The following is a 230,686-nucleotide window of genomic DNA, read 5'->3' on the forward strand; positions in this document are numbered from 1 at the left end:
TACCGCTCGGCGAAAAAAGTCAATCATAAAAAGAGTTATGTTCTTGAAGATTTGGGGATTCAGCCCCGTCATGAGCTGAAAGAGGATGTGAAGGCACTGGCTCAACATTTGGAAAGCTCGTTTGTGGAAAGCTATGTGGAGCGGGTCAAAGAGCGGGTGATTCGCGAACACAAAATCGGCCTCACCGAATGGGAAAATCGCTTTTTCGAGTGGAAGCGCTATTTAGTCATGACTGCCATCTTGAAAAAAGTGCCCATGTACAGTGATGAGGTGGATGAAATTTGGCATGAAATGCTGATGTTCACCAGAGAATATGAAGAGTTTTCCAATCGGTATCTGGGAACGGTTTTGCATCATGAACCCAATTTGTCGGGGCAATCATTGAATACAGAAGAAAGAAGCTTTTTTGATTTGATTTACCTGCTTTTATTTCGTCCCACCAAATACAGTCACCATACGTGGGGTGCTTTTTTTCAGCATCCGCTTTCCAAATCACTTCTGAATGATTTTAAGCATTGCTCTGATCTGGAGTTAAAGGATAAATATTTTAATCCTCATGCCGGCAAAAAATTGGATCAAGCCGCTTGTATCATCGAAAATCTGATCCGGATTATTAAACGAAAACTGGAACAGGCTGAAAAACATGTGGTGAACCATGGAACTTCTGTCAAAGAATACCGGCGGCAGTTCAAAAAATACGGCTCTGCCAAAGATGATCCGGTTCTTGGAGCGATTTTTCTATCTTTGTATCATTCGGATACGTTTTATGGGAAATACCATGAGCTCTATAAAAGGTTCAAAGAAGACGACAGCAGTTTTATCATTTACTCTGCTTACACACCTGCCCATCACCATCATTCAGGAAATGAATCGCCCGGAGGAAACGGCGGGGAAAGCGGTTCTTCGGGAGACGGCAGTTCGTGTGGCAGCAGCATTTAACGGAAGAAAAAACACCGGTTTTCCTTTGAAAGGAGCCGGTGTTTTGTTTGATTAAATATTTATATAACATATAACAATCTGTTTTCAATATATAAATTCTATATTAAGTTGACAGATTTAGAAAAGTTGTTATGATAGATTTTAGTGAAAACGATTATCAATTGCATTTGACACGATTTTGAAAAACCTTGAGGGAATGTCGATGAAAAAAAGATATTTAATTTTGATTCTGCTGATTTTATCCGTCATTTCACTGTTTATTGGTGTGAAAGAGATTACGTTGCAAGGTTTGTTCAAGCTGGATCAGGAGGAGACAGAGATTCTTTTGATCAGCCGCATTCCAAGATTGATCAGCATCCTGATTTCCGGTGTCAGTATCAGTATATGCGGGCTGATTATGCAACAGATCAGCCAAAATAAATTTGTATCTCCCACAACGGCAGGGACCATGGATTCAGCCCGCTTGGGCATTTTGATCTCCATGCTTTGGTTCGGTTCGGCAAGTTTATTGGTCAAAATCAGCATCGCATTTCTCTTTGCGCTGGCTGGAACGCTGTTGTTTATGAAAATCCTTGACAAGATCAAACTGAAAGATGTGATTTTTGTTCCCTTGGTCGGTTTGATGTTTGGGAATATTATCAGTTCGGCTTCCACTTTTTTTGCTTATAAACATGATCTCATTCAAAATATGTCAAGCTGGCTGCAAGGGGACTTTTCCATGATGATGCAAGGACGGTATGAAATTTTGTATATCAGCATTCCGTTGATGTTGATTGCATATTTTTATGCCGATCGTTTTACCATTGCAGGCATGGGAGAAGAATTTGCAAGGAATTTGGGGTTGAATTACAAACAAGTCATTCATGTCGGTTTAATCATTGTGGCAATGATCACATCTTCTGTTGTTCTTACGGTTGGAATGATTCCTTTTCTGGGATTGATTGTTCCCAACATCGTCTCCATTTACTATGGCGACCATGTGAGGAAAAACCTCCCGTACACGGCTCTTTTTGGTGCCATATTTGTTCTGGCTTGCGACATCCTGGGCCGGATTGTCATTTATCCGTTTGAAGTCTCGATCAGTCTTACCATTGGTGTAATCGGCAGCGCCATTTTCCTGTACTTGTTAATGAGGAGCAGATCGTATGAGTCATAGAGTCAAACTAACATCTTTAGGCATTTTCTCCGCTTTGCTGATCGTTATCTATCTGTTTATTGATCTGGGAAGCAATTGGGATTATGTCCTGCCGCGCCGTGGCATGAAGATCCTTGCCATCCTGCTTACAGGCAGTGCGATTGCCTTGTCTACGGTCATTTTTCAAACCATTACCCATAACCGGATTTTAACCCCGAGCATCATGGGATTGGATTCCCTGTACGTGTTTATTCAAACGGTCGTTATTTTCTTTTTGGGCTCCTCGACGCTCACCATGATGAGTAACCATTTCAATTTTTTGGTGACCGTAGCCGGAATGATATTGTTTGCCGTTTTGTTGTACCGTGTTTTTTTTCGCAAGGAAAAATACAATATTTATTTTTTGCTGTTGGTCGGCTTGATTTTCGGGATTTTGTTTGACAGTCTGTCGTCATTTATGCAGGTGTTGATTGATCCCAATGAGTTTTTGATTGTGCAGGACAAGATGTTTGCCAGTTTTAATAACATCAACACAGATCTTGTCTGGGCTTCCTGTATCTTGATTTTGGCAGTATTCCTGTATTTTATGCGGTTTTTCAAGTATTTGGATGTCATCTCTTTGGGAAAGGATCAGGCAGTCAATCTGGGAGTTGATTACAACCGGATCGTCAGACAACTTTTGATCATCGTATCTGTCCTGATCTCGATATCGACGGCTCTTGTCGGACCCATCATGTTTTTGGGCTTGTTGGTTGCCAACCTTTCCTATGAAATGTTTCGCACTTATAAGCACAGTTATCTGATCTTGGGAGCGGTTTTGATCAGTTTTGTTGCGCTTGTCGGCGGGCAAATGGCGGTGGAACGGATTTTCACTTTTGAAACGACGCTCAGTGTCATCATTAATTTTATCGGAGGTATTTATTTCATTTATCTGTTGTTAAAGGAGAATCGACTATGATTGAAGTGAAAAATATCTCAAAAAAATACGGGAAGAAAACGGTGTTGGAGGATATTTCCATCGCAATTCCCAAAGGAAAAATCACTTCATTTATCGGGCCCAACGGTGCAGGGAAAAGTACTTTGCTTTCGGTGATTTGCCGCTTGATCTTAAAAGACAACGGAGAAGTTTTTATCGACGGTCAGGAAATAAGCCAATACAAAAGTGAGGAACTTGCCAAAAAAATATCGATTCTCAAGCAGGAAAACCATTTGAATTTGCGTCTGACCATTCGGGAGCTGGTCTCTTTCGGCCGCTTTCCTTACTCTCAGGGCAGGCTGACTCAAGAAGACGAAAAGTACATAGATCATGCGATTCAATATATGAATTTATCTAATATTCAGCATAAGTATTTGGAACAATTGAGCGGAGGACAAAGACAGCGCGCTTATATAGCGATGACGATCGCTCAGGATACCGAATATATCTTGTTGGACGAGCCTTTGAACAATCTGGATATGAAGCATGCCGTTCAAATCATGAAAACACTGCAGAAACTGGTCAATGAGTTGGGAAAAACGATTTGTATCGTGATTCATGACATTAACTTTGCTTCTTGCTATTCCGACTACCTGATCGCACTTAAAGACGGCCGGGTGATCCGGGCCGGAAAGACGGATGAAATGATCACCCGTGATTCCTTAAAAGATATTTACGATATGGATATTGCCATTGAGGAAATCAATGATCAAAAAATCTGTGTTTATTATTCATAACAAGCATTTACCATCATCCTGCCAGGTGTGATTTCAAAAACCATGACTACCAGCTTCACGTGAAAGGGGGAGATAAAATTCAAAAAAGGACAGGGAATCAACCGGAAAACTTGATGATAGATAGTTTAATAAATGGAAGGGTGAAACGACAATGAGAAAGCTTTATGTATGGTTATTTGTTCTTATTTTGTCTGTTACCGGAGTTGCCTGCAGTAACAATGAAGCTGCTGATCCGTCTCAATCCGAAGCCGCGGAAAAAATAACGGTTGAGCATCAATTGGGAAAAACCGAGGTTACCAAAAATCCGCAAAAAGTGGTTGTCTTTGATTATGGAATTCTTGATTCTCTTGACAAACTGGGGATTGAACCGGCAGCTTTGCCGAAATCGTCCAATCTTCCGGATTACTTATCCAAATATGAAGATGATAAATATGTCAATATCGGGAGCTTGAAAGAGCCGGATTTTGAAAAGCTGAGTGAAATCGGGCCGGATCTGATCATTATTTCCGGACGTCAACAAAACTTATATAAAGAGTTCCAGGAGATTGCGCCAACCATTTTTATGGGAGTCGACTTCAACAATTATATGGGATCATTTGAGAAAAACATGCAAACTTTGGGTAAAATCTTTGGCAAAGAGGATGAAATCAACCAAGAGCTTACTGCAATTAAAAGTTCCATTGACCAGCTGAACAAGAAAGCAAAAGAGAGTGGAAAAAATGCACTGGTCATCCTGGCCAATGACAATAAAATCAGTGCCTACGGGCCCAATTCCCGTTATGGTTTGATACATGACGTGTTTGGAATGGCACCGGCAGATGCCCAGATCGAAGCATCCACCCACGGGCAAAGCATTTCTTTTGAATATATTGCAGAAAAAAATCCGGACTATCTGTATGTCGTTGACCGCAGCGCTGCAGTGGGGAATAAAGCCGCTGCCAAACAAACCGTGGAAAACGAACTGGTGAAAAAGACGAAAGCATATCAAGAAGGAAACATTGTCTATCTTGATCCCAATCTGTGGTATCTTTCCGGCGGCGGGCTCCGGTCGGTCGGCAAAATGGCACAAGAAATTGAACAAAGCATCAAATAAACGGAAACAGCCATCTGTAAAATCACAGATGGCTGTTTTTTGCTTCAGGAAAAAAAGGTTTTCAACACATCCGGGAGATCCCGTTGCCAGAACCCCCAGGTGTGATCTCCGTCTTTTTCAGCATATTGCACCCGGGCTTCTTTTTCCTTTAAATAACGATGGACTTCCCGGTTGCGGGCCAAGAGGTCCAGATCCCCCATATGGGTGGGAACTTTCGTTTCAGAGGTTCCGACCGATTGATAGATGCGCAAATGGGAAAGCGTGTCTTGCTGCAGGATTTCTTCACAGGTTTCTTCCAAAAAGGCCCCCGACTGGGCAAAGACATTGACCACCTGTTCCGGATGTTGCAAGGCAATGTGCAACGAAACCGTTCCACCCAGTGATGAACCGCCGATCACCAACTTTTCTTTTTCCCGGGAGACGGGATATTTATCACGGAGCAAAGGGAGGAGTTCTTCCATCACCATTTGGATATGTCCGGATTGTTGTTTTCCAACAGGGGAGTATTGGGAGATCCGTTTCTTTTTGTCCACCGGAATGGCTGCCATGGCAAAGGGTTGGAGCTCCCCGTTTGCAATCATTTGGGTGGCCTGAGTCACCACGCGTCCCAAGTTGAAGTAATCAGGCCCGTCATGAAGAAGGACCAGCGGATATTCCCGGACGGATGATGGCTCTTCTTCGGGAAGAAAAATCAGTATTTCTTTTGTTTCATCGAGATGTTTGCTGTCAAGTACTTCTTTTTTGATGGTCCGCTTGATCATACTTGTATAGTCCCCTTTTGGATGAAAGTCGTTTAATACTACTATACCTTATTTTTGCTATATTTTCCTATTGATTATTTATATCGTATTTTTGTATATTTATACTATGTTATTAAAAAAATAATATTGTTATCCATTTATCTCTGTTTTTAATATGTATAAACAATTCATATGGATCAAATTGGTCGGAAAAATGTATCTTTTCTTTTTTATAAAATAATTATAAGATTTATGTATCTATGTCTTTATCTATACGCAGATGTTGAGGTGATCCAGTCGATATGGAAAATGTTCAGAAAGGGACGCGCCCGGTGACGAGCTATTTGAAATTTATCATCCCATCGTTCATCGGTATCATCTTATTTATGATTCCGATCTCCATCGGGGGGGAAATGACCATTCCTGTCGCCATGCTGGCCAAATGGCTGCAGGCGTTGCTGGCGGACGTCCTGCCGGCTTTGGCAACGATCATGATCTTGGTTTCCGCAGTGCTCACGCTCATGGGATCTTTTATCAAACCATCCTGGATCGTGGATCGCCCCTTTCTAAAAAGCTTGTTTCACGTGTCGGTGTTTTGGGCGGTCACCCGTGTTTTGGGAGCGGTATTGGCCGTGCTGACGCTGTTTCAGTGGGGGCCGGATTGGGTGTGGTCGGAAAATACAGGCGGTTTGTTGCTGTATGACCTGATTCCCGTATTGTTTACCGTGTTTATTTTTGCCGGACTTTTCATGCCTTTTTTGATGGATTTTGGATTGCTGGAAATGACGGGAACGTTATTGACGCGATTGATGCGTCCACTATTCAAACTTCCCGGACGGGCTTCCATTGACTGTCTGGCATCCTGGCTGGGGGATGGAACGATCGGGGTACTGCTCACCAACAAGCAATATGAAGACGGCTTTTATACCAAGCGGGAGGCGGCTGTCATCGGAACGACGTTTTCCGTGGTGTCCATCACTTTTACCATTGTCGTTTTGGAACAGATCGGATTGGGACATTTGTTCGGGCCTTATTATTTAACCATTTCATTGGCCGGGTTGGTGGCGGCGATTGTTTTGCCGCGGATCCCTCCGTTGTCCCGGAAAGAGGATACGTATTATGACGGGTTGAAAGGGAACCTGAATGAAACGTTTCCGGAAGGCTTTTCCGTGTGGCAATGGGGCGTGCACCAAGCCGTGGAACGTGCGCGCAGCATGCAGTTTAAAGATGTTTTCCAAAACGGGTTTAAAAATATCCTCGATATGTGGTTCGGCGTCTTGCCGGTTGTAATGGCCTTTGGGACGACTGCGGTGATTATCGCGGAATATACGCCGCTGTTTAAATGGCTGGGATTGCCGTTTGTCCCGATTTTATCCTTGTTGAACATCCCGGAAGCAAGCGAGGCGGCTCAAACGGTTGTGGTCGGCTTTGCGGATATGTTTCTTCCTTCCGTGATTGCAAGCGGAGCGATTGAAAGTGAATTGACCCGGTTTGTCATTGCCTGTCTCTCGGTGACCCAATTGATTTACATGTCCGAAGTGGGCGGGTTGTTGTTGGGATCCAAGGTCCCTGTTGATTTCAAAGATCTGGTAATTTTGTTCCTGCAGCGTACGTTGCTTACGTTGCCCATTATCGCCTTGATGGCTCATCTGATTTTTTGACGGAACCTGGGCGGGCTTTCTGTGATAAGCAGAAAGCCCGTTTTTTTTACGCGTATATCCTTTTTGCTTAATCTTTTAAATACATTTAAAATAATGATGAGTCATTTTATTTCAGATAGGAGTGATATGGGCGATGAGTCATGAGCCGGCCTGGGTTCCGACCCCTGAACAAACGAAAAAGACCCGTCTTTATCAATGGATGAACCGGCTGGGTTATCAGGATTATGACGCTTTTTACCGGGACAGTGTCAAAAATATTGCCTGGTTTTGGGATGAAGCGGTCAAAGATATGCAATTGAGATGGCAGGTTCCGTATCGTCAAGTGATGGACATGAGCGACGGCATTTTATGGACCCGTTGGTTTGTTGGCGGGAAACTCAATATTTCGGAAAATTGCTTGGACCGGTTTGTCGATGATCCATCGTCCCGTCACCGGATTGCGCTGATCTGGGAAGGCGATAACGGGGAGTGCCGGAAATATTCGTACCGGGATTTATGGCTGGAAGTGAACCGGATTGCAGGCGGTTTTAGAAAGCTGGGAATAAAGCCGGGTGACCGGGTTGCCATATATCTGCCTATGATTGCGGAAAATGTGATTGCCATGTTGGCGGTTGCCAGGATTGGTGCGATCTTTATCCCTTGTTTTTCCGGATACGGTGCCGATGCGGTGGCCACCCGGATTCAAGGGTGCCAGGCCAAATGGCTGATCACGGCGGATGGGTTCTACCGCCGTGGAAAAATGGTCCGGATGAAAGAAGAAGCTGATCTGGCGGCGGATCAATCGCCATCCGTTGAGAAAGTGATTGTGGTACGGCGGACCAACCGGGAGTGCCCGGCAAGGGACAGGGATGTAGATTGGGACCGGTTGCGGACAGATTTGAAAGCGCTGTCACCCCATCCCACGGCGGCGGATGATCCGGTGATGATTATTTATACTTCCGGGACCACCGGCAAACCGAAGGGAACGGTCCATGTGCATGCGGGGTTTCCGGTGAAAGCGGCTTTTGATGCGGGATACATGTTTGATGTGGGACCGGGGGATGTGTTGTTTTGGGTGACGGACATGGGGTGGATGATGGGCCCTTGGATGGTTTTCGGGGCTTTGATGATGGGAAGCACCATGATTGTCTATGAGGGAACGCCGGATTATCCGGCACCGGACCGTTTGTGGCAGTTGGTCGAAAAAAACGGGGTCACTCACTTGGGAATTTCCCCGACCTTGATCCGGGCGTTAATGAAACATGGGGACCAGTGGCATGAAAAATGGGATTTAAGCAGCCTGCGCGTTTTTGGTTCAACGGGGGAACCTTGGAATCCGGAGCCGTGGCATTGGCTGTTTGAACGCGTCGGCAAAAAGAAAGTGCCCATTTTCAATTATTCCGGCGGAACCGAAATCTCCGGCGGCATTTTAGGCAATCATTTTTTCAAACCCATTGTTCCGTGCGGGTTTGCCGGTCCCATTTTGGGAATGGATGTGGAAGTGTTTGATGATTCGGGCCGCCCGGTCCGCGGGCAAGTGGGGGAGCTGGTTTTGCGTCAGCCTTGGGTGGGTATGACGCGAAGCTTCTGGCAGGATGACCGGCGGTATGAACAAGCTTATTGGAGTCGCTGGCCGAATGTGTGGCTGCACGGGGACTGGGTGTATATCGATGATGAAAAGAACTGGTTTATCACCGGACGTTCGGATGACACGCTGAAAATTGCGGGAAAACGGTTGGGGCCGGCAGAAATGGAATCGGTTCTGGTCAATCATCCCCTGGTGGCGGAAGCCGCTACCATCGGAATTCCGGATGCGGAAAAAGGGGAAAGTGCTGTCTGCTTTGTCGTTTTAAAAGGCGAGGCACCCAAAGGGTTGGAAGAAGAGTTGATCCGGTTTGTGGCCCAAAAAATGGGAAAAGCATTAAAACCGAAGCGGGTATGGGTGGTGGACGAACTGCCCAAGACCCGGAATGGAAAAATTGTGCGCCGCGTGATCCGGGCTGCCTATATAGGAGAAGACACCGGCGATCTGTCTTCGCTGGAAAACACAGAGACCGTTGAGGCGATTCGCCGGTTGGCCGGAAACGAAAAATAAGATTTTCATAAATATGATAAAATATATATATTTAAGCGATACGAATTTGCTTGCATTGCAGAATGAACCGGTTTTTGGTTCATTCTGTTTTTTGTTGTTGATAAAATGATCGCTTTTGTCTATATAATGGAGGGAATGATCCGTGATACAATGATACTGATCCATAAAATGGACAGAAAAACAGAGAAGCCGTGCGAATGAATACATAGGAGAGGTGTCGGTATTGCATGTTCCGGGGAACAGATTTAGAAACACGTGTGCTTCAGGTGCAAGAAACACACTCTCCAGACAAACGAGACGATCTGCTTAGGGAACTGGAACCACATGTGCGCAGAATCGCTTCACGTGTTTGCAGGAGGGTGATCACTAAGCAGGATGACGAGTACATGATCGCTTACAAAGCTTTGGATGAAGCGATCAGTGGCTACAGCTCAGGATTTCAGGCAACATTCATGTCCTTTGCGTACAAAGTGATCCATCGGCGGTTGGTGGATTATTTCCGGCAGGAGGCAAAGCATCAGAAAACGGTGCCCCTTTTGACTTCCGGTCCAAATGAGGAAGAGATCCAAAACCAGGAAGTGGTGGCCAAAGCCTTTGAAAGTTACCGGGACGAAGAACTGAGCAAAATGCGCCGCCTTGAGATCGAAATTTTTAAAAAAGCGTTGGCCAAGCAAGGGATCACTTTGGATGAATTGGTCAAAAAAAGCCCGAAACACCGGGATACACGCGAAAATTTATTCCACGTGGCGAAAAAGCTGGTGTCTGAGAAGGAGCTTTTGCACAAATTCCTGCACCAAAAAAAGCTGGATAAAGAGATTGCCTCATATTTGGGAATGCATCGCCGAACTTTGAATCGGCACAGAAAATACCTGACGGCTCTTACCATTGTCATGACGGAAGATTTAGCCCTTGTGCGAAGCTATTTGGGTCTGTAAGGGTAAGAAAGGGGGCGAATGAATGCGGAAAGGAGTTATCATGGAAGTTCGGCCGCGCCATTGGATTGTGATGACACCGGATGGCGAGTTTGTTCGTGTGCCGAGAACAAACATGGAGCTGACCGTGGGAGAAGAAGTGGAGTTTCCCATGGTTGTGAATCGTTCTTCCGCATGGAAGAGAAAGCCTTGGATCGCGGCGATCAGTGCCGGCGTGGCAGCGATGATCGGAATGTTTTATGTTCTTCCCCAATTTTCGCCTTCCAAGGAAGCCCATGCAGAAGGATATATTTATTTGGATGTGAATCCCAGCATTGCGATTGGAATGGATAAAAACAAACATATCACCGAGGTCAAACCCTTAAACAAATCCGCTTTAAAAGTGCTTGGCGGTAAAAGTTACAAAAACGAGCAAGTGGACGAATTTGTGGAACATTTTTTGGATGAAGCGAAACAACAAGGTTTTTTGCATCCGAAAGACCAAATTGTTTTATCCGGTTACAATGATGAAGAAACAAGCGTGAGAACGTTGCAAGAGATCGAAACCATGATTGACGAGGAAAGCAAAGAAGAGAAACTGGAATTGCTTGTTCATACGCTGACGATGCCGAAATCGGTGAAGAAGAAAGCAGATGAAACCGGTTTGTCCCCGGCGAAATATGCCGTGTGGATGATTGCAAACAAAGAGGGGAAAAACCTGGATGTCAAAGAGATGGAAGAGATTCCGATAACGCAACTGGCTGAAGACATCAAGCCGGTATCCGATATTCTCAATCGGCCGCCATCGGAAGAAGAATGGGAAAGCATCATCAAAGATGAGAATCAACCCAAAACGGATCACAAAGACGATGCCCCCGCCAAAAAACCAGACAAAACCAGCAATGACTCTTCTTCGGGTTCCACCCGTGATCCGGCTTCTAATACCGATCAGGAGGAACCTGCAAACAAGGAGGAACCGGAGCAAACCGATTCCCAATCTCCATCAAAAGATCAGGATCAGAAGGCTAAACCTGCAGATGAAAAAACAGACTCCTCTTCCGATTCAAATACGTCGGGTCCAAAAGAGTCCAACATGGTGACGGATGAGTAAACCGGTTGAACTGGGGTTGCAAGCTGACACCTCCCACCAGCTTACAACAGAAATGAGAGGGGCCGATTTCGATGAAAGGGACTGGGATCGTAAGAAAAGTGGATCATCTGGGAAGGATCGTATTGCCAAAAGGCCTGAGGGATCTTTTGAATATTCATCCCAGCGACGGTGTTGAAGTGTTTGTGGATGATCAATATATTGTGCTGAAAAAATACGAGCCCAACTGCATTTTTTGCGGGAGTCTGGAAGAAGTGATCTACTATCGCGGAAAAATGATTTGCAAAAAATGTGTGGAGGAAACATCCAAAGTGATGATGAAAGGAGCGCCTGAGTAAGGGCGCTTTTTTTGGTGCATGTCTTCTTTATCTCACAACCGCTTCACCGTGACGGACTGACAAACAATCGCTTGTTTGGTAAAATGAAAACATATGATAAATAAATAATTTTTCGAAAAATGAAATCGCTTTCTTTACAAGGGGGAATATTCCAATGGATCAGCAAATGCTGTTGCTGGACAGGATGGAGCCGATCGCAAAAATAACGCTGAATCGCCCGAAGTCACTCAATGCCTTAAACTCCGGCCTGATGAAAAAACTGGCCGATGAATTGGAAGCGCTGGACCGGGACGAAGCGATCCGGGTGATTGTTTTGACCGGGAGTGAAAGGGCTTTCGCGGCGGGAGCCGACATTAATGAGTTGTCTGAAACCAAGCCGGTCGACTTTGTGATGAAACAATTTTTCCGGGATTGGGAACGGATCCGCAAAATCTCCAAACCTTTGATTGCGGCTGTCAACGGTTATGCTTTGGGCGGGGGCAATGAACTGGCGATGTGCTGTGATATGATCATTGCTTCCGACACGGCTCAATTTGGACAACCTGAAATTTTATTGGGAGTGATCCCCGGAGCCGGGGGAACCCAGCGCCTGACCAAAGCAGTCGGAACAAAAAAAGCGATGGAAATGATTTTGACCGGAAAAAGCATTTCGGCAGAAGAAGCCCTGCAGTGGAGATTGATCAATCGTGTGGTTCCCGCGGAGGATTTGGAAAAAGAGGCGCTGTCCCTTGCAAAAGAGATTGCGGAAAAGCCGCCTGTTGCAGTCCGGCTGGCCAAACAAGCGGTTTTAAAGGCGCAGGAACTTCCTTTGGAACACGGATTGAATTTGGAACAAAATGCTTTTTTCCTGCTCTTTTCCTCAGAAGACCAAAGCGAGGGTATGCGGGCGTTTTTGGAAAAAAGAAAACCGGAGTTTCGGGGGGTATAAGATCACACTTCCGGTTTTGGGCATATGATGAATTGAGAGATTTTCAGGCTTGTCAGTCAACTTGTTCAAAGTGGAGATGATAAGAATGGGAAGCATGAAAATCAATGAACAAATGCGGGGAGCTTTGCTGGAGGAAGCGAAGATGCGCGACGTGTTTGAAATGATGGACCGCTATGGCCATGAGCAGGTCATTTTTTGCCGTCATCCGCAAACCGGTCTCAAAGCGATCATCGCCTTGCATAATACAACCGCGGGACCGGCTTTGGGCGGATGCCGCATGATTCCGTATGCTTCGACGGACGAAGCCCTGGAGGATGTTTTGCGGTTGTCCAAAGGCATGACCTATAAATGCAGTCTGGCAGATGTGGACTTTGGCGGGGGAAAAATGGTCATTATTGGAGACCCGAAAAAAGATAAGTCGCCGGAGTTGTTTCGCGTGATCGGCCGTTTTGTGGGCGGGTTAAACGGCCGTTTCTATACCGGAACCGACATGGGAACCAACCCGGAAGATTTTGTCCATGCCGCCAGGGAATCGAAATCTTTTGCCGGATTGCCGAAATCGTACGGCGGAAGCGGGGACACATCCATTCCCACCGCGCTCGGGGTGTTTCATGGAATGCGGGCAACCGCCCGGTTTTTATGGGGGACGGATCAGCTGAAAGGGCGTGTGGTTGCCATCCAGGGAGTCGGCAAGGTGGGAGAGCGCTTGTTGCAGCTTTTGGTCGAAGCGGGGGCTTACTGCAAAATTGCCGATATCGATTCGGTGCGATGCGAACAGCTGAAAGAAAAGTATGGCGACAAGGTCCAAGTGGTGGATGTGAACCGGATTCACAAGGAGAGTTGCGATATTTTCTCGCCTTGCGCCAAAGGCGGCGTGGTCAATGATGACACCATTGACGAGTTTCGTTGCCTGGCCATTGTCGGATCCGCCAACAACCAACTGGTGGAAGACAGGCATGGGGCTTTGCTTCAAAAACGAAGCATTTGGTATGCGCCCGATTATCTGGTGAATGCCGGAGGGCTGATTCAAGTGGCTGATGAGCTGGAAGGCTTCCATGAAGAGAGAGTGCTTGCCAAAACCGAAGCGATTTATGACATGGTCCTGGATATTTTCCACCGGGCGAAAAATGAGAATATTCCCACTTGTGAAGCGGCGGACCGGATCGTGATGGAGCGTTTGAAAAAGTTAACCGATATTCGCCGGATTTTGTTGGAGGATTCCCGCAACAGCGCAAGGAGGTAAAAACCATTGATGGAACTGATGACCAAGGATGAAGTCTGCCATCTTTCCCCGGATGGCCATTTGACGGAATCGGGAAAGGAAATCTGGAACCGGTTGAGTGTGGAAAAGAAAAAAGACTTTTACCGGTGGATGGCCTTCGTCCGCCATTTTGACCGGCGGTCGGTTTTCTTGCAACGGCAAGGGAGAATCGGAACCTATGCCCCTTTGGAAGGACAGGAAGCGGCGCAGGTCGGAAGTTCCTTGGCCTTGCAAAAAAAAGATTGGATTTTTCCGAGTTACCGGGAACACGGGGTGGCGATGATTGCCGGAATGCCGTTGTCTCAAATCTTGCTTTATTGGATGGGCAGGGTCGAAGGATGCAAAGCCCCGGAAGAAATTCGCTTATTGCCTCCTTCCGTGCCGATTGCCACCCATCTTCCGCATGCAGTCGGAACGGCCTGGGCATCGAAATTGAAAAAAGAGGACAGCATCGCGGTCTGTTACTTTGGGGACGGGGCCACATCCGAAGGGGATTTTCACGAAGCTTGCAATTTTGCAGGGGTTTTCAACATCCCGGTGATTTTTTTCTGCCAAAATAACGGCTATGCCATCAGTGTGCCGTTTTCGCGCCAGTCGGCGTCAAAGACGGTGGCCGAAAAGGCGAAAGCGTATAACTTTCCGGGAATCCGCGTCGATGGAAATGACGTTTTGGCCGTGTATGATGTGATGTCTAAAGCCGTCGCGCGTGCCCGTGCCGGGGAAGGACCGACCTTGATCGAAGCCGTGACTTACCGCTTCGGTCCGCACACCACGGCCGATGATGCCACGCGTTACCGCCCGCCGGAAGAAGTGGAAGAATGGGTGAACGAAAAAGATCCTTTGCTGAGATATACCCGCCTGTTGAAAAAGGAAGGGTTGTTGACGGACGAAGAGGAGAAAACGTGGGAAGAAACCTGCAAAGAGAAAATGGATCAAGCCATTTCCCGGGCGGAAAAAGAAGAGCCGGTCCCTCCCGGGCATATGTTTGCGCATGTATATGAAACCTTATCCGCAAATGAAAAGAGACAAAAACTGGAGCTTTTGGAAGAGAGGGATTATCGTCGATGAAACCAAAAACCATGGTGCAAGCCATATGCGATGCGCTGAAGGTGGCATTGGAGACCGACCCGCGGGTGATTTTGCTAGGGGAAGATATCGGGAAAAACGGAGGGGTTTTCCGAGCGACGGAAGGATTGTGGGAATTGTTCGGAGAGGAGAGGGTGATGGACACCCCGCTTGCGGAAGCGGGCATCATCGGTTCCTCCATCGGACTGGCTGTAGGCGGGTTTCGTCCGGTGGCGGAAGTGCAATTCATGGGTTTTATTTATCCGGCGATGGAACAGCTGGTGACGCATGCCGCGCGCTTGCGGACAAGGACACAAGGAAGGTATCCGGCTTCCATGGTCGTGCGCGTTCCGTATGGCGGGGGGATCCGGGCGCCCGAATTGCACTCTGATTCCACGGAAAGCTTATTTGTCCACATTCCCGGATTGAAAGTCTTGGCCCCTTCAACTCCGAAAGACGCCAAAGGGCTTTTGCTTGCCGCCATTCAAGATCCGGATCCGGTTTTGTTTTTGGAACCGATGCAGTTGTACCGTTCGGTGAAAGAAGAAGTTCCCGAAGGGTGGTATGAGGTTCCGATCGGCCAAGCGCGGAAAGTGACGGACGGGGAAGATGTCACCCTGATTGCATGGGGAACCATGGTGCCGGTGGCGAAAAAAGCGGCAGAAGCAGGAAAAAAAGAAGGAATCTCCTGTGATTTGATTGATTTGCGTTCCTTGTCGCCATTGGATGAAGAGACGATTATTCACTCTGTCAAAAAAACGGGGCGGGTCGTCATTGTCCATGAAGCCCCCCGAACCGCCGGGGTTGGAGCGGAGTTGACGGCACTGATCAATGAACAAGCTTTTCTGTACCTGGAAGCCCCGGTGACCCGGGTGACCGGTTATGACGTGCCGGTGCCGATGTATGCATTGGAAGATGATTTCCGCCCGGATGTGAAACGGGTGTATCAAGCGATTCGCCAGGTCGTTTCTTATTGAGGGGGGAGAGAAGAAGTGGCAGTGAAATTTTGTTTGCCGGATATCGGCGAAGGGGTGACAGAAGCCGAAATCATCCGCTGGCTGGTGAAAGAAGGAGAGAAAATCGAAGAAAATCAACCGGTTTTGGAAGTGCAGACCGATAAAGCAGTCGTGGAATTGCCCGCGCCTGCCGGCGGAAAAATCATGCGGTTGAAATGGACCGAAGGGCAAGTGGTACCCGTTGGGGAAGTTTTGTATGAACTGGAAGAAGACGAAACCGTTGCCCGCCCGGTGGCCCCGCAGAAGAAAAAGAAAAAAAGAGTTTTGGCAACCCCCTCCACGCGGCGTCTGGCCAGGGAACACGGAGTGGATATCAATGAAATCAAGGGAACGGGGGAACATGGGCGGGTCACCAAAGAAGATGTCCTCCGCCATGTGAACCGGAACAAGGAGAGGCCGGTATCCGGTATCCTCCCTCCGAAAGTGGAAGTTCCCACTCAGGAAGTGGTGGAGGAAGATTTGTCACCGACGCGGCGGGTGATCGGGGACCGGCTGCTTTATTCGGTGACCCGCAAGCCGCATGCGACCCATTTTGATGAATTGTCGGCAGATGGTTTGGTCCGGTGGTACGAACAACAAAAACAAGCGTCGGCCAATGATCCGTCGTTGCCCAAATTAACTTATATGGCCGTTTTGGCAAAATTAGTCGCCGTGACATTGAAACACCATCCCCGGTTTAATGCCCATTATGATGAGGAAAATCAGCGCATCCGGCAGTTTTCGTCCATTTCGCTGGGAATGGCGGTGGATGCCCCGGGAGGACTCGTCGTTCCGGTGATTCAACAGGCCGAGCAAAAAAGCATCGACCAGCTGGCGGAAGAAATCGGAAGATTGACCCAACTGGCAAGAGAAGGGAAGCTTTCGCTGGATCAAATGAAGGGAAGCACTTTTACCATCAGCAATGCCGGGGCTTTGGGGGGAGAATGGGCGACCCCGATCATCCAGCCCCCGGAGGTGGCCATACTTGCCTTGCACCGGATCGGGGAAAAACCGGTCGTGGAACATAACCAGCTAACCGTCGGATGGCGGATGAACGTCTCGCTCAGTTTCGATCACCGGGTGTTGGACGGAGCCGATGCCATCCGTTTTACACAAACTTTGGGCGAATATACCCGGGATCCCGGAAAGTTGTTGCGGGAACTCATTTGACAAAACAGGTTTTGATGATGGAAGGCTTACAAAGTAAGTCTTCCTTTTTTGCATAAAATTTCCTGATCCTATCAAACTAAGAAAAGACCGTGAGACGAGGAGGATTTGTATGGATCAGGTCACCATGGCCCGAATCTTTTTTGGGACTTCTTTGGCTTTTCACATCATCTACGCCACGTTGGGAATCGGTTTGTCGGCGATGGTTTTTGTAAGCGAATGGCTCTTTTACAAAAGAAAAGATCTTCACTACGCGGTCATGGCTAAGCGGTGGACCAAGTCAGTGGCACTGCTTTTGGGAGTGGCCATTCCGAGCGGGACCATTGTGGCTGTCCAGCTTTCGCTGTTGTGGCCGGGATTTATGAAAATTGTCGGTCAAGTGATCTCGGTTCCGTTTCAGATTGAAATCTATGCATTCTTTTTGGAAGCACTCGCCTTATCCATTTATGTTTACGCTGCTGACCGCCTGGCCCCTTTGTGGCGGGTGATTTCCGTGTTTTTAGTGGCTTTTGGCGCCGCGGCTTCCGGAATTTTGATCACATCGGCAAACACTTGGATGAATACTCCTGCGGGGTTTGACATGAAACCGGACGGGACGGTCTACAATGTGGATCCATGGAAAGCTTTTTTTAATCCGAGCTTTGGAAACACCGCTTATCATGTGGTGGTCAGTGCGCTCATGACCGGAGCATTTGTGATCGTGTCTATGGCCAGTTACCGCTTGTTGAAGGGAAAGGCCACCGAACGCCCCGTTCATCAAAAAGCTTTGTTTTTCTCATTGATTGCAGCGTTTGCCATGTCGTTTTTGACGGCAGTTTCCGGACACGGATCTGCCCAAAATTTGCATCAATATAATCCGGAAAAACTCGCCGCTTCAGAGGGATTGTTTGAAACCCGGCGTTATGCCCCACTGATCATCGGCGGTGTGGTGGATCAAGAAAAAAGAGAAGTGAGAAACGGGATTGAAATCCCCTACATGCTCAGCTTTTTGGCAGGAGACCGGTTTGACACGGAAGTCAAAGGCTTGGAGGAATTTCCGGAGGAAACCTGGCCGCCGGCCTATGTGCACACTTTGTTTAACATCATGGTGGGAATCGGTGTCCTCTTGTTGGCTCTTTCCGCTTTGGCCCTTTATTTTTGGTGGAAACAACGGGATGCAAAGGAGAAAAATCTGCCCCGCTGGCTGTTGTGGTTACTGGTTGCATCCGGGCCCTTATCCATGCTGGGGATCGAATTTGGCTGGATTTTCAGTTGCAGCGGACGTCAGCCCTGGACGATTTACGGGGTGCAACTAACGGCGGAAGCGGCAACCAAAGCCGGGAACCTCGGTTTCCTGTATGTCCTGTTTGCCGTGGTATACGGGTTGTTGAGTTTGATGTTGGTCAAAGTGATGATCTCCTATTTCCGGCGTCATCCCCTCGAAGAAGATCTGGAACAAATGAGACAAAAGGGGTATTCCTATGGAGCAAACTATTGAACCGTCGATTGCCATTTTGTTGATATGGATGCTTGTCTACGTCTACAGCATGGCCGGATCCATCGATTTTGGAGCCAGCTTTTGGGCGATGATTTACAATCAAAAACGATCCAAAGCCGGACAAGTGGCCAACCGGTTTTTGTCTCCCACTTGGGAGGTGACCAATACGATTTTGGTGTTGTTGGTGGTGTCCATGGTGGGCTTTTTCCCGAAAGCGGCTTATATGCTGGGAACGGTGCTGTTGGTTCCGGTCAGCATCATTTTGTTGCTGATCACCTTGCGCAGTTCTTTTTTGGTGTTGTCTTATTCGGCCGGGGGGTCAGCCAAAGGACTCCGTATTGTTTCGGGTATGACGGGCTTGTTTGTCCCGGCGCTTTTGATCAGCGCGTTGCCGGTGACGGAAGGCGGCTTTATCCGGGAAACCGGGGGACAGATCATGATGTTGTTTGATAAGTGGTTAACCAGTCCTTCTGTTTATTTGTACATGTTGTTCGGGCTTGCGTCGGAATTGTTTTTGTCTGCTTTGTTTCTCGCGGATTATTCGAGGGAAGCCAATGATACGGAGGCTTATGCGATGTACCGGAAGCAAGCCGTCTGGCTCGGGCCGGTGGCCATCGCAGCGGCGGTTTTGACGCTCGTTTTTTTGGAACCGGAAGCGGAATGGTTGTTGCATAGGCTTAGCGGACAGTTGAAACTGTTTTTGTTATCCATGGTTTGTTTCTTGATCGGGTACCTTTTTTTATGGCGGGGAGGCCGGCGGATCCGGGTGGCGATCATTTTTATATTTTTACAATATGCGTTTGCCACGTTTGCTTACGGAATTGCCCATCTTCCGTATATTGTCTATCCCTACTTGACGGTCGGAGAAGCATTTACCAACATTAACACCTTCTATTCCCTGCTTAAAATCCTTGGTGCGGGGATTGCCCTGCTCTTGCCGGGATTCTTGATTTTTTGGCGTTTTTTCCTGAAGGATAAGCGTTATTTGCAAAAGCAGGAATAGGAAACATAAAATTTTTTTAAAAAATGTCTTGCGCAATTTGTCGATTTGTGTTAAATTATTTCTTGTCGCCGCGAGGCGATGGAAACAATGAAAAAACGACGCACTTTGAAAATGAGATATGGAAGAAGCAAGACGAGGTTGAAGAAGCTCGTTTGACGAGAATCTTCACACGTCGCTTGTCAAGTTGCAATCACCGGGAGAAGTAATCTCCAAGAGAGCCAGTAGGGTAAGCTACTAAGGGCACACGGTGGATGCCTTGGCGCCAGGAGCCGATGAAGGACGGGACGAACACCGATATGCCCCGGGGAGCTGTAAGTGAGCGTTGATCCGGGGATGTCCGAATGGGGGAACCCGCCAGCTTGAAGAGCTGGCACCGCCATCTGAATCCATAGGATGGACGGGGGCACACCAGGGGAACTGAAACATCTTAGTACCCTGAGGAAGAGAAAGCAAACGCGATTCCCTGAGTAGCGGCGAGCGAAACGGGAACAGCCCAAACCGGCTGGCTTTGCCAACCGGGGTTGTAGGACGTCTCACACGGAGTTACAAAGGTGACGGATAGATGAAGTGGTTCTGGAAAGACCCGCCAAAGAAGGTAACAGCCCTGTAATCGAAATCGGTCACCCTCCGAGACGGATCCTGAGTACCGCGGGACACGTGAAACCCCGTGGGAAGCAGGGAGGACCACCTCCCAAGGCTAAATACTCCCTGGCGACCGATAGTGAACCAGTACCGTGAGGGAAAGGTGAAAAGCACCCCGGGAGGGGAGTGAAAGAGAACCTGAAACCGTGTGCTTACAATCAGTCGGAGTCCTTTTAAAGGGATGACGGCGTGCCTTTTGTAGAATGAACCGGCGAGTGACGGTTACGTGCGAGGTTAAGGTGAGAAGCCGGAGCCGCAGCGAAAGCGAGTCTGAACAGGGCGAATGAGTACGTGGCCGTCGACCCGAAACCGGGTGATCTACCCATGTCCAGGGTGAAGTTCCGGTAACACGGAATGGAGGCCCGAACCTGTTGGTGTTGAAAAACCATAGGATGAGGTGTGGGTAGGGGTGAAATGCCAATCGAACCCGGAGATAGCTGGTTCTCCCCGAAATAGCTTTAGGGCTAGCCTCGGAGAGGAGTCGTGGAGGTAGAGCACTGATTGGGCTAGGGGCCCCCACAGGGTTACCGAACTCAGTTAAACTCCGAATGCCACAGACTCGTCCTCCGGGAGTCAGACTACGAGTGCTAAGATCCGTGGTCGAGAGGGAAACAGCCCAGACCGCCAGCTAAGGTCCCAAAGTAACCGTTAAGTGGCAAAGGATGTGGAGTTGCCCAGACAACCAGGATGTTGGCTTAGAAGCAGCCATCATTCAAAGAGTGCGTAATAGCTCACTGGTCAAGTGACTCTGCGCCGAAAATGTAACGGGGCTAAACGGTTCACCGAAGCTGCGGATGTCCTTCGGACATGGTAGGGGAGCGTTCCAAACAGCAGCGAAGCTGCTTCGTGAGAAGCGGTGGAGCGTTTGGAAGTGAGAATGCCGGTATGAGTAGCGAAAAGAAGGGTGAGAATCCCTTCCACCGAAAGCCTAAGGTTTCCTGAGGAAGGTTCGTCCGCTCAGGGTTAGTCGGGACCTAAGCCGAGGCCGAAAGGCGTAGGCGATGGACAACAGGTTGAGATTCCTGTACCACCTTGTTCCGTTGACGACGGGGGGACGCAGGAGGGTAGAGAATCGCGCGACTGGTTGTGCGCGTCCAAGCAGTGAGGCTGAAGAGACAGGCAAATCCGTCTCTTCTTAAGGCCAGGCTGTGATGGCGAGGGAAGTTTCAGTACCGAAGTTCTTGATCTCACACTGCCAAGAAAAGCCTCTAAGGAGGAGCAAGGTGCCCGTACCGCAAACCGACACAGGTAGGCGAGGAGAGAATCCTAAGGTGCTCGGGAGAACTCTCGTTAAGGAACTCGGCAAAATGACCCCGTAACTTCGGGAGAAGGGGTGCCCCGTTAGGGTCTTCGGGCCCGAGGGGGCCGCAGTGAAGAGGCCCAGGCGACTGTTTAGCAAAAACACAGGTCTCTGCAAAGCCGCAAGGCGAAGTATAGGGGCTGACGCCTGCCCGGTGCTGGAAGGTTAAGGGGAAGAGTTAGCTCACGCGAAGCTCTGAACCGAAGCCCCAGTAAACGGCGGCCGTAACTATAACGGTCCTAAGGTAGCGAAATTCCTTGTCGGGTAAGTTCCGACCCGCACGAAAGGCGTAACGATCTGGGCGCTGTCTCAACGAGAGACCCGGTGAAATTGTACTACCAGTGAAGATGCTGGTTACCCGCGACAAGACGGAAAGACCCCGTGGAGCTTTACTGCAGCCTGATATTGAATCCGGGTACGGCTTGTACAGGATAGGTGGGAGTCTGCGAAGCCGGAGCGCCAGCTTCGGTGGAGACGCCGGTGGGATACCACTCTGGCCGTATCGGGGTTCTAACTCGCCGCCGTCATCCGGCGGGAGGACCGTGTCAGGTGGGCAGTTTGACTGGGGCGGTCGCCTCCTAAAAGGTAACGGAGGCGCTCCAAGGTTCCCTCAGCGCGGTTGGAAATCGCGCCCTCAGAGTGCAAAGGCAGAAGGGAGCTTGACTGCGAGACCTACAAGTCGAGCAGGGACGAAAGTCGGACTTAGTGATCCGGTGGTTCCGTGTGGATGGGCCATCGCTCAACGGATAAAAGCTACCCCGGGGATAACAGGCTTATCTCCCCCAAGAGTCCACATCGACGGGGAGGTTTGGCACCTCGATGTCGGCTCATCGCATCCTGGGGCTGAAGTAGGTCCCAAGGGTTGGGCTGTTCGCCCATTAAAGCGGTACGCGAGCTGGGTTCAGAACGTCGTGAGACAGTTCGGTCCCTATCTGTCGCGGGCGCAGGAAATTTGAGAGGAGCTGTCCTTAGTACGAGAGGACCGGGATGGACGCACCTCTGGTGTACCAGTTGTTCCGCCAGGAGCACCGCTGGGTAGCCAAGTGCGGAAGGGATAAGCGCTGAAAGCATCTAAGCGCGAAGCCCCCCTCAAGATGAGATTTCCCATTCCCTCGTGGAAGTAAGACCCCTTGTAGATGACAAGGTAGATCGGTCCGGGGTGTAAGCACAGCAATGTGTTCAGCTGACGGATACGAATCGGTCGAGGGCTTTCCCTACTTACTTCTCACGGTTGCTTTGCTTCTTCCATCCTCATTTTCAGGGTGTGTTCATGTGCCCTTAGCTCAGCTGGATAGAGCGTCTGACTACGGATCAGAAGGTCGGGAGTTCGAATCTTCCAGGGCACGCCAATCAAATTGTCTGGTGACCATAGCGGAGGGGATCCACCCGTTCCCATCCCGAACACGGAAGTTAAGCCCTCCAGCGCCGATGGTACTTGGGGATGACCCCTGGGAGAGTAGGTCGTTGCCAGGCGAATTGTCACCCAAACCACCTTCAGCAAGACTGCTGAAGGTGGTTTTTTTATGTTTCATGCGCATTTAAGGTATCTTTTTTTAAAAATATAAATTTAGCAATTTAAATTTTACATATTTGGAGTATCCTATTGAGAAAAATTGCCAAAAAGGTTTATGTGAAGATAAAAAATATGAATATTGAAAAAGTGTTTTTACCTTTGCCGGTACGAAGAAAACGGGGATGATTTTCAGAGAAGAGGGATCAAGGGCAAAGTGATCGTGAATCTGAAATCTTCTGCTCTCATTCCAATGCACAAGAGGGGACCGGCTTGCAACCGGAATTTGCAATGATAAATAAAATCTTTTGGTTTTTTTAGGATGATAATTTTTAGTTGAGATATTTCTTTATAAAATATATAATAAAATTGTCATTATTACCTTGTCGCCTGTATTGTCTGATTAATTTAAAATTGATTTTTTATGAATTATCGAATTATTTTTGAAAGGTGTGAGGCTATGAAGAAGATTTCCTTGACGAAAAAGATTTTGATCGGGATCTTGCTCGGTCTGATAGTTGGTGTTATTCTTAATCTTTATTTTCCATCTGCATTTGTCGTCTTGAATCAATATTTATTTGACCCGGTCAGTAATTTATTTATTAAAGCAATTAAAATGGTTGTCGTTCCTCTTGTGTTTTTCTCGCTGGTTTCGGGAGCTGCCGGCATTGCCGATCCGAAAAAACTGGGGCGCATCGGCGGGAAAACGATTATCCTGTATATTCTGACAACGGCAATCGCCATTACTTTTGCCATTATTTTGGCAAATATCATCCAGCCGGGAACCGGGGTTACGATTGACCAACCGGCGGAAGAAGTGAAAGTGGATAAGCCGCCGAGCATGATTGATACCCTGGTGAATATCGTTCCGGAAAACCCGGTGAAAGCCATGGCTGAGGCGGAAATGCTGCAAATTATCTTTTTCGCTTTGCTGTTTGGAATTGGAATCGCTTTATTGGGGGATAAGGCCAATCGCATCAGAGAAGTGATTGAACAGGGAAATGAAGTGACGTTGAAACTGGTTACCCTTGTTATGGCCACAGCCCCTTATGCGGCATTTGCCTTGATGGCCCGGGCGATCGGGGAATCCGGGATCGAGTTGATCGGTTCCATGGCGATATACATGATCACCCTGTTGCTGGCGTTGTTGTTGCATATGGGTGTGACATACAGTACACTGCTTGCCGTATTTGCGAAGATGAATCCGATTTTCTTTTTCAAACGCATGATGAGGGCGATGGAAGTTGCCTTTACGACCAGCAGCAGTGCCGCCACCCTGCCGGTGACCATGGATGTAGCGGAAAATGACTTTAAAGTCCCGAAATCGATCAGCAGTTTTGTGTTGCCGCTCGGCGCCACGATCAACATGGACGGAACGGCCATCATGCAGGGGGTTGCCGCCATTTTCATCGCCCAGTTATATGGAATTCCGTTGGGGATTGATGATCAGCTCATGATTATTTTGACCGCAACCCTTGCGTCAATTGGTACGGCCGCTGTTCCGGGAGCCGGAATGATTATGTTGACTTTGGTGTTGCAATCGGTGGGGCTGCCGGTTGAAGGGATTGCCATTGTACTCGGTGTGGACCGCTTGCTGGATATGAGCCGTACGGCAACCAACATTGCCGGGGATGCCTGTGTCGCGGTCGTTGTTGCCAAAGGTGAAGAAACAAGACAGCAACAAGAAGGTTCAGCTGCGTGATCTTCAGTGGCATCAAGGGGAAAAAAGACGGGATTCCCGTCTTTTTTTTGTTGAAAAAGGGGTTGCGTTTTTTTCGAACCTGTGTTAAATTATATCAGCGTGAGATGATTTTCTAATTTCCATAACATTTTGCGGTCGTGGTGGAATTGGCAGACACGCTATCTTGAGGGGGTAGTGGCCTTTTGGCCGTGCGAGTTCGAGTCTCGCCGACCGCACCAGTTGCGGGTGTAGTTCAGTGGTAGAACATCGGCCTTCCAAGCCGAATGCGAGGGTTCGATTCCCTTCACCCGCTCCAGAGCATCCGCTCCCTTAGCTCAGTTGGCAGAGCGCTTCCATGGTAAGGAAGAGGTCACCAGTTCGAGCCTGGTAGGGAGCTCCATGAAACGGCCCGTTGGTGAAGTGGTTTAACACACCAGCCTTTCACGCTGGCATGCAGGGGTTCGAATCCCCTACGGGTCACCAAATGCGGAGCTGTGGTGTAGAGGCCTAACATGCCTGCCTGTCACGCAGGAGATCGCGGGTTCGAATCCCGTCAGCTCCGCCATTTTTTTTGGATGGCGGCCGTGGCGAAGTGGTTAACGCACCGGATTGTGGCTCCGGCATTCGTGGGTTCGATTCCCACCGGTCGCCCCATATGCGGAAGTGGCTCAGGGGTAGAGCATCGCCTTGCCAAGGCGAGGGTCGCGGGTTCGAATCCCGTCTTCCGCTCCAAACAAACCGATAACCAAGCAAAGCTGCAAGTGATTTAAAACTTGCAGCTTTTTTCTTTGCTAAAAAGGTGTTCCCTGGAATGTTTACATATTTTTTATTCAATTACAAATTAAATCAATTTTATCCAATTTTAAGAAGGAAATTGAAAAAAGATGTGGAAAACTAATTCCCCGTAAGGGGGTACATAAAATGACAAAAAAATGGATTAAACTTGCTCAAGTTGTTTTGTCGTTGGTTTCGTTGTTGGTAATCAGCTTACATCCGGCCGTTTCATCAGCGGCAGACGATGCGGATGTACAAGCGAAGCTCAAATCGTTGGTTGAAGCAAATGTTTTAAAGCCGATTCCTTTTAAGGGAAATTGCACCTCGATTCAATTCAAAGTACAGGTGGGAAGCGTTTTTAAGTTGGTTGATCTTCCCGACACCCCGCTAAAAGTGGTGGTGCCTTATGAAATTTACTGGTATCCGGCTTCCGATCAAGCGTTGGTGAACGGGAAGAAAGTGGATCAGGGAGTACTGGATGTAAAAGAAGACAACGAAACTCTTTTTGTGAAATATGATCCCAGGTCCAATCCAAACGGCGCCAAAGGGACGTATGTTTTAAAAGTAAGATTGAACATAAACAATGAAGTCATCGGGAAGATCTTGATTGCAAAACTGGTGTTCAACCATGATTGCGGATCGGATCAACCGGGGGCGCCCGATGATCCAGGAAGCGGCCAACCGAATGACCCGAATAATCCCGATGATCCCGGAAACCAGGATGATCCGAAAAATCCCGGAAACGGTGGTGATCAGCCCGGCGATGACAATCAAAAGGGTGGTTCCAAACAGCCTCAAGGAGGAAAGTTGCCCAAGACCGCGACGTCATATGGAACCGGAATGATGTTTGGACTTGGGGGAATCCTGGCCGGGATGGTACTTCTGTCCGTTGCAATGAAAAGAAAATCCCTTTTGGGTTAATCTTTTCCGGATCCGGAGAAAAGAAGGAAGGCCTGTGACAATGCAGGCCTTTTTCTTTACGCAAATGATCTGAAAGGAGGTTTGCCATCCGTTGCCGCGATTTAAAGATGCCGATCTGCGGCGATTTGCCGAAACAGTGCTCAAAGCGGTCGGAGTTTCTCAAAAAGATGCGAAAATAATAACGGATTCATTGATACAAGCCAACTTGGAAGGAATCGACAGCCATGGCATCAGCCGTTTGCCGGTTTATGTGCGCAGGATGATGGAAGGCAGAATTTCCGTGCGCCCGTGTCTTCGGATCATTCAACACGGATCGGCGTTAAACGTGGATGGAGACAACGGGTTGGGGCAAGTGGTTTCTTACCGTTCGCTGGAAGCGGCGATTCCCGTTGCAAAAAAACTGGGCATGGCCGGTGTCTTTATTCGTCGCAGCAATCATAACGGCACAGGTTCGTTTTACTGCCAGCAAGCCATGCGGGAGAATATGGTGCTGATCGCCATGACCAATACCCCGCCGGGCATTGTGCCAACCGGAGGCAGAGAACCGCGGCTGGGGACCAATCCGGTTGCTTTCGGTTTTCCGGTGAACGACGGTCCACCGTTGATTGTTGACTTGGCCACCAGTATGGTTGCAAGAGGCAAAGTGATTTTGGCCGCCCGCGAAAAGAAACCGATTCCCAAGGGCTGGGCCGTTGATGAAAACGGAATGGATACAACGGATCCTTCGGCCGCACTCAAAGGGGCGATGCTGCCGTTGGGGGGAGCCAAGGGATATGCTCTGGCATGTGCAATTGAGATGTTTTGCGGGGTCTTAAGCGGTGCCGCCTTCGGGAAAAATGTAGTCAGCATCTATGAAGAGAAGGCTGGCTTTGCTGGTGTGGGACACCATTTCATCCTGTATCATGTGCCGCATTTCATGTCATTAAAGGAATATGACAAACGGATGAACGCCTTTTTGCGGATGTTGAAAGAAACACCTCCTTCCACAAACAGTGATGGCGTTTATTATCCGGGAGAAAGGAGATATCAAAGATATTTGCAAAGAAAAAAACAAGGAATTCCTCTTTCGGATGAAGTGGTGAAGGATTTGAATGACATGGCGAAAAGCCTTTCGGTACAAGGGGTTTACCAGGGAGAATAAAGTTCTTCTGTGTGATTTATAATAGAGAGAGAAAAAATTAATTTTTTTGTTGACAAGTGATCAAATATGGGTTAATATATTCAACGTTGTCGCGAAAAACTGCTGCATGACTTGTTCCTTGAAAACTGAAGAGTGAAGACATGACTCGTTAATTCTTGAGAGTTCACATCAAACTTTTTTGGAGAGTTTGATCCTGGCTCAGGATGAACGCTGGCGGCGTGCCTAATACATGCAAGTCGAGCGGGAGAATCATCCTTCGGGATGAGGATCCAGCGGCGAACGGGTGAGTAACACGTGGGCAACCTGCCCGCAAGACCGGGATAACTCCGGGAAACCGGGGCTAATACCGGATAGTCCTTTTCCCCGCATGGGGAAAAGGGGAAAGGCGGCTTCGGCTGTCACTTGCGGATGGGCCCGCGGCGCATTAGCTGGTTGGTGAGGTAACGGCTCACCAAGGCGACGATGCGTAGCCGACCTGAGAGGGTGATCGGCCACACTGGGACTGAGACACGGCCCAGACTCCTACGGGAGGCAGCAGTAGGGAATTTTCCGCAATGGGCGAAAGCCTGACGGAGCAACGCCGCGTGAGTGAGGACGGCCTTCGGGTTGTAAAACTCTGTTCTTGAGGAAGAATTCCTTCCAGGCGAACAGCCTGGAAGGTTGACGGTACTCAAGGAGAAAGCCCCGGCTAACTACGTGCCAGCAGCCGCGGTAATACGTAGGGGGCGAGCGTTATCCGGAATTATTGGGCGTAAAGCGCGCGCAGGCGGCTGATTAAGTCAGGTGTGAAAGGCTGCGGCTCAACCGCAGAGCGGCACCTGAAACTGGTCAGCTTGAGTGCAGGAGAGGGGAGCGGAATTCCCGGTGTAGCGGTGGAATGCGTAGAGATCGGGAGGAACACCAGTGGCGAAGGCGGCTCTCTGGCCTGTAACTGACGCTGAGGCGCGAAAGCGTGGGGAGCAAACAGGATTAGATACCCTGGTAGTCCACGCCGTAAACGATGAGTGCTAGGTGTTGGGGGGCTACGCCCCTCAGTGCCGAAGGTAACCCATTAAGCACTCCGCCTGGGGAGTACGGCCGCAAGGCTGAAACTCAAAGGAATTGACGGGGGCCCGCACAAGCGGTGGAGCATGTGGTTTAATTCGAAGCAACGCGAAGAACCTTACCAGGGCTTGACATCCCGCTGACCCCTCCAGAGATGGAGGTTTCCTTCGGGACAGCGGTGACAGGTGGTGCATGGTTGTCGTCAGCTCGTGTCGTGAGATGTTGGGTTCAGTCCCGCAACGAGCGCAACCCTTGTCGTTAGTTGCCAGCATTTCGGATGGGCACTCTAACGAGACAGCCGGTGAAAGCCGGAGGAAGGTGGGGATGACGTCAAATCATCATGCCCCTTATGTCCTGGGCTACACACGTGCTACAATGGCTGGTACAAAGGGCAGCGAACCCGCGAGGGGGAGCCAATCCCAAAAAGCCAGTCTCAGTTCGGATCGCAGGCTGCAACTCGCCTGCGTGAAGCCGGAATCGCTAGTAATCGCGGATCAGCATGCCGCGGTGAATACGTTCCCGGGCCTTGTACACACCGCCCGTCACACCACGAGAGTTTGCAACACCCGAAGTCGGTGAGGCAACCTTTTAGGAGCCAGCCGCCGAAGGTGGGGCAGATGATTGGGGTGAAGTCGTAACAAGGTATCCCTACCGGAAGGTGGGGATGGATCACCTCCTTTCTAAGGAGCTCATTTCGAGCAAAAACGTTTCAAAGAGTCATGTCTCGCACTCTTTGGTTTTGAAGGAATAATTCCTTCAAACTGTGGGGCTATAGCTCAGCTGGGAGAGCACCTGCCTTGCAAGCAGGGGGTCAGCGGTTCGAATCCGCTTAGCTCCACCAAGATAAAGAGCTGTTCACAAGCGAATGGTTCTTTTCTTTTGAAAAAAACATCTACAAAAAGGGTTGCATTTTTCTTGCGACCGTGATATATTATTCCTTGTCGCCGCAAAAGGCGGTGGACAAAAGGAAAAAGAACGCACCTTGAAAATGAGATATGGAAGAAGCAAGACGAGGTTGAAGAGGCTCGTTTGACGAGAATCTTCACACGTCGCTTGTCAAGTTGCAATCACCGGGAGAAGTAATCTCCAAGAGAGCCAGTAGGGTAAGCTACTAAGGGCACACGGTGGATGCCTTGGCGCCAGGAGCCGATGAAGGACGGGACGAACACCGATATGCCCCGGGGAGCTGTAAGTGAGCGTTGATCCGGGGATGTCCGAATGGGGGAACCCGCCAGCTTGAAGAGCTGGCACCGCCATCTGAATCCATAGGATGGACGGGGGCATACCAGGGGAACTGAAACATCTTAGTACCCTGAGGAAGAGAAAGCAAACGCGATTCCCTGAGTAGCGGCGAGCGAAACGGGAACAGCCCAAACCGGCTGGCTTTGCCAACCGGGGTTGTAGGACGTCTCACACGGAGTCACAAAGGTGACGGATAGATGAAGTGGTTCTGGAAAGACCCGCCAAAGAAGGTAACAGCCCTGTAATCGAAATCGGTCACCCTCCGAGACGGATCCTGAGTACCACGGGACACGTGAAACCCCGTGGGAAGCAGGGAGGACCACCTCCCAAGGCTAAATACTCCCTGGCGACCGATAGTGAACCAGTACCGTGAGGGAAAGGTGAAAAGCACCCCGGGAGGGGAGTGAAAGAGAACCTGAAACCGTGTGCTTACAATCAGTCGGAGTCCTTTTAAAGGGATGACGGCGTGCCTTTTGTAGAATGAACCGGCGAGTGACGGTTACGTGCGAGGTTAAGGTGAGAAGCCGGAGCCGCAGCGAAAGCGAGTCTGAATAGGGCGAATGAGTACGTGGCCGTCGACCCGAAACCGGGTGATCTACCCATGTCCAGGGTGAAGTTCCGGTAACACGGAATGGAGGCCCGAACCTGTTGGTGTTGAAAAACCATAGGATGAGGTGTGGGTAGGGGTGAAATGCCAATCGAACCCGGAGATAGCTGGTTCTCCCCGAAATAGCTTTAGGGCTAGCCTCGGAGAGGAGTCGTGGAGGTAGAGCACTGATTGGGCTAGGGGCCCCCACAGGGTTACCGAACTCAGTTAAACTCCGAATGCCACAGACTCGTCCTCCGGGAGTCAGACTACGAGTGCTAAGATCCGTGGTCGAGAGGGAAACAGCCCAGACCGCCAGCTAAGGTCCCAAAGTAACCGTTAAGTGGCAAAGGATGTGGAGTTGCCCAGACAACCAGGATGTTGGCTTAGAAGCAGCCATCATTCAAAGAGTGCGTAATAGCTCACTGGTCAAGTGACTCTGCGCCGAAAATGTAACGGGGCTAAACGGTTCACCGAAGCTGCGGATGTCCTTCGGACATGGTAGGGGAGCGTTCCAAACAGCAGCGAAGCTGCTTCGTGAGAAGCGGTGGAGCGTTTGGAAGTGAGAATGCCGGTATGAGTAGCGAAAAGAAGGGTGAGAATCCCTTCCACCGAAAGCCTAAGGTTTCCTGAGGAAGGTTCGTCCGCTCAGGGTTAGTCGGGACCTAAGCCGAGGCCGAAAGGCGTAGGCGATGGACAACAGGTTGAGATTCCTGTACCACCTTGTTCCGTTGACGACGGGGGGACGCAGGAGGGTAGAGAATCGCGCGACTGGTTGTGCGCGTCCAAGCAGTGAGGCTGAAGAGACAGGCAAATCCGTCTCTTCTTAAGGCCAGGCTGTGATGGCGAGGGAAGTTTCAGTACCGAAGTTCTTGATCTCACACTGCCAAGAAAAGCCTCTAAGGAGGAACAAGGTGCCCGTACCGCAAACCGACACAGGTAGGCGAGGAGAGAATCCTAAGGTGCTCGGGAGAACTCTCGTTAAGGAACTCGGCAAAATGACCCCGTAACTTCGGGAGAAGGGGTGCCCCGTTAGGGTCTTCGGGCCCGAGGGGGCCGCAGTGAAGAGGCCCAGGCGACTGTTTAGCAAAAACACAGGTCTCTGCAAAGCCGCAAGGCGAAGTATAGGGGCTGACGCCTGCCCGGTGCTGGAAGGTTAAGGGGAAGAGTTAGCTCACGCGAAGCTCTGAACCGAAGCCCCAGTAAACGGCGGCCGTAACTATAACGGTCCTAAGGTAGCGAAATTCCTTGTCGGGTAAGTTCCGACCCGCACGAAAGGCGTAACGATCTGGGCGCTGTCTCAACGAGAGACCCGGTGAAATTGTACTACCAGTGAAGATGCTGGTTACCCGCGACAAGACGGAAAGACCCCGTGGAGCTTTACTGCAGCCTGATATTGAATCCGGGTACGGCTTGTACAGGATAGGTGGGAGTCTGCGAAGCCGGAGCGCCAGCTTCGGTGGAGACGCCGGTGGGATACCACTCTGGCCGTATCGGGGTTCTAACTCGCCGCCGTCATCCGGCGGGAGGACCGTGTCAGGTGGGCAGTTTGACTGGGGCGGTCGCCTCCTAAAAGGTAACGGAGGCGCTCCAAGGTTCCCTCAGCGCGGTTGGAAATCGCGCCCTCAGAGTGCAAAGGCAGAAGGGAGCTTGACTGCGAGACCTACAAGTCGAGCAGGGACGAAAGTCGGACTTAGTGATCCGGTGGTTCCGTGTGGATGGGCCATCGCTCAACGGATAAAAGCTACCCCGGGGATAACAGGCTTATCTCCCCCAAGAGTCCACATCGACGGGGAGGTTTGGCACCTCGATGTCGGCTCATCGCATCCTGGGGCTGAAGTAGGTCCCAAGGGTTGGGCTGTTCGCCCATTAAAGCGGTACGCGAGCTGGGTTCAGAACGTCGTGAGACAGTTCGGTCCCTATCTGTCGCGGGCGCAGGAAATTTGAGAGGAGCTGTCCTTAGTACGAGAGGACCGGGATGGACGCACCTCTGGTGTACCAGTTGTTCCGCCAGGAGCACCGCTGGGTAGCCAAGTGCGGAAGGGATAAGCGCTGAAAGCATCTAAGCGCGAAGCCCCCCTCAAGATGAGATTTCCCATTCCCTTCGTGGAAGTAAGACCCCTTGTAGATGACAAGGTAGATCGGTCCGGGGTGTAAGCACAGCAATGTGTTCAGCTGACGGATACGAATCGGTCGAGGGCTTTCCCTACTACTTCTCACGGTTGCTTTGCTTCTTCCATCCTCATTTTCAGGGTGTGTCCATAACATCTTTGTCTGGTGACCATAGCGGAGGGGATCCACCCGTTCCCATCCCGAACACGGAAGTTAAGCCCTCCAGCGCCGATGGTACTTGGGGATGACCCCTGGGAGAGTAGGTCGTTGCCAGGCAAACAATCCCCCCTGATTTCAGACAGGGGGAATTGTTTTCAAAAATTATTGCCCTGATCTTACAGTTTTGTTCCTCGTGGCATGTCCTGTTCCTTGGTGGAATGGGTTCAATCTTCTCGCCGGTTTTAAGGTGAGAGGGCAGAGTGGGGAGTTTTCAGAAAAAAACTAAAGTAAATTTTGTCTTGACATGAAGACAGGGGCTGTGTATCATATTATTTGTCAGCACGATAAACAATACGAAATAAGTAAGTAACTTATTTTCGAATGACTTGACACGGAGAGATGTCCGAGTGGTCGAAGGAGCACGATTGGAAATCGTGTAGGCGGGCAAACCCCGCCTCGAGGGTTCGAATCCCTCTCTCTCCGCCATTTTATGAGGCTCGGTAGCTCAGTCGGTAGAGCAGAGGACTGAAAATCCTCGTGTCGGCGGTTCGATTCCGTCCCGAGCCACCACTGGCTGGTGTGGCTCAATTGGTAGAGCAACTGACTTGTAATCAGTAGGTTGGGGGTTCAAGTCCCTCCACCAGCACCATCGTAGGGGCGTAGTTTAATGGTAGAACAGAGGTCTCCAAAACCTCCAGTGTGGGTTCGATTCCTACCGCCCCTGCCATCTTCAACTTACGGTTGCAAGTTTGGCTTCAATGGTTTGAATCACTTTTTCAGCCCGCTGAATCCATTTGTCATCAATGGGTTCATCTGCTGAAGGGACGGGTTTGGAAAATTGATTCACCAAAGAACTGACAAGTCCGATATCTCCGGATGGGTCATTTTTTGTCAGAAATTCATGTTTGATGATGAAAGGTTTACCGATTTTGACGATGGCGTTGCGTGATTCCAATTCTCCTTTAACCGTGTAAAGGGGAATACGCAAATAGTAACGGTAACCTTGATCAGATTCCCAATCCAAAGGCTTGTCGAGATAGCCGTGGTCGTAATCATAGCCACCACCCAGATGGAAGTCTTCAGGTTCCAGTTGTTCTTGAAGAATTCCGTAGGGAATCTGTAAACCTTCGATTTTTGACGAAATGGTAATCACCATTGTTTCCTCCTTTCAAAGTTATTGTTTGATGATCTGATTTATTTCATTCAACATGGCGGCATAGCCAAGTGGTAAGGCAGAGGTCTGCAAAACCTTTATCCCCGGTTCGAATCCGGGTGCCGCCTCCATGACGTGCGGACGTGGCGGAATTGGCAGACGCGCAAGATTCAGGTTCTTGTGGTCACTTCAGACCGTGGGGGTTCAAGTCCCTTCGTCCGCACCAATTAAATATGTGCCCTTAGCTCAGCTGGATAGAGCGTCTGACTACGGATCAGAAGGTCGGGAGTTCGAATCTTCCAGGGCACGCCATCAAAAAAGCAGCTAATTCAATTTGAATTAGCTGCTTTTTTGATGATTCCATTTTGTTTTTGTTTTTAAAAAGAACGGCTCTTTCTTCACAGGTTGGGTCTTTATTTTGCTGTGTAGATGCTTGTCTTTCATTTCGAAAAGCAAGGCCTGCTTTTGAAACCGTTTGAAGTCTTGTTTGGGTTTTTCTTTGGTTGAAACGGTCTGCTTGTTTTGGCTCCGTCGATGGCTTTCTTGTTTTTTCACATCAGATGAATCAGATTGGTTGAGCCGCTTGGATTGTTTGTCATCTTCATCCTTGTGATGGGGGTTTAAATGAATCCATTTGAGATCGTTGTTTGTTTCTGGTTTTTTAATGATTGATTTTGTGCAGTCTTTGGACGGTTCAGGCTTGCAAGGAATCAAGTGGTCAAGGAAACCCGGTTGATTCCATTCAAACTTGGGTGGCGGAAACTTCGGTTTTTGATCGTTGGATGGTACCGGATCATCCTTTTCATAAACCGGCGTTTCTCCAACCGGATCGGCAATGGCCACAATATCCGACAAGTCATGATTTTTTGGTTCCTGTGTCGCCGGATCGTTTTTCGGAGAAGGGTTGGAAGCGGACGGTGCCGGGTCGTTTGGATTGGTGTCAGGCTGAATGGATGTGTTCGCAGTTTCCCCGTTGTTCTCCGTGGTGGCCGGTCGGTCGACATCCGCTGATGCCAGTTGCCTGGATTCGTTGACTGCATGTTCAGAGATATTTGACTTTTTCTTCGAAATCAATGGTTGTTCAAGCTTGGATGCTGTTGGATAAGTTTCTTCCATTCCGATCACATATGCGGAAAAAGTCATGATCAGGCAAGCAATGCCGGCACTGGTAAACACCAGGGCTTTTCGCTTGACTTGTAAGCCGAACTCATCGATGGAAAAATTCTCTTTGTGTTCCGGTTCACCGCGATATGTATTTTTCACGGAAATGAGTCCTCCTTTATGAAAACTCGTTTATATGCTACTCTATTTTCCAGTTTTTGAACAGCCGACCAAAGTTCTATTTTTATATAATATATAAAATGGTTTTTTTGGGTTAAATATAATTATTCAAGCAATTAAAAGGAAAACGGAGGGCGGGGAGATCCCCGTCCCCGGGCTTTTTATGGGAGAAAGGTTAAAAAGTGTGATCGATAATGCCGCCGCCCAGACATTTTTCATCGCGATACATCACGATTGATTGTCCGGGGGTTACCGCGCGTTGCGGCTTTTCAAATTCGACGTGCAGGCATCCGTCAGCTTGAGGATGGACAAGCACTTTTTGGTCTTGTTGGCGGTAACGGAATTTGGCTGTGCATTCAAACGGACGGTCCGGCAAATTTCCTTCTCCCAGCCAGTTGACGTCTGTTGCCGACAAACCGTTGGAGTAGAGCGCTTCATGGTCATGCCCTTGGACCACATACAAAATATTGTTCTCCAAATCTTTTTTGGCAACAAACCAAGGCTCGCCGGTTCCGGAACCGCCAATGCCCAATCCTTGGCGTTGACCCAATGTGTAATACATCAGGCCGTGATGCTCGCCAATTTCCCGGCCGTCCAGCGTGCAAATTTTGCCTGGTTGTGCCGGCAAATACTGACTGAGGAATTCACGGAAATTGCGTTCGCCGATAAAACAGATGCCGGTGCTGTCTTTCTTTTTGGCGGTGGCCAGTCCCGCTTTTTCAGCCAGTGCACGCACTTCTTTCTTTTGCATGTGGCCAATCGGGAAGATGGCTTGCATCAATTGTTGTTTCGGAACTGCATATAAAAAGTAAGTCTGGTCTTTATTGGAATCAGCACCGCGAACCAAATATTTGGTGCCATTTTCATCTTTGATTTGTGCATAGTGTCCGGTGGCGATCAAGTCTGCTCCCAGTTGTTTGGCTTTTTTGAGGAAATCGCCAAACTTGATTTCCCGGTTACACATGACATCCGGATTGGGGGTGCGGCCTTTTCGATATTCGTCCAGGAAATATTGGAACACTTTTTGGTAATATTCTTTCTCGAAGTTTACCGAATAATAAGGGATGCCGATTTGTGCGCACACTCTCCGCACATCTTCATAATCCTCTGTGGCGGTACAATGACCGAATTCATCGGTGTCATCCCAGTTTTTCATAAACAGGCCGATCACTTCATATCCTTGTTCTTTCAGTAACCAGGCTGTAACAGAAGAGTCCACGCCGCCGGACATGCCAACGACAACTCGAGGTTTTCTGGTCATAATGAATCCGTCCCATGCTAAAAATTGATGTATAATGCTATTTTACCCGGTGATCTCATTATAACCAATCCAAAGACATTCAACAAATTTTACAAAAGGAAATGATGTCGTGTGTTGTACAAGAAAAACAAATCATTTCAAAAGAAAAGATTAAATCCGGCTCAAGTGCTTGCCATCGGTTTTGTGGTGGCGATTTTGGCCGGGAGCTTTCTCCTTTCCTTGCCTGTTGCCACCGAAAGCGGACAGCCGCTTCCATGGATTGATGCTTTATTTACGGCAACCTCTGCCGTTTGTGTGACCGGACTGGTGGTGGTGGATACGGCTCAAACGTTCAGCACATTTGGCGAAATGGTGATCCTCCTGCTCATTCAGACCGGCGGACTGGGGATCATGACTCTCACCACTTTGTTTGCCATGATTCTGGGGAGAAAAATCGGCGTGCAGGAGCGGCTGGTCTTGCGGGAAGCATTCAATCAATTGGAATTGCAAGGGGTGGTCAGCCTTGTTTTGAAAGTGTTTCTCATCACCCTGATTGTCGAGGGAACCGGGTTTGTCGCTTTGTGTTTTTGTTTCGTCCCGGATTGGGGGATCAAAAAAGGGTTGTATTATGCGCTTTTTCATGCGGTCTCCGCTTTTAACCAGGGAGGCTTTGACTTGTTTGGAGAGACCCGGGCATTTGCCGGGTTGACAGCTTATGTGCACGATCCGTGGGTCAATCTGATTGTCGGCTTCCTGGTGATTTTGGGTGGCATCGGTTTTATCGTGATCCTGGAGCTGATCCATTATCCAAAAACCAAGCGGCTCAGTTTACATACCAAATTGGTGTTGACCATGACCGGCCTGCTCCTTGGCATCGGAATGCTGGTCATTTTATTTACGGAATGGAACAATCCCCAAACCATGCAATCTTTTTCTTTGAAGGAAAAGCTGTTGGCTTCTTTTTTTCATGCGGTCACTCCCAGGTCCGGAGGATTTCAAACTCTGGACTTAAGCCACATGTATCCGGCGACATTGTTTTTCACCATCCTGCTGATGTTTGTGGGAGCGTCTCCCAGCTCCATCGGGGGAGGAATCAAAACCACCACGCTGGCTGTGATTTTGTTGGCCGTGTGGACCATGATGAGGGGACGTCAGGATGTGGTGGCTTACCGGCGCCGGATTCCCACGAAACATGTGTATAAAGCATTGACGATTACAGTGGCTTCCTTAACACTGGTGATCATCGTCACCATGCTCTTGGCGATCACGGAACAAACCGACATCCTGTCTGCCTTGTTTGAAGCGGTTTCCGCCGTGGGAACCGTGGGGTTGTCCACCGGACTGACCCCCCATTTGAGCGAGATGGGAAAAATTATTCTCATTTTCAGCATGTATGCCGGGCGTCTTGGTCCGATCACTCTGGCGTTGGCCATTGCCCGCGACATTGATCCGCCTCCTTTCCGGTATCCGGAAGAACGCCCTTTGATCGGATAAAATCTTTCCCGAGATTGTCGAATGAAGGCAGGCTGCACCTATTGCGAAATCAAAGTGCATCAAGTAAGCTAAAATCAAATTGGGATGTTTTTCTCTCAGGTTGGATATATATAGATCAATGAAGAGGATAGGATAAGGAGGGCTTATGCGTATCAGCAAAAGTCGAGTCCTGCTGACAGGCTTCCTGTTGTTGACGGTCGGGATGTCAAGTGGTTGCGCGTCAGTGATCCAAAAAATCCAGCAAACCACAGGCAATGAAATCGAGAAAGTGGACAAATTAACGCTTCAACAACAGGAACAAGCCAAAGAAGAGAATCCGGACGAAGAGGAAAAGGATCGAAGCATTCCCAAAAGCCCGGCTCCCCACACCGAGTTGCAGGCGATATTGAATGATGACGGGCAAGGAAGATACGCCGGGAAAAATTATGAGCGGAATGAAGTCATCAACGCTTTGCAGCAAATGCCGAAAGGCTTGTCGGATGACAAAGCTTATGCTTATTTGCTGGGGTTGGTCGGCGAAAATTATAAAGAGGATATCGAAGCGTTTGATGCACTCTCCCATCAAACCTATAAAGCCAAAAGCGAAGCATGGCGCAATGTGAAAGACCGCTGGCTGCAAGCGGAAGAGGCAGCGAAGAAATCGAAGACGGATCCGGAAAACAAAAAAATGAACTATGTGGTTTTACTGGATACGAGCGGGAGCATGGGAGGAAAATTGAAAGAACAACCGAAGATGGATGCGGTGAAAAAATCACTTCAACAATTGGCCAAACGCTTTCCGCAAAATACGGTGGATTTCCAGTTGCGCATTTACGGACATGAAGGGAGTCCGGAGTTGAAGGACCGGGACCGGTCATGCAACAGCACCCAAAAAATTTATGCAGGTTCCCGGTATGACCAAAAACAGTTGGAACAAGCTTTGAGCCGGGTTCAACCGACGGGCTACAATCCCCTGGCCCTGGCATTGTTTAAATCCCAACCGGATATGAAAAAAGGGGCACCCGGTCAGGTGGAAAACCATGTCATTCTGATCACGGACGGTTATGACAACTGTGACGGCAATCCGGAAAAAATGGCACAAGCCCTGCATTTGTCCGACACCGCAGCCAATGTTCATGTGATCGGTTTGGATGTGGAAGCGAAAACCGAACAGCAATTGCGAAACATAGCCGATCAAACCGGCGGGGATTATGCCACCGTCAAAAATGAACAGGAATTGGAAAAGGTATTGTCATCCGAAACGGAACGCTTGAAAGAATCCCGGCAACCGTGGGCGATCCGTGCAATCAATTCGGTGCAAAAAGCCCATCACTATGATGAAGAACGCCTGCAACAATATTATGCCGATATGCAAACCAAAGTGGACCAGGAATCGGATCGTCTGAAAAAAGCCAACCACTTTATCAAAGATGATCAAAAAATCGACCAGCGAACCTTTCAACAAATCCGTTCCTGGATTGAACAAAGAAATGAACAGCTGCAAAACTATGTGAGACAGCGTTTTGATGAGGTGGGCAACAAACTGGATGAAGATTACCGCAAAGAAGTGTCCGGTTTGCTCAAAGATTGGAAAGAAGCCGGAGGGGATCCGGATCAGATCGAGCTGAAAACGGAGCAATTGATCAAAGAGGATTTGCAAGATCAAGTGAAACGCAATATGCAGTTAAATACGGAAGAAAAGCCGCAACCCTAAAAAGGTGAAGGTGAAGATGATGACAAAACCCGCTTTTGAGCTTCGCTATGACCAAGAGTTGGAATTGATGCGGCCGGTTTTGCACGTGGATTATGAAAGTTTGTCCCCGGAGAAGAAGCAGGAATTTGAATGGGCTTGCCAACAAGTGTGTGCCAAAATTCCGGACCGGCTCCAACAACTTGAACAAGCTTATATGGAGCTTTATGAAAAATTGAAGGATACAGAAGATGAAGAGCTCTTTTTTAAAACCAACGAGGAAATGAACGAGCTGTCCAAGAAAATCAGTGAGATCAATTTGCTTTATTTACAAATTGAAGGAACCTATTTGCACAGCAATGTTCATATGTGACGCCTCGCCGGATTGGCTTTGAAGACACCTGCAAAGGGTGTCTTTTTTTATGCATTTATATAATCTTTTCATTTGGGAAATAGATAAAACAGAGTGCATTTCCGTCGTCGGGACAATTTTGCAAGATGAAAAGAAGATTCTTCCTTTAAGTCAGCTGTTTACTTCTGTGTTAAAATAAATGATTGGATCCGGTCCGTCCCTGAAAAAGCCCGTGGTGCCTGTTGTTCCTTTTCTTCCAATACCGCCAAACCGCATTGGATATCAAGATATGTCGTGTGTTTTTTATTTCCAATGTAAAGTTTTTGTTAAGTTTTTTTAAATCAGAGATAAATAATTGGTTAAGTCTCAGGCTGAGGTATTTCAAAACTTCTTTTTTAAGAATAAGATAATTTTTGGTTAAAAAATGGTTGATTGGGAGGAAATGATTGTGCTCTTTAACCGGTCAAAGGACAAGATTTTTTACCAAACCATGGTGGATGCAACCACCAACATCATCGAGGCCGTACAGCTGTTCCGCGAAAACGTGGAAACCCTGGAAGAAAAGGAACAATATGCGGAAAGATTGAAAGAACTGGAGCATAAGGGGGACGATTACACTCATCTTGTGATCCAGGAACTCAACAAGGCGTTTGTCACTCCTCTTGATCATGAAGACATCTTGAAATTGGTTTATTATCTGGATGATGTTTTGGACGGGATTGAAGCATGCGCCGCGCGGTTTGTTTATATGCATGTCAACAAAACGACGCCTTACCTGATCCAGTATGGAGAAATCCTGGAAAAATCGGCGCGACAGTTACAGGAAGCATTTGTCGCATTGGAAAAACGGGATTTTGATACCATTCGCCGGATTTCCGTCGAAATCAATTCGTTGGAAAATGAAGGCGACAAATTGATGCGGGAAAGCATCAGTGCGTTGTTTGAAGAGTCGATTGACCCGATTGAATTAATCAAAATGAAAGAGATCTATCAAAAACTGGAAGGTGTCACGGATTCCTTTGAAGATGTGATGGACGTGATGGAAAGTGTGGTAATGAAGTATGCTTGATCCGTTTTGGTTACTGGTTGCAGTTGTGGTATTGGCATTGGTGTTTGATTTTACAAACGGATGGCATGATACCGCCAACGCGATTGCGACGGTGGTGGGGACACGCACGTTATCCCCGTGGGCAGCCATTTTCATGGCCGCGGTATTAAACCTGGCCGGGGCCTTTTTTTCCACGGCGGTTGCAAAAGCGATCGGAAAGGATATTGTGGATCCGGAAAATGTGACATTGGTTTTGTTGATATCGGCTTTATTGGCAGTGATCATGTGGAATATCATCACGGTGCTGTTGGGACTTCCCACCAGTTCATCCCATGCCTTGATCGGCAGTTTGATCGGGGCGGTGATTGCATATAAAGGTTTTGGCGTTCTTAAAGTTCATGGAATTATTATGATTCTTGTTGCCATGTTGATTTCTCCCGTATTGGGAGCACTTTTCTCGGGAAGTCTGATCAAATTGATTCGGAAACTTTTCCAAACCATGCCCCGCTCCCGGGTGAAACGAATTTTTAAACCGTTGCAGATTATTTCGTCTGCGTTTATGGCGTTCAGCCACGGGGCTTCCGATGCGCAAAAAGCGATGGGGATCGTTGCCATGGCCTTGGTGGCGTACGGTTCATACAGTGAATTGACGGTGCCAAGCTGGGTCAAAGTGGCTGCGGGTTTGGCCATGGGCTTGGGAACCGCAATGGGGGGACGAAAAATCATCCATACGATCGGTTCCCGGTTGAGCCGTTTGGAAACGCCGCAAGGTTTTGCCGCTGAGACCGGGTCGGCCATTTTGTTGACCGCGGTGGCGAAAATTGGGATTCCGGTCAGTACGACACATACCATCACGGGTTCAATCATTGGCGTCGGTGCGGCGGAACGTGTCCGCAGCGTGCGTTGGAGTGTGGCCGGAAAAATCATTTATGCCTGGGTGCTGACCCTTCCGGGTACGGCTGTGATGGGCTTTCTCTTTTACCATGTCTTGAAATTTTTAGAAGGTTGATAGGACTTGTGGCAACACAAGTCTTTTCTTTTTTATTAAAAAATATGAACAATCTGAAACAGGGGTGAAGCTTGCTTCATTTTACTCTTTTTACCCAAACGTGGTATATTAATTAGAAATAAGTCATGCATCTAATAAATTCCATAAAAAGAGACTTATTCCATTTTAAGGAGAATATTCACGTTTGGCTCATCATCTCTGACTATACATAACGGAAAGGAGAAAAGGCATGAACGTGAAACAGGAGGAGTCGGTTATGAACCAAGTGGCATGGCAGGAAGAAGTGTTGAAACGGAAAGATGAATTGTTAGCGGAATTAAAAAGCTTATTGTCCATTGAAAGTGTTTTGGATGAATCCACGGCTTCCGCCCGGGCTCCGTTTGGGGAAAAAGTGGCGGAAGCACTTCATTATATGTTGGAATTGGGCAAAAAGGACGGCTTTCAAACCAAAAATGTGGACGGTTATGCCGGGCATATTGAATACGGCGATGGGGAGGAGATTATCGGAATTTTGTCCCATGTGGATGTGGTTCCGGCGGGAGATGGATGGACGAGTCCTCCGTTTCAACCCGAAATCCGCGATGGAAAATTGTATGCCCGTGGTGCCTTGGACGACAAGGGCCCGACCATGGCGGCTTATTTTGCTTTGAAGATCATCAGGGATCTGGGGCTCAATTTGTCCAAAAGGATCCGGCTGATTGTGGGAGGGGACGAAGAGTCCCGTTGGCGCTGCATGGCTCATTATTTCGAGAAAGAAGAGATGCCGGTGATGGGATTCAGCCCGGATGCCGATTTTCCGATCATTGCGGCCGAGAAAGGATTTTTGGATATCCAGGCGGTAAAATCCGGCCAAAAACCGGCGAACAGGGATGGCGCATGGACATTGGAACGATTTGAATCCGGGGAACGCGTAAACATGGTTCCGGACGTGGCCACCGTCCGGCTGAGTGGAGACGGGGATGTCTTCGCATTGAAAGAAAAGGTTCAAGACTATCTGCTTACCCGCAGGATTCAGGGATACGCCGAAGAAAGCAACGAGGGTGTCACCATTGTGATGGAGGGGAAAGCCCATCATGGCATGGAACCGGACAAAGGAAAAAATGCGGCGTTGTTTATGGCCCGTTTCCTCGCGGAAGTTCCTTTGGATCCGGAAGGGGAAAATTATGTCCGCATGATCAATGATCTTTTTGTGGACAGTTTCTTCGGGGAGAAACTGGGCATTCAGGTGTCCGATGAATGGATGGGACCCCTTACCGTCAATGCCGGGGTTTTCCGCTTTGAAGCCGGGGAAAAACAAATGATCCGCATCAATATCCGCTATCCCAAAAACGGCGATGCCGGTCAGATTTTGCAAACGGCAGAGAAAAAATTGGCCGAATACGGTTTCCAAATTCCGGAGGCCGACCATAAGCCGGTTCATTTTGTGGAACCGGATCACCCCTTGATCCGGACGCTGACGAAAGTCTATGAAGAACAAACCGGAGAAAAAGCGTGGATTCTCGCCATTGGAGGAGGAACGTATGCTAGGGTCCTGGACACCGGCGTTGCCTTTGGGCCGTTGTTCCCGGGCAGTGCCGAAACCGCACACCAGCGTGATGAATATATCGATGTGGATGAATTGCTGAAGGCCACTGCGATTTATGCCCAAGCCATTTATGAATTGGCCAAATGATTGAAAACATCCCCTCACCCGGGTTGTCAGCCTGGGGAGGGGATGTTTTATTGCGAGTGAAAATGGAACATCTGATAAATGAATGAATCGGGGGAAACATCCGCAGGCAAGGGACGTTCAATCATCACCGGAACTTGTTTCCGAAGCAACGTGCGATGAATCGCCTTGAATTGGCTGGCATCATAAAGCGGTGAATTGTAACTGTTCAGGTTGTAGGCTGTTCCATCCTTAAAATGGATGTGATATTGAAGACGGAGTTTTTCTTTCATAAACGGAAGTTGTTCCGGCTTGTAGTCCAAAACCACGTGATTGATGTCTTGCCAGCGGTAAAAATGCATGTCTTCGATGCTGAAAAAGCGGCTGTAACCGAGACCTTGGGGAGTCACGAGCAAATAATTGTCAAAGCTTAAAATCACAAGCGGGCTGCTGACCAAATAGAAAAAAGCAAAAACAAAGAAACGCCTTTTTAATTTGGCGGGTTGGAACCGGTTTTTGAAAAAGGAAAAGATAAAACCGACAGAGATACATAAAAAGAAAAAGACAAACCCGTAGGCGACAGGGGTTCCCATTAAGTAAATCTGTTCCGGATCCCGATAATTCACTTGTTGCAAAAAGACAAACAAAATCCAAAACAAAACGGCAATCAGCAAACCGGACAATAACTTCAAGCATCCTTTGATATATTTTTGCAATGGAAACAGCCTCCAAGTATTAAGGTTTGTTTCGCAAGAAGGATCGCAAGTCTTCAAGAATTTCTTTTAAATGATCCACCAGTTGATGGATATCCGACTCGGTGGTTTCCCTGCCAAAGGTGATGCGAAGGCTTTGATAGGCTTGTTCTTCACTTTTGCCCATGGCCATCAGGACATGGGAAGGGGCATGTTTCCCTGCACTGCAAGCGGAACCGCTGGAAACAAAAATTTGTTTGCGGTTGAGTTCCAACAAAACGGCTTGTCCCTCGACCCCGTGAAAACTGAGATTCAGATTGTTGGGTAACCGGTTGCTTGGATGGCCGTTTAAATCCACTTGGCCGATTTCCTTTTGGATCCGCTTCAGGCACAGATCGCGCAACCGGGTCAACCGTTGCCGTTCTTGTTCCAATTCTTGGCTCATCAGATAAGCGGCTGCTCCGAGACCGATGATTCCGGGCGTGTTTTGGGTCGCGGGACGCAGGCCTCTTTCTTGGCCCCCGCCAAAGAGAACCGGTTCAATCCGGATTCCTTTTTTGATATACAAAGCGCCGATTCCTTTGGGACCGTAAATTTTGTGCCCGCTGACGGAAAGAAGGTCCACGCCCAGTTCCTGAACGGAAAAGGGGATTTTGCCGTAAAATTGCACCGCGTCGGTATGAAACAAAACCGGTGTGTCGCGAAGGAGCCGGCCAATTTCTTTGATCGGTTGCAGCGTTCCCACTTCATTGTTGGCGGCCATGACACTGACCAGAATGGTTTGCTCCGTCAGGGCATCTTTGACTTGTTCCACAGAAATTCGGCCGTATGGATCGACCGGCAGGTAAGTGACCTCAAACCCTTCTTTCTCCAATTGTTTGCATGCTTCCAGGACCGAAGGGTGCTCGATGGATGTCGTAATCACATGATTTCCCCGGTTCCGGTGTTTTCTGGCCGCTCCCAGGATGGCCAGGTTATTGGCTTCGGTGCCGCTTCCGGTAAAGATGATTTCCCGCGGGGATGAAGCGCCCAGCGAGTCAGCCACCTGTTTTCTTGCCAACTCGATCGCATCCCGGCTTCGTTGTCCGAAATCATGGATGCTGCCGGCATTGGCATATTCTTTTTGGAAGAAAGGAAGAAGGATTTCCATGACCTCCGGCCGTACGGGACTGGTGGCCCCATAATCCAAATAAATGGGTTTCATCGATTAAACCTCCGCATTTGTAAAGCTTTCTCCACCTATTATAGCGAAAAAAAAGAACGACAGACCTTTTTTCGTGAAGTGTTCAAAACATAAAAAGAAAAAATTTGCTATTGACATTCCTTTCGTTATTGAGAAAATGAATATGAACAAATTGTTAACGTTTTTTGAAAGGACCTTATCATGATGAGACAAGTCACTACCGATTATATTGTCGTAGGGAGCGGGATTTCCGGTTTAATGACAGCGCTTTTCTTATCCGAAACCGGAGAAGTGAAGGTTTTGACCAAAGCATGTGAAGATGAGAGCAATTCTTACCGGGCCCAAGGCGGGATTGCCGCGGCCGTCGGCGTTGCAGACTCTCCCAACCTGCATTGGCAGGACACACTGCGGGCGGGAGTGGATTTGTGTGATGAGGATACCGTGCGTTTGATGGTTAAGATGGCTCCCGACACGATCCGGTTGCTGGCAGATTGGGGAACGCCTTTTGATAAAAAGGGGAATACCTATTTGCTGGCCAAAGAAGGTGCCCACTCGGCTTCCCGGATTTTGCGGGTGCACGGGGATTCAACCGGAGCCGGGATCACTTCCACCTTACTGCGGCAAGCCAAGCGGCGAAAATCCATTCATATGCAAACGCATACAATGGTGGCCGATTTGTTGGTGGAAAACGAAACTTGCCGCGGAGTGATTGCACTGGATACCGGTCGGGAGCCGACGTGTTATCTGGCACGGAAAGGGGTGGTCTTGGCGACGGGAGGATGCGGTCAGGTCTTTAAGTATACGACCAATGACCTGGTGACCACCGGTGACGGTTTTGCAATGGCACATCGTGCCAACGTGCAATTGACAGACATGGAGTTTATTCAGTTTCATCCGACTGCACTGGCCGTCGATCAAAACCCGATGTTTCTCATTTCGGAAGCCGTGCGGGGCGAAGGCGCCGTTTTGGTGACGGAATCGGGAGACCGGTTCATGGAACGGTATCACGAATTAAAAGATCTGGCTCCCCGGGATGTGGTGTCCAGGGCCATCTACACCGAAATGCAGCAAGGGAACCAAGTGTATTTGGATGCAAGACATTTGAAAGGGAAATTTGCCCACCGGTTTCCTGCCATTTACAAGAAATGCCGCAAAGCCGGGATTGATCCGGAACGTGAATGGATTCCCGTCCGGCCGGCCGCGCACTTTATCATGGGAGGAATCAAAACCGATTCTTATGGACGGACTTCCCTCCCGCGGCTGTTTGCATGTGGGGAAGTGGCTTGCACGGGTGTCCACGGTGCCAACCGTCTGGCGAGCAATTCTTTGCTGGAAGGAACGGTTTTTGCGCAACGGGTGGCGGAAAAGCTGTCGTCTTATGAAGAGCAGTCCACAACGATGCAACTTCCTTCGCAATTTCCTCGTTTGTGCCAAGATAAACAAACGGAAGAAAAAATCAAAAAGGAAATCCGGCAGATCATGTGGGATCACGCAGGCATTGTCCGCACATCGGAAGGATTGGCTGAAGGGCTTTCCAAGCTGAAACGGTTGCAGGATTCGGGACGCGTTCTGCCGGGGATGTTTGAGTTGAGAAATATGTTAACGACTGCACAATTGGTGATGAAAGCTGCACGATGGCGCGAGGAGAGCAGAGGGGGGCATTACCGTCGTGATTTCCCGCAAACCATTCCTGAATGGGCGGAAAAACACAAAGTGATCCAAGGGGGGATTTCATCGTGAATTGGATAGCATTAAAGCAATGGATTCGTGAAGTGTTGAACGAAGACATCGGTGCCGGCGATCTCACGACGGAAGCGCTGGTGCCGGCGGATCATCAAAGTTCTTGTTTGTTTATTGCCAAGCAAGACGGGGTGATTGCCGGTTTGCCGGTGGCGGAAGCCGTGTACCGGGAGTTGGATCCCGAAATAAGGTGGGAATGGCTGGTCCGGGAAGGGGACCGGGTGAAAAAAGGAACGGCGATTGCCCGGATCACCGGACCGACCCGAGCCATCTTGACGGGGGAAAGGGTAGCGCTGAACCTTTTGCAACGGATGTCAGGCATTGCCACGATGACCCGGCAGTTGGTGGACCGGTTGGAAGGGCTTTCGTGCCAGGTGTTGGACACAAGGAAAACGACACCGGGGTTGCGGCAGTTGGAGAAGTATGCCGTCCGTGTCGGCGGCGGCACCAATCACCGGTTTGGATTAAGCCACGGCGTGATGATTAAAGACAATCACATTGCGATGGCGGGGAGTCTGGCGGCGGCGATTGAACGGGCCCGCAAACATGTCGGGCACATGGTGAAAATTGAAGTGGAAGCGGATACCTTGGAACAAGTGAAAGAAATTTTAAAGCATGATGTGGATGCGATTTTGCTGGACAATATGGATCTTGACACACTGCGGGAAGCCGTTCGTTTGATCGACGGCCGGGTATGGACCGAGGCATCCGGAGGGATCACACCGGAAACGATCCGCCCGATTGCGGAGACCGGGGTGGATGCGGTATCGCTCGGTTGGCTGACGCATTCGGTTTCCGCTCTTGATATCAGTTTGGATTTTGGGGAGGAGGCATCTCGATGATGGATACCATGTTGAATTACTTGGATCAAGATTTGCCGGAGGTTTACCGTTCCATGTCCGGGCAGGAGCTGGACGAACGGATTCAAAAGGCAAAAAAAGCACTGGGGGACGATTTGGTGATCCTCGGCCATCACTACCAGCGGGATGATGTGATTCAATATGCCGATTTCCGCGGGGATTCCTTGCAATTGGCCAAGACGGGAGCGAAGCAGAAGAACGCCAAATATATCGTGTTTTGCGGGGTGCATTTTATGGCTGAGACGGCCGATACGTTGGCGTCCCCGGGGCAAACCGTGATTTTGCCGGACCTGCGCGCCGGTTGTTCCATGGCGGATATGGCGGACATTGAAGAAGTGGAAGAAGCTTGGGAAGTTTTGCAGGAAACATTTCAAGACACGGTGATTCCGGTCACTTATGTCAATTCCACGGCTGCGATCAAGGCTTTTGTCGGAAAGCACGGCGGAACCACCTGTACGTCTTCCAATGCGAAGCAGGTGTTAGACTGGGCATTCCGCCAAAAGAAGCGCGTGTTTTTCCTCCCCGATCAACACCTGGGGCGCAACACCGCTTATGATCAATTGGGCATTCCCTTGGAAGAAATGGTGGTTTGGAATCCTGCAGACGGAAAGTTTGAGGAGCAAAAAGGGCCGTTGGATCGGGTGCGCATGATCTTATGGAAAGGATATTGTTCCGTGCATCAAAAGTTCACTCCTGAACAAGTGCACCGCATTCGCAAGCGGGATCCGGAAATGAAAGTGATCGTCCATCCGGAATGTTCTTTTGATGTGGTGCAATTGGCCGATGATTCCGGTTCGACCAGCTATATCATCAAAGTGATCGAAGAAGCGCCGGCCGGAAGCCGCTGGGCCATCGGCACCGAAGTCAATTTGGTGCAACGGCTGGCCCAGGAACATCCCGACAAGCATATTGAACTGCTAAGCACGACGATGTGTCCCTGTCTGACCATGAACCGGATTGACCGCCCCCATTTATTATGGGCGCTGGAAAGTATCCTGGAGGGAAACCCGATTCATGTCATCAAAGTGGATGAGGAAACCAAACATTGGTCCAAGGTCGCGTTGGACCGGATGTTGACTGTTTGATAAAAAAAGGAAGGAGAAACCAATGTTTCTCCTTCCTTTTTATTGGGCAACACTGTGATGTATAAATCCGGTGCGCCCGTCTTTTAATTGGATGATGTGCCAATCACCGTTGTTTCCGATTTTTTTCAGTTCCGTTCCTTGAGCCACTCGCATGATAATGGTTGCATTTTCTGAAGGGGAATTACGAATGTTGGCAAGAAAGACCGTTACTTTGATCGTTTGGGCATCGGGTGTTTTGGCTTCTGTTTTTTCGGCGACACTTTTATGGACGTATGCGGTGTAACCGCTGGATAACCGGACCCGGTACCATTCCGCATTTTCTCCGGTCAGCACAAGTTGGGTGCCTTTGTTTACTTTTTGCACAATCGGAGCGGACAAAGACGGATTGGACCGGATGTTGGTCACGGAACCGGTGACTTTGATGGAACCGGTGGCATCGGTAAAGTTATTCTGATTGGAAGAACCGGTGTTTTTCGTCACGGTAGATGAATGGATAAACCCGGTTTTGCCGCCCGGTGTTTTGATTTGATACCAATCCTTGACAAAGCCGGTCATTTCCAGAACCGTCCCTGTTTCAGCCTGTTCCGTGACAAAGGCTCCCAGTGAAGGGCCTGTCCGGATATTGGCCAGGTTGACCGTCACTTTCAATTGGCCGCTTGTCGGTTGAACGGCAAAGGAAGGATCTCCGGCCCATTTCCCCGTCGATTTTCCGCTGTGAATCCACACGGGGGTGCCTTCAGGGACGATTTTGTACAATTCATTCACATCTTCATTTTTCATCCGTACACATCCGCTCGAAGCGTGGCTTCCGATGCTTTCCGGTTGATTGGTCCCGTGAATGCCGTAAGTACGTCCATTGTCTTCATTGACACTGATTCCCATCCATTTATCTCCCAACGGGTTCTTCGGGTCTCCTCCCGGGATGTTTTTCCAGCCGGGTTTGTTGATCTTGACCACCATGGTGAATGTTCCTTCGGGAGTCAATTCTTTCGTGCGGCCGGTCGCCACCCGGTATGTTTTTTCCAAGGTACCGTCTTTATATAAATAGAGTGTGTTCGTGGATTTATTGACCTCGATTTGGTAATTGGCCGCAGCGCCTGCGGTTCCAAAGTAAAAACCGAAGACCAGAACGATGGCCAAAATGGATGAGAAAATCCATTTTATATGTTTCAACGCTTCTTTTCCCTCCTACATGTTATTGTGAAAGCAGCAGGAGTTTAACCGGAATGAAGCCCGATCGGATCATGCAATCGTTTCCCCCTCCTTGCTTGCGAATCATCAACTGAAATTAACTATACCGGAAAAATTGGGGGAGAGAGCAGGAGGAATTTTACCATTATTTGAATTTCGCGCAGAAAAAATGCCTCGTCAGAGGCATGACACATCCGTTTACCGGCGGATGCAAATTTCGTGAATGTATGCGATCGATCCATCTTTCAGGCGCAGTTTGTAAAAATGCCCTTCTTTCCCGATGGCGGTCAAGACCATTCCTTTGGGAACGCGTTGAAGAATGGTTGCCGACAAAGAAGGCTGAGACCGGATATTGGCCAAAAAGACACCGACACGGATTGAATGTTGATTTCCGCCAGTGTTCCCTTGCACCCGGATATAGTTTTGATGGACATAAGCAGTGCGTCCGTCCGCCAGTTTCACTTGCACCCAATCCTTCGTTTTTCCCGTGGCCGAAAGACGGGCGCCTTTGTTTAATTTTCCGATGATCGCGGCGCTGAGGGAAGGGGCGGTCCGGATATGAACGTGGTTGCCCGTAATGGTGGCGGTTTGTAAAACGGGTTGTCCGTTCTGTTTCCCTTGTGGTTTTTGATTGCTTTTGCCGCTGTGAATCCAAACCGGTGTACCTGTCGGAACCAGCTTCGATAATTCGATGACGTCCTGGTTCCGCATGCGGATGCAGCCGTTGGAAACATATTTCCCGATCGACCCGGGTTGATTGGTGCCGTGGATGCCGTAAGTTCTGCCCTGGTCCCCGTTCACGCGGAGACCCAGCCAGCGTTCGCCCAGCGGGTTTTTCGGATCTCCTCCCGGGATGCCTTTCCAGCCGGGTTTGTTGATTTTGATGACCACGGGAAACGTGCCTTCCGGGGTCAACCCCGGCTGACGCCCGGTAGCCACCGGATATACTTTTTTCAATTGATTGCCTTGATACAGATAGAGACGGTTGGTGGCTTTGTTGACTTCTATTTTGTAACCGAAGGAAGCTGCATCAGAAACCGTCGGCCAAAATGAAAAAATGAGTGTGAAGGCAATGGTCGTGATCAAAAGAGAGGACCATTTGAAAAAACGCAATCGGCATGCCTCCTCGCCAGTAAATTTGTTTTTTCTGTCTATTTAGATAATAATGGATGTTAAATGATTTGTGAAGAAGAGAGTCTCATTTCAGGATGTTGCGCAAGAGATTTCATTCAAAGTCGCAAAAAGAAGAAGATTCCTTTCTTGCGAGACAAGGAGTGCTTTATTACAATGAAGCGAAAGGCAGAATGTGATGTTTTTCTCAAAAGGGGTGTTCCGATTGTATAAAACGGTTTTATTTGATGTGGATGGTGTGTTTTTAAGTGAAGAAAGATGTTTTGACGCTTCGGCGCTGTCCGTGTGGGAATTGCTCCATTCGCCGCAATATCTGGGGCTGGATGACCAAAAACATGTGGTCCGGCCTTCCGAAGAGCAGATCCGCCGGATCCGGAAAGAGGTTTTTGTAAACGATCAAGTTTTGGACTGGATGAAACAAAAGGGGCTCAATTCCAACTGGGATATGGTTTACCTCGTCTTTTCGGGACAGCTGATGCTCTTTTTGAAGGCATTGTATGAAGAAAAACCGGAGAGGGTAAAACAATTATTGAGTGAACCGGTGACGGTGGAGGTGCTCCAAGCGATCCAAAACGAGGCAAACGGCTTTCAACTGCGGTTTTCCGGCTTTATCTCTCTGTTTGACGGGAAAGAAAACCTGGACAAACATCAATTGTTGATTTATTTCAATGAACTGGCTTATGAATGGTTTGGTTTCGCGGTGGATGCGTTTTCCCGGAATTCTTCCTTGTGGAAATTGGCTTACTCGGTTTATCAGGAATGGTATTTGGGTGATCAAAGATTTGAGGAAACAGAGGGCAAACCGGCGAGACAAAAAGGGAAAAAAGGATTTCTTGAAAATGAAATTCCCCTTGCCGAACCGGAAAAGGTCAGGCAATTGCTGACAACGTTAAAAGAAAAGGGAATCAAAGCCGGAATCGGAACCGGGCGCTCCTTTTTGGAAACGGAAGTCCCTTTCCGCTCGTTCGGCTGGTTCACCTTGCTGGATGAGAACCATATTGCCACGGCAAGTGATGTGATGGAAGCGGAAAAAGCATATCCCCATCGCGCCCCGCTCGGAAAGCCCGAGCCATTTACCTATGTCCGGGCTTACTTGGGGAGGGAGGCAGACATCAGCGATTGTCTGGACCATCCGTTGCCGTTTGAAAACGGAAAAGAGATTTTGATTGTGGGCGATTCGGTGGCCGATTTGCTTGCGGCCCGGAAAATGGGCTGTGATTTTGCCGCAACTTTGACCGGTCTCACCGGGAAAGCAGCCCGGGCGAAGTTTGAAGAGCTGGGGGCGGATTATGTTTTGGAGGACATTACGCATTTCATTCCTCTCCTTCAACGTATCGGTTGACTAAATACTTAAATTTCAAGCATAATAAATATAGATGTTGGTTTTGTTTCCAATGTCCCAAAAAGCCATTCATTTTCATTACATAGGAGGTTAAAAACCATGGCCAAATACGAATTGCCGCCACTGCCATATGCAAAAGACGCTTTGGAACCGCATATTGATGCAACCACCATGGAAATTCACCATGACCGCCATCATGCGACCTATGTCAACAATTTGAACGCTGCGCTGGAAGGGCACGATGTTGGTGCCAAAAGCGTGGAAGAATTGATTTCGGACTTGAATGCTTTGCCGGAAAGCATCCGCACCGCTGTCCGCAACAACGGAGGCGGACATGCAAACCACAGCTTGTTCTGGCAAATTTTGAGCCCGAACGGAGGAGGCGCCCCGACGGGTGAAGTGGCAGAAGCCATTAATGCCGAATTTGGAAGCTTCGATGCCTTTAAAGAAGAATTCTCCAATGCAGCCAAAGGTCGTTTTGGAAGCGGCTGGGCATGGCTGGTTGTGAAAGACGGCAAGTTGGCCGTCACCAGCACGCCGAACCAAGACAGCCCGTTGATGGAAGGGGCGACCCCGATCCTGGGCTTGGATGTTTGGGAGCACGCTTACTATCTCAAATACCAAAACAAACGTCCGGAATACATTGAAGCGTTCTGGAACGTTGTTAATTGGGAAGAAGTAAACAAACGTTACCTCGCCGCTCGCGGTTAATCCCGGTAAAAAGACACAGCAAAAACGCTGTGTCTTTTTTTGTGTCTTTTGATTCCCAATAAATCACTATTGAGTCGTAAAATCCCTTCTCCTACAATAGCGATTGTGTAGCTCTGCCCGGTCAAAAAGGGGAGGGGATTGAATGAAGACAGCGAAAAATCTGGCGGCGGCCATTGCAATTCTTGCCATGGCTGTGATTGTTTTGTATAAAACCGCCCATCAAGGACATGCAAAAATGGCAGACCGGAAAATATTGAAGAAAACATCCGCAGCAGTGGATGACAGAGAATATATCCGCTTATGGAAAGAGAGGAATCAAGAAGCGTTGAGCGAGGGGATCGCTGTTTCCCATGTGAAACAAGATGCCCGGAAAACCAAGCCGGTTCGCTTGGCCGGGAAATCCATGCAAAAGAAAGAAACGGGCAACACCGCGCAACCCGGTAAAAATGAAATAAAAGGAAAAATGGCCGGCGATGGGCCGGGGAAAAAAAGATTTGATGTCACGCCTTCGGAAAAAAGGCTGTTGGCCAAAGCGGTTTACGGAGAAGCCCGCGGAGAATCGTTCAAGGGGCAGGTGGCCGTGGCCGCGGTGATTTTAAACCGGACGGAACATGCGGCTTTCCCGGACAGCATCCGTGGAGTGATTTATCAGAAAAATGCTTTTACGGCGGTCAGTGACGGACAAATTCAACTGGAGCCGGACGCCAAGGCGGTAAGAGCGGTGGAAATGGCGATCCAAGGGGAGGATCCGACACAAGGAGCCGTTTATTATTACAATCCGGAAATCGCCACCTCCGAATGGATGGAGAAAAAAGCGTCGAACAGCAAGAAAATGCGCATTGGTGAACACGTCTTTTTTAAATAGCATCCGTGTTTTTGCTCCCTGTTTCAAAAAAGTGTAGAATATAGAGATACAGCGGCCCTGTGTCATTTTTTCCGCTTCCCTGAAGTGAGGGAGAAGCGGGAGGATGAAGACTGGTTCAACGGGACATCCTTCATCGGGCGGGAAAGCATATTCGCCATCCGGATGACGTAAAGATGGAAGTAGCCAAGCCGTTTTTGTTCAATGGGAAGAGCCGGAGGTGTCGGACGGATCGTGCCGAAGGCGAAAGGAAACGGGGGAAACGGCCCGCAGCACGGCATCCAAAGAGTTGTCCGAGTGGTTGCTGCACTTTGCGTGTTTGGTTTCATTGCGAGATTACGGATTTAAATCCGGGCAGTTTTGGGAACAGTATATAGGGGTTAACGGGTTTGCAAAGGAGGGAAGCGCCATCGAACGCATATTACTGCTGACCATGGGCTTCGGTACCGGACATAATGCTGCCGCCAAGGCACTGAAGTGTCAATTTGAAAAAATGCCTGCAGTAACAGCGGAGGTGGTTGATTTACTGGATTTGATCCCTGGCACCTTCCATCCCCTGTTGCAATCTGGATATCACGGAATGTTGAACAAGTTTCCAACCCTTTATCATTATTTATATGACTGGACTCATCACAATAAAATGTTTCGTTATGTCTCAAGCGAACTCATTGAAAAGATGGGATGGTCCATTCGGAAGAAAATGGCGCAACTCTTTGAACAAGTGCAACCGACACGAATAGTTTCCACCCATCCTTTTGCGTTGCTTTTGTGTCCGACCCAATGGGAGGAAGTTCCGGCCGTCGGAGTGATTACCGATTATGAATTGCATCCCATCTGGCTGATGCGGTTGCCGCATGCGCTTTTTGTGCCCAAGCGTTTGCTGAATCAATGCCAGTTGGAACAAATTCAGTGGACAACAGGGCTTCAAATCCATGAAACAGGCATACCGGTCAATGAAGCTTTTTATGAAGAAATACCGAAGGAAGAAGCGCGCCGACAATTGAATTTAAAAAGCGACGAACCGGTGGTGTTGATCATGGGCGGAGGCACCGGTCTCGGACCGCTGGAGCAGTTGGTGGATGAAATCCGGCTTCTCCGTTCCATGCAATTTGTTGTGTTGACCGGGAAAAACAACCAGTTGTATCACCGGCTTCAAAAGAAAGTGAATCAACCACACATCCGGATTGAACCCTTTCGTTGCGACATCCCGCTGAGGATGGCGGCTGCCGACTTGTTGGTCACCAAACCCGGCGGATTGACCATCAGCGAGGCCATTGCCAAAAAATTGCCGATGTTTTTGTTTGAAGCTTTACCGGGACAGGAAAAAGCCAATCAACAATATTTGTTGCACCATCGTGTGGCCATGATCACCAGACCGCAGACGATCCGGTTGCAATTGGAAAAGTTTTTTTCGCCGGATTATAAAAGAGATCGCATGGTCGAACGGTTTACCGGGCTGATGTCGCCGAATGCGGGAGAGCGGATTGTTCACGAGACGCTTCGAATCCAGGCAAAGATGATGCAGACTTTATAGCTAACATGGAGCAGCTACAAAGTCTGTTTCTTTTATATAAAGGGGGATCTGCTTTTGAAACTGGTCACGTATTGCGTCAAAGCCGATGAATTGAACATCCAGACGGAAGAGATTGCCGGTGCCCGCCTGGGACTGGTGTCAGGGGCATGGATCATCGATGTGGGACTTGCCCAAAGATGGCTGGAAATTGAAAAACGTTTGGTTTTTTCTCATGAAATCGCAACGGAGATGGGGCAATGTCTGGCCAGAGGGGATGCGGAATTCAACGCCCTCAGAGAGATGGAAAGGCAGCTTGCGCAGGAGGACATCGGGACTTTGCAGATCGAAGGGGAGCCCGTTGCGATCCGCCAGAAGGAAGCCAGGCTGTTTGCGCCGGTTCCTGTGCCGAACAGTTTTCGCGATTTTTATGCGTTTGAGCAGCATGTCAAGACCTGCCGCCATAAGCGGGGACTTCCCATGGTGCCGGAGTGGTATGAAATTCCTGTTTTTTATTTTTCGAATCATCGGTCAATTATCGGGCACGAGTCACGGGTCAAGAAGCCGGAATACACCAACGAGCTTGACTTTGAACTGGAAGTGGCCTGTGTCATCAAAAAGAAAGGAAAAAACATTCCGCACGAACGGGCGTTGGAATATATTGCCGGCTTTACGATTTTAAATGACTGGAGTGCAAGGGATGAGCAACGAAAAGAAATGGCGGTCGGGTTGGGGCCGGCCAAAGGGAAAGATTTCGCCACCTCGATGGGTCCTTATCTGGTGACGCCGGATGAATTGGAAGACCGCCGGTCCGGTGAGCACTGGGATTTAAAGATGCGGGCCAGAATCAACGGCAAAGAGGTTTCATCGGGAAATGTAAAATCGCTTTACTGGAGTTTTGCCCGGATGATCGAGCGGGCTTCGCGGGATTGTGAGCTTTTCCCGGGCGACTTGATCGGCTCCGGGACGGTCGGAACCGGCTGCATCCTGGAATTGGGCACTGATGTGCACCGCTATTTGGAACCGGGGGACGTGGTGGAACTGGAAGTCGAGCGGCTCGGCATCTTGAAAAACCTTATTATTTAAAAGAGCGGCCCTTGACAAAGAAGGAGTTGAACTTCATAATATACAGAAATATTTTTTGAATTGAATACAAAGCAGATTCATTCTTATCCAGAGTGGCGGAGGGACTGGCCCGATGAAGCCCGGCAACCTCGGTGATCAGCCAATCACCGGATGGTGCCAATTCCTGCAGCGGTTGAAACCGCTGAAAGATAAGAAGAACGTTCTTCGGATCTCAACCCTCTTCTTATCTTTATGGAAGGGGGTTTTTATTTTGGGAGGCAGAGGTGGAACAATGGAAAAAGTGAATGTTGCGTTGCTCGGTTTGGGAACCGTGGGAAGCGGAGTATGGAAAATGCTCAAGGAAAACCAGGATGTGATTGCCCGCAAAACCGGGAAGTGGTATCAAGTCCATGCCATTTTAGTGAAAGATCCCGGGAAAAAGCGGGATCTGGAAATCACGGATGCACGGATCACCACGGATTTTTCCCAGGTTCTGACCGAAGAGACGGATGTGTTGGTGGAAGTGATGGGGGGAGTGGAACCGGCTTATTCGTATATCAAACAGGCGATAAAAAAAGGATGCCATGTGGTGACCGCCAACAAAGAGCTGATCGCCAAACACGGCATGGAATTGGAACAGCTGGCCAAACAATGCAAAGTCCAATTGCGGTATGAAGCCAGTGTCGGGGGAGGCATTCCGGTCATCAGCACCCTCCGCCATTTTCTGAAGGCCAACCGCATCGACCGGATCCAAGGCATTTTAAACGGAACGACCAATTATATTCTGACCCAAATGCAAGAAAAAGGTTGTTCGTTTGCGGAGGTTTTAAAAAAAGCCCAGGAAAAAGGGTATGCGGAAAGCGATCCTTCCTCCGATGTGGAAGGATTGGATGCGGTCTATAAATTGACGATTTTGATGCGGCTTGCTTTTCAGGCGCAGGTATCCGTTTCGGACATTTTTTATCAAGGAATTACCGATATGCTTCCGGGAGAGCTTCAATTGGCAGAGAGATTGGGGTATTCGGTCAAATTGTTGGCACAGGCCGAAAAATTTGGCGAGAACGGCCCGGTTTCCGGTTTGGTTTTTCCGACGCTGGTGCCCAAGGAACATCCGTTGGCCTCGGTCCGGGATGTTTATAATGCCGTGACGGTCGAAGGCGATTATGTTCAGGATTTGACATTGGTCGGACAAGGTGCGGGACAGAAACCGACAGCCAGCGCAGTGGTGGAAGACTTGCTGAACACAAACGGCTTTGCGGAACAAAACCCCCTTCCGGCAAACGAGCCATGGATGCTCTCCGGGGATGATTTGTTTCCCACCCGGTTTTTGTTGCTCAAAGTATGCGGACAGATTTCCGAATCCATGCTTCCGCCGTCTTTCCCTGAAGAAGCTTCGTCCCTGGCTTTGCTTCCGGCGGAAGAACACACGTTTATCGGGTTGATTCTCCGGGGATGGACACAAGAGAAAACAGATACCCTGGTTTCCACATGGGATGGAAAAGTGGATGGCATTCGGATCCGTCCGGTGTTAAGCGGCGAAGCAACGGGCAGCAAACGTTCCCTTCCGCTTGCCCGGACGATGTGAAAGAAAGGCCGCCGGGCAAGGAGCAGGACTCCTTGTGCGGCGGCCGCTTGATTGCCGAAGGATTCAGGGCGGGATTAATATTTGCCGGAATACATCATCAAACCATGCTTGACACAATGGACATACAATTTCGCGCCTTTGACGGCCGGGAACCGGAAAGAAGGGTCTTGCTCGGGGTATAACCGGTTCAGGTAAACTTTGTCGCTTTTGACCAAGGCGGCAAAAGAAAGATAGTGTTCTTTGGTCATCGGGTGGTCCAACGTAAAGAAGTAATCCGTGTCCGTTTCTTCTGCCTTGATTTCTGTTTCGTGAAGGGCTTTCGCAGGCCGGAGCCGTTCCAGCTTTCTGCCGCAGCAGAAGACAGAGGCATTTCCGGTGCTGACCAACATATTTCCGCAGCTTGGACAAACATAAAAGCGTACTTTGTCCATATTCCCGGCGTCCGGTCGGTTGGGAATGATTTCCCCTTCCATCATTTGTGCGATATCCGCACCCAAAACGGCGGACAATTTCGGCCACAGGGACAAATCCGGACATCCGGCTCCGCATTCCCATTTTGAAACGGTTTTGCTTTGCACCCCCAACGCATCGGCAATATTTTTTTGGGTCAGGTTTTTTTCTTTGCGCAGTCTGGCAATCAACTTGCCGATTTTATCAGCATCCATATTCTTGCCTCCATCTTTTTATATTTATCTTATATTCATCGCCCGATTTTGGGTTGGTTGCAAAATTCCTGCAGTCGGCGTCCGGGATGCAGGTTGGTTGCCAATCAAAAATGGGCGCCTGTTTTGGAAAAATTGCCGGAGTGTTTTTTCTTGCTTGATCCATTGCCTCACCCCGGGTTTTATTATATCTCCCGGGGCTTCTGAAACGTCATCCACGCTCCGTGGAGTTTCGGACTCAGTCATTTTGTTTCGATCCTCCGGTTGTCTTTATTGAAGGTTTTGGGAGAATTATTTTATGATGTGGTAGAAAAGCAGATTATCAGAGCGTGTTTTTATTATGGGGTTGATCGGTTGGATTCCCGGACAGCGGAAAGCTTGGGGACGGATCCGGTTGTTTCACCGGCACCAGACGGAATGAAAAGAAGCGGGCCGGGAGAAAAAATGGCAACGGCGGCAGAAGGGACAGCCGTGAAATCCGGGGGATTTTTTAAATGGCGGAGATCCTCCGTTTACACAGGAGACAGATTTGTATAGCGGAAGAGCAAAAAGAGAAAGAAGGGGACGTTTGTGCAGAAGATTTATTGGAAACAGGGACTTCAGTCCGGTTGGAAAACTTCTTTGGAGCTGGCGAAAGTGGTTTTTCCGATTGCTTTTTTTGTGCATATCGCCAAACATACTTCACTTTTGGCGTGGTTTGCCAACCTCCTTGCTCCGTTTATGTCCTTGTTCGGATTGAACGGGGAAGCGGCCATTCCGTTGGTGCTTGGAAATGTGCTGAATCTGTATGCCGCTCTGGGAGCGATCGGAGCGTTGGATCTGACGGTGAAACAAGTGTTTATATTGGCGGTGATGTTGAGTTTTTCCCACAATATGTTCATTGAATCGGCCCTGTGCCGGAAAGTGGGGGTGGCGGTTTGGGTGCCTCTGGCGGTGCGCGGGGGGCTTGCCGCTTTATCGGGGATTTTGATCCATCTGTTCTGGCCGGGCGGAAACAGCAAAGCCTCTGTGAATTTGGCTTCTGGCGGGGAAACGGTTTATTCCGGATGGGATGAAATCATCGGATCGGCGTTTTGGACCGCCGCGACGGGGGTTCTTCAATTTGCCGCCATTTTGATTCCGTTGACGTTGTTTTTGCAGGCGCTGAAAGATTTAAAAGTGTTGGACAAGATTGCGGTTTGGATTTCTCCCTTCTTAAAGCCGTTCGGCATTGCCAAAGAAGGTTCCATCACCATGGCAAGCGGTTTGCTGGCTGGTTTGTTTCTCGGGGCCGGATTGATTATCCAGCAAGCACAGGAACACAATTTGTCAAAACGGGACATTACGCTCATCATCATTTTCCTGGCCGCTTGTCATGCCGTGATTGAAGATACCGTCATTTTTATTCCTTTGGGAATCCCGGTCCAATATTTGCTGTTGATCCGCTTTGGCGCCGCGGTCCTGTTGACTTTGGCGGTGGCCAGATTTTGGCGGCGGCCCGCTGCCCGTTATGCAACGAGCCATCACGGGTGACCGGATACTTTTTGGACGCTGTAAATGGCGGAAAAAGGGATGATCTCCTCATAGCGGCCATTGGCTATTTTCATCCGGCGCTCCTGCGGATTCAGTTTTTCGACAAATCCGCACAGTTGACAGGGGCGCCGGTTTTTCACATAGCGGACCAGGACAGGGAAATCGCCGTGCAATGCCTCCAGAAGAATTTGGTTGATTTCTTCGAGCGCGTCTTCCGCCAGTTCAGGCGGGCTCCATTCTTCTTGCTTTTTTCGCCGGGCCAACAAGGCTTCGCGATGCTCAGGCAGAAACATGCGGCTTCCTTCCCAAAGGAGATTTTTGCGGTTTAATACAGAGCTCATCGATCATGACCTCCAATCTTTTGTGCCCGGCTGAGCGCTTGCCCGGCATGCGTCAGGGAGACGGCGCGCAAGATGGCTGTCGGGCCGAAGCGTTCCTTGATTTCGTCCATCACATAGCCGAGCTCCGTTTTTTTGTTCCGGTCTTCGAAAAGGCTGAGTTGCAGGGCTTGATCGGTTTGGAACCGGCTTAAGCTGACCCCCAGCGAACGGATCGGCTGTCCTTCCCAAAAACGCAAAAACAGTTGCCAGGCCGATTGAAAAACTTCCATGGTCTGATTGGTTGCTTCCGGGAGTTTGCATTGGCGGTGAAATCCCGACGGATTTTGAAAATCTCCCCCCCGGCATCCGACGCTGACCGTTTGGCCGAGAAGATGGTGACACCGGGTCCGGCGGCAGACCTCTTCACACAGTTCCAACAGGACGACCCGGATTTCTTCGGCGGTCCGGTAATCGCGGGGCAAGGTCATCTGATGGCCGATCGCTTTTTGGTGTTCGAAGGTGTCGGGAGAAACCGGGGACAAATCATGTCCGTTGGCGGTCATCCACAATACTTGCCCGGGGATCCCCCACCGTTTTTGCAGGCGTTTCAGCGGAAAGCGGGCGAGATCCCCGATGGTGCGAATCCCCATCTTGTTCAGGTGATGCCCCATCCGTTTGCCCACCCCGAACATGTTTTGCACCGGCAGGGGCCATAAATCGGTTTTCAATTTTTTTCGATCCAGCCAATAAATGCCTTCCTTGTTTTTCTTGGCAAAATTGTCGCAGGCCATTTTGCTGAGCACCTTGTTCGGCCCGATCCCGATCCGGGCATACAGGTGAAGTTCATCCTGGATGGTCTTTTGGATCTTGCGGGCAATGGTTTCGGGAGGGCCGAACAGCTTTTCACTTCCGTGGATTGAGATAAACTGTTCATCCACGGAGTAAGGTTCGACCAAATCGCTGAAACGCTCCAGAATTTCTGTGATGCGCAGGGAAAATTCCAGATACAAACCCATGCGGGGACGGGCGACAACCAGATCCGGGCAACGTTTTTGCGCTTCTTGCAACGTGTCGGCATTTTGAATGCCATATTTTTTGGCAAGGGGACAAGCGGCCAAGATCACGCCGTGGCGCCGTTTGGGATCGCCGGAGACAACCACCGGGCGGTTGCGCCATTCGGGATGAAGTGATTTTTCGATATTTGCATAAAAGGATTGCATGTCAACGAGAAAGATCACTTTTTCCATGCTTTTACCTCCCCTCAAAACGCGAACAAACGATCGGATTTGTTCTCATTATATGCGAACATGCATTCTTTTTATACCTCAAAATATTTCCAGCGCGTGTCCCGGTTCTTTACGGCCGAATATTCAGACGCTATGATGGGAGTAAGCATGTTCCATTCATGAAACGGGGGAGAAGAAAGATGAAAGGGACGGTGATTTTTCACCATGGACACATTCGTCCGGCTACCGGCGCTTCCTCTGTGGAAGCCGTGGTGGTGCGGGACGGGCGGATTGCGGCCATCGGCGAAAATGATTCCATTCTTCTGGAGTACGGGCGTCCGGATGTGAAGAAGGTGGATCTGGAAGGCGGCTACATTTATCCGGGACTGGCCGACAGCCATGTGCATTTGTCGGGGGTCGGGCAAAAAAGGCGGTGGATGGATGTGAGTTTCTGCCGTTCCAAAGAAGAACTGTTGCAAGCCATCCGTACCCGGGCCGGGTCGTTAAAACCGCGGCAATGGATCTTGGGAATGGGATGGGATGAAAATCAAATGCAAGGCGAAATCCCGACATTGGAAGAGCTGGATGAAGCAAGCGGGGATCATCCCCTTTTTCTGATCCGCATCTGCCATCATGCCGGTCTGGTCAACCGCCTGGCTTACCAAATGGCCGGAATCCGGGAAGGGGAAAAAGATCCGGAGCAGGGAAAATGGGGACGGGATGAAAAGGGACGGTTGAACGGACGGGTTTATGAAAATGCCACCCGGTTTTTTTATGATGTCCAACCGAAACCGGATTACACGGAAAAAAAGGAAACCATCCGCCTGGCGATGCAAGAGGCGTTGGCTTGCGGGTTGACCGCCGTCCATACCGAAGATCTGCGTTATGTCGAAAGTTTGTCCGAGTTGATCCGGATATACCGGGAGCTTAGGGAAGAAGGCGTGTGGTTGCGGACTCATCAATTAATTTATCATCCTTATTTGGAAGAGCTGAAAGAAAGTTCGTGGAATGCCGGGGATGGGGACGAGTGGTTCCGGATCGGGGCGATGAAAATTTTTGCGGACGGATCGTTGGGAGGAAAGACGGCACTTCTTTCCAGACCGTACCGGGATGAACCGGATCATTACGGGCTTTTGATTCACGAACCGGGAGAATTGATCCGGTTGACGCAAACGGCAGCGGAACAACGGATGCCGGTGGCAGCTCACGCCATTGGCGATCAAGCCGCCGAATATGTGTTGAAGGCCATGCAGTCCTGTCCGGTGGTTCCCGGCAAAACAGGCCACACGCTTCGCCATCGGCTCATTCACGGACAATTTTTGCGGCCGGATCTCATTTCGAAACTGAAAACCATGCCGGTGGCTGTGGACATCCAGCCCCGGTTTGTGGCCAGCGATTTTCCCTGGGTGTTGGACCGCGTCGAAGAAGATTTGATGGCGTGTGCTTATGCCTGGAAAACATTGCTTCAATCCGGTGTTCACCTGGCAGGCGGAAGCGATGCGCCGATCGAGCCGCTTCATCCCGTGTGGGGACTTCATGCGGCGGTCACCCGGCGGTCACCGGAAGAAGATCATCCGGGCTATTTCCCCCGGCAGAAACTGAGCTTGACCGAAGCTTTAGCCTTATTTTCTAAAGGTAGTGCTTATGCAGCCGGGGAGGAAAAAGAGCGGGGACGCCTGCAGGTTGGTTATTATGCAGATATGACGGTTTATGACCGGGATTTGTTTGCCACAGATCCCGGGGAGTGGGGAAAGACGAAGACGCGAATGACCATTGTCAACGGGCAAGTGGCATACCGGCAAACCTGAACGGATGGCAAAGAAGAAGGCGGTGTCACCCATCTGCTGGTGACGCCGCCTTTTCGGCTCAGGAGGATTTCCGGTTGAAAACGTCTTTGAAGATCAGATTCAGATTTTGCGGGCGTTCGGCCAACCGGCGCATGTAATAGCCGAACCAGTCATGGCCAAAGGGCATGTAAGTGGTCATCCGGTATCCCTCTTTGGCCAAATCATATTGCATCTCTTGCCGGAATCCATAGAGCATTTGAAACTCAAACCGGTCCGTCGGGATCCCGTTTTCGGCGACGAACTTTTTCAGTTCGCCGATGATCCGGTGATCATGCGTGGCAATGGAAGTGAAAGCCGGTCCGGTCAGTCTTTTCTTGGCCAGTTTCAAAAAGTTCCGGTCAATATCCTCTTTGGATTGAAAGGCGACATCCGGACTTTCTTTATACGCTCCTTTGACGATCCGGAGGCGGACATCCCGGAGTTCATCCGTCACTTCTTCCGCGCATCGCAAATAGCTTTGGATCACGGTTCCCACATTGTTATAGTCTTTCAGCAATGTTTTTAAAACGTCGATGGTCGGTTGGAAGTGAATGTAGTCTTCCATGTCAATGTTGATGAAAATGTCGTATCGGGCGGCGATGTCCAGGATCTCTTTCATGTTTCCAATGCAAAAGTCCTGATCGATGTCCAGCCCCAACTGGGTCAATTTGACCGAGACATGGCAATCCAGATTTTCTTCATTGATTTTATTGAGCATCGCGATGATTTGGTTTTTGGCTTGGATGGATTCTTCTTTGTGAAAGACAAATTCCCCCAGGTTATCTACCGTACAGCTGATGCCTTGTTGATTCATCTTTTTGATGGTGCGTGTGACGCTTTCAATGTCCGTGCCGGCCACAAACCGTTCGGCCCCCAAGCGAAATCCCCATTTCCGGGCGCTTTGGTTTAAAAATTTATTGGTAGATAAACGGATGAAAAAATTACGCAACAATTTCTGCACAGCCCCCATCCCTTTCATCTGTTTCCGATCTGCGATCAATACGTTTCGGAAACCGTTTTTGCTTCCATGAATAATTTCAGGTGGTCAGGGCCTCCTGCTTTGGAATCGGTACCGGACATTTTGAATCCGCCGAAAGGCTGATAACCGACAATGGCCGCGGTGCATCCTCTGTTAAAGTAAAGGTTTCCGACATGGAATTCATATCTTGCCCGTTCCAGATGTTCCCGGTTATTCGAAATCACGGCTCCGGTCAAACCGTATTCCGTGTTGTTTGCGATTTCCAGCATTTCATCAAAATCACGGGCTTTGGTGAACGCAACCACCGGGCCGAAAATTTCTTCCTGCATGATGCGGGCTTTGGGATCCACATCTTTGAAGATTGTCGGGTGGACGAAATATCCTTTGGAATCATCCGTTTGTCCGCCGTAGACAAGGGTTCCTTCGGTTTTGCCGATTTCAATGTAGCTTTTGATTTTGTCAAATTGTTTTTGATTGATCACGGCACCCATGTACACATCTTCTTCCGCCGGATTTCCCACTGTCAACGCTTTGGTGCGCTGAACCGTTTTTTCGATCACTTCGTCGTAAACATCCTCATGAACCACGACCCGGGAGCAGGCGGAACATTTTTGTCCGGAGAATCCGAAGGCAGAATAGACGATGGCATCGGCAGCCAATTCCAAGTCTGCATCTTTGTCCACGATGATCGTGTCCTTGCCTCCCATTTCCGCAATCACCCGTTTCAGGTGGGTCTGACCTTCCTGCACCTTGGCAGCGCGTTCATAGATGCGGACACCGGTGGCTCTGGAACCGGTAAAGTTGATGAAGTGTGTGTCTTTATGGTCAACCAGATAGTCCCCGATTTCCGCGGGATCTCCCGGGACAAAGTTGAGCACGCCTTTGGGGAGACCGGCTTCTTCCAAAATTTCCACGACTTTGTAAGCGACGACGGGGGTGTTTTCCGACGGTTTCATCAGAACCGGGTTTCCGGCAACGATGGGGGCGACGGTCGTTCCGCATACAATGGCAAAGGCGAAGTTCCACGGCGGAATCGTGACGCCCGGTCCCATCGGCTGGTAAAACAAGGTGTTTTGTTCAATGGGACGGCTGTTTACTTTTTCCCCTTTGGCAATTTCCAGCATTTGTCTTCCGTAGTATTCCAAAAAGTCAATGCCTTCGGCCGTATCCGCATCGGCTTGATCCCAGGGTTTTCCGGCATCGTAGACGAGCCATGCGGAAATTTCATGCTTTCTGCGACGGGTGATGGCAGCGGCCTTAAAGAGCACGTTGGCGCGGGCTTCCGGGGACATTTTCCGCCAAATTTTAAAGGCTTCGTTCGCTGCTTCAAATGCCTGGTCAATGTGTTTTTTGGTTGCTTTTGAAACCTTTCCGATCACTTGATCTTTGTTGGCGGGGTTGACGGAAACCAATTTATCTTCGGTGTAAATCCGTTCGCCGTTGATGACCAGCGGATATTCTTTTCCAAGTTCACTGCGGACTTTTTGCAAAGCTTTTTCAAATGCCTCGCGATTAGCCGGATCCTTGAAATCGGTAAAAGGTTCATGTTTGTAAGGGACAACCATGAGAAAACCTCCTTTAAAAGATCAATGATTTTAAAAATGAATCAATGACTCAAGAAAAAATGCTTTGCCCTTTTTCTATGCAAGGAATGTGCCAACAAAATGAAATCGGTTTAATCATGTTGTTTTCATTTGTCTGGAAGCGATTTCATTTGCTGATAATCTTGTTAATGTGTAAAATATTATTAACAATATTGTAAACAGGGTTAACACCTGCTTACAGTCGGATTCATCCACATTGAGCCGAAAGGGGCGGGGAAAGTGACAAATCCTCATCACTTTTATTTGCAGGCGGTGTTGTCGACGGAAGATGATGCGATTACGATTGTGGATAAAAAGATGAATGTGATTTTTTGGAATGAAGCGGCGGAAGAGACTTACAACATTAAAAAAGAGGAGATCCTGGGCAAAAAAATCACGGATTTTTTTTTCCATGACGATTTAATGGTTTTGAAGGTCCTGAAAACAAAGAAAAAAGTGAAAAATAAATATCATCGCCCTCGCCATGACAAACATGTTGTCATCAATACCAGCCCCATTTTTGACGGGAACAGGGAATTGATTGGAGCGGTGTCGGTCGAACGGGACATCACCCAGTTGGTGAAATTGAATGAAAACCTGATCACGACATCCCGGGAGCTGCAGGAATTGAGGCAACGCGTTCACACGGATCAGGAGATCCTTCCCTTTTCCAAATTGATCGGAAAAAGCAAAGCCCTCCGAAAAACGATCGCAATTGCCAATAAAAGTGCCAAAGCGGACGCAACCACATTGATTCTGGGGGAAAGCGGAACCGGGAAAGAAATTTGCGCCCGGGCCATCCACGAAGCCAGCGCACGGAGAAAAGGGCCGTTTATCCCCGTGAATTGCGGGGCGATTCCACACGCTTTGTTTGAAAGTGAATTGTTCGGGTATGAAGGCGGTTCCTTCACCGGGGCACAGAAAAAAGGAAAACCCGGAAAAATTGAAATGGCCCACGGCGGCACCCTGTTTTTGGATGAAGTGGGAGAGCTTCCGTTGGAGATGCAGGTGAAGTTGCTCCGGGTGTTGCAAGAGCAAGTCCTTTACCGCATCGGGGATTCCAAGGGGAGAAAAGTGGATGTCCGGTTTATCGCCGCGACCAATCAGGATCTTAACAAGCTGATGGAAGAAAAAAAATTCCGTTCCGATTTGTATTACCGGTTAAACGTCATTCAGCTGACCATGCCTCCCTTAAGAGAGCGGGTGGAGGATATCCCCCTGTTGGCGCAATATTTTTTGGAGCAATTTGCCAGCCGGTATCAAGTGCCGGTTCCCGAAATCCAGCCGGATGCCATGCCGGTTTTGCTTCAGCATCCATGGCCGGGAAATGTGCGGGAACTGCGCAATCTGATGGAACGGGTCGTGATCCTGTCGGAAAAACCGGTGATCCAAAAAGAAGATTTGGTCAGCTTTTTTCAACATCCGGATGCCCCGTCTTTTTCGGAGCGTGGTGCGGAAAACCCCCGCAGCTTGTCCGGTGAAAAAGATCACATGGAGAAACAGTTGATTGAACAGGCATTAAAAGAGACGGCCGGCAACAAATCCCAAGCTGCCAGAAAATTAAGGATATCCCGGGTGACACTCTACAAAAAGCTGAAAAAATACCAGATCCGTCTGTAGAGCCGGCCGTCCCGGTCCCCGGTTCAAAAGATGACTTTGGTGGCCAAGGCGGTGATGATCGTAGCCATTGCCGTGCCGATGGCCCAAAGGATTGTAAAGCGCTGAAATTCCCCAAAGTCGACTTTTGACATCCCCACCAAAAGGTAAGTGGCGGGCACGAGCGGGCTTAACAAGTGAACCGGTTGCCCCAGCAATGATGCCCGGGCGATCTCGACGGCAGAATAACCGTAGGAAGCGGCGGCTTCAGCCAAAATGGGAACCACGCCGAAATAGTAAGCATCGTTGGACATGAAAAAGGTGAACGGAATGCTGGTCACCGCAATGATGAGATGAAAAGCCGGTCCCCAAGAGTCCGGAATGATGGAGATCAGGCTGGAAGCCATGGCGTCCACCATTTTGGTGCCCGAGAGGATCCCCGTGAAAATGCCGGCGGCAAAGACCAGGGAGACAACGGCAAGGGCGTTTCCGGCATGGGATGCGAGCCGTTCTTTTTGCTGTTCGGGATCGGGATAGTTGATCATGACGGCAAGGGAAAAGGCGAGCATAAACAACACCGGCAGCGGCATAATGCCTTTGATCAGGCCGATGAGCAAAAGAACGGTCAAGATGGCATTGGCCCACAGCAGTTTCGGGCGTTTCAAGGAAGTATCCCCTTCAGGGGAGGATTCTTTTTGCAGGTTTTTGATGCCCTTTTCATCCAGGGGGATCACTCCCAGCCGCTTTCTTTCCCGGCGCCCCAACCAAAATGCGGTGAAGAGGATCCAAACGGCCCCGCCGATCATGGAAGGAATCAAAGGGACGAACACATCGCCGGCATCCACGCCCAATGCGGCGGCCGCACGGGCGGTGGGTCCTCCCCATGGCACCATATTGGTCAAACTGACCGACATTACGGTGATCCCCGGCAGGATCAGCGGATTCATGTTTAAACGCCGGTACAGCGGAAGAAAGGCGGAAACGGTGATCATGTAACTGGTGGTGCCGTCCCCGTCCAGGGAAACGACCAGTGCAAGGACGGCCGTCCCCATGACGATCTTTGCCGGATCTCCTTTCACCGCCTTTAAGATTCTGGTTACGATGGGGTCAAACAAGCCGGCATCAATCATGATGCCAAAATAAAGAATTGCAAACAAAAGCATGATCCCGGTCGGTGCCAAATCTTTGATTCCCTCCAAAGCCATATGGCCCATTTCGGAAGCATGTCCGGTGAATACGGCAAAAAGGACCGGGATGATCATCAGTGCAATGAGTGTGGGCATCTTTTTCGACATGATCAGGTACATAAACAAAAAGACCATCAGGTAACCCGTGAGTGCAAGCATCATTTGCCCCTCCTGTCAAGTGGTGACCGGAAAAAGGATTCCGGCGAGATAAACCACCAGCGTGACCGTCATTGTGCTGAGCAAGGTGGTGATCAAGACGGCCTGTGCAGCCAGATCGGGATGGTTGTTGTATTCCAAAGCCAAAATGGAGCTGTTTCGTGAAGTGGGGAAGGAACTGGCGATAAACAAGGATTGTGCGACCGTGCCGTCCAACCCCAGCAGGAAGATGATGCCGAGTGCGGCACCGGGCCCGATCACCAACCGGGAAAAAGTGCTCAGGTACAAAATCGGATGGAGTTTGCCGGGCCGGATGGTGGCGATTTGTGCGCCGAGCGTGATCAAAGCGACTGCCAGAAACGCGTTGGCCATGTTCCCGACCGGCCCCCACAGGATGGAGGGAATTTCGATCTGAAAACCGGAACAGATAAGACCGAGCAGGAGCGCATACAACATGGGGAGTTTTAACAGCTCTTTGATCACGGATTGCACTCCGCTTTTGGCGCTCACCAAGTTGAAAATCCCGTAGGTGAAGGTGAGCAGGTTTTGAAAAATCATCACAAACAATTGAATGGAAACTCCCAGCGGATTGGCATGGAAAACCATCTGGCTGACTGGAATCCCATAGTTGGCCGAATTCATCAAAACCACACTGTTCTTATAGGTGGCCGCCGTTTTCCGGTCCATCTTCGTGACCCGGCTGATGATTTCGGTAAAGGAGATGGAGAAAGTGGAAAACAACAGCAAAAACAAGATGATTTGCCCGAAAATCGCCAGCGGCATGCGGCTTTGGTAGACATTGACGAACGTGTTGGCCGGCAAGAGGCAATACGTTAACAGCTTGGAAAAGGATTTTAAATGCAAGGCGAAGATTTTTTGCAAAATCACACCAACAGCCAGCAGAATCAACAGCGGCAGAATGATCTGCAAAAATATCAGTGACAAAACGGCCATCTGTTCTCCTCCTGTTCCTTCCGTTGGAGCCTCCGATCATTGCATCCGATGAACGCCCCGGGCAGCTGCGGGAATGCGCAGAATCTTGTCCGGATCTGTAGAAGACACAGAAGGCGGGCTGGATGTTTTCCGGTTTCTTTTAACACGGCTAAAAATAAAAATTAATAATTAAGTTAATTATAACAATAAAAAATGGATTGAAAAATATTTAAAATTGATAAAAAATCAATTCGATGCGCAGGGTGAATGCAGAATTTGCAAGAGTGGCACCGCTGGTTACCATCGAGACCTGCATGGATGTGCCACGCCGCCATGGCAAGACGGTGATGGTTGATTTGTTGAACACCCCGGAAGATCAAGTAAGAGAGTTATTAAAATACGATGAGGCCGTTTTTTGCCTGCATGTGAGCAAGGATGAGCAGGAAGAAGGGGTGCGGCCTGAAAGGGAAAAGTGTGCGGCGATTCCGGTTCCGTCGGTGAGATGGGCGACAGCAGGCGGGATTACGCTAAGTTTCTTGGGGAAGTTGAGAAAGTCCTTCCATCCTTCGGTGGTGATTGTCGGCACCGCCATCACCAAAGCGGAGAATCCAAAAGAGGCGGCCAGACAGTTGAAACAGGCCATTGTAAAGGGGTAATAAGCCATGTCGACAGCTCAAGCCATTTTAAAAGAAGTGGACGCGGTGATCCGGCAGGTGAAAGAAGAAGAAATCAAAGAAATCGCCGTGGCATTGCAAAAGGCCGGGCGGATCTTTGTCGTGGGGGAAGGCCGCTCCGGATTCATGGCCAAATCGTTTGCCATGCGGCTGATGCACTTGGGTGCCAAGGTGTATGTGGCAGGCGAAACGATTATGTCGTCCATTGAAGCGGGGGACTGGCTGGTTGCCGTTTCGGGATCGGGCACCACCCGTCATGTGGTTTGGACAGCGGAGAAAGCCCAATCCATCGGGTGCAGGGTGATTGCCGTGACGACCGATGATGCGTCCCCCCCTTGCACAAACGGACGTGAAGATCCTCCGTGTTCTGGCGGCAACCAAGCACCGGCGCGCCAAGGAATTGAAAACCATTCAACCTCTGGGATCGCTGTTTGACCAAAGTGTCCATATTTTGCTGGATGCCGTATGCCTGGAATATGGAAGGATGAAAGAAGTGGCTCATGATAAAGCCGTCCGACGCCACAGCAATTTGGAATAAATCAAACGAATGATGAAAAACGTAAAAAAGAAGACATCATGCCAAAAGCCGATTGATTGTTCATGATCAACCGGCTTTTTTTCGGGCCTTTTACATTTTTACAGATTTCCGATGGATAAATACTTCGTCTCCAAATACGGTTCCATTCCTTCCAAGCCGCCTTCCCGGCCGATGCCGCTTTCTTTCATTCCGCCAAACGGGGCATGAGCAGCAGACGGTGCTCCATCGTTCCAGCCGATAATGCCGAAATCCAGATGTTCGTTCAAGTAAATGCCGGTGCGATAATCATTGGTGAAGAAATAAGCCGCCAGGCCGTAAGGGGTGCTGTTGGCAATCTCCACGGCTTCTTCCAGGCTTTTGAAGGACAGGATGGGAAGAACCGGTCCGAATGTTTCTTCCTGCATGATTTTCATGTCGGGCTTGGCATGGCCGAGGATGGTCGGATCGACAAAGAAATACCCTAGTTCGCGGTCGGCTCTGTAAGTGTTTCCGCACAGCACGCGCGCACCTTTTTGGACGGCATCTTCGATCTGTTCCTTGATTTTGTCAAAGCTTTTTTCGTTGATGACCGGACCGACGTCGGTCTCTTCATCCAGGCCGTTGCCGACTTTTAATTTCCGCACGCTGTCCGCTAATTTTTGGGAGAAGGCTTCGGCGATGCTTTCGTGAACCAGCAGGCGGTTGGCGCAAATGCAGGTTTGCCCGGCGTTTCGGAATTTGGAAAGGATGGTTTGCCGGACGGCAAGCTCGAGGTCGGCATCTTCGGCCACAATGACGGGAGCATGGCCGCCCAGCTCCATGGAAATGCGCTTGACGGTGGCGGCACTGTTTTTCATCAGCAACTTTCCGACCTCGGTGGAGCCGGTAAAGGAGATTTTTTGAATCCAGGGGCTGTCGGTAAAGAGTTTGCCGATGAAAGGCCCCAACCCGTTGACGTATTGGATGACCCCTTCCGGGATGCCGGCTTCATGCGCCAATTTGACCAGTTCCATGGTGGTCAACGGCGTTTCTTCTGCCGGTTTTACAATAAACGTACAGCCGGCTGCCAGAGCGGGTGCGGCTTTTCTGGTCATCATGGCCGCGGGAAAATTCCAAGGCGTGATGGCCGCCACCAGACCGACGGGTTGACGGGTGACGACAATCCGTTTCGATCCGGTGTGGGCGGGAATGGTCCGGCCATACAGCCGTTTGGCTTCTTCGGCGTACCAATCAATATAACTGACGGCATAGTCGACCTCCGCAAGAGATTCGGTCAGCGGTTTTCCGCTTTCCAGCGTCATGATTCGTGCGATGTTTTCCTTGTTTTTTTGAATGCGATCTGACCATGCCCGGAGCAAGCGGGAGCGTTCATGGGCATTGGTTTTGGACCAGGCGGAAAAACTTTCGTGTCCTTTCCGGATGGCCCCGGTAATTTCCTCTTCGGTATGGGCTTTCACTTTTTGGATCAATTCTCCGGTGGCTGGATTTTTTACTTCAATTATCTCGGGCATCTTTTTATTTTCCTCCTTTTTTGGGGCAGGTTCGGGAGTTCTTCTTCTATGATATCAGCCGGTGCAAGCTTGTCGATTTTTAAGAGGGTTCCGCCGTTTCAGCGGGAGGTTTATTTTTTTGCGCGAAGTTTTTCCCATTCGCTCCAATACATTTTCGGAAGATCCGGGGAAATGTCATCGGGGATGGTGCAGATCAGTTCCAGATTATGGCCGTCCAGATCTTCAAAATACAGAGAAGCGTTTCTTTGAAACGGGCGCACCACGGGCTCGACCGGTTCAAAACGCCCGTCTTTTACCGGTTCGATCCCTTTTTCCTTGAGCCAGCGGATGGCTTCGGGCATATCCTGAAAGTTGATGCGAAAGGCGATGTGTTTGGCGAATACATGGTTCCCGCCGGGCTTTTGCCAGAGGCCCAGCCAGCTTTTTTCGGGTTCAATCCACATAAAAGCGACAACATCATTTCTCCAGGCCGGAGTCAGCCCCAGTTTTTGATAAAATTCGACGGAACGGTCCAGATCTTCCACTTGAAAATGAACTTCATACAAGCCTTGAATCATGGAAGATTCCCTCCTTGTGAAAAGCCGACCGGGCCCCTTTTTCCGCCCCCGCGACCGGATGCGACCGCTTGTCATGTGAATTGCCCCGGGGATTTTCTTTTTTTCATGATGTTTGTATATTCTGTAATTTCTCGGATGACTTGGTCCATTTCCCCGGACAGGCGGCGGCGTGAAAAGCGCATCACTTTCCAGCCTTGCTTTCCCAAATCATGTTTTTTCGTTTGAAATCGGAGTTGTTTTTTGGGACGGATCACCGTGTCCCCGTCGCATTCCAAAGCCAGTTTGTATTTGGGAATGGCGATTGCCACCCGATGACGGTGAATGGGATAGCGGATTTTGACGTCACGCCCGAATTTGGAATAAAGCGCGTAATACAGTTTCCGTTCCCAAGGGTTGCAAGTGTGGAGAAGTTGGAAATGAATAAACGGGAAGAAACCCAGCCGGACTTGTTCGTAAATCCAGACGGGGATGAAAAAGGGGATCCACAGCCAGTGATGACGCCATTTGCGGCGTAACTTCCGAAACTTCCAGGAAAGTTGGCAACAGCGGTCGGTTCGGTTGTTGAACAGGGGAAGCAAGCCGGTCACCTCCTATATTCAGAATACACCAAAAGAAGTGTTCTTTCCAAAAGTTATTTCTATTTTCCGAAAGAATTGACCGGTTCTTTTTTGGGGCAGGGGGGCATATGTTGGTCTCAGGGGGGATGGTATGGCGGTTATTCAGGCCCCGGAATCACATGTCAAGCTGTTGGCCAGATTGATGCGGGCGGAAGCGGAAGGGGACGGGCAAATGGGGATGTTGCTGGTTGGCAATGTGGGTGTCAACCGGGTGATTGCCAACTGTCTCGATTTTGAGGGGATCCGTAACCTGCAACAGATGGTTTTCCAATCCCCAGGCGGTTTTGAAGCCGTGCAAATGCCGTATTTTTATCAACCGGCCCGCCAGCAGGATATTCGGTTGGCCCGAAAGGCCATTCAGGGACAGCGTTTTGATCCCGCCAAACGGGCCTTGTGGTTTTTCCGGCCAACGGGGGAATGTCCGGCAACCTGGTTTAATCAGACACATTCCGGGAGATACAAAAGCCATTGTTTTTATATTCCTGAAGCTTCGGATTGTCCGGCTGTTTATCAATTTTAAGAACTGGAGGGAAACAAATGGTGTATTGGTCTTATCCATATCATGCTCCGTATCCGTTTTATTCCGATGCGCAAGTCAGTCAAAGGCAACCGGAACAAGGACAGCCCCAAAGACAGGACCGCAGATTCTCGGAAGACTTGTTGCAAAGCAATATCGGAAAACGAGTGACGGCTTATATGACTTATGAAGGGAGCGAGGAATGGAGGAACCGGGTGTTCAGCGGGGTGTTGCGCCAAGTGGGCAGGGATTATTTTATTTTGCGGGATCAGGAGACCGGAAAAGATGTCATGCTGTTAAATATCAATCTGAATTTTATTGTGTTTGATGATACACCGGCCCGGCTGACCCGATCGTAACCCCCGGCGGAAAAAATGTGAAAAACCGTGAAAAGGGAGGCGGAAAACCGCCTCCCTTTCCTGTCTCATTCTTCAAAGATATAAGCCAGGGCATCCAGGGCCTGATCGACGGTTTCGACCGTCACTTGTGCCCGCTGGCTGATTTCTTTCAACGGATGGTGCAAGCTTTCCGGACGCACCAAAATCAGGGGCTTGTTTAAGGCAATTGCCAACGATGCATCCATTGCGGTGTTCCATTGCCGGTATTTTTCGCCAAACAAGGCGATGACGATGTCGGCTTTTTCCATCCAAACCCGGGTGCGCAAATTGTTCAGTTCCGAAGCGGCTTGATCCCGGTAAACCGCATTGGGCTGTTTTCCTTTGATCTGTTCGCCGATGTCATCCGAACGGCTGTGATTTTCCTGCGGCCCTTTAAAAATGACGGGCAGGCCCCGTTCTTCAGCTTTTTGGCGCAGTTTTGCCCTCCAGTCGTCATGAATTTGACCTGCAAGATAGACGACGATTTCCATGATCCGGTTTCCCCCTTTTTTTGAATCATCTCTTCTATTGTAATCAAAGTGCGTTTTTTGAAAAAGACGAACCGGGATGCATGCCTTAAACAGGCGGTTTCGCAGGCAGTCCAAAGCCTTGATTTTTCAAGACAAAACGATTCTTCTGAAATGGTTGACAATAACGGGAGTAATTTGTTAATCTAATTTCAAGCAATTAAAACATAGTTGTTTGATAGGTATTTATGGTTTAGGAATATCCTCATAAAGAGAGGCGGAGGGACTGGCCCGATGAACCCTCGGCAACCGGCCGCGCGGCTTGGTGCCAAATCCAGAGAACAGTCACTGTTCGAATATGAGGAGAAAAAGGCAAGTGGTATGGATCCCTTTTTCCCTCATGGAAAAGGGATTTTTTTATTTTCAAGGAGAACGAAGGAGTGGAAGCGGGGATGAAAAACCATTGGCCTTGGGCGAACAATCCGGAACAGTTGAATCCGTTCGAATTGCAAAAGTTGGAGCAGGATGGTTTAGACATTATCGACGAGATTATTCATATTTATTCTAAGAAGGGATTTGAATCGATTCCCGAGGAAAAATTTGCTTTGTTCAAGTGGGCGGGAGTCTATCAACAGCGCCCGAAAAAAGACGGCTATTTTATGATCCGCATCCGTGTTCCTTCCGGGATTTTAAACAGCCGGCAGGTGCGGGTGGTGGCCGGCTTGTCGAGGGAGTACGGTCGCGGGCTGATCGATGTGACGACACGCCAAGCGATTCAATATCATTGGATTCGAGTGGAAAATCTTCCGGATATCTTCCGTCGTTTGGAAGAAGTCGGTCTTTACACCTTTGAAGCTTGTGGCGATTGCCCCCGTAACATCACCGGCAACCCGCTGGCCGGAATCGATCCGCATGAGTTGGTGGACACCCGTCCCATCGTTGCCAAACTGAATGAAAAGTTGCTGTTAAATCGGGAATTTTCCAACTTGCCCAGAAAATACAAAATTTCTGTCTCATCCAGTGTCTACAATCCGGCTCATGCCCAGATCAACGATCTTTCGTTTACACCGGCATTGAAAATGTTGGATGGCAAAGAGACGGTCGGTTTCCATGTCTGGGTGGGGGGAGGGCTTTCCAACCGGCCGCATTTGGCTCAGCAGCTGGATCTTTTCGTCCGTCCCGAACAGGTTGTCGATGTGGCGGTCGGCGTGACAAAAGTGTTCCGCGATTACGGATACCGGAAAAAGCGGCATAAAGCGCGCCTGAAGTTTTTGGTTGCGGATTGGGGGCCGGAGCATTTTTTGGAAATCTTGAAAGAGTATATCGGTGAGTATCCGTCCCGGGGTGAAGATAAAATCGCCGGTTGGAACGCCGGTTACTTCACCGGGGTTCACCCGCAAAAACAGCCGGGGCTGAACTATGTCGGTTTAAACATTCCGTTGGGGCGCACGTCGGCAGACGAGTTTGACGGTTTGGCCGATCTGGCGGACCACTATGGATCCGGCTCGGTGCGCACCGCCAACACGCAAAATGTGATTCTGACCGATGTGCCGGATGACAAAGTGGAGGATCTGTTGAAAGAGCCTCTCTTAAAAAGGCTGAGCCCGTTTCCAAAAACGTTTGAGGGGTATGCCGTTTCCTGCACGGGAATTGAATTTTGCAATCTGGCGCTGACCGAAACCAAAGGGTTTTTGAAAGAAGTGGTCAACTTTCTGGACCAGGAGATCCGGTTGGACGAACCCATCCGGATTCATATCAACGGTTGTCCCAATTCCTGCGGGCAACAACAAATTGCCGACATCGGTCTCATGGGCGGGAAGGCGAAAACGGCCCAAGGAATGGTGGAAGCTTACACCATCTCGGTCGGCGGGCATTTATACGGACAAGGAAAGTTTAACACGCAGTTAAAGGGACGGGTCACCAAAGAATATGTGGCGCCGGTGTTAAAAGAAATCATTCTTTTCTACAAACGCGAACGGAAAGAAGGGGAGAAATTCGGCGACTTTGTGAAACGTGCCGGAATCGAAGCGATTCAGAAACAGTTTGATGAGATCCGCCAGCGGGTGGTGCCTGCTGTATGAGCCGGGAATTGTATCTGTACCGCTTGGTGGCAGAGAAAGAACCGGACGGTTCTTACAACGTCATCGTTCTGGCGCCGACGGAGGAAAAAGCTTTTGAATATGCAGAAAAAGAGTTGGAACGTTACACGATCAAAACGCCTGCGGTCAAAGAGTGGGTGATTGAAGAGAAAAAAAGGGTTCGCCAAGGAACCGGATATGTATTAAACGGATCCGAAAGAAAGGAGAACGACAAATGACCCGGGAACGGTATTGGCCGACATTGAGTGGAGAAGAAAGATGGAATCCGGAACAAATCAAAATCGTGGCAGAAGAGTTGAAAGACTTCCATCCTCAGGAAATCATCCGTTGGGGAGTGGAACAACTGGGGGTTTCCCGGTTGGTGTTGGCTTGCAGTTTCGGATATGAAGACGTGGCTTTGGTGGATATGGCATTCAAAGTCGATCCGGAATTGGACATTTTTTATCTCGACACCGGCCTGCACTTTCAGGAAACCTATGAAGTCCGGGACCGGCTGTCCGAGAAATACCAAAAAGAATTCATCCGCGTTTCGCCCGAACTCACGTTGGAGGAACAAGCGGAGAAATACGGCGGCGAACTGTGGAAAAGAAATCCTGATTTATGTTGTAAGCTCCGCAAAGTTGAGCCTTTGAAAAAAGTGTTGAAAAACTACCAGGGATGGATCACCGGAATCCGGCGTGAACAAGCCCCCACCCGTGCCCATACGCAGGTGGTGGAGTGGGATCAAGGGTTTGGGTTGCTCAAGCTGAATCCCCTGGCTTTCTGGAACACCAAACAAGTCTGGACTTATATTCATGATCATCAAATTCCGTACAATTCGTTGCATGACAGGCAGTATCCGAGCATCGGTTGCCAGCCGTGCACCCGCCCGGTCCGTCCCGGGGAAGATCCGCGAGCCGGACGCTGGTCGGGGACCAACAAAATTGAATGCGGGCTTCATAACAGTCCGGTCAATTGATTCACCATTTTTCCAAAAAGCACGCTCATCTCATTCCATTCCGCTTTGGCGCCGGGGGCGCTTGAATCGCGGGATCTTTTCAATCCGCATTGACCGGGAATCCCCCCGGGGAGAGGGCTCGATGAAAATGCTTGGAGAGGAGTATACATCATGGGAGATTTGATCGCACCACACGGAGGCGTGTTGGTAAACCGCGTTTTGACAGGAGAGGAAAAACAAGTTTGGTTGAGTCGGGCGGGGCATTTTCCGAAGCTCCCCGTTTCCAACCGCACCGTGTCGGATTTGCTTTGCATTGCCACCGGGGTTTTCTCACCTTTGACCGGTTTTTTAAAAGAAAAAGACTACCGGTCAGTCTGTGAAACCATGCGATTGTCGGACGGAACGGTCTGGAGCATTCCGGTGACCTTGCCTGTTCCAATAGAGCGGGAAAAAGAGATTGCCGGGGCGGAGTATGTTTCCTTGCTCGATAAAGAACAAAAAATCATTGCAGTTGTCCAGGTGGAAGAGCTTTACCGTGTCGATTTGCGCAAAGAAGCCCGGTTGGTTTACAAGACGGAAGAGGAAGCCCATCCGGGGGTGAAAAATCTGTTCCGTCAATCGCCGTTAAACCTGGGCGGGGACATCTGGTTGCTGGAACGCCCGAAATATCCGTTTGAAGACCGGCTGTTCGATCCGGCCGAAACGCGGGAGATTTTCCAAAAGCGCGGGTGGAAAAAGGTGGTCGGGTTTCAAACGAGAAATCCGGTGCACCGTGCCCATGAGTACATCCAAAAATCGGCTTTGGAGACGGTGGACGGACTGTTTCTGCATCCGTTGGTCGGACAAACGAAAGCCGATGATATTCCGGTGGATGTCCGCATGAAAAGCTATGAAGTGATTTTAAAACATTACTATCCGGAAAACCGGGTCTTCTTGGGAGGTTATCCGGCGGCCATGCGCTATGCCGGTCCCCGTGAAGCCGTCCTTCATGCTTTGGTGCGCAAAAACTACGGCTGTACTCATTTTATCGTGGGAAGGGACCATGCCGGGGTCGGCGATTATTACGGCACCTATGATGCGCAGAAAATTTTCTCCAATTTTACTGCAGAGGAACTGGGGATCAACCCGCTCTTTTTTGAACACAGCTTTTATTGTAAAAAGTGTGCCGGCATGGCTTCGTACAAAACTTGTCCGCATGATGGAGAACATCATGTCATTCTTTCCGGAACGAAAGTGAGAAAGATGTTGTCGGAAGGAATTGCGCCGCCTCCGGAATTTTCCCGTCCCGAAGTGGTGGAAGTATTAATTGAGGGGCTCCGGAATAAAGTGGGGGTGTAAAACATGTGGGCGGGAGCTTGCCTGATGCGGCGCTCCCCTTTCATCCGTTTCAAAAATGAATGCTTGTTTAAGGGGGGCATTTATGAAAAAACTCCTGGTTCTTGGCATTGTCGGTTTTTTCGCGCAGTTGATCGACGGGTCGCTGGGAATGGCTTACGGGGCAACTTCTGCCTCTTTGCTGTTGTTTTTCGGGGTGGCTCCTGCAGTGGCTTCGGCATCGATTCATCTGGCGGAAGTGGCGACGACCGCTGTCTCCGGCGCATCCCATTTATGGTTTGGAAATGTGGACAGAAAAATCCTCTTCAAACTGGCTGTTCCGGGAGGTGTCAGTGCTTTTGCGGGAGCCGCTTTTTTAAGCGGCATACCGGGAGACCGGATCAAACCTTTTATTTCTTTGTTTTTAATGCTGATGGGGATTTATATTGTTTGTCGGTATATCACGGTTTCCTCGTGGAAAGCCAAAAAAACGAATTTATCCAATACTTATTTGATTCCGCTCGGATTGGCGGGAGGATTTTTTGATGCGGTCGGAGGCGGGGGATGGGGACCGATTACAACCCCCATGTTGTTGGCAAGAGATGCTGTCACGCCCAGAAAAGTGATTGGCACGGTGGATACAAGTGAATTTATTGTGGCTGTTTCCGCCTCCTTGGGGTTTTTGCTCTTTCTCGGTTGGGAAACTTTTCACGTTTACTGGGTGGCAGCCATCGTGATTGGCGGAGTCGTGGCAGCGCCGATCGCGGCATGGCTGGTGCGGGTGATCCCGTCCCATTTGTTGGGCGTGTTGGTCGGCGGTTTCATTGTTCTGGTCAATGTGGGACCGGTGTTGAAATTTTTGAAGGTTCCCTCCACCGGACAATGGGGGGTTTACGCAATCATTTTGGTTTTGTGGACCGGTTCTGTGCTTTGGAATATGAAAAACAAAGGGAAAAAGGAGCAAACCCTCAGTGTTTGACTCTGGCATCATTGGGGCAAATAGCGCTTGATATGCGGGCGGATCTCTTCCATGGGAATGGCGAATCCGAGACATTGGGAGGGATAAATGATCAGTGTGTTCATCCCGATCACTTTTCCCTGGATGTTGATCAAAGGTCCGCCGCTGTTTCCCGGATTGATGGCAGCATCGGTTTGAATCACGTTTTTATAATAACGCCGCCCGACTTTAAGCGGCCGGTTTTTGCCGCTGATGATCCCCAATGTGACCGTGTGTTCCAAGCCAAAAGGGTTGCCGACCGCCAACACCCATTCCCCGATGTCGGCATCCCGGGATGTTCCCAGGGACAATGCGGGTAACGGACGCGGGGATTTGATTTTGAGGACGGCCAAATCGCGTTTGTCATCGGTCCAAACCGGCATCCCGGTAAACCGTTTTTGGAAATGATCCAACTTTACGTCAATGCGTGAAGCATTTTTGATGACATGGGCATTGGTCAAAATGTAGCCTTGCGGGTGAATGATAAACCCGGAGCCAAAATGGTTTTTGGGAGGGACCGGGGAATCGTTCAGTCCGGGGACAAACAGGTGAAGCAAATTTTTGGGAAGCGGAAGATAAGTCCCCGGGCTTTTTTCTTGGGTGATGATGGAAACCACCCCTCTCCGGACTCGGCGACAGACCGGCACAAAGATGTTTGCCGGATGTTGTGCAGGTGAAGCGGACGATACACGTTGTTTTTTTAACTTTCCATCAGGCATCCATTTCACTCCCCATCCGCGAAGCCAGGTTGTATATCATATGGCTGCAGCCGGGAGAGAGGAAGGGCGGATGACTCAAGTGCCGGTCAAAAGCCGAATGTAAACCATATCGATAATTGGAGTTGACAATAAAAGCAGGGATCGCTATTGTAAAGAGGAGAAATCATTTATCGAAATGGGGTTAGCTGATGCGTCGATCTGCTTTGAAGGTGCGGGATATGACATGGATGGCCATGTTTGTTGCCATGCTTGCGGTCAGCGGGGCATTTGCGGTTCATATCGGCCCGGCTCCGATTACCTTGCAAACCCTTGTGGTGATGCTGGCGGGATCCGTGCTGGGAGCCCGGCGGGGAATGATTTCCATGGTCGTCTTTATTGCCTTGGTCGTCGCCGGAGCGCCGGTTTTAAGCGGGGGAAAAAGCGGTATCGCCGCTCTGGCCGGCCCGACGGGAGGTTACATCATCAGCTGGGTGTTTGCCGCCGGATTGACCGGTTGGATGGTGGAAAGATGGATCCGAAAGGACACACTCAATGCTTGGAAACTCGGATTGGCCCATGTCGTCGGCGGAGTGATTTTGATTCATTTGATTGGTTTTCCGTGGCTGGTTACGGTGCTTGACCTTCCGCTGAACCAAACCACATGGATTTCCTCTCTGTTGGTTTTTCTGCCGGGAGATTTGATGAAAGCGATCCTGGCCGTGCCGGTGGTGATGGCGGTGAGAAAAGCGCTTCCCCAATTAAGCAGTGTGCAACAACAAAAAAGAGCCTGACAAAGGCTCTTTTTTTATGAAGGTAACATCGTCAAATTTGTATGTTTTTCCACATGTTTTAAGAAACGGTGGTTTAACGGTACGATCAAATCCGTTGCCCCGTTGGTGAACACACCGTTCCGGTTGATGACAAACAATTTGTGGACTGAGATTTTATAGTAACGGGATGGATTTTTCAAAGTTATCAATAAATCGTGATCCGGCTGTGGATGCAGTCCTTTCATCTCACAGGGAATGATGCCGATGACATCATTTAAAAGGATGTGATAGGATAAATGTGGTTTTTGGAAAATCAGTTCTTTGGTGGTCAGTGTGCTGGCCCAATGATTCCGTTTTTGGGATATGATCAAATGCCCGATCATTCGTTTGACGGGAATAAAGTTTGTATAAGGCAAAAAGAACACCTCTTTCAGTGAGGTCATATTCAGTATAACACAAGAGAAGAAAGGATACATCCGATGCGTGGCATGACCGAGGTACGTCAGTTGTTAAAACAATTTGGAACCATCATCTATACAGGGGATCAGCTGGGGGATGTGGAGTTGATGATGGAAGAGGTCCGGGAATTAAAGTCGATGGGCCTGATCGATCCACAAACGTTTCAGAAAGCGATGGCGGTGCTTCTTCAACAATCCGCCCGAATCCCGTGCCGGCAATCCGAAAAGTAAGGCATAGCGCCACCTGTAAAAGCGGCCTATGCCTTTTGCATGGATTATGATTTCACGCTGTAAAAAGAGGGAAGCTCATTTTCATATTGAGCGATTTGGTTTTCATATTGCAGCGTGATGCCGATGTCATCCAACCCGTTCATTAAACAGAAGCGGCGATAGGGATCGATTTCAAAGCGGAAGCAAAGCCCCGCATCGTCCCGCACTTCTTGTTTTTCCAAGTCGATGGTCAAGGTGTAACCGTCTTTTTTGAAGGTGTTTTGAAAGAGCCGGTCCACCTGTTCTTCCGAAAGCGAAACGGGAAGAATTCCGTTTTTAAAACAATTGTTGTAAAAAATATCCGCAAAACCGGGTGCGATAATCACACGAAATCCGTAATCCTGAAGAGCCCAGGGGGCATGCTCGCGGGAAGAGCCGCAGCCGAAGTTTTTCCGTGCCAATAACACACTGGCTTCCTTGTATTCCGGCTGGTTGAGGACAAAATCCGGATCCGGGTTTCCGTCACCGGTGAACCGCCAATCGTGAAACAGGAATTGGCCAAATCCGGTCCGTTCGATCCGTTTTAAAAACTGTTTGGGAATGATGGCATCTGTATCCACATTGGCCCGGTCCAACGGGCAAACGATTCCCTTATGTTGTTTAAGTGGTTGCATGGACTTTTCCCTCCTCATCCCGGTATTGCCAGTTGCGCACATCGACAAAATGACCGGCGACGGCTGCTGCTGCCGCCATGGCCGGGGAGACCAGGTGGGTTCTGCCACCGCGGCCTTGCCGGCCCTCGAAGTTCCGGTTGGAAGTGGAGGCGCATCGCTCACCGGGTTTCAAAATATCCGGATTCATTCCCAAACACATGCTGCAACCCGACTCGCGCCATTCGAACCCGGCTTCCAAAAATATTTTGTCCAATCCTTCCTTTTCCGCCTGCAGTTTCACTTGTTGGGAACCGGGAACCACCATGGCCTTCACTTGCGGGGCCACTTTGTATCCTCTGACCACTTTGGCCGCCGCCCGCAAATCTTCAATGCGTGAATTGGTACAGGAGCCGATGAATACTTGATCAATCTCGATTTCCGATATCGGCGTGCCCGGTTTCAATCCCATGTACTCCAACGCCCGCCGGGCCGCTTTGGCTTCGGTTTCTGTCGGGAAAGAGGAAGGGTCCGGCACGGTTTCGGTAATATCCGTCCCCATTCCAGGGCTGGTTCCCCAGGTTACCTGCGGTGCAATGGATGAGGCGTCGATTTCGATGTATGCATCATACATCGCGCCCGGATCGCTGGCCAGCTGCCGCCATTCCCGGACCGCTTTTTCAAAATCTTCCCCTTTGGGGGCGTAAGGGCGGTCTTTCAAATATTCAAAAGTGGTTTCATCCGGCGCGATCATGCCGGCGCGGGCACCCGCTTCAATGGACATGTTGCATACCGTCATCCGTTCTTCCATGGACATCTTTTCAATGGCTTTGCCGGTATATTCAATCACATAGCCGGTGGCTCCGTCTGTGCCGATTTGGCGGATCACGGCAAGAATGGCATCTTTGGCCGTGACTCCGGGGCGAAGGTCCCCGTTAAAGTGGATGCGCATCGTTTTGGGCTTGAGTTGTTGCAAGCATTGCGTGGCCAAGACGTGTTCCACTTCACTGGTTCCAATTCCGAATGCCAAGGCGCCGAATGCCCCGTGTGTGGAAGTGTGGCTGTCCCCGCATACGATGGTTTTCCCGGGCAGGGTGAGCCCGAGCTCGGGGCCGATGACGTGGACAATTCCTTGGTTTTGGTGATGCAGATCGAAAAGGGAAATGCCAAATTCTTTGCAGTTTTTCTCCAAGGTTTCCATTTGTTTTTGGGAAATCGGGTCTTTGACCGGCAGATGGCGGTCGGTGGTGGGAACATTATGATCCATGGTGGCGACGGTCAAGTCCGGCCGCCGGACTTTGCGTCCCTGAAGCCGTAGTCCTTCAAACGCTTGCGGGGAGGTGACTTCATGCACCAAATGCAAATCGATGTACAAGATGGCGGGTTTTCCTTTTTCCTGCTCAATAACATGGCGATCCCAAACCTTCTCAAACAATGTTCGTGGTCTCAATTTGCTCACCTCAACTTTAATCTCAGCTCGTCAAAGAAACGGGGAAATAAAGAAAGGGTAATTGAAGAATATTTTAACAAAAGAAATTTATCTTTCAACAATCAATTTTTTAACAACCGGTTCGTGCGGCTGTTTCATCTATAATATCCTTGAATGAAGTTACCTGTAGAAAGCGGGGGGAGACATTGATCAACGAGATTGAAAAGATTGAAATTCCGCCGTTGGACAAAGAAATGGCCGGCAAAATGAAACAACATGTCGACCAATTGACCAAACCGGTGGGCAGCTTGGGACAATTGGAAGAAATCATGATCCGCCTGGCCGCCATTACGGGGGAAATGTTCCCGGATTTGAGCCAAAAAGCAGTGGCCGTGTTTTGCGGGGATCACGGGGTGACCGAAGAAGGGGTCAGCCCGTATCCGAAAGAAGTGACCGGCCTGATGATGGAAACCTTCGACCGTGGAAAAGCGGCGGTGAACCTTTTGGCGGAAGCGGCCGGCGCCGGGCTGGTTGTGGTGGATGTCGGGAGTGAACGGGAAAAAATACCGAAATCCGTGATATCCGCCCGGGTGCGCAATGGCACTCGCAACTTTTTAAAAGAAAAGGCGATGACCCACCAAGAGGTGTTGGAAGCGATCCAAGTGGGGAGAGAGACCGTCCGGCGGTTGAGCGAAAGGAATGTCCGCTTGTTGGCTGTGGGGGAATTGGGAATCGGCAATACCACGGCAGGATCCGCGGTGGCGGCCGGGCTCACGGGAAAACCGGTTCCGTCGTTGACGGGAAAAGGCTCCGGGGTTTCTCCGGAGGCGTATGCGCGAAAATGCGAAGTGATCCAAAGGGCGATCGATTTTCACCGGCCCGATCCGGAGAAGCCGCTGGAGGTGTTGGAAAAAGTCGGCGGGCTGGAGATTGCAGCCATGGTGGGAGCTTATGTGGGGGCGGCCGAACACCGGATTCCCGTCATCATTGATGGATTGATTTCCACGGCGGCCGCTTTGGCGGCGGTGAAATGGAAACCGGAAGTCCGCCCCTGTTTATTTGCTTCCCATCTGTCAGTGGAACCGGGACATGCCGTTTTGTTGGACGAGCTGGGTTTCAAACCGTTGATGCATGCAGAGATGCGTTTGGGGGAAGCCAGCGGGGCGGCACTTGTGATGCCGTTGTTTGAGACGGCGGTGAAGTTGGCCCGGGGTATGGCCATATTTGCCGATTTGGGACTTGCTGCCCCGCAAAATGATGAGGTCTGACCAGAAAGGGAGAGGAAACATGGCAAATTTGGAGCGGTTCGGACACGGAGGGGATTTGCTGACGGCCAGCGAGCTTTTTGCGATAGACCAAGATGAATGGATTGATTTCAGTTCCAATATTTATCCTTACGGTCCGCCGGAAATCGTCAAAGAAGTGATCCAAGAGGTGATTGAAGAAAGAGAAATGCCAGTGTTATCCAGATATCCGGATCCGGCCTGCCGCAGGTTGAAACAGGCGATCGCCCGTTTTCACCAGATTTCCGCGGACATGGTGTTGCCGGGAAACGGAGCTGCCGAGTTAATTGATCTGTTGATCCAGTCCTTCCGGCCGTCCCGTGTGGGGGTGGTGGATCCTTCTTTTGTCGAATACAGGCAATGTGCCGCGAAGCGAAACATTCCCGTGGACCATCTGGTGACCAACTGGGAGCAGCAATTTTTGCCGTCTATGGAAGAGATGGACCGGATGTTGAGACGGGTGGACTTATTATTCATCGGTTATCCCAACAACCCCACCGGGCATTTGTATGACGCCGGCCGGATGTTGGAATGGCTCCGTCGGGCCGGACGGTATCAAACCATTTTGGTTGTGGATGAAGCTTTTATGGATTTTGTGGAACCCGAGGAAGACCGGTCGCTGATTTCGTGGGTGAAGGCGCATCCCCAACTGATTGTGGTTCGTTCCATGACGAAGTTTTTTTCGCTGCCCGGTTTGCGTTTGGGTTATCTTGTGGCGGATGAAGCGGTGATTTCCCGGATTCAGGCGTTGCAGGTTCCCTGGAGCGTGAACGGACTGGCGCAGGCGATCGGCTGTGCCGTCTTGCGGGATGAAGTTTACCGGCCGCACGCCCGAAAGGTGAGCGAGTGGCTTGAAACAGAGCGGGAAACGATGATCCGGGAATTGAACCGTCTGGATGGTTTTCAGGTCTTTCCGGGGGTGGCCAATTACTTGCTGGTCCGCATGTCGGTAAACGGAAAAGCCGTTTCGGACCTGCAATTTGATTTGGCCCGAAAAGGGTTGCTGATCCGGAGTTGTTCCAATTATGAAGGGCTGGAGGATGATTGTTTCCGGATCGCGGTAAGAAAACCGGAGCAGAATCTGCTGTTCAGGCAGGCGCTTGAAGAATGGAGCCGGAAGGAAGGCGGGATATCATGGGCATCAAGTTGATCACCGGCGGCGTCCGTTCCGGCAAAAGCCGCTTTGCCGAGTCATTGTGCATGGATGCCGAATATGTCACTTATGTGGCAACCGGAGTTGCTTCGGATGAAGAGATGAAAAAGAGGATCGAACGACACCGGAAAAGGCGTCCGGACCACTGGTGCTTGGTGGAAGAGCCGCACCGGTTGGCCCGGGCCTTTCAACAAATTCCGCATCACCATCTCGTGTTGGTGGACAGCCTGACCGCGTGGGTGAGCAATCAATTGATGTTGTACAAAGAAGAAGCGTGGGAAGAACATTTGAAACAAGACACCCGGGTTTGGCTGGAACGGTTAAAACCGTATGAGGCCATCCTGGTCACCGATGAAGTCGGTTTGGGCGGTGTGGCCATGCATCCGGTGAGCCGGGCGTTTCAAGACGGTTTGGGCTGGCTCAATCAGGAGGTTGCGCAAGTGGCGGATGAAGTGTGGATGGTGATTGCGGGTATTCCGTGGAGAGTGAAACCATGAATGCTTTTTTTCATGCCCTGGCTTTTTTGACCCGCTTCCCGGTACCGATCCGGCTGGGCAAGGAGGGGTTCCGGGAAAGTCCGGTGTGGTATCCGTTGGTCGGTTTTCTGTTGGGAGGCGTTCTTTTTTTATTTGATCAATTGATTGCCGGGTGGTTTCCGGCGCCGGTCCGGGTGTTGTTGGACCTTTCGGCATGGGTGTTTTTCACCGGGGGATTGCACTTGGACGGTTGGATGGATATGGCCGATGGATTCGGATCCCACCGCGATCCGGACAAAATCCGGGAAATCATGAAGGATTCCCGGGTCGGAGCCATGGGAGCGATTGCCGCCATTTTGCTGTTGATGTTAAAAGCGGGGTCCCTGTTTGTGCTTGCCGGCCATCCGGATGCTTCCTTTGCCCGGGTGTGGATCACGGCCTGCATCTGGGGGAGGATGGCCGCGGTGATCGGCATCCGTTTCTTCCCTTATGCCGGAAAAGACGGGTTGGGACAAGGCATGCGGGAGCGGTTCACCTGGCCGCGATTTTGTTTGGCTTTGGTTTGCACGGTGTTGCCGGTGGGGGTCGGTTTGGGAAGCATGGGTTTGGTGGTGGGGCTCTTTGCGGTTTGGGTTCCGCTGTGGATCGGTTGGAAGGGAACCCGGACCCTTGGCGGTTGCACCGGGGATTTGTACGGAGCCATGATTGAAGCGTCTGAATTAACCTGGCTTCTCTTTTTTACCATTCCGGGGGTGCTTTCATGATGCGGTTGATATGGATTCGCCATGGCGAAACCAAGGGAAATCAGATGAAACGGTACATCGGGCATTTGGACGAGCCGCTGGCTGAAACGGGAAAAGAACAGGCATTCCGGTTGGCGGAAGCACTTTCGCGCGAAAAGATTGACTTTGTGGTGACCAGCGATTTGAAAAGGGCCGTCCAGACCGCCCGTCCCTTTCTTCAAAAACATCCCGGGATTCCGGTGGCCGTCATGCCGGCTTTGAGAGAGTGTTCATTTGGGATTTGGGAAGGAAAAACGTATCAGGAAGCGGAGAAGTTGGCCAAAGAGGCTTGGTGGAACTGGATCCGTGATCCGGTCCGTTTTGCTCCCCCAAAGGGGGAAAGCCTCATGGATCTGCACCACCGCATGCAATGTTTCCTTCGCGAATTGGAACAAAACCGGCCCGGGGACACCGTGGCCGTTTTTACACATGGCGGCCCCATCCGCTGGTTTGTTGCTTATCATGTGTATCAGTGCCGGGACGACTTTTGGAAGCCGTCCATCGGGCACGGAGAGGGATGGGTTGCCGAAAAAAAGGAGGCTGAGTGGATCATCAGCCGTTCTTTGTTTCAGAAAGGAGACTTTTGATGGATTGGTTTCATCGAGCCAGTTGCCCGATTTCATGGACGGTTCACCCGGAAATGCTGATGATTGAGTCAAAACGGCCGTTGAAAGTTTTGACCAGTGCGGTTTACGGAAGTGACCGGTTCTCTTGCAAACGGATGATCAACCGGCATGTCGGACGCGATTATGCGGCGAAAGAGCCGGAAGAAGAGATCCGGGATTGGTTAACCCGGAAAAAGATTCCCCTTGACGAAACGGTCGTGCTGATGACAGCTGCCCGGGTGGACCGGGTTTGCCGCCGTTTTGTTGAGGAGAAAACCTTCAAGATGGCGGTGTTTGTCACAGCCGGTGTGGGAAATGCAGCCCGTGCCGGGGAATCATACCCGGTGTTTTGGAACGATCAGGAATACATGCCGCACACGATCAACACGGTGATTGTGATCGACGGACGGATGACACAGGCGGCAATGGTGAATGCCGTCATCACGGCAACCGAAGCCAAAGCGGCGGCACTGCAAGACTTGAAAGTAAAAGATGCCCGCGGAAACCCGGCCACCGGCACCACAACGGATGCGATTCTCATTGCTTCGACCCAGGATCCGGCAAGAAAGGATCTGCATGCCTATGCGGGATTGTCCAGCCCGTTGGGAAGCGCTTTGGGAAAAGCCGTCTATCAGGCGGTGAAAGAAGCCGTGCTGGCAGAAAGATACGGGGAGGAGCGCATATGACCACGGCCGCTGTTTTGATCCTGGCATTTCTTTTGGATTGTCTTTTTGCGGATCCCGCAAACCGTTATCATCCGGTGGTGGGGATGGGGAAAGCCATTGGGTGGCTGGACCGCCGCATCCGCTTTTTTGGCCGGAAAAGAGGGTGGAATGAAAAAGAAGAGGCGTGGAAGTGGCGCTGTGCCGGGATGATTTTGCCGCTGGTTGTGGTGGGTGGCGTTTGGCTTTTGACCTTTTTCGGGGTTCAAGGCATGAAGCAGCTGCATCCGGTGGCCGGCCTTTTGTTTGAAGCGGTGCTGGTTTGGCTGACGATGGCTCCGCGCAGTTTGGCTGAGTCGGGAAAAGACATTTATTCCGCTTTGGTGGAAAAAAAGATCGGTGAGGCGCGCCGTCGTTTGTCCATGGTGGTCGGAAGAGACACGGATTCGTTGGATGAAGCGGAAATTGTGAGAGGTGGTGTGGAAACCATTGCGGAAAATATTGTGGACGCGGTCATATCCCCTCTTTTTTATGCGGCATTGGGAGGAGCGCCGCTGGCCATGGCTTACCGTGCAGTCAATACCCTGGATTCCATGGTCGGATACAAAAACGAGACCTATTTGCACCTGGGCTGGGCTTCGGCGAGGATGGATGATCTGGCCAACTGGATTCCGGCCCGCGTTTTGATCCCGTTTATGTTGGCAGCCTTCGGTTTGTTGCGGCTGAGCCCGGGCCCGGCTTTTCAAGCGTGGAGGCGGGATGCCCGGCAACATCCCAGTCCCAACAGCGGCATTCCTGAGTCCCTGATGGCGGGCGGGCTTCAAATCCGGTTGGGGGGAGTCAATACTTATTTCGGCAAAAAATCGTTCCGTGCTTACATGGGAAAACCGGTTCAGGACAAAAAACCGGAACACCTGCTTAAGGCGATCCGGGTGATGTGGCTTGCTTCCGGATTGTATCTTTTGGCCCTTTCAGGGGTTTGCTGCGCGATTTTTTAAATAAAAATCAAGGGCATGTTCTTCTTGAAATCGGGTAAATACTGTAAGTGGGATATTATCGACAAGGGGCCAAGCCCATGAATCAGATCCGAAAGATTGAAGAAGCCATCGGGGAAATCATTTTCCACGCCCATCCGGAAAATGAACCGGTCACAATTGAGTATATTCCCCCCGCATTCAACCTGGTCGGTTACGGCACGGATGCAGTGGTCGTCAGCCATCCGGAATGCAAAGGCCGGGTTTTGAAGGTGTTTGCGGAGGGCCGCCTTCACAAAGTGGATCAAGAGTTTCAAGTTTACCAAAAGTTGAAGGGGTCCCCTTATTTTGCCCGTTGCTACGACATAGGGGACAATTATTTGATTTTGAGTCATGAACAAGGGATGAACTTGTATCAGTGTTTGTGCGAAGGAGTTGAAATCCCGGAGCAGGTGATCATCGATGTGGAACACGCACGTCGTGAAGCGCGGTTCAAAGGGTTGAACCCGCGTGACATTCATTTGAAAAATGTCCTTTTGCAAAAAGGGCGCGGAAAACTGTTGGATGTTTCCGAATATATGAAACCGGGGAATGACCGGCGTTGGGATGCCCTGGTAGAGGCATATTACGAATTTTATCCGTTGATTAGGGGACGCAAAGTCCCTGTTTGGCTGCTGGAAAGCGTCAAAATGATGTATAACCGCAAAACTTCCTCCGCTTTTTCCGTCCGGGAGTTTGGCCGGAAGTTTGTCAAATGGTTGGGGGATACACAATCAGAGGGGAGTGCCGACGAAAATGTTTAAAAATCCTTCGGACGAAATCCGGAAAAAACTGCTCAAAGAGGCGAAAAATATTGCAGTGGTGGGTTGTTCTGACAATCCGGCCCGGACCAGTCACATGATTGCGGAAGCTTTGCAAAAGGCAGGCTATCGGATCTTTCCGGTGAATCCCAATTTAACCGGACCGGTGTTGGGGGAAAAACCATATGCCTCCTTGACCGAAATCAAAGAACCGATCGATATTGTCAATGTTTTCCGCCGCAGCGAACATGTTTTTCCGGTGGCCAAAGAAGCCGTGGAAGCCGGAGCGAAAGCGCTATGGCTGCAAGAAGGAGTGATCCATGAAGAAGCGGCGCGCTATGCCGGAGAAAATGGTCTGATTGTGGTGATGGACCGTTGCATCAAAGTGGATCATGCCATTTTAGTGGGAACAAACCGGTAATCAGGTGCAGGATTCAAGGAGTCCCGACCCGTCCGGGGCTCTTTTGATTTTGTCAATTCTCAAAAAAATTTGTCGAAAGATATCGTATTTTGATTCTATTTGTGTCATAATATAAAAAACAAGTTGTAAAAAACGGACGGGGTGATGCTCTCATGCAAACCATGAAGCTTTCGCAGTTAGTTCTTGTTGTGTCCCCTGAACTTTACGACTTATTGACGGAAACGGAGCGGAATGCGAGTATCATGGTTCACGGGAAGCTTTCAGACATTAACAAAGACGATATGAACCGGATTATCGCCCAAACCATTCAGTATCACCATGAATCTTCGGTTTACCATTGAGATAGATGTTTCGGATCAAAAAGGGATTCATCCCGTTGTGGATGAATCCCTTTTTGACTGCGGTTTTTATTCGATCGGCTCCATCTTTTGTTCATAAGCACGGATGCGATCTTTGACTTCCACCGGAATCGGCTGGCTTTTACCGGTTTTGGGATCAATATAAACCACCGCGCCCCTTCCTGCGGCCGACAGCGTTTTGTTTTCGCCTGTCACCAATGCATATTCGAAGTCGGCACTGCTTTTTCCCAGACGGGAAATGCGGACACCGAGCGAAACTTTCTCCCCAAAATGAACTTGTTTTAAGTATTGGCATTCCAAGCTGGCGGTGACAATCACGCCTTGTGCGGAGCGTTGGGAAGCATCCAGCAGGCTCTTGGTCAAATCCAGCGCTTCCAGATAAGCGATCCTCCCGTATTCGAAATAACTGAAATAACTGACATTATTGATGTGTCCGAGTTGGTCCGTATCTGAAAAACGAACTTGGATCGGAGTAAAAAAGCGAAACTTTTCCAGCCATTGTTCCGGCGCTTGGTCCATCCAAGCAATTTTCATCTTCGGTTCCTCCTTGTCCGGAATCCAAAATAAGGAAATGAAAATAATGATGTAAAAAGGGATGAGGATAATAAAATGAGTATTTCTTCATTATAATAAAAATTTAGGCATAAATATATGAAATATTGATAGGATTATGTGAAAAATATTTAAATTAATTGCAGAAATAAAATAGTACTTATGATATACTAAACATGGAATTAATCGGATTATTTTGTTTGTTAGTGAACAAAGTGAACAGATTGCATGATGATTGTCATCTTTTCCATGAAATATTCTGCACCGGAAACGGCCAAGACTTTACCATCATAAAATGGCAGGATGGATATTTTTTTGGCATGCGTCAGGGAAGAATTCGGCATTCTTCATGAAAACCCTGGTTTTTCAGCCAATTTGGCCGGGGTTTGTTTTCTGTCATGAAGTGAATAACGATTCAGTGAGGGTTGATCATAGAACAGACTTCTTGGACTAAGGGGGAAACGAAAGTGGTTGGGCCGATGATTGATGTTGATTTTGTCTGTGAAAATGGAAAAAAGGGACGCTGGCTGGTCACGGGCAGTTACAGGAGAAACCGTTCACGGATCGAAAAAATGATTCAAGACAATCCGCGTGTGGAGGAATATTTGTTGTTGGCGGTTTTGGAAGCAAGAAAAGGTTATTGGAACCGTGCCCAAACCGCCGTGCAAAAGGCGTTGGAACTGGACGGGAATCACGCCGGGGCCAAACTTCTTTTGGCGCAAATTTTGGAAGCCAAAGGGGAACTGCGGGAAGCCGGTGTCATGTATCAGGAATGTTTTCACAGACACCGCCAATTCAGTAAAGGGGCCCGGGAGTATGCCCGTTATTTGATAACCCATACCGATTCGCTGACGCTTGCACAAAATGTTTTGTTCCACAGTCTGGAATGGAATCCGAAAGACGCGATTGCCCACACGTTGCTGGCTGAAATTTATTTGTTGCGCGGCAAAACGGGACAAGCGTTATTGCACCTCCGATTGGCGGCTCAGTATTATCAGGCGAATCCACTTTATCATCAGCGCAAAGCCAAAGTGTTCATGGAGATGAACCGTTATGAGGAAGCGGCCGAGCAATTGAAGCAGGCGCTTCGGATGGACCCCAAAAACAAAATCATCCGCTCCCAGTTTGATATGGTGAAAAAAGCGACGAAAACGCCCAAGATTTTCTTTTTTTGGAAAAAATGGGTGATCTGAAAAGCGGTTTAAAATTGAAACAGTTTGAAAACATCTCTCGACATGATATCGACAAAATTCGGGGAGCGTGTTAAAATGTTCGTGTAAGTAAGGTTGACCTTCTTGCTTACGCTACCACGCTTCTTTTAACTCCTTAATCTTGACCCTCTTTCATGTGACCAGGAATTGCCTGGTCTTTTTTCTTTTGCCATTCGTTATGATGATATTGACATAAAGAATATACCCTGAAACGAAGAGAGATGAACACCAAACCGAACGGAAGGATTGAAAAATTTATGACATATCCCCCGCTTTATCTTCAGTTTTTCCGCCATTACCACAACGAAGAGTATTGGGAAGCCCATGAAGTGTTGGAGGAGTTATGGCAAACCCAGCGGCACAATGATTTTTATCACGGGTTGATTCAAATTGCGGCCATCATGCATCAGTTGAAGAGGGGAAAAGTACGCGGAGCCAGGAAACTGGCCATCAGTGCCCTCGGTTACCTGAAGCCGTTTGTCCCGCAAAAAGACGGCGTGGATGTGGCCGAAGTCGTCCGTTGGTTAAACGAATGTTTGCAAATTTTACCGGAAGGTGTGGAAAAAATCAGCCGGGAAGAGGTGAACCGGCTGGGCATTTTGCCGTGCAAGTTGCCGGGCGAACACGATTTTAACAACAACCGCTAAAAAAGATGTCGAAAAAAGGCTTGGGGAGTTGTCCGCTGAAACGGACAACTTCTTTGTTTATATAATTATCTTTTATAAATTAAACATAAAATTACTTGTTATTGACTAAATAATTACTAGGTGGCGTCTTCATCAACGAAACCGTCAGGAAAGGAGGATGGAGGAGTGAAGGGGAGACGATGGACTGAAGAAGAGGACCGGCTCTTAAAAGAGACGGTGTTGGAGGCCATCCGTCTTGGAGGAACGCAAATCGAAGCCTTTGAAAAAGTGGGGGAAAAGCTGAACCGGACTCCCGGATCCTGCGGGTTTCGCTGGAATGCAGTCGTCAAGCAACAAGATCCCCATTCATTTCTTGAGGCAAAGAGAGCGCGGGTTGCCAAGCAATTGAGGAAAAACAAAGAAGAACGATGTTCGTCGGTTGATGCGTTGATCCCGATGCTGAAAAAGCTGGAACAAGAAGAAAAGAGTCTGAAAGAACATTTGAATCATTTGAAGGATAAACGGAAAAAGCTCGACAAGCGTTACCGGATATTAAAAGAGGAAAATCGCGGACTGCGTGAAGACCGGGAATCTTATCAATGGTATCAGAAAGAAGTAAAAAACAAGTACCGGTATTTGTTGAATCTGTTGTCGGACATGGGGGCCAATCCCTTTTTTTCCGCAACTCTTCCTGCCGAAGATCACGCAGCGGTTCAAACGGAAGCCGAACACAAAAAAGAGACGACTTCATAAAATAATATGGCCAGATTTCAATGAAAAGAGGTGCAGCGTTTGTCCAGCCGTTCAAAGGAATCGCTTGATCAACAGTTGTCCAGTTTGGAAAACCGGTTGGAACAAATTCAGGCACAAGTGAAAGATTTGCTTCGGGAAAACCATAAACTGAAGACGGACTTGAAATTTTTCGAGCTCATGTTGCTGGAAGAGTATCATTTGTTGATTCAACTGTTGAACCGGGATCAAAATAAAATTTATATTCAATCCGCCCACGGACAAACGAAAAGGGACAAAAATTCAGAATAAACAAAAAGCGCCTTGGAAGAGGCGCTTTTTGTACTTTCATGCTGTCTGGAGAGGGCGGGATTATTTCTTTGGAAGGCATTCGGGTGATCAGTATTTTCCGCCACCAAAGCATCCGCCGACAAAGACGAAGATGGTGGCAATCACCAAGAGGTAGATCAAAAGTTGTCTCCAGCCGAAACCGCCGCAGTATCCTCCGCTCATTTGAATACCTCCTTTCAAGAAAAGGATTGCGACATCAGTGAATTAGCAATATCCGCCTTTTCCAAATCCTGATCCGACAAAGACGAAGATGGTGGCAATGACCAGGAGGAAGATCAAAAGTTGTCTCCAGCCGAAACCGCCGTAGTATCCGCTCATTTGAACACCTCCTTTCAAGGAAGATTCAAAGAATCAGCGGATCAGCAATATCCGCCTTTTCCAAATCCTGATCCGACAAAGACGAAGATCGTGGCGATGACCAAGAGGAAGATCAAAAGTTGTCTCCAGCCGAAACCACCGTAATATTCGCTCATCTAAAATCCTCCTTTGTGAATGGGGTTTACTGGTGAAATGGATGTTTTTTCACCAGTGCTGATTTACTTTATGCTCGGTGTTTTTCTTTTGTAAAGGCGAATATCTTTGCCGGGGAAATTGCCGGGGTCAAAGATTCAGATTCATGACAAACACAAAGATGACCGGAATGATCAGCAAGAAAAGAAGCAGATTGAGATATGGCGAATTTTGTCTGGATTTTGACGGGGAAAAGGACATGGCGGTTCTCCTTTCGAAAAGCGGCGTATCACTGATGTTTTTTACTATGAATTTATACAAAATTCGTCCAAAAGGTGTTAGGTGAACATCACGATTTTTGAAGATTGGACGTTTGGAGTGGGTCGCTTTGATAAGCAATTTGAATCAGGGGGGCATATAGTATATGGAGTTGCCTGTAAGGAGGAATGGAAATGACCGGAAAAGGACCATCCATGAAAGATCTTGCCCACATGATCAATGCCATTATGGGAAGATCGGTGTTGTCCGAAAGAAAAATGGAGCAGATCATGGAAGGGGCCAAACGCGCCCATGAGCGGGGTGGAATGGATGCGGTTTTGCAATACCTGATGAAAGTGACCCAGGCCGATGTCGATTTCGGGGAATTGAAAAGATTCGCCAACCAGGTGCAAAAAAATCCGCAAAAAGGACTGGACATTTTACAGGGAAAGAGAAGTTTGCCCCGCACAAAAAGGTAAATCTTTGCAAACACACCCGGTGAAAACCGGGTGTGTTTGCGTCTGGTTCAAAATCCTTGCAGGGTTGTCCATACTTCCAGTTTGGTTTGGACCTTGCTGATCACTTCATTGGTGAATTCCGTTGTGGTGGCGCTTCCACCCAAATCGGCGGTTCGGACTCCTTCCCGGACCGTTTCGATCACTGATTCATAGATGGCGCGGGAAGCGGCGCTGGCTTTGGGGTCATCCATATAGGTGAGCAAAGAGGCAGCGGCCAGGATCATGGCCATGGGATTGGCTACGTTTTTGCCGAACAGAGAAGGCGCCGTGCCATGTGGTGCTTCGGCCATGACCGTTTGGGTGTTGAAGGATTCGTCAAAGCTCATCAAGATCGATTCCGAACCGGCGATGGATCCAAACAATTGGAGAACCATATCGCTCAAACAATCTCCATCACGGTTTAATGCAGGAATGACAAGGGGATCGCCGGAGTTGTTGATGAGAAGGGCATAGGTCGCGTCAATCAGTTGGGGTTCGTAACGGACTTCCGGAAAGCGCTTGCTCGCTTCGTCCATTTCTTCTTTTAACATGCCTTCATAGACAGGGCTCACGGTGTATTTCGGCCCGCCAAACACTTTGGCGTTCATTTTTTTTGCGTGGCGGAAGGCAAATTCGGCAACGGCGCGGCAGGTTTTGCGGTCAATTTGTTCCGTCCGGAAAGCGATTTCATCCAAGCCCTCACCTTCCCGCCATTCTTTGGCGCCGTAAGCGTCACCCACCGCCATGCGGATGACGGAAATCGGGGCAAAGGTTCCCGCAACGGGGCGAACTCCCGGGATTCTGCGACCGGTGCGGATGATCACTTTCCCGTCAATCTCTTTCCGCAAGATGGCATTGGGGCTTCCCACATCCCCTTTTTCTTCCGGAGTGATGGTGGCCGCTTTCAGGCCGAATCCCGTCCGTTTCATTGCTCGTGCCGCTTCATAAACGACCTCGTTGTTCGTATTTCTCCGGTTTTCAAGGCTCAAGTCAAACGTTTGAAATTCGAGACCCATTCCGATTACATTCGGATCCAAAACCCGCAATGCTTCATCCAACAGTTCTTGTCCGGTTTGGTCCCCTTTCATGACTACGATGGTTTTATGGCTCATGGATTAATCACCTCATTTAAATATTCCGTGTCTATTATACTCTTTCGAACTTTCAATAACTAGCAATAAATATTCTGACAAATTGAAAGGCAGGTGACATTCCTTTAAGTTCCGCCCGGGATTCAGTACAATGGAAGGGAGACAGGAAGAGGGAGAGATGGATTTGCGTCCGAAATATCTGAAATACATAAGTTTTTGTCTGGCGTTTTGTGTGGGAGCCGTTACGGCTTGTTCGCCCTCCTCTTCACCCGGATCCGGGGAAAAGCCGATGCCTGAGGCTTCCTCAAACTGGGTCGAGGAACAATTGAAAAACATGACCCTGGAGGAAAAGATCGGGCAAATGTTTATTGTCGGTTTCAAAGGAAAAGGCGACAGCGAACAAGCGCTCACCGTGAATGAACAAGCCAAAACATTGATTGAGGATTACCATGTGGGAGGCGTTATTTATTTTGACCGGAATGTAAAAAGTCCAAACCAGGTCGCAACGCTGAGCAATGATTTGCAAAAACTGGCACTTTCATCAGAAAGGAAAATTCCGTTGTTCATCACGGTGGATCAGGAAGGAGGAAAAGTGGCCCGGTTTAAGGAAGGGTTTACCGCTTTTCCGGGGAACATGGTTCTCGGAGCCACGCAAAATAAAGATTTGGCTTACCAAACCGGAAAACAAATGGGCAAAGAGTTGAGAGCCGTCGGTGTCAACTTGAATATGGCTCCGGTGTTGGATGTGAATAACAATCCGGAGAATCCGGTGATCGGTGTGCGTTCGTTTTCCGAAGATCCCGGGTTGACGGCTGAATTGGGAGCGGAATTGATCCGGGGATTTCATGACAGCGGCATCTACACGATTGCCAAGCATTTTCCCGGACACGGGGACACAGCGGTCGATTCCCATGTGGGACTGCCTGAAATTTCCCACTCCATGGAACGCTTGAACCAAGTGGAACTGGTTCCTTTTAAAGAAGCCATTTCGCAAGGGACGGATATGGTGATGAGCACGCATATCATCTTCCCTGCGATTGAAACGGAGCCGGGGATTCCCGCCACGCTGTCCGAAAAAGTGTTGACAGGGCTTTTGCGGAAACAATTGAATTACGACGGTGTCATCATCACCGATGACATGGAGATGGGAGCCATTGCGGAGAATTTCGGCACCCGCGAAGCCGTGGTGCGTGCCATCAAGGCCGGAGCGGACATTGTTTTGGTCTGCCATTCGCTTGAGCGGCAAACCCAATCCATCGATGCAGTGAAACAAGCCGTCGAAAAAGGGGAAATTGACGAGGCGCGGATTGATGAGTCGGTTCGTCGGATTCTCCGTTTAAAAGCAAAAGACTCTTTCTTGAAACAACCGTATGCTGATGTTGAGAAAGCCACGGAGCTTGCCAACCAGCCCGAAGCAGAAAAAGTGGCCCGGCAAACCGCCGAGCAAGGGGTGACGTTGGTGAAAGATCCGGCGCAACACATCCCGTTGAAGCCGGAAAATGCGAAAAAGCTGGCTGTGTTCACCGTGAATAAACCCCAGGCCATATCGGAGGTTTTAAAACAAAACGGATATGAAGCCGATGTGAACTATGTTGATTCCCTGAAACAACCGCAAGTTCAGTCCTTGGCGGCGAAAGCCGGGGACGCGGATGCGGCATTGGTCGTGATCAACCAAGTGAAGGAAAATCCGGCATGGATCGAATTGATTCAAACATTAAACGCCAAACGGATCCCGGTCATTGTCTGGGGAATGGATGTCCCGTACGGATTGGATCAATTGCCGGATGGCGTCACATCCATCGCTTTATATGGATCGTCCCGTCCGCTGTTGGAAGCCGGAGCCAAAATCATGACCGGCGGGGTCCAAAGCCAGGGGCGTTTGCCGGTCACCCTGTCGAAACAATATCCGTTCGGCTGGCCAGAACAAGAAAACGGCAACCAGGGAGGATAAAGGAGGTGCTGACGGAGTGATTCTTGAAATCAGTGTGGCAGTGATGGCAGTGGCAGTCGTCGTCTTGGTCGTTTTTGCCGTTCGTTTTTTGATAAAAATCACCCAAACCATTGAAACCGTGCAAACCACCTTGAATGAAGTCAAAGGTCAAGTGACGGCCACCATTGACGAAACGCATTTAACGGTCAGAGAAACCAGGGGCTTGGTGGAAGAGGTCCGCAAGAAGACGGAGAAAACCGAATCGTTATTTCATGCGCTGGATGAATGGGGAAAAACCATGGAGCAGATCTCTGTCCGGGTGGATCAGCAAATCAAAGCCCATCAATCCCGGTACGGAAATTTGATCAGTGTCATCGGAACGGGAATTGAACTGGCCAAGCGCTGGAAACAGGATCGAAAAACCGATCAAAGCAAAGGAGTGAAAATCCGTGGCGAAGTGTAAATACTTTGTTGCAGGAGCTTTTATTGGTGCCGTGGTCGGAGCGGCGGTTGCCGTGTTGACCACCCCGCGCAACGGAAAGGAAATGCGTGAGGAATTGGAAAAAAATCTGGAATTGACCAAGGAAAAAGGAAAGGAATTTTATTATTCCCTCGTAAATGAACCCGTCGATTCCGTTTACAAGGACACGGAAAAAGAAGATTTGTATGAAGGATGGATGGAACTGCCTGCCCCGAAAAAACAGGAAGAGACCAAAGAAGAGCAAAAGACCGGGGAAGTTTCTCCGTCATAAAACGATATGCATGAGCCAACAGAATCCGTTGTTGGCTCTCTTTTTTAAAAAGAAAAGAATCAAAGGAGGCCTTCACATTGGAACCTTATGTTTTGATTGAAAACCGGGGGCAATTGGAAGAGGTACTGGCCGGATATGACCGTTTATTGTTGTTTAAACACAGCACCCGGTGTCCTGTCAGTGCGCAAGCTTTTGATGAATTTCAACGGTTTTTGAAGAATACGGATGCAGACCGGCGGGTCCCGGCTGCAGTTGTACATGTGATTGAACAACGGGAGGTTTCCGATGCCGTTTCAGAAAGGTTTGGCATCCGGCATGAATCCCCGCAAGTGATGTGGATCAAAGACGGAAAAGTGTGTTGGCACACATCCCATTCAAATATTACAGCGGAAAAGATCGGCCAAGCGGTCAGTGAACCCCGGTAAATAGCGGGTTCCGCCGGGGAAACCATGTGGCAAGCCCGTCAAAAGCAGAAAAAATCATCGCTTTCGGGATCAAAAAAGCAAGAAAAGGCTTGAAACGGGCAATCGGCCGGTGGGCGGAAATTTGCCGGGGGCCTTTATCCCCCGCCATTTTTACGGAATGAGCGGTCAGGAAATGGACCGGGAACCGAATATTCCGGAAGAAACGGTGAAAACCCATTGGTTCCGGGCGCGGAAGGAAGTTGATCCGGTTTCAAATTAACGGGTGACAATTCAGGCATTTTTCGTTATAATATCAAAAATTATTTTTAGGATGAGAAGAGAGGAGACAGACGAGTGAGTGATCAACTGCAAGTGTTAAGGAAACAACTGGATGAAATCAATCTGAAATTATTGGACTTGTTAAGCGAGCGTGCCCAAATCGCCAAGCAAATTGGCGAGGTGAAGAAAAAACAAGGGATCAACAAGTTTGACCCCGAACGCGAAAAAAACATGCTGAACACCTTGGTGAAACAAAACCCCGGGCCTTTTTCGGATGACACCATCCGCTATCTGTTCAAGCAAATCTTTAAGGCATGTCTGGATTTGCAACAAGACAACCAGAAGAAAGAATTGTTGGTGAGCCGGAAAAGAAAAGGAACGGATACGGTGTTGGATTTTGGCGGGGTGACTGTCGGCGGCTCCAGACGGCAAGTGATCGCCGGACCTTGTTCCGTGGAGTCGGAGGAACAGGTTTTTGCCGTGGCCAAAGCTTTGAAAGAACAGGGCGTCAAATTGATGCGGGGAGGCGCTTTCAAACCCCGGACATCGCCTTACGACTTCCAGGGATTGGGCGAAGAAGGCTTGAAAATCTTAAGGCGCGCAGCGGATGAATACGGGTTGAAGGTGATCAGCGAAATCGTAAGTCCCGTGGACATTGAAATGGCAGAGCAATATGTGGACGTGATCCAAATCGGTGCACGCAATATGCAAAACTTTGAGCTTTTGAAAGCGGCTGGTTCGGTCAAAACCCCGGTGTTGTTGAAAAGGGGACTGTCCGCAACGATGGAGGAGTTTTTGTTTGCGGCAGAGTATATCGTTTCCCGTGGAAATGACCAGGTGATGCTGTGTGAACGGGGAATCCGGACCTATGAAAAATGGACACGAAACACATTGGATATTTCAGCTGTTCCGATTCTGAAAAATGAATCGCATTTGCCGGTGATTGTGGATGTCACTCACTCAACAGGAAGAAGGGACATTTTGGTTCCCTGTGCCAAAGCGGCTCTTGCTGCGGGGGCAGACGGTGTCATGCTGGAAGTGCACCCCAATCCGGATGTGGCGTTGTCGGATGCCAAACAGCAGATCAACATCCCTCAATTTGAATCGTTTATGGGCGAGCTTAAAAGTTCCGGATTGTTGGAAGGCCAGTTGGTTTCGGCAACATAAGCGGGACGGCGTAAAAAAAGCGGACCGGCTTCACAGTCTGTCCGCTTTTTTTCGTGCAAATTTTTGATATGATGATCATGGTGGTGAAAATGAACCTTTAAAAGACGAGGATGCTGATCAAATATGTTGGACCGGATCACATCCCTTATAATAAAGAAGAACTGTGTTACAGGGGGAGGAACGTTTGTTGGATGTGAGGGAATATTTGGTGAGAGTGGACAGGAATCAGATTGGTCTGGATGAACTGTTCCATTTGCTGGTGAAAAACTTGTCTGACTGGACGATTGTTTACCAGACGGTGGGATCGGAGAGAAATCCTTTATTGTCCAAGGGGAATCAAAACAGTGACTATATTGTAGCTTTTACGGATCCTGAATCGGCGGGAGTGATCCGGGTGGATCAGCCTCAGCATTTGCAGATTGTGAGAGAACCGGCGCTTACGTTTTTGTTGAAAGCCTACCGGTCGCAAGCGGACGGGGTGATTCTCAATCCGGGGCAGGATTCGCCTCTGTTTTTGATCAAGCCGCATGTGCAGAAGTTGATTTATGCATATGCGGTTGAACAGTTTAAAGAGATGCCGGGCCCCTGGGTGCCGACCATGGATGATCAACTGTTATTGGTGGAGTACCAAAAGGGGCAATATTCCGTGGCGGTTTATTTAAGTGAACAAGATGCGCAATATGTCACGCAAAGGTCGGGAGGACAGGCTGTACAGCATTCGTGGGAAAAAATTGAAGAGCGTTGCCGTGAATTGGGGGCGGCGGCTCCTTACTTCCATTTTGGTTTGCCGGAGCAGGGACTGTTATCGCCGGAACATGCCGCAGTGATTTTTTCCGGGCTCCGTCAGAAGTTGCCTGAACGAGACGAAACCGTTGAATCGCCCGAACGTTTGCCGGCGTCCAACCAACTGCCCGAACCACTGCCGCAGCCTCCCGAACCCGTCGGCAATCCGCCCCAAGAAACCGCTCCTTCCAATCAGGAGCCGGAGCGTGGGCAACCCCAACCCGTGAGTCCGGAGCCGGTTCCCCGGAAGCCGGTCGATCCGGATGTGGCGTTGGGCTTGAAAAAGTTGGAGAGAGCCACGATTGAAGGACAGGGAATGGGAAATGGCTGGGAAGTGTGCCGGGCGATGGCGGAGTTGCGCAGAATTTGGGTTGTGGTGGATCCGGACGGAAATATGGTGATTTTGGCCGGACAGGATCAAAGCCCGATTGTGGACTTTTTCACTTCGGCTGAACACGCCGAGCGCTTGATCAAAGAAGCCCGTGAAAAAAACCCGAATTTGCCGCCCATGGTTCCGAGATTGATTTCGACGAAAAAGCTGTACCGGGCTTTGGCTCCACGCCAGCCGATTGTCTGGATCAACCGGGGATCCCCGGAAGCATGGACAAGTATTATGGGAGACACCTTGCCATATGTGCTACAATTAATGTCACAGCTTCAGGATGGAAAGAAGCAACCTGGTAAAAACTAAAAAATGCTCGAGAAGAGATGGTTTGTGAACAAAAATTAAAAAATGGATGTGGAGTCGTATGGGTAAGAAAAAAGAGACGATCACGATTTATGACGTTGCTCATGAAGCGGGCGTTTCCATGGCGACCGTATCCCGTGTTGTCAATGGAAACCCCAATGTCAAACCGGCAACCAGAAAAAAAGTGTTGGATGTCATCCGCCGGCTCGGGTATCGGCCCAATGCGGTGGCGCGCGGGCTGGCAAGCAAAAGAACGACCACAGTCGGTGTGGTGATCCCGGATATTTCCAACGCTTTTTATGCCGAACTGACCCGGGGCATCGAAGATATTGCCACGATGTATCATTACAACATTATTTTGAGCAACTCGGATTTGCAAAAGGACAGGGAATTGCAGTTAATTGAAACATTGCTGGAAAAACAAGTCGACGGCCTGCTGTTCTTGGGCGGGGAAATCACCGAAGCACACCGGGAAATTTTTTCGGCCACACCGGTGCCCGTTGTCCTTGCGGCGAGCCGCGATGAGAAAAAAGAACTTCCCTATGTCACAATTGATCAGATTCAGGCATCCAAAGAGGCCACCCTGATCCTGGGGCATGAGGGACATAAACATGTCGGGTTTATCGGTGGCCCGCTGACGGATTCGGTCAACGGCTATCCGCGTTATCTCGGTTACAAAGAAGCCTTGAAAGAGATGGATATTGCCTTTGAGGAAGACCTGATCCGTTTGGGGGATTATCGCTACCGTTCCGGTTACAAAGCGATGAGAGAACTATTGGAAAGCCGTCCTGAAATCACCGCTGTCTTTGCGGCCAGCGATGAAATGGCTGTGGGTGCCCTTCATGCGGCATTGGACATGGGGCGTGACGTTCCGAATGATTTATCGGTCATCGGTTTTGAAAACATTCCGCTGGCTTCCCAAGTCCGCCCGCTTTTAAGCACCGTCGGGGTTCCGATGTATGACATCGGTGCGGTGGCCATGCGGTTGCTTACGAAATACATGAATGAAGAGCAAGTGGAGACAGGGCAGGTTTATTTGCCGTATCATATCCAATTGCGGGAGTCCACCCGGTTAAAAGAGTGGGAAGAAGAAAAAGAATAAGCGAGGAGAAACCGATGGAAAAAAAGATTGGAATTATCGGGGCAATGGACGAAGAAATCGCTTCTCTGCTCCGTTTGATGGAGGATGTACGGTCTCATACCCATTATCAAATCACTTATTATGAAGGCCGGCTCGAAGGCACCCCCGTGGTGCTTTGCAAATCGGGCGTCGGCAAAGTGAATGCCGCATTGTGCACGCAGGTTTTAATTGATCGTTTCCAAGTGCAGGCGATCGTGTTCACCGGCGTGGCCGGGGCTTTGGACCCCAAGTTGGAGATCGGGGATATTGTTGTTTCCACCGAATGCCAGGAGCATGATGTGGATGTTAGTGCTTTGGGATTTGCCAAAGGAATCATTCCCTATCAGGAAGTGTCGGTTTACCCGGCCGATTCCAAGTGGATCGGTTGGGCGGTCAAAGCCGGGGAAACGCTGGAAGGGGTTCAAGTCATACAAGGTAAAGTTTTGTCCGGTGACCAATTTATTTCTGATCTTGGAAAAGTCAAGGAATTGCGGGGACAGATGGAAGGAGCTTGTGTGGAAATGGAAGGGGCGGCGGTGGCCCATGTCTCCCATCTGGCCGGCATTCCATATGTGGTGATCCGTTCCATGTCCGACCGGGCGGACCATTCGGCCAATGTGAATTTCACGGAGTTTACGCAGTTGGCGGCCAAGCGCTCCAGTGAAATGGTTTGCCGCATGCTTTCCTTGCGCAACCGGAACCGCTTATGAAAAACGCCAGCCTGAAAAGGCGGGGCGTTTTTTTCATGAATCTGACAGTGTAAAAAAGGGGAGCGTGAGAGAGAATAACGATAGAGCAAAGGAGGGAAGTGAAGATGGCACGAGATGTATTGTGTGAAGTGAAAAACTGTACCTTTTGGCAACAAGGAAACTTGTGCAGTGCCGAGGAAATTTATGTTGTGAGCCACAAAGGGGAAGAAGCGGAAGACACCAAAGAAACCGACTGCAAAACATTTAAGCCGGTACACTGATGAAAGGGGAAGAAGAGTTTTTACTCTTCTTCTTTTGTGTCTAAAATTTGAATTTGATTCGAATTATGTTATAATACTGAAAAGTGAAACCTTTATTTTAAAGGGGGCATCTCTTCTTATGAGACATGATGAGACCATTGCAGTGAAAACAACAGGGAATAATCTGCAAGATTATGAAAACACTTACAAGAGCTTCCGCTGGGAAGAAGTGGAACAACAGTTCACGTGGGCCAAAACGGGAAAAGTCAACGCAGGTTATGAAGCAATTGACCGCCATGTCGATGAGGGGAAAAAAGACAAAATCGCCTTGTATTATAGTGATGCCAAGCGGGACGAGAAATATACCTTTTACGAGTTGAAGCAAAAGTCAAACCAATTTGGCAATGTCCTGAAAAAGCTGGGCATTTCCAAGGGTGATCGTGTTTTTATTTTTATGCCCCGGACCCCCGAACTTTATGTCAGTTTCTTGGGAATTATCAAAATAGGCGCAATTGCCGGCCCTTTGTTTGAAGCGTTCATGGAAGATGCGGTGAAGGACCGCTTGGAAGACAGCGAAGCGGTGGCTCTGGTGACGACGAAAAGTCTTTTGGAACGTGTACCGAGAGAAGAGTTGCCAAATTTAAAATATGTGATTTTGGTCGATGGGGAAGAAAACACCGCTGAAGGTGTGTATTCCTTTGAAAAAGAGATGTCGCAGGCATCGACGGAATTGGAAATTGAATGGGTTGATCGGGAAGATCCCATGCTGATGCATTATACTTCCGGATCCACAGGAAAGCCCAAAGGGGTTCTCCATGTGCATAATGCCATGATTCAGCATTATCAAACCGGGAAATGGGTTCTCGATCTTCAGGAAAATGACATATATTGGTGCACAGCAGATCCGGGTTGGGTGACCGGAACTTGTTACGGGATTTTTGCTCCCTGGTTGAACGGAGTGACAAATGTGATTCGCGGAGGACGGTTTTCGCCGGATGACTGGTACCAAACCCTTGAAAAATACAAAGTAACGGTTTGGTACAGCGCGCCGACCGCCTTCCGGATGTTGATGGGAGCAGGGGAAGAAGTGGCCAAACGGTATGATCTTTCTTCTGTCCGTCATATCCTGAGCGTGGGGGAACCGCTCAATCCGGAAGTGGTTCGCTGGGGCTTAAAAGTATATAACAAACGCATCCATGACAATTGGTGGATGACGGAAACCGGCGGGATCCTGATTGCAAACTTCCCGCAAATGGAGATTAAACCCGGATCGATGGGTAAACCGATCCCGGGAGTGAAAGCGGTCATTTTGGATGACGACGGAAATGAGTTGCCGCCTTATCAAATGGGGAATCTTTCCATTAAAACACCGTGGCCGTCCATGATGAGGCAGATCTGGAAAAACCCCGAAAAATACAAAGAATATTTCAAAATTCCCGGCTGGTATACATCGGGAGACACGGCATACAAGGACGAGGAAGGTTATTTCTGGTTTCAAGGCCGTTTGGATGATGTGATCAATACCTCCGGGGAACGCGTGGGGCCGTTTGAAGTGGAAAGCAAATTGGTCGAGCATCCGGCGGTGGCGGAAGCGGGGGTCATCGGGAAACCGGATCCGGTGCGGGGACAAATCATCAAAGCTTTTATCTCGCTTCGGGATGGATATGAACCTTCCGATGAGTTAAAAGAAGAGATCCGTTTGTTTGTGAAAAAGGGTTTGGCGGCTCATGCCGCACCGCGGGAAATTGAGTTTAAAGACAAGTTGCCCAAGACCCGCAGCGGGAAAATCATGCGCCGCGTTTTAAAAGCTTGGGAACTCGGATTGCCGACCGGCGATTTGTCCACCATGGAAGATTGATATAACACTAAAAAAGACGCCACTTTCAGGTGGCGTCTTTTTCTGGTGAAAAGTAACGCAGGAACGTACTGGCTTCTTGAGGCTGCTCCGCTCCCGGTTGGGGCTGTTCCGGCTGCTGCGGTTGTTGCGGAGGTGCCGGTTGCTGTCCCGGATTTCCCGGTTGCTGACCGGGTTGTGCCGGGTTCCCCGGTTGCTCCGGCTGTTGCGGTTGTTGCGGGACCTTATGGCATTCAAAGCATTGGTCCTTGACTTGTCCGCCCGGATTTTCAAACTGGCTTCCTTGTTTGATCAGATCCGGACTTGCTTGCTGAGCCGCTTTAAAGATTTTGACCCAAGCTGTTTTGGAAAGATCTTTGTCAGCCGGGCGATTTGCGTCCGAATAACCGGACCAGACCCCGAGGGAAATTTCCGGAGTATAGCCAATGAACCACAGGTCGTAATAATTGGATGTCGTTCCGGTCTTACCGGCAATCGTGAACCCTGGGAGACTGGAGCCGATATAGCGACCGGTTCCGTCCGTCACCACTTTCTGCAACATTTTGGTTAATTCAAAGGAAACAGACGGTTTTAAAATGGTTTTTGGCTGATGATGTTTTTCAAACTCGTAAATCACATCCCCATTGGAATCGACGATTTTTTGAATCAAATGGGGTTTGTTATGTTTTCCGTTATTGGCAATCATGGCAAAGCCGGCTGTCATCTCGGCAACGGTGTACCCTGCACGCATGCCTCCCAACGCGGAAGCTTCGCCATCGTATTTGGTGGGCGGCATGTCCATCTTGCGTAAGTATTTAAAGCCTTTTTTGATTCCCAGTTCCCGGAAGATTTTCACGGCCGGGATGTTGAGCGAGTTTTGCAAGGCGACCGTGGCCGTCACCGGTCCGGAATATTTTCCGTTCGCATTGACATAGTTGTCAGAGCTTCCGGCTTTTTTGATCGGTTCGTCAATAATGATGGAGTTGGGCGAAATGATTCCTTCATTCATGGCCGGACCGTAAACCAGCAAAGGTTTGATGGTGGATCCCGGCTGGTTGGTAGCGCTCAGTGCATAGTTAATGTTGGATTTCTCAAAACTGGTGCCACCGACAAAGGCCAGAATGGCTCCGGTTTTGTTATCGATAATGGTTGCACCGATTTGTTCGCTGTGGCCGTTTTTTGAAGGAATGTGCATTTTGGAAACGGCGTCGTTCACAGCATCGTACATGTTTTTGTCAATCGTTGTGTAAATTTTGTATCCGCCTTGACGAACTTGATCGATGTAGTTTTTATCCGACTGAACTTTATTGCCTTTTTTCTGATCCAGTTCTTTTAAAACTTGCGCGGCTTCCCGTTCAACGGAAGTAATGATGTACGGGTATTCTGCGTACGCATTTGGAAAATCCGATGCATTGGCAAGATGGGCTTTAATGTCGTATTTGACGGCTTGATTGTATTCCGCTTGCGAGATTTTGCCGGTTTCAAGCATTTTCCCCAGTACATATTTCATCCGTTTTAACCCTTTTTGGAAATGCTTGTTTTGTTCTTGTTCGGTGTTTCCATAAAAGGGGTTGTAGTCGTAGGGACGTTGCACCATTCCTGCCAGATAAGCCGCTTCCGCAATGGACAATTCTTTGATGTCTTTATTAAAAAGCCCGCGTGCGGCGGAGGCAAAACCAACCATCCGGGTGCCGTGAGCACCGGGGCCGAATTCAACACTATTTAAATATTTTACAAAAATCTCATCTTTGCTGTAAAAACGTTCCAAACGCACGGCATTGATGATTTCCAAGGCTTTGCGCTCATAAGTTTTTTTGGTGTTGTCCAAAATCTCATTTTTCACCAATTGCTGGGTAAGCGTACTTCCCCCGGTTTCCACGCCGCTGTTACTGATTTGCTGCCAAATGGCGCGTAAGATCGAGCGGGGGACGATCCCGTTATGATTGTAGAAATCCCTGTCTTCGGTGGCGACCAAGGCATCCACAACATACGGGCTCACTTCATCCATGTTCTTGATCAGTTTCCGGTCCGTTTGTGCGATCATGCGACCGATCTGCTCTTCTGAACGGAAATAAGCGTAACTGGTTTGCGACCAGCCGGTCAATTCCTTTTCGTAAGCCTCTTTGGTCCGGATCGTTTCATTTTTGGCAAAAGCAGAAACAACGCCTGCTCCGGCCCCGAAGATTCCTACAGAGAGAATCAGGATGACTGATAAACAGCCGAGTAAAATACGCTTGATCTTGTTGTTCATATTTCTTCTTTCCCCACTTTTTGTTCGCTCTCGTCGGGATGGTTAGATGGTTTCATGATGATGCATCAATCCCCTCCCTCCATGTTGACGAGACCTATTATAACATAGGGCATTATCTTGCTAGTCATATATAATTTTTGACAATATTTTCATGGATTTTTGACCGGGAAAAATCCCCTGATCTTTTTGCCAGATCAGGGGATTTTTCAAACAGATGTTCAGTTTTCATCCCGTTGTCCCGGAGGGCGCCCGGGATGATCGGGCTGATTTCCGTGCTGATGATCCGGTTCCTCCCCGGGATCATCGGGAGGATTGGGGTCGTCTCCGCCACCGCCATCCGAAGGTTTGTCATCCGGCGGACGGACAATATCGGGCGGCTTCGTGCCATCATCCGGATTTCCTTGTGAAGGATCATCCGCAGGATTGCCATTGGGGTCTTTTTGTTTGTTTTCTTTCTCTTTGTCTTCCTGATGTTTGTTTATCCGGTCGCATTCCAGGCACGGAACGCCGTGGAAAAGACCGCCGGGGTTTTCAAAGCGCGCATTTTTGTCAAAGTATTGAGGCGCTGCTTGCTGAGCGGCTTTAAAAATATTGACCCAGGCTTGTTTGGAGAATTTGTCATTGTGGCTCATCGGGAAGTTGTAATCGTATCCGCTCCAAACCCCAAGGGTGATTTGCGGTGTGTAACCGATAAACCAAAGGTCCCGGTCTTCGGAAGTGGTTCCGGTTTTTCCGGCAATGTCAAAACCGTTAATGCGGCTTCCGATATATACACCGGTTCCTCCTTTGACGACCTCGCGAAGCATGTCCGTCACCTGATAGGCGGTTTGCGGAGAGAAGACCGTTTCCGGTTTGTTTTCGTGTTCATAGATGACTTCCCCGTCGGCATTGGTGATTTTTTCCACTATGTAGGGGTCATTGTATTTCCCTTGGTTTCCAAACGTTGCAAAAGCCGCCGTCATTCTGGCAACGGAGTAACCTTTGGTTTGCCCCCCGATGGCTGCTGATTCCCCGTCATTTGGATGCGGCGGGATTTTCAGCTTGCGCAGATACTCGAAGCCGGTGTCATGGCCCAAGTGGTTGAACACTTTGATGGCCGGAATGTTGTAGGACCATTTTAAAGCTTCCCGGATGGTAACCGGTCCGTGATATTTCTGGTTCGCATTTTGGTAATAGCCGGAACCGTCTCCCCGGGCCAGTTTTTCATCCAATACTTTGGTGTCGGGGGAAACCACTTTTTGTTCAATGGCCGGTCCGTAAACGATCAACGGCTTGATGGAGGAGCCGGGTTGGTTTAAAGCGTCAAAAGCATGGTCTTTTTGATTGCCCTCGCGGTTAGACGAGGAGACAAAGGAAAGAACGGCTCCCGTGCGGTTGTCCATGAGCACTGCACCCAATTGTTCATGGTCTTCAAACTCACCGTATTTGCGCGTGTGGAAGGTGAGATGTTTGGTGGCTTCCTTGTTGACGGCATCATACATGTTTTTGTCGATCGTGCTGTACACATGGTATCCCTGTGTCTGGATCCGCTCAATGTATTTTTGCAAGGTGGCGCGGTATTTGCCTTCCTGGCTCAGTTTTTCGATATCCAGACCGTCTTTTTTCATCAGGATTTCGGCCGCTTCTTTTTCAAGCGCATACATGATAAACGGATAATTGGCATACCCGTTGGCGTCCGGACTGGGCTTGGCCAGGGAACCCTTGATGTCAAACTTCAACGCTTCCTGATATTGTTCTTCCGTGATCTTTTTGTTCTCCAACATTTCCGACAGTACCAGTCGCATCCGGTCCAAACCGCGACGGAGATTATCCGGATCACCAAATGGATTGTATGCATTCGGGCGTTGAACCATCCCGGCAAGATAGGCGGCCTGGGCGAGATTCAGGTCTTTGACATCCACGCCGAAAATGCCGTTGGCTGCGGCCTGTACACCGTACAAGTTTTGATTGTTGGCGCCTTTGCCGAAATAGACGCTGTTCATGTAATAAACGAGAATCTGGTCTTTCTCCAACAAGGAGTCAAGCCGGATGGACAAAACGATTTCTTTGGATTTGCGCGCCAGGTCTTTTTCGAAATTCTCCAGGATGACCCGTCGCACCAATTGCTGGGTGATCGTGCTTCCGCCGGTTGTCACGTCCGCATGGGTGATCTGTTGGTAAGCCGCCCGCAAGATCGAGCGGGGGACAATCCCGTGATGTTTGTAAAAATCGCGGTCTTCGACGGAAATAAAAGCATCGATCAAGTAAGGGCTGACATCGTTTACTGACTTGATGAGTTTCCGGACATCCCCTTCATTCCGGAAGGCCCCGATGCGAATGGGATTTCCGCTGTCATCTTTGTTGGCAAAATAGGCATAACTGTTTTCAAACAAGCTGTTTAATGCTTTTTCAAAATCTTCTTTATCTCTCACCGGTTCATCTTTCACCATGGCGGATACAATGCCCGCACCAGTGCCGACCGCAAAAAAAGCGGCGATCAGCACGAAAGCAACAAGTCCGTAAAGGCCAGGTTTCACCGCATTGATCACCGGTTGATGCTTTCGTTTTTTTGTAAATCGGGCTGATCTACTTTTCATTCACTTGATACCCTCCTCATTCTAGGGTAATATTATAGCATAATCTGGTTATTATAACGTGTAAAAAGCTGTGAACAAGCGAGTAGTCGCCAGACCATTCCTTCCAGAGAGCCGGTGGTTGCTGCGAACCGGCAGGAACCTGGCGGTGAATTACACTTGGGAGCTTGCGTGTCATGCGCACGGACGACAGGGTCCGTTATCGAAATGAGTGGGAAACGTCCGGTTTCCAATGAGGGTGGTACCGCGGAATCAATCTCCGTCCCTTTTGATGAGGGATGGAGTTTTTTTATGACCTACTTTTATTTTACTTAAGGAGGGAACAGGTATGTCAGTAAAAAAAGAATGGTCCGCCGAAACCATGGAAAAAACTGAACAACAACTGAGAGTGATCCGGCGTGGAGCAGCCGAAATTTTGCCATTGGAAGATTTGCGGGAGAAATTGGCCCGCTCAATCGAAGAAAACCGCCCGCTGAAAATCAAACTGGGTTTGGACCCGACCGCCCCGGATCTGCATATCGGCCATACGGTCGTCTTTCATAAACTGCGCGAATTTCAGGAGTTGGGACATCAGGTTCAGCTGGTGATCGGGGATTTTACCGCACAAATCGGGGACCCGACCGGAAAATCGCAAACCCGGAAACAGTTGTCCGAAGAAGAAGTGAAAGAAAATGCGAAAACTTATACGGACCAATTGTTTAAAGTGTTGGACCGGGAAAAAACCGAAGTTTATTTCAACAGTCACTGGTTAAGCCCGCTGACTTTTGCCGATGTGACCCATCTCGCTTCGAAATGCACCGTGGCCCGCATGTTGGAACGGGATGATTTTTCCAAACGTTACGAAAGGGGCCAGGCCATCAGCATTCATGAGTTTTTCTATCCCCTGATGCAAGGGTACGATTCGGTGGTGCTCAAAAGTGACATTGAGATCGGGGGGACGGACCAGACATTTAACTTATTGATGGGGCGCCAGTTGCAAAAAGAATACGGTCTGGAAGAACAAGTGATTTTGACGATGCCGATCCTTGAAGGGATGGACGGCGTGAAGAAAATGAGCAAAAGCTTGGGCAACTACATCGGCGTCGATGAAGAGCCGAATAACATGTATGGAAAAACCATGTCCATTCCGGACGAGTTGATGCTCAAGTATTTTGAGTTGGTGACCGATCTGACGGTAGATGAGCTGGATGGGTTAAAACAAGCACTGGAGCAAGAAAAATTGCATCCCCGGGACGCGAAAATGCGGCTGGCGCATACCCTGGTGCGGATGTATCACGGAAAAGAAGCGGCGGATGAAGCCCAAAGGCATTTTCAGACCGTCTTCCAAAAGGGATCGTTGCCGGACGAGATTCCGGAAGTGATATTGGCCGAAGAAGATTTGGAACAAGGAAAGATTTGGGTGGTTGCCCTCTTGTCCAAGCTGGGTCTGGTGGCTAGCAACGGGGAAGGTCGCCGGATGATTCAACAGGGCGGTGTCCGGATCAACCAGGAAAAAGTCACTGACATCCAAGCGCAAATTCAAGTGGAAGACGGCATGGTCGTCCAAGTCGGAAAGCGGAAATTTGCAAAGGTGAAACGAAATTGAACCGACAGAGCAGGGGATGGCCTGCTCTGCCGGTTTTTTTAATATTCCACGATGAATGGATGTCTTTTTTCATGGAGGCAGTACATGATCTGTTGTTTGACAATGCGTTGGCTGATCATTCTCATGGCCGTGTCGACAGGGAAATAAGCGGCATCATCGACTTCTTCTCCGACCGCAATCCGTCCGCTGATGGGTTTGCCGATAAATAACAGTTCGCATTTATGTGAACGTAAGTCCTGGAAAACTCCGCAGTATTTGATCAATTTGATGTTCATCCCCGCTTTTTGCTTCACTTCGCGAATGGCGGCCAAGCGAATGGATTCTTTTTCTCTCACCCGTCCGCCGGGAATCTCCCAACCGCGTTTCGGGTGTTTGACAAGCAAAAGCTGTGAGTGGTAGTTAAAAACCAAAACACGGGAATACAATGAAAATTTCGGAGGTGCCATCATAACTCACCTCACCTTTTTGAAAATGAGGTCCAGGTGGTGAAAAGATTAGCAAAAAACAGAGGGGAAATAATCAGAGGATGATTGGTTCCTTTATATATATTTTAACAAAAATTAGCAAAGATTAACATATATATTGGTATAAAGTAATACGAAAATATGATTAAAATCGGTATATTTTATGCTTGAATTTTGCAACGGTTCAGGGCTTCCGCGGGGATGGTTGCGAGGAAGTCTGTGGGCACCCGGAAAAAATGAAAAGCCCGGAATGCTTGAAAAGAAAAGGGGCCGGGAAGTCGTGCAGAAGCAAACGGGAGCGGGAAGGCAGATCAAAAATTTTGGATGATTCTTAATATTTGTCCATAATTTCAGAGAATTCAAACCGGGGAACCGGGGGAACACCCGGTTAAAAGATAAAGGAATGGATTCACGATTTCAAACCGCCGGCGAAATGATGTTCCAAAAACGTCAAGGGATCCATCTGCCCTGAAACCGGCATCTTCCTCCCACTTTTATTATACAACGGCGGAAAAAAGAATATCAGACTGTTTTTTCGGGGGGAAATGGTGCATCATGTTCCAGTGAGATCGTGTCCGGGAGGTTGGATGGTGCCCGCGGGCCATCCGCCTCCAGTGACGCAGTCAGGAGGAGGAATGAGATGAATCCGTATGTCCTTGAGTTTCAGGAAATCCAACCAACGCATCTCAGGCTTGTCGGGGGAAAAGGATATCATTTGGGAGAGCTCTCAAAGATTCAAGGCATCCACGTGCCGGAAGGATTTTGTGTGACCACAGCCGCTTTTGAAAAGGCCTTGGCATCAAATGAAACCTTTCATATGCTGTTGGACCGGATCACCCGGCTGAAAGATGAGGATCTTGAACAAACGGGTGAAATCAGTGGGAAGATCCGGAAAGTGATCATGCAGTCCACCCTTCCCCAAGAGATGGTGAACGAGGTGGACCGCCTGCTTGAAAAGTTTGGAAGGGAAGAAGCATATGCTGTTCGTTCCAGCGCAACGGCCGAGGATTCGCCTGACCATTCTTTTGCGGGACAGCTGGTTTCCTGGCTCCATGTCAAGGGGACCCGGGAAATTTTCCGGTCGGTGAAACAATGCTGGGCTTCTCTGTTTACGGATCGGGCTGTGATTTACCGCATGAAAAACGGGAGGGATCATCGGGAGGTTTTGCCGGCTGTTGTGATTCAAAGGATGGTTTTTCCTGATGCTTCCGGTGTCATGTTCACCGCCGATCCCGTCACTTCCAACCGCAAGGTGCTGGCGGTGGATGCGTGCTTCGGATTGGGGGAGGCCTTGGTCTCCGGCGAAATTTCCGGCGACAGCTACAAAGTGCGGGAAGGAAAAATCACGGAGAAACGGATTGCCTGCAAAAAGTCGGCGGTTTATGCACGGAAAGAGGGCGGGACGGAGAAAAAGGGGATCCCGCCGGAGAAGCAAAACCGTCCCGTCCTTTCAGAAAAGCAAGTGTTGAAGTTGGAGCAAACCGGCAGGATGCTGGAAGCGCATTTCGGATGTCCCCAAGACATCGAATGGTGTCTGGCCGACGGCACCGTTTATATTGTTCAGAGCCGCCCCGTCACCACTTTGTTTCCTGTTCCAAAGCAGGGGGAAGCCCGGGGAAAACGCGTTTACGTGTCGGTCGGGCATCAACAAATGATGACGGATGCCATGAAACCGTTGGGATTGTCTTTTTTCCTGTTAACGACGCCCGCGCCCATGCGGACCGCAGGGGGAAGGTTGTTTGTCGATGTCACGCCGATGCTGGCTTCGCCTGAAAGCCGAAACCATTTGATCCAATCCCTCGGACAAAACGATCCGCTGATCAAAGACGCGCTGATGACCATTGTCAAACGGGAGAATTTTTTTGAGGATTTTACCCGATCTTGTCCGGATAGCAAAGGACGCAATCCCGGACCGGGACGCCAAGCGCTGCCGTCTCCGCCTGATCCGGCCTCCATTCCAAGCGATCCGTCTGTCGTTTTGGAACGAATGAGAAAAGCTCAGGCATCCGTCGAACAGTGTAAACAAGAGATCCGACAGAAAGCCGGACCGGCGTTGTTTGATTACATCCGGCATGATCTGAAACGACTGAGGAAGGAGTTATCTTCCCATATCGATTTGATTCAGGCGGCGATGGACGCTGCGATGTGGATCAATGAAAAGATGGAACAGTGGCTGGGGGAAAAACACGCAGCCGACCAATTGACGCAATCAGTGCCGAACAACATCACGTCGGAAATGGGAATGGAGCTTTTGGAGGTGGCCGATGCGATCCGCCCTTATCCGCAAGTTGTGGATTATTTGCAACAAGTGAAAAAGGATTCTTTTTTGGATGACATGATCCGGTTGGAGGGCGGCAAAGAAGCCCGTGCCAAAATCGATGCTTTTCTTGAAAAGCATGGAATGCGTTGTCCCGGGGAAATTGATATCACCCGGACCCGTTGGAGCGAAAAGCCCGTCACATTGGTTCCCGTCATTTTGCACCACGTCAAAAACTTTGGGCCGGGTGCCGGCAGACGCAAGTTCGAGCAAGGAAAGCAAAAAGCATTGAAAAAAGAAAAGGAATTATTGGAACGGTTGAAAGAACTGCCGGATGGCGGGCAAAAAGCAAGGGAAACCAAGCGGATGATCCAGCGGCTGAGAAACCTCGCCGGCTTCAGGGAATATCCCAAGTACTGTATCATTCAACGTTACTTTATCTATAAGCAGTCCTTGCTGAAAGAAGCGGAAAAGCTTGTGCAAAAGGGGATTTTGCGGGATAAAGAAGAGGTTTTTTACCTCACTTTTGATGAATTTTGCGAAGCGGTGCGCACCGGCAGGCTGGATAAACGCATCATCCGCCGGCGAAAGAGAGAATACCAATTCTATGAAAAACTGTTCCCTCCGCGTGTGATCACATCCGATGGCGAAATCATCCAAGGCCGGTACCGACGGGAAAACCTCCCGGACAACGCAATTTTGGGGCTGCCGGTTTCTTCCGGCATTGTCGAGGGACGGGCCCGTGTTCTTTTAAACATGGAGGACGCGGTTCCGGAAGACGGGGGTATTTTGGTGACAAGATTTACCGACCCCGGTTGGACTCCCTTTTTTGTCTCGGTGAAAGGATTGGTTACCGAAGTGGGAGGGTTGATGACCCATGGCGCTGTCATTGCCCGGGAATACGGCTTGCCGGCTGTGGTCGGGGTGGAGAATGCGACCAAGCGGATCAAGGACGGACAAAGGATCCGGGTGAATGGCACGGAGGGTTATATCGAAATTTTGGAGTGAGCCGAAAAAACCAAAAAACCCTGAAAGCCTGGATCCAGGCTTTCAGGGTTTTTTTTCGTCGCATATGCCGTTTTGCCGGATTAACGGGAGTAGAACTCGACGATCATGGTCTCGTTAATCTCAGACGGCAATTCCGAGCGCTCCGGAAGACGGGTGTAGGTACCTTCCATTTTGTTTTCATCAAAGGTGAGATATTCCGGAAGGTATTGGCGTTCTTCCAAAGCTTCTTTGATGATTTGCAGGTTGCGGCTTTTTTCGCGTACGCCGATGACATCGCCCGGTTTTACTTGGTAAGACGGACGGTCCACTTTTTTCCCGTTGACCAGGATGTGGCCGTGTACCACCAATTGGCGTGCTTGTGCACGGGTACGGGCAAGTCCGAGACGATACACGAGGTTGTCCAAACGGGATTCCAACAGCTTCATGAAGTTTTCCCCGTGGACCCCTTTCATTTTCCCTGCGCGTTTGAACAGATTACGGAATTGCTTTTCATTAACGCCGTACATCAGACGGAGTTTTTGTTTTTCCTGCAATTGCATTCCGTATTCGGAAAGCTTTCTGCGTTGGTTCGGGCCGTGTTGTCCGGGAGCGTACGGGCGTTTTGCCAACTCTTTTCCGGTTCCGGAAAGAGAAATTCCCAGACGACGGCTTAATTTCCAAGTAGGTCCTGTGTAACGTGCCATACTTTTTGGCTCCTTTCATCATTTGCTGGTTTTTCGCAAATGACAGGGTGCTGATTCGCGAATTACCCGCACTTTCCGGATAGCGGCGAAAAGCCGGATACCCACCGGTTCCCGGTGAGGCGAATCAGTGAGGGTGATCCCTTCACCTATCGTTTGCTTGCTATCCTCAAAACCCTTTTTCAGGAACTTTGAGCCATACAAGGAATTATTATAGCCGGTTCCATGCAAAAGTCAATAACAGAAGGGAAAATGGAGGAATGGGACGATCAGACGGGCTTGACACGAATGTAGTGGATCGGCAGGCCGCGGGCGACAAATTTTTCTTCGTATTCAGTGGTGATGTTGTCCGCCTGAAAGGGGCTGTTGTGCAGATCCCGCGTCATTTCGACCGTTTCCCAGCCGTATTCGGCAAATTCCTCCAATGAAAAGTCAAACAGGCTGACACTGTCGGTTTTTAAAATCAAGTCACCGCCGGGAGCCAACACTTTCCGGTAACGTTCCAAAAAGTGATGATGAGTCAAGCGCCTTTTGGTATGCCGCTTTTTCGGCCATGGATCGCTGAAGTGAAGGTACAGGCGGTTGATTTCCCCGTTGCCGAAGACCTCATTTAACCATTCCACATCCATCCAGATGTAATGAAGGTTTTGGTTTTCGGTTTCTTCTCCTTTTCGGACGGCTTTTAACAAAGGCTCCTGAATTTTTTCGACGCCGATCCAGTTTATATCGGGATATTGGGTGGAAGCTTTGGCTAAAAATTGGCCCTTTCCGGTCCCGAGTTCCACGTAAAGGGGGTTGTCGGGATGGGGAAAGCGCGTACGCCACTTGCCTTGCCACTCATTTTTGTTTTCTTCCGTGACCCGGAAAACCATCGGGTGATTGGAAAGAATTTTCGGTGCTTCTGGGTTTCTTCTCAGTCGCATGGTTCTCTCTGATCCTCCATTTAAAATTCCTTTCTATTATAACGATTGACAAGCGGGAAAACAAAGGGTTTCCCTTTTGATGCCCGGTTTTTCCCGGGTGGGTGTATACATAAACGAAGCGGTTTGGATTGGAATAGATAGAAAATAGATCTTCAATGAAGGGAGAAGGATGGATGTATCATTATCCGTATGGATGGATGGGAAATGAAGGATATATTGAGCAGAGAAGGCCTGAACCCCCGGGAAGGCCGGGGAGCCCCGGTCAGCAGCAACCCCCGCAACAACGTCCCTTCGTCGCTCCTCAAACGTTGCGCCAATATGTCGGTCAGGTGATCCGTGTGGTGGTTCGTGATGTATTCCGTTATCCCACCTACGTTTATGTCGCCGATGTGAACCGTTGGGGAGATGCCACCTTGGTTGCTTGTGTTCAAGGGGTCCCCCGGCCGATTGTTGTTTCCTCCAGACAAGTCAGCATCGTGTAACAGGAAAGATCCGTTTTTCCGGGCTTGTGAAGGTGTCGTCCTTCCGGCCCGGATTTTGTTGATATAAATAAAAACATTTAATATGCTAAGATTAAAGCCGGTACCGTGCAAGTTGGGGCGACACTTGGTTGGCATGGATCCGGAGGTCTGTCCGTTTGATTTTGCTATACAATGGGAACAAGGATGGATGATTTTTCGGACTGGTTCGGGGTGTTGATGTGTCAAAAAGATATTTTCTGCTCTTGATGGTTTTCATGGCTTTTGCCTGTGTGGCTTGCCAGGGGTTTCTCTTCGGCATTCAACAAGACCCCACGGATCACTGGGGTTTTTATGAAAAATTGTATCAAGAGGTTCCAAAAATCAAAGATTTGCTTTTGGATGCGGGTGTGCAAACTTACTTGCAAAATCAACCCTATATTTACGGCGGAAGTGATGATGGCCGGTATTTGTCCGTTTTAACTTACATAAAGGAAAAACAAGTGTTTCGGATGGATTTTTACCAATTGGACAGCGGCCGGTGTGTCCAAACCCTTTATTTGCCGGAAAAAAGCAAGCTGGAAACCAAAATGCATTCCAAAGACGGCGATGAGATGGTGGAATATCTGGAAATTGTACAAGAAACGATCGACAAAGGATACCGGATCAACAAGCCGGTGAAACCAGTTTTGTTAGTGACCGGCAACCGGTATATCCTGCAGAAAGAAGCCGGATGGTATGCACGGGCGTATAAGCAGGAAGGCGATTTGTATTTGACGGTTGAAAATGAAAAGGACCAGCGTTGGACGGTTTTCCGGAAAGATTTAAAAGGAATCAAAGAAAATGAAATTTATCCTTATTTGGTGCCTTTGGATGAGAATCATTCCGACTGGGCTTTTGCGGTTGTGCTGAAAGGGGACCGGGCGGAAGAAAACATGATCCGCCGTTTTGATGCCGGCACTTTCCGGCCCTGAACCCCGCACAACCCGCGGATTTGGCACCGACTGGACGGGAGGAAGAGGGATGGAGACCAAAATTCTTTTGATTCGTCATGGGGAAACCTTGTGGAACCGGGAATTTCGCAAGCAAGGGCAACGGGATGTCCCGTTGAGTGATTTGGGCAGGGAGCAGGCTGCCAAGCTGGCCGGCTATCTGAAGGATGAAACGTTCAGTGCCATTTATGCCAGCGACCTGTCCCGCGCCAAAGAGACGGCACAACTGGTGGCCAAACCGCACCGGTTGCCGGTCACGGTCTTTCCGGAATTCAGGGAAAGAAATTTTGGTGAGTGGGAAGGGTTGATGGATGAGGAAGTGAAACGGAAATATCCCGACTGGAAAGAAGTGACTTTAAACGGGGGAAAATACGGTGTGGAAACCGTGAAAGCCATGCAAAAACGATTTTCTGAAAAATGCGAGGAATTGGCCAGGGAACATTTTGGAGGGCAAATTGCGATTGTGGCCCATGGTTTGTGCATCCATATGTTTTTGCATGCGGTGACTGGCGGGGAGTACGGCCCGCAAAGAGAAAAATTGAAAAATACCAGCATGACCCGGCTGATTTATCACCAAAACGGCCGGTGGACGGTGGAAAGTTATAATGAAGTGCCGCATCTTCAATGAGATTATCCGCTAATGGAGGTTGTCCGGCTGTGGAAGCAGAATGCAACGATTTTCAAGAGCTCAGAAAGGAGCTTTTCCGGTTGCGGGAAAGGCAGCAGCTGATTGAAGCGGCTTTTGAGAGCGCCTATGAGGGGATTGTTCTTGTGGATCCCGACGGGAAAATTGTCATGCTGAACGACACGTATGCCAGATTTTTGCAGGTGGATGCCCGGGAAGTTATCGGGCGGCATGTGACCGAAGTGATTGAAAACATACGGATGCACATTGTCGTCCGCACCGGCCGGCCGGAGCTGGCGCAAGTCCAACGGATCCGCGGCGGAGACATGTTGGTTCATCGCATTCCCATCCGTAAAAACAACCGGGTGGTTTCCGCAGTTGGCAAAGTTTTGTTTCAAGATGTGAACAAACTGCACGCCTTGTCCCGCCGGGTCATGCAGTTGAGCAAAGAATTGGACTATTACAGGGGAGAATATTTTAAAAAATTGGGAATCCGATACCGTTTTGATGATATTGCGGGAAAAAGCGAAGCCATGCTCCGGGTAAGGAAATGGCGCGGAAAGTGGCTTGGAGTGATTCCACGGTTTTCATCGGGGGCGAAAGCGGAACCGGAAAAGAAATGTTTGCCCATGCCATCCATTTTGAAAGCCCGAGACGGGGAAAGCCGTTTATTAAAGTCAATTGTGCCGCCATTCCGGAAAGCCTGGTGGAATCGATTTTGTTCGGGTATGAAGAGGGGGCGTTACCGGAGCTTCCCCGGGAGGCAGAAAGGGAAAGTTTCTCCTCGCGGAGGGTGGCATGATTTTTTTGGATGAGATCGGGGAACTTCCTCTCACCATGCAGGCAAAACTGTTGCGCGTGTTGCAGGAAAAAGAAGTGGAGCCGGTGGGATCGGCTCATCCGGTTCCGGTCAATGTCCGGGTGTTGGCAGCCAGCAACCGGGATTTGGAAGAGATGGTCAGGGAAAAGCGGTTCCGGTTGGATTTATTTTACAGGCTTCATGTGATTTCCTTACAGATTCCCCCGTTGCGCAAGCGGAAAGAAGACATCCCGGACCTGGCACAGATCCTGCTCAGGGAATTATCGGCGGATCTGGGGATTTACGCAAGCCGGATCACGCCGGGAGCCATGGGATGCCTGTTGAATTATGACTGGCCCGGAAACGTCCGGGAATTGCGAAATGTCTTGGAGCGGTCGATGCATCTGATGGATGGGGACACATTGGATGTGAAACACTTGCCGTATCACCTGCAGAAAAAACAAGGATGCCATGACGGGAAATTTTCCTTGAAGTCCGCCGTGGCCCGGGCGGAAAAAGAAGCGATCCGGCAAGCATTGAAAGCTGCGAACGGAAACCGGAATTTGGCCATTGGCGATCATGAATACAGCCTCGGAAGTGGGGTTTGGAAATGTGATTGCCGGCTTGCCGGGGTTTCAGTCGATTACCCGTGCCCTGTTGTCGATGGACGTGAATCCCCTTTTTTCCGAGGCATTGTCCATCAACATTCTGGCCGGCATCACCGGGTCCGCATCCGGCGGTATGAGCATTGCCCTCGACATCATGGGGCAAAAGTATCTGGAGCTGGCCGCAAGCATCGGGACGGATCCCGAAGTGTTGCACCGGATCGCTTCCATGTCGGCCGGCGGCATGGACACATTGCCCCATAACGGGGCGGTCATCATCCTTCTGGCGATCTGCGGATTGACGCATCGGGAAGCGTATCCGGACATTTTTGCGATCACGGTGATCAAGACGTTGGTTGTTCCGCTTATGACTTGTTGACCATCGCGACGGGAATTTATTAAAAATTTTTTCAAGAGGAGGATACCGGATGGCGGAAAGAACGGTGATTGTGACAGGCGCTGCCGGAACGATCGGGCGGGCCATTGCCCGGGCGTTTGCCGGAGAAGGAGACTTTGTGGCGGTCTGGGATGTAAAGAAAGAAGCGGCTGAATCGGTGGCGGAAGACATCCAAAATGAAACGGCCGGATCGGCCAAAGGCTATGCGGTGGATGTGACCAGCGAAGAGCAAATCATGCAAAACACCAAGTTGCTTGTGGATGAACGGGGCAGCATCGATGTGATTGTCAATAATGCCGGATTGCAACATATTGATCCGGTGGAGCATTTCCCGCTCGAAAAGTGGAATCATTTGTTGGATGTGATGTTGACCGGTCCGTTTTTGTTGATCAAACATGTGTTGCCGGTGATGAAAAAACAGAAGTACGGGCGGATCATCAATATTTCGTCCGTGCACGGAAAGACCGCTTCCCCCTTTAAAGCGGCCTATATTTCAGCCAAACACGGATTGGTGGGGCTGACCAAAACGGTTGCTTTGGAAACCGCCGATTACGGCATTACCGCCAATGCGATCATGCCCGGCGCCGTGGATACCCCGCTGGTGCAAAATCAACTGGAGAAATTGGCCTCGGAAGAAGGGATCACAAAACAGGAGGCTTTGATGAAACATTTGTTGAACAAACAAGCCGTCAAACGGTTTATCCGCCCGGAAGAAGTGGCTGCTTGTGCGGTTTATCTTGCTTCGGATCCGGCCGGGGCGGTGACCGGAGAGACCATTTCCGTATCGGGCGGATGGTGACAAAATTTCCCCGTCTTAAAAAGGCGGGGATTCTTGCGTCCTGCGGGTGGTTTCGTTAAGATAATAGAAGAAAAATCAAGATATGAACCGAGGAGCAACGATGACGTTAGAAACTTTATACCAAGAACTGCAGGATTTAAATCCCGGTGAAATTGAAACCATACATAAACTGGTTCAAGCTTTGAAACGCACAAGGGTCAGCCCGCTGGCATATATTGAGGAAGTCATGAACTTTCAAGCGACGGGCTACGATGAACAGAAAAATGCGTACATTCACCGCATGTGCATCACAGATGAATTGAAAAACCGCTACAAAATCTTGCATGGCGGCATCACCGCCACTTTTATCGACACGGCCATGGGATCCACCATTTTTCAAATGGAAGGGAAAGATGCCCGGGTCGTGACCCTGGACTTGAATGTTCATTTTTTGGCACCAGGCCAGGAAGGCTGGCTGACTTCCGAAACGCAAGTGATCAAAAAGGGAAAAACGACCATTATTTTGGAAACCAAAGTGTTCGATGAGCGGGAAAAGATGATTGCCACAGCTTCCTCAACCTTTTTCCGTTTGAAGTAGGCGGGGATTTTTATGACAAAACCTTACAAAATCGTGGCAAAAGCGATTATTTTTCATGAAGGCCATGTGTTAATTTTGCGCAAGTCGCTGGAAGAACGCCTGGCCAAAGACACTCACGGTTGGGACTTTCCGGGAGGCGGTTTGGAACCGTGCGAACCGATCATGGATGCGTTGGCCCGGGAAGTGAAGGAAGAAACCGGTTTGGAAGTGAAAGTGGTGGCACCGGCATATATATACGATGAGATCCAGGAAGAAAAGCATTTGATCATTGTTAAATTTGCCTGTGACCAACCCACGGGAGATCTGACTTTAAGTGCAGAGCATGACCTTTACCGTTGGGTTTATCTGGACGAACTGGACGAGGGAGAATATCCGGGATGGATGAAAGAAGAGATCCGCCGGGCTTATCGGATTTACACCGATTTTCGCGGTCTTTGAATCTTGGAACAAGAACAGAGAAGTCCTCTGGTTGTGAAACCGGGGGATTTTTTTGGGATGGGAGGAAACGGACATGCTTCGTGTCAATCTTCGTTTGGCCATGTTTTTTGTGTTCTGTGGCGTTTGTGGCGTGTTGTTGGCAGGATGCGCGGATCAGCCGGAAATGGGAACGGGCACGGTGGTTGGAAACGAAAAGAAAGTGATGATGCTGGAAGAAACCCATCTGCTCGAACTCCGGGAAGATGAACAAAAGATTTATGATCAGTATAAGAGCAAACCGGTGGAAGATTTGAAACAGATCGATCCCATTGTTGCGGCCAAGCTGTATCTCCACGCCGTTTTGAACCATGATGAAGAGATGGAGGAATTGTTGTCTGTCAATAAAAAGCCCGGGGACCACCAGAAACTGATCCAAAAGGTGAACAGTATGAAACGGGTGTTGACCGGAGTGACAAAAGTGAAGTTTGTCCAACTCGATGACCATACGGGTTACGTCGAGTATCCGCTGATGGGCGAAGATGCCAGCCGGTTTCAAATGGTGAAAAATGAACAGGGAATATGGAAAGTGGATACAAGCAGTTTGATTGAATCCTCTTGATTTGTTCCCGGAATCTTGCAGCCACCCTGCGTTACGGGTGGTTTTTTTATTGATCTTTATGAAATCTAACATTATAAATATAAAGTTTTATGGTTTAAAAATGCAATAGAACGGGAAATACATAACGCATATCGGGAATAAGGTTTGGATTTTTTATCTGTTGTATTGAAAAAAGGAGGTTTTTGTGATCCGTTTCCGTTGGTTTTCTTTTTTGGGCATGGTTTTTTGTTTTCTGTTTTTCACTGCTTGTGTGCCGGACCGCCCCGAAGGCCGGTTTACTTTGGAAGAAGGAACGTTTACCTTTGCGATGAGCGGTCTGTATAAACCGTTCAACTATCATGACACCCGACAGGGAGGAGAATTGACCGGATTTGATGTGGAGATCGGGAAGGCATTGGCCAAAGAAATGGGATTGAAACCCAATCCGGTTGCCACGCCTTGGGAAACCATCATTGCCGGTTTGCAAATGAGAAAATATGATGCCATCATCGGCAGCATGGGGATTACCGAGAAGCGAAAACAAGCTGTTGATTTTACGATCCCTTATTACCGTTCGGGTGCGCAAATATTTGTGTCCGCTGAGAACACGTCCATTCGTTCGGCGGATGATTTGAAAGGAAAAATCATCGGGGTGATGAAGGCGTCCACTTTTAAAGAGGTGGCATCCGGCTACAGTTCCGATCTCGTGGAATACACCAGCGACATCACCGCTTTGCAGGATTTGCCGACCGGGCGTCTGGATGCCGTCATTACCGATCAGGCCGTCGGGTTGTATGCGATGAACCGGATGAATTTCCCGATCAAAGATGTCGGTGAGCCGCTGACACAAGACGAGATGGCCATTGCCGTGCATAAAGGGGATAAAGAATTGCAGCAAAAGTTAAATCAGGCTCTTGAAAAGATCATCCGGGACGGGACGTATGACCGGATCAGTCACAAGTATTTTAATCGGAATCTTCTGGAAAATGAATGAAATAGATGTGAAGGGGTGACTTTCAACAGAAACATGGAGATCATGGAAATTTTCCAAGTGACGTTTGCTGGCTTTACCAAAGCCGCTTGGCAAACCGTTCAGTTAACGTTTTGGTCCTTGCTTTTGGGAACGGCGATTGGCTTGGTGTTTGCATTTTTCAAAATTTCCCGCAATGCCGTTTTAAATGGAATTGCAACGGTTTATATCACGGTGATTCGCGGGACGCCGCTGATTGTGCAGATTTTTGCCATTTACTTCGGCTTGGCGCAACTCGTGGTGTTGGATTCGTTCACGGCCGGGGTGTATGCGCTGGCCATCCATGCCGGAGCCTATATTGCGGAAATTTTCCGCGGCGCGATTCAATCCATCGACAAAGGACAGATGGAAGCGTCCCGTTCCCTTGGCATGACTTATCCGATGGCCATGCGCCGGATTATTTTGCCGCAGGCTTTTCGCCGTTCCATTCCTTCCTTGGGGAACCAGTTTATCATCGGGTTGAAAGATTCTTCCCTGGTGGCTTATATCGGCGGAACCGAGTTGTGGGCCACGGCTTTGGGAGCGGCGGCGGATAATTTTAAGCAGTTTGAGACTTATTTGATTAACGGGTTTTATTATTTGGCATTGGTTTTGATTTTTACATTTCTGCTGCAGTGGGTGGAGAAGCATTTGGATGTGGAACAAAGGAGTGTCCGTGCTTGATTCAGGTGAAAAAGTTGAACAAGTCGTTCGGAGGAGTGCAGGTGTTGAAGGATGTCAATTTTAAAGTGGAAGAAAGCGAGGTGGTTGTTTTCATCGGGGCCAGTGGTTCGGGAAAGAGCACATTGCTCCGTTGCCTGAATTTTTTGGAGAAACCGGACGGAGGCGAAATTTGGTTCAAGGGAAAAAAAGTGGAGCCGAAAAAAAAGAATCTGAACCGGATTCGCCAGGAAGTCGGCATGGTTTTTCAGCATTTTCACCTTTTCCCGCATCGGACAGTTCTTCAAAATCTGATGGAGGCCCCGGTTCATGTGAAAAAAGTTCCCAAAGAAGAGGCCGAGCGTTTGGGACTGAAAATGTTGGACAAAGTCGGGTTGCGCGAAAAAGCCCATGTCTATCCTTACGCTTTATCCGGCGGACAAAAACAGCGGGTGGCGATTGCGCGGGCCTTGGCGATGCAGCCGAAAGTCATGCTGTTTGACGAACCGACTTCCGCCCTGGATCCCGAATTGGTGGGGGAAGTGTTGACCGTGATGAAAGAACTGGCTCAAGACGGGATGACGATGGTGATTGTCACCCATGAAATGGGATTTGCCCGTGAAGTGGCCGATCAGGTGATGTTCTTGGATCAAGGGGTGATTGTGGAATCGGGACCGCCGGAACAAATTTTTGAATCCCCGAAAGAAGAAAGGACCCGGCAGTTTTTAAGCCAGGTTTACAATTGAACGGGAAAGGTTTGAAAACCCCGGGTTGGAGACAACACCGGGGTTTTTCAGTTTGCAAGGAGCGGACTCCAGTCCGTTTTTTGGATTATGATTTCGGCGTACTTTTCCAGCTGGGCCAGATCTTCCTCATCAAAACGGGCTTCCTTCGGGCTGTCAATATCCAAGACGCCGATGATTTTTCCGTTTACCGACAAAGGGATGACGATTTCGGAACGGCTGTCGGCGTCACAAGCGATATGTCCGGCAAACTCCAGGACGTTTTTCACCAGTTGCGGCCGCTCCTCTTTGACAGCGGTTCCGCATACGCCTTTTCCGACGGGGATCCGGACACAAGCCGGTTTGCCCATGAAAGGACCCAAGACCAATTCGCCGTCTTTCATCAGGTAAAAGCCGGCCCAGTTAATGTCAGACAAGGAATGAAATAAATGTGAGGCGGCATTGGATAAATTCGGAAGCCAGAAGGTTTCTCCTTCCAACAGGGCGGACAGTTGTTGTTGCATGGATTCATAACGCGTGGTTTTGTCTCCTTTCACTTCTTCAAAAGCAAACATTGAATGCCCTCCATTTCTCCGGTCGTGATCGGTGAGACCGGGTGATTTCATGTTTTCGCAGGTATGGTTCCCATTGTACACCGGACCGGCGGGGATGAAAAGATTGTACGCTTTGGGCAAAGAAGTGTTAGAATATAAAAATGACAAGAAACAGATGCAACACAATCGACATTGAACCATAAAGGGGATGAAGAAATGCGTGATTCACGTGTTTTGAAATTGGCCGAAATTTTGGTGAACCATTCTTGCAAAGTCCAACCGGGGGAAAAAGTCCTGATTGATGTATTCGGCAATGAACGGGAACTGGCCCGTGCATTGATTGAGGAGGTTTATAAAGCGGGCGGGCATCCGTACGTGCAGCTCAACGACCAGATGATCACCCGTGCGCTTTTAATGGGAACTTCTGAAGAACATATGGAAACGTTAACATACCATGCGCTCGAACAGATGAAATCCATGGATTGTTACATCGGGATCCGGGGCAATGACAATGTGAGTGAGCTGAGTGATGTTCCCGAAGAAAAAATGAGATTGTACATGAGCCTGTTTAATCACCGGGTACATAGCGAGCAACGGGTGAAACACACGAAATGGGTGGTTCTCCGTTATCCCAACGCGTCCATGGCACAGCTGGCCAACATGAGTACGGAGGCTTTTGAGGATTACTATTTCCGTGTATGCAATGTGGATTATGAACAAATGTCCAAAGCCATGGATCCGCTGGTGAAACGAATGGAGCAAACGGACGAAGTGCGGATTGTGGGCCCGGGAACGGACCTCACCTTCTCCATCAAAGGAATTCCGGTGGTCAAATGTGCAGGGGAAATGAATATTCCCGACGGGGAAGTGTTCACCGCTCCGGTCCGCGATTCGATCAATGGCGTGATTACGTTCAACACCCCGTCGGTATATCAGGGAGTCACCTTTGAAAACATTTCCTTTGAGCTCAAAGACGGTAAAATTGTGAAAGCGACCGCCAATGACACCGAGCGGTTAAACCAAATTTTGGACACCGATGAAGGAGCCCGCTATGCCGGGGAATGGAGTTTGGGTTTGAATCCGCATATCCATCATCCGATGAAGGACACCTTGTTTGACGAAAAAATCAACGGAAGTTTCCATTTTACTCCGGGACGGGCTTACGATGAAGCGGATAACGGCAACCGCTCGGCCATTCACTGGGATCTTGTTTTGATTCAACGGCCGGAATACGGCGGCGGAGAAATTTATTTTGACGGCGAACTGATTCGCAAAGACGGGCTCTTTGTAGTGGACGATTTGACTCCGCTCAATCCGGAAAATCTAAAATAAACAAAATGGATCAAAGAGAGGGGCAAAAAAATGTTCTTTTGGAAGAAAAAAAAGAAAAGCATTGAAGTTTATTCCCCGATGAACGGACGGTTTGTATCATTGGATGAAGTGCCGGACCAAGTTTTTTCCCAAGGAATGATGGGAGAAGGATTTGCGGTGGATCCGGTTGGCGGGGAAGTGGTTTCCCCGGTCGATGGCAAAGTAATTCATGTTTTCCCGACAAAGCATGCCATCGGTTTAAAAACAGCGGATGGCCTGGAAATTCTGGTCCACATCGGCATTGACACAGTGGAGTTGAACGGTGAAGGATTTGAAACCTTTGTCAGCGAAGGCGATTCGGTCAAAGTTGGGCAAAAATTGTTAAAGGTGGATGTGGATTTCTTGAAGGGGAAAGGAAAATCGCCGGTTTCGCCGGTGGTTTTTCCTCAGTCAGCCGAATGGAAGATTGAATTTAAAGAGCAAGAAGATTTAAAAGCAGGAGAAACCCATGTTGCAAGCGTAGAAAAAAAATAAAGAGAATCAGCGGCCAAGAGGAAGAGGCTTCCTTCTCATTTAGTCAGATGGAAGGGGAAGCCTCTTTTTTCTAAAAGCTCAAGGGGGAATGAATCATGAATTTTCCGGAAGAACAAGTTTTAACCACCCTGGTGGAATTGATGCAAATTCAAAGTCCTTCCGGCCATACCGACCATGCGATTGAATATGTCACCCGCCGGTTGACCAAGGCGGGAATGCAGCCGGTGTTCACCAACAAAGGAGGGGTGCTTGTCACCATCAAGGGAGAAAACGACACCCAACACCGGTTTGTGACAGCCCATGTGGACACGTTGGGTGCCATGGTGAAAGAGATCAAGGAAGACGGGCGCTTAAAATTGAGCAAAATCGGCGGGTTTGGTTGGTTTTCCGTGGACGGGGCCTATTGCTTTGTGGAGACGAGAAAAGGAAAGGTGTTTACCGGAACCATCCTCGCTTCCCATACGTCGGTTCATGTTTATCATGATGCCGAAAAACAAGAACGCTCCGATGAGAACATGGAAGTCCGGCTGGATGTGCGGGCCGGCTCCCGGGAAGAGATTGAGGCGCTTGGCATCCGGGTGGGGGACTTTGTTTCATTTGACCCGTCCGTTGTCCAAACGGATACCGGTTTTGTCAAAGCCCGCCATCTGGATGACAAAGCCAGTGTGGCCGTCATGCTGGAGCTTTTAAAACATTTGAAAGAATCCGGGGCGAAACTGCCTTATACCACCCATTTTTATTTCAGCAACTTCGAAGAAGTGGGCTTTGGGGCGAATGCCGGGATCCCGGTCCCTGTTTGCGAATACGTGTCGGTTGACATGGGGGCGACCGGGGAAGGGCAGGCATCGGATGAATTTAGCGTGTCCATTTGTGCCAAAGACGGTTCGGGCCCTTATCATTACGGGTTGACCAATCATTTGATCCGGCTGGCCGAGGAGCATCACATTGCTTATCAAGTGGACATTTATCCGCATTATGCTTCTGATGCCAGTGCCGCCGTCCGGGCAGGGTATGATGTGAAGCATGCCTTGATCGGCCCGGGGGTGGATGCTTCTCATGCTTATGAACGGACGCATCGGGATGCTTTGGAAAACACATATCTGCTTTTGTATCATTATTTGCTTTCAAACATGGCGTGAACCGGGTTTGTGAGCCGTGGGCCGTGCGGTTTTCTCAGGACAGCTTGTTTTTGAAACGGGATCATATTTGCAAGTAAAGGAGAGAGAAAAGGTGGATCTCAGGAAGGAACTGGACAGGATTCTCCGGGACGGCAACGATGAGGAAAGGGAAATTTTATCTTTGGCTGTACAGGCCATCCGGCAAAAAAGGGATCGTGACAGTGCCTATTTGTCCGGTTTTATGGGGTTGAAGGGTGAATTCATCGGTGAGGATGAGTATCAGTTTTCCGTTCCGATCACTCCGTTCATGTTGAATAAAGCCGGCATTGTCCATGGAGGCATCACGGCTACACTGGCCGATTCAACGATGGGATCATTGATCAACCGGCGGCTGTCGGACAAATACCAGGGAGCCGTGACGGCCGAAATGAAAATCAATTATTTGTCGCCGGGAACGGGCGAACGGATCATTTCCAGAGCCAAATTGCTGAAGATGGGAAGCCATTTGGCAACCGCCACTTGTGAGATCAAGAATGAGAAAAATCAATTGATCGCGCATGCATCGGGAACCTTTTTCATGATTCGAAAATAAGAAGAAACTTTTTGGCGGTACGGAAGAGGGATGGACGACGGCGGATGTTTAAAAGAGCCATACCGCCATTTCCGGTGATGTGATAAAACAGAAGAACGAGGGGGCCGAAAAAAGGCCTCCTCGTTCGTTTTCCTGAGGGAATTGAGCGGGCGGGTCATTCCACCACTTCGAGATGCGTCAGATAATCGACCGGCTGATCCTTGTTGCTGCCGTCTGCCAAATACAGAAGCGCCGGACCTCCTTCCCGGATTGGTTTGTTGTCTTTGGCAAAGCACAAATAAGCTTTTTTCGCTTCTTCCATGGAAATGACAACATCTTCGCCCTGACGGCGGCGACAAATCAACTTGGTGGCTTTTTCGGAAGGCTCGGCATTGGCCAGAAACGGGGCCAATTCGACAGCCAGCCCGCTCACTCCGTCCAGACGCTCCTCAAGAGGGAAACGGCGCTCATCAAAAATCCAAATGGTTGGATCCAGATGAATGGTATATTTTACATCTCCGGTTACTTGAATGACGGAATTCATCATGATCACCCAAACGAATTGAATTTTATAACGTTTTCATTATATCGAAGATGGAGCGGAGAATAAAATAACAAATGCTGAATCGGACATGATAATTCATAAAAGAACTTCGGAAAGAAGGAAGCCGATATGCAAAAATTACTGGAGCGTTTGATTGAAAAACATCTGCCCACAACCCGGTATGGCAAGTGTGCCGAATATATTCCCGTATTGGCCGGGCAGGATCCGTCCCAGCTGGGGATCACCGTTGTCACAAAGGACCAAAAAGTGTATCAGGCCGGACGGTTTCCGAAACGCTTCACGCTGCAAAGCATCTCCAAGGTGATTGCATTGATGCTCGCGGTAATGGATAACGGGGACCGCAAAGTTTTTTCCAAAGTGGGAATGGAGCCCACCGGCGATCCTTTTAATTCCATATATAACATGGAAATGATGAAGTTGAAAAAGCCGTTAAATCCGATGATCAATGCCGGGGCGTTGGTGGTGACCTCCCTGATCAAAGGGAGAACGGCACGGGAAAAGACGGGGCGGATCATCCGGCTGATCGAGGAAATGACAGGAAGCAAAGGAATTGAAGTGGATGAAGAAGTTTTTCGTTCCGAATATGAATCGGCGCACAGGAACCGGGCACTGGCCCACTTGTTGAAAGAACTCAACCTGATCGACCGGGTGGAGGAAACATTGGAAGCCTATTTGCTTCAATGCTCGATTCAGGTTACCTGTGAAGACCTGGCCAAAATCGGATTATGCCTGGCCCGGTACGGACAAACCTTTGACAACCGGATGGTGGTTCCGGTCTATGTTTCCCGGATGGCGAAAACCTTTATGGTGACATGCGGCATGTACAATGAGTCCGGGGAATTTGCCATCAAAGTGGGAATACCGGCAAAAAGCGGGGTCTCGGGAGGCATTATGGCTTCCGTGCCGATGGAAATGGGAATCGGAGTGTTCGGTCCGGCCCTGAACGAAAAGGGAAACAGCATCGGGGGGGTTGCGTTATTGGAAGATCTTTCGAGGGAATTGGATTTAAGTATTTTCTAATAACGGGATTCGGTATTTTACAAACGGAGGGGGTCATGATACACTAACTTTAACGCAGGGAATACGGGCCGTTTTAAGCAAACCAATTGCAATGACGGCGGTCGATGGAGGGGTTTGCTTTGACCATACCAACACAGACCGATTTGAGTTACAAGGCTCTGCAATTACTCAGAGAAGATGCAGATAAAATCGCTCAACTTATTTCCGTACAGCTTGACAATCTCACCTTGCCAAAATGTCCTTTATATGAGGAAGTTCTAGATACACAAATGTTTGGTTTATCAAGGGAAATTGATTTTGCCGTCCGGGCAGGATTAATCGAAAAAGAGCAAGGGCAACAAATCATTCATGATCTGGAACGGAAATTAGCTGATTTTTATTCGAAAGTTTTGCCTAAGTCTAATGATAATATGTCATAGATGAATAGACTCCTTTGAAAAAGAGGAGTCTTTTTTCTTTTTGGATTCAGGCGACAAAAAAGACCGCGCCCAAGATGAAATAGACAATCAGCAGCAAAACCCCTTCATACCAGTTGGTCGCCCCGTCCCGGGAAATGGATGCGGTGATCAATGCAGAGACGGCAATGGCCGCAATTTCATGATGGGTGAAGAGGATGTCCATGGGATTTTGAAACAACCGGCTCACAAAGATTAAGACGGGGGCCACAAAGAGACTGATTTGCAGGCTGCTTCCGATGGCAATTTCCACGGCCGCCCCCATCCGGTTTTTCATGGCCAGAAAGATGGCTGCGCTGTGTTCGGCTGCATTTCCGATGATCGCAATCAGAAAAGCGCCGACAAATAATTGGGACCATCCGAGGGTGTGAGCGACGGCTTCGACGCTGTGCACAAGCCATTCACTTTGAATTGCCACAAAAACCGTGGAAATGAAAAGAAGGAGGAGGGAAATTTTCCCGGACCAAACCGGTTCCTCTTTTTCTTCCCGGTCCGGCAGACCATCCACGGCGTCCCCCAATTCATCTTTGTGCGTGACAAGAGAGAAATAAAGCCACAAAAAATAGCCGGCAATCAGGAGAAAAGCAATGACCATGCTGATAATCCCGACCTCCCGCTCCCCGAGAGATTGGATAAAGGCGGCCGGGATAAACAGGGCGATCACGGAAAGCATCATCAGGGATGCATTATGGCCGGCAAGTTCGGAATTAAAGCGCTGGGTTTTATGTTTCATCCCTCCGAAAAGGACACTCAGTCCCAGCACCAACAGCAAGTTTCCGATCACCGAACCGGTGATGCTTGCTTTGACCATGTCGAAGTATCCTTCTTTCACCAGAAAAATAGCGATGATCAATTCAGCCGCATTGCCGAAGGTGGCATTTAACAGTCCCCCCAACCGTTCCCCGGCATAATGGGCCACATTTTCCGTTGCTTTTCCCAACAACGCAGCCCACAGCAAAAGAGAGAAGGAAGCTGCAACAAATTGGATGAATTGGTTGCCCCAAAAGTAATGAGCCCCTGCGCTGAGCAAGGTGGAAAGAATCAATAAAGGATAAAACCATTTGTTATTCAATCCTGCGCACCCCTCATTCCATAAGATGTGAGTTTATGTTGAACAAAAAACGATTTTGTCATACGGAAACGCAAAAAAATGTCAAATCCTATCAAAGTATCTGTAAGACGATTTCGAAAGTTTATAGCAGGAAATCTCTGTAAAAAATCGAAATAATTGAACATACTCCATTTTATGAAGGGAGGGACGTTCGATGACTCCCGTGTCCAAGGACATAGCGATATTTATTGATCTGGAAAATGTGTATTACGGACTCAAAAAGTATCATATGGACCCGGATCACCCGGATGAGACTCATAATTTATTTTTGCGTCTGCAAGAACATTACGGACGGGATGCCATCCGCCTCATGGAAGCATATGCGGATTTTGAGCAATTGGATTTGTCCATGATGAGCCTGCAAAAAAAACGGGTTCACATCCATCAGGTGTACGGGAACGGGCGAAACGGCCGGGAACGGAAAAATGCGGCGGACATTCAGTTGTGTTTGGATGCCATGGAAGTGTTATATGAAATTCCCGAAATCAACACGTTTGTAATCGTCAGTGCGGATCAGGACATGATCCCGCTTTTGGACCGCTTGTGGTCGAGAGGAAAGCAGGTTGAACTTTTTTGCCTTTGTGATGAAAGTTTATCCCGAACCGCTCAGTTGCATGAGTTTTGTGACCAAACCCACAATCTCTTTGAATTTTTGAATATTAACGAATTTCAGAATCTGACGCGGCTGGATCGCCTGATTCATAATGCGGTGGTGCAAATTTATGAATGGTATCATGATCCCAACAATATTGGAAAGAGTTATGGAAGCACGTGGATCAAAAATGATTTTATGCGTAAATTCCACTTGGACGAAATGGAAGCGAACCAATTGTTTACGAAGCTTTTAAAAGGGAAATTTATTGTTCCTGTAGAAATTGAGATGGAAGATAAAACATATTATGGTTATAAGGTGAATCTCAACCATTCTCAGGTGCAAACCATGGTGAAAATCGCCGGGTATAAGGTAAGTTGACCGGATTTCCGCCGGACGGTTGTGCTAAACTATAACCGGGGGCCATTCTGACGACAAGGGGGGATGATGCGTGGCTGAAGAAACCAATCAAGGGTCGATCCGGATTGCCGACGACGTGGTTGCCGTGATTGCTGGACTGGCGGCAGGCAAAACCCATGGAATTGCCAGCATGTCAGGCGGGATGGCTGAAGGGTTCGCCAAACGGGTGAGCGGGAAGAACATCACCAAAGGCGTGCAAGTCGAAGTGGGCAATTTGGAAGCGGCCATTGATTTAAGAGTCATCGTGGACTATGGCCAACCCATTCACAAAGTATGCCGGGAACTCCAACAAAATGTGAAAGAAGCCGTGGAAACGATGACGGGCTTACATGTGGTTGAAGTCAATGTCAAAGTGGACGGCGTCCATATAAAGGAAACGGCTGTCCAAGCCGGTAACGGGGAGTTGCGTTGAAAAAGAGGGTGAAGCCAAAGCACCCTCTTCTTTTGTCCAAATCTTTATTTTTTCTCTTCCAGCAAAGCTTTTTCCAAATCATTCAGCAGTTGTTGGACTTCTTCTTTTAATTCTTCCGGGACTTCGGCAGTGTCATCCAGGCCGTGCGGGAAGAAGTGACGGGAAAATACGGGAGTGCCCAGCTCCAGCAATGCTTTCGGGTGTTCCAAACGTTTATCGTTCACGACATCTCCGCTCAGACGCAGGTAGTAACTCACGCCATTGGCTGACAATTTGTAATCGTACGTGACCCGTTCATAATCCCAGGACCAGCGGACAAATCCCAATTTTTTCATTAATTTTTCCATTTCGCCGAATTCTTTTTTGATCCCTTTGGTTTTACTGTCATAAAAAATCATTCATGTGCGCCTCCTTTGTATTGGCACCGTATTCAATCCTTTTTTATCATAGTACGAACGCTTTGACAAAGCAACCGGACAAAGGGGCATAAAGGAGGAGCGAAAAAGGGAAGAGAGGAGTGCCGAGAGGACAGATGAAAGAACGATTGGACCGTCTTTTTCCCCTCATGAAAAAGTGGCGCCGGCATTTTCATCAATATCCTGAACGTTCTTTTCAAGAGCGGGAAACATCCGAAAAGGTGGCTGGCTATCTGAAAAGTTTAAATCTGGAGGTCAAAACGGGAGTCGGCGGGTACGGCGTGACCGGTTTCCTCAAAGGAAAAGGAGAAGGGCCCACGGTCGCATTGCGCGCGGATATGGATGCTTTGCCGATTCAGGATGAGAAAACGTGCGAATACCGCTCGACCGTTCCGGGAGTGATGCATGCTTGCGGGCATGACGGGCACATGGCCATGTTGATGGGAGCAGCCGCTTTGTTGTCAGAGTTGCGTGAAGAGTTGCGCGGAAATGTTTTGTTTCTTTTTCAACCGGCTGAAGAGTTGGTTCCCGGAGGAGCCAAAGCCATGATTGAAGCCGGGGTGTTGGAAGGAGTGGATGTGATTTACGGGGCCCATTTGTGGACGCCTCTTCCCCTCGGCACGGTCGGGTCCCGCCCGGGAGTGTTGATGGCGGCGGCGGATGCGTTCCGGATTGAGATCAAAGGGCGGGGCGGCCATGCCGGATTGCCGCATGAAGCCGTTGATGCGGTGCAAATTGCCGCTCACTTGGTGGTTCATTTGCAATCCATTATCAGCAGGCAAGTCAATCCCTTGGAACCGGCAGTGATTTCAGTGGGAATGATCCAGGCGGGGCAAACTTTCAATGTGATTGCGGAACATTGCCGGTTGGAGGGCACCGTGCGCACATTCAATGAAGAAGTCCGCCGGTTGATTGTGCGCCGGATGAAAGAAGTCACTGAGTCCACTTGCCGCATGTATGGGGCCGATTGCGAATTTTACTATGAGTGGGGGTATCCCGCCGTTTCCAACGAGTCCCGGCCCGCACGGGAATTAATGGACGAAGCGCGAAAGATTGACGGAGTTTCCTGCGTGAAGGAAATGGAACCTTTAATGGCTGGTGAAGATTTCAGTTATTACCTTAAGGAACGTCCCGGCGCCTTTTGCTTTATCGGGGCGGGAAATGATCAGGATTTTCGGTATCCGCACCATCATCCGATGTTTGATTTTGATGAAAGGGCCATGAAAATCGGGGCCGAATTATTGACCCGGACGGCCTTGAAGGAAATGGGGCTGGAATTGGAGGAAATAGGGAAAATTCCCGGGCAGTGTCAGGAATGAGTTGTCCCTCCCTGGCAAAGGATATAACCCAAGGGGGGATTCTGATGCATACTTTACGCGAAGTCATGTCGACCAACGTTGAAGCTGTGTCGCCGCAGGACAATGTGTATGAAGTGGCAAACAAAATGCGCGGTTCCAATGTCGGGATGATACCGGTTGTGGAAAACGGAGAGTTAAAAGGCGTGATTACAGACCGGGACCTTGTAACACGGGGAATTGCAGACAAGAAGCCGAATTCCAGTTCCGTCAGCGACATTATGTCCACCAATCTTGTTTATGGTACACCGGATATGACGGTGGATGAAGCCGCTGAATTGATGGCAAGAGCGCAAGTGAGACGTTTGCCTGTGGTGGAAAACAATCGTGTGGTCGGAGTTGTTTCGATCGGGGATCTGGCGGTTCAGCCGGAGTTCCAGGATGAGGCCAGCCAGGCTTTGAACGAAATCTCCGAAACGCACAATCCAAATGCATCCAATGACCTCCAGTGAGTTTGTGCCATGTTGCCGGTGAAACGCCGGCGGCATGGTTTTTTGCATGCTTTTTACATGGGAATCCGGGTGCATAAAGTGGGCGAAAAGGCCGCAATCTAAAAGAAGATACTGGTTGAAAAAGGAGCGAAGAAAACGTGAGCGAAAAGATTTCGTCAGCCAATGTGGATAAAAAATCCCAAAAAGCGTATCAAAAACTGGCAAAAAAACATCAACCGCGGCCCAATGTGCTGAAAAACTGTGTGAAAGCATTTGTGGTCGGAGGAGCCATTTGCATGCTGGGCCAAGGGCTGTCGCAAATGTATGTCAAGTGGTTTGGGTTTCCGCCGGAGAAAGCCGGAAATCCAACAGTGGCCACATTGGTTTTTATTTCCTGTTTGTTGACGGGGTTGGGAGTATATGACCGGATCGGTCAATGGGCAGGAGCGGGAACGGCCGTACCGGTGACCGGCTTTGCCAATTCCATTGCTTCAGCCGCCTTGGAGCACCGTTCCGAAGGGTTTGTGCTGGGAGTCGGCGGAAACATGTTCAAACTGGCCGGTTCGGTGATTGTCTTTGGAACCGTTGCGGCGTTTTTCATCGGCATCATTCACTACTTTTTCTTTCATTGGATCAAATGATCGGGGGAGATGGAATTGAAACAAAGTAAATTAATCGGACAGAGTACATGGAGCTTTTCCGAAGACCTGTGTGTGCTTTCCAGTGCAGCTACGGCAGGCCCCATGGAAGGCGAAGGGCTGTTGAAGGATCGTTATGACAAGGTGTATTCCGATTTATACATGGGAGAAGAGACATGGGAAAAAGCCGAGCGCAAAATGTTGGAAGACGCAGTGCAAATCGCCATTGAAAAAGCAAACCTGACCCCGGAGCAAATCAATTTCTATGTGGCAGGCGATTTGTTAAACCAAAACATTTCTGCTTCCTTTTCCGCCAAAACAAACCAAATTCCCCTGCTGGGAGTGTACGGCGCCTGTTCCACTTCCATGCTTTCGTTGTCATTGGCTGCTGCTTTGGTGGACGGGGGATATGCCGATTATGCCGTGGCCGGTGTCAGCAGCCATAACTGCACGGCCGAAAGGCAATACCGTTATCCGACGGAATACGGAGGCCAAAAACCGGATACGGCTCAATGGACGGTCACCGGCGCCGGAGCTTGTGTTGTCGGGAAAGGAAAGGGAACAATCGGGATTCGCTATGCGACCATTGGCAAGGTGACGGATTTGGGTGTGAAAAATCCGTTTGACATGGGATCAGCCATGGCCCCGGCCGCGGCCAAAACGATTCAAACCCATTTTAAAGACACAGGCCGGACGGCGGATGATTATGATTTGATCGTCACCGGGGATCTGGCCAGTGTGGGATTACCCATAGCCAGGGAACTGTTGGAGAATGACGGTTACAACATGGGAGCCAAATTCAAAGACTGCGGTTTGATGATTTATACCCAGGATCAGCAAACCTTTGCCGGGGGAAGCGGGTGTGCCAGCAGTGCGGTGGTGACTTACGGTCATTTATTGAAGGCGATGGAAGAAGGAGTGTATGACCGGATCCTGGTGGTGGCGACCGGAGCCTTGCTCAGTCCGGTTTCTTATCAGCAAGGCGAAGCGATTCCTTGCATTGCCCATGCCGTTTCATTTGAAAGGCGAAATGAGAAGGGAGGGTCTTGATGCATAATGAACCACCAGCCGCCGTTTCTTATTTGGCCATCGGGGATTCGTTGACGGAAGGAATCGGGGCAAACAGTCCCCAACAACATTTCGTGGCCCAGCTTTTCCGTTATTTAAGGCATTCCGATCACTGCCACTTCCGTAATTGGGGGATTTCGGGAATGACTTCCACCGAGTTGTTGCAGCTGGTGCAACATTCGGCTTTCCAACGACTCCTCCCGCGTTTGACCCACTTGACTGTGACCACGGGGGGATGCGATTTTATCGAGCTGTTTGAAAAAGGAAAGCTGACCGTCGGGGAAATCCTGAAATCTTCCCGCATGGTGCAAAGAAATGTCCGGCAAATCCTTTCATTGATCCGGCGGCAAAATCCTCGGTTGACCGTTTATCTGTTGGGATTTTACATTCCGTTGCCGGCATATGAGATGGGGATCGAGCAGGCGCAGCTCTTTGTCCAGATGTTGAACCGGGCGTATTCGGGTTTGTGCAAGCGGTTCCGAGTGAATATGGTGGATCCGTATCCATCGTTTTTAAACCGCAAAGAGTATTTTGCCGATGAAGTGCATCCCAACCAAACGGGTTATGATGAGTTGGCCCGGTTATTCATCCAGTCGGCCAAGCAAAGTCCTCTTCAGAATCCTGGGGAAATGAGCAAAACCATCTCTTAAAAAGGGGTGGTTTTTTATTTATCATAATGATATCATTTAGATAACAAATCAATTTCGAGGTGAAGGTATGAATCAATCACGGGAAGTTGTTACCTGGAAAGTGAATGGATTTTTGATGCTTTTGGTTCACTTGGTATTACTGGTTGCCGGAGCAGTGTTGGTTTTGGCAGGCCATTTGCTTGGTGTCATTTTGTTGATTCTGTTTTTCGTCACTTTGCCGGGGTACACCCTCATTCAGCCGAACGAAGCGCGTGTCTTGCTGTTTTTTGGGAAATATGTGGGCAGTGTCCGGGAAGACGGGTTTTTCTGGCTCAATCCGTTTGCTGCCAAAAAAAAGATCTCTTTACGCGTCCGGAATTTCCAAAGCGATAAGTTAAAAGTGAATGATGCCGACGGAAATCCGATTTTGATCGGAGCGGTGATTGTCTGGCGGGTCGTCGATTCAGCCAAAGCATTGTTGGATGTGGAAGATTTCGATTCTTTTGTTGCGGTGCAAAGTGAAACGGCCATCCGGGCCATTGCCAGCCGTTATCCGTATGACCGCCAAGACGATGCGGAAATCTCTCTGCGTACGGCCACCGACGATGTGACAGAGAATTTGCGGGAGGAATTGGGGAAACGTTTGGCGATTGCCGGGGTGGAAGTATTGGAAGCGCGGATCAGCCATTTGGCATATGCCCCGGAAATCGCCCAGTCCATGTTGCGCCGCCAGCAAGCGCAGGCAGTCATTGCTGCACGCAAGCAAATTGTTGAAGGGGCCATGAGTATGGTTGAAATGACGCTGTCCCATTTGGAAAAACAGGGTGTGGTTCAACTGGATGAAGAAAGAAAAGCGGCCATGGCCAATAATCTGATGGTGGCGCTGGTTTCGGAGAGTGAATCCCAGCCTGTGATCAATACAGGCACCCTGTACTCATGAGCAAAGAAAAAAAGCGTTTCCTTCTCCGGCTCGACCATGCACTTTATTCGGCTTTGGAAAAATGGGCAGCGGATGAGTTTCGCAGTGTGAATGCACAGATCGAGTTTATTTTAAAACAAGCCGCGAAAAAAGCAGGCCGGTTTCCTCCGGAACCAAAGACCGGGAAGAAGGAAAATAAACTATAACGCTATGAATCTCGTCTATACCAAATCACCCCTCGATTCATAACTAGAATCAAAGGGGTGATTTTTTATGAGTGCCAACTATCACTTGTTGCTACGCTCTCCTGCCCATTTGAAAAAAATCAAAGCCGCGGGAGGAAACATCCTGTTTGTTGGAAAATACACGCCGGCGGTGATTGTGTCATTCAAACATCCCGACCAGGCCCGGAAAATTGCCAATAGTCCGGAATTGATCGGCATTGCCAAAGATCAGTTGTTAACCCTCCCGTATTATAAGGTCAACAAGGTGATCAAAGCATCGGCCGTGCCTTATCCCGAACACAAGATGATGAATCAACAGGTGTTGACGTGGAATATCGCCCGCGTGATCGGAAAACGCCGTTTAAACAGCGGATCGGGCGTCCGGGTCGGTGTCATTGACACGGGGATTGATTTTCATCATCCCGATCTGGCTTCCAATGTGAAAGGAGGAGTCAACATTCTGTCTCCTTCTCTGCCGCCGATGGATGAAAACGGTCACGGAACACACATTGCCGGCATCATCGGTGCATTGAACAATCATTACGGTGTGGTGGGAGTGGCTCCGAAGGTTTCGCTTTATGCCATCAAAGTACTCAATGCATCGGGAAAAGGGACGATTTCCAATTTGATTCGCGGTGTGGAATGGGCGATTGCCAACCGCATGCATATTTTAAACATCAGTATCAGCGGGGGAAAGTTGACCACGCCTCTGTTGGATTATGTTCTTCAAGCGGCGGTCAAACGCGGGATTCTGGTGGTGGCTGCAGCCGGAAACACCGGAACGCCGGCGGGGACGGGCGACACCGTTTCGGTTCCGGCGCGGTTGGCCCCGGTGATTTCGGTGGCGGCATTGAACCGGAATAACGGGCGCGAACCTTACTCCGCGACGGGAAAGGTGGATTTGGCCGCACCGGGATCGCAAATATTGAGTACCTACTCGTTACGCCGGTTTGCGATCTTAAGCGGGACATCCATGGCCGCCGCCCATGTCAGCGGGGTTTTGGCCATTTACCGGGCGGCTTATCCGCGGATGGATGCGAACGAGCTCAAAAAAATGGTTTTTCAGCGAGCCATTGATTTGCCGCCGGCAGGTCCGGATCCCTGGACCGGAAGAGGATTGGTCCGCGCATTGTGAGATCACATGAGGTATTGCAGAAAAAGGGTGGCGAACCCGAAGTAAATCATCAGGGAAAAGACATCGTTTAAGGTGGTGATCAAAGGGCCGGAAGCGGTTGTCGGGTCTATGCCGAATTTCTCCAAAATCAGGGGGACGAAGGTGCCGACCATGGTTCCCAAGATCAGGGTGAAGAAAAGGGAAAGCCCGACGACCAACCCCAGCTGAAAACTTTTCCAAATTCCGATCGCCAAGGTGATAAAAACACTGCATATCAAGCCGATGATCACACCGGCAATCCCTTCCTGACGGATGAATTTCCGGAAGTGATCCGGGGCGGGTTGATCCTTGGACAGGGCCCGGATGGTCAAAGCCAGCGATTGCGTCGCTGCATTTCCGGTCATCCCGGCGACCATCGGCATAAAGAGCGTCAAAACGGGAAGGACTTCAATGGTGCTTTCAAACAAGCCGATTAGATTGGCGGTGAGGATGCCGATTCCGAGTAAGATGATCAGCCAGGGAATCCGCTTGCGGGCGGAATCAAAGGGATCTACAAAGTCCGTCGGTTGGACGGCTGACAGTTGTTCCAAATCTTCCCGGGCTTCTTCGATCAGGACGTCGATAATATCATCCACGGTGACAATGCCCACCAGTTTTTTGTTTTGATCCACCACGGGCAGGGCCAGAAAATCATATCGGCTCAGGATCCGCGCCACTTCTTCCTGATCCATGTCAACTGGAACTGAAATGACCCGTTCATTCATGATCCGGTCGATTTTTTCGTGGGGTTCACGGATCAAAAGGTCCCGCAAGGAAAGAACGCCGATCAGCCGGTGGCGGACATCGGTCACATACAAATAATAAATCGTTTCGGCAGCAGGGGCGATTTCCCGCAAAAAACGCAATGTTTCTTCCACTGTATAGTGGGAGAAGATTTGGACGTATGCATTGGTCATCAATCCTCCGGCCGTGTCTTCCGGATAATGCAGCAATGCCCGAACCTGATCGGCTTCCACTGTTTTCATCTCTTTTAAAAGCAAAGTGGATTGGGACAATTCCAGTTCGCTGAGCAGATCGGCGGCATCGTCGTTGGGCATGTGGTCGAGTACTTGCGCAGCTTTTTTTTGACCCAATGCGGCAAGGACTTCCTTTTGTTCCTGAAGGTCCAATTCTTCCATGAGAAGGGCGATTTCTTCCGGCTGCAACAGGGTGAGCAGGCGCCTTTGATAAATATTGCTCAATTGGAAAAACAGGCGGGCCAGATCATACGAATGCAATTTTTGGATCATGGCCCGAAAACCCGTTTGATCCAGGTTTTGCAAGTAAGTCAACAGTTGCTTTAAATCTTTTTGTCCGATTGGTTGATGATCCATGATGGATTTCCCCTTGTCATAAGCCAAGCTTGTGTTTACATAAATTGAAACTGACGTGACAAAAAAGGAGGAAGTTCAATATGTACCCTATGTTTTACCCTCCGTTCAGACATGGTTATGGCAGTCCCTATTACCCGTTCCCGGTTTATCCCCCGGGCACCGGTTGCGGCTGCGGAGGAGGCCGTTACGGCGGATATATGCCGGGTTACTCATACCCCTCCAACCCTCCGTATGGAGGAGCTTATGGTCCGCCTCCTCAATCCGGGATGTCATATCCTATGTTTCCACCAGATGACCAAGGATATCAGTGGCAATGGCAAAGGCCGCGCCGGAACAACCCCCGGGCCTGGGAATCGCCCGAATCCCCGGAATCCCCTTGGTTCCGGGCTTATCAGAATCAGGAAAAAAACGAGAAGGAAGAAAAGTGACCCGACCGGGTTTTCCCTTTGTTTTATGCAAAGGGAATTTTTTTTGGAAAAAACAAGATCATTGAAAACCAAACGATACGGACACACTACGGACAGAAGGAGGGAATGGAAATCATGAGAATGCCGGATGTGATTCGCGAACCGGAAATTGCTCAGCCCCGACAACCGGAAATCATGACGCCCCGGGATCCGGAACCCGAAAGAAGAGAAGAACCGCACGCTCCCGACCGGAGTCCGGAACGGGTCAAAGAACCGAAACAATAAGAAAAAACGGAGCTTGTCAAAATGATTTGACAGGCTCCGTTTGATTTAAAGCCAATGAACTTCGGCGTGTTCCACATGATTTTTGGGTTCTGTGACAATAATAACGGCAGGATAAGTGATCACCTGCGCTTGGAAAGAATCCTTGGACGGTTCGTGTTTTTGCGCATGAACCACCAGTTTGTTGCCCTTTTGCTCCACTTTTTTCACGTCAATTTTATAGCCCGCCGTCGGCTTTTCTCCCAAACCTAAAATGACATATTTTTTGGAGTCGGCTGAAAGCAGACGGATGGATTCCCCGGGGGATTGCAGCGATTCTTGAGCTTGGTTTTGAAGTTGAGACGGCACCTGTTCCAAAGAGACGACTTGAAAAGGGATTTCTTCCATGACCGTTCCTCCCGTGTCAGATTCTTGACCGAAGGTTGAGCAACCGGCCAGCAAACAAAAAATAAAAACGGAGACAATGGATTTGAAAGTGTGCATTGGTTTTTCACCCCACAATTGCTTTTATGGGATAGACGTTTTTTTATGACCGGGAGTTTCAACATTCTTTCAACCGGTCACCAATTCGGGGACAGGAGGTGAAAAGGGTTGGCTTTCAAACCATTGATCGTCAGGGACAATGGGATCATTCTCGCAGAAAAACGGGCTCCGGGAATTCAGGATGTGATTCAAAAACTGGATCAGTTTGCCCGGTGTGTCAAAGAAACGGATGTTTTGTACACGTACCGTTGGGATGAATGCTCCCTGTGGCAAGCCGCCGCCGACGGATCCGATCCGGACAGCCTCGTGATGTGGCTTCGACAACATGCCAAATTTCCGCTTTCTTCCGGACTGGTGCAAAAAATAAAAACGGAAATGAAACGTTTTGGTTTGATCCGGTTTGAGAAAGACAGCAAAGAGACGTTTCTTTTGATGTGCCCGGAAGAAAAGATCATTCGACGCATCAAACAATTGTCGGAGATTATGAAATGTATTCTTCAAAAGAACAAAAATACCCTTGTGATTCCGATGGAATATCGGGGATTGCTGAAAAAGAAATGTGTTGATTGGGGTTATCCGCCTTTGGATGCCATCGGCTCTTCCGAAGGAGCACAGCTTTCCCTGCGCTTGAAAACCCACCCTTCTTTTCCCGGATTGCGTCAATACCAACAACAAGCGGTGGATGCTTTTTGCCATCCGGAGCAAAGCTGGCGGACAAGCGGGGTGATCCTGTTGCCGTGCGGCTCGGGAAAAACCGTGGTGGGCCTTGGCATTATGGAAAAGATTCAAAAAGAGACGCTGATTCTGACCCCGAATGTCACCTCCTGCCGACAATGGATCCGCGAATTGAAAGAGAAAACCGACTTGCCGGAAGAATGGATCGGAGAGTATACATCTTTAACGAAAAACATCGCCCCGGTCACGGTCACCACGTACCAAATGTTGACCAAAAGAGACGGAAAAACGGGTGCATTTTTGCATATGCACCTTTTTTCGAAAAGAGATTGGGGACTGATCATTTATGATGAAGTGCATTTGTTGCCGGCACCGGTTTTTCGGGTCACCGCCGGCTTGCAAGCCAAAAGGAGGCTCGGGTTGACAGCGGCATTGATCCGGGAAGACGGTCGGGAAAAGGATGTATTTTCGCTCATCGGGCCGGTGATTTATGCTTCCCGGTGGAAAGAGATGGAGGAAGGGGGATGGATCTCGGAAGCGGTTTGCCATGAGGTGCGTGTTCCGCTTTCCGACTCACTGAAAGAGGTTTACCAAACCGCCGAAAAACGCCACCGGTACCGGCTGGCCGCGGAAAATCCGCTGAAACAGGAGGTTTTGCAAGAGATCTTAAAAAAACATCAGGGCGAGCAAATTTTGGTGATCGGCCAGTATGTGGATCAACTGAAAGCTTTGGCGGAGCGTTTTGACGCCCCGCTCATCACCGGTTCCACCCCGCAACCGGAACGGGAAGAGTGGTACAGGAAGTTTCGGAAAAAGGAAATCTCTGTTTTATTTGTTTCCAAGGTGGCGAATATGGCGATCGACCTGCCGGATGCGAAAGTGGCCGTTCAAGTGTCCGGAACGTTTGGTTCCCGCCAGGAAGAGGCCCAACGTTTGGGGCGGATTTTACGACCGAAAGCAAACGGACAAAAAGCTTATTTTTATCAGCTGGTCACCCAGGACACCGTGGATCAGGAATATGCATGGCAACGCCAAACCTTTTTGCGGGAAAAAGGGTATCACTATTTCGTCGTAAAGTGGGGGGGAACATAATGATGCGGGTGAGAGAGCTCCGGTATTGTTTGACTTCCTTATCCGACGCGGAACGAAAACAGATTGCAAACGCGCTGGATCTTCAAGAAGAGTCATTGGCTGCGATGGAACAGAAACTGACCGATCCCGCTTATTATCAGGATTGCCTGCAAAAGATGGACCGAAAAACGTACCGGTGGTTTTGGTCGGTCTTTTTGAAGAAGGGAAAAATAAAAAAACAAGCCCTGCATCAGGAAAAAAACCTGCCACTTTCCAAAGTGGAATATCAGCATCTGCTGGATGCGGCTTGCGGGCGGGGATGGATTTATTGCCTGCGGAACCGGCATATGGAGCGGATGTATTATGTGCCTTGGGAGATCCGGGTGGCCTGGGCCCGGTCCATTTCTGTCGCTCAGTCTCTTCGCCCATTGGATGAAGAACGCGTCATTCCTGTCCAATCCAATCCTTTGAAAGCAAGCCAGGCCTTTTTTCACTTTTTGACATCGTTAAGCCATGAACCTTGGCTGTTGAATCGGACCGGCCATCTCTCCAAAAAAGATCTGAAAAAAATGGATGTCGAGTTGGATTTGGACGACGTTCATGCATCCTGGCCCGGCTGGTCCGGTTTTCTGCTGGAAACCGCCCGTTTGCTCGGATTGGTCACAGAGACCAAAAAACATGTTGCCGTTCATCAAACAAGGTGGAAAAGCTGGCTTTCCACCCCTTGGCCAAAAAGTGTCGGCCAATTGTATGATGCCGTTCGCCATGTCCTTTTGAAAGATCACCCGGAGCTGGACGGATTCTGCTTGATTTTGGAACAATTGCCGGCCGGAACGTGGTGGGGATTGGAACAATTCTGGCGCCGTCTTAAAACGGAGGTGCCGCTGAAGATGCCGTTTCAATTCATCAAACGGTTGCAAGAGGGGTTTATCACCCCGATGGCTTGCATGGGCTGGTTGGAGTCGGGCAGGACGGAAAAAGGAGAAACTTGTTTCCGATGGATGTCTTATCCCCCCAGGGAGTGGGTGGATCCAGGCGAAATGCCGGTCTATGTCGATCCAGCACCGGAAGTTTATGTCCCGTTTCATTTTCCGTGGGAAAAGCGTCATGAACTTTCCTTGTGGGCGGATTTTATGGGCGGGGATTACATGCTTGTGTACGAGATCAACGAAAGGTCATTGGTCAGAGGGCTCCAATACGGACGGACGGTGGACAAGATTCTGGAAAAACTGGAAGCATGGGCGGGGGAAGTTCCGTCTTCTGTTACGGAAAGGCTCCTTGATCTCAAAAAAAGAATCGGTGCCGTCACCCTGTCAACATGGACGTGCCTGAAAATCGAAAACGATGACGGGGCAAAAGATTGGCCGGTGCGGTTGGAAGAGGCCGGCTGGGAAGTCAAAAAACTGAACGGGTCCGAGTATTTTATCAAAGAAACACCAGGGAAAGTCAGGGCCTGGCTGAAACAGCAGAACCGGGAAGCCATCATGGAAAAAAAGGAATGGTCTGGTAAAGCCGAAAACCTGGAAACCGATTTTGAGGGCATCCGGGATTGCCGGGTCGAAGTTCCGAAACCGGAGCCTGTTCCTTTGCCCAAGGCTTGGTTTTCCGGGCTCAGACCATATGGAATCAACATGGCCAGGGAAATGGTCCGGCAAAGCATTTCTCACGGATTGCCGCTTTTCATGGAGCATCAGGGGCGAAAAATGGAAGTGTACCCGGAACATTTGCGTTATGAAAATGGCAAATGGATGATGGAGGCGCTGGTTGGAACCGAGCGAAAAAACATTCATTTGGGTGAAGTGGAAGCTTTCCAGATGTTGCCCTCTCCTTCTGTATCGCGGGAAAATCCATTACAATAAAAAGGAGGAGGGGTGTTCATGGAAACACTGGACATGGCGACCATACTGCTTGAAGCATATCATTTGGCGGATAAAATCAACGAATCGCCGGAAGTCGAAGAGTACCTGCGGACCAAACGACGGCTGAGTGAAGATCAGGAAGCGCAAAAATTGATCCGGGAATTCCACAAAGTGAAGGATCAGTTTGAAGAAGCCCAGCGGTTTGGCATCTTTCATCCCAATTATCACGAGGCCAAGGAAAAGGCGGTGAAGTGGCAGGAGAAATTACGGAAACACCCGGCCATCCATTCGTATTTGTTGGCCGAGGAACAACTGGACCGGCTGTTGCATGAAGTCTCCAGGACCATCGCCCATGCCGTGTCCGAATCCGTGAAGGTGCCGGGCAATGATCCGGTTTTCCCGATCGGGGCCAAAGGTCGCGGCGGATGTGCAAGCCACTCTTCCTCTTGATTTTATCCCTTGTTGAAATAGAACGAGCCGGCAGAGAAAGCGCCTTTGGGTTTTTCTCTGCCTTGTTTATATTTGGTGTATTTCGCGCATTGAATAATTGTTAACAGAGTGTTAACATGATATTAGGCTGTTTTTTTATCCAAACAATGGCGCCCTCCGGACACGTTCCGAAGAAAAGGAGTTACCAAGCATGAATATTGCGGAAAGATTAGGTTTGGCTGTTTGGGTCAATGATCTGAAGTCAGCCCGTTCGTTGGGTCGCATGGGAAACATTCATTACATTTCCAAACGATTAAAGTACGTTTACCTTTACATTGATGAAAAATCTGCGGATCAGGTCATCCACCGCATTGAGCAATTACCGTTTGTAAAACGCGTTGAAAGATCGCAAAGAAGGAACATTTGCCTTGACTTTCATAAATCATGATGTCCATACTTTCATTTCTGTCACATCCAGTGACAGTTTTTTTGTTGTCTGTTATTTCGTATTTCGAAATTTACCATGTCGGAAGGAGTAAGAGAAGATGCCGGTCTGGAAGCGAAACATGTATATTTTGATGGTGTCGCAGTTTTTGGTTTTAGGATCGATGACCATGATCATGCCATTTCTTCCGCTTTATTTGAAAGAACTGGGCATGACGGATCCCAAGCAAGTCCAATTATGGGCTGGCTTGATTTTTGGGATCAACTTTTTGTCCCAGATTATTGTCCAGCCGATCTGGGGGAATCTGGCTGACCGGTACGGCAGAAAAATGATGATCTTGCGTTCCGGGTTTGGCATGTCGGTTGCCATCTTTCTCATGAGTCTGGCCACATCCCATTGGCAGCTTTTTTTCCTTCGCCTCTTAAACGGGATGGTTTCCGGGTTTATTCCGGCCTCGATTTCATTGATGGCGACCAACTCCCCGAAAGAAAAAAGCGGTTATGTGTTGGGGATGTTGCAAGCCGGGGCAACCGCAGGATCCATCATCGGTCCCTTTATGGGCGGGGTTTTGGCCGAGTTGGTCGGATACCGGAATAACTTCATTCTCACGTCTGCCATGTTGCTGACTGCGTCGTTGGTGGTTTTGTTTGCGGTCAAGGAAGAGAAAAAACCGGATCCTTCCGTCCAGCCGAAACAATCGGTTTTGAAGGACGGTCTTTTTGTGCTGAATCAGCGCACGTTGCTGCTTCTTTTCGGAGTCGGTTTGTTGTTGCAATTTGCCAATGTCGGCCCGACACCGCTGATGTCTTTGTTTGTGGATGAATTGGGAGCGCACGGGCACGTCGCCTTTTTTGCCGGATTGGTGACGGCGATGACAGGCGTTTCCAACATGCTGTCTTCCCCGATATTGGGCAGAACCGCCGACCGTTACGGGTCAGACCGTGTTCTTTTTATGGCTTTGATTGCTTCCGGACTGCTGTTTATCCCGCATATGGCGGTCACCAACATTTGGCAGCTGTTGATTCTCCGTTTCTTGTTGGGGCTTTGCGTCGGAGGATTGTTGCCTTCGCTGAACACATTGATCCGCCGTTTTTCGCCCCCGGGAAAAGAAAGCACCGCATACGGTTTTTACACCAGTGCCAACAGCATCGGCAATTTGCTCGGTCCCATCTGCTACGGCGCCATGTCAGGATGGTTTGGTATCCGTGGCGTTTTTCCGGTGACCGGCCTCATTTTGATCCTGAATGCTTTTTGGTTTAATGCGGTGATGCGCAAGAAAGTCCGGGATCCCCATTCCCGCAAGGCGGCCAAATCGGCCTGACAAAAAAACGAATTTGGAGGTTTTGGCTTGTTTCTTTCCGCCTCTCTTCCATACAATAGATAAAGCAATGATGATTTTTTGTGAGGAGAGATTCTGTTGAACTTTTTTCAGGATTTGAAGGAAAAACTGGAGAAAAGTGTGGAGACGGCCGGCCAAAAATCTCAAAAAATGTTGGAGATGAGTCGCTTAACACTTCGGATAAAAGGGAAAAAAGAAGATATCGAACACGAGGTCAGCAAACTGGGATGGCAAGTCTATCGCCACTGGGAGGAACATGGGAATCTCGAATTGACGGACAGCATTGTCCTTTCTTTGGAATCGATCCGGGATCAGCAAAAACGGCTCGAAGCGTTGACCAAAGAGCTGGAAGAGTTAAAGAAAAAGGAGATTGTTTCCCGCAAGGAAGCCGAACGGGTTCCTTTGGATTTGGCATCGGACGAGGCGGAGGGGGGGAAACCGGAAGCATTGGTGTCTTCCGTAATTTACATCTGCCCTTTTTGTGCCCGCCAAATCGCTCCCGATGACCAAAGCTGCCCCCATTGCCAAAAACGCTTCTATTGAGGAGAGGAGCATCCATGAAGCAAAAAAATAAAATCATCGCCATGCTTCAGGTGTTAAAAAAAGAAGCAATGACAAAAGAGGGAGAAAAAAAGATCATAGACCAGTTCAACCGCAAAGTGGAAAGTGTCGGCGGAATTCAGGCATTGATTCACAAGTTGAAGGTCATGTACCATTATTTCCGCGATCCCGGCGTCAGCATGAAGAAAAAAGGGTTGGTGGGAGCGGCCCTTCTTTATTTCATCCTGCCGACCGATGTGATCTTTGACTGGTTGCCGATGGTGGGATATATCGATGACATGGCGGCCGTCTTGTTTGTTTGGCGTTTTTTATCAAAGGAACTCGAACGGTTTGAACAGGGAAAAGAACTGAATTAGCCAACTGATTCCAAAAGTAGGAAATCGGCAGAGACATTTTTTGCCAAGAAGCTGATTTCTTACTTTTTTTATTCTTACAGTTTTGCTACAATAAATGGAGAATATTGTAGATCCGGTGGCATTGACAGACTTTCTTCGACAAAAAAAGGATCGGATTGGTTCGATAATTTTAATGGATAGAAAAGGATAAGTGGGGAGAAAAGTTGAAGCGGAGTACATATGAGGGCGAGAAAGGGGAATCGATGATGAACCACAGGTCTGTGGCGATTACAGTGACAAGCGGCAAAGGAGGCGTCGGCAAGTCGACGACCGTTGCTTCACTGGGATTGGGTTTGGCTCAGTTGGGTTATAAAGTTTGCCTGGTGGATACCGATATCGGATTGCGCAAGCTGGACTTGATGCTGGGTTTGGAAAACCGGATCGTCTATGATCTGGTCGATGTGATCGAAGGGGTAAGCAAATTGCGCCAGTCCCTGGTTCGCCATAAAGAGTACAATCAGCTCGCGTTGTTGCCCGCGGCGCAAACCAGGTACAAGGAAGAGGTTTCACCTGAACAGGTTCAAGCGCTTGTGAATGAGTTGCGGAACGAATTTGACTATATTTTGATCGACTCACCGGCAGGGATCGAAGGAGGATTCCGCAACGCGATCGCTTCCGCGGACCGGGCCATTCTTGTTGTCAATCCGGAGATTCCATCTGTCAGGGATTCGGACCGGGTCATTGGTTTGTTGGAGTCGGCGAACATCCGGCAAATCGACTTGATCGTGAACCGGGTGCAACCCGGAATGGTCAGAGACGGGGACATGTTGAGCGTGGAACGGGTACAAAGCCATCTCGCCATCAATCTTTTGGGCATTGTTCCGGAGGACAAACGCATCATCCGTTCTTCCAACACCGGGGAGCCGGTTATTTTGGATCACAAATCGTTGGCCGGGAAAGCGTTTGCCAACATTGCCCGCCGGTTGATCGGAGAAGAAGTGCCGTTTTTGGAATTGGAGTCTTCCACGATTATCACCAGGATCAAGAGGTTGTTTCATATCGCTTAATGAAATTTGAGGTGACAAGGATGGCTTTTTTGAACATGTTTAATCGGGATAAGGATGAACCAACGGCCATGACGGCAGATGATCGGTTGTCATTGGTGCTCAGCTATCAACGATCGGACATCAACGAACAAAAGCTCAAAGAGTTTCGCGCACGGCTGATCGAGTTATGCGATGATTTTGGTTACGATGTGGTCGGACAAGTGGTGGTGGTTCCGCAATCCAAAGAACGAACGACCATCATCAATGCAAGCATTCCGGTGAAATTGAAAGGCCAGGTATAAGTAAAAGCACGGACCGGTGCGGGTTCGTGCTTTTTCTTTTTACAAGAACTTGTGATTGATCAGGTGTTTTTCCAAAAACTCGATAATATGGCTGGGAAAAGCCTTGTCTTCCGTCAAGGTGAACATGGCCACCGAAACCCGGGTGGTCCCGTATGTACGCATGAGAGAGAGTAATTTGGATTTCGCTTCATTGTTGGGGCGCCCGTATTTTTTCTCAAAAGCTTTTAAGACCAGCTCTTCTTCTGGTGTCAGAGATGATGCATGATCCGTCCTGTCATCGGAAGGAGTGATTAAAGATTGTTGATATGTATGCATTTGATGAAAAGCAGATGTCAATTGTTGATTGGTTCCGGAAAGATCCTTGGATGGGACGGGAAAGGACTGGTTCACCTGTTGCAGTGACGGATGAAACGGCCAATCATGCAATTGCCGGCGGCGCCGGGGTCTTTGCACGGGAAGGTGTTTGAATTTTTCGGGATGTTTTCGCCTTAAGGTATAAATCCGTTGGTAGATGGCTCCCTGGGTACGGGAAAGTTTCTTTTCCAGTTCGCTGATCGCGGCAGAGAGGGACTTTCCTTCTTCCAAATATTCATTGACGGTTTCAATGACCAATTCTTCTTCTTCTTTTTCCCAGCTGTTCAGGCGGTTCCCGCCGTCCGGCGAATTTTCTAAAGAGTGAAAACGATCTGGATATTCCGACCTCAGCTTTCTTACGTGGGACATCACTCCGGAATATCCGCGTTTTAATTGTTCAGACAGTTCTTTTAGAATTTCCCGTTCTTTTTTACCTTCTTTTAAACCTTTATTCATTGTTTTTATAATCAACTCGTTTTCTTCTTCGGTATATTTCCCTTTTTTTGTTTCAAAAAACATTCGGTGCAAACTCCTTCCGAAGATAATTTTCCTTAAAATCTTTACTTATAAATATAACAGAAAAGCCGTAATCTTTTCCACTGCCCATTTTATAAGCAAGGGTAATTATTAATGTTTAACAAGGAACCGGGCTTGTTTTTTCGTTCACAGACCAGAAAATTTAAGGAAATCCATCTGAAATTATATAATAAAATCATTTTCTTGGCGACGGAGGTATGAAAACTGGGAATTTTGCCCATAACCCTTATTAAGAGAGAAAAAGAATAGGTTGATATGAACGATGAAAGGGGCGGAGTAATGACACTGTTGTCGATTCAAGAAATCAGTTCTCTTTTATTTTCACGTCATAGAATCAAAACCCAACGAGATTTAAGCGACCAGGAACTCCCCCATCGCCATTGGAATGAAACCGAACGTGCCGCATTGGTGATTTTTTGGGGGTTATTGATTTACCCGAAGCTGGATCCGGATTTAAGAGAAGAAAATGAGTCAGACGCGGTACATATCAAACGGTTTATCAATATATTTGAAAACTATTTGGGAAGTGCCGGACGGTGCCGTGAAGTGTTGGAAAAACTGAAGGAACATGATTATATCCGCTTTCGCGATGAAGAATGGGTGGTTCCCGGAACCGGATTGTTTTCCGCTGTCGATGCGGCCAAAATGTACCGGTATTTTCGTTCATCGGTTTTGTCCCGCAAGATCTTCCAACTTCTTTATCCGGATCAACATGTTTGAACAGACAATTCCAAAAAATGACCCCAGTAATTACTTTTCAAAGTAATAGCTGGGGTCATTCTTGTTTTAAAGATTCAAGAAACAAACGCAAGGTTTTTCGCTGATCGGGTGATAATTCCAAAGCAACACGAATAAGATGTTGAATGTCGTCGGGCAGATGGTGGATAAACGGTTGTTCTTGCCCGAGTTGATTAATGAGTTGCTCGATTAAATTGCGCGATTCGTTAATGTGCTTGTAGGTTTCGATCAACAGCTTCTCTGTTGGCTGGCTCATTGCAATCCATCCTACTCTTTGACGGAATGAAGGATCTCATCAATTTCTTTTTTGATATAGATCAATTCTTCATGGCTCAATTTATGCAGGTCACGAATCATCATCTCGAGCTTCATGGAGCGGAATTCTTCCAGAAAAGACGGCATATATTGTGGTTGCATGGACATACCCGTTTACTCCCTTCGGTTTATCAATCTGTGATGGGTCAGGTTTTCATTCTATCAAAAATTCGACGCAGGTCAACATCGGTTTTTGACCTTGTCCTCTGTTTTTTGTCAGCTTTTTGCCGGGATGTTTCCTTTTTTTCTTTCAATCAGACAAACCCTTTGGTAATTTAGACAAAATTTTGGGTTTAATATATTGAATAACGGGTAATAATTTGTTGACTCTCGTCAAACCAAATGAAAAGAATTGAGGTGCTTCGCATGATCGAACAGTTAAAAGCACTGGAAGAGCGTCTCTATTCCGTTCAACAAGAATACTTGCTGGCAAAAGAAAGACATGAATTTTTGGCACAATATGATCTTTACGAAGAGTGGAAACAATTGAAAAAACAACAGAGCGAACTGAAGTCACAGTTAGGGCTCAATTAAATGATAAATGGCAGAAAACAGCCGGCGAATCCAGCCGGCTGTTTTCCATATTTTTTAAGCATCCAATCAATTGACAAACAAAGGATTGCGTATTATGATGTCAAAAGATCATTCATGACATCGAAATCCAACACCCGATCTTCTTATCCAGAGAGGTGGAGGGACTGGCCCGATGAAACCTCGGCAACGGGCTCTTCGGAGTACTGTGCCAATTCCAGCAAGCGTTTTGAAGCTTGGAAGATAAGAAGAGGTTTTCAATAACATGGAGACAGAAGACCTCTTCGTATGCATCGAAGAGGTCTTTTCTTTTAATAAAGGGGAGAGACGATTGGAAAACAGAGAAAATCCATGGGCTTTATTGCCTTTTGCCGTGTTTTTGATCCTGTTTATTGGTGTGGGGGCTTATACCGGTGATTTCACCAAAATGCCGGCCATCATTGCCGTGATGATTGCATCGGTGTTGGCCTTGTGCATGCACCGCAAAGAGTCGTTGGCATCGAAATTGCAACACTATTTTCGTGGAGCCGGCCATCCGGATATCATCATGATGATCTTGATCTTTTTGTTGTCCGGTGCCTTTTCGGCAGTGGCCAAAGGCATGGGCGCCGTGGATTCCACGGTCAACATGGCCCTGAACCTTTTGCCGGCCAATTGGTTGATGGTCGGACTGTTCGTGATCGCCTGCTTCATTTCGTTGGCGATGGGAACATCGATGGGAACGATCGTGGCACTCGCGCCGATCGGGGTCGGAATCAGCCAACAGGCGGACATTGCACCGGCCTTGTCGATGGCGGTGGTGATCGGGGGAGCCATGTTCGGGGATAACTTGTCCTTTATCTCCGACACCACGATTGCAGCGGTCAGTACCCAAAAGATCCGGATGAAAGACAAATTTAAAGCCAACTTTTTGATTGTGTTGCCCGCCGCCATCTTGACCGCAGCGATTCTCTTCTTTTTCACGGGGGGCGGACAAGGCAGTGTGGCCGGCGGTCAAGACTTCTCCATTCTCCAGACATTGCCTTATATCGTCGTGTTGATTACGGCCTTGCTCGGGGTTCATGTATTGATCGTTTTGATCTTGGGCATTGTTTTTGCTGGAGCCATCGGACTGTTTGAGGGAAGCTACACATGGCTTTCCTTGGTGAAACATGCCGAAGAAGGGGTCACCGGCATGCAATCCTTGTCGATCCTGGTGCTGTTGATCGGCGGGATGGTGGAATTGATCCGGCATTACGGGGGCATTCAGTTTTTGTTAAACTTGTTGACGAGCAAAGTGCGGACGAAAACAGGGGCGCAGTTCGGCATTGCCGGTCTGGTGAGTTTGACCAACCTGTGCGTGGCCAACAACACCATCTCCATCATCATGACCGGACCGCTCGCCAAAGAGATTTCGGACCAATACGGAATTGACGGACGGAAATCGGCCAGCTTGTTGGACATCTTTTCCTGCAGTGTACAGGGACTGATCCCGTACGGGCCGCAAATGTTGCTTGCTGCAGGGATTGCTTCCATCTCGCCGGTCAGCATCCTGGCTTATTCCTATTATCCGGCTTTGATCGCCGTTTGCGCCGTATTGTCCATCCTGTTCCGCTTTCCGCGCTTAAAAGCCGTGCCGGTCAGCCATCAGGAAGCAAAAGCAAGTTGAAATCAGAGAATGAAACCAGGGGAAAACGCCCCTGGTTTTTTATTTTTTGCTCCATATTATATATGAAACTGACCAGCCGGCTGGCTGTCGGTTTGGGCAACCCGCATCCGACAGAAAATGGATTCACCTTTTATCACATATATCATCAATGTCCTTTAGGGTGATTACTACCGAAAGGGTGTTGATCCGATCGATTCTTATTCCTAATGAAAACCGGCGCATACAGGGTTTGCGGCTCGGGCTCGGGCCAAAACTTCCAATGGTTATGGCCGGTTTGTTGAAAATCCCGTTTACGATCAGGACAGGGGTTCCAACATGCCAAAGCCTTGATTGGTATAACTCCCGATTCCCGCTTCCATTGCCACTTCCTGAATACGGGGGGATGCATGGATTTGCAGAGGCATTTGGTATCCTTTGGTCTTTTTTCCTTTGATGTCGATCAAAGTGGCAGCTTGTTCAAGGCGAAAGTGTCCGGGATTCAGCAAACGGATGCGAATGGGAGCCGGGTTGGAGTCATCCACTCCCCATTTCAATTTGGCCCAACGATGGAGGGATGTTCGAATTTGGTCATAAAAATTGCTTTCCAGCGGATGGCAAAACACCAACTTCCCTTCTTTGCGGACAGGAAATACCACTGGCCCCAAACAACGATAATTCATGACAGATTCGAAACGGGGCCGTTCCTCAAAATGAATCGAGTGCAAAGGAAAACGGTGTGAAAACAGTTGTAAATGGTTGAGTGCTTGGATGCCTTGGCAGAGTGCTTGCAACAAGGGAGGATGAATCGAATCCACTTTCCATGTCGCTTTTCCCTGTACCCGCATTTGTCCGGGGGATTTCCGGCAATGGTCAAAAGCGAGGGGGGAAAAAACGAACGGCTTGTATTTTCGTCCTTCATAGGGGATGCCTTCCTGATGCAACCACTCAGCCAGATCCGGATCCGCCATCCTGACGGCGTGGTAAAAGTAACTCATCAGGGCATATGGATAATGGTAAGGAAGTGATGTTTCCGCCGGGATCTCAAACACAAATCGAATTCGCATCAAATCGCTCCTTTAATAGTCTTCTTTCACTCTAGCAAAGGAGGAACAGGGCGAACAAGACAAGATGAAGTTGGGTCATAACCATCCGAAACCGGAGCCGGATGAAACGCTGCAAAAAGTGGTTAATCGGCTGAAAGAAAAGGATGATTGAAGTGAATATTCTAAAATGAAAGAAAAAACTAATTGACTGAAAAGAGACTGAAAGTTTATACTTAATTTTAGAGCAACGTTTTTATAACGTTATATTAAATTATGTTATATGGAGAATAACCCAAAACATTAAGGGGAGTGAAAATTCAAAATGGTAAAATTAATTGCGATTTACCGTCAGCCGGAAGACAAGGAGAAATTTGACGAGCATTATTACAATGTCCATGCTCCGTTGGCTGAAAAGATGCCGGGGCTTATCAAACTGGAAGTGAATAAAATTTACGGTTCTCCGGCCGGGAAGAGTGACCTGTATTTGATGGCCGAAATGTATTTTGAAACCAAAGAGGCGTTGAATGCGGCACTGGCATCCCCGGAAGGAAAAGCGGCTGGCAAAGATTTGATGACGTTTGCCGGCAAACTGGTGCAAATGCATTTTGCCGAGGTGGTGTAACAGGCGGCATGATGTCAACCGTGTGTGCATGCGGTTGGCGTCCCTCCAACATGAATTCATAGTATTCAGATCGGTTCGTGTATCGTTGTTTGAAAGCGCTACCGAAATGATGCGGACAGGTGGTTTGAGATGAAAAATGTAAGTGAGCATTCCACAAACGAAACGGTGATCAATCGTTTTAACCATGCCCTTGGCATTGAGATCGAGCAGTTGGATGAAGAAGGATGCACGGCATCTTTAAAAATCCGCCCGGAATTTTACAACAGCATGGAGGGCGTGGTGCATGGCGGCGTGACGGCCACGTTGGCTGATGTCGCTATGGGGCACGGGGCGGCTCCGCCTGTCAACGGTTTGCAACAATGCGTCACGGTGGAAAGCAAAATCAATTACCTTGCACCGGCAAGAGGCGACCGTTTGATTGCCGAGGCCAAGGTGATCAAAAGGGGATTGAAGATCATCGTGATGGAAGCCCGGGTCAGGACCGGTGACAGAAAGCTGGTGGCGGTCGCGGTTGGCACGTATGCCCGCATCCAGCCCAAACATGAATGAAAATTTTCACTCAAGGAGCCATGCATGATGGGAAAAGAAACGGTATTGCTGGAGAAAGAAGGCTATTTGGGGATCATCCGGCTGAACCGCCCGGACCGGATGAATGCCTTGGATTACTCCACCTTGGTTCGGCTCGGGGAAGTGATTGGCGAACTGGAACAGGATCTCAAAGAAACCCGGGCCGTCATCGTGACCGGAGAAGGAAAAGCGTTTTGCGCCGGAGCGGATTTGAAAAAGCGGAGAACCCTGAATGAACAGCAAGTCCGCCGCAATGTGAAAAAAATCCGGGAGGTGTTTTCGGCACTGGAGAGGCTTCCGCAACCCACCATTGCCGCCATCAACGGACATGCTTTTGGCGGAGGGTTTGAGTTGGCACTGGCATGTGATTTCCGGTTTGCCGTACAGGAAGCCAGGATGGGACTGACCGAGGTCAGTCTGGGGATCATTCCGGGAGCCGGCGGAACACAGCGGCTGACGCGGTTGACCGGCCTGGCCAGGGCCAAGGAACTGATCTTGACCGCCCGGAAAATCACGGCAAACGATGCGGAGGAATATGGCATATTAAACGGGGTTGCCGAAAACCGCGATCATCTGTTTAAGCTGTGCCGTTCCTTGGCCGGTGAGATGCTTTCCAACGCCCCGCTGGCGGTGTATCAGGCGAAATATGCCATCGACCGGGGAGTCGGGTTGGATCTGCAAAGCGGATTGGATCTGGAGTCCAAAGCGTATGAGGTGTTGATCCCCACCAAAGACCGGGTGGAAGCGTTGGAAGCATTTCGTGAAAAAAGGAAGCCGGTGTTTCGGGGAGAGTAACCGTCGGCCTGGCCGAAAGGGAGGGACATTCTGGTGATATTCAATCAAGCGATGGAAACCGCATCACGGGAGGACATGCAAAAACTTCAGCTGGCTCGTCTGAAAGAAACGGTAAAGCGTTGCTATGATAACGTTCCTTTCCACCGGGAAAATTTCGACCGTGCCGGGGTGAAACCGGAAGACATCCGGTGCTTGGAAGACATCCGGCGTTTGCCGTTCATGAAAAAGACAGACTTGCGCGAAAACTATCCGTTTAAACTTTTTGCGGTGGATCTCAGCAAAGTGATTCGCATTCACGGCTCTTCCGGAACCAAAGGAAAGCCGACGGTGGTCGGTTATACGAGAAAGGATATCGAAAATTGGGCAGAGATTGTCGCCAGGGCGATTTGCTGTGCCGGCGGCCGTCCGGGTGATATTTTTCATAATGCATATGGATATGGTTTATTCACCGGTGGCCTCGGATTGCACTATGGAATGGAATACCTCGGTATGACGGCCGTTCCGGTTTCGGGAGGGAACACGCCCCGTCAGGTTACGCTGATTGAAGATTTCAAACCCCGCGGCATTTCCGGAACGCCTTCTTATATCCTGAACCTCGTGGAAGAAATGGAAAGGCGGGGAATGGATCCCCGGGAAACCAGCCTGGAATACGGCATTTTTGGGGCGGAGCCATGGTCAGAGGAAATGCGCCGGCAGTTGGAAGAAAAGCTCTGCATCAAAGCAGTGGACATTTACGGATTGAGCGAAGTGATGGGGCCGGGTGTGGCGATTGAATGCCACGAAGCGCAGGACGGACTCCACATTGCGGAAGACCATTTTCTGGCGGAGGTGATTGACCCTGAAACCGGGGAAGTGCTTCCCGATGGTGCTGAAGGAGAGTTGGTCTTCACTTCGTTGACCAAAGAAGCGTTTCCGGTGATCCGCTACCGGACGGGCGACATTGCATCCCTTCATCCGGAAAAATGCAAATGCGGACGCACAACCCTCCGGATGTCGCGGATCAAAGGGCGCGTGGATGACATGCTGATCATCCGCGGTGTCAATGTTTTTCCGACCGAGATCGAATCGGTGCTTTTGAGTTTTCCGCAACTGGCACCCCATTATCAGGCGGTGGTGGAACGGGAAGGGGCGTTGGACCGGATTGAAGTGCACTGCGAAGTCACCCCGGAATTTATGGAGCAGGGCGGGGATATAGAAAACAGTCCGGAAATGGAAAAGCTGTCCAAAGAGATCGGGCATGCCATGAAAAGCACGCTGGGGGTTTCCATCTTGTTGAAGGTTTGCAAACCGCACACCATCCCGCGCAGTGAGGGGAAAGCGATCCGGGTGGTGGACAACCGGAACAATGCAACTGCAGGCTGAAGCATCGGCGGAAGAGGAATGGAAGGGAAACCAAAACCGGACAAGGAGGGGAGTTTGTGACCGGATATCAGATTGGCGTCGTCGGGGCAGGCACGATGGGATCGGGGATTGCCCTGGTTTGCGCCAAAAAAGGGCACCGGGTCTTATTGCTGGATGTGGATCCGGCGATGCTGGAAAAAGCCAAAGCTTATTTTCAATCGGTTTTATCGAGAGACGTCAAGAAAGGACGAATCAGCGAAGAGGGAAAAGCGTCGGTTTTCCGGTCCGTCCAATTTGTACAAGACCTGAAGAAGTTGGCGGACTCGGACATTGTGATCGAAGCGGTCTCGGAACGGATGGACCTGAAAAAATCAATTTTCCGGTCGTTAAGTGAAATTTGCCGGCCCGATGCCTTGCTTTTGACAAATACTTCTTCGCTTTCCATTACCGAAATTGCCGGCGGCCTGAGGAACCCGGAGCGGATTCTGGGGATGCACTTTTTCAATCCGGCTCCTGTCATGCCGCTGGTGGAAGTGGTCCGGGGGAAGAAATCGGGCGAAAAGCAGGCAAAGTTTGTTTATGAATTTGCGCAAAATCTGGGAAAAGTGCCGGTGTATGCCAATGATACGCCGGGATTCATCGTCAATCGCGTGGCCCGGCCTTACTACAATGAAGCGCTCCGCATCTTGGAAGACCGGGTGGCCGGCGTCGAGCAAATCGACCGCATTCTCACCGAAGCCGGCGGATTTAAAATGGGGCCGTTTGAACTCCAGGATCTGATCGGCATCGATGTGAATTTTGCGGTGACCGAGTCGGTTTACTCCGGTTTTTTCCATGAACGCCGGTTTCAGCCGAGCCGCATTCAACAAAAGATGGTTCAGGCGGGAACCATCGGCCGGAAGTCAGGTGAGGGATATTATGACTACGACAAGTAACACCGTTTTGCTGACGGGCGAGAGTGTGCTGCTTCCTGAATTGAAGGAACTTTTTACGGACAAGAATTATGAAGTGGTGACAGAAAAAACCGTTGAAAACGATGCACAGAAGATTGGGCTCGCCGTTGAAGTTTCCAATCTCGACTTGGAATTGAAAAAAGCCGTGATCCAAAAGCTGGACCGGGAGCTTCCGCCGGATGTTCCCATTCTCACGACTTCATTGGGAGTGTCGGCCACCGAAGTGGCGTCGTGGACCCGGAATCCGGAAAGAGTTTGCGGTTTTGGCACCTTCCGTCCGTTGTCGGAACGGAAATTGCTGGAGCTGGCTCCCGGTCTCAGGACATCTATGGAAACGTTGAAACGGGCGGAGGCGTTTTTTCAGTCGCTGGGCAAAAATACCGCTGTGGTGCAAGATGAGACCGGACTGGTCTTTCCGAGGGTTTTGTCACTCATCATCAATGAAGCCGTTTTTGCCGTGATGGAGGGGACCGCAACCCCCAAAGACATCGATATTGCCATGAAAAAAGGGACGAATTATCCATACGGACCGCTGGAATGGGCTGACCAAATTGGCTTGGACGAGGTTTACGCGGTGATTCGCGGACTGCATCGGGATTTGGCGGAAGAACGGTACCGGCCGGCTCCCTTGCTCCGGAAAATGGTGCTGGCCGGGATGCTTGGCGTCCGAAGCGGCGAGGGATTTTATACTTATTCCGGGGAAGCGGCCCGGCCATCGACAAGGGGGGACGAACGATGAGAATTCCGGTGATCGTGGATGCCGTACGGACAGCCATCGGAAGATACGGCGGCGCATTGAAAGAGGTCCGTCCCGATGACTTGGGAGCCGTGGTGATCCGCTATCTGATGGAACGAAACGACATCCCTTTGGAACGGATTGACGACGTGATCTTGGGGTGTGCCAATCAAGCCGGTGAAGACAACCGGAATGTGGCGAGAATGTCTTTGTTGCTGGCGGGCCTTCCGGTGACGGTGCCGGGAGTGACGGTAAACCGTTTGTGCGGCTCGGGACTGGAAGCGGTGAATCAGTGTGCCAATGCCATTGAAGCGGGGCGCGGAGAAGTTTATGTTGCCGGCGGAACGGAAAGCATGACAAGGGCTCCGTATGTGATGCCAAAACCCGAAAAGGGTTTTGCGCGCGGAGAGCAAAAACTGTATGACACCACGCTCGGTTGGCGGTTTGTGAATGAAAAGCTTGCCGAAATGTATTATCCGTACAGCATGGGGGAAACCGCGGAAAATGTGGCGGAACAATACGGCATCAGCCGGGAAGAACAGGACCGCTTTGCGTTGGAAAGCCAGCGAAAATACGCCAAAGCCCGGGAGGAAGGCAAGTTCAAAAGCGAGATTGTCCCGGTGGAAATCCCCGGGCATAAAGGGCAGGTCACCCTTTTTGCCGAGGATGAGCATCCCCGTCCGGATACGACCCTTGAACAGTTGTCCCGGTTGAAACCGGTTTTCCGCCAAGGCGGGACGGTCACGGCCGGCAATTCTTCCGGCATCAATGACGGGGCCGCCGCCTTGTTGCTGATGGAAATGGAAACGGCCGTGAAGCTCGGCTTGAAGCCAAGGGCCCGTGTGGTGGCTTCGGCTGTGGCCGGTGTGGATCCGTCCGTCATGGGAACCGGGCCGGTCCCGGCCACGAAAAAAGCGTTGAAACAGGCCGGTCTCACCATCGATGAGATCGATTTGATCGAATTGAATGAAGCGTTTGCCGCCCAATCCCTGGCCTGCATCCGCGAGTTGGGGATGAATCCCGCCCGGGTGAATGTCAACGGGGGAGCCATTGCCATCGGCCATCCCTTGGGATGCAGCGGGGCACGCATTCTGACCACCTTGCTGTATGAAATGGAGCGGAGGGGTGTGCGCTACGGGTTGGCGACGATGTGCATCGGGGTCGGACAGGGCATTGCCACGATAATAGAAAGGTTATAACCAAGAGCCCGATAACAGTCACAGAAGAAAGTTGACAAACTCCGTTCAACATTTGAAATATTTTTTTGTTATAATAGGCGAATAGGTTTGAGATGGAGAAAAACAGGCAACGGTTGAATGGAGTTGAAAGAGATTGAAGCCTCAATCGATGATTTTTACGATATATGGCGAATATGTCCGCCATTTTGGCGGGGAAATCTGGGTGGGCAGTTTGACCCGGTTATTGGGGCAATTCGGCATGTCCGAACAAGCCGTGCGCGTCGCCATATCCCGCATTGCCAGCCAGGGATGGCTGAAAGCGCGCAAAGTCGGCAACCGCTCCTACTACTCTTTGACGCCCCGCGGAAAAAAGCGGATGAATGAAGCCAGTGCCCGGATTTATAAGCAATCCCCGGGCCGGTGGGACGGAAAATGGTGCATCATTCATTACAACATTCCGGAAAAGCAGAGGGCCAAACGGGATCAATTGCGAAAAGAATTGTCTTGGATGGGCTTTGGCATGCTGGCCAACAGCGTGTGGATCAGCCCGAATGACTTGGCCGACCGGGTCAAAGAAATTGCCGAATCTTATGATGCCAGCGAATATATTGAAGTCTTCCGGTCCGAACATCTCGGCGTCAGCACGGATAAGCAGTTGGTGGAAAAATGCTGGAATCTGGATGAAATCAACAAGGCCTACGAAGAATTCATCAGCCACTATCAACCGCAATATGAAAGATTGAAAGAACAAGTGAAAAACCAGGAAGACATATCGGATGCAAAATGCTTTGTGGAGAAAACCAAACTGGTGCACGAATATCGCAAATTTTTGTTTATTGATCCGAGCCTGCCGGAAGAGTTGTTGCCCGATTTTTGGACGGGACGGGAGGCGGACCGGATATTCCGCCATTATTATGAGCTGTTGCATCCCGGTGCGGTCCGGTTTTTCCTGAGTGTTTTCAAAAGTGCTCCGGAGTAGAATCCAAGAGTGGACGCTAAACAAAGAGGGGGAGATTCTCCCTTCTTTTTTTGTGTTAATTTATTCTGACAATAAATATATTAATGAATTTTGTGCATTGAAAAACATGTTACAATATGTTAATATATCGTTAAACAAACGTTATATAAAAAGGTTGTGATGTGGATGCATATCTATGACCGGAGACTGTTGGAAGATCAGGAACATGGCAACGGGCATCCCGATGACGAAAAACGGCAAGAATTTCTTGCCCGGATTGAGCGCGGCGAAAAAATTGAAGCGGATGACTGGATGCCGGATGATTACCGCCGGCAGTTGATTAAATTGATCGCGATGCACGGGATCAGCGAAGTCATGGGGGCGTTGCCGGAGAAAGAATGGGTTCCCAAAGCACCAACGTTACGGCGCAAGCTGGCGATCATGGCCAAAGTTCAGGATGAGATGGGGCACGGACAATTGTTGCTGAGGGTGGCGGAAGATTTGCTGGCCCCGATTGGAAAAACCCGGGAAGACCTGATGAACGACTTATTTGTCGGAAAATTAAAATTTCATAATGTATTCCACATGGAGGCACCGACCTGGGCTGATGCCGGCGTGATCGGATGGTTGGTGGACGGGGCGGCGATCATCACGCAAACGATGTCGCTTAGCACCTCGTATGCGCCTTATGCCCGGGCGCTGCAACGGATTTGTGCCGAAGAAAAATTTCACATGCAACACGGCGAAAGCATCGTGTTGAGCCTGGCGGAAGGAACCCCCCGACAGCGCCGGATGTTGCAGGAAGCGGTCAACCGCTGGTGGCCGGCACTGCTCATGTTCTTCGGGCCGCCGGAAGACGGGGGGATTTCCAGCAACCAACGCCTGAACCTCCGGTATAAAATCCGTTCCAAAACCAATGAAGAGTTGAGGCAGGAGTTTTTCCACAAGTATGTTCCGCGGATTTTCCATCTCGGGTTGACCTTGCCGGATGAAACCATTCATTACGACGAAAAAGAAGGACGTTGGCATTACCGGCAACCGGACTGGAATGAATTCAAACAGATCATCAAAGGAAACGGGCCCCGATCCAAAGAGCGGCTGAGATTGAGAAAAGTTTCTTATGAAGAAGGAAAATGGGTGCGTGATGCCCTGCTCGCCAAGCAACGAAACGCGGTTCGGGGGGGAAGCGTATGACAATCGGGGACAAGGAAAAGAAAGACTTTTTCGTGTTTGAAGTTTTCAGCCAAAAAAGCCCGAATGCCCATTTTGTCCACCAGTTCAGCTTGCTGGCCCCGAATCACGAGGTGGCCATGTCCATGGCGCGTGAAAACTTCCTCCGGCGTGAACCGTGCGTCAATTTGTGGGTGGTCAAACGGGACGATATCTGGGTTTTGCCTCCGGAACAGCGCCGGTACTTGGAAAAGCTGGACAACAAGAGTTACCGGGAAACGAAAGGGTACGGCGATTTGCAATCGAAATGGCGCCGGCACAAAGAGCGGTACGAGAAGAAAAATGCTTCGGGAAAGTAAAAGGAGGGTCAGCATGTGAGCAATTTCCGTGTCGAATCGGCAGAGCAAGCCAAGCAGAATCCGGAATATTTATCGGCTTTGAAGGACTTGCTGCTTCAAATCGCCGATGATGATTTCATTATGGCTTTCCGGGGATCGGAATGGCTGGGACTTGCCCCCCATATTGAAGAAGATGTCGCTTTTTCCTCCATTTCACAAGACATGATGGGACATGCCGTGCTCTTTTATGAAATGTTGGAAGCATTGGGGGCCGGAAGAGCCGATGATCTGGCACAACTCCGCAAGCCGGAAGACTTCCGTAATGCCGTCCTGGTGGAGCGGGTGAACGGCCCCGGCCTTTATCTGGAAGAACCCCGCTATGATTGGGCTTATGCCATTGTGCGTTCGTATTTTTACAGTGTGTTCAAGCAAATCCGGTTTGAATCTTTGTCCCATGCTTCCTACCTTCCGCTGAAGCAGTCGGCGCGTAAAATCCTGACGGAACACCATTACCATCTGTTTCACTGGCGGGTGTGGATGAAACAATTGGCCGACAGTACGGAGGAAGCCCGGTCCCGTCTGAAGGAGGCGACGGAAAGGGCGTGGGAGGATGCAGGCGGATTGTTTCAGTTGGGGCCTGAAGCTTCCGCCATGGTCCGATACGGATTGATTGAAGGAGAAGAGCCGTTGACGAAGCGGTGGTTGGAGCAAGTGAACAAAGATTTTGAGGACTATGGCTTGCCTCCGGCCGGCGGGCTGAAAGCGCCCGGATGGAACGGACGGGCCGGGGAGCACACACCGGATCTCGCCGCGGCACTAAATACTTTGTCAGAAGTTTACCGGCTGGATCCCACAGCCCGTTGGTAAAGGAGAGGATCTGGGTGGCAGGGAAGGAAGAGATTTTTTTGGAACTGCTGCAAGAAGTGAAGGATCCGGAAATCCCGACGGTCAGCATGGTGGAAATGGGCATGATCCATCAGGTTCGTGTCGAGGATGATGTGGTGTCCGTGGATGTTTTGCCCACTTTTGCCGGTTGCCCCGCTTTGGACATCATGAAAAAAGCGATTGAAAAGAAACTGGGCGCGGTGGAAGGGGTCCGGGAGGTCCGGGTGAAATTTTTGCTCGAACCGGCGTGGTCCTCCGACCGCATCAGTGATGAGGGAAGGGAAAAGCTGAAAAAAATGGGCATCATGCCGCCGCCACGCAAGGATGAGCAAAAGGAAACCTGGGAAGTGAAATGTCCGTATTGCGGTTCTTCATACACCGCTCTGGAGAACTTGTTCGGGCCGGCCGCATGCCGGAGCATTTTATATTGCAAAAACTGCAAAAATCCGTTTGAAGCGTTGAAAATGATTTAAATCCAAATGGAGAAAGGGTGGCCAATCCATGAGTGAGATCAAAAAAATGTATATCCGGGGAGAATGGGTGGAAGCAGAAAGCGGAGAAACACTGGAAGTATTCAATCCGGCCACGGGAGAATGTGTGGGAGTGGTCAGTTACGGGGATGAACGGGATGCGAAAAAAGCCATTGATGCGGCGCATGAAGCGTTCAGAGACTGGTCCCGGTTGCCCGGACGCCAAAGATCCAAATATCTCACCAAATTGTACGAGCTGGTGATGAAACACCGCAATGAGCTCGCCGAACTGATGTCGGCGGAGATGGGAAAGCCTTTCGGGGAAGCCAAATTTGAAGCCGTGGGCAGTGCGGACAATTTCTTGTGGTATGCCGAGGAAGCCAAGCGGATTTACGGGGAAACCATCCCGTCCTATGACGGCAGTAAACGGTTGATGGCCATCAAACAGCCGGTGGGTGTCGTGGCCGCCATCACTCCCTGGAACTTCCCGGTCAACATGGTGGCGAGAAAAATTGCCCCGGCACTTGCCGCCGGGTGTACCGTCGTTTTAAAACCCGCGATGGAAAGCCCGTTGAGCGCGGTCCGGCTGTTTGAGCTGATGGAAGAAGCCGGGTTCCCCAAAGGCGTGGTCAATCTGGTGCTGGCCAAGGCGGAAAAGTTTGGCGACGAAGTGTTGCAAAACCGGAAAGTGGCGAAGATCACCTTCACCGGTTCGACCGCCGTCGGCAAGCATTTGATGGAAGGTGCGGCCAAGCAGGTGAAACGGATCAGCATGGAGCTTGGCGGACACGCTCCCTTCATTGTGTTTGAAGACGCCGATCTCGATGCGGCGGTTGCCGGTTTCTTTGAAAGCAAATTCCGCAACTCCGGGCAAATGTGCATTAGCACCAACCGTTTGTATGTCCATGAGTCCGTGGTTGATGCGTTTACGGAAAAACTGGTCGCACGGTTGAAAAAAACCAAGGTGGGTGACGGGCGCCAAAAAGGCGTGGAGATCGGGCCGCTGGTGGATGAAGAAGCATTAAACGGGGTGATGGAACACATCCGTGATGCCAAAGAAAAAGGAGGCCGCGTGATCTTTGGCGGAAACAGGCTGACAGAAGGGGAATACAGCAAAGGATTTTTCCTGGAACCGACTGTCATCACCCATGTCACCCCGGATATGAAAATTACTTATGAAGAAACATTTGGTCCCGTCGTGCCGATTATTCCCTTTAAAGAGGAAGAGGCCGTGTTGGAGATGGCAAACGACACCCGCTACGGATTGGCCGCCTACTGCTATACAAAGGACAACAGCCGCTGCTTCCGGGTGGCGGAGGCCTTGGAATATGGCATCATCGGCGTCAATGACGGCACCCCGACCCAGACCCAGGCACCTTTCGGCGGGTTGAAGGAAAGCGGCTTGGGCCGTGAAGGAGGTCGCTATGCGATGGAAAGCTTCCTGGAAACCAAGTTTATTTCCATGTCCATTTAGCCATTACTTCGAATTCTTTCCTTGCTTTTATTTTTAAACACTGAATTTGGATGGTGTCTGCAGAAGAGCTGAACCCTTGCGGATTCAGCTCTTTTCATTAGTTGTCCCGGTTATGGGCTTAATGCTCGCCGGCCAGTTGCGACAAACATTGATCAACTTGGGTCATGATTCTTTGCATCAGTTCTTCGACCTGTTCAAAACGGCTGAGGGCAGCGGCTTGGCCGGCCCACAAAGCCATGTAGTCCTTGTTTCCTTTTTTGGAGGCTGCTTGGCGCAGGTGCTTGGTCAAGGCGTTTTGGACCGGGTATGGGGGAAGGGGATGGGGATAGTTCTCCATTTCCCGGATAAATTCGTTTTGGATGGCCCGTGCCGGCTTTCCGGAAAAGACGGTTGTCATGACGGTGCTTTCATCGGTGCTTTGCAGGACGGCTTCTTTGTGTTTGTCATGGGCGCTGCTTTCCAAGGTGGGTAAAAAGGCCGAGCCCATTTGAACCCCGTCCGCCCCCAGAGCCAGGCTGGCCAGAACCCCGCGACCGTCCATGACCCCGCCGGCGGCAACGACCGGAATCCGGACATGATCCACCACTTGAGGGATCAGGGCCATCGTTCCGACATATGGAAATTCGGCGGAGAGAAAGGTTCCCCGGTGGCCTCCCGCTTCACTTCCTTGGGCTACGACGGCATCCATCCCGCTCTTTTCCACTTCGACAGCTTCCCGCACCGAAGTGGCTGTCCCGATGACCACCGTGTGACGGGCATGCAGTTCCTGGATGACGGCGGGGGACGGAATTCCAAAAGTGAAGCATGCGACAGGGACCTTTTCTTCCAGAATGACGTGAATTTGTTCTTCAAAGGAAATGGCGGCATGGCTTGTGGTTTCTTGGCCGGAGGCACCGGCGGCTTCTTCAAACCGCTTGAGATGATTTTTCATCAGGCGTTCTTGTTCCGCATTGGTTTCATAAGGCGCGGGAACCATCAAGTTGACGGCAAACGGACGGTCGGTTTGCTTCCGGATTTCCCGGATGGCTTGGCGGATGTCTTCGGGAGACATATAGCCCGCTCCCAGTGATCCCAGACCGCCGGCATTGGATACCGCCGCAACGAGCCGGGGACTTGTGATCCCGCCGGCCATTCCTGCCTGGATAATGGGGCGGGAGATTTGCAATAATTCGGTTAACCGGGTTTGATACCAAGGCATGTGAATCCCTCCCTGATCATGTTGTAAAATCCATCCGGGATCGTTTCTTTTGCACGGAATGCGATTTGAAGGTGGATTTTCAACAACCTAAATAAAACCTTAACTTTATTCTATGAAATTTACGGAATGATTTGAATTGTCGTGTCAGACGATCTCTTGATAAATGCATTCGATTTATACAGTTCCTGTCCAAAATTCTCACAGGAACGCCTCTTTATAAGGAAGAATGATCATGCAAAAAAGAAGATAAATTTTTAAGCTGGTGAAGATGATTTGATTCATTTTAGAGAGGGAATCGGATGAACATTGAAAAAGAAAGCAGTAAACCTCTTGACAAAAAAATTAATTTATGCTATAATTTAAAATTAATTCTATATTATATATAATGGGATTCCCGGACGTGGGGGATCCCATTTTTTTTAAAGGGGTGTATGGACGTGAAAAAAGGGGAATCCAGTTTAACCGCGCTGATTTCCGCATTTGGCAGGGCTTATCACAGCCAATTTGATACACCAAAGATTTTCGATGATTTTCTCGCCAAACAATTGATGACACAAGAAGAATATGATGCCATTAAAACCCATATGGTTCAAGGAATTTCGTTTTTCAACCCGGAAATGGCCGAGCAACATCGGGACAATCCGGATGAAATATTGAAATGGATCACCCAAGTTCAGTTATCGCCAACGCCTTTGGCACGGGCGGCCTATTGCGAAGCGGTATTGCAAAAGGAAATCGAATCAGGGGTCAGGCAATATGTCATTCTCGGTGCAGGCATGGACACGTTTGCCCAGCGGTATCCGGAACTGAAAAACAGATTGGAAATCTTCGAATTGGATCACCCTTTCACCCAAACGTTTAAATTGCAAAGATTGCAGGAGGCGGGTTTGGAAATACCGGATCATCTTCATTTCATTGCTTGTGATTTTACAAAGCCGTTTTCTTACGAAAAACTGTATGAAAAAGGCTTTGGCGATCAAAAAACCTTTTTCAGTTTGCTGGGCGTTTCTTATTATTTAAGCAAAGAGGAGTTGGCCGATTTGCTCCGGCATTTGTTTGCGAACGTTCCGGCGGGAAGTTCCATTGTTTTCGATTTTGCCGATGAACGACTTTTTGAAGAAAAAGGGTTCTGCAACCGGGTGGAGAACATGGTGAAAATGGCCGCGGCTGCCGGAGAGCCGATGAAATCTTGCTTTTCATTGCCGGAAATGGAGAACATGTTGGAGAAACCGGGCTTGCGGATCGTTGAACATTTATCGCCGGTCGATATTCAGGAGCGGTATTTTCGCAATCGGAATGATCATTTGTCTGCCTGCGAAACGATCCATTTTCTTCATGCCGTAAAAAGGGAAGAACTTTGATAAGATTCTTTCTTTCAAAGAGAGGATGAAGGATGATTCTGGAAACAGAAAGATTGTACTTGAGGGAATTGAAACAGGAGGATCTGGACCGTCTTCATGCCATCTTCTCCGATGAAGAGACCATGCGGTTTTACCCGGCGCCTTTCACCCGGGAACAAACCGGCCAATGGATCAAAAAAAATCAGGAACGATACCGGAAAGACGGGTTCGGACTGTGGGGGGTGTGTTTGAAAGAAACAGATGAACTCATTGGTGATTGCGGATTGGTTCGCCAGACGGTGGACGGCCGCACGGAAATTGAAATCGGGTATCATATCCATAAAAAGTATTGGTCCAGGGGATTTGCCACGGAAGCGGCCAAAGCATGCAAAGCATATGGCTTTCATCAATTGCATTTCAATAAATTGATCTGTCTCATCGATCCGAAAAATATTCCTTCCATCCGGGTGGCGGAAAAAATCGGTTTTACAAAAGAAAAAGAGGTTTTTATATTTGGCAAAAACCATGCGGTTTATTCGGGGTATAAAAAATAAGCTTATCGGGGATCCATCGGGTCTTGTATAAATCATCATCAGAAGCACTTGCCCTGTGTATTTGCAGGCAAGTGCTTCATTGGCAAGTAAAGATTGTTTTTTAATTTTTCCGGATCATGCTGAGGGTTTTTTATCATTCATCCAACTCTCCTCCGGGAAGAGCCGTAATCACGTGATCTTATGATTGATTAAACCAAGTGGTTCATGAGCCATTCTTTGGCTTTATCGCCTTCAAGCATTATTGGATTTTCAGGTGTACCGATATTAATGCTTTTTATATATGCATTATCAATACCTCTGATGTCTGTTAATTTTGCCCCTTTAATCAAAACATCTTCAAAAACGGAGACACTTACATCCACATGTTTCAAAGTAGCCTCACGAAAGTCAGCCTCCACAAAAAGACTGTTCACTAACTTGGCATGTGTCAGGTCTGTTTTGTAAAAGATGGTTTCAAAGCACTCACATTTAACAAACCTTGCATTTTTGGCATTAGCATGAGAGAAATTCACATAAGATAAATTTGCTTTCGTAAAATCAGCATGGGCCAAATTGGTATATTGAAATGTGGAGGAACACAGATGTGATGCAAACCAATCTTTACTTTTTAAGTTCATTCCATCAAATACACAATCTGTTAAAAAAGATTGATCCAAGGGATATTCCATTAAATTCATTTCACGAAAATCGATTGCGTCCAATTTTAATTTTTCGCCTTTTTTGCCAATCGTTTTAATCCATATTTTATGGGCTTCCAGACAATTCAATATTTTTTCTTGCATTTTGAAAACCTCTTTCTATGGATACCATATGATTCGGTCCTCAACCCCATTCTTTTTAATTGCATCTTCTAGCTCTTTGACATGTTGAGGAATTAAATCTCTTTTATCAATAATTACATTATGACCTCTACGAAACTCCGCATTAATCTTTTTCATTGCTTTTTCAACAGTAAAAGCGCCCTTTCTTGGAGAAGTGTGACCATTTGGATAGGAAACAAAACTTTTTATGTCCCATTTTATACCTGTGGTGGTATCAATAAATTCTGCGCCCCCGTCAGCCTGTGGATCACGAATGATTTTTCCTAGCTTTCCTTGACTTTCAAGCGCTAAACCTATTTCTCTTTCTTTAATCCCCTGTTCTGTAATTTGTCCGCCATGAGAAGGGTCTCTTGCTAAATCGTCATATTCCTCTTGGGTTCTTTTGACAGGATGATTTTTCTGATTTTTTCCACCCCCGTTTGTGCCTTCAATCCGATTCACCTCAGGTCTCCGGGGAATTTCCGGGGGTCCGCCGGCAGGCTGCAGTTTGGGACCGAATCCGAATCGTTCAGCCAGATCATCAATATAGACACCAAATTTCTTTAATAATTTCTTTCCGCCATTAAATATTCCTTTCAGGATCACCCCTGCTTTTTTGCCGGGGCCGGAAGCAATGCCGATGGCTGAGATCACTTTATCGACCGGGCTCAGTTTGTCCCCGGAGATGGAATCTTTTCCGGTAAAGAGGTCCTTCAAATTTTTGATGTTGGAGATGACCGGAATACAGTCGACAACGCTGCTTAACGCCCGGTCTGCCTCTTTTTTCCTTTCGCCTTGCAATGGATCGCCTGTGTATAGATCATATCCCAACAAACTTTCGACTGATTTTTTGAAGAAGCCGTCCAAAAATTCGTCATTTGCCTGCTTGCTTAATTTCTCCAAGTCTTTTTTATCCTTGGCGGCACCGATCCAGATAAGAAAATCGCCCAGCCAGGTGTTTTCGTCTTTTTTCTGTTGCGCACCTTGATTCGGTTTGACTTTGGTAAAGTCCTCATTCACTTCGGGAACCTCAAAACCTCCCGATGGATCGGCATAGCATGTTCCCGCCGACATGAAAAGAACAGCGAAACAAACAACAAGCCTGAACAAGGTCATGCAGAATCTTTTGATCATGATGATCACCCTGTTTAAAAAATCATAAGAATTATGGCAATCAAAAGGTTAACCAATACAACCAACAGCAGGGAAATGAGCATGGCGAAAAATCCCCTGAGTTTGGAAAAAGAGTGGATTTCTCCCAATGCAACGGCCATAAAGACGGCCCACCAAATTAAGATGGCCAGATCAAGCAGATGGAGGAAAATAAATAAGATTGATAAAAATGTACTGTTTTCCACGGTGGGTTGAACGGTTTGAAAAATTTCGTTTCCCAGGATCAGGATTTCCAAAAATCGGATGATCAGCGAAGCGGCAAAAAAGATCCCTGACCATGCGACGACGGGTTTGATTTCTTTGGTTGATCCTGTGCCTCCCAACCATTGTCCGGTAATGGAAAACAAATAGGTGGAAATCCAGACAAACAGGTAACCGGTCACCGGACTAAAGATGATTGCAATCAGCAAGATGGCGGACAAGCTCAAGGTATCCCCTGTGGAGTTGAAATAAGAATTGTCCAGATTCATGGAAAGGCCGGTCAGCAATATCAGCATAACGGGTATTTTCTTGTTGTTTAAAATCCGCTGGACCGTGTCCCCGGGGTTTAACCATATGGACAACCATGGAATGTTGAATTTGTTTTTCAATGGAGACAACCTCCCGTAAAAATGTAATGTTCCGTACGGATCTCATGGATCAATCACCAAACCGGCGCAAGGTGACAGTCCTATTGGCTGGATTTAACGATGTGAAACAAGAAGTTGTTTTTATTATAGAATATATAAAATATTTTAAAAACAATGAACTCAAAAGATTTGTAGATTATTTCCATCGGGGCTGAGGCTGTCCCTTGCGCCAAAACACAAAAACCGCCCCTTGAAATGGTGGCGGCTTTTTTATCTGAGACGGGATGACGTCGCTCGTTTAAAAATACTTCTTCTGCCCCTGATACTCTTTCAGGATTTCCACCGCTTCACGGAAACGCTGTGCATGCACCACTTCCCGTTCACGCAAGAATTTCAACGCATCATTGATGTCCGGGTCATCGGACATGTCAATCAGCCATTGGTATGTGGCCCGTGCCTTTTCTTCGGCGGCGATGTCTTCATACAGATCGGCAATGGGATCTCCTTTGGCCTGGATATAGGTGGCCGTAAATGGAACACCGGCGGCATTATGGTAAAACAGGGCTTTGTCATGATCTGCAAAATGGGCGCCCAGTCCCGCTTCTTTCAGCTGTTCCGGCGTTGCATCTTTGGTCAATTTGTACACCATGGTGGCGATCATTTCCAAGTGGGCAAATTCTTCCGTGCCGATATCCGTCAAAAGGGCTTTGACCTTGTCCGGCAACGTGTAGCGCTGGTTTAAGTAGCGCAGGGCTGCGGCCAGTTCCCCGTCAGCGCCCCCGTATTGTTCAATCAGAAATTTGGCCAGTCTCGGGTTGCATTGGCTGACCCGGACCGGGTATTGCAATTTTTTTTCATAAATCCACACCGAATCTTTCCCCCTTTATATTTCCCAAGGCCAGGGACCTTCATTCCATCCGTCGGGATACTGGTTAAAACTGTGTCCGAAATGCATCAGGGGACCGAACTGTTTTTCATATCGGCGGCGGAGTTTGTCGCGTTCTTTGGCGTACCAGTTGTATTGGTCAATGGCGGACAGATCATCCGGATGGGTATCCAAATAAAGGTTCAATTCAGTCAACACAAAATCCACTTCCTGTAACTGCTTGAGCATTTGGAAGCGTTTGGCGTGATCCGGATACGTATCCATTATCTTTCCTCCCTTGGCGTTTTTTTCGGAGGATAAGGGCTGTATAAAATAGGCCACAGTGTTCCGCGGCGCAGGGCTTTGTGCGGCGGATATTGGGGGAGGCCGGGCGGTTGAAAACCAAGGAATTGGTTGGGTGCAACGACGTAAGTTTTGACTCTTTGTGGAGGGCAGGGATCCAAAGGGCTGATGTACGGATACCAAATCCGCTGTTGATAACGGAACGGGTCGGGCGTATTGCGGTCGCGGCAGTCTTTCACTCCAATCACCCTTCCTGTGAAAAATAAAATGGGAGGCATAATAACGATATGTATAAAAAAAGCATTTTAGAATGAAAAACATATTTTCCGGTTACAAAAAAACGGTGATGATGCAGAAAACTACTGATGGCGGAAAACGGCTCGAATACCAAATTTTCCTATGCATTGGCTGATTTGATCCGACACAAGCTATAGACAACAAAGCCAAGGAGGTGAAAAACACATGGCACAACAAGATCGCACTCGCAGTTCTAATCAATTGCTGGTGGCTGGTGCTGCTCAAGCAATCGATCAAATGAAATATGAGATTGCTCAAGAGTTTGGCGTTCAATTGGGAGCTGACACCACTTCCCGCGCAAACGGTTCTGTCGGGGGAGAAATCACGAAACGTCTGGTTTCCATGGCTCAACAACAGCTTGGAGGAAGCAACTTCTAATTCAGGACAATGAAATAGCATGGTCATTGGGTGGCGGCTGTGGAAGCCGCCACTTTCAATGGAAAGAAATACATCCATCCGGGATGTTCCATTATTCATAATTTGTTTTATTCAAATTCTTTACTTTTTGGCGAAAAGAGTTTATTTTATAAACAATAGTTGCAATTATGAGAGATTGGGAGGGGATTTGGATGGCGAAACTTTACAATTTGACACAAGATATTGACCGCCATGCCCAAAGCGGCAAGGAAGCGATCCGCTGGGTCAACGCAGAGGGGAAAAGACGTTCGTTTTCTTATTCTGAATTAAAAGAGAGATCAGATCGTTTGGCCAAAGGGATGGTGGAGCTCGGACTGGACAAGGGAGACCGGGTCATGATTTTATTGCCGCGAATCCCTGAGGCTTACCTTTCATACATAGCGTGCTTAAAAGCCGGATTGGTGGTGATTCCGGGATCGGAAATGTTAAGGGCCAGCGACATTGCCTACCGGCTTCGCCATTCCGGTGCGAAAGCGGTGATTGCCCATGCTTCGCTTGCGGAACGGGTGGAAGAGGCGGAAAAACAATCTCAATCGTTGCACAGCCGGCTGATTCACGGAGAGGAACGGGATGGCTGGAAACCTCTTTTATCCTTAAATGGAAGCGCTTTAACGGAACTCCCGGAAACCACCGAAGAGGATATGGCCTTTTTGTCTTACACATCGGGAACCACCGGCAATCCCAAAGGTGTGATCCATCACCACAGTTGGGCGATTGCCCATCAAAAGACGGCGACCGAAGCTTGGCTGGACATACAGCCGGATGATGTGGTCTGGGCCACTGCCAGCCCGGGATGGGCCAAATGGATCTGGAGCCCGTTTGTATCCACTTTGGGAGCCGGGGCGACGGCGTTTGTATATCACGGGACTTTTGATGCCAAAACGTATCTGGAGCTCCTGCAGGATGAAAAAATCAATGTGCTTTGCTGTACCCCCACTGAGTATCGCATGATGGCGAAACTGGACAACTTAAAGGATTATCAGTTGTACTTGAGAAGCGCAGTCAGCGCCGGGGAACCCCTAAACCGGGAAGTGATTCAGGTCTTCCAAACCCATTTCGGGATCCGGGTGCGGGACGGTTACGGCCAGACCGAAAATACATTGTTGGTGGCCACCATGAAAGATATGGAAACCAAACAAGGTTCCATGGGCAAACCGACTCCCGGCAACAAGGTGGCCATTATCAACGACGAAGGAAAAGAAGTCCCGGCGGGGGAAGTGGGGCATATTGCGGTTCATCGTTCCTCACCGGCTTTATTTAAAGGATATTATCAGGATCCGGAAAGAACCCGGCAAGCGTTTATTGGAGATTGGTACCTGACCGGAGACCGTGCAAGAAAAGATGAAGACGGATATTTATGGTTTGAAGGCCGGGCGGATGATATTATTATCAGCTCTGGATACACCATCGGCCCCTTTGAGGTGGAGGACGCTTTGGTCAAGCACCCTGCCGTGAAAGAGTGTGCGGTGGTGGCCAGTCCGCATGAAGTGAGGGGGTCGATTGTCAAAGCGTTTGTGGTTTTGAAAGAAGGATTTTCCCCATCCGAAGAGCTGATCCAAAAGTTGCAAGATCATGTCAAAAAGATAACGGCTCCTTACAAATATCCGCGGGAAATCGAGTTTGTCGGCCACTTGCCCAAAACAGCCAGCGGAAAAATCCGCCGGGTCGAACTTCGGAATTTGGAAAAGCAAAGAAAACAGGCATCGTCTTGAAAGGATCAAAGCGCTTTCGGTATAATGAATGGGACTTGAAGGGAAAAGGAGTCCATGAAATGAAGGTATTTGCGCATGGTTGCAATATCAACTTCCAGGAATCCGTCCGGGAAATGGTGATTTCCGATTGGAAGCGGCTTTTGGATAAAATGCTCGATCAGCAGGAAAAAACGCTTTTTGGGAAAATCGATCTTGAAGCAAAAGAAGTCAGGGTTTACGGCCGCTTGGAAAGCTTTGATTATGATGAGGAAGGGAACCGGTGCACGTTTTCTTTCCAATGGATGGATGAACCGAAGCAAGAGGAAGAGAACCAGAAGCTGGAAGATGTGTATTTGAGCCACGAAGCCAGCTTTGATATTGTGGATGAACAAGCCGGTCCCGTTCATTACCGGGTTTTATATATCACGTTTATGGATGAAGAGACGGGAGATGAAACCACTTATTTCTTTGCGGATGAAGATGGCGTCTTGGAACCGTTGGCTTGTGTGGCGGAATTTTGGCAGCAGGTATGGGAGTTGGGACGGGACATCGATTTTGAAATGTTTGGATGTTCGGTTTATGACATCAATCGCAAACCATGCGGTTGTGAATGAAATCACGGGATAAGGGCAGAAGTCTTTGGACTTCTGCCCTTTTTTCGTTTTTTAGGTATATAACGTGTGACTTTGAACGGCTGTTTCATACAACTAAATCAACCGGAAAAAGCCATCGTTCACCATTTTCGCTTGTTTTTGAAGACCTCTTTAAACACGTTGCTGATGGCCGGAGTGTTCATGAGCTGAACCAGAAATTCATCCGAGCCGCTGCTTTCAGCGGATTGTTTGGAAACGGTTTTTTCTTTTTGGGGTTTGGTTTGGACTTGGTTCAACTTTGCGAGGGCAGAGATGAGTTCTTTTAAAACTTCTTTATCCGTCACCGCCAAGTTGACCGATTGCATAGCTTTCACGATGTCATCGAATTGTTTGATCCGTTTGGACAACAAGCCGGACCAGTTTTGGATTTCTTTCCAATAATCAAGAGAATCTTCCGGCTTTTTTTCCATCGTCGTACGCACCGCCTTTCAGGAGAAGGATTCGATGGAAATATATTCACAAGATTGTGAATCAGTGAAACCGGGGAGTGAAAATCATGGAATACACCAATGGTCTGCTCCCTTCTTCGGCAGAGAAGTGGAATGCGCGGCCGCCGCAAGGCATCCGGAAAATTTTTTACCTCCGCAGCGGCCATTCTTTGGACCGTTGTTTGAAGGAAATGAGATATTCAGGGGTCCGGCCGATTCGTTACTTATCCCATTTGGGGATGATCATCGGGGAATACACCCGGCCTTCCCGCTCGCATAAACTGGAAGGAATCGAGTACTGGGAAAGCGACATCCGGATAACGATCACCGAACCTTATGTCGGAACATTGAACACTCCTGTCAAGCAGGAAAATTTGCCTTGGGGAATTGAAAGAATCAAGGCGCACAAGGCTTGGAAATGGAGTAAAGGAAGAGGGATACGGGTCGCTGTGATCGACACGGGCATTGCGGATGATCATCCGGCGATCCGTGACAATTACCGGGGTGGTATCAATATTCTCTCTCCTTACCATACCCCGAGGGATTATAACGGCCACGGCACGCATGTCGCAGGGATTATTGCCGGACGGACGGCAGAGGCCGGGATTGTGGGGGTTGCCCCGGAGACGCATATTTACGGGGTGAAGGCGTTTAACCGCAAAGGAAGTGCCAACCTTTCCGACTTATTGAGTGCGATCAACTGGTGCATCGAAAATAAAATGCATGTCATCAACATGAGCTTTGGCATGGACAAAGTCAGCGAATCCCTTCGCCATGCCATCCAGATTGCTCACCGGAAAGGGATTTTGATGGTTGCGGCGGCAGGGAATCAAGGAATGTCTTCCCGGATTGATTTTCCGGCCCGCTATCCGGAAACCATCGCGGTGACATCGATTTCGAAAAACGGGGAATTGTCGGTGTTTAGCAATATCAGCAAAGGAGTGGACATTGCCGCCCCGGGGGACCGGATCCTGTCTGCCTGGCTGAATCATTCCAAACGGGAGATGAGCGGGACTTCCATGGCGGTTCCCCATGTGACCGGAACCATTTCGCTCTTGTTGCATCTCAATCCGTATCTCAATCCGGAGCAAGTCCGTTACATTCTCACACAATCGGCGGAAAAGCACGATCACCTCAAGGAGATCGGCGCGTTGAATGCCTACGAGGTACTGCGGTTTTATCACAAGATCTACCGATATTAGGCCGGGTTTCCATTCAAAGAAAGGTTGGAAAAGAAAGATCGATTCCGGTGATTTTATGTTAAACTTATTATCGTGGTCAAAAGCGACAGCACCATATTGTGAAAAAGGATTGATCAAGGCGATGAAGAAGTCAAAGCAAAAAACAGGGGGCGCAGGGCTGGTTACCCAGCGTTTGCACATCCTGTGGTTCATTGTTGTTCTGCTCTTTGTCGCTGTGATATTGCGATTGGGTTGGATCCAGCTGGGCTCGGGAGAAAAATATCAACTGTTGGCCGAACAAAACAACTTCAAAAAAATCCCGATCGTTGCCTCAAGGGGGCAAATTTTTGACCGGAACGGTACGGAGCTTGTCGGGAATCAATCGCTGTTTGCCGCAATGTATATTGAACCGGATATCAGCAAAGAACAAAAATTGCAGACGGCAAAGAATCTGGCAAACACATTGGGGATGACCGTGAGCGAAGTCCTTGAAGCCATGGATGTCGGATTGGATGAAAAAGGAAACACCGTGATGCGCAAACAGCCCCCCTATTACCCGAAGAGCATCAAAGACCAATTGAGTGAGAAGGAAATTGTCAAAATCTCTGAAAACCCTGATCTTTTTCCCGGCGTGAATATTTTTTCCCAGCCGCTTCGCAAATACCGGACGGATACATTTGCCGTTCAAACCATCGGCTATGTCCGTCCGTTTGCCGGAGCAAAATCCTCGCTTTCCAGGTATAAAGATGCGGCGGAAAAAAAGGACCAAGGCGGTTACCTGGACTGGGAGCAAGTCGGAATTGACGGATTGGAATACACCTATCAGGATGAGCTCCGGGGAAAAAACGGTTATCGGCTGGTCCGGGTGAACTCCAGGGGAAAACTGGTTGAGGTGTTGAAAGAAGTTTATCCGAAATCGGGAAATCACTTGTATTTGACCCTGGATGAAAAAATGCAGCTGGATGCCGAAACATTTATCGAGCAACATTTGCGCCACTTGCGCACCACTTCCGGAAAAGACCGGGCACCGTATGCCAAAAATGCCTATGCCGTCGCCATGGAAGTCAAAACCGGAAAAATCCGGGCGATGGTCAGTTATCCGGACTATGATCCGGGGATTTGGAATCAAAAAGTGTCCCAAAAAGATTATCAAAATCTGAGTTATGTGATGAGAAACGGAACCATCACCGAAGCTCCTTATGATGCAAGGGGTGCGGCGAACCCGGAAAAAGAGATGCAAAAACATCCGCTGTCCGTTTTGCCGCCCGGATCCACTTTTAAGCCGCTCATGGTTTGGATGGGGTTGGAGAAAGGATTGATTTCGCCGAACACACACTGGGCCGATCCGGGAAAATATTATTATGCGAAAGCCACTCCCCCGGTGCGGAATTCCGGCGGGCACAATTACGGGATGTTAACTCCGGAAAAAGCGTTGCAAAAGTCTTCCAACACGTTTATGGCCTGGCTCGGTACCCGTTGGTATTGGAAAGAGAAGACGGAGGCGGTCCGCGAATTCCGTGAACTCACGCACCGCTTTGGTTTGGGGGTGAAAACGGGGGTTCCTTTAAAAGGAGAACAGGACGGATCGGAAGATTATCTTGTCACCGCCGAGAAATTCTCAGGTTTGGGCGCAATGGCTCTTTCTTCTTTTGGCCAAGCCCAACGGTACACCACGATGCAGTTGACCCAATATGCGGCGACGCTGGCGAACAAGGGGAAACGAATGAAGCCGCAACTGGTGGAAAAAGTGGTCAATCCCCATACGCGTGAAACCAAAGAGACCAAACCGGAAGTGTTAAACCAAACGGACATCAAGCCGGAACATTGGCAAACCGTTGTCAACGGCATGGTGAAAGTGACCAAGTCCGGCGGAACCGCCAGCGGACTGTTTGGCCATTTGCCCTTTGACGTTGCGGCAAAAACGGGTACGTCTGAACAAGACATTCCCGGCAGAGGCCGTGTGGAAAATTCCGTGTTTATTGCCTTTGCCCCGGCCGACGATCCGGAAATTGCGGTGGCTGTCGTTGTACCGGAAGGCGGATATGGTGCAGTGGCTGCCGGCCCGATTGCGGAGCGGTTGATCACTTCCTATTATGAGCAGTTTATGGCAAAGTGATCTGAAGCCGGCGGCGAGCCTGGCGGATAATTCCGTTTTCCGGTTCGTTTTGGGTAAAAGGATGGGTCGACCCTGAAACGGGTGATGTCAAGAAGAAAGAAAATCCCATCTACATCGCCGGTAGATGGGATTTCATCTTCTGATGAGGCCAATTATTGTTGTTGTTGGCCTTTTTTGGCTTGAGATTGCTGATTTTGTTGACGAACTTGTTGTGCATTGGTTTCGGAAGCAAACTCAGTTCCGAATTTACCAGCTTGTTGCCCTTGGCGTTGAGCTTGGCGAGCTTGTTGTTGCTGTTGTTGTTGTTGTTGTTGAGCTGCACCAGCTTGAGAAGCAAACTCGGTACCATATTTACCGGTTTGACGTTGAGCGGATTGCTGATTTTGCTGACGAACTTGTTGTGCATTGGTTTTGGATTCTTGCGGTCCAAAGTTTTTGTTGTTCATCATTCGTTCACCTCCCGTTAACTATGGTGTCCCCTTATGGAGCAATTATGTTTACCGTTTTTTTCCTGTTCGTTTGAAATTGAATGAACCCATAGGAGGCGCACATGAAACAGAGATATTTACAATGGGTTTTGAAATATCTTCCGAAAAGAACCATATCCCGGTGGATGGGGAAGCTTGCCCGGCAGCCGTGGAGCCGCAGGTTGATTCCCATCTACATCCGGTATTTTCGAGTCGATCTCACACCTGTAAAAAAGCCTGTTCACGAATTTGAAAATCTGCTTGCCTTTTTTATCCGGGAATTGCGGCCGGATATGCGGCCGGTTGCCCGAGAAGATCATTTGATCATCAGTCCCGTGGATGGTACGATTTCGCAGGTTGGTGAGATAACAGAAGGAAAGTTGTTTCAGGCCAAAGGAATCACTTATTCTTTGGAAGAGTTGCTGGGACATCAGAAAAAATATGTCGAGTCTTTTTTTGGCGGTCGTTTTATGACCATTTATCTGAGTCCGAGCGATTACCATCGCTTTCATATGCCGTTGGACGGCAAAATTCACGCTTGTACTCATTTGCCCGGCGAATTGTATCCGGTGAATCCGATGGTGGTAAATTGTATGAAAGGCATTTTTGTTATAAATGAGCGTTTGATTTCTTACATTGATTCCATGGATTGCGGAAAAGTGGCGATGGTCAAAGTTGGCGCAACCAACGTGGGGAGCATCAAAGTTTCCTACGACCGGAATATTGCCACCAACCAGAAGGCGAAAAAGGAATCTTTCCAAACGTACGATCCGGCTTTTTCCTTTAAAAAAGGCGAGGAATTGGGTTGGTTTGAATTCGGATCCACCGTCATCCTGTTGTTTGAACCCAATCAGATCGACTGGATGAATCATTGTGTCCCGGGTGCAAAAGTCCAAATGGGACAAGCCGTGGCACGGATTATAAAAAACGGAGGGGAGGCCATTGAACCATAGACGCGTCATCATCCCCTTGCATCAGTTTCCGCGTATGTTTCCAGTGGTGACCAGCATTTTAATCATTCAAGCCATCGTGTTTTTCTTTTTTTTGATATCGGGCCATCAGCATCACCCGATGCAATGGGTTCAGTTTGGAGCCATTGTGCAATGGCGTGTGGAAGAAGGGGAATTTTGGCGATTGCTTTTTTCTTTGTTTTTGCATGTGAACCTTTTCCAATGGCTGATGGTGTCTTTTACCATTTATTTGTTGGCTCCGCAGTTGGAATGGCTGTTTGGAAGAAGTGTTTTTTTGCTTCTCTTTTTGGTGACCGGCATGATCGGCAACTGGGGAATTTGCTGGATGGATTTCCAAGGGATTTATACAGGTGCGACGGAAGCTGTTTTTGGCTTGATGGGGGTTTACTTATATCTGCTTTTGCGTGGCATCATTCATCCCTTATTCGGAAGAGCCATGATCTTGTTGATTGTTTTGAGCCTGGCTTTGGGCCATGCATTTTTGTTTGCGCATATTTTGGCTTTGCTTGCGGGATTTGTCATGGCCATGGTGATTATTCAAATCAAACAATTCACAGCACGAAACAAGAGTGGTTTTTAAGGATTTCGGGACAGGCGGAAAAAGTCTGTCCTTTTTTGTTTTGTGGTAAAAAATCCGGGCTTGGATAAGCTAATACCGGTGATGGGTGATGCAAATCTTAAACATGGACCGGATGGACCGGGAAGCATGGCTTCTTTTGTTGACCAGCACCCTTTTTTTTATGGCCACTTCTCTGTCCAGCACTTTTGTGAATGTATACCTCTTTAAAATGGAAGAAGATTGGGTTTTCATCAGCATGTTTAATCTCATCCAGTACTTGACGACTGCGGTCACTTTTGCGCTGGGAGGCTGGCTGATCAAAAAACGGGACCGGGTGATGGCGATCCGGTTGGGGGTTGCGGTTCTGTCCTTTTTTTATCTCAGTGTATGGTGGTTGGGCGCCCGGTCGGTTGACTGGTTCGCCGCGCTCGGTGTCATCTTGGGGATGGGTTCCGGTTTTTATTGGCTGGCTTTCCATGTAATGTATTTCGAGATCACGGAAAAGGAGAACCGGGATATTTTTAACGGCCTTCACGGTTTCTGCACATCCGTGGGAGGAATCGTGGCCCCTTTTGTATCCGGGTTCCTGATCAGTCAGATGGGGGAGCTGAAGGGATACCGGCTGATTTTTGGCATTTCGTTGATCATCTTTTTATGCGCCGTTTTGGCCAGCTTTTTTTTCCGTTCCCGAAAAGCCCGGGGAAACTATCAATTGCACTCGGTTTTAGCTTTGGCACGGGATCGGGATACGGATTGGTTTTGGGTGAATTTGGCCATGATCGGCCAGGGGTTTCGCGAAGGGGTTTTTGCTTTTTTGCTTGGTTTGCTCTTTTTTGTCATTGTGAAGAGTGAATTGGCGCTGGGAAGTTTCTACACGGTTTCCTCCGCGATGTCCTGTCTTTCCTTCTTTATTGTCAGTCGCTATCTGAGGCCGGATTTGCGAAACCGTTACATGCTGGTCGGCGCCTGGATGATGGGATTGGCTGCGGTGCCGTTTGTTTTTCAAACCAATGAATGGACGATCTGGATCCTGGGGGTGATCGTTTCCCTGTTTTATCCTTTATACCTGTCCCCGATGACTTCCGTTGTCTTTGATGTGATCGGTCAATCCAGGGAAACCGCCAAGTACCGGGTGGAATATGTGGTTTCCAGGGAAATGGCATTAAATTTGGGACGCATGGCCGGTGTTTTGTTGTTTGTGGGATGGGTTCAATATTCGACGTCCCTTTCGTCGATCCGGTGGTTTGTTTTGGTCATCAGCTTTGTCCCGATTTTTGCATGGTGGGCGATGCGAAAGATTCCGGTACCAAAGCGCGTGGAAAACCACGCCCGGAGGATGTGAAAGGCAGGACATCCTCAATGGATTTAACATTTCTGAATATATCAATTATTTTTGATTTGATACAATAAAAGAAAGCAAGGGAGGGGGGACCGGATTGATCCTTTACTTTGCTTACGGTTCGTGCATGGATGAATTGAGTTTCAAGCGGACAGTGGGCGAAAACGGGTATAAACTCATGGGCAGAGCCGTTTTGCCGGATTTTCGGTTGGCTTTTACCTTGTACAGCCCGAACCGGAAAGGAGGGGTTGCGGATATTCTTTGGTCTCCGGGTGAAACAGTGGAAGGGATCCTGTATCAGTTGAACCCGAAGGCACTGCCGGATCTGGATGAACGGGAAGGGGTGAGCCGCGGGCGATACAAGCGGATCCAAGTGAATGTCTGCCATCAGGGGAAAAAGAAGATGGCGATGACTTACACGGTGGTGAAGAAAGAAAGCAAAGAGGTTTGCCCGCATCCGTCATACTTGAAAGAAATCATGCGGGGAGCCGGAAGGTTGAGTCGGGAATATCAGGAGCAATTGCGAAAGGCATGCAAGGAACGGTTTGGCATTTTCGTGTAACCGGAAAAAAGGGAGGGGAAACGGATGGATTTGTCCGGATTGGTCCGGAGGCAAAAAGCTTTTTTTTACAGTGGGAAAACCAGGGAGCTTTCGTTTCGGTTGAACAACTTGCAAAAACTGCTGGATGCGGTGAAAAGGTATGAACCGGATATCCTGACGGCATTGAAAAGAGATTTAAACAAGTCGGAGTATGAAGCCTATGTGATGGAAATTATGGTGATCAAAGAAGAAATCAAATGGATGAAAAAGAATTTGCGCAAGTGGGCAAAGCGGCGCAGGGTCAAAACTCCGCTGGTTTTATTCGGCGCCCGGAGTTATGTTTATCCGGAACCTTATGGCGTCAATTTGATTATTGGTCCGTGGAATTATCCGGTTCAATTGATTTTGTGCCCGTTGACGGGTGCCGTTGCGGCCGGGAATTGTGCCGTGATCAAACCGTCGGAATATACCCCGCATACCTCCAAAGTATTAAAGCAAATGATTGAAGGAATATTTGATCCGGAATATGTGGCTGTGGTCGAAGGGGAGGCGGAAACAGCCCAAGCATTGATCCGGGAGCCTTTTGACCATATTTTCTTCACGGGGAGTGTGGCCGTCGGCCGATCCGTCATGGAGAGTGCAGCCAAATCATTGACCCCGGTGACCTTGGAGCTGGGCGGCAAAAGCCCGGTGATTGTCAGTCCAGACTGTAATCTGGAGTTGACTGCCCGCCGGATTGTCTGGGGCAAGTTTACCAATGCCGGGCAAACTTGTGTGGCGCCGGACTATGTGTATGTTCCGGAAGAGATCAAAGAGGCCCTTTTGAATCGGATGAAAGAGGAGATCAAGCGTTTTTACGGGGAGAATCCGCTGGAAAATCCGGATTATACACGGATTGTGTCCGAAAAGCATTTCCATCGGTTGCAGTCCTTTCTGGCACCGGACCGTATTGTCGTTGGCGGCAAAAGCGATCCAAAGTCGCTTAAGATTGAACCGACCATCCTGGATCCCGTTTCTTGGGAAGATCCCGTCATGCAGGAAGAAATTTTCGGCCCGGTCTTGCCGGTGTTGACCTATTGCAAGCTGGATGAAGTGATCCAAACCATCCGGCAGAAACCGAAACCGCTTGCACTCTATGTGTTTGCAGAAAACAAAAACGTGCAGGAAAAAGTGATTGCTTCCTTGCCTTTCGGCGGGGGATGCGTCAATGACACGCTGATGCATGTCGGAACCCCGCATCTGCCCTTCGGGGGAGTGGGCCCCAGCGGGATCGGAAGGTATCACGGTAAATACAGTTTTGATTGTTTCTCCCACCAGAAGGGAATGATAAAACAAACCACGCGGTTTGATATGGCTTTGCGTTATCCTTATGTGAGAAGCGGTTTGAAATGGATCCGGAGATTGACAAGATAAAAACCGCGGAAGCGGGGAAGAGGGTTCCCTGCTTCTGCGGTTTTTTTGTCGGTCGCCTACGTTTACAAATCAATCCGCCGGCCTTCCCGGTGGCTTTGGATGACGGCTTCAATGATGCGGATGGTTTCACGGGCTTCTTCGGCGGTTACGGGCGGCCGGGAGCCGGTGCGGATGGCTTCGGCCAGCTTTTGATAATACATTTCATAGCAGCCGGCAAGAGAAGGAATGGTCGCCGAAATTTCCAATCCGTCCTTTTCGTAAACCGCTTTTAAATAGTGTTCCGGACATTCTTTGCCCCATTCGGGGGCATGGGGGGTCAGGCCGTTTTTCAATTGCTCTTCTTGCGGATCCATCCCGTATTTAATCAAAGTTCCCTGCCTTCCGTGTATTTCGTAACGGGGACCCGGCGATTTCACCAGACAGCCGGCTTCCAGCCGGACCCTCAAACCGGATTCATAGCCGAGAACCAGGTGAAAGGCGTCCGTGGTTTGCGCCTGCGGGCGTTGTTTGAACAACTCCGCGGACACGAATTGAGGCAACCCGAATAAGACCAATGCCTGATCGACCAAATGGGAACCCAAGTCATAGAGCAATCCGGAGCCGGGAAGATCCCATTCGCGCCACCGGTCTTTGACTTGCGGGCGGAACCGGTGAAAATGGGCATGATAAGTGTGAACCGTTCCGATCAATTCTTGACTCAGGCATTTTTGGACGGTCAAAAAATCGCTGTCAAAACGACGGTTTTGGTAGACGCTTAAGATGCGGTTTTGCTTTCGGGCGAGTTGAATCAGTTCATCGGCTTCTTCGATGCGAATGACAAAAGGTTTTTCCACCACCACATGTTTGCCGGCCGCCAGCGCTTCTTTGGCATAGGGATAATGGGTTTCATTGGGGGATGTGATGATGACCAGTTCCAATTCGGGATCGTTGAGCATCTCCTCCAATGTTCCGGTAATTTCTGCTTCCGGGAGCGATTGTTTGACCACTTCGGGTTTGGAAGAAAGGACTTTGGTCAATTTCAGGGCCGGTACGGCCTGAATGACCGGCGCATGAAAAGTGGACCCGGAAAAACCAAAGCCGATCAGTCCCGTCTGAATGGGTTTCATATGAAAACACTTCCTTTGCTGCTTAAGAATCATAGTGTGTGGCCCGACGATAGCCTCGAAAACGGGTTTCCAGCTCCGTACCCAGCCGGAACAAAGCATCTTCCTGTCCAGGGATGGTCACCAGCTGATAAGCAACTGGCAGGTGTTCTTCACTTTCCCCGATGGGAATGGTGAGGGAACACAGTCCGTATGTGTTGGCATACGTGATAAACTGCAGGTATTTAAAAATCGTTTTCCGGATGGAAAAGAGTTCGCGGTAAAGTTCACCATGCTTCAGGGCCGGGCTGTGATAAACAGGCAAAACCAAGATGCGTTGTTTTAGAAAATCATACACTTCCATTTTCGTTTTTTTCCACCGGATGAGCAAGTCTTTCCATTCCCGGGGGGAGGGTTTGAGAAATTCAGCGGCCAAAAGAGCCCAGGTCAAATAGTGGTGATAACGGGGCTTGAGGCCGGTTTTGGATTTGAGCCAATCCCAAAACACTTGTCCGATATGGTCAAACTCGGTCTGCTGGAGAAAGGATCGGGCGCCGTCAAAAGTCATGATCCAAAACCACGTTTGTGTCGAGTCCGAAAAGTGAGGCGGGAGGGTCCGGTCGATGGGGAAATCTTGTTTTAAAAAGGAATGGATTTGGTCATACAGTTGCCTGGTTGTAGTGTTGACAGGAGTGAAAAAACAAAGATCAGGCACCGACAGGGTGTACTCGGAGAGATTTTGGCTTGGAGACGGTTTTCCGGCGATAATTTCATGGATCAATTGGGCATCGGCGACGGATTTGGAAAGGGCGCCGATTCCCAGCATATTTTGCTGCAAGGGATGAGCCAGCTTTGGAAACAATCCTTCATCCGGCACTTGATTCATACCGGACTTGAAACCGATCACTCCATTGAAATGGGCCGGAAACCGGATGGATCCCCCGATGTCGGCTCCGATGCCGACCGCAGCTCCGCCCGCGGCAATCAGTGCACCTTCCCCTCCGCTGGATCCCCCGCATGACCTGGACAAATTCCACGGGTTATTGGTGCGGCCATAAAGAAGATTATCGGTTTCTTGGCAGAAGCAGAGTGAAGGTGTGTTGGTTTTGGTAAGGATAATGGCTCCTTCTTTTTTCAAACGCCGGACAACTTCGGCATCGCACGGCCGGGGAGCGGAAGCATGGCGGGGAAGGCCTCCTGAGGTGACCGTTCCTTTGACGAAAAAAGATTCTTTCATGCTGACCGGGACACCGGCCAACCGCCCTTTCAAACCTTGACTCTTGATTTCCCGGGCTTCTTTCAACGCGTCATCCCACCGGGTTTCAACAACGGCATTCAAATGCGGATTGATTTTTTGAATGTGGTGATAATAAGTTCGCAAAACCTCTTCCACATCCCAGGTTCCCTTTTTTAATTCCCTGGACAAGATCGTTGCATCCATGTTCAGGATTTCTTTCATTGAATTCCCCCTGTATAGAGTCAGAGTATTCTGTTATTATTATATCATTGTTGCTCACAGGGAGGGTGTGGGCGAATGGAAGAAAACGGAAAATATTTCGGGGATTCTTGGAAAGATTAGCAGGGAAAAAAGGTTTATTGGTCGAATATTATAGAGATTGAAAATGCAGTTATGGTACCTTTGCATGATGAACAGGAGGAAGATCATTGGGTCACCGTGTTTTTGTTACAAGTTTGATCAACCAACATTATTTATCCAAATTAAAAGAGCATATGGAAGTGGAACTGAATCCGATGAACCGGCAATTGACACAGTCGGAAATCATGCAATTCGCCAAGGATAAAGATGCCCTTTTATGTACGGTGTCCGATGAAATTAATTCAGAGGTGATGGATGCTTGCCCCCGGTTAAAAATCATCAGCAACTATGGGGTTGGATACAACAATATTGATTTGGAAGCTGCGACATCGTCCGGGGTCATCGTGACGAACACGCCGGGTGTGTTGACCGATGCAACCGCGGATTTGACGTGGGCACTGTTGCTTGATGTGGCCCGCCGTGTGTCGGAAGGAGACCGGTTGGTCCGGTTCGGGGAATGGAAGGGATGGGAACCCGGGTTTTTGCTGGGGACGGAGGTGACCGGAAAAACCCTGGGAATCATCGGTATGGGGCGAATCGGCCAAGCCGTGGCATATCGGGCGCGGGCTTTTCATATGAATGTGATCTATCACTCACGCACACGCTTGTCTTCTGAAGAAGAGCAGAAGCTGGGGGTCCGGTGGAGTTCATTTTTTGATCTGCTGGAAGAAGCCGATTTCGTTTCGCTGCACGCCCCTTACACTCCGGAGACGCACCGCTTGATCGGGCGACAGGCGCTGAAAAAAATGAAAAAAAGTGCGTATCTCATTAATACCGCACGAGGTTCTCTGGTGGATGAACGGGCATTGGCCGAAGCGTTGCGGAATCAAGAAATTGCCGGAGCGGCGCTGGATGTTTACGAAAGGGAACCGGAAGTTCCGGCAGAGCTCAAAGAAATGGAAAACGTTGTGCTGGCTCCCCATATGGGAAGTGCCACCGTCGAAACGAGAGAAGCGATGGCCCGCTTGGCCGTGGAAAACTTGATCTGCTTCTTTAAAGGGAAGCGTCCGCCGCATGTTGTCAACACCCGGGTCTGGGAAGAGCTTTACGGGTAATTTTGACAAGGTGGTGGCTAAAAGAAAAAAGTTTGGTTCTTTACTTGGAGGAAGAAATAAAATGTGTTAATATATTCCTCAGTTTAATTTCGTGGTTTGATTCTTGGCTTCGGCCAATCAAGTTCAGCGTTGAATCGCAAGGTGAAATCGCTTACAACCACCGTTTGACGGGATTGAAACTTCATAAAATGCTTGTGAATAAGAGAATGGGATCAGAAGACTGGCGGTGGATCGCCGGGGAACACAAGCGATGAGAAGAGCTTGTGTTGTATTAAAGGAGGATGAGTTAGCATGTCGCAAAATAAAGAAGTTTATTTGACAGAAGAAGGGCTCGAAAAGGTAAAAGAAGAGCTGGAATATTTAAGAACGGAAAAGCGCCAACAAGTCGCCCAACGGTTAAAAGAAGCCATTGCCCAAGGGGACCTGAGCGAAAACTCCGAATATGACGCAGCCAAAGAAGAACAAGCTTTTGTGGAGTCCCGTATCATTACGCTTGAAAACATGATCCGCAACGCAAAAATCATTGATGCGGCCAATCAGGATAAAAACGTGGTGAACGTGGGAAGCAAAGTGACGATTGAAGAACAGCCGGACGGGGATCGCGAGACCTATACGATTGTGGGAAGCGCCGAATCCGACCCTGCTTCTTTCAAAATTTCCAATGAATCCCCGATCGGGAAAGAGTTGATCGGCAAAAAAGTGGGCGAAATCGTCAATGTTTCCACTCCGTCCGGAACCATTCAGTTTAAAATCATTGAAATTGAATAAGAGGATTCTTAACATAAATAACAGGGAAGCGGCCGGTGCCGCTTCCCTGTTATTTATTAATGATATGTGGCTTTACACTGCGCAGAAATGCCTCGATTTTGGCGATATCACCCAGACCCACATTGTATTTCCTCAGCGAACTGTTTAAATGTTTGATGGCGATTTCATATTCTTCCGAGGTGATGTTCAAACCGGTATGGGCTTCTCTCAGGGTTGCTTTGTCGTAGAGCGGGGTCCCGCTTATGGCATAGCTCATGAAGTTGGTGATTTGTTTCTGCCGCAATTGTTCGATGTTGACACCGATAAAATGATGGTTGACCCGGTCATCCTGCATCATCCGGTTGAAAAATTCCGCAATCACTGCTGCAATGGCCTGTTCTCCGCCCAGGCGTTCATAGAGAGTGCTTTTGGTACTTCTTAACATAAAACATCCTCCGTTCGTAGGGGAGAAAAGTAAAAATTAACAAAAAATTTCATCGAATATATTTCCAGTGAAGCAATCCGTGCGATTAAACAAGATACATATAGGAAAAAATGGAATATATTTGCCGATTGGTTTCATAAGAAAAGTTTATTCGATTTTGAATGGGAGTGCAAATAAAAATAAAAATATAAAAAAGCCCCATGAAAATGCATGGGGCTTTCTGAGCGGACCCGGTTACTTGGTGCGTTCGACATCCTCTGGTCCGGATTGGCTGTACATTTCCTGGATGGCACTCATGACTTTCCGGGTGGATTCATCCTCAAAAAACTCGGATGCAAATTCGGTTTGTTCCTGATCGCGCCGGGCTTTTGGTTTTTTCATTTTGTCTTGTTTCATTGGTTCTTCTTTCATTTGCTCACCTCCATATGGTAACAGATAATCTTAACCTGTCATTTTCAACGGATTTTATTCGGGAACCTGATTTCAACTGATGGAATTGCAGGAAACAGGAGATTGCATTATTATTGTTAAAAGATTATGTTTGAATTTTTTTATTAAGGAGAGAGGACGCGCGTGGAATCATTTCAGGAAGGATTCACATCATTTATCACGGGATTTTCGATCATATTGTTGATCGCAGTAGTGATTTGGATGATTGGGCTCGTTGTTTTGTTGTTTCGTGAGTTATTTTCACCGACCCGGTTGGATCTGCGTGATTATCTGTATAAAGTGTTGCGTATGCTGATTGTGAGCGTGGAGTGCACCATCTATGGCACTGTGGTCATCGCGCCCATCATGATGTATGTGACAGAAGAATATTTGCGGTACGGGATGATTACGGTCGCCGCTGTCATTTTGACCGTCATCAGTTTATATATCCGCAGCCAGACCGGAGGATGGGGCCGGTCCGGGATGTTCCGGATCCGCCGGCATAAATAAACCGATTGGGATCACCGATCGGTTTATTTCCTATATCTGCATTTCCCTTTACTTTCAAAGACCATTGAGTGATAATAGAAGGAAAACTTATTTTTTGTACGGATGTGAGAGGAATGCCGATCGATGCATTAGTCGACATTGCAGAATCGTATTTATCGAAAGAAGATGTGATGTGCCTGAAGGCGGCTTATGAATTTGCCGCCAAAGCGCATGAGGGACAAACCCGGAAATCCGGAGAGCCTTATATTCATCATCCGGTGGAAGTGGCCATCATTTTGGCGGAACTGAAGATGGATTTAACGACACTGATCGCCGCCCTGCTGCATGATGTGGTGGAAGACACCAGTGTCACCTTGGAAGAAGTGGAAGAAAAATTCGGGCCTGCTGTCGGGAAACTGGTGGATGGTCTGACCAAGTTGCGCAAACGCATGAAATTCAAGTCGAATCAGGAGCATCAAGCTGAAAACCACCGGAAAATGTTTGTGGCCATGGCCAAAGACATTCGCGTGATTTTGATCAAGTTGGCAGACCGTCTCCATAACATGAGAACGTTAAAATACATGCCCGAAAAGAAACAAAGGGAAAAGTCCAGGGAAACGCTGGAAATTTACGCCCCGCTTGCTCACCGGCTCGGGATTTCCAAGATCAAATGGGAATTGGAGGACACCGCTCTCCGTTATTTGAACCCGCAACAATATTACCGGATCGTGCATCTGATGAAGAAAAAAAGGGCGGAACGCGAACAATATCTGGATGAAATCATTTCGACGTTGTCCGAACGCCTGGAAGGTTCGGATGTCCCGGTGCTGGATATTTCCGGGCGCCCGAAGCATATATACAGCATTTATCGCAAGATGGTGACGCAAAACAAAGAATTCAATGAGATATATGATTTGATGGCGGTGCGGGTCATCGTCAACACGGTTCGGGATTGTTACACGGTGTTGGGAATCATTCATACGATTTGGAAGCCGATGCCCGGCCGTTTCAAAGATTACATTGCCATGCCGAAAGCCAATATGTATCAATCGTTGCACACGACGGTGATTGGTCCCAAAGGGGAGCCGATCGAGGTGCAAATCCGCACCATGAAAATGCATCGGACGGCTGAATACGGGATTGCGGCCCATTGGGCTTATAAAGAGGGAAGCACCATTGAGAACAGCAAGTTTGAAGAAAAGCTCAAATGGTTCCGTGAAATGATGGAGCTTCAGCAAGAAACGAAAGATGCGCTGGAGTTTGTGGAAAGCCTGAAGGTGGATTGGTTTTCGGATTCGGTCTTTGTGTTTACCCCCAAAGGGGATGTGATTGAGTTGCCGCAAGGCTCGGTTCCGCTCGATTTTGCCTACCGGATTCATACGGATATCGGCAATATGTGCATCGGGGCAAAGGTGAACGGAAAGATTGTCCCCTTGGATTATCAGCTTCACACGGGAGACATTGTCGAGATCCTTACTTCCAAGCACAGTTACGGCCCCAGCCAGGATTGGCTCAAAATCGTCAAATCCTCCAATGCACGCAATAAAATCCGCAGCTGGTTCAAAAAGCAAAGACGGGAAGAGAGCATTGCCAAAGGCCGCGAGATGGTGGAAGCGCTGCTGAAAAAACATGATTTTAAAGTGAGCGAAGTATTAACCAATGAACGCATTCAAGAAGTGACCCGGAAATTTAATTTTCAGGATCCGGATGACTTGTTTGCGGCCGTCGGATACGGGGGGATCACCACCGCACAGGTTGTGAACCGGTTAACAGACGGTCTCAAAGAGGAAGAACAACCGGTTATTCTGCCGGACGTGAAAACGATGCGTCACCGAAACCATAAGGCGGATCAGGGAGTCCGGGTCAAGGGTGTCGACAATCTGCTTATTCGCTTGTCCCGATGTTGCAATCCCGTTCCCGGGGACGATATTGCCGGATATGTGACACAAGGGCGCGGGGTCACGGTCCACCGGGCCGATTGCCCCAACCTGAATAATGTCCCGAAAGAGCGTAGAATCGAAGTGGAATGGGACAGCCAAACTTCCCAACATTATCAGGTCGACATCGAGGTCTCCGGATTTGACCGGCAAGGATTGTTGAATGAAGTGCTCCAGGTCATCAGCGACACCCAGACCAGTTTGTCGGCCGTCAGTGCCAAGGGGGACCGGCGCGGCATCGCTTCCATCCACATCCGGGTGGGAATCCAAAACATCAATCACTTGAAATCCGTGGTGGAACGGGTCAAAGGAGTTCGCGACATTTACAGCGTTCGTCGGATTATTCAATGAAAGCAAAGGACGGTGTCAGGCATGAAGGTGGTTTTGCAGCGGGTGAAAAATGCCAGTGTGACCGTGGATGGAGAGGTGACGGGAGCCATTGATCACGGGCTCCTGCTCCTTGTCGGCTTTAAAGAAGGGGATACGGAAGAGGATTTGCGCTATTTGGCCGACAAGGCGGTCCATCTCCGGATTTTTGAGGACGAGAGCGGGAAAATGAATCACTCATTGCTGGATGTGAAGGGTGCTATCCTTTCGGTATCCCAGTTTACATTGTACGGGGACTGCCGGAAGGGCCGGCGCCCCAATTTCATGCGCTCGGCCAAACCGGAAGTGGCAGAACCGTTGTACCGGCGCTTTAATGAAATTTTGAGAAGTTACGGGGTGCCGGTCGAAACCGGCGTTTTTGGCGCGATGATGGAAGTTTCTTTCACCAACGACGGGCCGGTCACTTTTATTTTGGAGAGCAAAGAAGCATCCTAAAAGAGACAGATATGTTATAATACCCGCTGAGTAATCAGTCAGATGAAAAAGGAGGATACATAGTGTCCAACGTGGATCAATTAGCTGTTAACACCATTCGTATGTTGTCGATTGATCAAATTGAAGAAGCAAATTCAGGACATCCGGGATTGCCGATGGGAGCAGCCCCGATGGCCTACGAACTTTGGGCAAAATATATGAAACACAATCCGAAAAATCCGAAATGGTTCAACCGCGACCGGTTTGTGTTGTCTGCCGGTCATGGCAGTGCCTTGCTGTACAGTCTCCTGCATTTGTTCGGATATCCGCTTTCCATCGATGATCTGAAAAATTTCCGCCAGTGGGGAAGTTTAACGCCGGGACATCCGGAAGCCAATTACACCCCCGGGGTGGAAGCGACCACAGGCCCGCTCGGACAAGGGATTTCCACGGCGGTCGGGATGGCGATGGCGGAAGCGCATTTGGCCGCACGTTTCAACCGTGACGGTTTGAATGTCGTGGACCATTACACCTATGTATTATGCAGCGACGGCGATCTGATGGAAGGGGTTTCGGCGGAAGCTGCATCGCTGGCGGGACATTTGCGTTTGGGCAAATTGATCGCCCTGTATGACTCCAACGATATTTCCCTGGATGGAGAATTGGCCCACGCCTTTACCGAAAGTGTGAAAAAACGCTATGAATCTTACGGCTGGCATTATCTCCTGGTGGAAGACGGAAATGATCTGGATGCCATCGGCAAAGCGATTGAAGAAGCGCAAAAAGTGACCGACCGCCCGACTTTGATTGAAGTGCGCACGATCATCGGGTATGGAAGCCCCAACCGGGCCGGCACTTCCGAAGTCCATGGAAAACCACTCGGCAAAGACGAAGTGGAGGCGGTGAAAAAAGAATACGGCTGGCCTTATGAAGAACCTTTTACGGTTCCGGCGGAAGTGCGGAAATACTTTGATGATCTCGCTTCCAAACTTGGTGAATCGGAAGCGGCATGGCAAGACTTGTTGAAACAGTATGAAGCCAAACACCCGGAACTGGCACGGGAGTTCCACCGGGTGATGAGAGGGGAACTGCCGGCAGATTGGGAACAACAATTGCCGAAGTTTACCACAGAGGACAAGCCGCTCGCCACCCGGGCCGCCTCCGGTCAAGCGTTGCAGGCCCTGGCCAAAGCGGTTCCGGAATTGATCGGCGGATCAGCGGATCTGGCTTCGTCCAACAATACCATGATGAAAGAAGAGGGCGTGTTCCATGCCGAAGATTACTCGGGAAGAAACATTTGGTTCGGTGTGCGCGAACATGCCATGGGTGCGGCTTTAAACGGAATGCTGCTCCACGGCGGGGTTCGGGCGTATGGCGGAACCTTCCTGGTCTTCTCCGATTATTTGCGGCCGTCCATCCGTCTTGCCGCTTTGTCCAAACTGCCTGTTGTTTATGTCTTTACGCATGACAGCATTGCAGTCGGGGAAGACGGACCGACACATGAACCGGTGGAACATGTTCCGTCTTTGCGTCTGATTCCGGGACTCAAGGTGATCCGTCCGGCGGATGCGAATGAAACGGTTGCCGCTTGGGCATATGCATTGAGCCAAAAAGAACATCCTGTTGCGCTTGTTTTGACGCGGCAAGGATTGCCGGTTCTGGAAGGAACAGTGGACAAAGACCGCACGGTGATTGAACGAGGGGCTTATGTCTTGTCCGAAGCCCAAGGCGGGAAACCGGAAGGCATCATCCTGGCCACCGGTTCTGAAGTGAGCCTGGCGGTTGAGGCACAACAAAAACTGGCTGAAAAAGGAATCCATGTCCGTGTTGTCAGCATGCCTTGCCGTGAATTGTTTGACGCACAGCCCGAGGATTACCGCGAATCGGTGTTGCCTTCCAACATCAAGGCACGCCTTGCGGTGGAAGCCGCTCATCCGATGGGATGGGATCATTATGTCGGCGACAACGGCGCAGTGATCGGCATCGATCGCTTCGGTGCATCGGCGCCTGGATCCCGGGTGATGAAAGAGTATGGTTTCCATGTGGATAATGTGGTCTCGCATATGGAAAATCTGTTGCGGGGCTGAACAAAAAATCCCTGTCACTGTCCTCAGTGGCAGGGATTTTTTTGGAACGTGTCCTTATTCGATGGCCATTTTGGCGGTGGCAACGGCAACCAGGATCCATCCGACAATGAAACAGACACCGCCAATCGGTGTAATCATGCCGAATTTGCTTACATTGGTCAAGACCAGCGTATACAAACTTCCGGAAAAGATGACGATGCCGGCAAACAAGAGCCAGCCGCCGATGTTCATTAATGACGAAGCTTGGCCTGCTTTGCTCATCAACAGGCCGACGGCAATCAATGCAAGGGCATGAATGATGTGATAATGAGCGCCTGTTTCCCAAGTTTGAAGCATTTTATCCGTTACCCTTGGAGCCAGTCCGTGAGCGCCAAAAGCCCCGATGGCCACCGCAAGAGCCATGTTGATGCTTCCCAGGATGACGAACACTTTCATGATGATCCCTCCTGTCCATCATTACCATACCATGATTCACGATTTCATCACACAGTGCAAAAGAAAAAAGATGGATCTTTTTCTTGACAAAAGCAATCTCCCTCATTAAAATCTTAAGATAAATCAACTTGAAATGGATATTTGCACGATGATGGGAAAAGTAACTGTCTGGCGAGCAACCAGAGAGGGGAATCCTGAGGCTGGAAGATTCCCTTTGTGACGGGGCAGTGAAAGACACCCGGAGTATCTAACCGAACGCCAATGTTGGCCAGTAGACTTAGACGTATCTCGGCGATAACGAGTATGAAAGCGGGAAACTCAAAGTTTCCAACTAGGGTGGCACCACGGGAATCGTTAAACCAATCTCTCGTCCCTGACAATAAGTCAGTGGCGGGAGATTTTTTAATTTGTAAATACGGAAAACGGGTGTTTAGGAGGGAATGCGTTCATGAAATATCAAGCATCGCCGAAATATTTTGTTCCGCGCGGAACGGACGATCTTCTGCCGGGTGAAGTGGAGAAATGGCAATGGATGGAAGAAACGGCGCGCAAGATTTGCCGCCTTTACGGTTTTCGGGAAATCCGCACTCCTTTGTTTGAACACACGGAGATTTATCAACGCGGGGTGGGGGAAGCGACCGATATCGTTGAAAAAGAAATGTACAGTTTTTATGACCGCGGCGAACGGGCGTTAACGCTTCGTCCGGAAGGAACGGCCGGAGTGGTCCGGTCTTTTGTGGAGAAGAAAGTGTTTGCCGATCCGCAACCGACGAAATGGTATTATATCGGGCCGATGTTCCGGTATGAAAATCCCCAGGCCGGAAGGAGACGCCAGTTTCACCAGTTCGGGGTGGAAGTGTTTGGAAGCGCGGATCCGGCGTTGGACGCGGAAGTGATTGCGCTCGGGATGCATTTTTATCAAGCGTTGGGACTGAAAGATGTCCGGGTTGAAATCAACAGCGTGGGTGATCAGGAAACGCGGGAACGGTACCGGAGGCGCCTGATCGATTATTTTGAGCCGGTAAAGGAATCGTTATCAAAAGAAGCCAGGGAACGCTTGTATAAAAACCCTCTGCGTATTTTGGACAGCAAAGATCCGAAAACCAAAGAGATTGCGATGGAGGCGCCGTCGATTTTGGACGATCTGAGTGAGCCGGCCCGGCAGCATTTTGAGCAAGTCAAGTCGTATTTGGATGTTTTAAAAATCCCGTATGTGATCAATGACCGTCTGGTGCGTGGCCTGGACTATTACACACACACCGCATTTGAGTTTATGGTGGATGTGCCGGGGGCGCAAGCGGGAACCATCGGCGGAGGCGGCCGGTATAACGGGCTGGTTGAAGAATTCGGCGGGCCGGAAATGCCCGGTTTTGGTTTTGGCATCGGGCTGGAGCGGGTGCTTCTTGCTTTGGAGGAGCAAAAGGTGGAAATACCCGTCGAAGACGGCATCGATTGTTATTTGATCACCATTGGGGAAAAAGCAAAAACAGCCGGTGCGAAATGGCTGAAAGCATTGAGGGAAGCCGGAATCGCCGCTGATCAGGACTATTTGGGCCGGAAAATGAAGGCGCAATTCAAAGCAGCGGACCGGAGCAATGCCCGCTTTGCCGTCATCTTGGGCGAAGACGAAATGGAGCAAGGCAGAATCAACGTCAAACACCTGGACTCCGGAGAACAGGAAACGATTGAGCTTGAACAATTGATTCCATATATCAAAGCAAACATCAGGAGGAGATAAGCGTGGAACAGGTTTACCGTACTCATTATGTTTCCGAATGCACCAAAGAACTGACCGGAAAAATGATTGTGTTAAATGGATGGGTTCAAAAGCGCCGGGACTTGGGCGGTCTCATTTTTATCGACTTGCGCGATCGCACCGGGCTGGTGCAGGTTGTGTTTAATCCGGAGATTTCGGCGGAAGCGGCGGTGGTTGCCGACCAAATCCGAAGCGAGTATGTTTTGGCGGTGCGCGGGGAAGTGGTCAAACGCGACCCGGAAAATGTCAATCCCAACATGGAAACCGGTGAAATCGAGGTACTCGCAAAAGAGGTGCACGTGTTTAATGCTGCCAAAACCCCGCCTTTCATGATTGCCGATGATGAAGAAGTGGATGAATCCATCCGCTTAAAATACCGTTATCTGGATCTCCGCCGCCCGGGCATGCAAACCACCATGCAAATTCGCCATAAAGCGATGCAAGTGGTTCGCCGCTTTTTGGACCGGCACCACTTTATGGAATTGGAGACCCCGATGCTCACACGTAGCACACCGGAGGGGGCACGCGATTATTTGGTGCCGAGCCGTTTGCACGAAGGGGAATTTTATGCCCTTCCCCAATCGCCTCAATTGTTTAAACAGTTGTTCATGGTGGCGGGCATGGACCGGTATTTCCAATTTGCCCGTTGTTTCCGGGATGAGGATCTGCGTGCAGACCGGCAACCGGAATTTACCCAAATCGACATTGAAGCTTCCTTCTTGCCGGCCGAAGAACTGCAGTCGATGATGGAGCAAATGATGGCCGAATTGTTCCAAGAGACCATCGGGGTCAAGGTGGAAACCCCTTTCCCGCGCCTCACTTATCAGGAAGCCATGGAACGCTACGGATCGGATAAACCGGATTTGCGTTTTGGCATGGAGCTGAACGATCTGTCGGAAGCCTTGAAAAACACTTCTTTCCAAGTCTTTGCCAAAACCATCCAAAACGGCGGGCAAGTCAAAGCGATTTGTGCCAAAGGGTGTGCCGGCTGGAGCCGGAAAGAAATCGACGGTTGGAGCACCAAGGCTCAGGAACTGGGGGCAAAAGGATTGGCATGGTTGGCCTTTAAAGAGTCCGGCGTGAAAGGATCGGTGGTCAAGTTTTTAACGGAGGAAGAGATTGCCCGGATTCAGGAAATCACCGGTGCCGGGACGGGAGATTTGTTGTTCTTTGTCGCAGACCGGCCCTCCGTGGTGGCTCATGTGCTGGGGCAATTGCGGTTGCTGCTGGGACAGGAGCTGGGCTTGATCGACCCGGATGTATACCGGTTCGCCTGGATTGTCGATTTCCCTCTGCTTGAGTATTCGGAAGAAGACGGACGCTATTATGCGATGCATCATCCGTTTACGATGCCAGTGGAAGAAGACATCGATCTGTTGGAAACCGAACCGGGCAAAGTGCGGGCCAAAGCCTATGACATGGTTTTAAACGGTTATGAAATCGGCGGGGGAAGCCAACGGATTTATCAACGTGAAATTCAGGAAAAAATGTTTAAAGCGTTGGGCATCACCGAAGAAGAAAGCAAAGAAAAATTCGGCTTTTTGCTGAGAGCTTTCGAGTACGGGGCTCCGCCGCACGGAGGAATTGCTTTCGGGTTTGACCGGATTGTCATGTTGCTGGCCAAACGGAGCAATCTCAGGGAATGCATCGCCTTCCCGAAAACCGCGCAAGCCAGTTGCTTGTTGACCGAAGCGCCATCTCCGGTTGAAGAAAGCCAGTTGGATGAACTGCACATCCAAATCAAACCAAAGAAGAAGGCAGAAGACGTTCTGGCTTGATGCATCTATAAATTTTTGGTAATATAGAAGCAACCAAACGAGTCCTGCGATGTACGTGTCCGCCGGGATGTTTTGAGCCAACACCCACGAAAAGGGAGTCTGCGTCATCCATGCTAGGGGAAGCCACGCAATGTGAGTGGACCTTCGAACATGGATGCAGGACACCCACCTGCGAGAGAGCAGGTTCAAAACAAACGGAGCACGGCATAACGGGACTCTTTTTTATTATGTGTGGATGGCAGAGGAAGGCGAAAAACATGATTATTGGTGTGGATATCGATAATACCATCAAAGATACTCACCGTGCCGCTGTGGAAATTTACAACCGGAAATTGAATCAACAAGTCAAAGTGGAAGATGTGCAAGACTTCTATTTGGATAAAGCGTATGGCTTGACACCGAAAGAAGGGCAAAAACTGTGGCGTTCTCTGGAAGAAGAAATTTACCAACTGGGTGTTCCGTTAAATCATGCTGTGGAAGTATTAAATGATTTGGCTGACCAAGGACACCAGATTTATTTTATCACCGCACGACCCGGTTTGAAAAATATTGAAAGCGTTACCAGGAAGTGGCTGAAAGAACATGGCTTTCCCTATAACGGAAAAAATCTGATCATGAATTCGCAAGATAAAGGAAAAGTTGCCAAGGAATTGGGAGTGGAGCTGTTTTTCGAAGATGCTCCCGATCATTTGGAAAAACTGGTGAAAAGCCAGGTGCCCACGGTGATCGTCGATGCCGTCTACAATCGCGACTTTCCGGTGCCTTTAAAACGGATCACCAACTGGCGGCAAGTGTATTCATTGGTGGAAGAAATGGAACGTTCCAAACAAAAAAAGGACACTGATGAACCGTAAAGCGCCCCACCGATGCTTTGCGGCTTTTGTTTTGCAAAAAATGCAAACCGCCCCTTTGAAAGGAGCGGTTTTCCCGTTTATTGCACCGGTGCCTGGGGGGAAGAGGACATCGTGGCATTGGACGGTTGGTAAGATTGGATCATTTGTTGCATGACATTGGCCGGGAGCTGAGGCACCTGATAGTACCCTTTTTTGTTTTGATACAGGAAGATTTCGTACGCCATTTCCAGGCAGTTGGCCACGCTGTCTTGAACGACGCGGCGTACCACGGGATTGGTGATTTCGCAGGCAGCTCTTGCTTTCTCGGTGGCAGAGGTTTTCATCAGCCCCATCATTTGTTGGGAAATGTTCTCGTTGTTCCATTCATTGGCGGATTGGATCGGCTTCTTGGGCGTACCGGCTTCCAAGCCGTAAATCACATTGTTTCCTTGCTTCATTTCATACTTTCCGGTGGGTTGTTGAGGCGGGGTACCGGTGGAGAAACATTCAAGCAATGTATTATATTCTTGTGTCATGAAGTCATGTTGCCGCCGGATGATATCGCGAAGCTCTTGGCAAGTGCATTGCTGTTCCATCATGGTATATTGGTTCAATGTGTTGATGCCAAAAGATAAAAGTTCATGCACATCCATTATTTCATGAGCACCATGGTTCAGTGAAGGGGGAACCGAGGGGTTCATGGTTTGATTTTCCTGTTGATGTTGAAATTGATTCATAATTTCTTCCTCCTTTCTGAGTCAACATTAGGTAATATGACCAAATAGATAAATGATACTCTTGTTTTTTTTAGTAAATAGTTGGTAAAGTAAAGGGTTCATTTAAACGATGTCGAAGATTCCATATTTATGATCTAAATTCTCTACATAAGGAGGATTTTTCATTGAAAATCAAAGTGATTACACGGAAGGTGTCGGGATCGACCTTGCCGCCGCTTCCTTCCTCCAGAAAGAAACAACGCATCCCCAACAAGCTGGTGTGGACGTGTGTGATTTTGCTGGCTGTGGGACTGGGTGCCGGACGTTTGATGGATAATGAAGATCAAAGAGAGGCTGTCCACGGGTTGTCTGCGGAAAGGGTCGTGGTGCGGCATGTTCCTGAGATTCCCGAGATCACCCGGACGTTCCATGCACCGGAGCCCGCGGCTCAAGCGTCGGAAGAAGACACCGATACCCAAACATTCGAAGCCGACATTCATGAGGAAAGAACCAGAGAAGTGGAAAAAACCCCCGAACCGGTTCAGGTGCCAAAGGTGAACCCGGTCGACAAAGATGAACCGGAAACCACGAGTCCGGACCCCAAAGAAGAGGAAAGACCCGTTGAACCTTGGCAAGCCGACCGGGTTTATCAACCGGGAGATTATGTCCGGTATGAAGACAGGGTTTATGTGGCGGAAAGAGAGAATCAGGGGATTCAACCGGGGGCCGGGTTAAACGGCGATGAGGAAAACCCTTGGAAACAGGTGGAACGGTAGATATCCCTTCCATGAAGGGATCACTTTTGTAAGAATTTCATCTTGACAGAAATTCAATCTTTTTGTATGAATTAGATGACTTGGAATCTTTACATAACAATCAATAATATCTGGAAAAAAAGGAGCCGGGGAATGAAGATCAAACATTTTGGGATCATGATGCTCGTGATCGCGGTGATTTATGCTTTGGTTGAGATTTTGACCTATGACGGGGGATTTAACTTTTTTGTGCCCTTTGCTTTGGCACTGGCCGGGATCGCTGCTCTGAAACGAAAAGACCGGGAAGAAAAAATATTTAAAAAGAAAGAAAGCTGACGGGGAAAGATTGAATCAGGTACGAGCCGTACCTGATTTTATTTTTGGGATTCCCCGGGCGTTTCCTTCATCCAGTTCATAAACAGTTGCAATTTTTTCTCATAACCGTGTGTTGTGGGATGGTAAAAGGTTTTCCCGCGATGTTCCGCCGGTAAATAATCTTGCCGCACATAACCGCGGGGATAGTCGTGCGGATACAAATATCCTTTTCCTCTGCCTTGTTCTTTGGCGCCGTGGAAGTGCGCATCGCGCAAATGCGGGGGAACGGATCCGTCTTTTTCGTTCTCGACAGCTTGCATGGCTTCTTGAATTCCCCTCACCACGGCATTGCTTTTCGGGGCGGTGGCGATGTAAATCACCGCTTGTGCCATGGGGATTTGTGCTTCAGGCAGGCCCACCAGGTCCACCGAGTGTGCAGCGGCTGAGGCGATCAACAGTGCGCGCGGATCGGCCATTCCGACATCTTCGGCCGCATGGATCAAAATCCGGCGGGCGATGAAACGGGGATCTTCCCCGGCCTTTAACATTTTCGCCAGGTAATAAAGCGCGGCATCCGGATCCGAACCGCGCATGCTTTTGATAAAGGCGGAAATGGTATCATAATGGTTGTCGCCGCTTTTATCGTAACGCACCACTTTTTTCTGAATGGATTCTTCGGCAATGTCCAACGTGATGTGGCGGACCCCGTCTTGGTCAGGGGGAGTGGTCATGACAGCGAGTTCCAACGCGTTTAAAGCGTTGCGGCTGTCTCCGCCGGCCACGCGGACGAAATGCTGAAGCGCTTCTTCATCCAAGCGGATGTTTTCCTTGCCGTATCCCCGATCCGGGTCCTGTAAAGCTTGGAGCAGAATTTGCCGGATTTCGGAATCCTTCAGCGGTTCCAACATAAACATGCGGGAACGGGAAAGCAGCGCGGCATTCACTTCAAAAGACGGGTTTTCGGTCGTTGCGCCGATCAGGATGATGGTTCCGTTCTCCACGTGCGGGAGCAGGGCATCCTGCTGTGAGCGGTTGAAGCGGTGGATTTCGTCAATGAAGAGGACGGAACGCCGGCCGTGCATGGTTAACCGTTCTTTGGCTTCCGAGATGACTTGGCGTAAATCTTTGACGCCGGCGGTCACTGCATTCAGTTGTTCAAAGTAAGCTTGCGTGTGGTTGGCGATCACATGCGCCAGGGTCGTTTTTCCCGTGCCGGGCGGTCCGTATAGAATAATGGAAGACAGGCGATCGGCTTCGATCATCCTCCGGAGCAGTTTTCCCGGTCCGATGATATGTTGTTGTCCGATCACTTCATCGATGTGGCGGGGACGCATCCGGGCTGCCAGTGGTTCGCTTTCCTTTTTGGTTTGTTGGTATCCATATTCAAACAAGTCCATATGGTTCCGCCTTTCCTGATCAATCATCTACGTTTTATTTTTATGATAAATTCAGGAAAAGTAAAGGGAAACAGAACGTTTTCCAAGCGGAATGTAACAAAAAGTACAGGAAAAAAGATTGCTAAAAGAGAATGAAGCTATGATACACTGACAATGAACTGTCGATCCATTCTTGCGATTGGCACACGGGCATCGGAAATTTTTGTATCCGGTTAAAAGAAAAAACGTCGGGAAGCCGGAAACGGCATATGAAAACCATAAAATGTTTGATTAAGTAAGTTAAAGGAGTGGCAATCTTGAAAATTTCAACCAAGGGTCGATATGGTTTAACCATTATGATGGATCTGGCCAAACGGTTTGGACAAGGGCCGGTTCCTTTAAAAAGCGTGGCTGAACGCCACGGGTTATCGGAGCATTATTTGGAACAGCTGATCGCCCCGCTGCGCAATGCCGGTCTGGTGCGGAGTGTACGCGGAGCTTACGGCGGATATAAACTGGCAAAAGATCCCGAAGAGATCACCGCCGGAGACATCATCCGGGTTTTGGAAGGCCCCATTAACCTGGTGGAATACACCGAAGAAGATGATCCTGCCAGGCGGAACTTGTGGAAACGCGTCCGGGATGCCATTGTCAAAGAATTGGACAGCACCACGCTGGCCTCATTGATCAATGATTCCGATGACGGAAATCATGACGGTTATATGTTTTATATCTGAAGAAACTTTTAAAAAGAAGCGAAAAGGCGTATCTTTTTATTATAGATTTTTAAAGAGTTCAGCAGGTAAGGTGAAAATCAATGCCAATTTATTTAGACCATGCAGCGACAACACCGATCCATCCAAAAGTGAAAGAAGCCATGTTGCCTTTTTTGGATCATGCGTTTGGGAACCCCTCCAGTATCCACCAATACGGCAGGGAAGTGAGAAGCGCGCTGGATCGGGCACGTGATCAAATCGCACAAAGCTTGAATGCCGACAGCAGCCGGATTGTCTTTACCAGCGGCGGAACTGAAGCAGATAACCTGGCCTTGTTCGGGGTCATGGAGGCAGAACGCAAAAAAGGCAGAAATCATTTGATCACATCTCAAATTGAACACCATGCGGTTTTGGATACATGCCATTATTTGGAACGGAACGGGTTTGAAGTCACTTATCTTCCGGTGGATTCCAAAGGGCTTGTGGATTTGGAAGCTTTGAAAGAGGCGACCCGGCCGGATACGGCTCTTGTTTCCATCATGTATGGAAACAATGAAGTGGGCACCCTTCAGCCTGTCCGGGAAATCGGCGAATGGGCCCGGGAACGGGGGATTTTTTTTCATACCGATGCAGTGCAGGCATTCGGGGTGGAAGAAATCGATGTAAAAACATTACCCGTGGATTTGGTTACCATCTCCAGCCATAAGATCAACGGTCCCAAAGGGGCGGGTGCCCTTTATTTCGCACCGGAGGTTCCGCTGATTCCCCGCTTTTTTGGCGGTGCCCAGGAAAGAAGGCGCCGTGCCGGAACGGAAAACGTTTTGGGAATCGTCGGATTTGGAAAAGCAGCTGAAATCGCCGGCCAAAAACGCCGGGAGCACAGGGCAAAAATGGAAGGGTTGCGGAAACTCTTTTTGAAAGAGCTGCAAAAACGCGGAACCCGTCACGTGATTAACGGCGATCCCGACCGGAGCCTTCCCCACATTGTCAATGTTAGTTTTCCCGGTACGGATTCCGAAACGTTACTGATGAATTTCGATTTGGAAGGAATTGCGTGTGCGAGCGGTTCGGCATGTACATCCGGAACGCTGGAAGTGTCGCATGTCTTGAAAGCGATGAATTTGCCGGATGAAGTGACAAAATCGGCCATTCGCTTCAGTTTCGGCTGGGAAAATACCGAAGAAGAAGTGAGACAGGCGGCGCAAATCACAGCGTCGGTTGTGGAGAGATTGACTTCGGTGTAAAAACCGGCAAAAGCAGGAATGGACAAGGGTGGAGATCGAAACAAATGGAAAAAGAAAGGGAGGGAGACCATTGAATTTGCATGCCCTTGATCAAATGGAAGATTGGGAAAAGGAATTGGACAACATTGACTGGAAAACCATGCTTGCCGACATTGACCGTGCATTGATGGATAATTTGGCCGCCGAGTTGGGTTTTCCTTCCTACCAACGTTTGGAACAAGCTTCGGAGCGGGTGGTGGAAGACTTTTACGTCGCCCACCTTTCCGACGGCCGGTGGGTGTGGTGGAATCCGACCACGTATGCCAAAGAAGATCCGTTGTATTTTGAGAATAAACAACAAATTATGGAGTTTATTGCCAAAGTATTAAAGTTGGAAAAAAAACATTTAAGACGCTTGGAACAGGGGCTGGATCAAGTAGTGCAAACCAAGCGCTGCCGTTGTTGCGAACACGAATACAATCCGTTTGACCCGTCCCGCATCGATTGGGATGCGGAGCAGGAGCAAGCGGAATTTTGCTCCCCCGAATGTGCGATGGAATATGTGATGGATGAAATGAAAGAAGATTTTACGGGATAATTCTTAAAAGCGACCTCAGATGTTTGTTTGAGGTCCTTTTCTTTAAGGCATGAATCAGGGTGAGTGTCATGAATACACAGTTGGATCTGTTTCAAGAAAGCTATGTCAAAGGCGTTTTCAAACAGGAAATTTTTTATAACGAGGAAACCGGATATGGCGTGTTTATATTGAAGGTGACGGATGCTTCCGAGGAAGTGGAGGAAGAGGAGATCACCGTGGTCGGCAATATGTTGCGCCCGTATCAGGAAGAAGTTTATTGTTGCTACGGAGAGTGGAGAAACCATCCCAAGTTTGGCCGGCAATGGTATGCCCATCGCGTGCAAAAAGAGATTCCGCGCTCCAGAGACGCCATCATCCGTTATCTTTCCAGCGGGCTGTTCTCCGGCGTGGGGCAAAAGACGGCAGAAAAAATCGTTGATTTTTTGGGGACGGAGGCGCTCGACAAAATTGCAAACGATCCCCGTTGTTTGGAGGAAATCAAAGGGATTTCGGCCGCAAAAGCCCGGAAAATCGCTGAGCAACTTCATGACCATCAGGGACTGGAGCAAGCGTTGGTTTATTTGTATCAATTCGGAATCGGCCCGGCCTTGGCCTTGCGGATCGTTCAAACATATAAACATGAGACCATCTCCATTCTGAAAGAAAACCCCTACCGGATGATTGAAGAAATTGACGGAATCGGGTTTCGGCGGGCCGATGAAATTGCCAAAGCACAAGGGCTCAGCGAAGATGCGCCGGAGCGTTTTCAAGCCGCGTTGCTGTATGTGATCAAGGAAGCCTCTCTGTCCCGGGGACATGTTTACGCCACTTGGGAACAGTTGAACGAAGCGGTCAATGATCTGTTGGGGGAAGAGGCGGTCCGATGGTTTCCGGAAGAGAAACGGACGCTTTATATTGAGCATCTGTTGGATGATGACCGGTTGATATTAGAAGACGGCCGCTATTATCTGCCTTCGTTGTATTACGCGGAATACGGGCTTGCCATGCGGGTCAAGCAATTGCTGGAGGAGCCGTTTGAGCCGGATTACTCGGTGGCGGACATTTACGGAAAAATCGGGGAGATTGAAGAAGAGTTGTCAGTCAGTTATGCCGAAAAGCAGAGAGATGCCTTGATCACGGCGATGTTGTCTTCCTTGATGATCTTGACCGGTGGGCCGGGAACGGGGAAGACCACCGTGATCCAAGGGATTTGTCAGCTGTTTTCCCGCCTGAATGAAATTTCCATCAATCCCGAGGATTACAAAGGAACGGAGAAGCCGTTTCCCATCCGGCTGGTTGCGCCCACCGGGCGGGCCGCCAAGCGGATGTCTGAAACCACGGGGCTTCCGGCAATGACGATTCACCGGTTGTTGGGATGGAAAGGAGAATTTTTTGAGCATCATGCCGATCATCCGATTGAAGGAAGTTTGTTAATTGTGGACGAGGTTTCGATGCTCGACATCTGGCTGGCCAATTCACTTTTCCGGGCGATTCCAAAGGGGATGCAGGTGATTTTGGTCGGGGATCAAGACCAGCTTCCTTCCGTGGGACCCGGCCAGGTTTTGCATCATCTCTTGCAGGTGAAAGAAATTCCCCGTGCCGAGTTGACGGAAATTTTCCGGCAACAGGAAGGCTCTTCGATCATTGAGCTGGCGCATGCCGTGAAAAACGGTGAGGTTCCGGATGATTTGTTGTTGCCCCGGCCCGACCGCCGTTTTTTTTCGTGCAAAAAAGAACAAGCGCTGTCCGTCATAGTGCAAACCGTCGTCAATGCCGTCAAAAAAGGGTACACGTTGTTTGACATCCAGGTTCTGGCCCCGATTTACAAAGGCCCCGTCGGGGTGAACCGCATCAACGAAGAGATTCAAGCCGTTTTAAATCCCCCGGGCCCGCAAAAAAAAGAAATTGCTTGGGGAGACACGGTGTTTCGGTTGGGAGACAAAGTGTTGCAGCTTGTCAATCACACGGAACATCCGGTTTATAACGGGGATATGGGCATCATCACCTCCATTGACGAAACGGCTTCCGGGGATCAGCCGGTGTTGTGGGTGCGGTACGACCGGTTGGAAGTTCCTTATAAAAAGACGCAATTGGGCCAAATTTCCCTGGCATATGCCTGTTCCGTCCATAAGGCGCAAGGATCCGAATTTCCGATTGTGGTGTTTCCGGTATTATTTGCTTTTCGCCGGATGCTGGAGCGGAATCTGATTTATACGGGGATTACCCGGAGCAAATCGTATCTGATCATGTGCGGGGAAAAGGAAGCCTTGGTCGAGGGATTGAAAAACCAACGGGGTGAGGAACGAAACAGCCGGCTTCAAGATTTGATTGAGGAAGACTGGTAACAAGTCCCCCGCATTTCCGACGGTGATCCGCCAATACTAAGGGTAGCGGGGGAGGCTGATATCCTTGCGCAAATCCCAGGAAGTGATCGGGCTTTCCATCATCCATCTTGAAACAGGCAAGAAGTTGGGAACCGTCTGTGATCTTCTGTTTGATGAAGAGCAACAGTTCAGGGGTATTTTGATGGAAGACGGCGGTTTGTTTAAAAGGCGAAAGTTTATTTCGACGGACCATATCGTTTCCATCGGAAATGATGCCGTCGTAGTGGACAACGAGCATCCATTTTCCGCCAACCCGAAAAACAAGAATTGGATGAGCATTTGTTCGGGAGACAAGAAATTAAAAGGACGCACCATTTTAACCAGCAGCGGATATGAAATGGGTTTGGTGGAAAATGTCTATTTTCTGGAAGAAATGGGGACGCTGATAGGGTACGAACTCTCTGACGGCATCTTAAATGACATTCGGGACGGCAGAAAGTGGTTGAAAACGAAAAAACCGCTGATTTGGGGAGAAGATGTGTTGATTGCCCCCGCCGACCAAATTGAAGTCAAAGATGCCAATTCTTGAAGGAAGGAAATCAGTATGCTTCGTTGTCCGAATTGCAATTCTCACGACCTGGGAAAAGTGGGAACCAATCAGCTGTATTGCTGGCACTGCTTTGTGGAAATCACCACAGAAGAAGATCAAATTACCTCGGTGTATCAAGTGGAAGAAGACGGAACCCTGACTTCCCTCAATGACCTGTTTTTGGAGGAAAGCTCTCACCTTTCGTATTTGGACTGACCTCACCCACAAGGAGGGAGCTTCGTCATGCGCCGGACACTTTACACCCTTATCGCAGGCGGATTGATTTTATTCGGCTTCAGACGGATGATGCACATGCGGCAAAAAAGCAAGATGCAGTACTATTTGCAGTCCATGATGCGTGCCATGCAAAAAAACAAATGGTTGCGCAAAATCATGATGGAAGGGCTCATGAAAGGGCTTCGTCGCTTCCAAATCGCAAGATAACCAAACCCCGCGAAAATCCCCGGGCCCAAAATAAGCCCGGGGATTTTTTGCTTCTCATAAAATGAGACAGGTTTTCGTATCTTATAAGTAAGATTGGTTTTTCGGGAGGTGCCGTCCGTGGAGCAATGGAAAATGCCGCAATATTTGCATCGGGCTCTTTTTGTCCTTGTTCTGCTCGGCATCTTGTATTTTCTTATGCAACTCGGACCGTGGATATCGGGCATTTTTCGTTTTTTAAAGGCGGTTTTCGGCCCTTTTTTAATTGCCATGATCATTTCCTATTTATTAAATCCGGTGGTCAATTTGTTGAGCCAGAAGTTTCTGCCGCGCAGTCTGGCGGTGTTGCTCATATACAGTTTGTTTATCCTGTCTCTGGTGATTTTGGCGATGAACACCATTCCGCTTTTGCAACATCAATTCAAAGAGTTGGCTGAGCATCTTCCGGAATGGAATGAGCGGATCCAGCTCATGATCAAAGAATACAATGATCACAGCAAAGAGTTGTTGCCTTTTGGGGTCAAAGAAGGCATCGAGCAAGCATTGTCAAAATTGGAGCATAAGATGACCGGTTATGTGGGAAACATGATGAGCGGGATCGGCAGCACCATCAACCAGTTGTTTCTCGTTTTGATCATTCCTTTTTTGGCTTTTTACATGTTAAAGGACATTCAATCCATTGAACGGACATTGCTTACTTTGTTGCCCAAAAAACAGCGCAAGCCGATTCTCCGTTTGTTGAGGGATGTGGACGATGCACTGGGCAATTACATTCGCGGGCAGTTTCTGGTTTGCGTGGTTGTCGGGGTGCTGGCATATATCGGTTATCTCATTGTGGGGTTGCCCTATGCACTCTTGATGGCGGCTTTGGTTGCCGTCTTTAATGTCATTCCGTATCTGGGCCCCATATTTGGCCTCATTCCGTCATTGTTTGTGGCACTGACCGTTTCTCCCAAAACGGCCGTCGGCGTTGTGATCGTCAATCTCTTTGTCCAGATGCTGGAAGGGAATGTGATTTCGCCACAGATTGTCGGGCGAAGCCTGCATATGCATCCGTTGTTTATTATCTTGGCCTTATTGGTCGGTGGGGAAATCGGGGGGGTTTTGGGATTGCTTTTGGCTGTTCCCGTTTTTGCGATGGGAAAAGTGACGGTGGAGCATATTTTGCAACATTTTATTGAACGAAGGGTTTGAAACCCGGCAAAACAGATTGTATAATAAAAAAACCAAAGAGCATCTGGAATATGTGAAACATGATGAAGGAACCGAGTGGATTGAATCCCCGCCAGAGAGAAAAGCCCGTGGGCTGAGAGGCTTTTCCGGAACCGATCGATCCACGGCCAGTTCCGGAATGCAGCTAATCCCTGCCGGCAGAATCTGCCGTTATCCTTTAATGAGGTGACCGTGTTACATACCCGGCTTCGAAAGGACCGGGATTTGACGGTAATAAGGGTGGTACCGCGAGAACAGCCTTCTCGTCCCTGATCGAGGACGGGGAGGTTTTTTATTGGAAAAAGGAGGTAAGGGTTGATGAAAGCAAGTGAAATTCGCCGGAAATATCTTGAATTCTTTGCGGAAAAAGGGCACAAAATCGAACCCAGTGCATCGCTTGTCCCTGTGGATGATCCTTCTCTGTTGTGGATCAACAGCGGGGTGGCCACATTGAAAAAGTATTTTGACGGCCGGGTGAAACCGGAAAATCCACGGATCGTCAATTCGCAAAAAGCGATCCGTACCAATGATATTGAAAATGTCGGATACACGGCCCGCCATCATACGTTTTTTGAGATGTTGGGAAACTTTTCGGTCGGGGATTACTTTAAAGAAGAAGCGATCGAGTGGGCTTGGGAATTCCTGACCGATCCCAAATGGATGGGGCTGGATCCGGAAAAATTGTCCGTAACCATTCACCCGGAAGATGAGGAAGCTTACCGGCTGTGGAAAGAGAAAATCGGCTTGCCCGATGAGCGGATCATCCGCCTGGAAGAAAATTTCTGGGATATCGGCGAGGGACCGAGCGGCCCCAATACCGAAATTTTCTATGACCGCGGGGCCCATCTTTGTGATCCCTCGGATCCGGAGTGTTACCCCGGCGGTGAAAACGAACGGTATCTGGAAATCTGGAACCTCGTGTTTTCCCAATACAACCACAATCCGGACGGGACTTACACGCCCCTGCCGAAAAAGAACATTGATACCGGCATGGGGTTGGAACGGATGGCTTCGGTGATGCAGGATGTTCCGACCAACTATGACACGGATTTGTTCCAGCCGATCATCCATGCAACCTGTGAGAAAGCGGGAGTGGCCTACGGGGAAAAAGAGGAAACCGATGTCGCGTTGAAAGTGATTGCTGATCATGTGCGGACCATTGTTTTTGCCGTGGGGGATGGAGCGCTTCCTTCCAATGAGGGCCGCGGCTATGTTTTGCGCCGCTTGTTGCGCCGGGCCGTTCGTTACGGACGGAAGCTGGGGATCAAACGGCCGTTCCTTTATGAATTGACCCCGATCGTGGCGGAGATCATGAAAGATTACTATCCGGAGCCGGTGCAAAAACAAGATTTCATCCAACGGGTCATCCGGAGTGAAGAAGAAAAATTCCTGGAAACATTGACCGAAGGCTTGCATATTCTTGAAAAGGTCTTGGATAAAGCAAAAACCGAAGGAAAACAAGAAATCTCCGGAAAAGAAGCATTCAAATTGTATGACACCTATGGTTTTCCTTTTGATTTAACCGAAGAAATTGCCCGCGAGCAAGGGGTTTCCGTCGACCGTCAGGGATTCGAAGAAGAAATGAAAAAACAACGGGAACGGGCCCGTTCCGCGAGGGAAGATGCGGACAGCATGCAGGTGCAAGGCGGTGTTCTCTCTGAATTGCAAGTGGACACGGAGTTTGTCGGTTATGAAAAAACCGAATGCCAGACCACCGTTTCCGTGTTGATTCATGAAGAGGAACGGGTTCGGGAATTGACGGAAGGACAAAAAGGGTTTTTGATCCTGAAAGAAACCCCGTTTTATGCGGAAAGCGGCGGGCAGGTCGCCGACCGGGGCGTCATTTTGTCCGGCCAGGCGGAACTGACCGTGCTGGATGTGCAAAAAGGACCGCGTGGTGAGCATGTCCACAACATTCAGGTTGAAAAAGGGACGATCCGCGAAGGAGAAACGGTCAAAGTCGCCATCCATCGCGATTTGCGCCAGGACACGGTGAAAAACCATACGGCCACTCACTTGTTGCACCAAGCCTTAAAAGATGTCTTGGGCGAACATGTGAACCAAGCCGGTTCTTTGGTTGCGCCGGATCGCCTCCGCTTTGATTTCACACACATCGGCGCGATGTCCGAAGAGGAAATCAAAGAAGTGGAACGGCGTGTAAACGAACAGATTTGGGCTAATAATAAGGTGGAAGTCATGATCAAGCCGCTGGACGAGGCCAAAGCGATGGGAGCCATGGCTTTGTTTGGCGAAAAATATGGCAGCATCGTGCGGGTCGTGAAAATTGACGACTACAGCTTGGAGCTTTGCGGCGGAACCCATGTGAAATTCACCGGTGAGATTGGTCTTTTCAAAATTACCGGGGAAAGCGGAATCGGTTCCGGAACCCGCCGGATCGAAGCAGTGACCGGGCGCCATGCTTATGCGTTCGTTGAAGAGCAGATCGGATGGCTCAACCAGGCTGCCCGGCAGTTGAAAAGCAAAGCGCAAGATGTTCCGGAACGGATTGAACAATTGCAAAACCGCCAGAAAGAGTTGGAAAGGGAAAACGAATCCCTCACGGCCAAGTTAAACCAGGCTCAGGTTGCCAAATTGCTGAATCAGGTGCAGGAAGTGTCCGGAGTCCCGGTGCTCGCCACACAAGTGCAAGCCGGCGGCATGGAACCGTTGCGCTCGTTAATGGACGATTTGCGTAAGCACCTCGAAGAAGGAGTCATCGTGCTGGGCGCGGCTTCAAACGGAAAAGTGTCCATTGTGGCTTCGGTCTCCCCCAAATACGTAAAGGAAGGGTTGCACGCCGGAAAATTGGTGAAAGAAGTGGCTGTCCAATGCGGTGGCGGCGGTGGCGGCCGTCCGGATATGGCGCAAGCCGGAGGCAAGAAACCGGAACAATTGCCGGCTGCTTTGGCCGGAGTCAGTGAGTGGATCCGCCGGCAAATGTCCTGTTAAAAACAAAGGATAATCCATTGCAAAAGGCGAAGGATTAAAGTGCGGATCTTCATAAGAGAGGGGTGTGAGATCATCCATGGATGAAACGATGAAGTTTAATTTCCGAGGTGGAAATGAGATCGACCCTAAAGATTTGTTGTTCCACGTTTATGAGGCCTTGAAGGAAAAAGGTTACAATCCGATCAGCCAAATTGTGGGCTACCTTATTTCAGGAGATCCGGCTTATATTCCGCGCCATAAAAATGCCCGTGCCATGATCCGGAAAATGGAACGGGATGAAATTATCGAAGAACTCGTCAAGCACTACTTGGGTGTGGAAAGGCAGAATCAATAAGAAAGGTATTGGAAAATGGATTTGGATGAACTCTCTTCAAAGCATATAGATGATTTCCCCCGGATTCTGGGACTGGATGCAGGAGACCGGAGAATTGGCGTGGCGGTCAGCGATGCATTAGGGCTGACCGCTCAGGGCGTCAAAGTCATTGACCGCAAAAACAGTAACTGGTTGAAAGAATTGGACCAACTTGTGGAACAATATCAAATAAAAGAGCTGGTTGTCGGCTTCCCCCGCAACATGAACGGGACCATCGGTCCCCGCGGGGAGTTGAGCCGGCAACTGGCCGAAGAATTAAAAAAGCGATATGGATATCCTGTGCACTTGTGGGATGAACGCTTGTCAACAGCAGCGGCAGAGCGCACCTTGATTGATGCCGATCTTTCCCGCCGCAAACGGAAAAAGGTGGTTGACCAACTGGCTGCGACATGGATTTTGCAAGGATATCTGGATGCAAAGAGGAGGCAATTTTAATGGCACATAATCATGAACCGGAATACTTGATCATTCCGACGGAAAACGGGAAAGAGGAAAAGTTTGAGATCTTATATACGTTTGATCATGATGAAACAGGCAAAAGCTATATGTTTGTCACGCCGGTCGACGGGGAACAAGGCGGGGAACCGGACGAACAGGAGCCTTACCAAGAAGTGATGGCTTTTCGCTATACCGAAGAGGATGGCAATTTGAATCTGGAAATGATTGAAGAAGAGAATGAAGAAGAATGGGATATGGTGGAAGAAGTGTTTAACACACTGGTGAGTGAATTGGAAGAGGAAAGTGAGGAAAATGAACAATAACAACCTTTCGGTTCACGGAGCAAGAGAAGTGAATATCTTGCGTCAGCAATATCCGGATCACATGGTTTCCAATGTCGAACCGGCCGGCACTCCTTACCGGATTGTCCATGAAGTTGAAGTGAACGGACAACACTATGCTTTGTTGCAAAAAGACGGCGATCATCCGGATGATCTGCACTTGTTTCATGTCAATCAAGGGCGCATCGAAGAAATTGAGGATGAGCAAGAGTGGGAAAATATTGCCGATGCCGTTGACGAAATGTTATATTTTCATGACTTTCAGTAAAAACGGGGGGAACCCCGTTTTCTTTTTGATAAACTGTGCTAACATAGAGAAGGGTTTCTTGTAATAAAGAAGAGATTTAATCAGAAAAAGGAGTCCACGTCTCATGAAATGGTTTTGGCGCATCTTCTTTACCATTGCGCTGCTGGCCGGTTGGGGGATTCTGGGTTACTTCTTTATGGATTTCACTTTGGGCTCATCGGAACGAACCGAACCAGTGGCGGTGGAAATCCCTAAAAATACATCATTGAAGCAAGTCGGCAAGATTTTGGAGGAAAAGCAAATCATTCGCCGGTCCTATTGTTTCGGTCTTTATGTTTTTCTCAAGCAAAAGACCAACCTGCAAGCCGGGAATTACCTGATTGAGCCTGATGAAGACATCGATCGAATATTAGAAAAATTTTCTAAAGGCGAAGAAAACGTTGTTACGGTGACCATTCCCGAAGGATGGGATGCCATGAAAATCGCCAATCGCCTTGAAAAGGAAAAAGAGGATTTTGACAAAGAAAAGTTTCTAGATTTATTGAATAGTAAAAAACCAAAATATAATTTTGAGGTGAACATTCCCCAAAATCCCGACCGACCGTTTAAATTGGAAGGATATTTGTTCCCCAGCACCTATGACTTTCCAAAAACGGCTTCGGAAGAGGAAATCATCAACATCATGCTGGGCCAGTTTGCACAGCGTGTCGAAAAACTGAAAATTCGTGACCGGCTCAATCAAAATGAACCGGAAAAAGGCATGACGTTGGATAAGCTGGTGACAATTGCGTCGCTGGTGGAAAGGGAAGGAAAGGCAAAGCAGGAATATCCGCGCATTTCCGGTGTGATTTATAACCGGCTGCACAGCACCGATAATCAGAAACTGGGAATCGACGCCACTTTTTTGTATGTGACGCAGTTGAAGGAGAAATGGAAGGATATTCCTTTTCATCAGTTGAAATACAAACAGCACCCGTATAATACATATCAAGTCAAAGGTTTGCCGCCGGGGCCGATCGCCAATCCGGGGGAAGAAGCGTTGCGCGCCGCTTTGGAACCGGAACAGCATTCTTACCAGTATTATGTCACCAAGGGAGATGGCAGCGGCGAACATTACTTTGCCGAGACGTATGAGCAGCATAATCAGTACATCAAAATGAGTAATGCCAATCAAGCACAAAGAGAACAGAAAAATTAACAGGAGAAAGCTCTTGCAAAAATGCAAGAGCTTTTTTGGGCAAAAAAAAAGGGATTTTCTGAAAAAATGCTGAACAGAAAGAACATCGCGCTGAATAAATAATGGTTTATTTTCTTTTTTGGTATGAAAGACTGCTTTGATATAAGAAGTATACCCCGCTTTCATCCTGTCGAAGCTGATGAAAGAAGTGGGGTGTCATCATGAAACGAAATTGGCGAAGCATCACAGTCAGCTTGTTGATTTTGTCCATGTTTGCAGTGATTTTGGTTCGGTTGTACATGATTCAGATCGCCTCGGCGCGGTCTTTTGAAATTGTGAATAAACAAGTTGATTTGGTCACCATGGCACAAACGCGGCAAAACAAAGAAATTGTGATTCAAAGCGGTCGCGGGGACATTTTGGATCGCCATCAAGAAACGCTGGTTGGAGGGAACGATTGGCATTTGCTGATCTTTCCGCAAAGTGAAGAGCAGCTCAAGCTGCGCGAGGAGCAATTCAAACAGATTGCCGAATGGATCCATTATCCGTATGAGGCATTCCGACGCCAGTTGTTGCATCTGAAGTCTCCCGCGATCTTGTCAGGCATTCGCGGGGAAGAAATCACCCTGTCCCCCTTGGAGCGGGAGAGGATCGAAGCGATGAACATCCCGGGGGTGATGGTGGTTCAATCGGACCAGCGCATGACATTAAACCAAGTGGCGGAACAAGTGATCGGACAGATTGCCCGCAGTCCGCTCCTTTTGAAAAACCGGTATCAGGAGCAAGCCCAAAACGGAAATTGGCATCCCGAATCATTCATTGGAATCTCCGGGCTTGAACAAGCTTTTGAACCATTTTTGCACGGAGAAGAAGAGCATCTTTTAATTTATACCAAGGCACGGACGGGAAAACCGTTAAACGGGGTGCAGATGAAACGAAAAGATATTCAACGCGGATCCGGAGACCGGCCCAAGACCCTTGTCACCACATTGGACAAAGAGATTCAGCAAATGGCGGAAAACCTGTTGCAAGAAGAAAGTGTGGATGACGGTGCAGTGGTGATTCAGGAGATCTCTTCCGGGGATATCCTGGCGATGGCCAGCCGGCCGAAAGGAAATTCGGAAAAGGAAGGGGAAAATCATTGGGAAAACCGGGCGGTGATGGAGGCAACACCCGGCTCGATCTTTAAGACTGTGGTTGCGGTGGCGGCTTTGGATCAGGGATTGGTCCGCCCGGACACCACTTTCCATTGCAAAGGAAAATTGGATCAATATCATTTGCGGGACAATGATCCCGAAGGGCACGGAAAAATTACGTTTGCCGAAGCTTATGCCAAGTCCTGCAATATTGTTTTTGGCACCGTGGCCAAAACACTCGGTCCTGAAAAACTGGAAGAGTATGCGAAGCGGTTGGGGCTCGGGCAAAAAGTGATCTGGAACGGCAAAGTGTTTCACGACCCGTCGTTTGCGCAGTTGGCTGAAGAGCAAACGGGACTGATTTTTGCAGATTCCACGAATAAAAAAGATGAAGGGGTTTTGGTGCAAACCGGGATCGGACAGCGCGATGTCCGGATGACCCCGGTTCAGGCAACCAATATGATCACTTCGGTCTTCCATCAGGGAAAAACCATGGAACCGCGTCTGGTGAAGGAAATCAAAGATGCTGAAGGGCGCATGTTATTTCGCTTTCGGGAGCAGACAATCGAAGGGGCCAAACCGCTCAAGCCGGAAACCGCCGCATCCGTCAAAGCGCTGATGCGTCAAGTCGTCACAGATGGCACGGCTTCATCGCTTAAAAATGCAACCTGGTCCCTGGCGGGGAAGACGGGAACGGCTCAGATCGGGGTGGACAAAGACCGGTACAACAAATGGATGATCGGTTTCGGCCCCGTGGAAACGCCGCGTTATTCGGTGGCCGTGTTGTTGCGTTCGGTGGATGATGCCGGTGATCAAAGAGCGATAAAAATCTTTGAAAAAGTGATGAACAATTTGGCTGATTTGGAAAAAAAGCGGGCAAAAGAGTGAAGGAATCCATAAAAATGCGGAAAAAAGAATAATTATTTCCGCGGGCGATGTGAAAGTTATTGGTTTCACAAGATGTTCTTCTGGTTGTTTTGTGATTCCTATCCGATTATGATATTAGTAGTATTGTAGGTTTTAAATAAAGGAGTAGAAATCATGAAAATCACCGTTAATTTATCAAAGGCCGAACTTGATTTAATTGAAGAAGCTCTTTTGCAATATCAAAATCTTTTGCTCAAATCAAAAGATCAAGATGAAATGGTCAATGACGAGTTAAAATTGGTGCGCCGCGTTTTGGAAGAGTTTGGGATGGAAGATTTGGAGGAGAATTCTCAGGATCAACCACAGTCCCAGCAAAAGGCATTGCCGATGCCTCCGGGCGGAAACCAATATCAGCCGCCGCAGGGCCAGTACGCTTCTCCCAATCAATACCATGGTCCCAATACCTTTGTAGCTCCCAATCAATATCCATTTTCTCGTTAAATGGATTCAGTAAATCAGCGCCTCTGATTTTCATACTCTTCAGATGGCGCTTTTATATTGGATGCCGGATCATGTTATGATGTACATGAACAAAGATGATTGGTGCATATGCCAAAGGGAGAAAGATGATGAAGGAACAAGAAGTGAAAAATATTTTAAAAAACTTGAAAGTCGGGGAATCGACTTATTTTTCGACGTCGAAGGATGAACATAAGATTGAAGTGGAAAGAGTGTTCAAAGGTTTGGACGAAGGTTGGATGGTGATTTATCAGGGAGAGCGCAAGGTTTTTAGTGATTTGGATGAAGCGGCCCGCTTTTTGTCCCAACATTGGGAAGTGAATATCAAAAAGCGTATGCAAAACCAATATCAGGAAATGAATGATTTGATTGATTTGGGAGAATACTGATCTTGAGAGGATTGGGGAAACAGATTCCTCAATCCTTTTTTTTATTCTCTTTGAAAAAACACGGTTTAAAAATCGAAAAACCGGGGAATATATCTTAATTATGAAACCGGAGCATTTTTACCAGTCTGTAAATAGGAAGGATTGAAGCATGAAAAAATTTACCAACGTCTTCATTATTTCAGTGATTATTTCCTTTGTCTTTATTTTGTGGGGGGGTGTCGCCCCAAAACATATTCTGACGGTCATGAACGATATCCAGACTTTTTTGCAGGATAAGTTTGGTTGGTTCTATTTGTTTTCCACCACGGCCTTTTTGATCTTTTCTTTATTCCTCATTTTCAGCCGCTATGGAAATATTCGACTCGGAAAGGATACCGATCGTCCCGAATTTGGCACCATTTCATGGTTTGCCATGTTATTCAGTGCCGGAATGGGGATCGGACTGGTCTTTTGGGGAACAGCTGAGCCGTTGTCCCATCTTTATCAGCCGATCTTTGCCCAACCAGGTTCCGGTACCGCCGCCAATGATGCGATGCGTTATTCCTTCTTCCACTGGGGATTGCATCCATGGGGAATTTATGCCCTTTTGGGATTGGCGCTTGCTTATGCAAACTTTCGAAAAGATGCTCCGGGATTGATCAGCCACACCTTTTATCCACTGTTGAAAGAGAAAGTGAAGGGACCGGTCGGGAAAACAATTGATATTATTTCCGTTTATGCCACGGTGTTCGGCGTGGCCACTTCCTTGGGATTGGGGGCCATTCAGATCGGCGGAGGGCTTTCTTTTGTGACGCCGCTGGAAAATAACATCCTCACCCAATTCATCGCCATTGTGATTGTGACCGGCTTGTTTATTCTTTCGGCCACCACCGGGCTGAATAAAGGGATCAAGTACTTGAGCAATATCAATATTCTGATTGCGGTATTGTTGATGTTTTTTGTTTTGTTCACGGGACCGACCAAGTTTATCATGAATTTGTTAACATCAACGTTGGGGGCGTATATTCAGGAGTTGCCCCGGATGAGTTTCTATTTGGGGCCGTTTAATCCGCAGGCTAATGAATGGATTCAAAGTTGGACGATCTTTTACTGGGCATGGTGGATTGCTTGGGCTCCGTTTGTCGGAACGTTTATTGCCCGCATTTCAAAAGGGCGCACGGTGCGGGAATTTGTGATCGGCGTCCTCTTGGTGCCCACCTTTTTCGGGGCATTTTGGTTCAGCGTTTTCGGAGGAACCGGACTTCACATGGAGATGTCGGATGGTATTCCGCTTTTTGAACAGATGAGCGAGCAGGGAACCGAAGTGGCTCTGTTCTCGATGCTTTCCCATTTGCCGTTGAGCGGGATTATGATTGTGCTTGCCGTGATTTTGATCAGCACGTTTTTCATTACTTCCGCCGACTCGGCAACGTTTGTGCTGGGAATGCAGACGACGGACGGGAGTTTAAACCCTTCCAATACCGTCAAATGGATTTGGGGACTCATTATTTCCGCTTCGGCTTTGATCTTGCTTTACTCCGGCGGATTGGAAGGATTGCAGATGGCATCGATTATTGCTGCTTTTCCATTTGCCTTTATCCTGATCGGTGTGGCGGTTTCCTTGTTGAAGGCGTTCCGCCAGGAAGTGCCCAAAAGAAGAAGAGCGGGAACCCCGAAAGAGCCGGGATCGGCCAAAGCGAAGTAAGCATCTCGACTTGACTTGAAAACCACTTCTGAATGTCATTTCAGAAGTGGTTTTTTTAAACGGGGAAGGTGTTGGTGGCAAGCGGAAATATGTTAGTATGGAAAAGAAATAAAACCATTTAAAAGTATATTATTAAAAAACGGAATCTTTTTTTAATTCAATCCAATTAAAGGCGGTTGGTACGGTGCAGAAAAAAGTTTGGTTATCTTTGATGGGGGCCGCATTTTTAATGGCCACTTCTGCCGTCGGACCCGGGTTTTTGACACAAACTTCCGTATTCACGGCCCAATTTGGAGCCAGTTTCGGGTTTGTGATCTTGGCTTCCGTTTTGCTCGACATTGGAGCCCAATTAAATATTTGGCGGGTTATTGTTGTATCGAAGATGCGGGCGCAGGATATTGCCCATGCGGTCCGGCCGGGGCTCGGCCACGTTTTGTCGTTTTTGGTGGTGTCAGGAGGATTGGCTTTTAACATTGGCAATGTGGCCGGTGCCGGATTGGGGTTTGAAGTGTTGTTTGGTGTGGATGCGGTATGGGGAGCGGTCATCAGCGGGTTGATTGCCGTGATGGTTTTTTTGTCCAAAGAAGCCGGGAAAGTGATGGACCGGTTTGCCGTGTTGTTGGGATTTGTGATGATTGGGCTGACGCTCTGGGTGGCAGTGGGATCGCATCCTCCCCTGGGTGAAGCTGCGGTGCGCTCGCTGGTTCCCGATGTGCCCGTTGACGGGTGGAATGCATTTTTTATGGCCATTGTGACCGTGGTCGGCGGATCAGTTGGCGGATACATTACCTTTGCAGGAGGGCACCGCCTTTTAGATGCCGGATTGAAAGGAACGGAAGCGTTGCCGGAAACCAACCGAAGTTCGGTTTCCGGAATCATCATCACATCGGTCATGCGTTTGGTCTTGTTTTTGGCGACATTGGGCGTGGTTTCTGCGGGGGGAACATTAAGCGAAAGCAATCCGGCGGCTTCGGTGTTTCAGCTGGCCACGGGAGAGACAGGCTATCAATTGTTCGGTTTGGTCATGTGGGCGGCCGCCATTACGTCGGTGGTGGGAGCGGCATATACTTCCGTCTCCTTTATTCGTACTTGGCATGAAAAGATCGACCGTCATCACCGGTGGTGGACCGTTTGCTTCATCTTGTTGTCCACAGCGGTTTTTGTGGTGGTGGGAAAACCGGTGAAAATGTTGATTTTGGTGGGGACGTTAAATGGTTTTATTCTGCCACTTTCACTGGCCATCATCCTGTTTGCCGCCCGCCGGAAGGAGATTGTCGGTGAATACAGGCATCCGCTTTGGCTGACGGTCTTTGGCATCCTGGTCGCTGTGATCATGGCAACCATGGGATTGGTGGTCAGTGTGGAAGAGTTGCCGAAGTTGTGGTCATAAAGCAAAAAATCCCCTGTAAAGGGGATTTTTTATTCAAACACGATGGTTTTGTGATTGTGAACGATAATCTGGTCATTGATGTGCCATTGGACGGCTCTGGCCAAAACGATCCGCTCCAGATCGCGTCCGATTCGTTTTAAATCGGCGACTTGATGCCGGTGATTGACACGGCTCACATCTTGTTCGATAATGGGACCTTCATCCAAATCTTCCGTGACATAGTGTGCTGTGGCCCCGATGAGCTTCACCCCGCGGTTGAACGCTTGGTGATACGGTTTCCCCCCGATAAAGGCCGGCAAAAACGAGTGGTGGATGTTAATGATTTGATTCGGATAACGGTCGATGATTTTACCAGGGATAATTTGCATATAACGAGCAAGGATAAGAGTATCCACTTGGTGTTTTTGAAGCAGTTCCAGATGGATGTCTGCGGCTTCTTCACGGTTTTCTTTGGTCACCGGGACATGATAATAAGGAATGTTGTGGGGTGTAACCAGATATTTCATGTCCGGGTGATTGGAAACCACCATGACAATATCGGCATTCAATTCTTTGATACTCCAACGCCACAACAGTTCCCGCAGACAATGGTCTTCCTTTGAAACGAAGACCGCCAGTTTTTTTCTTTCGGACGGATGCGTGATTTTCCAATCCATCTGAAACGGCTCTGCAATCAATGAAAATTGTTTCCGAAGTTCATCAATCCGTCCGGTCAGGTTGTCCATCAGAAACTGGACCCGCATAAAAAAGTGTCCGCTTTCCGGATTGGTTGAAAATTGATCGGAGTGCAAGATGTTGGCTCCGTTTTCATAAAGAAATTGTGTGATTGCAGCAATGATTCCTTGCTTTTCAGGGCAGGAAACGATCAGAGCCCCTTGGTTCATATTGACAGCAGTTTTGTTCGACGTTTGATTCATCCTTTTTCTCTCCTTTGGTGCTCCGTACTCACTCTTTACCTACTATAGTACGTTTGTGAAAGCAATTTCAATCTCCATGCAAGGGTTGATGCCGGTTCACCGTCGCTGGCCGGTGTACCAAGCGGGGAGAAGGCATGTTGGTAAAAAAAGGAGGCCTTGTCGGGCGGAAACAAAATAAAATTATATCGCCCGGCACTTGTCACGGATCTCAAAGACCATTATGATGAGCAAGAAAGTGCTTTGCAACTTCTCATGTTCCGGCAGGGTCTACAGGTAGAAAATTGAAACCCGTAATGGATGGGGGGACAAGATATGGAAGTGGATCATTCATTGATTTCAGTCATGATTGTGGTCATCGTGGCATTTTTGGTTCCGATCTTATTGCACCGTTTAAAATGGAATGCGATTCCGGCCGTTGTCGCAGAAATCATGGTTGGCTTGATCTTGGGAAAAAGCGGCTTGGGATGGGTGGTTGAGGACACCTGGCTGGAAATGTTGTCCACGCTTGGAATTATTTTTTTGATGTTTTTAAGCGGACTGGAAATCGACTTTAATATGATTTTAAACACGGGTAAGACAAGCGGAAAGAAAGAGAATCGGGAAAATCCGCTCATGATCGGTCTGATCAGTTTTATAAGCATTCTTCTCTTGTCTTTTGTGATCAGTTGGATCTTATATGTTGCGGGGTTTATCAAAGATCCTTACTTTATCACTTTGATCATTTCCACGATCTCATTGAGTGTCACTTTGCCGGTGGTGAAAGATAAAGGGATCAATAAAAAACCGCTGGGACAATCAATCTTGGTGACGGCAGTTTTTGCGGACTTTATCACCATGATTTTGTTGGCGGTTTATGCGGCGCTGAAGTCGGAAAAAGGATTTTTCAGCGTGCTGCTGTTATTGTTATTTTTTGTGATTTTCTTTGCGGTGTACCGCATTATCCAAGCATTAAAGCCCATTCGGCTGACCGAATCCATTTCCAAAGAGACAATTTCCATCGGAACACGCGGCGTCTTTGCTTTGATCCTGTTTTTTGTCGCGTTATCGGAAACAGTCGGGGCGGAAAATATTTTGGGAGCCTTTTTGGCAGGCGTCATTGTGTCGTTGTTGGGGCCGCGTGAAGAGTTTGTCAGTCAATTGAATGCATTTGGTTTTGGCTTTTTAATCCCGATATTCTTTGTGATGGTGGGTGCCAAGCTGGACCTGGTCTCGTTGATGCAGGATGCCCGTGCTTTGATCATGTTTCCGCTCATTTTGCTTGCCTTTATCTTATCCAAAGGACTTTTGGTTTTGATTTTCCGCAAGTGGTTTTCTTGGCGCGAGTCAATCAGTTCGGGGATTTTGTTGACATCCACCATCAGTTTGGTCATTGCCGCCGCGGCGGTCGGGATGGATCTCGGAATCATCAATAACACGATGAACACGGCGTTGATTTTGGCCGCGTCCATCACCGTGATCATTCCGCCGATTATATTCCAGCAATTGTTGCCGGATGCCGTCGATGAGGTGGAACGCCCGTCCGTTTCGCTGGTGGGGATCAATGCCGCGACATTGACCCTGGCGCAGGATTTGCACCGGGACGGGTATGAAGTCAAAGTTTACGGAGCGGATAAATCGAATCTGGAAGAAAAACAGCGTCCGTTTCCGATCATTCAATTGCCGGTGGTCGAAGAGGAATACCTGCAAAAGGAAAACGGATTTTCATGCGATATCATGGTTTTGTTCACGCCGCATGATGAAAGGAACGTGGAGTTGGCCAAAGCGGCGAAGAAACAAGGCGTTGAACGGATCATTGCCCGGGTGGAAAGCAAAGAGTTGCAACAGTCGTTAAACAATCTGGGAATCCAGCTCATCTCCACCTTCTTTGCCAATCAAACGTTGACCAAGATTTTGATTGAACATCCGACCCTGTTTAAACTGGTGAACCATGATAACGGAAATTTGATGGAAGTGAAATTGTTGAACCACCGTTACCATTTGGCACGGGTCCGGGACCTGACTTTTTGGGGGGATACGTTGATCATCCGCATCCTGCGGG

230 protein-coding genes, 16 tRNA genes, 5 rRNA genes, 1 other RNA gene, 3 pseudogenes, 3 riboswitches and 2 other annotated features (2 of these 260 cut by a window edge) are annotated in these 230,686 nt (G+C 49.1%); of the genes and pseudogenes, 198 read left to right on the forward strand and 57 right to left on the reverse strand.

The window, feature by feature from the left end:
* The 5 genes from FA954_RS03495 to FA954_RS03515 form a co-directional block, all read left to right on the forward strand.
* Positions 1-939 carry the 3' portion of a glycine-rich domain-containing protein gene (locus FA954_RS03495; RefSeq protein ID WP_138614869.1) on the forward strand. Its footprint begins 66 nt before the window's first position, so the window shows 939 of its 1,005 coding nt (coding positions 67-1,005); its start codon lies beyond the left edge, outside the window; the stop codon is at positions 937-939.
* A 202-nt stretch (positions 940-1,141) separates the two neighbouring features.
* A complete protein-coding gene (locus FA954_RS03500) occupies positions 1,142-2,095 on the forward strand; it encodes an ABC transporter permease (protein ID WP_138614870.1) in 954 nt (317 codons plus the stop codon).
* Positions 2,085-3,032, forward strand: coding sequence for an iron chelate uptake ABC transporter family permease subunit (locus tag FA954_RS03505; protein WP_138614871.1), 948 nt, complete (start codon positions 2,085-2,087; stop codon positions 3,030-3,032). Before FA954_RS03500 ends, FA954_RS03505 begins: the two co-directional genes overlap by 11 nt.
* Positions 3,029-3,787: an iron ABC transporter ATP-binding protein gene (locus FA954_RS03510; protein WP_138614872.1), complete on the forward strand. Its 759-nt coding sequence runs from the start codon at positions 3,029-3,031 to the stop codon at positions 3,785-3,787. The genes FA954_RS03505 and FA954_RS03510 overlap by 4 nt, the downstream gene beginning before the upstream one ends.
* A gap of 151 nt (positions 3,788-3,938) precedes the next feature.
* Positions 3,939-4,880 (forward strand): siderophore ABC transporter substrate-binding protein, encoded by a 942-nt coding sequence (locus tag FA954_RS03515; RefSeq protein ID WP_138614873.1) that lies wholly within the window; start codon positions 3,939-3,941, stop codon positions 4,878-4,880.
* 44 nt (positions 4,881-4,924) lie between these two features.
* Here the strand turns inward: FA954_RS03515 and FA954_RS03520 are convergent, their stop codons facing one another.
* Positions 4,925-5,641, reverse strand: coding sequence for an alpha/beta hydrolase (locus tag FA954_RS03520; protein ID WP_138614874.1), 717 nt, complete (start codon positions 5,639-5,641; stop codon positions 4,925-4,927).
* A gap of 281 nt (positions 5,642-5,922) precedes the next feature.
* Between FA954_RS03520 and FA954_RS03525 the strand changes: the two genes are divergently transcribed.
* From FA954_RS03525 to FA954_RS03685, 33 genes are all read left to right on the forward strand, one after another.
* On the forward strand, positions 5,923-7,281 hold the full coding sequence (locus FA954_RS03525; protein ID WP_121874483.1) for a YjiH family protein: 1,359 nt from the start codon (positions 5,923-5,925) through the stop codon (positions 7,279-7,281).
* Between the two features lie 133 nt (positions 7,282-7,414).
* The gene (locus FA954_RS03530; RefSeq protein ID WP_138614875.1) at positions 7,415-9,355 is read left to right on the forward strand and encodes an AMP-binding protein; all 1,941 of its coding nucleotides are present in this window, start codon (positions 7,415-7,417) and stop codon (positions 9,353-9,355) included.
* 359 nt (positions 9,356-9,714) lie between these two features.
* The gene (locus FA954_RS03535) at positions 9,715-10,290 is read left to right on the forward strand and encodes a hypothetical protein (RefSeq protein ID WP_231564617.1); all 576 of its coding nucleotides are present in this window, start codon (positions 9,715-9,717) and stop codon (positions 10,288-10,290) included.
* Between the two features lie 22 nt (positions 10,291-10,312).
* Positions 10,313-11,377: an anti-sigma factor domain-containing protein gene (locus FA954_RS03540; protein ID WP_138614876.1), complete on the forward strand. Its 1,065-nt coding sequence runs from the start codon at positions 10,313-10,315 to the stop codon at positions 11,375-11,377.
* Positions 11,378-11,448: 71 nt separating this feature from the next.
* Complete coding sequence (locus FA954_RS03545) at positions 11,449-11,712, forward strand: AbrB/MazE/SpoVT family DNA-binding domain-containing protein (RefSeq protein WP_037996279.1); 264 nt, start codon at positions 11,449-11,451, stop codon at positions 11,710-11,712.
* Positions 11,713-11,866: 154 nt separating this feature from the next.
* A complete protein-coding gene (locus tag FA954_RS03550) occupies positions 11,867-12,640 on the forward strand; it encodes an enoyl-CoA hydratase-related protein (RefSeq protein ID WP_138614877.1) in 774 nt (257 codons plus the stop codon).
* Between the two features lie 85 nt (positions 12,641-12,725).
* Positions 12,726-13,883, forward strand: coding sequence for a Leu/Phe/Val dehydrogenase (locus tag FA954_RS03555; protein ID WP_231855195.1), 1,158 nt, complete (start codon positions 12,726-12,728; stop codon positions 13,881-13,883).
* A 9-nt stretch (positions 13,884-13,892) separates the two neighbouring features.
* Positions 13,893-14,969 carry a pyruvate dehydrogenase (acetyl-transferring) E1 component subunit alpha gene (pdhA, locus tag FA954_RS03560; RefSeq protein ID WP_082240808.1) on the forward strand — a complete coding sequence of 359 codons (1,077 nt, stop codon included), beginning with the start codon at positions 13,893-13,895 and terminating at the stop codon, positions 14,967-14,969.
* Positions 14,966-15,943, forward strand: coding sequence for an alpha-ketoacid dehydrogenase subunit beta (locus FA954_RS03565; protein ID WP_037998365.1), 978 nt, complete (start codon positions 14,966-14,968; stop codon positions 15,941-15,943). Before pdhA ends, FA954_RS03565 begins: the two co-directional genes overlap by 4 nt.
* Before the next feature lie 15 nt (positions 15,944-15,958).
* Positions 15,959-17,131 (forward strand): dihydrolipoamide acetyltransferase family protein, encoded by a 1,173-nt coding sequence (locus FA954_RS03570; RefSeq protein WP_062843300.1) that lies wholly within the window; start codon positions 15,959-15,961, stop codon positions 17,129-17,131.
* Positions 17,132-17,240: 109 nt separating this feature from the next.
* Positions 17,241-18,605, forward strand: a complete 1,365-nt coding sequence (locus FA954_RS03575) for a cytochrome ubiquinol oxidase subunit I (protein ID WP_062843301.1) — start codon at positions 17,241-17,243, stop codon at positions 18,603-18,605.
* Complete coding sequence (locus FA954_RS03580) at positions 18,589-19,608, forward strand: cytochrome d ubiquinol oxidase subunit II (protein WP_037998427.1); 1,020 nt, start codon at positions 18,589-18,591, stop codon at positions 19,606-19,608. Before FA954_RS03575 ends, FA954_RS03580 begins: the two co-directional genes overlap by 17 nt.
* Positions 19,609-19,832: 224 nt before the next feature.
* Positions 19,833-22,767, forward strand: a 23S ribosomal RNA gene (locus tag FA954_RS03585).
* 55 nt (positions 22,768-22,822) lie between these two features.
* A tRNA-Arg gene (locus FA954_RS03590) sits at positions 22,823-22,899 on the forward strand.
* 9 nt (positions 22,900-22,908) lie between these two features.
* A 5S ribosomal RNA gene (rrf, locus tag FA954_RS03595) occupies positions 22,909-23,023 on the forward strand.
* Between the two features lie 506 nt (positions 23,024-23,529).
* Complete coding sequence (locus FA954_RS03600) at positions 23,530-24,762, forward strand: dicarboxylate/amino acid:cation symporter (RefSeq protein ID WP_121873922.1); 1,233 nt, start codon at positions 23,530-23,532, stop codon at positions 24,760-24,762.
* 131 nt (positions 24,763-24,893) lie between these two features.
* Positions 24,894-24,980, forward strand: a tRNA-Leu gene (locus FA954_RS03605).
* A 3-nt stretch (positions 24,981-24,983) separates the two neighbouring features.
* Positions 24,984-25,057 (forward strand) — tRNA-Gly (locus FA954_RS03610).
* Between the two features lie 8 nt (positions 25,058-25,065).
* Positions 25,066-25,141: transfer RNA gene (locus FA954_RS03615), tRNA-Thr, on the forward strand.
* Between the two features lie 6 nt (positions 25,142-25,147).
* Positions 25,148-25,224 (forward strand) — tRNA-Glu (locus FA954_RS03620).
* A 5-nt stretch (positions 25,225-25,229) separates the two neighbouring features.
* Positions 25,230-25,306 (forward strand) — tRNA-Asp (locus FA954_RS03625).
* A 13-nt stretch (positions 25,307-25,319) separates the two neighbouring features.
* Positions 25,320-25,395: transfer RNA gene (locus tag FA954_RS03630), tRNA-His, on the forward strand.
* A gap of 3 nt (positions 25,396-25,398) precedes the next feature.
* Positions 25,399-25,473, forward strand: a tRNA-Gly gene (locus FA954_RS03635).
* A gap of 189 nt (positions 25,474-25,662) precedes the next feature.
* The gene (locus FA954_RS03640) at positions 25,663-26,436 is read left to right on the forward strand and encodes a hypothetical protein (protein ID WP_121873921.1); all 774 of its coding nucleotides are present in this window, start codon (positions 25,663-25,665) and stop codon (positions 26,434-26,436) included.
* 91 nt (positions 26,437-26,527) lie between these two features.
* Positions 26,528-27,577: an Ldh family oxidoreductase gene (locus tag FA954_RS03645; RefSeq protein WP_049720529.1), complete on the forward strand. Its 1,050-nt coding sequence runs from the start codon at positions 26,528-26,530 to the stop codon at positions 27,575-27,577.
* Between the two features lie 175 nt (positions 27,578-27,752).
* Positions 27,753-29,301, forward strand: a 16S ribosomal RNA gene (locus FA954_RS03650).
* Between the two features lie 85 nt (positions 29,302-29,386).
* Positions 29,387-29,462, forward strand: a tRNA-Ala gene (locus FA954_RS03655).
* A 260-nt stretch (positions 29,463-29,722) separates the two neighbouring features.
* Positions 29,723-32,658, forward strand: a 23S ribosomal RNA gene (locus FA954_RS03660).
* 64 nt (positions 32,659-32,722) lie between these two features.
* Positions 32,723-32,837, forward strand: a 5S ribosomal RNA gene (gene rrf, locus FA954_RS03665).
* The 16S, 23S and 5S rRNA genes sit together here with 5 tRNA genes alongside, the layout of an rRNA operon.
* Positions 32,838-33,113: 276 nt before the next feature.
* A tRNA-Ser gene (locus tag FA954_RS03670) sits at positions 33,114-33,206 on the forward strand.
* A gap of 8 nt (positions 33,207-33,214) precedes the next feature.
* Positions 33,215-33,290, forward strand: a tRNA-Phe gene (locus tag FA954_RS03675).
* A gap of 3 nt (positions 33,291-33,293) precedes the next feature.
* A tRNA-Thr gene (locus FA954_RS03680) sits at positions 33,294-33,369 on the forward strand.
* A gap of 4 nt (positions 33,370-33,373) precedes the next feature.
* Positions 33,374-33,447: transfer RNA gene (locus FA954_RS03685), tRNA-Trp, on the forward strand.
* Positions 33,448-33,450: 3 nt separating this feature from the next.
* Here FA954_RS03685 and FA954_RS03690 read toward each other — a convergent pair.
* On the reverse strand, positions 33,451-33,873 hold the full coding sequence (locus FA954_RS03690) for a YugN family protein (RefSeq protein WP_170151231.1): 423 nt from the start codon (positions 33,871-33,873) through the stop codon (positions 33,451-33,453).
* A gap of 57 nt (positions 33,874-33,930) precedes the next feature.
* Between FA954_RS03690 and FA954_RS03695 the strand changes: the two genes are divergently transcribed.
* From FA954_RS03695 to FA954_RS03705, 3 genes are all read left to right on the forward strand, one after another.
* Positions 33,931-34,004 (forward strand) — tRNA-Cys (locus FA954_RS03695).
* A 6-nt stretch (positions 34,005-34,010) separates the two neighbouring features.
* Positions 34,011-34,099: transfer RNA gene (locus tag FA954_RS03700), tRNA-Leu, on the forward strand.
* 9 nt (positions 34,100-34,108) lie between these two features.
* Positions 34,109-34,185 (forward strand) — tRNA-Arg (locus FA954_RS03705).
* 27 nt (positions 34,186-34,212) lie between these two features.
* Here the strand turns inward: FA954_RS03705 and FA954_RS03710 are convergent.
* Both FA954_RS03710 and mnmA read right to left on the reverse strand, forming a co-directional pair.
* Positions 34,213-35,136 (reverse strand): hypothetical protein, encoded by a 924-nt coding sequence (locus tag FA954_RS03710; RefSeq protein WP_037995905.1) that lies wholly within the window; start codon positions 35,134-35,136, stop codon positions 34,213-34,215.
* Positions 35,137-35,329: 193 nt separating this feature from the next.
* On the reverse strand, positions 35,330-36,415 hold the full coding sequence (mnmA, locus tag FA954_RS03715; RefSeq protein WP_037995903.1) for a tRNA 2-thiouridine(34) synthase MnmA: 1,086 nt from the start codon (positions 36,413-36,415) through the stop codon (positions 35,330-35,332).
* A gap of 114 nt (positions 36,416-36,529) precedes the next feature.
* On the opposite strand from mnmA, the gene FA954_RS03720 reads away from it, so the two are divergent.
* The 6 genes from FA954_RS03720 to pepV all read left to right on the forward strand — a co-directional run bounded on the left by FA954_RS03720 (position 36,530) and on the right by pepV (position 43,638).
* The gene (locus FA954_RS03720) at positions 36,530-37,888 is read left to right on the forward strand and encodes a TrkH family potassium uptake protein (RefSeq protein ID WP_037995927.1); all 1,359 of its coding nucleotides are present in this window, start codon (positions 36,530-36,532) and stop codon (positions 37,886-37,888) included.
* Between the two features lie 145 nt (positions 37,889-38,033).
* Positions 38,034-39,581 (forward strand): vWA domain-containing protein, encoded by a 1,548-nt coding sequence (locus FA954_RS03725; protein ID WP_037995901.1) that lies wholly within the window; start codon positions 38,034-38,036, stop codon positions 39,579-39,581.
* Between the two features lie 16 nt (positions 39,582-39,597).
* A complete protein-coding gene (locus FA954_RS03730) occupies positions 39,598-39,930 on the forward strand; it encodes a hypothetical protein (RefSeq protein WP_037995898.1) in 333 nt (110 codons plus the stop codon).
* A 421-nt stretch (positions 39,931-40,351) separates the two neighbouring features.
* A complete protein-coding gene (locus tag FA954_RS03735; protein ID WP_175413167.1) occupies positions 40,352-40,978 on the forward strand; it encodes a DUF47 domain-containing protein in 627 nt (208 codons plus the stop codon).
* Entirely contained in the window at positions 40,971-41,966 is a 996-nt protein-coding gene (locus FA954_RS03740; RefSeq protein ID WP_138614879.1) for an inorganic phosphate transporter, read from the forward strand. Before FA954_RS03735 ends, FA954_RS03740 begins: the two co-directional genes overlap by 8 nt.
* Positions 41,967-42,222: 256 nt before the next feature.
* Positions 42,223-43,638: a dipeptidase PepV gene (pepV, locus tag FA954_RS03745; protein ID WP_037995893.1), complete on the forward strand. Its 1,416-nt coding sequence runs from the start codon at positions 42,223-42,225 to the stop codon at positions 43,636-43,638.
* Between the two features lie 47 nt (positions 43,639-43,685).
* Here the strand turns inward: pepV and FA954_RS03750 are convergent, their stop codons facing one another.
* The gene (locus FA954_RS03750) at positions 43,686-44,330 is read right to left on the reverse strand and encodes a hypothetical protein (RefSeq protein ID WP_037995890.1); all 645 of its coding nucleotides are present in this window, start codon (positions 44,328-44,330) and stop codon (positions 43,686-43,688) included.
* A 19-nt stretch (positions 44,331-44,349) separates the two neighbouring features.
* Positions 44,350-45,510: a cysteine desulfurase family protein gene (locus FA954_RS03755; RefSeq protein ID WP_037995888.1), complete on the reverse strand. Its 1,161-nt coding sequence runs from the start codon at positions 45,508-45,510 to the stop codon at positions 44,350-44,352.
* Between the two features lie 183 nt (positions 45,511-45,693).
* Between FA954_RS03755 and FA954_RS03760 the strand changes: the two genes are divergently transcribed.
* From FA954_RS03760 to nadA, 3 genes are read left to right on the forward strand one after another with little or no spacing between them, the layout of a single operon-like run.
* Positions 45,694-47,229: an L-aspartate oxidase gene (locus FA954_RS03760; protein ID WP_052186728.1), complete on the forward strand. Its 1,536-nt coding sequence runs from the start codon at positions 45,694-45,696 to the stop codon at positions 47,227-47,229.
* Positions 47,226-48,071 (forward strand): carboxylating nicotinate-nucleotide diphosphorylase, encoded by an 846-nt coding sequence (gene nadC, locus FA954_RS03765; protein WP_037995883.1) that lies wholly within the window; start codon positions 47,226-47,228, stop codon positions 48,069-48,071. The genes FA954_RS03760 and nadC overlap by 4 nt, the downstream gene beginning before the upstream one ends.
* Positions 48,062-49,174 carry a quinolinate synthase NadA gene (nadA, locus tag FA954_RS03770; RefSeq protein ID WP_037995881.1) on the forward strand — a complete coding sequence of 371 codons (1,113 nt, stop codon included), beginning with the start codon at positions 48,062-48,064 and terminating at the stop codon, positions 49,172-49,174. Before nadC ends, nadA begins: the two co-directional genes overlap by 10 nt.
* 39 nt (positions 49,175-49,213) lie before the next feature.
* Here nadA and FA954_RS03775 read toward each other — a convergent pair whose 3' ends face one another.
* Both FA954_RS03775 and FA954_RS03780 read right to left on the reverse strand, forming a co-directional pair.
* Positions 49,214-50,347, reverse strand: a complete 1,134-nt coding sequence (locus tag FA954_RS03775; RefSeq protein WP_052186724.1) for an SH3 domain-containing protein — start codon at positions 50,345-50,347, stop codon at positions 49,214-49,216.
* 216 nt (positions 50,348-50,563) lie between these two features.
* Complete coding sequence (locus tag FA954_RS03780; RefSeq protein WP_052186723.1) at positions 50,564-51,478, reverse strand: L,D-transpeptidase family protein; 915 nt, start codon at positions 51,476-51,478, stop codon at positions 50,564-50,566.
* A gap of 223 nt (positions 51,479-51,701) precedes the next feature.
* Between FA954_RS03780 and FA954_RS03785 the strand changes: the two genes are divergently transcribed.
* The 6 genes from FA954_RS03785 (at position 51,702) to FA954_RS03810 (ending at position 58,571) form a co-directional block, all read left to right on the forward strand.
* Complete coding sequence (locus tag FA954_RS03785; RefSeq protein ID WP_037995920.1) at positions 51,702-52,838, forward strand: HAD family hydrolase; 1,137 nt, start codon at positions 51,702-51,704, stop codon at positions 52,836-52,838.
* A gap of 99 nt (positions 52,839-52,937) precedes the next feature.
* On the forward strand, positions 52,938-53,549 hold the full coding sequence (locus FA954_RS03790) for a superoxide dismutase (RefSeq protein ID WP_037995878.1): 612 nt from the start codon (positions 52,938-52,940) through the stop codon (positions 53,547-53,549).
* A gap of 142 nt (positions 53,550-53,691) precedes the next feature.
* Positions 53,692-54,414, forward strand: coding sequence for a cell wall hydrolase (locus FA954_RS03795; RefSeq protein WP_052186718.1), 723 nt, complete (start codon positions 53,692-53,694; stop codon positions 54,412-54,414).
* Positions 54,415-54,631: 217 nt separating this feature from the next.
* Positions 54,632-55,945 carry an MGDG synthase family glycosyltransferase gene (locus FA954_RS03800; RefSeq protein WP_037995875.1) on the forward strand — a complete coding sequence of 438 codons (1,314 nt, stop codon included), beginning with the start codon at positions 54,632-54,634 and terminating at the stop codon, positions 55,943-55,945.
* A 54-nt stretch (positions 55,946-55,999) separates the two neighbouring features.
* The gene (locus FA954_RS03805) at positions 56,000-57,007 is read left to right on the forward strand and encodes a fumarylacetoacetate hydrolase family protein (protein WP_425329138.1); all 1,008 of its coding nucleotides are present in this window, start codon (positions 56,000-56,002) and stop codon (positions 57,005-57,007) included.
* A gap of 80 nt (positions 57,008-57,087) precedes the next feature.
* Positions 57,088-57,202, forward strand: a riboswitch (SAM riboswitch).
* Between the two features lie 76 nt (positions 57,203-57,278).
* The gene (locus FA954_RS03810; RefSeq protein WP_062843082.1) at positions 57,279-58,571 is read left to right on the forward strand and encodes a homoserine dehydrogenase; all 1,293 of its coding nucleotides are present in this window, start codon (positions 57,279-57,281) and stop codon (positions 58,569-58,571) included.
* A gap of 74 nt (positions 58,572-58,645) precedes the next feature.
* On the opposite strand, the gene FA954_RS03815 is transcribed toward FA954_RS03810, so the two are convergent.
* A complete protein-coding gene (locus tag FA954_RS03815) occupies positions 58,646-59,236 on the reverse strand; it encodes a helix-turn-helix domain-containing protein (protein WP_037995870.1) in 591 nt (196 codons plus the stop codon).
* Between the two features lie 567 nt (positions 59,237-59,803).
* On the opposite strand from FA954_RS03815, the gene FA954_RS03820 reads away from it, so the two are divergent.
* Positions 59,804-60,745, forward strand: coding sequence for a nucleoside recognition domain-containing protein (locus tag FA954_RS03820; protein WP_037995866.1), 942 nt, complete (start codon positions 59,804-59,806; stop codon positions 60,743-60,745).
* Here the strand turns inward: FA954_RS03820 and FA954_RS03825 are convergent.
* On the reverse strand, positions 60,736-61,086 hold the full coding sequence (locus FA954_RS03825; RefSeq protein ID WP_037995863.1) for a YolD-like family protein: 351 nt from the start codon (positions 61,084-61,086) through the stop codon (positions 60,736-60,738). The two genes, FA954_RS03820 and FA954_RS03825, sit on opposite strands and share 10 nt — an antisense overlap.
* Positions 61,083-62,312 (reverse strand): DNA polymerase IV, encoded by a 1,230-nt coding sequence (locus tag FA954_RS03830; protein WP_037995860.1) that lies wholly within the window; start codon positions 62,310-62,312, stop codon positions 61,083-61,085. The genes FA954_RS03825 and FA954_RS03830 overlap by 4 nt, the downstream gene beginning before the upstream one ends.
* 179 nt (positions 62,313-62,491) lie before the next feature.
* Between FA954_RS03830 and FA954_RS03835 the strand changes: the two genes are divergently transcribed.
* Complete coding sequence (locus FA954_RS03835; RefSeq protein WP_037995858.1) at positions 62,492-64,099, forward strand: amidohydrolase; 1,608 nt, start codon at positions 62,492-62,494, stop codon at positions 64,097-64,099.
* A 58-nt stretch (positions 64,100-64,157) separates the two neighbouring features.
* On the opposite strand, the gene FA954_RS03840 is transcribed toward FA954_RS03835, so the two are convergent.
* A complete protein-coding gene (locus tag FA954_RS03840; RefSeq protein WP_037995914.1) occupies positions 64,158-65,087 on the reverse strand; it encodes a proline dehydrogenase family protein in 930 nt (309 codons plus the stop codon).
* Between the two features lie 26 nt (positions 65,088-65,113).
* A complete protein-coding gene (gene pruA / locus FA954_RS03845; RefSeq protein WP_037995856.1) occupies positions 65,114-66,661 on the reverse strand; it encodes an L-glutamate gamma-semialdehyde dehydrogenase in 1,548 nt (515 codons plus the stop codon).
* Between the two features lie 258 nt (positions 66,662-66,919).
* Here pruA and FA954_RS03850 point away from each other — a divergent pair, with 258 nt between their 5' ends.
* Positions 66,920-68,299 (forward strand): sigma-54 interaction domain-containing protein, encoded by a 1,380-nt coding sequence (locus tag FA954_RS03850; protein WP_049720503.1) that lies wholly within the window; start codon positions 66,920-66,922, stop codon positions 68,297-68,299.
* A gap of 23 nt (positions 68,300-68,322) precedes the next feature.
* Here the strand turns inward: FA954_RS03850 and FA954_RS03855 are convergent, their stop codons facing one another.
* Together FA954_RS03855 and FA954_RS03860 are read right to left on the reverse strand one after the other, a co-directional pair.
* The gene (locus FA954_RS03855) at positions 68,323-69,621 is read right to left on the reverse strand and encodes a CitMHS family transporter (protein ID WP_037995854.1); all 1,299 of its coding nucleotides are present in this window, start codon (positions 69,619-69,621) and stop codon (positions 68,323-68,325) included.
* 15 nt (positions 69,622-69,636) lie between these two features.
* Positions 69,637-70,572, reverse strand: a complete 936-nt coding sequence (locus FA954_RS03860) for an AEC family transporter (protein ID WP_037995851.1) — start codon at positions 70,570-70,572, stop codon at positions 69,637-69,639.
* A gap of 242 nt (positions 70,573-70,814) precedes the next feature.
* On the opposite strand from FA954_RS03860, the gene FA954_RS03865 reads away from it, so the two are divergent.
* Together FA954_RS03865 and FA954_RS03870 are read left to right on the forward strand one after the other, a co-directional pair.
* The gene (locus FA954_RS03865; RefSeq protein ID WP_138614880.1) at positions 70,815-71,207 is read left to right on the forward strand and encodes an orotidine 5'-phosphate decarboxylase / HUMPS family protein; all 393 of its coding nucleotides are present in this window, start codon (positions 70,815-70,817) and stop codon (positions 71,205-71,207) included.
* 6 nt (positions 71,208-71,213) lie between these two features.
* Entirely contained in the window at positions 71,214-71,660 is a 447-nt protein-coding gene (locus tag FA954_RS03870) for an SIS domain-containing protein (RefSeq protein ID WP_342353657.1), read from the forward strand.
* Between the two features lie 201 nt (positions 71,661-71,861).
* Here FA954_RS03870 and FA954_RS03875 read toward each other — a convergent pair whose 3' ends face one another.
* The 3 genes from FA954_RS03875 to FA954_RS03885 all read right to left on the reverse strand — a co-directional run bounded on the left by FA954_RS03875 (position 71,862) and on the right by FA954_RS03885 (position 74,388).
* Entirely contained in the window at positions 71,862-73,253 is a 1,392-nt protein-coding gene (locus FA954_RS03875) for an NAD-dependent succinate-semialdehyde dehydrogenase (protein ID WP_037995849.1), read from the reverse strand.
* A 110-nt stretch (positions 73,254-73,363) separates the two neighbouring features.
* Positions 73,364-73,810, reverse strand: a complete 447-nt coding sequence (locus FA954_RS03880; RefSeq protein ID WP_037995847.1) for a VOC family protein — start codon at positions 73,808-73,810, stop codon at positions 73,364-73,366.
* 71 nt (positions 73,811-73,881) lie between these two features.
* Positions 73,882-74,388: a DUF559 domain-containing protein gene (locus FA954_RS03885; RefSeq protein ID WP_052186712.1), complete on the reverse strand. Its 507-nt coding sequence runs from the start codon at positions 74,386-74,388 to the stop codon at positions 73,882-73,884.
* A gap of 130 nt (positions 74,389-74,518) precedes the next feature.
* On the opposite strand from FA954_RS03885, the gene FA954_RS03890 reads away from it, so the two are divergent.
* Positions 74,519-74,947 (forward strand): cell wall hydrolase, encoded by a 429-nt coding sequence (locus FA954_RS03890; protein ID WP_037994070.1) that lies wholly within the window; start codon positions 74,519-74,521, stop codon positions 74,945-74,947.
* A 17-nt stretch (positions 74,948-74,964) separates the two neighbouring features.
* Positions 74,965-75,303: a spore coat protein GerQ gene (locus tag FA954_RS03895; RefSeq protein ID WP_052186650.1), complete on the forward strand. Its 339-nt coding sequence runs from the start codon at positions 74,965-74,967 to the stop codon at positions 75,301-75,303.
* A gap of 65 nt (positions 75,304-75,368) precedes the next feature.
* Here the strand turns inward: FA954_RS03895 and FA954_RS03900 are convergent, their stop codons facing one another.
* Positions 75,369-75,812, reverse strand: coding sequence for a YtoQ family protein (locus FA954_RS03900; protein ID WP_037994068.1), 444 nt, complete (start codon positions 75,810-75,812; stop codon positions 75,369-75,371).
* A gap of 238 nt (positions 75,813-76,050) precedes the next feature.
* Positions 76,051-76,153, forward strand: a riboswitch (SAM riboswitch).
* An 87-nt stretch (positions 76,154-76,240) separates the two neighbouring features.
* Between FA954_RS03900 and FA954_RS03905 the strand changes: the two genes are divergently transcribed.
* The 5 genes from FA954_RS03905 (at position 76,241) to FA954_RS03925 (ending at position 81,117) form a co-directional block, all read left to right on the forward strand.
* A complete protein-coding gene (locus tag FA954_RS03905; RefSeq protein ID WP_138614881.1) occupies positions 76,241-77,869 on the forward strand; it encodes a nitrite/sulfite reductase in 1,629 nt (542 codons plus the stop codon).
* Entirely contained in the window at positions 77,866-78,105 is a 240-nt protein-coding gene (locus tag FA954_RS03910) for a DUF3906 family protein (RefSeq protein ID WP_037994066.1), read from the forward strand. The genes FA954_RS03905 and FA954_RS03910 overlap by 4 nt, the downstream gene beginning before the upstream one ends.
* Entirely contained in the window at positions 78,102-78,845 is a 744-nt protein-coding gene (locus FA954_RS03915) for a phosphoadenylyl-sulfate reductase (protein WP_138614882.1), read from the forward strand. The genes FA954_RS03910 and FA954_RS03915 overlap by 4 nt, the downstream gene beginning before the upstream one ends.
* A gap of 150 nt (positions 78,846-78,995) precedes the next feature.
* The gene (gene sat, locus FA954_RS03920; protein ID WP_121874143.1) at positions 78,996-80,162 is read left to right on the forward strand and encodes a sulfate adenylyltransferase; all 1,167 of its coding nucleotides are present in this window, start codon (positions 78,996-78,998) and stop codon (positions 80,160-80,162) included.
* An 82-nt stretch (positions 80,163-80,244) separates the two neighbouring features.
* A complete protein-coding gene (locus FA954_RS03925) occupies positions 80,245-81,117 on the forward strand; it encodes a sulfite exporter TauE/SafE family protein (RefSeq protein WP_121874144.1) in 873 nt (290 codons plus the stop codon).
* A gap of 8 nt (positions 81,118-81,125) precedes the next feature.
* Here the strand turns inward: FA954_RS03925 and FA954_RS03930 are convergent, their stop codons facing one another.
* Complete coding sequence (locus FA954_RS03930; RefSeq protein ID WP_121874145.1) at positions 81,126-81,854, reverse strand: S1C family serine protease; 729 nt, start codon at positions 81,852-81,854, stop codon at positions 81,126-81,128.
* A 188-nt stretch (positions 81,855-82,042) separates the two neighbouring features.
* Between FA954_RS03930 and FA954_RS03935 the strand changes: the two genes are divergently transcribed.
* Positions 82,043-82,624 (forward strand): biotin transporter BioY, encoded by a 582-nt coding sequence (locus FA954_RS03935; RefSeq protein ID WP_198051192.1) that lies wholly within the window; start codon positions 82,043-82,045, stop codon positions 82,622-82,624.
* Between the two features lie 14 nt (positions 82,625-82,638).
* Here FA954_RS03935 and FA954_RS03940 read toward each other — a convergent pair whose 3' ends face one another.
* On the reverse strand, positions 82,639-83,019 hold the full coding sequence (locus tag FA954_RS03940; RefSeq protein WP_121874146.1) for a hypothetical protein: 381 nt from the start codon (positions 83,017-83,019) through the stop codon (positions 82,639-82,641).
* A gap of 63 nt (positions 83,020-83,082) precedes the next feature.
* Here FA954_RS03940 and FA954_RS03945 point away from each other — a divergent pair, with 63 nt between their 5' ends.
* Positions 83,083-83,292 (forward strand): YqgQ family protein, encoded by a 210-nt coding sequence (locus FA954_RS03945; RefSeq protein ID WP_121874147.1) that lies wholly within the window; start codon positions 83,083-83,085, stop codon positions 83,290-83,292.
* 44 nt (positions 83,293-83,336) lie between these two features.
* On the opposite strand, the gene leuD is transcribed toward FA954_RS03945, so the two are convergent.
* Positions 83,337-83,945, reverse strand: a complete 609-nt coding sequence (gene leuD / locus FA954_RS03950) for a 3-isopropylmalate dehydratase small subunit (RefSeq protein ID WP_121874148.1) — start codon at positions 83,943-83,945, stop codon at positions 83,337-83,339.
* A complete protein-coding gene (gene leuC, locus FA954_RS03955) occupies positions 83,932-85,371 on the reverse strand; it encodes a 3-isopropylmalate dehydratase large subunit (RefSeq protein ID WP_138614883.1) in 1,440 nt (479 codons plus the stop codon). The genes leuD and leuC overlap by 14 nt, the downstream gene beginning before the upstream one ends.
* 185 nt (positions 85,372-85,556) lie before the next feature.
* Here leuC and cobT point away from each other — a divergent pair, with 185 nt between their 5' ends.
* The 10 genes from cobT (at position 85,557) to FA954_RS04005 (ending at position 92,847) form a co-directional block, all read left to right on the forward strand.
* Complete coding sequence (gene cobT, locus FA954_RS03960; protein WP_138614884.1) at positions 85,557-86,618, forward strand: nicotinate-nucleotide--dimethylbenzimidazole phosphoribosyltransferase; 1,062 nt, start codon at positions 85,557-85,559, stop codon at positions 86,616-86,618.
* 19 nt (positions 86,619-86,637) lie between these two features.
* Complete coding sequence (gene cobD / locus FA954_RS03965) at positions 86,638-87,783, forward strand: threonine-phosphate decarboxylase CobD (protein ID WP_170151232.1); 1,146 nt, start codon at positions 86,638-86,640, stop codon at positions 87,781-87,783.
* Positions 87,768-88,283 (forward strand): bifunctional adenosylcobinamide kinase/adenosylcobinamide-phosphate guanylyltransferase, encoded by a 516-nt coding sequence (gene cobU, locus FA954_RS03970; protein ID WP_037995682.1) that lies wholly within the window; start codon positions 87,768-87,770, stop codon positions 88,281-88,283. The genes cobD and cobU overlap by 16 nt, the downstream gene beginning before the upstream one ends.
* Positions 88,280-89,026, forward strand: a complete 747-nt coding sequence (gene cobS / locus FA954_RS03975; protein WP_037995680.1) for an adenosylcobinamide-GDP ribazoletransferase — start codon at positions 88,280-88,282, stop codon at positions 89,024-89,026. Before cobU ends, cobS begins: the two co-directional genes overlap by 4 nt.
* Entirely contained in the window at positions 89,023-89,631 is a 609-nt protein-coding gene (locus tag FA954_RS03980) for a histidine phosphatase family protein (RefSeq protein ID WP_049720479.1), read from the forward strand. Before cobS ends, FA954_RS03980 begins: the two co-directional genes overlap by 4 nt.
* Positions 89,631-90,335: an adenosylcobinamide amidohydrolase gene (locus FA954_RS03985; protein WP_052186702.1), complete on the forward strand. Its 705-nt coding sequence runs from the start codon at positions 89,631-89,633 to the stop codon at positions 90,333-90,335. Before FA954_RS03980 ends, FA954_RS03985 begins: the two co-directional genes overlap by 1 nt.
* Complete coding sequence (gene cbiB / locus FA954_RS03990) at positions 90,332-91,309, forward strand: adenosylcobinamide-phosphate synthase CbiB (protein WP_037995678.1); 978 nt, start codon at positions 90,332-90,334, stop codon at positions 91,307-91,309. Before FA954_RS03985 ends, cbiB begins: the two co-directional genes overlap by 4 nt.
* Before the next feature lie 77 nt (positions 91,310-91,386).
* Positions 91,387-92,088 carry a protein kinase family protein gene (locus FA954_RS03995; protein WP_052186701.1) on the forward strand — a complete coding sequence of 234 codons (702 nt, stop codon included), beginning with the start codon at positions 91,387-91,389 and terminating at the stop codon, positions 92,086-92,088.
* Positions 92,081-92,506 (forward strand): CoA-binding protein, encoded by a 426-nt coding sequence (locus FA954_RS04000; RefSeq protein WP_037995677.1) that lies wholly within the window; start codon positions 92,081-92,083, stop codon positions 92,504-92,506. The genes FA954_RS03995 and FA954_RS04000 overlap by 8 nt, the downstream gene beginning before the upstream one ends.
* A gap of 152 nt (positions 92,507-92,658) precedes the next feature.
* Positions 92,659-92,847: a hypothetical protein gene (locus tag FA954_RS04005; protein ID WP_037995676.1), complete on the forward strand. Its 189-nt coding sequence runs from the start codon at positions 92,659-92,661 to the stop codon at positions 92,845-92,847.
* A gap of 66 nt (positions 92,848-92,913) precedes the next feature.
* On the opposite strand, the gene FA954_RS04010 is transcribed toward FA954_RS04005, so the two are convergent.
* Positions 92,914-93,399 carry an acyl-CoA thioesterase gene (locus FA954_RS04010; protein ID WP_037995673.1) on the reverse strand — a complete coding sequence of 162 codons (486 nt, stop codon included), beginning with the start codon at positions 93,397-93,399 and terminating at the stop codon, positions 92,914-92,916.
* Positions 93,400-93,884: 485 nt separating this feature from the next.
* Between FA954_RS04010 and FA954_RS04015 the strand changes: the two genes are divergently transcribed.
* The 5 genes from FA954_RS04015 (at position 93,885) to FA954_RS04035 (ending at position 97,521) form a co-directional block, all read left to right on the forward strand.
* On the forward strand, positions 93,885-94,610 hold the full coding sequence (locus FA954_RS04015; protein ID WP_037995671.1) for a tetratricopeptide repeat protein: 726 nt from the start codon (positions 93,885-93,887) through the stop codon (positions 94,608-94,610).
* A gap of 275 nt (positions 94,611-94,885) precedes the next feature.
* Positions 94,886-95,275, forward strand: coding sequence for a DUF309 domain-containing protein (locus tag FA954_RS04020; protein ID WP_069201546.1), 390 nt, complete (start codon positions 94,886-94,888; stop codon positions 95,273-95,275).
* 165 nt (positions 95,276-95,440) lie between these two features.
* Positions 95,441-96,007, forward strand: a complete 567-nt coding sequence (locus tag FA954_RS04025; RefSeq protein WP_121874152.1) for a Myb-like DNA-binding domain-containing protein — start codon at positions 95,441-95,443, stop codon at positions 96,005-96,007.
* Positions 96,008-96,046: 39 nt separating this feature from the next.
* Positions 96,047-96,295: a hypothetical protein gene (locus tag FA954_RS04030; RefSeq protein WP_037995669.1), complete on the forward strand. Its 249-nt coding sequence runs from the start codon at positions 96,047-96,049 to the stop codon at positions 96,293-96,295.
* Positions 96,296-97,236: 941 nt separating this feature from the next.
* Entirely contained in the window at positions 97,237-97,521 is a 285-nt protein-coding gene (locus tag FA954_RS04035) for a hypothetical protein (protein ID WP_037995667.1), read from the forward strand.
* A gap of 47 nt (positions 97,522-97,568) precedes the next feature.
* On the opposite strand, the gene FA954_RS04040 is transcribed toward FA954_RS04035, so the two are convergent.
* Entirely contained in the window at positions 97,569-98,651 is a 1,083-nt protein-coding gene (locus FA954_RS04040; RefSeq protein ID WP_037995665.1) for an isocitrate/isopropylmalate family dehydrogenase, read from the reverse strand.
* 130 nt (positions 98,652-98,781) lie between these two features.
* On the opposite strand from FA954_RS04040, the gene nagZ reads away from it, so the two are divergent.
* The 11 genes from nagZ to acsA all read left to right on the forward strand — a co-directional run bounded on the left by nagZ (position 98,782) and on the right by acsA (position 108,560).
* Positions 98,782-100,581 (forward strand): beta-N-acetylhexosaminidase, encoded by a 1,800-nt coding sequence (gene nagZ / locus FA954_RS04045; protein ID WP_121874154.1) that lies wholly within the window; start codon positions 98,782-98,784, stop codon positions 100,579-100,581.
* Positions 100,582-100,597: 16 nt separating this feature from the next.
* Positions 100,598-101,023, forward strand: coding sequence for a DUF948 domain-containing protein (locus FA954_RS04050; RefSeq protein WP_037995663.1), 426 nt, complete (start codon positions 100,598-100,600; stop codon positions 101,021-101,023).
* Complete coding sequence (locus FA954_RS04055; protein ID WP_138614885.1) at positions 101,010-101,312, forward strand: YtxH domain-containing protein; 303 nt, start codon at positions 101,010-101,012, stop codon at positions 101,310-101,312. The genes FA954_RS04050 and FA954_RS04055 overlap by 14 nt, the downstream gene beginning before the upstream one ends.
* A 77-nt stretch (positions 101,313-101,389) precedes the next feature.
* Positions 101,390-101,737 carry a bacillithiol system redox-active protein YtxJ gene (gene ytxJ, locus FA954_RS04060; protein ID WP_037995660.1) on the forward strand — a complete coding sequence of 116 codons (348 nt, stop codon included), beginning with the start codon at positions 101,390-101,392 and terminating at the stop codon, positions 101,735-101,737.
* A 109-nt stretch (positions 101,738-101,846) separates the two neighbouring features.
* A complete protein-coding gene (locus FA954_RS13605) occupies positions 101,847-101,996 on the forward strand; it encodes a hypothetical protein (RefSeq protein ID WP_175413168.1) in 150 nt (49 codons plus the stop codon).
* Between the two features lie 74 nt (positions 101,997-102,070).
* Positions 102,071-103,162 (forward strand): bifunctional 3-deoxy-7-phosphoheptulonate synthase/chorismate mutase, encoded by a 1,092-nt coding sequence (locus tag FA954_RS04065; RefSeq protein WP_037995658.1) that lies wholly within the window; start codon positions 102,071-102,073, stop codon positions 103,160-103,162.
* A gap of 187 nt (positions 103,163-103,349) precedes the next feature.
* Positions 103,350-104,636, forward strand: coding sequence for a hypothetical protein (locus FA954_RS04070; RefSeq protein WP_131470911.1), 1,287 nt, complete (start codon positions 103,350-103,352; stop codon positions 104,634-104,636).
* A gap of 58 nt (positions 104,637-104,694) precedes the next feature.
* Positions 104,695-105,735: a catabolite control protein A gene (ccpA, locus tag FA954_RS04075; RefSeq protein ID WP_037995652.1), complete on the forward strand. Its 1,041-nt coding sequence runs from the start codon at positions 104,695-104,697 to the stop codon at positions 105,733-105,735.
* A 14-nt stretch (positions 105,736-105,749) separates the two neighbouring features.
* Entirely contained in the window at positions 105,750-106,463 is a 714-nt protein-coding gene (locus FA954_RS04080) for a 5'-methylthioadenosine/adenosylhomocysteine nucleosidase (RefSeq protein WP_121874156.1), read from the forward strand.
* Between the two features lie 104 nt (positions 106,464-106,567).
* Positions 106,568-106,723 carry a DUF1540 domain-containing protein gene (locus tag FA954_RS04085; protein WP_069201544.1) on the forward strand — a complete coding sequence of 52 codons (156 nt, stop codon included), beginning with the start codon at positions 106,568-106,570 and terminating at the stop codon, positions 106,721-106,723.
* Between the two features lie 118 nt (positions 106,724-106,841).
* Positions 106,842-108,560 (forward strand): acetate--CoA ligase, encoded by a 1,719-nt coding sequence (acsA, locus tag FA954_RS04090; protein WP_037995648.1) that lies wholly within the window; start codon positions 106,842-106,844, stop codon positions 108,558-108,560.
* Between the two features lie 25 nt (positions 108,561-108,585).
* Here the strand turns inward: acsA and FA954_RS04095 are convergent, their stop codons facing one another.
* Together FA954_RS04095 and FA954_RS04100 are read right to left on the reverse strand one after the other, a co-directional pair.
* Complete coding sequence (locus tag FA954_RS04095) at positions 108,586-110,787, reverse strand: transglycosylase domain-containing protein (RefSeq protein WP_049720468.1); 2,202 nt, start codon at positions 110,785-110,787, stop codon at positions 108,586-108,588.
* A gap of 218 nt (positions 110,788-111,005) precedes the next feature.
* Entirely contained in the window at positions 111,006-113,363 is a 2,358-nt protein-coding gene (locus tag FA954_RS04100) for a transglycosylase domain-containing protein (RefSeq protein ID WP_049720467.1), read from the reverse strand.
* A gap of 61 nt (positions 113,364-113,424) precedes the next feature.
* Positions 113,425-113,630, forward strand: a binding site (T-box leader).
* Between the two features lie 58 nt (positions 113,631-113,688).
* On the opposite strand from FA954_RS04100, the gene tyrS reads away from it, so the two are divergent.
* Positions 113,689-114,945 (forward strand): tyrosine--tRNA ligase, encoded by a 1,257-nt coding sequence (gene tyrS, locus FA954_RS04105; RefSeq protein WP_037995647.1) that lies wholly within the window; start codon positions 113,689-113,691, stop codon positions 114,943-114,945.
* A 38-nt stretch (positions 114,946-114,983) separates the two neighbouring features.
* Here the strand turns inward: tyrS and FA954_RS04110 are convergent, their stop codons facing one another.
* A complete protein-coding gene (locus FA954_RS04110) occupies positions 114,984-115,391 on the reverse strand; it encodes an NUDIX hydrolase (RefSeq protein ID WP_037995722.1) in 408 nt (135 codons plus the stop codon).
* 658 nt (positions 115,392-116,049) lie between these two features.
* On the opposite strand from FA954_RS04110, the gene ppsA reads away from it, so the two are divergent.
* A complete protein-coding gene (ppsA, locus tag FA954_RS04115) occupies positions 116,050-118,674 on the forward strand; it encodes a phosphoenolpyruvate synthase (RefSeq protein ID WP_037995643.1) in 2,625 nt (874 codons plus the stop codon).
* 80 nt (positions 118,675-118,754) lie between these two features.
* Here the strand turns inward: ppsA and rpsD are convergent, their stop codons facing one another.
* Together rpsD and trmB are read right to left on the reverse strand one after the other, a co-directional pair.
* Positions 118,755-119,357, reverse strand: a complete 603-nt coding sequence (rpsD, locus tag FA954_RS04120; protein WP_037995641.1) for a 30S ribosomal protein S4 — start codon at positions 119,355-119,357, stop codon at positions 118,755-118,757.
* 266 nt (positions 119,358-119,623) lie between these two features.
* The gene (gene trmB, locus FA954_RS04125; RefSeq protein ID WP_138614886.1) at positions 119,624-120,277 is read right to left on the reverse strand and encodes a tRNA (guanosine(46)-N7)-methyltransferase TrmB; all 654 of its coding nucleotides are present in this window, start codon (positions 120,275-120,277) and stop codon (positions 119,624-119,626) included.
* Positions 120,278-120,450: 173 nt separating this feature from the next.
* On the opposite strand from trmB, the gene FA954_RS04130 reads away from it, so the two are divergent.
* The 13 genes and pseudogenes from FA954_RS04130 to FA954_RS04190 all read left to right on the forward strand — a co-directional run bounded on the left by FA954_RS04130 (position 120,451) and on the right by FA954_RS04190 (position 128,959).
* Positions 120,451-120,759 carry a hypothetical protein gene (locus FA954_RS04130; protein ID WP_037995637.1) on the forward strand — a complete coding sequence of 103 codons (309 nt, stop codon included), beginning with the start codon at positions 120,451-120,453 and terminating at the stop codon, positions 120,757-120,759.
* Positions 120,760-120,977: 218 nt separating this feature from the next.
* Positions 120,978-121,709 (forward strand): hypothetical protein, encoded by a 732-nt coding sequence (locus FA954_RS04135; RefSeq protein WP_037995635.1) that lies wholly within the window; start codon positions 120,978-120,980, stop codon positions 121,707-121,709.
* 49 nt (positions 121,710-121,758) lie between these two features.
* Positions 121,759-122,355, forward strand: a complete 597-nt coding sequence (locus FA954_RS04140) for a histidine phosphatase family protein (RefSeq protein WP_049720463.1) — start codon at positions 121,759-121,761, stop codon at positions 122,353-122,355.
* Positions 122,352-122,696, forward strand: a pseudogene (locus tag FA954_RS13850) (PAS domain-containing protein); the annotation flags it as partial. The gene FA954_RS04140 and the pseudogene FA954_RS13850, both read left to right, overlap by 4 nt.
* A gap of 206 nt (positions 122,697-122,902) precedes the next feature.
* Positions 122,903-123,558 (forward strand): annotated as a pseudogene (locus FA954_RS14155) (sigma-54 interaction domain-containing protein); the annotation flags it as partial.
* A gap of 163 nt (positions 123,559-123,721) precedes the next feature.
* Positions 123,722-124,135 (forward strand): annotated as a pseudogene (locus FA954_RS13860) (GntP family permease); the annotation flags it as partial.
* 49 nt (positions 124,136-124,184) lie between these two features.
* Positions 124,185-124,952 (forward strand): 3-hydroxybutyrate dehydrogenase, encoded by a 768-nt coding sequence (locus FA954_RS04160; protein ID WP_062843098.1) that lies wholly within the window; start codon positions 124,185-124,187, stop codon positions 124,950-124,952.
* 100 nt (positions 124,953-125,052) lie between these two features.
* The gene (locus FA954_RS04165; RefSeq protein ID WP_049720458.1) at positions 125,053-125,529 is read left to right on the forward strand and encodes a PaaI family thioesterase; all 477 of its coding nucleotides are present in this window, start codon (positions 125,053-125,055) and stop codon (positions 125,527-125,529) included.
* Positions 125,530-125,541: 12 nt separating this feature from the next.
* A complete protein-coding gene (locus FA954_RS04170; RefSeq protein WP_062843099.1) occupies positions 125,542-125,967 on the forward strand; it encodes an NUDIX hydrolase in 426 nt (141 codons plus the stop codon).
* 73 nt (positions 125,968-126,040) lie between these two features.
* A complete protein-coding gene (locus tag FA954_RS04175; RefSeq protein ID WP_049720456.1) occupies positions 126,041-126,565 on the forward strand; it encodes a hypothetical protein in 525 nt (174 codons plus the stop codon).
* A 187-nt stretch (positions 126,566-126,752) separates the two neighbouring features.
* Positions 126,753-127,538, forward strand: coding sequence for an ABC transporter substrate-binding protein (locus FA954_RS04180; RefSeq protein WP_369792452.1), 786 nt, complete (start codon positions 126,753-126,755; stop codon positions 127,536-127,538).
* Positions 127,539-127,577: 39 nt separating this feature from the next.
* On the forward strand, positions 127,578-128,237 hold the full coding sequence (locus FA954_RS04185) for an amino acid ABC transporter permease (RefSeq protein WP_052186703.1): 660 nt from the start codon (positions 127,578-127,580) through the stop codon (positions 128,235-128,237).
* Positions 128,234-128,959: an amino acid ABC transporter ATP-binding protein gene (locus FA954_RS04190; protein ID WP_037995623.1), complete on the forward strand. Its 726-nt coding sequence runs from the start codon at positions 128,234-128,236 to the stop codon at positions 128,957-128,959. The genes FA954_RS04185 and FA954_RS04190 overlap by 4 nt, the downstream gene beginning before the upstream one ends.
* A gap of 47 nt (positions 128,960-129,006) precedes the next feature.
* Here FA954_RS04190 and FA954_RS04195 read toward each other — a convergent pair whose 3' ends face one another.
* Positions 129,007-129,510, reverse strand: coding sequence for a GAF domain-containing protein (locus FA954_RS04195; RefSeq protein ID WP_037995621.1), 504 nt, complete (start codon positions 129,508-129,510; stop codon positions 129,007-129,009).
* Positions 129,511-129,705: 195 nt separating this feature from the next.
* On the opposite strand from FA954_RS04195, the gene FA954_RS04200 reads away from it, so the two are divergent.
* The 4 genes from FA954_RS04200 to FA954_RS04215 all read left to right on the forward strand — a co-directional run bounded on the left by FA954_RS04200 (position 129,706) and on the right by FA954_RS04215 (position 133,044).
* Positions 129,706-130,821, forward strand: coding sequence for an aminopeptidase (locus FA954_RS04200; RefSeq protein WP_062843100.1), 1,116 nt, complete (start codon positions 129,706-129,708; stop codon positions 130,819-130,821).
* A gap of 30 nt (positions 130,822-130,851) precedes the next feature.
* Positions 130,852-131,334, forward strand: a complete 483-nt coding sequence (locus FA954_RS04205; protein ID WP_037995616.1) for a PTS sugar transporter subunit IIA — start codon at positions 130,852-130,854, stop codon at positions 131,332-131,334.
* 95 nt (positions 131,335-131,429) lie between these two features.
* Positions 131,430-132,473 carry a M42 family metallopeptidase gene (locus tag FA954_RS04210; protein ID WP_062843101.1) on the forward strand — a complete coding sequence of 348 codons (1,044 nt, stop codon included), beginning with the start codon at positions 131,430-131,432 and terminating at the stop codon, positions 132,471-132,473.
* Positions 132,474-132,564: 91 nt separating this feature from the next.
* On the forward strand, positions 132,565-133,044 hold the full coding sequence (locus tag FA954_RS04215; protein ID WP_037995611.1) for a PaaI family thioesterase: 480 nt from the start codon (positions 132,565-132,567) through the stop codon (positions 133,042-133,044).
* A gap of 154 nt (positions 133,045-133,198) precedes the next feature.
* Here FA954_RS04215 and FA954_RS04220 read toward each other — a convergent pair whose 3' ends face one another.
* A complete protein-coding gene (locus FA954_RS04220; protein WP_037995608.1) occupies positions 133,199-133,567 on the reverse strand; it encodes a hypothetical protein in 369 nt (122 codons plus the stop codon).
* A gap of 129 nt (positions 133,568-133,696) precedes the next feature.
* Between FA954_RS04220 and glsA the strand changes: the two genes are divergently transcribed.
* On the forward strand, positions 133,697-134,608 hold the full coding sequence (glsA, locus tag FA954_RS04225; protein ID WP_037995606.1) for a glutaminase A: 912 nt from the start codon (positions 133,697-133,699) through the stop codon (positions 134,606-134,608).
* A gap of 119 nt (positions 134,609-134,727) precedes the next feature.
* A complete protein-coding gene (locus FA954_RS04230) occupies positions 134,728-135,027 on the forward strand; it encodes an Fpa/YlaN family protein (protein ID WP_232335082.1) in 300 nt (99 codons plus the stop codon).
* Positions 135,028-135,073: 46 nt separating this feature from the next.
* On the opposite strand, the gene cax is transcribed toward FA954_RS04230, so the two are convergent.
* Positions 135,074-136,135 (reverse strand): calcium/proton exchanger, encoded by a 1,062-nt coding sequence (gene cax / locus FA954_RS04235; RefSeq protein ID WP_037995603.1) that lies wholly within the window; start codon positions 136,133-136,135, stop codon positions 135,074-135,076.
* A gap of 193 nt (positions 136,136-136,328) precedes the next feature.
* On the opposite strand from cax, the gene FA954_RS04240 reads away from it, so the two are divergent.
* Positions 136,329-137,147, forward strand: a complete 819-nt coding sequence (locus FA954_RS04240) for an NYN domain-containing protein (protein WP_049720451.1) — start codon at positions 136,329-136,331, stop codon at positions 137,145-137,147.
* Positions 137,148-137,217: 70 nt separating this feature from the next.
* On the forward strand, positions 137,218-137,598 hold the full coding sequence (locus tag FA954_RS04245) for an Asp23/Gls24 family envelope stress response protein (protein ID WP_037995602.1): 381 nt from the start codon (positions 137,218-137,220) through the stop codon (positions 137,596-137,598).
* Between the two features lie 44 nt (positions 137,599-137,642).
* Here the strand turns inward: FA954_RS04245 and FA954_RS04250 are convergent, their stop codons facing one another.
* On the reverse strand, positions 137,643-137,996 hold the full coding sequence (locus FA954_RS04250) for a YugN family protein (RefSeq protein WP_037995599.1): 354 nt from the start codon (positions 137,994-137,996) through the stop codon (positions 137,643-137,645).
* Between the two features lie 134 nt (positions 137,997-138,130).
* Here FA954_RS04250 and FA954_RS04255 point away from each other — a divergent pair, with 134 nt between their 5' ends.
* From FA954_RS04255 to FA954_RS04290, 8 genes are all read left to right on the forward strand, one after another.
* A complete protein-coding gene (locus tag FA954_RS04255; protein WP_052186694.1) occupies positions 138,131-139,333 on the forward strand; it encodes a M20 metallopeptidase family protein in 1,203 nt (400 codons plus the stop codon).
* 44 nt (positions 139,334-139,377) lie between these two features.
* A complete protein-coding gene (locus FA954_RS04260) occupies positions 139,378-139,821 on the forward strand; it encodes a CBS domain-containing protein (protein WP_037995596.1) in 444 nt (147 codons plus the stop codon).
* Between the two features lie 137 nt (positions 139,822-139,958).
* Positions 139,959-140,441: a stage V sporulation protein AC gene (spoVAC, locus tag FA954_RS04265; RefSeq protein WP_231564600.1), complete on the forward strand. Its 483-nt coding sequence runs from the start codon at positions 139,959-139,961 to the stop codon at positions 140,439-140,441.
* 9 nt (positions 140,442-140,450) lie between these two features.
* Positions 140,451-141,488: a stage V sporulation protein AD gene (gene spoVAD / locus FA954_RS04270; RefSeq protein ID WP_037995595.1), complete on the forward strand. Its 1,038-nt coding sequence runs from the start codon at positions 140,451-140,453 to the stop codon at positions 141,486-141,488.
* Entirely contained in the window at positions 141,488-142,156 is a 669-nt protein-coding gene (locus tag FA954_RS04275) for an SGNH/GDSL hydrolase family protein (RefSeq protein WP_037995593.1), read from the forward strand. Before spoVAD ends, FA954_RS04275 begins: the two co-directional genes overlap by 1 nt.
* Positions 142,157-142,223: 67 nt before the next feature.
* Positions 142,224-143,075, forward strand: a complete 852-nt coding sequence (locus FA954_RS04280) for an SPFH domain-containing protein (RefSeq protein ID WP_037995592.1) — start codon at positions 142,224-142,226, stop codon at positions 143,073-143,075.
* Positions 143,072-143,260, forward strand: coding sequence for a type II toxin-antitoxin system antitoxin (locus tag FA954_RS04285; protein WP_037995590.1), 189 nt, complete (start codon positions 143,072-143,074; stop codon positions 143,258-143,260). The genes FA954_RS04280 and FA954_RS04285 overlap by 4 nt, the downstream gene beginning before the upstream one ends.
* Positions 143,261-143,327: 67 nt before the next feature.
* Entirely contained in the window at positions 143,328-144,413 is a 1,086-nt protein-coding gene (locus FA954_RS04290; RefSeq protein WP_049720448.1) for a S8 family peptidase, read from the forward strand.
* A 2-nt stretch (positions 144,414-144,415) separates the two neighbouring features.
* On the opposite strand, the gene mgtE is transcribed toward FA954_RS04290, so the two are convergent.
* The gene (gene mgtE / locus FA954_RS04295; RefSeq protein ID WP_037995589.1) at positions 144,416-145,765 is read right to left on the reverse strand and encodes a magnesium transporter; all 1,350 of its coding nucleotides are present in this window, start codon (positions 145,763-145,765) and stop codon (positions 144,416-144,418) included.
* 278 nt (positions 145,766-146,043) lie between these two features.
* Between mgtE and FA954_RS13615 the strand changes: the two genes are divergently transcribed.
* Complete coding sequence (locus FA954_RS13615) at positions 146,044-146,193, forward strand: hypothetical protein (protein WP_156473329.1); 150 nt, start codon at positions 146,044-146,046, stop codon at positions 146,191-146,193.
* Between the two features lie 105 nt (positions 146,194-146,298).
* A complete protein-coding gene (locus tag FA954_RS13620) occupies positions 146,299-146,457 on the forward strand; it encodes a hypothetical protein (RefSeq protein ID WP_170151234.1) in 159 nt (52 codons plus the stop codon).
* 45 nt (positions 146,458-146,502) lie between these two features.
* Here FA954_RS13620 and FA954_RS04300 read toward each other — a convergent pair whose 3' ends face one another.
* On the reverse strand, positions 146,503-146,841 hold the full coding sequence (locus tag FA954_RS04300) for a protease complex subunit PrcB family protein (protein WP_170151235.1): 339 nt from the start codon (positions 146,839-146,841) through the stop codon (positions 146,503-146,505).
* Between the two features lie 204 nt (positions 146,842-147,045).
* Here FA954_RS04300 and FA954_RS04305 point away from each other — a divergent pair, with 204 nt between their 5' ends.
* From FA954_RS04305 to FA954_RS04345, 9 genes are all read left to right on the forward strand, one after another.
* A complete protein-coding gene (locus tag FA954_RS04305) occupies positions 147,046-148,704 on the forward strand; it encodes a DNA repair helicase XPB (RefSeq protein ID WP_037995584.1) in 1,659 nt (552 codons plus the stop codon).
* A complete protein-coding gene (locus FA954_RS04310; RefSeq protein WP_037995581.1) occupies positions 148,704-150,542 on the forward strand; it encodes a helicase-associated domain-containing protein in 1,839 nt (612 codons plus the stop codon). Before FA954_RS04305 ends, FA954_RS04310 begins: the two co-directional genes overlap by 1 nt.
* An 18-nt stretch (positions 150,543-150,560) precedes the next feature.
* On the forward strand, positions 150,561-150,992 hold the full coding sequence (locus FA954_RS04315; RefSeq protein WP_037995580.1) for a YlbF/YmcA family competence regulator: 432 nt from the start codon (positions 150,561-150,563) through the stop codon (positions 150,990-150,992).
* A gap of 190 nt (positions 150,993-151,182) precedes the next feature.
* Entirely contained in the window at positions 151,183-151,419 is a 237-nt protein-coding gene (locus tag FA954_RS04320) for a YlbG family protein (RefSeq protein WP_037995578.1), read from the forward strand.
* Between the two features lie 97 nt (positions 151,420-151,516).
* Positions 151,517-152,737, forward strand: a complete 1,221-nt coding sequence (locus FA954_RS04325; RefSeq protein ID WP_037995576.1) for an MFS transporter — start codon at positions 151,517-151,519, stop codon at positions 152,735-152,737.
* A gap of 96 nt (positions 152,738-152,833) precedes the next feature.
* Positions 152,834-153,298 (forward strand): zinc ribbon domain-containing protein, encoded by a 465-nt coding sequence (locus tag FA954_RS04330; protein WP_037995575.1) that lies wholly within the window; start codon positions 152,834-152,836, stop codon positions 153,296-153,298.
* A 14-nt stretch (positions 153,299-153,312) separates the two neighbouring features.
* Complete coding sequence (locus FA954_RS04335; protein WP_049720443.1) at positions 153,313-153,672, forward strand: YkvA family protein; 360 nt, start codon at positions 153,313-153,315, stop codon at positions 153,670-153,672.
* Between the two features lie 245 nt (positions 153,673-153,917).
* On the forward strand, positions 153,918-154,718 hold the full coding sequence (minD, locus tag FA954_RS04340; protein WP_037995574.1) for a septum site-determining protein MinD: 801 nt from the start codon (positions 153,918-153,920) through the stop codon (positions 154,716-154,718).
* A 29-nt stretch (positions 154,719-154,747) separates the two neighbouring features.
* Positions 154,748-154,999, forward strand: coding sequence for a cell division topological specificity factor MinE (locus FA954_RS04345; RefSeq protein WP_131470915.1), 252 nt, complete (start codon positions 154,748-154,750; stop codon positions 154,997-154,999).
* 39 nt (positions 155,000-155,038) lie between these two features.
* Here FA954_RS04345 and FA954_RS04350 read toward each other — a convergent pair whose 3' ends face one another.
* Positions 155,039-155,872, reverse strand: coding sequence for a hypothetical protein (locus FA954_RS04350; RefSeq protein ID WP_037995570.1), 834 nt, complete (start codon positions 155,870-155,872; stop codon positions 155,039-155,041).
* 297 nt (positions 155,873-156,169) lie between these two features.
* Here FA954_RS04350 and FA954_RS04355 point away from each other — a divergent pair, with 297 nt between their 5' ends.
* Entirely contained in the window at positions 156,170-156,610 is a 441-nt protein-coding gene (locus FA954_RS04355) for a hypothetical protein (protein WP_037995568.1), read from the forward strand.
* Positions 156,611-156,665: 55 nt separating this feature from the next.
* Here FA954_RS04355 and FA954_RS04360 read toward each other — a convergent pair whose 3' ends face one another.
* Together FA954_RS04360 and FA954_RS13625 are read right to left on the reverse strand one after the other, a co-directional pair.
* Positions 156,666-156,884, reverse strand: a complete 219-nt coding sequence (locus FA954_RS04360; protein WP_037995567.1) for a hypothetical protein — start codon at positions 156,882-156,884, stop codon at positions 156,666-156,668.
* Positions 156,885-156,895: 11 nt separating this feature from the next.
* Entirely contained in the window at positions 156,896-157,051 is a 156-nt protein-coding gene (locus FA954_RS13625; protein ID WP_156097736.1) for a hypothetical protein, read from the reverse strand.
* Positions 157,052-157,309: 258 nt separating this feature from the next.
* Between FA954_RS13625 and FA954_RS13630 the strand changes: the two genes are divergently transcribed.
* Together FA954_RS13630 and FA954_RS04365 are read left to right on the forward strand one after the other, a co-directional pair.
* Positions 157,310-157,477 (forward strand): hypothetical protein, encoded by a 168-nt coding sequence (locus tag FA954_RS13630; protein ID WP_156097735.1) that lies wholly within the window; start codon positions 157,310-157,312, stop codon positions 157,475-157,477.
* A gap of 140 nt (positions 157,478-157,617) precedes the next feature.
* Positions 157,618-157,724: riboswitch (SAM riboswitch) on the forward strand.
* Positions 157,725-157,805: 81 nt separating this feature from the next.
* Positions 157,806-159,122, forward strand: a complete 1,317-nt coding sequence (locus tag FA954_RS04365; RefSeq protein WP_244932710.1) for a Na+/H+ antiporter NhaC family protein — start codon at positions 157,806-157,808, stop codon at positions 159,120-159,122.
* A gap of 296 nt (positions 159,123-159,418) precedes the next feature.
* Here the strand turns inward: FA954_RS04365 and cas6 are convergent, their stop codons facing one another.
* Entirely contained in the window at positions 159,419-160,165 is a 747-nt protein-coding gene (gene cas6 / locus FA954_RS04370; protein ID WP_037995566.1) for a CRISPR-associated endoribonuclease Cas6, read from the reverse strand.
* A gap of 301 nt (positions 160,166-160,466) precedes the next feature.
* Here cas6 and FA954_RS04375 point away from each other — a divergent pair, with 301 nt between their 5' ends.
* The 13 genes from FA954_RS04375 (at position 160,467) to FA954_RS04435 (ending at position 171,631) form a co-directional block, all read left to right on the forward strand.
* Positions 160,467-160,766, forward strand: coding sequence for an EthD family reductase (locus FA954_RS04375; protein ID WP_037995564.1), 300 nt, complete (start codon positions 160,467-160,469; stop codon positions 160,764-160,766).
* 129 nt (positions 160,767-160,895) lie between these two features.
* Complete coding sequence (locus FA954_RS04380) at positions 160,896-161,315, forward strand: PaaI family thioesterase (protein ID WP_049720439.1); 420 nt, start codon at positions 160,896-160,898, stop codon at positions 161,313-161,315.
* Between the two features lie 27 nt (positions 161,316-161,342).
* Positions 161,343-162,128 (forward strand): enoyl-CoA hydratase-related protein, encoded by a 786-nt coding sequence (locus tag FA954_RS04385; protein WP_138614888.1) that lies wholly within the window; start codon positions 161,343-161,345, stop codon positions 162,126-162,128.
* 33 nt (positions 162,129-162,161) lie between these two features.
* Positions 162,162-163,490 (forward strand): phenylacetate--CoA ligase PaaK, encoded by a 1,329-nt coding sequence (gene paaK, locus FA954_RS04390; RefSeq protein ID WP_037995560.1) that lies wholly within the window; start codon positions 162,162-162,164, stop codon positions 163,488-163,490.
* Between the two features lie 95 nt (positions 163,491-163,585).
* Complete coding sequence (locus FA954_RS04395; RefSeq protein ID WP_232335102.1) at positions 163,586-164,404, forward strand: 3-hydroxyacyl-CoA dehydrogenase NAD-binding domain-containing protein; 819 nt, start codon at positions 163,586-163,588, stop codon at positions 164,402-164,404.
* Positions 164,388-165,161, forward strand: a complete 774-nt coding sequence (locus tag FA954_RS04400) for a 3-hydroxyacyl-CoA dehydrogenase family protein (protein ID WP_037995555.1) — start codon at positions 164,388-164,390, stop codon at positions 165,159-165,161. The genes FA954_RS04395 and FA954_RS04400 overlap by 17 nt, the downstream gene beginning before the upstream one ends.
* On the forward strand, positions 165,158-166,357 hold the full coding sequence (pcaF, locus tag FA954_RS04405; RefSeq protein ID WP_037995553.1) for a 3-oxoadipyl-CoA thiolase: 1,200 nt from the start codon (positions 165,158-165,160) through the stop codon (positions 166,355-166,357). The genes FA954_RS04400 and pcaF overlap by 4 nt, the downstream gene beginning before the upstream one ends.
* A 133-nt stretch (positions 166,358-166,490) precedes the next feature.
* The gene (gene paaX / locus FA954_RS04410) at positions 166,491-167,315 is read left to right on the forward strand and encodes a phenylacetic acid degradation operon negative regulatory protein PaaX (RefSeq protein WP_037995551.1); all 825 of its coding nucleotides are present in this window, start codon (positions 166,491-166,493) and stop codon (positions 167,313-167,315) included.
* Positions 167,316-167,480: 165 nt separating this feature from the next.
* The gene (gene paaA, locus FA954_RS04415) at positions 167,481-168,488 is read left to right on the forward strand and encodes a 1,2-phenylacetyl-CoA epoxidase subunit PaaA (RefSeq protein ID WP_052186692.1); all 1,008 of its coding nucleotides are present in this window, start codon (positions 167,481-167,483) and stop codon (positions 168,486-168,488) included.
* Positions 168,485-168,823: a 1,2-phenylacetyl-CoA epoxidase subunit PaaB gene (paaB, locus tag FA954_RS04420; RefSeq protein WP_037995548.1), complete on the forward strand. Its 339-nt coding sequence runs from the start codon at positions 168,485-168,487 to the stop codon at positions 168,821-168,823. The genes paaA and paaB overlap by 4 nt, the downstream gene beginning before the upstream one ends.
* Positions 168,824-168,838: 15 nt before the next feature.
* A complete protein-coding gene (paaC, locus tag FA954_RS04425; RefSeq protein WP_037995547.1) occupies positions 168,839-169,669 on the forward strand; it encodes a 1,2-phenylacetyl-CoA epoxidase subunit PaaC in 831 nt (276 codons plus the stop codon).
* 14 nt (positions 169,670-169,683) lie between these two features.
* Positions 169,684-170,160 carry a 1,2-phenylacetyl-CoA epoxidase subunit PaaD gene (gene paaD, locus FA954_RS04430; RefSeq protein WP_231564599.1) on the forward strand — a complete coding sequence of 159 codons (477 nt, stop codon included), beginning with the start codon at positions 169,684-169,686 and terminating at the stop codon, positions 170,158-170,160.
* Between the two features lie 28 nt (positions 170,161-170,188).
* Positions 170,189-171,631 carry an NAD-dependent succinate-semialdehyde dehydrogenase gene (locus FA954_RS04435; RefSeq protein WP_037995544.1) on the forward strand — a complete coding sequence of 481 codons (1,443 nt, stop codon included), beginning with the start codon at positions 170,189-170,191 and terminating at the stop codon, positions 171,629-171,631.
* A 118-nt stretch (positions 171,632-171,749) separates the two neighbouring features.
* Here FA954_RS04435 and FA954_RS04440 read toward each other — a convergent pair whose 3' ends face one another.
* The gene (locus tag FA954_RS04440; RefSeq protein WP_049720431.1) at positions 171,750-172,829 is read right to left on the reverse strand and encodes an NAD(P)H-dependent flavin oxidoreductase; all 1,080 of its coding nucleotides are present in this window, start codon (positions 172,827-172,829) and stop codon (positions 171,750-171,752) included.
* Between the two features lie 431 nt (positions 172,830-173,260).
* Here FA954_RS04440 and FA954_RS04445 point away from each other — a divergent pair, with 431 nt between their 5' ends.
* Both FA954_RS04445 and FA954_RS04450 read left to right on the forward strand, forming a co-directional pair.
* On the forward strand, positions 173,261-174,190 hold the full coding sequence (locus FA954_RS04445; protein ID WP_175413170.1) for a class I SAM-dependent methyltransferase: 930 nt from the start codon (positions 173,261-173,263) through the stop codon (positions 174,188-174,190).
* A 32-nt stretch (positions 174,191-174,222) separates the two neighbouring features.
* The gene (locus FA954_RS04450) at positions 174,223-174,723 is read left to right on the forward strand and encodes a GNAT family N-acetyltransferase (protein ID WP_037995541.1); all 501 of its coding nucleotides are present in this window, start codon (positions 174,223-174,225) and stop codon (positions 174,721-174,723) included.
* 188 nt (positions 174,724-174,911) lie between these two features.
* Here FA954_RS04450 and FA954_RS04455 read toward each other — a convergent pair whose 3' ends face one another.
* The 6 genes from FA954_RS04455 to FA954_RS04480 all read right to left on the reverse strand — a co-directional run bounded on the left by FA954_RS04455 (position 174,912) and on the right by FA954_RS04480 (position 178,618).
* Positions 174,912-175,505: a pentapeptide repeat-containing protein gene (locus FA954_RS04455; protein ID WP_037995538.1), complete on the reverse strand. Its 594-nt coding sequence runs from the start codon at positions 175,503-175,505 to the stop codon at positions 174,912-174,914.
* Positions 175,506-175,520: 15 nt separating this feature from the next.
* Positions 175,521-176,657, reverse strand: a complete 1,137-nt coding sequence (locus tag FA954_RS04460; RefSeq protein ID WP_062843106.1) for a pre-toxin TG domain-containing protein — start codon at positions 176,655-176,657, stop codon at positions 175,521-175,523.
* A 14-nt stretch (positions 176,658-176,671) separates the two neighbouring features.
* Positions 176,672-177,286, reverse strand: a complete 615-nt coding sequence (locus FA954_RS04465) for a YIP1 family protein (protein WP_037995533.1) — start codon at positions 177,284-177,286, stop codon at positions 176,672-176,674.
* 277 nt (positions 177,287-177,563) lie between these two features.
* A complete protein-coding gene (locus tag FA954_RS04470) occupies positions 177,564-178,133 on the reverse strand; it encodes a manganese catalase family protein (RefSeq protein ID WP_037995530.1) in 570 nt (189 codons plus the stop codon).
* A gap of 15 nt (positions 178,134-178,148) precedes the next feature.
* Positions 178,149-178,415, reverse strand: coding sequence for a spore coat protein CotJB (locus tag FA954_RS04475; protein ID WP_037995529.1), 267 nt, complete (start codon positions 178,413-178,415; stop codon positions 178,149-178,151).
* Entirely contained in the window at positions 178,415-178,618 is a 204-nt protein-coding gene (locus tag FA954_RS04480; RefSeq protein ID WP_037995690.1) for a spore coat associated protein CotJA, read from the reverse strand. The genes FA954_RS04475 and FA954_RS04480 overlap by 1 nt, the downstream gene beginning before the upstream one ends.
* 277 nt (positions 178,619-178,895) lie before the next feature.
* Here FA954_RS04480 and FA954_RS04485 point away from each other — a divergent pair, with 277 nt between their 5' ends.
* The 3 genes from FA954_RS04485 to FA954_RS04495 all read left to right on the forward strand — a co-directional run bounded on the left by FA954_RS04485 (position 178,896) and on the right by FA954_RS04495 (position 181,452).
* A complete protein-coding gene (locus FA954_RS04485; RefSeq protein ID WP_037995524.1) occupies positions 178,896-179,108 on the forward strand; it encodes an alpha/beta-type small acid-soluble spore protein in 213 nt (70 codons plus the stop codon).
* Positions 179,109-179,299: 191 nt separating this feature from the next.
* On the forward strand, positions 179,300-180,859 hold the full coding sequence (locus tag FA954_RS04490) for an acetate--CoA ligase (RefSeq protein ID WP_231564598.1): 1,560 nt from the start codon (positions 179,300-179,302) through the stop codon (positions 180,857-180,859).
* Between the two features lie 59 nt (positions 180,860-180,918).
* Positions 180,919-181,452, forward strand: coding sequence for a hypothetical protein (locus FA954_RS04495; protein ID WP_049720425.1), 534 nt, complete (start codon positions 180,919-180,921; stop codon positions 181,450-181,452).
* Positions 181,453-181,571: 119 nt separating this feature from the next.
* Here FA954_RS04495 and FA954_RS04500 read toward each other — a convergent pair whose 3' ends face one another.
* Entirely contained in the window at positions 181,572-181,901 is a 330-nt protein-coding gene (locus FA954_RS04500; RefSeq protein WP_037995515.1) for a hypothetical protein, read from the reverse strand.
* Positions 181,902-181,987: 86 nt separating this feature from the next.
* Between FA954_RS04500 and FA954_RS04505 the strand changes: the two genes are divergently transcribed.
* Both FA954_RS04505 and FA954_RS04510 read left to right on the forward strand, forming a co-directional pair.
* On the forward strand, positions 181,988-183,121 hold the full coding sequence (locus FA954_RS04505; RefSeq protein ID WP_049720424.1) for a S8 family peptidase: 1,134 nt from the start codon (positions 181,988-181,990) through the stop codon (positions 183,119-183,121).
* Positions 183,122-183,242: 121 nt separating this feature from the next.
* Positions 183,243-185,216, forward strand: coding sequence for a peptidoglycan D,D-transpeptidase FtsI family protein (locus FA954_RS04510; RefSeq protein WP_037995514.1), 1,974 nt, complete (start codon positions 183,243-183,245; stop codon positions 185,214-185,216).
* A gap of 152 nt (positions 185,217-185,368) precedes the next feature.
* On the opposite strand, the gene FA954_RS04515 is transcribed toward FA954_RS04510, so the two are convergent.
* Positions 185,369-185,665, reverse strand: coding sequence for a gamma-type small acid-soluble spore protein (locus FA954_RS04515; RefSeq protein WP_082240668.1), 297 nt, complete (start codon positions 185,663-185,665; stop codon positions 185,369-185,371).
* 101 nt (positions 185,666-185,766) lie between these two features.
* Here FA954_RS04515 and asd point away from each other — a divergent pair, with 101 nt between their 5' ends.
* From asd to FA954_RS04540, 5 genes are all read left to right on the forward strand, one after another.
* A complete protein-coding gene (gene asd / locus FA954_RS04520) occupies positions 185,767-186,636 on the forward strand; it encodes an archaetidylserine decarboxylase (protein WP_138614889.1) in 870 nt (289 codons plus the stop codon).
* Positions 186,626-187,234, forward strand: a complete 609-nt coding sequence (locus tag FA954_RS04525) for a rhomboid family intramembrane serine protease (protein ID WP_037996792.1) — start codon at positions 186,626-186,628, stop codon at positions 187,232-187,234. The genes asd and FA954_RS04525 overlap by 11 nt, the downstream gene beginning before the upstream one ends.
* An 88-nt stretch (positions 187,235-187,322) precedes the next feature.
* Positions 187,323-188,555, forward strand: a complete 1,233-nt coding sequence (locus FA954_RS04530) for an MFS transporter (RefSeq protein ID WP_082240726.1) — start codon at positions 187,323-187,325, stop codon at positions 188,553-188,555.
* 94 nt (positions 188,556-188,649) lie between these two features.
* Positions 188,650-189,114, forward strand: coding sequence for a gamma-glutamylcyclotransferase family protein (locus FA954_RS04535; protein ID WP_049720420.1), 465 nt, complete (start codon positions 188,650-188,652; stop codon positions 189,112-189,114).
* Between the two features lie 24 nt (positions 189,115-189,138).
* Positions 189,139-190,506 carry an aldehyde dehydrogenase gene (locus FA954_RS04540; protein WP_037996789.1) on the forward strand — a complete coding sequence of 456 codons (1,368 nt, stop codon included), beginning with the start codon at positions 189,139-189,141 and terminating at the stop codon, positions 190,504-190,506.
* Between the two features lie 62 nt (positions 190,507-190,568).
* Here the strand turns inward: FA954_RS04540 and FA954_RS04545 are convergent, their stop codons facing one another.
* Together FA954_RS04545 and FA954_RS04550 are read right to left on the reverse strand one after the other, a co-directional pair.
* On the reverse strand, positions 190,569-191,612 hold the full coding sequence (locus FA954_RS04545; protein ID WP_138614890.1) for an oxidoreductase: 1,044 nt from the start codon (positions 191,610-191,612) through the stop codon (positions 190,569-190,571).
* Between the two features lie 22 nt (positions 191,613-191,634).
* Positions 191,635-193,047, reverse strand: coding sequence for an amidase (locus FA954_RS04550; RefSeq protein ID WP_062843110.1), 1,413 nt, complete (start codon positions 193,045-193,047; stop codon positions 191,635-191,637).
* A 206-nt stretch (positions 193,048-193,253) separates the two neighbouring features.
* On the opposite strand from FA954_RS04550, the gene FA954_RS04555 reads away from it, so the two are divergent.
* Positions 193,254-194,240 (forward strand): 2-hydroxyacid dehydrogenase, encoded by a 987-nt coding sequence (locus tag FA954_RS04555; RefSeq protein WP_049720418.1) that lies wholly within the window; start codon positions 193,254-193,256, stop codon positions 194,238-194,240.
* Between the two features lie 291 nt (positions 194,241-194,531).
* Entirely contained in the window at positions 194,532-195,008 is a 477-nt protein-coding gene (greA, locus tag FA954_RS04560) for a transcription elongation factor GreA (RefSeq protein WP_037996774.1), read from the forward strand.
* Positions 195,009-195,057: 49 nt separating this feature from the next.
* Here the strand turns inward: greA and FA954_RS04565 are convergent, their stop codons facing one another.
* The gene (locus FA954_RS04565; protein ID WP_037996772.1) at positions 195,058-195,432 is read right to left on the reverse strand and encodes a group I truncated hemoglobin; all 375 of its coding nucleotides are present in this window, start codon (positions 195,430-195,432) and stop codon (positions 195,058-195,060) included.
* 234 nt (positions 195,433-195,666) lie between these two features.
* Positions 195,667-195,843, reverse strand: a complete 177-nt coding sequence (locus FA954_RS13635; protein WP_156097751.1) for a hypothetical protein — start codon at positions 195,841-195,843, stop codon at positions 195,667-195,669.
* A 162-nt stretch (positions 195,844-196,005) separates the two neighbouring features.
* Between FA954_RS13635 and FA954_RS04570 the strand changes: the two genes are divergently transcribed.
* From FA954_RS04570 to tkt, 4 genes are all read left to right on the forward strand, one after another.
* Complete coding sequence (locus FA954_RS04570; protein WP_037996769.1) at positions 196,006-196,371, forward strand: hypothetical protein; 366 nt, start codon at positions 196,006-196,008, stop codon at positions 196,369-196,371.
* Positions 196,372-196,484: 113 nt separating this feature from the next.
* Positions 196,485-198,638, forward strand: a complete 2,154-nt coding sequence (locus tag FA954_RS04575; RefSeq protein WP_037996766.1) for a RelA/SpoT family protein — start codon at positions 196,485-196,487, stop codon at positions 198,636-198,638.
* A 21-nt stretch (positions 198,639-198,659) separates the two neighbouring features.
* Positions 198,660-199,109 (forward strand): D-aminoacyl-tRNA deacylase, encoded by a 450-nt coding sequence (dtd, locus tag FA954_RS04580; protein WP_037996763.1) that lies wholly within the window; start codon positions 198,660-198,662, stop codon positions 199,107-199,109.
* A gap of 101 nt (positions 199,110-199,210) precedes the next feature.
* A complete protein-coding gene (gene tkt / locus FA954_RS04585) occupies positions 199,211-201,175 on the forward strand; it encodes a transketolase (RefSeq protein WP_232335470.1) in 1,965 nt (654 codons plus the stop codon).
* Between the two features lie 54 nt (positions 201,176-201,229).
* Here the strand turns inward: tkt and FA954_RS04590 are convergent, their stop codons facing one another.
* Entirely contained in the window at positions 201,230-201,610 is a 381-nt protein-coding gene (locus FA954_RS04590; protein WP_037996759.1) for a DUF423 domain-containing protein, read from the reverse strand.
* A gap of 139 nt (positions 201,611-201,749) precedes the next feature.
* Positions 201,750-201,988, forward strand: a binding site (T-box leader).
* 70 nt (positions 201,989-202,058) lie between these two features.
* Here FA954_RS04590 and hisS point away from each other — a divergent pair.
* The 4 genes from hisS (at position 202,059) to FA954_RS04610 (ending at position 205,998) form a co-directional block, all read left to right on the forward strand.
* A complete protein-coding gene (gene hisS, locus FA954_RS04595; RefSeq protein WP_037996757.1) occupies positions 202,059-203,348 on the forward strand; it encodes a histidine--tRNA ligase in 1,290 nt (429 codons plus the stop codon).
* Between the two features lie 62 nt (positions 203,349-203,410).
* The gene (gene aspS / locus FA954_RS04600) at positions 203,411-205,144 is read left to right on the forward strand and encodes an aspartate--tRNA ligase (RefSeq protein WP_062843192.1); all 1,734 of its coding nucleotides are present in this window, start codon (positions 203,411-203,413) and stop codon (positions 205,142-205,144) included.
* Positions 205,145-205,182: 38 nt separating this feature from the next.
* A non-coding RNA gene (ssrS, locus tag FA954_RS04605) (6S RNA) lies at positions 205,183-205,364 on the forward strand.
* A 37-nt stretch (positions 205,365-205,401) separates the two neighbouring features.
* Positions 205,402-205,998, forward strand: coding sequence for a 5' nucleotidase, NT5C type (locus FA954_RS04610; protein WP_037993280.1), 597 nt, complete (start codon positions 205,402-205,404; stop codon positions 205,996-205,998).
* Positions 205,999-206,075: 77 nt separating this feature from the next.
* Here FA954_RS04610 and FA954_RS04615 read toward each other — a convergent pair whose 3' ends face one another.
* Positions 206,076-206,714: a spore coat protein gene (locus FA954_RS04615; protein ID WP_037993279.1), complete on the reverse strand. Its 639-nt coding sequence runs from the start codon at positions 206,712-206,714 to the stop codon at positions 206,076-206,078.
* A gap of 164 nt (positions 206,715-206,878) precedes the next feature.
* On the opposite strand from FA954_RS04615, the gene FA954_RS04620 reads away from it, so the two are divergent.
* Both FA954_RS04620 and FA954_RS04625 read left to right on the forward strand, forming a co-directional pair.
* The gene (locus FA954_RS04620) at positions 206,879-207,469 is read left to right on the forward strand and encodes a hypothetical protein (protein ID WP_037993276.1); all 591 of its coding nucleotides are present in this window, start codon (positions 206,879-206,881) and stop codon (positions 207,467-207,469) included.
* Positions 207,470-207,601: 132 nt separating this feature from the next.
* Complete coding sequence (locus FA954_RS04625) at positions 207,602-207,784, forward strand: hypothetical protein (protein WP_037993275.1); 183 nt, start codon at positions 207,602-207,604, stop codon at positions 207,782-207,784.
* A gap of 38 nt (positions 207,785-207,822) precedes the next feature.
* On the opposite strand, the gene FA954_RS04630 is transcribed toward FA954_RS04625, so the two are convergent.
* A complete protein-coding gene (locus tag FA954_RS04630; RefSeq protein WP_037993272.1) occupies positions 207,823-209,160 on the reverse strand; it encodes an AAA family ATPase in 1,338 nt (445 codons plus the stop codon).
* A gap of 296 nt (positions 209,161-209,456) precedes the next feature.
* Between FA954_RS04630 and cymR the strand changes: the two genes are divergently transcribed.
* From cymR to FA954_RS04725, 19 genes are all read left to right on the forward strand, one after another.
* Positions 209,457-209,876 carry a cysteine metabolism transcriptional regulator CymR gene (gene cymR / locus FA954_RS04635; protein ID WP_037993270.1) on the forward strand — a complete coding sequence of 140 codons (420 nt, stop codon included), beginning with the start codon at positions 209,457-209,459 and terminating at the stop codon, positions 209,874-209,876.
* Positions 209,877-209,956: 80 nt separating this feature from the next.
* Positions 209,957-211,099 (forward strand): cysteine desulfurase family protein, encoded by a 1,143-nt coding sequence (locus tag FA954_RS04640; protein ID WP_037993267.1) that lies wholly within the window; start codon positions 209,957-209,959, stop codon positions 211,097-211,099.
* Between the two features lie 70 nt (positions 211,100-211,169).
* Positions 211,170-211,676: a hypothetical protein gene (locus FA954_RS04645; RefSeq protein WP_037993265.1), complete on the forward strand. Its 507-nt coding sequence runs from the start codon at positions 211,170-211,172 to the stop codon at positions 211,674-211,676.
* A 68-nt stretch (positions 211,677-211,744) separates the two neighbouring features.
* Positions 211,745-214,000, forward strand: a complete 2,256-nt coding sequence (gene recD2 / locus FA954_RS04650; protein ID WP_037993263.1) for an SF1B family DNA helicase RecD2 — start codon at positions 211,745-211,747, stop codon at positions 213,998-214,000.
* 64 nt (positions 214,001-214,064) lie between these two features.
* On the forward strand, positions 214,065-214,568 hold the full coding sequence (locus FA954_RS04655; protein ID WP_049720414.1) for a PRC-barrel domain-containing protein: 504 nt from the start codon (positions 214,065-214,067) through the stop codon (positions 214,566-214,568).
* Between the two features lie 15 nt (positions 214,569-214,583).
* Entirely contained in the window at positions 214,584-214,784 is a 201-nt protein-coding gene (locus tag FA954_RS04660) for a hypothetical protein (RefSeq protein ID WP_037993262.1), read from the forward strand.
* Between the two features lie 27 nt (positions 214,785-214,811).
* Positions 214,812-215,012 (forward strand): hypothetical protein, encoded by a 201-nt coding sequence (locus FA954_RS04665; RefSeq protein ID WP_037993259.1) that lies wholly within the window; start codon positions 214,812-214,814, stop codon positions 215,010-215,012.
* Between the two features lie 117 nt (positions 215,013-215,129).
* Positions 215,130-216,203, forward strand: a complete 1,074-nt coding sequence (locus FA954_RS04670) for an AI-2E family transporter (protein ID WP_309485132.1) — start codon at positions 215,130-215,132, stop codon at positions 216,201-216,203.
* Between the two features lie 336 nt (positions 216,204-216,539).
* A complete protein-coding gene (gene alaS, locus FA954_RS04675) occupies positions 216,540-219,170 on the forward strand; it encodes an alanine--tRNA ligase (RefSeq protein ID WP_138614892.1) in 2,631 nt (876 codons plus the stop codon).
* 76 nt (positions 219,171-219,246) lie between these two features.
* Positions 219,247-219,504: an IreB family regulatory phosphoprotein gene (locus FA954_RS04680; RefSeq protein ID WP_037993255.1), complete on the forward strand. Its 258-nt coding sequence runs from the start codon at positions 219,247-219,249 to the stop codon at positions 219,502-219,504.
* Positions 219,505-219,519: 15 nt separating this feature from the next.
* Positions 219,520-219,978 (forward strand): Holliday junction resolvase RuvX, encoded by a 459-nt coding sequence (ruvX, locus tag FA954_RS04685; RefSeq protein ID WP_049720393.1) that lies wholly within the window; start codon positions 219,520-219,522, stop codon positions 219,976-219,978.
* Entirely contained in the window at positions 219,978-220,304 is a 327-nt protein-coding gene (locus FA954_RS04690; RefSeq protein WP_037993253.1) for a DUF1292 domain-containing protein, read from the forward strand. Before ruvX ends, FA954_RS04690 begins: the two co-directional genes overlap by 1 nt.
* The gene (locus FA954_RS04695) at positions 220,294-220,590 is read left to right on the forward strand and encodes a DUF1292 domain-containing protein (protein WP_037993252.1); all 297 of its coding nucleotides are present in this window, start codon (positions 220,294-220,296) and stop codon (positions 220,588-220,590) included. The genes FA954_RS04690 and FA954_RS04695 overlap by 11 nt, the downstream gene beginning before the upstream one ends.
* Positions 220,591-220,693: 103 nt before the next feature.
* Positions 220,694-221,767 carry an endolytic transglycosylase MltG gene (gene mltG / locus FA954_RS04700; protein WP_138614893.1) on the forward strand — a complete coding sequence of 358 codons (1,074 nt, stop codon included), beginning with the start codon at positions 220,694-220,696 and terminating at the stop codon, positions 221,765-221,767.
* Between the two features lie 200 nt (positions 221,768-221,967).
* Complete coding sequence (locus tag FA954_RS04705) at positions 221,968-223,770, forward strand: peptidoglycan D,D-transpeptidase FtsI family protein (protein WP_049720391.1); 1,803 nt, start codon at positions 221,968-221,970, stop codon at positions 223,768-223,770.
* 153 nt (positions 223,771-223,923) lie between these two features.
* A complete protein-coding gene (locus tag FA954_RS04710) occupies positions 223,924-224,250 on the forward strand; it encodes a hypothetical protein (RefSeq protein ID WP_062843114.1) in 327 nt (108 codons plus the stop codon).
* 128 nt (positions 224,251-224,378) lie between these two features.
* The gene (locus FA954_RS04715) at positions 224,379-224,657 is read left to right on the forward strand and encodes a hypothetical protein (protein ID WP_037993247.1); all 279 of its coding nucleotides are present in this window, start codon (positions 224,379-224,381) and stop codon (positions 224,655-224,657) included.
* Between the two features lie 148 nt (positions 224,658-224,805).
* Positions 224,806-226,341: a glycine betaine uptake BCCT transporter gene (locus FA954_RS04720; protein ID WP_138614894.1), complete on the forward strand. Its 1,536-nt coding sequence runs from the start codon at positions 224,806-224,808 to the stop codon at positions 226,339-226,341.
* Between the two features lie 211 nt (positions 226,342-226,552).
* Positions 226,553-227,731, forward strand: coding sequence for an NRAMP family divalent metal transporter (locus FA954_RS04725; protein ID WP_082240550.1), 1,179 nt, complete (start codon positions 226,553-226,555; stop codon positions 227,729-227,731).
* A gap of 29 nt (positions 227,732-227,760) precedes the next feature.
* Here FA954_RS04725 and purU read toward each other — a convergent pair whose 3' ends face one another.
* Positions 227,761-228,648 (reverse strand): formyltetrahydrofolate deformylase, encoded by an 888-nt coding sequence (gene purU / locus FA954_RS04730; RefSeq protein WP_138614895.1) that lies wholly within the window; start codon positions 228,646-228,648, stop codon positions 227,761-227,763.
* A gap of 312 nt (positions 228,649-228,960) precedes the next feature.
* Between purU and FA954_RS04735 the strand changes: the two genes are divergently transcribed.
* Positions 228,961-230,686, forward strand: partial view of a monovalent cation:proton antiporter family protein gene (locus FA954_RS04735; protein WP_037993240.1) — the 5' portion only. It continues 110 nt past the right edge of the window; 1,726 of the gene's 1,836 nt are visible here — the first part of the coding sequence; the start codon lies at positions 228,961-228,963; the stop codon falls past the right edge of the window.

Origin of the sequence: Thermoactinomyces vulgaris, from assembly GCF_005886755.1 — a bacterium.
In the GTDB taxonomy this organism is placed as follows: Bacteria; Bacillota; Bacilli; order Thermoactinomycetales; family Thermoactinomycetaceae; genus Thermoactinomyces; species Thermoactinomyces vulgaris.

Coding starts and splice junctions, on each gene's coding strand:
- FA954_RS03500 (WP_138614870.1), top strand. CDS start 1,142: ATGAAAAAAAGATATTTAATTTTGATTCTGCTGATTTTATCCGTCATT.
- FA954_RS03505 (WP_138614871.1), top strand. CDS start 2,085: ATGAGTCATAGAGTCAAACTAACATCTTTAGGCATTTTCTCCGCTTTG.
- FA954_RS03510 (WP_138614872.1), top strand. CDS start 3,029: ATGATTGAAGTGAAAAATATCTCAAAAAAATACGGGAAGAAAACGGTG.
- FA954_RS03515 (WP_138614873.1), top strand. CDS start 3,939: ATGAGAAAGCTTTATGTATGGTTATTTGTTCTTATTTTGTCTGTTACC.
- FA954_RS03520 (WP_138614874.1), bottom strand. CDS start 5,641: ATGATCAAGCGGACCATCAAAAAAGAAGTACTTGACAGCAAACATCTC.
- FA954_RS03525 (WP_121874483.1), top strand. CDS start 5,923: ATGGAAAATGTTCAGAAAGGGACGCGCCCGGTGACGAGCTATTTGAAA.
- FA954_RS03530 (WP_138614875.1), top strand. CDS start 7,415: ATGAGTCATGAGCCGGCCTGGGTTCCGACCCCTGAACAAACGAAAAAG.
- FA954_RS03540 (WP_138614876.1), top strand. CDS start 10,313: ATGCGGAAAGGAGTTATCATGGAAGTTCGGCCGCGCCATTGGATTGTG.
- FA954_RS03545 (WP_037996279.1), top strand. CDS start 11,449: ATGAAAGGGACTGGGATCGTAAGAAAAGTGGATCATCTGGGAAGGATC.
- FA954_RS03550 (WP_138614877.1), top strand. CDS start 11,867: ATGGATCAGCAAATGCTGTTGCTGGACAGGATGGAGCCGATCGCAAAA.
- FA954_RS03555 (WP_231855195.1), top strand. CDS start 12,726: ATGGGAAGCATGAAAATCAATGAACAAATGCGGGGAGCTTTGCTGGAG.
- pdhA (WP_082240808.1), top strand. CDS start 13,893: ATGGAACTGATGACCAAGGATGAAGTCTGCCATCTTTCCCCGGATGGC.
- FA954_RS03565 (WP_037998365.1), top strand. CDS start 14,966: ATGAAACCAAAAACCATGGTGCAAGCCATATGCGATGCGCTGAAGGTG.
- FA954_RS03575 (WP_062843301.1), top strand. CDS start 17,241: ATGGATCAGGTCACCATGGCCCGAATCTTTTTTGGGACTTCTTTGGCT.
- FA954_RS03580 (WP_037998427.1), top strand. CDS start 18,589: ATGGAGCAAACTATTGAACCGTCGATTGCCATTTTGTTGATATGGATG.
- FA954_RS03640 (WP_121873921.1), top strand. CDS start 25,663: ATGACAAAAAAATGGATTAAACTTGCTCAAGTTGTTTTGTCGTTGGTT.
- mnmA (WP_037995903.1), bottom strand. CDS start 36,415: ATGACCAGAAAACCTCGAGTTGTCGTTGGCATGTCCGGCGGCGTGGAC.
- FA954_RS03725 (WP_037995901.1), top strand. CDS start 38,034: ATGCGTATCAGCAAAAGTCGAGTCCTGCTGACAGGCTTCCTGTTGTTG.
- FA954_RS03730 (WP_037995898.1), top strand. CDS start 39,598: ATGATGACAAAACCCGCTTTTGAGCTTCGCTATGACCAAGAGTTGGAA.
- FA954_RS03735 (WP_175413167.1), top strand. CDS start 40,352: ATGATTGTGCTCTTTAACCGGTCAAAGGACAAGATTTTTTACCAAACC.
- FA954_RS03740 (WP_138614879.1), top strand. CDS start 40,971: ATGCTTGATCCGTTTTGGTTACTGGTTGCAGTTGTGGTATTGGCATTG.
- pepV (WP_037995893.1), top strand. CDS start 42,223: ATGAACCAAGTGGCATGGCAGGAAGAAGTGTTGAAACGGAAAGATGAA.
- FA954_RS03755 (WP_037995888.1), bottom strand. CDS start 45,510: ATGAAACCCATTTATTTGGATTATGGGGCCACCAGTCCCGTACGGCCG.
- FA954_RS03760 (WP_052186728.1), top strand. CDS start 45,694: ATGAGACAAGTCACTACCGATTATATTGTCGTAGGGAGCGGGATTTCC.
- FA954_RS03790 (WP_037995878.1), top strand. CDS start 52,938: ATGGCCAAATACGAATTGCCGCCACTGCCATATGCAAAAGACGCTTTG.
- FA954_RS03795 (WP_052186718.1), top strand. CDS start 53,692: ATGAAGACAGCGAAAAATCTGGCGGCGGCCATTGCAATTCTTGCCATG.
- FA954_RS03810 (WP_062843082.1), top strand. CDS start 57,279: ATGGAAAAAGTGAATGTTGCGTTGCTCGGTTTGGGAACCGTGGGAAGC.
- FA954_RS03815 (WP_037995870.1), bottom strand. CDS start 59,236: ATGGATGCTGATAAAATCGGCAAGTTGATTGCCAGACTGCGCAAAGAA.
- FA954_RS03825 (WP_037995863.1), bottom strand. CDS start 61,086: ATGAGCTCTGTATTAAACCGCAAAAATCTCCTTTGGGAAGGAAGCCGC.
- FA954_RS03830 (WP_037995860.1), bottom strand. CDS start 62,312: ATGGAAAAAGTGATCTTTCTCGTTGACATGCAATCCTTTTATGCAAAT.
- FA954_RS03835 (WP_037995858.1), top strand. CDS start 62,492: ATGAAAGGGACGGTGATTTTTCACCATGGACACATTCGTCCGGCTACC.
- FA954_RS03840 (WP_037995914.1), bottom strand. CDS start 65,087: ATGGGGGCTGTGCAGAAATTGTTGCGTAATTTTTTCATCCGTTTATCT.
- pruA (WP_037995856.1), bottom strand. CDS start 66,661: ATGGTTGTCCCTTACAAACATGAACCTTTTACCGATTTCAAGGATCCG.
- FA954_RS03855 (WP_037995854.1), bottom strand. CDS start 69,621: ATGCTTGCACTCACGGGTTACCTGATGGTCTTTTTGTTTATGTACCTG.
- FA954_RS03860 (WP_037995851.1), bottom strand. CDS start 70,572: ATGGCCGTTTTGTCACTGATATTTTTGCAGATCATTCTGCCGCTGTTG.
- FA954_RS03870 (WP_342353657.1), top strand. CDS start 71,214: ATGTCGACAGCTCAAGCCATTTTAAAAGAAGTGGACGCGGTGATCCGG.
- FA954_RS03875 (WP_037995849.1), bottom strand. CDS start 73,253: ATGCCCGAGATAATTGAAGTAAAAAATCCAGCCACCGGAGAATTGATC.
- FA954_RS03880 (WP_037995847.1), bottom strand. CDS start 73,810: ATGATTCAAGGCTTGTATGAAGTTCATTTTCAAGTGGAAGATCTGGAC.
- FA954_RS03890 (WP_037994070.1), top strand. CDS start 74,519: ATGGCGGTTATTCAGGCCCCGGAATCACATGTCAAGCTGTTGGCCAGA.
- FA954_RS03895 (WP_052186650.1), top strand. CDS start 74,965: ATGGTGTATTGGTCTTATCCATATCATGCTCCGTATCCGTTTTATTCC.
- FA954_RS03900 (WP_037994068.1), bottom strand. CDS start 75,812: ATGGAAATCGTCGTCTATCTTGCAGGTCAAATTCATGACGACTGGAGG.
- FA954_RS03905 (WP_138614881.1), top strand. CDS start 76,241: ATGAAAAACCATTGGCCTTGGGCGAACAATCCGGAACAGTTGAATCCG.
- FA954_RS03910 (WP_037994066.1), top strand. CDS start 77,866: ATGAGCCGGGAATTGTATCTGTACCGCTTGGTGGCAGAGAAAGAACCG.
- FA954_RS03915 (WP_138614882.1), top strand. CDS start 78,102: ATGACCCGGGAACGGTATTGGCCGACATTGAGTGGAGAAGAAAGATGG.
- sat (WP_121874143.1), top strand. CDS start 78,996: ATGGGAGATTTGATCGCACCACACGGAGGCGTGTTGGTAAACCGCGTT.
- FA954_RS03925 (WP_121874144.1), top strand. CDS start 80,245: ATGAAAAAACTCCTGGTTCTTGGCATTGTCGGTTTTTTCGCGCAGTTG.
- FA954_RS03930 (WP_121874145.1), bottom strand. CDS start 81,854: ATGCCTGATGGAAAGTTAAAAAAACAACGTGTATCGTCCGCTTCACCT.
- FA954_RS03935 (WP_198051192.1), top strand. CDS start 82,043: ATGCGTCGATCTGCTTTGAAGGTGCGGGATATGACATGGATGGCCATG.
- FA954_RS03945 (WP_121874147.1), top strand. CDS start 83,083: ATGCGTGGCATGACCGAGGTACGTCAGTTGTTAAAACAATTTGGAACC.
- leuD (WP_121874148.1), bottom strand. CDS start 83,945: ATGCAACCACTTAAACAACATAAGGGAATCGTTTGCCCGTTGGACCGG.
- cobD (WP_170151232.1), top strand. CDS start 86,638: ATGGCAAATTTGGAGCGGTTCGGACACGGAGGGGATTTGCTGACGGCC.
- cobU (WP_037995682.1), top strand. CDS start 87,768: ATGGGCATCAAGTTGATCACCGGCGGCGTCCGTTCCGGCAAAAGCCGC.
- cobS (WP_037995680.1), top strand. CDS start 88,280: ATGAATGCTTTTTTTCATGCCCTGGCTTTTTTGACCCGCTTCCCGGTA.
- FA954_RS03980 (WP_049720479.1), top strand. CDS start 89,023: ATGATGCGGTTGATATGGATTCGCCATGGCGAAACCAAGGGAAATCAG.
- FA954_RS03985 (WP_052186702.1), top strand. CDS start 89,631: ATGGATTGGTTTCATCGAGCCAGTTGCCCGATTTCATGGACGGTTCAC.
- cbiB (WP_037995678.1), top strand. CDS start 90,332: ATGACCACGGCCGCTGTTTTGATCCTGGCATTTCTTTTGGATTGTCTT.
- FA954_RS03995 (WP_052186701.1), top strand. CDS start 91,387: ATGAATCAGATCCGAAAGATTGAAGAAGCCATCGGGGAAATCATTTTC.
- FA954_RS04000 (WP_037995677.1), top strand. CDS start 92,081: ATGTTTAAAAATCCTTCGGACGAAATCCGGAAAAAACTGCTCAAAGAG.
- FA954_RS04005 (WP_037995676.1), top strand. CDS start 92,659: ATGCAAACCATGAAGCTTTCGCAGTTAGTTCTTGTTGTGTCCCCTGAA.
- FA954_RS04010 (WP_037995673.1), bottom strand. CDS start 93,399: ATGAAAATTGCTTGGATGGACCAAGCGCCGGAACAATGGCTGGAAAAG.
- FA954_RS04020 (WP_069201546.1), top strand. CDS start 94,886: ATGACATATCCCCCGCTTTATCTTCAGTTTTTCCGCCATTACCACAAC.
- FA954_RS04035 (WP_037995667.1), top strand. CDS start 97,237: ATGACCGGAAAAGGACCATCCATGAAAGATCTTGCCCACATGATCAAT.
- FA954_RS04040 (WP_037995665.1), bottom strand. CDS start 98,651: ATGAGCCATAAAACCATCGTAGTCATGAAAGGGGACCAAACCGGACAA.
- nagZ (WP_121874154.1), top strand. CDS start 98,782: ATGGAAGGGAGACAGGAAGAGGGAGAGATGGATTTGCGTCCGAAATAT.
- ccpA (WP_037995652.1), top strand. CDS start 104,695: ATGGGTAAGAAAAAAGAGACGATCACGATTTATGACGTTGCTCATGAA.
- FA954_RS04080 (WP_121874156.1), top strand. CDS start 105,750: ATGGAAAAAAAGATTGGAATTATCGGGGCAATGGACGAAGAAATCGCT.
- FA954_RS04085 (WP_069201544.1), top strand. CDS start 106,568: ATGGCACGAGATGTATTGTGTGAAGTGAAAAACTGTACCTTTTGGCAA.
- acsA (WP_037995648.1), top strand. CDS start 106,842: ATGAGACATGATGAGACCATTGCAGTGAAAACAACAGGGAATAATCTG.
- FA954_RS04095 (WP_049720468.1), bottom strand. CDS start 110,787: ATGAACAACAAGATCAAGCGTATTTTACTCGGCTGTTTATCAGTCATC.
- FA954_RS04100 (WP_049720467.1), bottom strand. CDS start 113,363: ATGAAAAGTAGATCAGCCCGATTTACAAAAAAACGAAAGCATCAACCG.
- tyrS (WP_037995647.1), top strand. CDS start 113,689: ATGTCAGTAAAAAAAGAATGGTCCGCCGAAACCATGGAAAAAACTGAA.
- FA954_RS04110 (WP_037995722.1), bottom strand. CDS start 115,391: ATGGCACCTCCGAAATTTTCATTGTATTCCCGTGTTTTGGTTTTTAAC.
- ppsA (WP_037995643.1), top strand. CDS start 116,050: ATGAATCCGTATGTCCTTGAGTTTCAGGAAATCCAACCAACGCATCTC.
- rpsD (WP_037995641.1), bottom strand. CDS start 119,357: ATGGCACGTTACACAGGACCTACTTGGAAATTAAGCCGTCGTCTGGGA.
- trmB (WP_138614886.1), bottom strand. CDS start 120,277: ATGCGACTGAGAAGAAACCCAGAAGCACCGAAAATTCTTTCCAATCAC.
- FA954_RS04130 (WP_037995637.1), top strand. CDS start 120,451: ATGTATCATTATCCGTATGGATGGATGGGAAATGAAGGATATATTGAG.
- FA954_RS04140 (WP_049720463.1), top strand. CDS start 121,759: ATGGAGACCAAAATTCTTTTGATTCGTCATGGGGAAACCTTGTGGAAC.
- FA954_RS04160 (WP_062843098.1), top strand. CDS start 124,185: ATGGCGGAAAGAACGGTGATTGTGACAGGCGCTGCCGGAACGATCGGG.
- FA954_RS04165 (WP_049720458.1), top strand. CDS start 125,053: ATGACGTTAGAAACTTTATACCAAGAACTGCAGGATTTAAATCCCGGT.
- FA954_RS04170 (WP_062843099.1), top strand. CDS start 125,542: ATGACAAAACCTTACAAAATCGTGGCAAAAGCGATTATTTTTCATGAA.
- FA954_RS04175 (WP_049720456.1), top strand. CDS start 126,041: ATGCTTCGTGTCAATCTTCGTTTGGCCATGTTTTTTGTGTTCTGTGGC.
- FA954_RS04195 (WP_037995621.1), bottom strand. CDS start 129,510: ATGTTTGCTTTTGAAGAAGTGAAAGGAGACAAAACCACGCGTTATGAA.
- FA954_RS04200 (WP_062843100.1), top strand. CDS start 129,706: ATGCGTGATTCACGTGTTTTGAAATTGGCCGAAATTTTGGTGAACCAT.
- FA954_RS04205 (WP_037995616.1), top strand. CDS start 130,852: ATGTTCTTTTGGAAGAAAAAAAAGAAAAGCATTGAAGTTTATTCCCCG.
- FA954_RS04210 (WP_062843101.1), top strand. CDS start 131,430: ATGAATTTTCCGGAAGAACAAGTTTTAACCACCCTGGTGGAATTGATG.
- FA954_RS04220 (WP_037995608.1), bottom strand. CDS start 133,567: ATGAATTCCGTCATTCAAGTAACCGGAGATGTAAAATATACCATTCAT.
- glsA (WP_037995606.1), top strand. CDS start 133,697: ATGCAAAAATTACTGGAGCGTTTGATTGAAAAACATCTGCCCACAACC.
- FA954_RS04240 (WP_049720451.1), top strand. CDS start 136,329: ATGACTCCCGTGTCCAAGGACATAGCGATATTTATTGATCTGGAAAAT.
- FA954_RS04250 (WP_037995599.1), bottom strand. CDS start 137,996: ATGATTTTTTATGACAGTAAAACCAAAGGGATCAAAAAAGAATTCGGC.
- FA954_RS04255 (WP_052186694.1), top strand. CDS start 138,131: ATGAAAGAACGATTGGACCGTCTTTTTCCCCTCATGAAAAAGTGGCGC.
- FA954_RS04260 (WP_037995596.1), top strand. CDS start 139,378: ATGCATACTTTACGCGAAGTCATGTCGACCAACGTTGAAGCTGTGTCG.
- spoVAD (WP_037995595.1), top strand. CDS start 140,451: ATGGAATTGAAACAAAGTAAATTAATCGGACAGAGTACATGGAGCTTT.
- FA954_RS04275 (WP_037995593.1), top strand. CDS start 141,488: ATGCATAATGAACCACCAGCCGCCGTTTCTTATTTGGCCATCGGGGAT.
- FA954_RS04280 (WP_037995592.1), top strand. CDS start 142,224: ATGAATCAATCACGGGAAGTTGTTACCTGGAAAGTGAATGGATTTTTG.
- FA954_RS04285 (WP_037995590.1), top strand. CDS start 143,072: ATGAGCAAAGAAAAAAAGCGTTTCCTTCTCCGGCTCGACCATGCACTT.
- FA954_RS04290 (WP_049720448.1), top strand. CDS start 143,328: ATGAGTGCCAACTATCACTTGTTGCTACGCTCTCCTGCCCATTTGAAA.
- mgtE (WP_037995589.1), bottom strand. CDS start 145,765: ATGGATCATCAACCAATCGGACAAAAAGATTTAAAGCAACTGTTGACT.
- FA954_RS13615 (WP_156473329.1), top strand. CDS start 146,044: ATGTTTCCACCAGATGACCAAGGATATCAGTGGCAATGGCAAAGGCCG.
- FA954_RS13620 (WP_170151234.1), top strand. CDS start 146,299: ATGGAAATCATGAGAATGCCGGATGTGATTCGCGAACCGGAAATTGCT.
- FA954_RS04300 (WP_170151235.1), bottom strand. CDS start 146,841: ATGGAAGAAATCCCTTTTCAAGTCGTCTCTTTGGAACAGGTGCCGTCT.
- FA954_RS04310 (WP_037995581.1), top strand. CDS start 148,704: ATGATGCGGGTGAGAGAGCTCCGGTATTGTTTGACTTCCTTATCCGAC.
- FA954_RS04315 (WP_037995580.1), top strand. CDS start 150,561: ATGGAAACACTGGACATGGCGACCATACTGCTTGAAGCATATCATTTG.
- FA954_RS04320 (WP_037995578.1), top strand. CDS start 151,183: ATGAATATTGCGGAAAGATTAGGTTTGGCTGTTTGGGTCAATGATCTG.
- FA954_RS04325 (WP_037995576.1), top strand. CDS start 151,517: ATGCCGGTCTGGAAGCGAAACATGTATATTTTGATGGTGTCGCAGTTT.
- FA954_RS04335 (WP_049720443.1), top strand. CDS start 153,313: ATGAAGCAAAAAAATAAAATCATCGCCATGCTTCAGGTGTTAAAAAAA.
- minD (WP_037995574.1), top strand. CDS start 153,918: ATGAACCACAGGTCTGTGGCGATTACAGTGACAAGCGGCAAAGGAGGC.
- FA954_RS04350 (WP_037995570.1), bottom strand. CDS start 155,872: ATGTTTTTTGAAACAAAAAAAGGGAAATATACCGAAGAAGAAAACGAG.
- FA954_RS04355 (WP_037995568.1), top strand. CDS start 156,170: ATGACACTGTTGTCGATTCAAGAAATCAGTTCTCTTTTATTTTCACGT.
- FA954_RS04360 (WP_037995567.1), bottom strand. CDS start 156,884: ATGAGCCAGCCAACAGAGAAGCTGTTGATCGAAACCTACAAGCACATT.
- FA954_RS13625 (WP_156097736.1), bottom strand. CDS start 157,051: ATGTCCATGCAACCACAATATATGCCGTCTTTTCTGGAAGAATTCCGC.
- FA954_RS13630 (WP_156097735.1), top strand. CDS start 157,310: ATGATCGAACAGTTAAAAGCACTGGAAGAGCGTCTCTATTCCGTTCAA.
- cas6 (WP_037995566.1), bottom strand. CDS start 160,165: ATGCGAATTCGATTTGTGTTTGAGATCCCGGCGGAAACATCACTTCCT.
- FA954_RS04375 (WP_037995564.1), top strand. CDS start 160,467: ATGGTAAAATTAATTGCGATTTACCGTCAGCCGGAAGACAAGGAGAAA.
- FA954_RS04380 (WP_049720439.1), top strand. CDS start 160,896: ATGAAAAATGTAAGTGAGCATTCCACAAACGAAACGGTGATCAATCGT.
- FA954_RS04385 (WP_138614888.1), top strand. CDS start 161,343: ATGGGAAAAGAAACGGTATTGCTGGAGAAAGAAGGCTATTTGGGGATC.
- FA954_RS04395 (WP_232335102.1), top strand. CDS start 163,586: ATGGGATCGGGGATTGCCCTGGTTTGCGCCAAAAAAGGGCACCGGGTC.
- FA954_RS04400 (WP_037995555.1), top strand. CDS start 164,388: ATGACTACGACAAGTAACACCGTTTTGCTGACGGGCGAGAGTGTGCTG.
- pcaF (WP_037995553.1), top strand. CDS start 165,158: ATGAGAATTCCGGTGATCGTGGATGCCGTACGGACAGCCATCGGAAGA.
- paaA (WP_052186692.1), top strand. CDS start 167,481: ATGCATATCTATGACCGGAGACTGTTGGAAGATCAGGAACATGGCAAC.
- paaB (WP_037995548.1), top strand. CDS start 168,485: ATGACAATCGGGGACAAGGAAAAGAAAGACTTTTTCGTGTTTGAAGTT.
- FA954_RS04435 (WP_037995544.1), top strand. CDS start 170,189: ATGAGTGAGATCAAAAAAATGTATATCCGGGGAGAATGGGTGGAAGCA.
- FA954_RS04440 (WP_049720431.1), bottom strand. CDS start 172,829: ATGCCTTGGTATCAAACCCGGTTAACCGAATTATTGCAAATCTCCCGC.
- FA954_RS04445 (WP_175413170.1), top strand. CDS start 173,261: ATGGACGTGAAAAAAGGGGAATCCAGTTTAACCGCGCTGATTTCCGCA.
- FA954_RS04450 (WP_037995541.1), top strand. CDS start 174,223: ATGATTCTGGAAACAGAAAGATTGTACTTGAGGGAATTGAAACAGGAG.
- FA954_RS04455 (WP_037995538.1), bottom strand. CDS start 175,505: ATGCAAGAAAAAATATTGAATTGTCTGGAAGCCCATAAAATATGGATT.
- FA954_RS04460 (WP_062843106.1), bottom strand. CDS start 176,657: ATGATCAAAAGATTCTGCATGACCTTGTTCAGGCTTGTTGTTTGTTTC.
- FA954_RS04475 (WP_037995529.1), bottom strand. CDS start 178,415: ATGGATACGTATCCGGATCACGCCAAACGCTTCCAAATGCTCAAGCAG.
- FA954_RS04485 (WP_037995524.1), top strand. CDS start 178,896: ATGGCACAACAAGATCGCACTCGCAGTTCTAATCAATTGCTGGTGGCT.
- FA954_RS04490 (WP_231564598.1), top strand. CDS start 179,300: ATGGCGAAACTTTACAATTTGACACAAGATATTGACCGCCATGCCCAA.
- FA954_RS04495 (WP_049720425.1), top strand. CDS start 180,919: ATGAAGGTATTTGCGCATGGTTGCAATATCAACTTCCAGGAATCCGTC.
- FA954_RS04500 (WP_037995515.1), bottom strand. CDS start 181,901: ATGGAAAAAAAGCCGGAAGATTCTCTTGATTATTGGAAAGAAATCCAA.
- FA954_RS04505 (WP_049720424.1), top strand. CDS start 181,988: ATGGAATACACCAATGGTCTGCTCCCTTCTTCGGCAGAGAAGTGGAAT.
- FA954_RS04510 (WP_037995514.1), top strand. CDS start 183,243: ATGAAGAAGTCAAAGCAAAAAACAGGGGGCGCAGGGCTGGTTACCCAG.
- FA954_RS04515 (WP_082240668.1), bottom strand. CDS start 185,665: ATGATGAACAACAAAAACTTTGGACCGCAAGAATCCAAAACCAATGCA.
- asd (WP_138614889.1), top strand. CDS start 185,767: ATGAAACAGAGATATTTACAATGGGTTTTGAAATATCTTCCGAAAAGA.
- FA954_RS04530 (WP_082240726.1), top strand. CDS start 187,323: ATGCAAATCTTAAACATGGACCGGATGGACCGGGAAGCATGGCTTCTT.
- FA954_RS04540 (WP_037996789.1), top strand. CDS start 189,139: ATGGATTTGTCCGGATTGGTCCGGAGGCAAAAAGCTTTTTTTTACAGT.
- FA954_RS04545 (WP_138614890.1), bottom strand. CDS start 191,612: ATGAAACCCATTCAGACGGGACTGATCGGCTTTGGTTTTTCCGGGTCC.
- FA954_RS04550 (WP_062843110.1), bottom strand. CDS start 193,047: ATGAAAGAAATCCTGAACATGGATGCAACGATCTTGTCCAGGGAATTA.
- greA (WP_037996774.1), top strand. CDS start 194,532: ATGTCGCAAAATAAAGAAGTTTATTTGACAGAAGAAGGGCTCGAAAAG.
- FA954_RS04565 (WP_037996772.1), bottom strand. CDS start 195,432: ATGTTAAGAAGTACCAAAAGCACTCTCTATGAACGCCTGGGCGGAGAA.
- FA954_RS13635 (WP_156097751.1), bottom strand. CDS start 195,843: ATGAAAGAAGAACCAATGAAACAAGACAAAATGAAAAAACCAAAAGCC.
- FA954_RS04575 (WP_037996766.1), top strand. CDS start 196,485: ATGCCGATCGATGCATTAGTCGACATTGCAGAATCGTATTTATCGAAA.
- dtd (WP_037996763.1), top strand. CDS start 198,660: ATGAAGGTGGTTTTGCAGCGGGTGAAAAATGCCAGTGTGACCGTGGAT.
- tkt (WP_232335470.1), top strand. CDS start 199,211: ATGTTGTCGATTGATCAAATTGAAGAAGCAAATTCAGGACATCCGGGA.
- FA954_RS04590 (WP_037996759.1), bottom strand. CDS start 201,610: ATGAAAGTGTTCGTCATCCTGGGAAGCATCAACATGGCTCTTGCGGTG.
- hisS (WP_037996757.1), top strand. CDS start 202,059: ATGAAATATCAAGCATCGCCGAAATATTTTGTTCCGCGCGGAACGGAC.
- aspS (WP_062843192.1), top strand. CDS start 203,411: ATGATTGTGTTAAATGGATGGGTTCAAAAGCGCCGGGACTTGGGCGGT.
- FA954_RS04610 (WP_037993280.1), top strand. CDS start 205,402: ATGATTATTGGTGTGGATATCGATAATACCATCAAAGATACTCACCGT.
- FA954_RS04615 (WP_037993279.1), bottom strand. CDS start 206,714: ATGAATCAATTTCAACATCAACAGGAAAATCAAACCATGAACCCCTCG.
- FA954_RS04625 (WP_037993275.1), top strand. CDS start 207,602: ATGAAGATCAAACATTTTGGGATCATGATGCTCGTGATCGCGGTGATT.
- FA954_RS04630 (WP_037993272.1), bottom strand. CDS start 209,160: ATGGACTTGTTTGAATATGGATACCAACAAACCAAAAAGGAAAGCGAA.
- FA954_RS04640 (WP_037993267.1), top strand. CDS start 209,957: ATGCCAATTTATTTAGACCATGCAGCGACAACACCGATCCATCCAAAA.
- recD2 (WP_037993263.1), top strand. CDS start 211,745: ATGAATACACAGTTGGATCTGTTTCAAGAAAGCTATGTCAAAGGCGTT.
- FA954_RS04660 (WP_037993262.1), top strand. CDS start 214,584: ATGCTTCGTTGTCCGAATTGCAATTCTCACGACCTGGGAAAAGTGGGA.
- FA954_RS04665 (WP_037993259.1), top strand. CDS start 214,812: ATGCGCCGGACACTTTACACCCTTATCGCAGGCGGATTGATTTTATTC.
- alaS (WP_138614892.1), top strand. CDS start 216,540: ATGAAAGCAAGTGAAATTCGCCGGAAATATCTTGAATTCTTTGCGGAA.
- FA954_RS04680 (WP_037993255.1), top strand. CDS start 219,247: ATGGATGAAACGATGAAGTTTAATTTCCGAGGTGGAAATGAGATCGAC.
- ruvX (WP_049720393.1), top strand. CDS start 219,520: ATGGATTTGGATGAACTCTCTTCAAAGCATATAGATGATTTCCCCCGG.
- FA954_RS04690 (WP_037993253.1), top strand. CDS start 219,978: ATGGCACATAATCATGAACCGGAATACTTGATCATTCCGACGGAAAAC.
- FA954_RS04695 (WP_037993252.1), top strand. CDS start 220,294: ATGAACAATAACAACCTTTCGGTTCACGGAGCAAGAGAAGTGAATATC.
- mltG (WP_138614893.1), top strand. CDS start 220,694: ATGAAATGGTTTTGGCGCATCTTCTTTACCATTGCGCTGCTGGCCGGT.
- FA954_RS04705 (WP_049720391.1), top strand. CDS start 221,968: ATGAAACGAAATTGGCGAAGCATCACAGTCAGCTTGTTGATTTTGTCC.
- FA954_RS04710 (WP_062843114.1), top strand. CDS start 223,924: ATGAAAATCACCGTTAATTTATCAAAGGCCGAACTTGATTTAATTGAA.
- FA954_RS04715 (WP_037993247.1), top strand. CDS start 224,379: ATGAAGGAACAAGAAGTGAAAAATATTTTAAAAAACTTGAAAGTCGGG.
- FA954_RS04720 (WP_138614894.1), top strand. CDS start 224,806: ATGAAAAAATTTACCAACGTCTTCATTATTTCAGTGATTATTTCCTTT.
- FA954_RS04725 (WP_082240550.1), top strand. CDS start 226,553: ATGGGGGCCGCATTTTTAATGGCCACTTCTGCCGTCGGACCCGGGTTT.
- purU (WP_138614895.1), bottom strand. CDS start 228,648: ATGAATCAAACGTCGAACAAAACTGCTGTCAATATGAACCAAGGGGCT.